This window comes from Planococcus maitriensis (assembly GCF_003289925.1).
GTDB classification, from domain to species: domain Bacteria; phylum Bacillota; class Bacilli; order Bacillales_A; family Planococcaceae; genus Planococcus; species Planococcus maitriensis.
Window position 1 is genome coordinate 229,245 of record NZ_QLZQ01000002.1, and the last position, 168,529, is coordinate 397,773.

Annotated in this window: 162 protein-coding genes, 1 tRNA gene, 1 other RNA gene, 1 riboswitch and 4 other annotated features (1 of these 169 running past the window's edge); of the genes, 11 read left to right on the top strand and 153 right to left on the bottom strand. The window is 51.2% G+C overall.

Translation table 11 applies throughout. From position 1 onward, the window contains the following. The 10 genes from deoC to lepA form a co-directional block, all read right to left on the bottom strand. A protein-coding gene (deoC, locus tag DP119_RS07495) for a deoxyribose-phosphate aldolase (protein WP_112232369.1) crosses the window boundary here: on the bottom strand, positions 1-435 show its 5' portion. Its footprint begins 234 nt before the window's first position; only the first 435 of its 669 coding nucleotides appear in the window; it begins with the start codon at positions 433-435; its stop codon lies beyond the left edge, outside the window. A 34-nt stretch (positions 436-469) separates the two neighbouring features. After that, positions 470-1,804 carry a tRNA (N(6)-L-threonylcarbamoyladenosine(37)-C(2))-methylthiotransferase MtaB gene (gene mtaB / locus DP119_RS07500; RefSeq protein WP_112232371.1) on the bottom strand — a complete coding sequence of 445 codons (1,335 nt, stop codon included), beginning with the start codon at positions 1,802-1,804 and terminating at the stop codon, positions 470-472. 15 nt (positions 1,805-1,819) lie between these two features. Next, positions 1,820-2,557, bottom strand: a complete 738-nt coding sequence (locus DP119_RS07505; RefSeq protein WP_112232373.1) for a 16S rRNA (uracil(1498)-N(3))-methyltransferase — start codon at positions 2,555-2,557, stop codon at positions 1,820-1,822. 12 nt (positions 2,558-2,569) lie between these two features. After that, positions 2,570-3,511 (bottom strand): 50S ribosomal protein L11 methyltransferase, encoded by a 942-nt coding sequence (prmA, locus tag DP119_RS07510; RefSeq protein WP_112232375.1) that lies wholly within the window; start codon positions 3,509-3,511, stop codon positions 2,570-2,572. Between the two features lie 94 nt (positions 3,512-3,605). Then, complete coding sequence (gene dnaJ, locus DP119_RS07515) at positions 3,606-4,724, bottom strand: molecular chaperone DnaJ (RefSeq protein WP_112232377.1); 1,119 nt, start codon at positions 4,722-4,724, stop codon at positions 3,606-3,608. Between the two features lie 116 nt (positions 4,725-4,840). Then, the gene (gene dnaK, locus DP119_RS07520; RefSeq protein WP_112232379.1) at positions 4,841-6,670 is read right to left on the bottom strand and encodes a molecular chaperone DnaK; all 1,830 of its coding nucleotides are present in this window, start codon (positions 6,668-6,670) and stop codon (positions 4,841-4,843) included. A gap of 40 nt (positions 6,671-6,710) precedes the next feature. Next, entirely contained in the window at positions 6,711-7,307 is a 597-nt protein-coding gene (gene grpE, locus DP119_RS07525) for a nucleotide exchange factor GrpE (RefSeq protein WP_167399204.1), read from the bottom strand. Positions 7,308-7,326: 19 nt separating this feature from the next. Then, positions 7,327-8,358, bottom strand: a complete 1,032-nt coding sequence (gene hrcA, locus DP119_RS07530; RefSeq protein ID WP_112232383.1) for a heat-inducible transcriptional repressor HrcA — start codon at positions 8,356-8,358, stop codon at positions 7,327-7,329. A gap of 91 nt (positions 8,359-8,449) precedes the next feature. After that, positions 8,450-9,589, bottom strand: coding sequence for a radical SAM family heme chaperone HemW (gene hemW, locus DP119_RS07535; RefSeq protein WP_112232385.1), 1,140 nt, complete (start codon positions 9,587-9,589; stop codon positions 8,450-8,452). A 58-nt stretch (positions 9,590-9,647) separates the two neighbouring features. Then, positions 9,648-11,477: a translation elongation factor 4 gene (gene lepA / locus DP119_RS07540; RefSeq protein WP_112232387.1), complete on the bottom strand. Its 1,830-nt coding sequence runs from the start codon at positions 11,475-11,477 to the stop codon at positions 9,648-9,650. A 215-nt stretch (positions 11,478-11,692) separates the two neighbouring features. On the opposite strand from lepA, the gene rpsT reads away from it, so the two are divergent. Then, the gene (gene rpsT, locus DP119_RS07545) at positions 11,693-11,941 is read left to right on the top strand and encodes a 30S ribosomal protein S20 (RefSeq protein WP_101190205.1); all 249 of its coding nucleotides are present in this window, start codon (positions 11,693-11,695) and stop codon (positions 11,939-11,941) included. Positions 11,942-12,054: 113 nt separating this feature from the next. Here the strand turns inward: rpsT and holA are convergent, their stop codons facing one another. Further along, on the bottom strand, positions 12,055-13,089 hold the full coding sequence (holA, locus tag DP119_RS07550) for a DNA polymerase III subunit delta (protein WP_112232389.1): 1,035 nt from the start codon (positions 13,087-13,089) through the stop codon (positions 12,055-12,057). Between the two features lie 179 nt (positions 13,090-13,268). Between holA and DP119_RS07555 the strand changes: the two genes are divergently transcribed. Continuing rightward, positions 13,269-13,403, top strand: coding sequence for a YqzM family protein (locus DP119_RS07555; protein WP_006828710.1), 135 nt, complete (start codon positions 13,269-13,271; stop codon positions 13,401-13,403). A gap of 34 nt (positions 13,404-13,437) precedes the next feature. Here the strand turns inward: DP119_RS07555 and DP119_RS07560 are convergent, their stop codons facing one another. The 12 genes from DP119_RS07560 to DP119_RS07615 form a co-directional block, all read right to left on the bottom strand. Then, positions 13,438-15,582, bottom strand: coding sequence for a DNA internalization-related competence protein ComEC/Rec2 (locus tag DP119_RS07560; protein ID WP_240616394.1), 2,145 nt, complete (start codon positions 15,580-15,582; stop codon positions 13,438-13,440). A gap of 125 nt (positions 15,583-15,707) precedes the next feature. Next, positions 15,708-16,280: a ComE operon protein 2 gene (locus DP119_RS07565; RefSeq protein ID WP_068869005.1), complete on the bottom strand. Its 573-nt coding sequence runs from the start codon at positions 16,278-16,280 to the stop codon at positions 15,708-15,710. 71 nt (positions 16,281-16,351) lie between these two features. Next, complete coding sequence (locus DP119_RS07570) at positions 16,352-16,915, bottom strand: helix-hairpin-helix domain-containing protein (RefSeq protein ID WP_240616395.1); 564 nt, start codon at positions 16,913-16,915, stop codon at positions 16,352-16,354. 674 nt (positions 16,916-17,589) lie between these two features. After that, positions 17,590-18,312: a class I SAM-dependent DNA methyltransferase gene (locus DP119_RS07575; RefSeq protein WP_112232396.1), complete on the bottom strand. Its 723-nt coding sequence runs from the start codon at positions 18,310-18,312 to the stop codon at positions 17,590-17,592. Next, positions 18,309-18,647, bottom strand: coding sequence for a ribosome silencing factor (gene rsfS, locus DP119_RS07580; RefSeq protein ID WP_112232398.1), 339 nt, complete (start codon positions 18,645-18,647; stop codon positions 18,309-18,311). The genes DP119_RS07575 and rsfS overlap by 4 nt, the downstream gene beginning before the upstream one ends. Continuing rightward, entirely contained in the window at positions 18,640-19,218 is a 579-nt protein-coding gene (gene yqeK / locus DP119_RS07585; protein ID WP_112232400.1) for a bis(5'-nucleosyl)-tetraphosphatase (symmetrical) YqeK, read from the bottom strand. The genes rsfS and yqeK overlap by 8 nt, the downstream gene beginning before the upstream one ends. After that, a complete protein-coding gene (locus DP119_RS07590) occupies positions 19,172-19,780 on the bottom strand; it encodes a nicotinate-nucleotide adenylyltransferase (RefSeq protein WP_112232402.1) in 609 nt (202 codons plus the stop codon). The genes yqeK and DP119_RS07590 overlap by 47 nt, the downstream gene beginning before the upstream one ends. Next, positions 19,777-20,067 (bottom strand): ribosome assembly RNA-binding protein YhbY, encoded by a 291-nt coding sequence (gene yhbY, locus DP119_RS07595; RefSeq protein ID WP_112232404.1) that lies wholly within the window; start codon positions 20,065-20,067, stop codon positions 19,777-19,779. Before yhbY ends, DP119_RS07590 begins: the two co-directional genes overlap by 4 nt. After that, positions 20,054-20,878, bottom strand: coding sequence for a shikimate dehydrogenase (gene aroE / locus DP119_RS07600; RefSeq protein WP_112232406.1), 825 nt, complete (start codon positions 20,876-20,878; stop codon positions 20,054-20,056). The genes yhbY and aroE overlap by 14 nt, the downstream gene beginning before the upstream one ends. Before the next feature lie 12 nt (positions 20,879-20,890). Continuing rightward, positions 20,891-21,994 carry a ribosome biogenesis GTPase YqeH gene (yqeH, locus tag DP119_RS07605; protein WP_112232408.1) on the bottom strand — a complete coding sequence of 368 codons (1,104 nt, stop codon included), beginning with the start codon at positions 21,992-21,994 and terminating at the stop codon, positions 20,891-20,893. Beyond that, entirely contained in the window at positions 21,991-22,512 is a 522-nt protein-coding gene (locus tag DP119_RS07610; protein ID WP_112232410.1) for a YqeG family HAD IIIA-type phosphatase, read from the bottom strand. The genes yqeH and DP119_RS07610 overlap by 4 nt, the downstream gene beginning before the upstream one ends. A 39-nt stretch (positions 22,513-22,551) precedes the next feature. Further along, the gene (locus DP119_RS07615; RefSeq protein WP_112232412.1) at positions 22,552-23,325 is read right to left on the bottom strand and encodes a phosphatidylserine decarboxylase; all 774 of its coding nucleotides are present in this window, start codon (positions 23,323-23,325) and stop codon (positions 22,552-22,554) included. A gap of 107 nt (positions 23,326-23,432) precedes the next feature. Here DP119_RS07615 and pssA point away from each other — a divergent pair, with 107 nt between their 5' ends. After that, on the top strand, positions 23,433-23,954 hold the full coding sequence (gene pssA / locus DP119_RS07620; protein ID WP_418054983.1) for a CDP-diacylglycerol--serine O-phosphatidyltransferase: 522 nt from the start codon (positions 23,433-23,435) through the stop codon (positions 23,952-23,954). 55 nt (positions 23,955-24,009) lie between these two features. Here pssA and mtnN read toward each other — a convergent pair whose 3' ends face one another. The 15 genes from mtnN to cymR form a co-directional block, all read right to left on the bottom strand. Continuing rightward, the gene (mtnN, locus tag DP119_RS07625) at positions 24,010-24,714 is read right to left on the bottom strand and encodes a 5'-methylthioadenosine/S-adenosylhomocysteine nucleosidase (protein WP_112232415.1); all 705 of its coding nucleotides are present in this window, start codon (positions 24,712-24,714) and stop codon (positions 24,010-24,012) included. Positions 24,715-24,769: 55 nt separating this feature from the next. Continuing rightward, positions 24,770-25,468, bottom strand: coding sequence for a YrrS family protein (locus DP119_RS07630; RefSeq protein WP_112232417.1), 699 nt, complete (start codon positions 25,466-25,468; stop codon positions 24,770-24,772). A 120-nt stretch (positions 25,469-25,588) separates the two neighbouring features. Further along, positions 25,589-26,065 (bottom strand): transcription elongation factor GreA, encoded by a 477-nt coding sequence (greA, locus tag DP119_RS07635; protein ID WP_068868992.1) that lies wholly within the window; start codon positions 26,063-26,065, stop codon positions 25,589-25,591. Positions 26,066-26,146: 81 nt separating this feature from the next. Next, a complete protein-coding gene (udk, locus tag DP119_RS07640) occupies positions 26,147-26,770 on the bottom strand; it encodes a uridine kinase (protein ID WP_112232419.1) in 624 nt (207 codons plus the stop codon). A gap of 27 nt (positions 26,771-26,797) precedes the next feature. Further along, a complete protein-coding gene (locus tag DP119_RS07645) occupies positions 26,798-27,403 on the bottom strand; it encodes an O-methyltransferase (RefSeq protein WP_112232421.1) in 606 nt (201 codons plus the stop codon). 622 nt (positions 27,404-28,025) lie between these two features. Beyond that, a complete protein-coding gene (gene mltG / locus DP119_RS07650) occupies positions 28,026-29,150 on the bottom strand; it encodes an endolytic transglycosylase MltG (protein ID WP_112232423.1) in 1,125 nt (374 codons plus the stop codon). A 92-nt stretch (positions 29,151-29,242) separates the two neighbouring features. Next, positions 29,243-29,551 carry a DUF1292 domain-containing protein gene (locus tag DP119_RS07655; protein WP_112232425.1) on the bottom strand — a complete coding sequence of 103 codons (309 nt, stop codon included), beginning with the start codon at positions 29,549-29,551 and terminating at the stop codon, positions 29,243-29,245. Positions 29,552-29,564: 13 nt separating this feature from the next. After that, a complete protein-coding gene (gene ruvX, locus DP119_RS07660) occupies positions 29,565-29,981 on the bottom strand; it encodes a Holliday junction resolvase RuvX (protein ID WP_112232427.1) in 417 nt (138 codons plus the stop codon). A 2-nt stretch (positions 29,982-29,983) separates the two neighbouring features. Next, on the bottom strand, positions 29,984-30,250 hold the full coding sequence (locus DP119_RS07665) for an IreB family regulatory phosphoprotein (RefSeq protein ID WP_058383651.1): 267 nt from the start codon (positions 30,248-30,250) through the stop codon (positions 29,984-29,986). A gap of 87 nt (positions 30,251-30,337) precedes the next feature. Further along, positions 30,338-32,962: an alanine--tRNA ligase gene (alaS, locus tag DP119_RS07670; RefSeq protein WP_112232428.1), complete on the bottom strand. Its 2,625-nt coding sequence runs from the start codon at positions 32,960-32,962 to the stop codon at positions 30,338-30,340. 303 nt (positions 32,963-33,265) lie between these two features. After that, complete coding sequence (gene recD2, locus DP119_RS07675; protein ID WP_112232430.1) at positions 33,266-35,701, bottom strand: SF1B family DNA helicase RecD2; 2,436 nt, start codon at positions 35,699-35,701, stop codon at positions 33,266-33,268. A gap of 26 nt (positions 35,702-35,727) precedes the next feature. Further along, positions 35,728-36,387, bottom strand: a complete 660-nt coding sequence (locus DP119_RS07680; protein ID WP_205853854.1) for a tetratricopeptide repeat protein — start codon at positions 36,385-36,387, stop codon at positions 35,728-35,730. A 14-nt stretch (positions 36,388-36,401) separates the two neighbouring features. Then, entirely contained in the window at positions 36,402-37,520 is a 1,119-nt protein-coding gene (gene mnmA, locus DP119_RS07685; protein ID WP_112232432.1) for a tRNA 2-thiouridine(34) synthase MnmA, read from the bottom strand. Positions 37,521-37,535: 15 nt separating this feature from the next. Then, complete coding sequence (locus DP119_RS07690) at positions 37,536-38,669, bottom strand: cysteine desulfurase family protein (protein ID WP_112232434.1); 1,134 nt, start codon at positions 38,667-38,669, stop codon at positions 37,536-37,538. 14 nt (positions 38,670-38,683) lie between these two features. Next, complete coding sequence (gene cymR, locus DP119_RS07695; RefSeq protein ID WP_112232436.1) at positions 38,684-39,100, bottom strand: cysteine metabolism transcriptional regulator CymR; 417 nt, start codon at positions 39,098-39,100, stop codon at positions 38,684-38,686. A gap of 137 nt (positions 39,101-39,237) precedes the next feature. Between cymR and DP119_RS07700 the strand changes: the two genes are divergently transcribed. Continuing rightward, on the top strand, positions 39,238-40,521 hold the full coding sequence (locus DP119_RS07700; RefSeq protein WP_112232438.1) for a replication-associated recombination protein A: 1,284 nt from the start codon (positions 39,238-39,240) through the stop codon (positions 40,519-40,521). A 382-nt stretch (positions 40,522-40,903) separates the two neighbouring features. Here DP119_RS07700 and DP119_RS07705 read toward each other — a convergent pair whose 3' ends face one another. The 4 genes from DP119_RS07705 to hisS all read right to left on the bottom strand — a co-directional run bounded on the left by DP119_RS07705 (position 40,904) and on the right by hisS (position 45,069). Further along, the gene (locus DP119_RS07705; protein ID WP_112232440.1) at positions 40,904-41,665 is read right to left on the bottom strand and encodes a tRNA threonylcarbamoyladenosine dehydratase; all 762 of its coding nucleotides are present in this window, start codon (positions 41,663-41,665) and stop codon (positions 40,904-40,906) included. Between the two features lie 105 nt (positions 41,666-41,770). Further along, positions 41,771-41,954, bottom strand: a non-coding RNA gene (ssrS, locus tag DP119_RS07710) — 6S RNA. A 44-nt stretch (positions 41,955-41,998) separates the two neighbouring features. Then, a complete protein-coding gene (aspS, locus tag DP119_RS07715; protein WP_112232442.1) occupies positions 41,999-43,783 on the bottom strand; it encodes an aspartate--tRNA ligase in 1,785 nt (594 codons plus the stop codon). A 2-nt stretch (positions 43,784-43,785) separates the two neighbouring features. Continuing rightward, positions 43,786-45,069, bottom strand: a complete 1,284-nt coding sequence (hisS, locus tag DP119_RS07720; protein WP_112232444.1) for a histidine--tRNA ligase — start codon at positions 45,067-45,069, stop codon at positions 43,786-43,788. A gap of 47 nt (positions 45,070-45,116) precedes the next feature. After that, positions 45,117-45,356, bottom strand: a binding site (T-box leader). 117 nt (positions 45,357-45,473) lie between these two features. On the opposite strand from hisS, the gene DP119_RS07725 reads away from it, so the two are divergent. After that, the gene (locus DP119_RS07725; RefSeq protein WP_112232446.1) at positions 45,474-47,042 is read left to right on the top strand and encodes an N-acetylmuramoyl-L-alanine amidase family protein; all 1,569 of its coding nucleotides are present in this window, start codon (positions 45,474-45,476) and stop codon (positions 47,040-47,042) included. Positions 47,043-47,174: 132 nt separating this feature from the next. Here the strand turns inward: DP119_RS07725 and dtd are convergent, their stop codons facing one another. The 13 genes from dtd to ruvA form a co-directional block, all read right to left on the bottom strand. Next, positions 47,175-47,627, bottom strand: coding sequence for a D-aminoacyl-tRNA deacylase (gene dtd / locus DP119_RS07730; RefSeq protein WP_112232448.1), 453 nt, complete (start codon positions 47,625-47,627; stop codon positions 47,175-47,177). Positions 47,628-47,636: 9 nt separating this feature from the next. Beyond that, positions 47,637-49,829 (bottom strand): RelA/SpoT family protein, encoded by a 2,193-nt coding sequence (locus DP119_RS07735; protein WP_112232450.1) that lies wholly within the window; start codon positions 49,827-49,829, stop codon positions 47,637-47,639. 117 nt (positions 49,830-49,946) lie between these two features. Then, entirely contained in the window at positions 49,947-51,500 is a 1,554-nt protein-coding gene (locus DP119_RS07740) for a glycosyl hydrolase family 28-related protein (protein ID WP_112232452.1), read from the bottom strand. Positions 51,501-51,589: 89 nt separating this feature from the next. Then, the gene (locus DP119_RS07745; RefSeq protein ID WP_112232454.1) at positions 51,590-52,102 is read right to left on the bottom strand and encodes an adenine phosphoribosyltransferase; all 513 of its coding nucleotides are present in this window, start codon (positions 52,100-52,102) and stop codon (positions 51,590-51,592) included. Beyond that, a complete protein-coding gene (recJ, locus tag DP119_RS07750; RefSeq protein WP_112232455.1) occupies positions 52,093-54,435 on the bottom strand; it encodes a single-stranded-DNA-specific exonuclease RecJ in 2,343 nt (780 codons plus the stop codon). The genes DP119_RS07745 and recJ overlap by 10 nt, the downstream gene beginning before the upstream one ends. 82 nt (positions 54,436-54,517) lie before the next feature. After that, complete coding sequence (locus DP119_RS07755) at positions 54,518-54,958, bottom strand: LapA family protein (RefSeq protein WP_112232457.1); 441 nt, start codon at positions 54,956-54,958, stop codon at positions 54,518-54,520. A gap of 106 nt (positions 54,959-55,064) precedes the next feature. After that, entirely contained in the window at positions 55,065-57,341 is a 2,277-nt protein-coding gene (gene secDF / locus DP119_RS07760) for a protein translocase subunit SecDF (protein WP_112232459.1), read from the bottom strand. 63 nt (positions 57,342-57,404) lie between these two features. Beyond that, positions 57,405-57,725, bottom strand: a complete 321-nt coding sequence (locus tag DP119_RS07765) for a post-transcriptional regulator (RefSeq protein WP_112232461.1) — start codon at positions 57,723-57,725, stop codon at positions 57,405-57,407. A gap of 526 nt (positions 57,726-58,251) precedes the next feature. Continuing rightward, positions 58,252-58,509, bottom strand: a complete 258-nt coding sequence (gene yajC, locus DP119_RS07770; protein ID WP_068868970.1) for a preprotein translocase subunit YajC — start codon at positions 58,507-58,509, stop codon at positions 58,252-58,254. 41 nt (positions 58,510-58,550) lie between these two features. Then, on the bottom strand, positions 58,551-59,693 hold the full coding sequence (gene tgt, locus DP119_RS07775) for a tRNA guanosine(34) transglycosylase Tgt (protein ID WP_112232463.1): 1,143 nt from the start codon (positions 59,691-59,693) through the stop codon (positions 58,551-58,553). Continuing rightward, complete coding sequence (gene queA / locus DP119_RS07780) at positions 59,690-60,742, bottom strand: tRNA preQ1(34) S-adenosylmethionine ribosyltransferase-isomerase QueA (RefSeq protein WP_146747866.1); 1,053 nt, start codon at positions 60,740-60,742, stop codon at positions 59,690-59,692. Before queA ends, tgt begins: the two co-directional genes overlap by 4 nt. A gap of 23 nt (positions 60,743-60,765) precedes the next feature. After that, complete coding sequence (gene ruvB / locus DP119_RS07785) at positions 60,766-61,764, bottom strand: Holliday junction branch migration DNA helicase RuvB (RefSeq protein ID WP_112232467.1); 999 nt, start codon at positions 61,762-61,764, stop codon at positions 60,766-60,768. A gap of 16 nt (positions 61,765-61,780) precedes the next feature. Beyond that, on the bottom strand, positions 61,781-62,377 hold the full coding sequence (ruvA, locus tag DP119_RS07790) for a Holliday junction branch migration protein RuvA (protein ID WP_112232469.1): 597 nt from the start codon (positions 62,375-62,377) through the stop codon (positions 61,781-61,783). 470 nt (positions 62,378-62,847) lie between these two features. Here ruvA and DP119_RS07795 point away from each other — a divergent pair, with 470 nt between their 5' ends. Next, positions 62,848-63,381, top strand: a complete 534-nt coding sequence (locus DP119_RS07795; RefSeq protein ID WP_112232471.1) for a transcription repressor NadR — start codon at positions 62,848-62,850, stop codon at positions 63,379-63,381. A gap of 51 nt (positions 63,382-63,432) precedes the next feature. On the opposite strand, the gene pheA is transcribed toward DP119_RS07795, so the two are convergent. The 14 genes from pheA to DP119_RS07865 form a co-directional block, all read right to left on the bottom strand. Then, on the bottom strand, positions 63,433-64,293 hold the full coding sequence (gene pheA, locus DP119_RS07800; protein ID WP_112232473.1) for a prephenate dehydratase: 861 nt from the start codon (positions 64,291-64,293) through the stop codon (positions 63,433-63,435). Positions 64,294-64,312: 19 nt separating this feature from the next. Next, entirely contained in the window at positions 64,313-64,765 is a 453-nt protein-coding gene (locus tag DP119_RS07805; protein WP_112232475.1) for an ACT domain-containing protein, read from the bottom strand. 16 nt (positions 64,766-64,781) lie between these two features. Next, on the bottom strand, positions 64,782-66,071 hold the full coding sequence (gene obgE / locus DP119_RS07810) for a GTPase ObgE (RefSeq protein WP_112232478.1): 1,290 nt from the start codon (positions 66,069-66,071) through the stop codon (positions 64,782-64,784). A gap of 1 nt (position 66,072) precedes the next feature. Then, positions 66,073-66,585 carry a Spo0B domain-containing protein gene (locus tag DP119_RS07815; protein WP_112232480.1) on the bottom strand — a complete coding sequence of 171 codons (513 nt, stop codon included), beginning with the start codon at positions 66,583-66,585 and terminating at the stop codon, positions 66,073-66,075. 127 nt (positions 66,586-66,712) lie between these two features. Beyond that, positions 66,713-67,003 carry a 50S ribosomal protein L27 gene (gene rpmA / locus DP119_RS07820; RefSeq protein WP_068461850.1) on the bottom strand — a complete coding sequence of 97 codons (291 nt, stop codon included), beginning with the start codon at positions 67,001-67,003 and terminating at the stop codon, positions 66,713-66,715. A gap of 12 nt (positions 67,004-67,015) precedes the next feature. After that, the gene (locus tag DP119_RS07825; RefSeq protein WP_112232481.1) at positions 67,016-67,345 is read right to left on the bottom strand and encodes a ribosomal-processing cysteine protease Prp; all 330 of its coding nucleotides are present in this window, start codon (positions 67,343-67,345) and stop codon (positions 67,016-67,018) included. Between the two features lie 2 nt (positions 67,346-67,347). Next, positions 67,348-67,656 (bottom strand): 50S ribosomal protein L21, encoded by a 309-nt coding sequence (gene rplU, locus DP119_RS07830; protein WP_068488425.1) that lies wholly within the window; start codon positions 67,654-67,656, stop codon positions 67,348-67,350. A gap of 14 nt (positions 67,657-67,670) precedes the next feature. Next, positions 67,671-67,744, bottom strand: a sequence feature (ribosomal protein L21 leader region). Between the two features lie 728 nt (positions 67,745-68,472). Further along, positions 68,473-69,276 (bottom strand): septum site-determining protein MinD, encoded by an 804-nt coding sequence (gene minD / locus DP119_RS07835; protein ID WP_112232483.1) that lies wholly within the window; start codon positions 69,274-69,276, stop codon positions 68,473-68,475. 1 nt (position 69,277) lies between these two features. Next, positions 69,278-69,967, bottom strand: coding sequence for a septum site-determining protein MinC (minC, locus tag DP119_RS07840; RefSeq protein WP_112232485.1), 690 nt, complete (start codon positions 69,965-69,967; stop codon positions 69,278-69,280). Continuing rightward, entirely contained in the window at positions 69,967-70,497 is a 531-nt protein-coding gene (gene mreD, locus DP119_RS07845) for a rod shape-determining protein MreD (protein WP_112232487.1), read from the bottom strand. Before mreD ends, minC begins: the two co-directional genes overlap by 1 nt. Further along, positions 70,494-71,381, bottom strand: a complete 888-nt coding sequence (gene mreC, locus DP119_RS07850; protein ID WP_112232489.1) for a rod shape-determining protein MreC — start codon at positions 71,379-71,381, stop codon at positions 70,494-70,496. Before mreC ends, mreD begins: the two co-directional genes overlap by 4 nt. Positions 71,382-71,427: 46 nt before the next feature. Continuing rightward, positions 71,428-72,456, bottom strand: coding sequence for a rod shape-determining protein (locus DP119_RS07855; protein WP_112232491.1), 1,029 nt, complete (start codon positions 72,454-72,456; stop codon positions 71,428-71,430). 94 nt (positions 72,457-72,550) lie between these two features. After that, positions 72,551-73,243 (bottom strand): RadC family protein, encoded by a 693-nt coding sequence (gene radC / locus DP119_RS07860; protein WP_112232493.1) that lies wholly within the window; start codon positions 73,241-73,243, stop codon positions 72,551-72,553. Beyond that, positions 73,233-73,844, bottom strand: coding sequence for a Maf family protein (locus DP119_RS07865; protein WP_112232496.1), 612 nt, complete (start codon positions 73,842-73,844; stop codon positions 73,233-73,235). Before DP119_RS07865 ends, radC begins: the two co-directional genes overlap by 11 nt. A gap of 379 nt (positions 73,845-74,223) precedes the next feature. Between DP119_RS07865 and DP119_RS07870 the strand changes: the two genes are divergently transcribed. Continuing rightward, on the top strand, positions 74,224-75,750 hold the full coding sequence (locus tag DP119_RS07870; RefSeq protein WP_112232498.1) for an AbgT family transporter: 1,527 nt from the start codon (positions 74,224-74,226) through the stop codon (positions 75,748-75,750). A 158-nt stretch (positions 75,751-75,908) separates the two neighbouring features. Here the strand turns inward: DP119_RS07870 and DP119_RS07875 are convergent, their stop codons facing one another. The 15 genes from DP119_RS07875 to DP119_RS07945 form a co-directional block, all read right to left on the bottom strand. Beyond that, positions 75,909-76,664, bottom strand: coding sequence for a prepilin peptidase (locus DP119_RS07875; RefSeq protein ID WP_112232500.1), 756 nt, complete (start codon positions 76,662-76,664; stop codon positions 75,909-75,911). Between the two features lie 289 nt (positions 76,665-76,953). Next, positions 76,954-77,709, bottom strand: a complete 756-nt coding sequence (locus DP119_RS07880; protein ID WP_112232502.1) for a type II secretion system protein M — start codon at positions 77,707-77,709, stop codon at positions 76,954-76,956. Further along, complete coding sequence (locus DP119_RS07885) at positions 77,706-78,440, bottom strand: fimbrial assembly protein (protein WP_112232504.1); 735 nt, start codon at positions 78,438-78,440, stop codon at positions 77,706-77,708. Before DP119_RS07885 ends, DP119_RS07880 begins: the two co-directional genes overlap by 4 nt. A gap of 2 nt (positions 78,441-78,442) precedes the next feature. Beyond that, positions 78,443-79,378 (bottom strand): type IV pilus biogenesis protein PilM, encoded by a 936-nt coding sequence (pilM, locus tag DP119_RS07890; protein ID WP_112232506.1) that lies wholly within the window; start codon positions 79,376-79,378, stop codon positions 78,443-78,445. 30 nt (positions 79,379-79,408) lie between these two features. Then, positions 79,409-79,879 carry a prepilin-type N-terminal cleavage/methylation domain-containing protein gene (locus DP119_RS16030; protein ID WP_112232508.1) on the bottom strand — a complete coding sequence of 157 codons (471 nt, stop codon included), beginning with the start codon at positions 79,877-79,879 and terminating at the stop codon, positions 79,409-79,411. 135 nt (positions 79,880-80,014) lie between these two features. After that, positions 80,015-81,226, bottom strand: coding sequence for a type II secretion system F family protein (locus DP119_RS07900; RefSeq protein ID WP_112232510.1), 1,212 nt, complete (start codon positions 81,224-81,226; stop codon positions 80,015-80,017). After that, positions 81,227-82,279 (bottom strand): type IV pilus twitching motility protein PilT, encoded by a 1,053-nt coding sequence (locus tag DP119_RS07905; RefSeq protein WP_112232512.1) that lies wholly within the window; start codon positions 82,277-82,279, stop codon positions 81,227-81,229. It lies immediately after the preceding gene. Position 82,280: 1 nt separating this feature from the next. Continuing rightward, positions 82,281-83,939 carry a GspE/PulE family protein gene (locus DP119_RS07910; protein WP_205853855.1) on the bottom strand — a complete coding sequence of 553 codons (1,659 nt, stop codon included), beginning with the start codon at positions 83,937-83,939 and terminating at the stop codon, positions 82,281-82,283. A gap of 22 nt (positions 83,940-83,961) precedes the next feature. Then, entirely contained in the window at positions 83,962-85,383 is a 1,422-nt protein-coding gene (locus tag DP119_RS07915) for a VanW family protein (protein WP_112232514.1), read from the bottom strand. 1 nt (position 85,384) lies between these two features. Further along, on the bottom strand, positions 85,385-85,807 hold the full coding sequence (locus tag DP119_RS07920) for a hypothetical protein (protein ID WP_112232515.1): 423 nt from the start codon (positions 85,805-85,807) through the stop codon (positions 85,385-85,387). Between the two features lie 33 nt (positions 85,808-85,840). Then, positions 85,841-87,373 (bottom strand): hypothetical protein, encoded by a 1,533-nt coding sequence (locus tag DP119_RS07925; protein WP_112232517.1) that lies wholly within the window; start codon positions 87,371-87,373, stop codon positions 85,841-85,843. Positions 87,374-87,383: 10 nt separating this feature from the next. Next, positions 87,384-87,842: a prepilin-type N-terminal cleavage/methylation domain-containing protein gene (locus tag DP119_RS07930; RefSeq protein WP_112232519.1), complete on the bottom strand. Its 459-nt coding sequence runs from the start codon at positions 87,840-87,842 to the stop codon at positions 87,384-87,386. Beyond that, on the bottom strand, positions 87,842-88,360 hold the full coding sequence (locus DP119_RS07935) for a type IV pilus modification PilV family protein (protein ID WP_167399205.1): 519 nt from the start codon (positions 88,358-88,360) through the stop codon (positions 87,842-87,844). The genes DP119_RS07930 and DP119_RS07935 overlap by 1 nt, the downstream gene beginning before the upstream one ends. A gap of 222 nt (positions 88,361-88,582) precedes the next feature. Next, complete coding sequence (locus DP119_RS07940; RefSeq protein WP_112232523.1) at positions 88,583-90,286, bottom strand: sensor domain-containing diguanylate cyclase; 1,704 nt, start codon at positions 90,284-90,286, stop codon at positions 88,583-88,585. 5 nt (positions 90,287-90,291) lie between these two features. Next, positions 90,292-91,509 carry a bifunctional folylpolyglutamate synthase/dihydrofolate synthase gene (locus DP119_RS07945; RefSeq protein ID WP_112232525.1) on the bottom strand — a complete coding sequence of 406 codons (1,218 nt, stop codon included), beginning with the start codon at positions 91,507-91,509 and terminating at the stop codon, positions 90,292-90,294. Between the two features lie 72 nt (positions 91,510-91,581). Between DP119_RS07945 and DP119_RS07950 the strand changes: the two genes are divergently transcribed. Together DP119_RS07950 and DP119_RS07955 are read left to right on the top strand one after the other, a co-directional pair. After that, entirely contained in the window at positions 91,582-92,445 is an 864-nt protein-coding gene (locus tag DP119_RS07950; RefSeq protein ID WP_112232527.1) for an ATP-grasp domain-containing protein, read from the top strand. Continuing rightward, positions 92,442-93,236, top strand: a complete 795-nt coding sequence (locus DP119_RS07955; RefSeq protein WP_112232529.1) for an ATP-grasp domain-containing protein — start codon at positions 92,442-92,444, stop codon at positions 93,234-93,236. Before DP119_RS07950 ends, DP119_RS07955 begins: the two co-directional genes overlap by 4 nt. A 127-nt stretch (positions 93,237-93,363) precedes the next feature. Here DP119_RS07955 and DP119_RS07960 read toward each other — a convergent pair whose 3' ends face one another. The 38 genes from DP119_RS07960 to zapA all read right to left on the bottom strand — a co-directional run bounded on the left by DP119_RS07960 (position 93,364) and on the right by zapA (position 135,952). Then, on the bottom strand, positions 93,364-93,813 hold the full coding sequence (locus tag DP119_RS07960) for a site-2 protease family protein (protein ID WP_112232531.1): 450 nt from the start codon (positions 93,811-93,813) through the stop codon (positions 93,364-93,366). A 197-nt stretch (positions 93,814-94,010) separates the two neighbouring features. After that, positions 94,011-96,644, bottom strand: coding sequence for a valine--tRNA ligase (locus DP119_RS07965; RefSeq protein ID WP_112232533.1), 2,634 nt, complete (start codon positions 96,642-96,644; stop codon positions 94,011-94,013). An 81-nt stretch (positions 96,645-96,725) separates the two neighbouring features. Next, positions 96,726-96,943: a binding site (T-box leader), on the bottom strand. 21 nt (positions 96,944-96,964) lie between these two features. After that, complete coding sequence (locus DP119_RS07970; protein ID WP_240616396.1) at positions 96,965-98,032, bottom strand: AbrB family transcriptional regulator; 1,068 nt, start codon at positions 98,030-98,032, stop codon at positions 96,965-96,967. Between the two features lie 425 nt (positions 98,033-98,457). Beyond that, positions 98,458-99,744, bottom strand: a complete 1,287-nt coding sequence (hemL, locus tag DP119_RS07975) for a glutamate-1-semialdehyde 2,1-aminomutase (protein ID WP_112232535.1) — start codon at positions 99,742-99,744, stop codon at positions 98,458-98,460. Between the two features lies 1 nt (position 99,745). Continuing rightward, positions 99,746-100,726: a porphobilinogen synthase gene (gene hemB / locus DP119_RS07980; RefSeq protein ID WP_112232537.1), complete on the bottom strand. Its 981-nt coding sequence runs from the start codon at positions 100,724-100,726 to the stop codon at positions 99,746-99,748. Beyond that, positions 100,723-101,409, bottom strand: a complete 687-nt coding sequence (locus DP119_RS07985) for a uroporphyrinogen-III synthase (RefSeq protein ID WP_112232539.1) — start codon at positions 101,407-101,409, stop codon at positions 100,723-100,725. Before DP119_RS07985 ends, hemB begins: the two co-directional genes overlap by 4 nt. Next, a complete protein-coding gene (gene hemC, locus DP119_RS07990; protein WP_112232542.1) occupies positions 101,402-102,331 on the bottom strand; it encodes a hydroxymethylbilane synthase in 930 nt (309 codons plus the stop codon). The genes DP119_RS07985 and hemC overlap by 8 nt, the downstream gene beginning before the upstream one ends. A gap of 18 nt (positions 102,332-102,349) precedes the next feature. Further along, a complete protein-coding gene (locus DP119_RS07995) occupies positions 102,350-103,180 on the bottom strand; it encodes a cytochrome C assembly family protein (protein ID WP_112232544.1) in 831 nt (276 codons plus the stop codon). A 163-nt stretch (positions 103,181-103,343) separates the two neighbouring features. After that, positions 103,344-104,726, bottom strand: a complete 1,383-nt coding sequence (gene hemA / locus DP119_RS08000; RefSeq protein WP_112232546.1) for a glutamyl-tRNA reductase — start codon at positions 104,724-104,726, stop codon at positions 103,344-103,346. 1,114 nt (positions 104,727-105,840) lie between these two features. Next, on the bottom strand, positions 105,841-106,422 hold the full coding sequence (gene yihA, locus DP119_RS08005; protein ID WP_112232548.1) for a ribosome biogenesis GTP-binding protein YihA/YsxC: 582 nt from the start codon (positions 106,420-106,422) through the stop codon (positions 105,841-105,843). Continuing rightward, complete coding sequence (lon, locus tag DP119_RS08010; RefSeq protein ID WP_112232550.1) at positions 106,419-108,746, bottom strand: endopeptidase La; 2,328 nt, start codon at positions 108,744-108,746, stop codon at positions 106,419-106,421. Before lon ends, yihA begins: the two co-directional genes overlap by 4 nt. 170 nt (positions 108,747-108,916) lie before the next feature. Further along, on the bottom strand, positions 108,917-110,188 hold the full coding sequence (clpX, locus tag DP119_RS08015; protein ID WP_112232552.1) for an ATP-dependent protease ATP-binding subunit ClpX: 1,272 nt from the start codon (positions 110,186-110,188) through the stop codon (positions 108,917-108,919). 411 nt (positions 110,189-110,599) lie between these two features. Then, complete coding sequence (gene tig, locus DP119_RS08020) at positions 110,600-111,901, bottom strand: trigger factor (RefSeq protein WP_112232554.1); 1,302 nt, start codon at positions 111,899-111,901, stop codon at positions 110,600-110,602. Positions 111,902-112,004: 103 nt separating this feature from the next. Next, positions 112,005-112,985, bottom strand: coding sequence for a tetratricopeptide repeat protein (locus DP119_RS08025; protein ID WP_112232556.1), 981 nt, complete (start codon positions 112,983-112,985; stop codon positions 112,005-112,007). Between the two features lie 64 nt (positions 112,986-113,049). Beyond that, positions 113,050-113,484, bottom strand: a complete 435-nt coding sequence (locus DP119_RS08030; protein WP_112232558.1) for an OsmC family protein — start codon at positions 113,482-113,484, stop codon at positions 113,050-113,052. Between the two features lie 102 nt (positions 113,485-113,586). Continuing rightward, positions 113,587-114,183: a YdcF family protein gene (locus DP119_RS08035; RefSeq protein ID WP_112232560.1), complete on the bottom strand. Its 597-nt coding sequence runs from the start codon at positions 114,181-114,183 to the stop codon at positions 113,587-113,589. Between the two features lie 165 nt (positions 114,184-114,348). Continuing rightward, positions 114,349-114,422 (bottom strand) — tRNA-Arg (locus tag DP119_RS08040). Between the two features lie 84 nt (positions 114,423-114,506). Continuing rightward, positions 114,507-115,103 carry an XTP/dITP diphosphatase gene (locus DP119_RS08045; protein ID WP_112232562.1) on the bottom strand — a complete coding sequence of 199 codons (597 nt, stop codon included), beginning with the start codon at positions 115,101-115,103 and terminating at the stop codon, positions 114,507-114,509. Further along, the gene (gene rph / locus DP119_RS08050; protein WP_112232564.1) at positions 115,100-115,849 is read right to left on the bottom strand and encodes a ribonuclease PH; all 750 of its coding nucleotides are present in this window, start codon (positions 115,847-115,849) and stop codon (positions 115,100-115,102) included. The genes DP119_RS08045 and rph overlap by 4 nt, the downstream gene beginning before the upstream one ends. Before the next feature lie 76 nt (positions 115,850-115,925). Next, positions 115,926-116,729: a glutamate racemase gene (racE, locus tag DP119_RS08055; protein WP_112232678.1), complete on the bottom strand. Its 804-nt coding sequence runs from the start codon at positions 116,727-116,729 to the stop codon at positions 115,926-115,928. A gap of 16 nt (positions 116,730-116,745) precedes the next feature. Continuing rightward, on the bottom strand, positions 116,746-117,198 hold the full coding sequence (locus tag DP119_RS08060) for a MarR family winged helix-turn-helix transcriptional regulator (protein WP_112232565.1): 453 nt from the start codon (positions 117,196-117,198) through the stop codon (positions 116,746-116,748). 74 nt (positions 117,199-117,272) lie between these two features. Further along, positions 117,273-117,740, bottom strand: a complete 468-nt coding sequence (locus DP119_RS08065) for an acyl-CoA thioesterase (protein WP_112232567.1) — start codon at positions 117,738-117,740, stop codon at positions 117,273-117,275. 131 nt (positions 117,741-117,871) lie between these two features. After that, on the bottom strand, positions 117,872-118,642 hold the full coding sequence (sdhB, locus tag DP119_RS08070) for a succinate dehydrogenase iron-sulfur subunit (protein WP_112232569.1): 771 nt from the start codon (positions 118,640-118,642) through the stop codon (positions 117,872-117,874). A gap of 25 nt (positions 118,643-118,667) precedes the next feature. Continuing rightward, on the bottom strand, positions 118,668-120,416 hold the full coding sequence (sdhA, locus tag DP119_RS08075) for a succinate dehydrogenase flavoprotein subunit (RefSeq protein ID WP_112232571.1): 1,749 nt from the start codon (positions 120,414-120,416) through the stop codon (positions 118,668-118,670). A gap of 45 nt (positions 120,417-120,461) precedes the next feature. After that, the gene (locus DP119_RS08080; RefSeq protein ID WP_058381039.1) at positions 120,462-121,073 is read right to left on the bottom strand and encodes a succinate dehydrogenase cytochrome b558 subunit; all 612 of its coding nucleotides are present in this window, start codon (positions 121,071-121,073) and stop codon (positions 120,462-120,464) included. A gap of 380 nt (positions 121,074-121,453) precedes the next feature. Then, the gene (locus DP119_RS08085; protein ID WP_112232573.1) at positions 121,454-122,680 is read right to left on the bottom strand and encodes an aspartate kinase; all 1,227 of its coding nucleotides are present in this window, start codon (positions 122,678-122,680) and stop codon (positions 121,454-121,456) included. A gap of 103 nt (positions 122,681-122,783) precedes the next feature. Beyond that, a riboswitch (Lysine riboswitch) is annotated at positions 122,784-122,957 on the bottom strand. 41 nt (positions 122,958-122,998) lie between these two features. Continuing rightward, positions 122,999-124,792, bottom strand: a complete 1,794-nt coding sequence (gene uvrC / locus DP119_RS08090) for an excinuclease ABC subunit UvrC (protein ID WP_112232574.1) — start codon at positions 124,790-124,792, stop codon at positions 122,999-123,001. A 53-nt stretch (positions 124,793-124,845) separates the two neighbouring features. Continuing rightward, positions 124,846-125,160, bottom strand: coding sequence for a thioredoxin (gene trxA, locus DP119_RS08095; protein ID WP_058381042.1), 315 nt, complete (start codon positions 125,158-125,160; stop codon positions 124,846-124,848). A gap of 210 nt (positions 125,161-125,370) precedes the next feature. Next, on the bottom strand, positions 125,371-126,339 hold the full coding sequence (locus tag DP119_RS08100) for an electron transfer flavoprotein subunit alpha/FixB family protein (protein ID WP_112232576.1): 969 nt from the start codon (positions 126,337-126,339) through the stop codon (positions 125,371-125,373). 49 nt (positions 126,340-126,388) lie between these two features. Then, the gene (locus DP119_RS08105; protein ID WP_112232578.1) at positions 126,389-127,162 is read right to left on the bottom strand and encodes an electron transfer flavoprotein subunit beta/FixA family protein; all 774 of its coding nucleotides are present in this window, start codon (positions 127,160-127,162) and stop codon (positions 126,389-126,391) included. Between the two features lie 20 nt (positions 127,163-127,182). Further along, positions 127,183-127,956 (bottom strand): enoyl-CoA hydratase, encoded by a 774-nt coding sequence (locus DP119_RS08110; RefSeq protein ID WP_112232580.1) that lies wholly within the window; start codon positions 127,954-127,956, stop codon positions 127,183-127,185. Between the two features lie 17 nt (positions 127,957-127,973). Further along, a complete protein-coding gene (locus DP119_RS08115; RefSeq protein ID WP_101190124.1) occupies positions 127,974-128,558 on the bottom strand; it encodes a TetR/AcrR family transcriptional regulator in 585 nt (194 codons plus the stop codon). Between the two features lie 96 nt (positions 128,559-128,654). Beyond that, positions 128,655-130,346, bottom strand: coding sequence for an AMP-binding protein (locus tag DP119_RS08120; RefSeq protein WP_112232582.1), 1,692 nt, complete (start codon positions 130,344-130,346; stop codon positions 128,655-128,657). 228 nt (positions 130,347-130,574) lie between these two features. Beyond that, positions 130,575-130,988: a DUF350 domain-containing protein gene (locus tag DP119_RS08125; RefSeq protein ID WP_068868909.1), complete on the bottom strand. Its 414-nt coding sequence runs from the start codon at positions 130,986-130,988 to the stop codon at positions 130,575-130,577. A 22-nt stretch (positions 130,989-131,010) separates the two neighbouring features. Continuing rightward, on the bottom strand, positions 131,011-133,371 hold the full coding sequence (locus tag DP119_RS08130; RefSeq protein WP_112232585.1) for an endonuclease MutS2: 2,361 nt from the start codon (positions 133,369-133,371) through the stop codon (positions 131,011-131,013). Between the two features lie 13 nt (positions 133,372-133,384). Next, entirely contained in the window at positions 133,385-135,088 is a 1,704-nt protein-coding gene (gene polX, locus DP119_RS08135; protein ID WP_112232587.1) for a DNA polymerase/3'-5' exonuclease PolX, read from the bottom strand. A gap of 61 nt (positions 135,089-135,149) precedes the next feature. Beyond that, positions 135,150-135,686, bottom strand: coding sequence for a CvpA family protein (locus DP119_RS08140; RefSeq protein WP_112232589.1), 537 nt, complete (start codon positions 135,684-135,686; stop codon positions 135,150-135,152). A gap of 5 nt (positions 135,687-135,691) precedes the next feature. Next, complete coding sequence (gene zapA, locus DP119_RS08145; RefSeq protein ID WP_058381052.1) at positions 135,692-135,952, bottom strand: cell division protein ZapA; 261 nt, start codon at positions 135,950-135,952, stop codon at positions 135,692-135,694. An 82-nt stretch (positions 135,953-136,034) separates the two neighbouring features. On the opposite strand from zapA, the gene rnhC reads away from it, so the two are divergent. Further along, positions 136,035-136,970, top strand: a complete 936-nt coding sequence (gene rnhC, locus DP119_RS08150; protein ID WP_112232591.1) for a ribonuclease HIII — start codon at positions 136,035-136,037, stop codon at positions 136,968-136,970. Positions 136,971-137,015: 45 nt separating this feature from the next. Here rnhC and pheT read toward each other — a convergent pair whose 3' ends face one another. From pheT to DP119_RS08195, 9 genes are all read right to left on the bottom strand, one after another. Next, on the bottom strand, positions 137,016-139,415 hold the full coding sequence (gene pheT, locus DP119_RS08155) for a phenylalanine--tRNA ligase subunit beta (protein WP_112232593.1): 2,400 nt from the start codon (positions 139,413-139,415) through the stop codon (positions 137,016-137,018). Positions 139,416-139,427: 12 nt separating this feature from the next. Next, on the bottom strand, positions 139,428-140,465 hold the full coding sequence (pheS, locus tag DP119_RS08160; protein ID WP_112232595.1) for a phenylalanine--tRNA ligase subunit alpha: 1,038 nt from the start codon (positions 140,463-140,465) through the stop codon (positions 139,428-139,430). A gap of 37 nt (positions 140,466-140,502) precedes the next feature. Further along, positions 140,503-140,730, bottom strand: a binding site (T-box leader). Positions 140,731-140,766: 36 nt separating this feature from the next. Next, the gene (locus tag DP119_RS08165; RefSeq protein WP_112232597.1) at positions 140,767-141,540 is read right to left on the bottom strand and encodes a TrmH family RNA methyltransferase; all 774 of its coding nucleotides are present in this window, start codon (positions 141,538-141,540) and stop codon (positions 140,767-140,769) included. A gap of 52 nt (positions 141,541-141,592) precedes the next feature. Next, positions 141,593-142,036, bottom strand: coding sequence for a small multi-drug export protein (locus tag DP119_RS08170; RefSeq protein WP_112232599.1), 444 nt, complete (start codon positions 142,034-142,036; stop codon positions 141,593-141,595). Then, a complete protein-coding gene (locus DP119_RS08175) occupies positions 142,033-142,527 on the bottom strand; it encodes a hypothetical protein (protein WP_112232601.1) in 495 nt (164 codons plus the stop codon). Before DP119_RS08175 ends, DP119_RS08170 begins: the two co-directional genes overlap by 4 nt. 1 nt (position 142,528) lies before the next feature. Further along, positions 142,529-142,732, bottom strand: a complete 204-nt coding sequence (locus DP119_RS08180; protein ID WP_112232603.1) for a helix-turn-helix transcriptional regulator — start codon at positions 142,730-142,732, stop codon at positions 142,529-142,531. Positions 142,733-142,995: 263 nt separating this feature from the next. Next, a complete protein-coding gene (locus DP119_RS08185; RefSeq protein WP_112232605.1) occupies positions 142,996-143,958 on the bottom strand; it encodes a nuclease-related domain-containing protein in 963 nt (320 codons plus the stop codon). 267 nt (positions 143,959-144,225) lie between these two features. Further along, positions 144,226-145,314 (bottom strand): M42 family metallopeptidase, encoded by a 1,089-nt coding sequence (locus DP119_RS08190; RefSeq protein WP_112232607.1) that lies wholly within the window; start codon positions 145,312-145,314, stop codon positions 144,226-144,228. Between the two features lie 71 nt (positions 145,315-145,385). Beyond that, positions 145,386-145,871, bottom strand: coding sequence for a dUTP diphosphatase (locus DP119_RS08195; protein ID WP_112232609.1), 486 nt, complete (start codon positions 145,869-145,871; stop codon positions 145,386-145,388). 88 nt (positions 145,872-145,959) lie between these two features. Here DP119_RS08195 and DP119_RS08200 point away from each other — a divergent pair, with 88 nt between their 5' ends. After that, positions 145,960-146,352 (top strand): sigma-w pathway protein ysdB, encoded by a 393-nt coding sequence (locus tag DP119_RS08200; protein ID WP_112232611.1) that lies wholly within the window; start codon positions 145,960-145,962, stop codon positions 146,350-146,352. A gap of 17 nt (positions 146,353-146,369) precedes the next feature. Here DP119_RS08200 and DP119_RS08205 read toward each other — a convergent pair whose 3' ends face one another. From DP119_RS08205 to DP119_RS08310, 22 genes are all read right to left on the bottom strand, one after another. Further along, positions 146,370-146,633 carry a DUF1294 domain-containing protein gene (locus DP119_RS08205; RefSeq protein WP_112232612.1) on the bottom strand — a complete coding sequence of 88 codons (264 nt, stop codon included), beginning with the start codon at positions 146,631-146,633 and terminating at the stop codon, positions 146,370-146,372. 89 nt (positions 146,634-146,722) lie between these two features. Next, positions 146,723-147,082, bottom strand: a complete 360-nt coding sequence (gene rplT, locus DP119_RS08210) for a 50S ribosomal protein L20 (protein WP_058381063.1) — start codon at positions 147,080-147,082, stop codon at positions 146,723-146,725. A 125-nt stretch (positions 147,083-147,207) separates the two neighbouring features. Further along, positions 147,208-147,408 carry a 50S ribosomal protein L35 gene (rpmI, locus tag DP119_RS08215; protein WP_068868892.1) on the bottom strand — a complete coding sequence of 67 codons (201 nt, stop codon included), beginning with the start codon at positions 147,406-147,408 and terminating at the stop codon, positions 147,208-147,210. Between the two features lie 28 nt (positions 147,409-147,436). Continuing rightward, positions 147,437-147,955: a translation initiation factor IF-3 gene (gene infC / locus DP119_RS08220; RefSeq protein WP_112232614.1), complete on the bottom strand. Its 519-nt coding sequence runs from the start codon at positions 147,953-147,955 to the stop codon at positions 147,437-147,439. Between the two features lie 262 nt (positions 147,956-148,217). Next, entirely contained in the window at positions 148,218-150,146 is a 1,929-nt protein-coding gene (gene thrS, locus DP119_RS08225) for a threonine--tRNA ligase (protein WP_112232616.1), read from the bottom strand. 756 nt (positions 150,147-150,902) lie between these two features. Further along, a complete protein-coding gene (gene dnaI, locus DP119_RS08230) occupies positions 150,903-151,841 on the bottom strand; it encodes a primosomal protein DnaI (RefSeq protein WP_112232618.1) in 939 nt (312 codons plus the stop codon). Further along, on the bottom strand, positions 151,842-153,212 hold the full coding sequence (locus DP119_RS08235) for a replication initiation and membrane attachment family protein (RefSeq protein ID WP_112232620.1): 1,371 nt from the start codon (positions 153,210-153,212) through the stop codon (positions 151,842-151,844). A gap of 12 nt (positions 153,213-153,224) precedes the next feature. Continuing rightward, positions 153,225-153,701, bottom strand: a complete 477-nt coding sequence (gene nrdR, locus DP119_RS08240; RefSeq protein WP_101190108.1) for a transcriptional regulator NrdR — start codon at positions 153,699-153,701, stop codon at positions 153,225-153,227. 121 nt (positions 153,702-153,822) lie between these two features. Next, on the bottom strand, positions 153,823-154,206 hold the full coding sequence (speD, locus tag DP119_RS08245) for an adenosylmethionine decarboxylase (RefSeq protein WP_068868886.1): 384 nt from the start codon (positions 154,204-154,206) through the stop codon (positions 153,823-153,825). Between the two features lie 313 nt (positions 154,207-154,519). Beyond that, positions 154,520-155,539: a glyceraldehyde-3-phosphate dehydrogenase gene (locus DP119_RS08250; RefSeq protein ID WP_112232622.1), complete on the bottom strand. Its 1,020-nt coding sequence runs from the start codon at positions 155,537-155,539 to the stop codon at positions 154,520-154,522. A gap of 110 nt (positions 155,540-155,649) precedes the next feature. Next, positions 155,650-156,246 carry a dephospho-CoA kinase gene (gene coaE / locus DP119_RS08255; RefSeq protein ID WP_112232624.1) on the bottom strand — a complete coding sequence of 199 codons (597 nt, stop codon included), beginning with the start codon at positions 156,244-156,246 and terminating at the stop codon, positions 155,650-155,652. A 9-nt stretch (positions 156,247-156,255) separates the two neighbouring features. Continuing rightward, positions 156,256-157,125, bottom strand: coding sequence for a bifunctional DNA-formamidopyrimidine glycosylase/DNA-(apurinic or apyrimidinic site) lyase (gene mutM / locus DP119_RS08260; RefSeq protein WP_112232626.1), 870 nt, complete (start codon positions 157,123-157,125; stop codon positions 156,256-156,258). Between the two features lie 13 nt (positions 157,126-157,138). Further along, positions 157,139-159,775: a DNA polymerase I gene (gene polA, locus DP119_RS08265; protein WP_205853857.1), complete on the bottom strand. Its 2,637-nt coding sequence runs from the start codon at positions 159,773-159,775 to the stop codon at positions 157,139-157,141. Positions 159,776-159,842: 67 nt separating this feature from the next. Next, positions 159,843-160,823 (bottom strand): protease modulator HflC, encoded by a 981-nt coding sequence (hflC, locus tag DP119_RS08270; RefSeq protein ID WP_112232630.1) that lies wholly within the window; start codon positions 160,821-160,823, stop codon positions 159,843-159,845. Continuing rightward, positions 160,823-161,794, bottom strand: a complete 972-nt coding sequence (hflK, locus tag DP119_RS08275; protein ID WP_112232632.1) for an FtsH protease activity modulator HflK — start codon at positions 161,792-161,794, stop codon at positions 160,823-160,825. The genes hflC and hflK overlap by 1 nt, the downstream gene beginning before the upstream one ends. Positions 161,795-161,966: 172 nt before the next feature. After that, complete coding sequence (locus DP119_RS08280; protein WP_112232634.1) at positions 161,967-163,187, bottom strand: carboxylate--amine ligase; 1,221 nt, start codon at positions 163,185-163,187, stop codon at positions 161,967-161,969. Between the two features lie 9 nt (positions 163,188-163,196). Further along, the gene (gene pnpS, locus DP119_RS08285; protein ID WP_112232636.1) at positions 163,197-164,597 is read right to left on the bottom strand and encodes a two-component system histidine kinase PnpS; all 1,401 of its coding nucleotides are present in this window, start codon (positions 164,595-164,597) and stop codon (positions 163,197-163,199) included. After that, positions 164,594-165,301: a response regulator transcription factor gene (locus tag DP119_RS08290; protein ID WP_112232637.1), complete on the bottom strand. Its 708-nt coding sequence runs from the start codon at positions 165,299-165,301 to the stop codon at positions 164,594-164,596. Before DP119_RS08290 ends, pnpS begins: the two co-directional genes overlap by 4 nt. 45 nt (positions 165,302-165,346) lie before the next feature. Continuing rightward, on the bottom strand, positions 165,347-165,823 hold the full coding sequence (locus tag DP119_RS08295) for a MaoC/PaaZ C-terminal domain-containing protein (RefSeq protein WP_112232639.1): 477 nt from the start codon (positions 165,821-165,823) through the stop codon (positions 165,347-165,349). A 148-nt stretch (positions 165,824-165,971) separates the two neighbouring features. Beyond that, the gene (mdh, locus tag DP119_RS08300; protein WP_112232641.1) at positions 165,972-166,910 is read right to left on the bottom strand and encodes a malate dehydrogenase; all 939 of its coding nucleotides are present in this window, start codon (positions 166,908-166,910) and stop codon (positions 165,972-165,974) included. A gap of 62 nt (positions 166,911-166,972) precedes the next feature. Further along, positions 166,973-168,241 carry an NADP-dependent isocitrate dehydrogenase gene (gene icd / locus DP119_RS08305; protein ID WP_112232643.1) on the bottom strand — a complete coding sequence of 423 codons (1,269 nt, stop codon included), beginning with the start codon at positions 168,239-168,241 and terminating at the stop codon, positions 166,973-166,975. A 78-nt stretch (positions 168,242-168,319) separates the two neighbouring features. After that, a partial coding sequence (locus tag DP119_RS08310) for a citrate/2-methylcitrate synthase (protein WP_276308707.1) occupies positions 168,320-168,529 on the bottom strand: 210 nt, incomplete at its 5' end.

Here is a 168,529-nt window from a genome sequence, read left to right on the forward strand (position 1 = left end):
TTTCGACAGGCGGCTGGCCAATTTGATTTCTTCATCCGTCAATAAGCATGTCTCCAAAATGACTTTGACGATCGCTTTGCCTTTCGCTGCATTCACGACCGCTTCGACGTCGGATTTGACAAGGTCTTCCTGGCCGCTTTTCAATGCGCCGATGTTCAAGACCATATCGATTTCCCCTGCGCCTTTTTCGATGGCATCCTTCGTTTCGAACGCTTTCGTCTCAGAAGTCGAGGCGCCAAGCGGGAAGCCGATGACCGTGCAGACTTTTACTTCGCTATTGCCGAGTTGTTTGGCTGCAAGTGAAACCCACGCCGGATTGACGCAGACAGACGCGAAATTATATTCTGCGGCCTCTTTGCAAAGCTGTTCGATTTGCGGTGCCGTAGCTTCCGCTTTCAACAATGTATGGTCGATTAAAGATGCAATATTCGTCATGATTCAGTTCTCCATTCTACTAGTAGGTTTTCTTTTAGGCAGGCACGCTGTCCATCACGCGGACAAACTGCCCTTCGTTCATCGGATAGCCTGCCTTGGTGATTTTCACTTTGACGATTTTCCCGATCAACGATTCATCGCCTGGAATGGCGACTTTCAGATAATTATCCGTATAGCCGACAAGCATGCCGCCTGACGGATGGTCTTTCGATTCTTCTTCCGGGATGATCTCGAGGAGCTCGCCTTCATAACGGCTTGCGTACTCCTTCGCCAACTGATCGTTCAGTTCGATCAGGCGGTGTACGCGTTCGTTCTTGACCGCTTCATCGATTTGGCCATCCATACGCGCTGCCGGCGTTCCGGTGCGCATCGAGTACGGGAATACGTGAAGCTCCGAGAACCTGTGGTCGCGGATGAAATTGAAAGTCTCCATGAATTCTTCTTCCGTCTCGCCCGGGAAACCGACGATGACGTCGGAAGTGATCGCCAGGTCCGGCAAGGCGTCACGCAAACGCTCCAGGCGATTTGCGAAAAATTCCATCGTATATTTCCGGCGCATCCGTTTCAGGACAGTATCGGACCCGGATTGGATCGGAATGTGAAGATGGCGCACGACGATTTCGGATTCTTTCAAGACGGCAATCACTTCGTCCGTCAGCTGGCTCGCTTCGATCGATGAGATGCGCAGGCGTTTCAAGCCTTTCACGTCCTGTTCCAAATCGCGCAAGAGCTGCGCCAAATTATAATCCTTCAGGTCTTCCCCGTAGCCCCCCGTATGGATGCCGGTCAAAACGATTTCCTGATAGCCGGCATCGACCAATTGCTGCGCTTGGCGGATGACTTCCTGCGGGTCACGCGAGCGCATTAATCCACGCGCCCACGGAATGATGCAGAACGTGCAGAAATTATTGCACCCTTCCTGGATTTTCAGCGAAGCGCGCGTACGGTCTGTGAATGCGGGCACATCCAATTCCTCGTACACGCGGTTCTTCATGATATTGCCCACCGCATTGATCGGTTTGCGCTCAGCGCGGTATTGTTCGATATATTCCAGGAGCTTTGTCCGGTCCTGTGTGCCGACGACGATATCGACGCCGGGGATCGCCATGATTTCAGCAGGCGATGTCTGGGCATAGCATCCCGTGACGCAAATGACCGCGTCCGGATTCGAGCGGACTGCGCGCCGTATCACTTGGCGGCTTTTTTTATCGCCGGTGTTGGTGACGGTGCATGTATTGATGACATATACATCGGATTGACGCTCAAATTCCGTGCGCTCATAGCCCTGTTCTTTGAATAATTGCCAAATCGCTTCGGTTTCATAATGGTTCACTTTGCAACCTAAAGTATGAAATGCGACTGTTGACATCGTTGGCCACCTCTTTCATTCAAATTCATAGGATATTGCAGACAATGCATAAAGCGGAGCCGTTTCTGTGCGCAAAATGCGCGGGCCAAGCGCTGTGAACGATGCGCCTGTTTCTTTCAGGGCAGACGCTTCGGCTTCCGAAATGCCGCCTTCCGGCCCAAAAACAAGCAAGATTGAGTCTTTATCATACAATGATTCCAGAATTTCGGCAAACCGCCTTCCGCCGCCCTGTTTCGCCTCTTCTTCATAGGCGACAATGACCGCATCATAATCCTTCACGGCATTTACCAGCTCTTTGAAGCTATGTACTGTATGTATGGCAGGAATGCGGCTGCGATGCGATTGCTCAGCCGCTTCCTTGGCGATTTTTTTCAAGCGCCCGATTTTCTTCGCGCTTTTGGCGCCGTCCCATTTGACGATCGAGCGCTCCGCCGAATAAGGCAATAACGCGCTCATCCCAAGTTCTGTCGCTTTTTGGGTGATCAGTTCCAGCTTATCGCCTTTCGGGAGGCCGCAAGCGATCGTCACTTTTTTCGGCAGCTCACTGCGGTCCTCGAGCTCTTCGATCAGCTTGATTTGCACGTCAGCCGCAATATCCGTGATTTCTGCCAGATGGGGTTTCCCCGAAACGACGGCGATCAACCGGTCACCTGCTGATTGCCTCATCACTTTGGCGATATGCTTGGCATCGTCTCCTGTAATCGTCAAACGGCCATTGCCGGAATCTATCTCTTCCAAAAAATATCGTTGCATGTTCGCACCCCGTTATAGCGGTTTTTTTGAAATGATCGTTACCCAGTCTTCCATCATCATAATATCTTCGATTGCGAAGCCTGAAGCTTCGAGCGCTTGCTTCACGTCATTTTTCTTCTGGGCGATGATTCCCGACGTGATGTAGATGCCGCCTGGCTTGACTGCCTGGTACGCATCGTCTGTAAACGACATGATGATCTCAGCGAGGATATTCGCCACGACCACATCAGCCGGGTCGTCGATCGCTTCGAGCAAATTGCCGTGGAATACATTGACACGGTCTTGCACTTTGTTCAGTTTGACATTCAGCCCTGCCGCTTTCACGGCGATTTCATCAAGGTCGAGCGCCCTGACCGAACCTGCTTCAAGCAATGCGGCACCGATTGCAAGCACTCCTGAACCGGTCCCGACATCGATGACCGTATTTCCTCGCTCGACATGCTTTTCAAGCGCCTGCAGGCTCATGACGGTCGTCGGGTGGGTACCGGTGCCGAATGCCATGCCCGGGTCGAGCTCGATGATCAGTTCGTCACTTGAAACCGGATGATAGGTTTCCCATGTCGGCACAATCGTGAATCTCTTGGATATCTTTACCGGATGATAATACTTTTTCCAGGACGTTGCCCAATCCTCTTCGTTCACTTCACTGATCGTGACGACGTTGCGGCCGACATTGATGTTGAATTCCGCAAGGTTGTTGATGGCCAGTTTAATGCCTTCCACGGCTTCCCCGAGAAAACTATTGACCGGCAGATAAGCTTTCAGGATGACACCCTCTGTCGGAAAATCTTCGGGATCGAGTGAATAGATTTCGCCGAACACGTCTTCACGGTCTTTCGTCAAATCGTCGGAATCCTCGATGACGACTCCGCTCGCCCCTGCTTCATGCAGGATGTTGGAAATTGATTCAATCGCTTCGTTCGTTGTATGAATCGACAGCTCAGACCATTTCACTTACGACCAGCTCCTTTATCGAACAATTATGTAACAGACAGAAAACTCCCTGTTGCACGGGAGTTTTCCATTTGTCCAAGGCTATATTTGCCCATTAATCACCTTTGATGGTTCTTTTGATCTTGTCGAACAATGAGCTGCTTTGCTCTTCCGGGATATCCCCAGAAATTTCGGCAAACTCACGCAGCAATTGCTTCTGTTTTTCGCTCAATTTGGTCGGCACTTTCACTTTGATGGTGATGTGCTGATCGCCGACGCCGTAGCCATGGACGTTTTGAACGCCTTTTCCGCGCAGGCGGAACCGGGCGCCGTTTTGCGTTCCGGCCGGAATCTTCAGTTTCACTTTCCCGGAAACCGTCGGGACTTCGATTTCATCCCCTAATGCAGCTTGCGGATAAGTGATTGGCAATTCCAGATGGATGTCATCCCCGTCACGTTCGAATTGCTTATGCGGTTTGACGCGGAACAGCACGTAAAGGTCTCCGGCAGGGCCGCCGTTGATGCCCGGCCCGCCCTGGCCTGATACGCGCAATTGCTGCCCGTCATCGACGCCGGCTGGAACCGTCACTTTGATTTTCTTCATTTTTCTTACTTTGCCTGCGCCGCGGCACGTGGTGCATTTCTCTTCGATGATCTGGCCGGTGCCTTCACAATGATGGCAAGCGCGGCGGTTGACCATGCGGCCGAATGGCGTGTCTTGCGCGACATTCAACTGGCCTGTTCCTTCACAATACGGGCAGGTCTTCTTGCTCGTTCCAGGCTTCGCTCCTGAACCGTCGCATGTTTCGCATGTCTCATCTTTCGGGATTTCGATTTCTGTTTCCTGGCCGAACACCGCATCCAGGAAATCGATGGTCATGGAATATTGGAGGTCATCGCCTTTTCTTGGCGCATTCGGGTCGCGGCGGCGCGTGCCCCCGCCGAAGAAGGTGCTGAAAATATCATCAAAGCCGAAGCCTTCTGCCCCGCCGAAGCCGCCACCAAAGCCTTGGTTCGAATCCTGATGGCCGAATTGGTCATATTGTGCGCGTTTTTGGTCATCGCTCAATACTTCATAGGCTTCCTTGACTTCCTGGAACTTCTCGGAGGCATCCGTTTCTTTATTGATATCCGGGTGGTATTTTTTGGAAAGCTTCCGGTAGGCTTTCTTGATTTCTTCTTTTGAAGCATCCTTAGAAACGCCAAGGACTTCATAATAGTCTCGCTTATTCATAGGTCACTCTCCCTCTTGCAGTCAACTGTAATTGTACACGGTTTAAATTGCGCTTGCAAAGACATTGAAAAAGCCAAAGCAGTTGCTTTGCTTTGACTTTTCCGGCCTTGCATATCTTACTTGTCTTTATCGTCGTTCACTTCTTCGAAGTCAGCATCGACGACGCCGTCATCGTTTCCTTGCTGCGCTCCGCCTTCAGCACCCTGCTGGTTCTGTGCTGCCTGCTCGTAAGCTTTCATGGCGAAACCTTGGAGCAGCTCCTGCAATTTATCCTTCTTCGCACGGATATCTTCGATGTCAGTGCCTTCGAGCGCTGTCTTCAATTCATCGCGCGCTGCTTCAGCTTGTTTCTTTTCATCTTCAGAAACAGCTTCGCCTAGGTCTTCGATCGTTTTATCTGTCGTGAACACTGCTTGGTCGGCTTCGTTGCGAAGTTCCACTTCTTCTTTACGCTTCGCATCCGCTTCAGCATTTTCTTCCGCTTCTTTCACCATGCGGTCGATCTCGTCATCCGTAAGCGTTGTGTTGGATTGGATCGTGATCGTTTGTTCTTTTTGCGTGCCGAGGTCCTTCGCTTTGACGCTGACGATACCGTTTTTATCGATGTCGAAGCTGACTTCGATTTGCGGCACGCCGCGCGGTGCAGGCGGGATATCGGCCAATTGGAAGCGGCCGAGTGTTTTGTTGTCGGCTGCCATCGGGCGTTCGCCTTGCAGGACATGGATGTCGACTGCCGGCTGGTTGTCCGCTGCCGTGGAGAAGGTCTGTGATTTAGACGTCGGAATCGTCGTGTTGCGCTCGATCAATTTCGTGAACACGCCGCCCATCGTTTCGATACCAAGTGACAACGGGGTCACGTCAAGCAATACAACGTCTTGAACGTCGCCAGTCAATACGCCACCTTGTACAGCTGCACCCATTGCGACAACTTCATCCGGGTTGACGCCTTTATGCGGGGCTTTGCCTGTTTCTTTTTTGACAGCTTCCTGCACAGCAGGGATGCGTGTAGATCCGCCGACCAGGATGACACGGTCAAGTTCAGATGCGGAAATGCCTGCATCTTTCAAGGCTTGGCGAGTCGGCCCCATCGTACGCTCGACGAGAGAAGAAGTCAATTCGTCGAATTTCGCACGGGACAGGCTCATTTCCATGTGCAGCGGGCCAGCTTCGCCAGCTGTGATGAACGGCAATGAAATTTGGGTTGTCGTAACGCCGGACAAATCTTTTTTCGCTTTTTCAGCAGCATCTTTCAAGCGCTGTGTCGCCATCTTGTCTTTCGACAAGTCGATGCCGTTTTCTTTTTTGAATTCCTGGACCAAATAGTCGATGATCAGTTTATCGAAGTCATCGCCGCCCAGGCGGTTATCGCCGGCAGTCGATTTTACTTCGAAAACGCCGTCGCCGAGTTCAAGGATCGATACGTCGAACGTACCGCCGCCAAGGTCATAGACCAGGACTGTTTCGTCTTTTTCCATTTTATCAAGGCCGTAAGCAAGCGCTGCCGCTGTCGGCTCGTTGATGATGCGCTCCACTTCAAGGCCAGCGATGCGGCCAGCGTCTTTTGTCGCTTGGCGTTCAGCGTCGTTGAAGTATGCCGGTACCGTGATGACTGCTTTCGTCACTTTCTCGCCCAGATAATCTTCCGCATAGCCTTTGATGTATTGAAGGATCATCGCCGAAACTTCCTGCGGCGTGTATTCTTTGCCTTCAGCCGTCACTTTTTCCTGTGTGCCCATCAAGCGTTTGACGGATTGGATGGTATTCGGGTTCGTGATGGATTGGCGCTTCGCCACTTCACCGACTTGGCGTTCGCCGTTTTTGAACGATACGACAGATGGTGTCGTGCGGTTGCCTTCCGGGTTTGGGATGATTTTCGGTTCGCCGCCTTCTAGGACTGCGACTGCTGAGTTTGTTGTACCTAAGTCAATTCCGATAATTTTGCTCATTTAAAATTCCTCCATTAACATTAGATTCTATGAATTTGGCTTATTCGTTCACTTTCACCATTGCTGGGCGGAGCACTCTGCCATTCAGTGTATACCCCTTTTGAAGCTCCTGTAACACCGTTCCCGGCTCACTGTCCGGATCGTTCTCCTGGATTACTGCCTGATGGAAATGAGGGTCGAATGGTTCACCGACTGCCTTGATCTCCTCCAAGCCTTCAGCCGTTACGGCATCGATCAAGGATTTCTTGACCATTTCGAGGCCCTTCAAAAGGGAAGCGGATTCTTCGCTTTTCGCTTCAACAGCGAGCGCGCGGTCAAAATTATCCAAGACCGGCAAAAGATCCGTCAATAATGACTGGGAACGGAACTGCTTTGCCAATTCCTGGTCTTTTTTGGTGCGGCGCTTGAAGTTGTCATAATCTGCCAATAGACGCAAATACTTGTTCTGCTCTTCTTCAAGCTGGGCTTGAAGCTCGGTTGCCTCATCCACAGGCTCTTCAACTTGTGCTTGCTCAGCCGATTCGACAGTCCCCGGTTCAGTTCCTTCAGCGGGTTCTGTCGTTTCTGCGGTTTCTTCCACTTTCGCAGTTTCCTGCTCTAGGTCTTGTTGTTTGATCGTTTCTTTTTCATTCGACAAAATATGTGCCTCCTTTGGTTCACTTTCCTTGAAACAGCCGTGTCAGCTCTTTTGATAAATCGCCGCTTACATAATCGAGCAGCGAGACGATCCGGCGGTAATCCATTCGTTTTGGCCCGACGATCGCGATGGAGCCCATCTGCTCATCCCCAATATCATAGGATACCGTGATGACTGAGCAATCTTCCATGGCCGCCAATGCATTTTCGGAACCGATACGGATTTGAAGCCCTTGAGCACCGATTGGCAGGATTTCAGGAATGTGCTTCCCTTCTTCCATCACATCCATCAGCTCACGGATTTTTTGGATATCATGGAAATCCGGCTGCTTCAGAATATTCAGCTTGCCTCCATAATATACATTATCCGTGTGCGGAAGCAGCAGCGCCTGCTGGAACGTCCGGAACAATTCCCCGTAACGCTCGATATGCTGGCGCAAGAGAGCGAGCGTTTCCTGCTCGAGGCGTTTGTGCAGATCGTGCAGCGGGACGCCGATGAGCCGCTCGTTCAAGATATTGACCATCTTCTCGATGTCGGATGGATCCAGATCCGGCGGGATGGAAAATACCCGGTTCTCCACATGCCCCGAGTCGGTGACGATGATCGCCACGGCCATTCCGGGGGACAATGGCACGATCGACAATTTCTTGACGGTGTGTTTCCGGATATCCGGCCCGAGCAGGATCGACGTGTAATTCGTCAATTCGGACAGGATGCCAGCCGAGCGTTTGATGATTTCCTCGGTTTCGGTCACTTTTTCCTCGAAAACCGAACGGAGCTGGACAATGTCCTGTTGCGGTACAGGATTCGGCGTCAGCAAATGGTCCACATAATAGCGGTAGCCTTTTTGAGACGGAATCCGGCCCGAGGATGTGTGAGTCTTTTCGAGGTAGCCCTGGCCTTCGAGCTCAGCCAATTCATTGCGAATGGTTGCCGAGCTTGAAGTGATGCCCGGCTTTTTAGCTAGTTGGTTCGATCCTACCGGCTGCGCTGATTGAATATAATCATTGACTGTCACTTTTAAGATGAGCAGCTGCCGTTCTGTTAACATGATCATCACCTCTGTTAGCACTCTATGAGTTCGAGTGCTAAGACTACACTAAAATTACCAAATCTTTTTTTGCTTGTCAACGGATGCGCTTCTATGAAAGCAAAAACTGCTCGAATACTTCATTTCCGACAAACCGGCCTTTTTCAGTGAGCTTCACATAGCCCTGTTCAACGGCCAAATTGCCTTTTGCCTGTTCTTTTTCAAGGATGTCCCCGTAGACCTGCTCCAGCGGCGTGCCGAATTTCTCCCCGAAATGAGCCAGTTCGACCCCCGCCGTTTTGCGCAGCCCAAGGAACATCTCTTCTTCCATCTGGGCCTTCATCGTCACTTCCGTGCTGTCGAGCACCGGGCGCGTGCCTGCCGCCAGTGGCTCCATGTATTTTTTCAGCGGGCCGTGATTGGAATAACGGACGCCGTTTACATAGCCATGCGCTCCAGCTCCGACACCGATGTATTCTTCATTGTCCCAATACAGCAGGTTGTGGCGCGATTCATGGCCGGGTTTTGCGAAATTCGATATTTCATACTGGTGCAGGCCGTGCTTTTCCATTTCATCCATGAGGCGTTCGTACATATCGCCTTCCAAATCTTCCGTCACCGTATTGAGCTTGCCTTTGACCATCAAATTATAGAACACCGTCTTCGGTTCAATGATCAACGAGTACGCAGAAAAATGCGGCATATCGAACGCGAACGCCCGCTCGAGCGTCTCATCCCATTGGGCCATCGTCTGGCCGGGCAGCCCGTACATCAAGTCAAAGCTGATATTCGAAAACCCGACTTCCCGGGCGGTTTCGACAGCCCGCAATACATCCTCATTGGCGTGGGTGCGGCCAAGGCGCTTCAATAAATCCTGGTCGAAAGTCTGGACGCCCATGCTGAGCCGGTTGACCCCGCCCTTAAACAACACTTCCATTTTTTCGCGCGTCAGTTCATCGGGGTTCGCCTCGGAACTCCACTCGACGCCTTCAGCCATCGGGACATGCTTGTGGATCAATTCAAGCAGGCGTTCCAGCTGTTCCGGTGTCAAGGCAGTCGGTGTACCGCCGCCGAGAAAAACAGTTTCCAATGGCTGGTCGAGCGCGCCTTCCTGTTTCCACAGCGCCAATTCCTGTCCGATTGATTCGATATAGGCGTCAACTGGCTGGTCTTTGAAGAACACTTTATTGAAATCACAGTAAAAACAAATCTGGTGGCAGAATGGGATATGGATATACATGCCTTTTACCATAAAAAATCCTTCTTTCTAATAGGAAAAGGAGGCAGAATAACCGCCTCCTTTTTTTCGTTTATTTGGATTGGTCATCCATTTTGAGAACAGCCATAAATGCTTCTTGGGGGACTTCCACGGAGCCGACTTGCTTCATCCGCTTTTTCCCTTCTTTCTGTTTGTCCAAAAGTTTACGCTTACGGGAAATATCGCCGCCGTAGCATTTCGCGAGGACGTTTTTCCGGATGGCGCTGATGGTTTGGCGCGCCACGATCTTCTGGCCGATTGCGGCTTGGATCGGAACTTCAAACTGCTGGCGGGGAATCAAGGTCTTCAATTTGTCGACAATGACTTTCCCGCGCTCGTACGCAAAATCCTTATGGACGATAAAGCTCAAGGCATCGACTTTCTCTGCATTCAGGAGAATGTCCATTTTCACCAATTTGGAATCCTTGTAGCCGATCAATTCATAATCGAACGAGGCATACCCTTTGGTACCCGATTTCAGTTGGTCGAAGAAATCATAGACGATCTCCGCGAGCGGCAATTCGTAAATGATGCTGACGCGTGAGTTGTCGAGGTAATCCATCGTCATGAAATTGCCGCGCTTTTGCTGGCAGATTTCCATGACCGCGCCGACGAAGTCGTTCGGGACCATGACAGTCGCCTTGACGTACGGCTCTTCGACGTATTCGATCTTTTGCGGGTCCGGCATCATCGCCGGGTTGTCGATATTGAGAACTTCCCCGTCCGTCATGTGGACGTGGTAGATAACGCTCGGTGCCGTCGTGATCAAATCGATATTGAATTCACGTTCGATGCGCTCCTGGATGATTTCCATGTGCAAGAGCCCAAGGAATCCACAGCGGTAGCCGAAGCCGAGCGCTTGCGAGGATTCCGGTTCGAATTGCAACGCGGCATCGTTCAGCTCCAGTTTTTCGAGCGCTTCACGAAGATCGTTGTATTTCGATGTATCGATCGGGTACATCCCGCAGTAGACCATCGGGTTCAAGCGGCGGTAACCCGGCAGCGCTTCTTCTGCAGGATTGTTGGCAAGCGTGATCGTATCCCCGACGCGTGAATCCGCGACGTTCTTGATGGAAGCCGTCAGGAAGCCGACATCACCGACCGTCAATTCGTCGCGCAATGTCACTTTCGGCGTGAATACGCCAGCTTCGACGACATCGAACTCCTTGCCGCTTGCCATCATCTTGATCTTGTCTCCCGGTTTGACGGTACCTTCCATAATCCGGATATACGCCACGACACCGCGGTAGGGATCGTACAATGAATCGAAAATCATCGCCTTGAGCGGCGCGGAAGGATCTCCCGACGGCGGCGGGACTTTCTCGACGACCTGCTCGAGGATTTCTTCGATGCCGATCCCCGCTTTCGCGGAAGCCAGCACTGCTTCGGAAGCGTCAAGGCCGATGACGTCCTCGACTTCCTGCCGCACACGCTCAGGGTCGGCTGCAGGCAAATCGATTTTATTGATGACCGGAAGAATCTCGAGATCGTTGTCGAGCGCCAAATAGACATTGGCAAGCGTTTGCGCTTCAATCCCCTGCGCTGCATCGACGACGAGCACGGCGCCTTCACATGCCGCGAGGCTTCTTGACACTTCGTACGTGAAATCGACATGGCCCGGCGTGTCGATCAAGTGCATGATGTATGTTTCTCCGTCTTTTGCTGTATAATTTAGCTGGACGGCATTCAATTTGATGGTGATTCCCCGCTCGCGCTCCAAATCCATGGAATCGAGCAATTGGGATTTCATTTCCCGTGCTGTCAGTGCATTGGTTCTTTCCAAAATGCGGTCGGCCAGCGTCGATTTCCCATGATCGATGTGTGCGATGATGGAAAAGTTGCGGATCTTCTGTTGTCTCGCTAATCTCTGTTCTTGGTCCATTTTCTTCACTCCCATATAAACTACTTTGAATTATAGCAGTCAAGCGGGTAATGGGCAATGAATGACCGCATAAAGGTTTCAGTGTCAAGGCTAACTTCTTTGCACGTAACTATTGCATTCGGCCAGCCGATTTGATAAAATAACTTTTGTTGTATAGAGACATTGAAGAGCAAAGGCTTGTGCCTGCCGCTCAAATTGTCTAGGAGGTGAAAGATATGCCAAACATTAAATCTGCAATCAAACGTGTTCGCACGAACGATACGAAAAATGCCCAGAACTCATCTGTTAAAACTGCAATGCGTTCTTCTGTGAAAAAGGCTGAGAAAGCTGTAGCCAATAATGAAGAAAACAAAGGGGATTCCCTTAAAGCAGCAATCAAACAAGTTGAGAAAGCAGCTTCTAAAGGTTTGATCCACAAAAACACTGCTGCCCGTAGAAAATCAAGCCTCATGAAAAAAGCGTAAAACGCATCAAAAAGCCGGCCCTATATTGGGCTGGCTTTTTTCTATGCGAAAAAACGGAAAAAGCGCCGCCAGCTAAAGCAGGCAGCGCTTTTATGCACTAGGTGATTCTCTATTCAAGAGGATTTCTTCGCATGCCCCGCGCGTTTCATGAGGAAGAATTCCAGCACCCGCTCCCGGTTGCCCGAAACGGTCTTCAATTGCAAGTCGATATCCGCCAAATCCCCGAGCACTTGCAACAAGCGCGCCTCGGAAATCTGCCGGCGCTTTTCCACCAACAGCTTGACGCGGTAAGGGTGCGCCTTAAGCTGTTTGGAAATTTGCTGCGCATGGTAGCCTTTTTTCTGCAGATAATAGACATGCACCATGAAGCGGATCTGCGACGCCAGCAAGGCAGCGAGTGCGACCGGCTCTTCCTTTTGGCGCAGCAAGTCGTAATAGACGCTGAGCGCCGTCTGGATGTCCCCGTCCAGGTATGCCTGCAGCATCTTGAAAGCATCCTGCTCGAGTGTGCGGGCAGTCATGTCTTCAATGAGCGATTGTGTAATTTCCTCTTCCTCAGAGCCGAGATATAAAGACATCTTCTCGATCTCCGAAGCGAGCAATGTCAAATTGGTCCCGGCCATTTCAATAAGCTTTTGCGCACTTTGCCGTTCCAATGTTTTACCATGGGATTTTGCCTCGTGCGCAATCCAGCTTTCCAGTTCATGCGGCTGCAGCGACTTCGCTTCGATGAGCACGACATTTTTTTTCATCAGCTTGACGATTTTTTTGCGTTCATCCAATTTTTCATAAGGTGCCACAAAAACCGTTACACTGGTCGCTGGCGGATTTTCGAGCCACGCTTCCAGGGATTTGAGGTCATGGTTGATCTTCTCTTTCCCGCGTTCCGCCGCTTTAAGGAACGAAGCATTGCGCGCGATGATCAGCTTGCGGTCGCTGAAAAACGGGATCGTGTCCGCTTCTTCCAGCACATGGCCGATCGGCACTTCGTCCAAGTCGAAATTGGAGACATCCGTTTCCCCCGCCTCTGCCATCTGCGCTTTCAGCAATTCGATCGTCCTGGTGATGAAATAGCTCTCCGTGCCGACGATCAGGTAAACCGGGTCGATTTTATCCGCGCGTATCGACTTCCAGATTGATGTAATCATACGTTTCACTCCCCCCTGCCCTTAACTATACCGGATTTCGCCGCATCGGTCTGCCTCGCAGGACAAGTCCGCTTTTGACAGTTGTGTGACGTCGGCCAAAAACAGCGGACATTGTCTAGTTCGATATGGATTTTTCGTTATCGTTCCCTTATAATAAAATCAACTAGGAGGGATTTTCAATGAATGAATTTGAACAGAATGTTCAGTCCAAACGCAACGATGCCATCGATGCAGGGATGGGCTTCGTCGTTTCCTTTGGTTTCTTTGCTCTTATTTTCATCATCGCTGGCGTTGTGCAATTCGCAGCCCGCTGATACCAAAAAAGCTCCGGCCAATGCCGGGGCTTTTTTATTTTCGGCTGGTGTCGACTGTCACGCGCCCATTTTCAATCGTCATGCGGATGGTCCCGTTTTCGGCTGTCGACAGAAGCCGCAGGCCCAAGTCGCCAAAGCGTGCCGTCACTTCCGGGCTTGGATGCCCGTAGCGGTTGTCGATTCCTGCTGAAACAACCGACACTTGCGGGCGCAAGGCTTCTAGAAAAAGTTGTGAACTCGAAGTCTTGCTTCCGTGGTGGCCGACTTTCAAGACCGTCATGCCGGCTAGTTGTGGACCATAGCGTTCCACCACCCCGGCTTCGCCTTCGCTTTCCAAATCTCCCGTAAAGAGGAATCGCTGCCCCTGGTGATCCATCAGCAAGACCAGCGAGTCATCATTGCCTTCATATAGTTCGTCCTCAGGCGACAAGTACATGAATTTCGTTTCGCCCACTTGCCAGCCCGCCCCGCCCTTCGGCAACTCTACACGGGCTTCGTGGGCAAACGGGGCGAGCTTTTTCATTAATGCATTCGCTGCGGAACCGGGCGTAATGTGCAAATCTCCTACAGCCAGCTCTTCAAAAATTTCATCCGCCCCTTCAGCATGATCTGCATCGGGATGGCTCAAGATGAAAAGGTCTACACTTGAGATGCCGCGCCCTTTTAAATACGGCACTACCGTTTGGCGTCCCACTTCAAAGCGGCGTTTTTTCTCCTGGAACTCCTTTTCATCAAAACGCAGCACGCCGCCGGCATCGATCAAATACACCGCCTTGCGGTAAGGGAGCTCAATCAATGCGCTATCGCCCTGTCCGACGTCGATAAAACTGACATGGAGCCCCGGGTCGATATACGGCTTTGCGGACAGCAGCACAGGTGGAATGAACAAGATGAGCAATAAACGCAGGCGAAAGCGCTTTTCAGCTTGGATAAAAAACAGCAGCACACTGGCAGCCAGGAACAACAGCCAACCGGCTGACGGCCTGCCAGGCGTCCAGACTTGGTGAGGCAAGCCCGCTAAAGACACAGTCAGCCCGTCAACCCAGCTGCGCAGCGGCTCGTAGGCCGAAAAAAGAAAGCCATCGATGCCCAGTGGCAGAAACGTCGCAGCCAATAGAATGAAATTCGCCGGCAGGATCACCAGCGTGAACAAAGGGACATAGAAGGCATTCACTATAAAGGAGGATACGGAGATTTCAAAAAAGTGGAACAGTAATAGAGGGTAAAGGCAAAGCTGGGAGACTGCGGTGACGATCAAGCCGCTTTTTAGAAAAGAAGCCCCTTCCATCAATTTCAGCGAGGCGATGATCCCGAAACTCGCACCGTATGACAATTGGAAACCGATATCCTGCAATAGGCCGGGATCCATCCACAAAAACAAGATGAAACTTACCGACAATGCTTGAAGCGCCGATACATGCAGCCTGAAAAGCCGCGCCCCCAGCACTAAAACCACCATGGCACAAGCCCGCATGACCGACGGGGCAGCCCCCGCCAACATGGCATACAAAGGCAGCAAAATGAGCAATAACATCGTCGCGCTTTCTTTCCTGACACGCAAGCGCAGCAAAATGAAATAAACCATTCCGGTGACGATCCCGACATGCAGCCCGGATATCGCAAAAAGGTGGGTGATGCCGAGCGTCCGCTGTATCCTCGCCTGTTCAGCATCCATGCCGCTGCGATCCCCGAGCAAAAGCGCCTGGGCTTCCATGGCCAGCGACTCAGGAAATGACATGTCGATGTGTTCGATCAAATCGCTGCGCTGCCCGGCCAAGCGTGCATGTAGACCTGAAACCCGAGCCGCCGACTCGAGCGTCTTGATTTCAAGCATGCCCGAAGCGTTGTGGCGCTCCAGATAGCCCGGCATATCAAATGCGTATGGATGGGCAGGCGGCCTCGGCTCCTCGTATGTCCCCGCCACCTGCAGCGTCGCGGATGGGCCGAGCTCCTGCAATCGCCGCTGTTCTTCAATCGAACGGATCCGGTAGCTCGCATAAATGACTTGGCCGGAATCGGCAGACGCAAACCCTGACAGGCGGTCTCCGTCGATTGCGATTTCATCAAAATCGATCGTCCCCTGAAAGTTTCCGGTCAGTAACGGCCCTTCCACCAGGCGGGCATCCATATTAATGAAGGAAATCAACGCTATAGCCAAGACAGCCGCCAACGCCGCCATGCGTGCTCTCCGGTATATCATCCAGCAAAAAAGCAGCACCATGAGCAAAAGCTTACCAGCTGAGCCATGTGCTGCTTGTGCGGCAATTGCCGTCGCAATTGCTGCATAGAGAAATAAACCTTCCGTTAGACGAGAAGTTCTCCGAATAATTCCTTCACCCGTTCTTTATAATGGGACAACTCTTCTTCGCTCGCCCCTTTTGCGCCAAGCTTTTCAATCAATTCCATATACAGCGCCGTTTTCTCGACACTGAGGAAATCGATCGTCCGCTCATCGAACATCACTTGGATCACTTCGACATTAGCCTGTTCGAGCAATTCAATCGCGTATTCATGATTTTTGTAGTCAGCCGCATAATAGAGCCGCGAAATACCTGCCTGGATAATGGATTTCGTGCATTGGAGGCAAGGGAAATGGCTGACATACATATCGGCGCCGCTGACGCTGACCCCGTATTTCGCGCATTGCAATAAGGCATTCATTTCCGCATGGATGGTTCGCACGCAATGGTTATCGACGACATAGCAGCCTTTGTCGATGCAATGGTCACCGCCGGAAATCGAGCCATTATAGCCCCCGGCCATGATACGCCGGTCCCGGACGATCGTCGCTCCGACAGCCAACCGTGTGCAAGTGCTTCTTAGCGCTAAAAGATGGCTTTGAGCCATGAAAAATTGATCCCACGTTATTCGCTTCATCTGATTGCCTCCTGCTGTTTCGTTAAATTAAGTGTAGCAGAGGCAGTTGTTTCGTCAAGTGCCGTCCGTCCTCATCTTATGCGGACCAGCTCTTTCAATTGCTCAAAGCTCTTTTCGCCAATCCCCGTGACATCCATCAATTGCTCAACGCTTTTGAAAGGGCCGTTTTCAGTCCGGTGCGACACGATAGCCGCTGCTTTCGCCGGGCCGATCCCGGGAAGTTCGGTCAATTCATCTGCCGTTGCCGAGTTCAAATCGACGAGGCCGGGCTCGGCACTGGTGCCTGCCGTCGCTACCGGCATTAAGCTTTCTTCGCCTTGTTTCGGCACATAGACCGCTGATTCATCGAGCACGATGACAGCCAGGTTGATCGACCGGCTGTCGGCTTCCGGCAAAAAGCCACCGGCAGCTTCGATGGCATCGTTGATACGCGAACCGGCCGGCAGTTCATAAAGGCCTTCTGTTTTGACGGCGCCTTTCACGTCAATCATGACACTTGCGGGAATCGCCGCCTCGGTTTCTGCAGGCGGCGGTGGTTCGGTGGATTCGGAAGTGAGTTCGTCGAGGCTCGTGGCCTCAGGGGGGTCGTGCAGGAGAAAGAAATAGAGAAGCGCCAAAACGATGGCAAGCAGCACAACGATGCGGCCGTACTTGGCAAGTTGTGGAGAAATATTCAGTGGGCATCCCTCGTTTCCGCAGAAAGCAAGCAGCTGAAGCTGTCTGAATTATATAATAACTGTTGATCGAAAGTCCATCTTTCCACGAAAAAAACTAGCATATAAAAATATGCAGGTTTGCAGCTTGTCGAGAAAAGTAAAAAGACGTATTTTCTGAAGCTTATCGCACGACTCCGTGGGCTCGCGCCCAAGCCTCCTCAGTCGCTTTGAAACCCTTGTGCTCAACTCTCACTGCGTTCGAGCATCGCAGAAAACCCGCTTGCTCAACTTTCGCTTCGCTCAAGCATCGCAGAAAAAATTTGCTCCCACATCTGCTTGGCAGATGCGTCGCAAATGAATGCGCTCAGCTAAGCTTCGCTCATTCATTCCTTGCGGGGTCTCGGCCGTCTCGTCGCTTACGCTGCTCCACTGGAAAGATAAGGTCGACCTACGGGAGACATTATCTTTGCGAAAGTAATGCGCAGCATTATTGAGCAGAAGGGGTTACGAGCGAACGCTTCTCCAAATACTTAGAGAAATCATTGATTTTTCATAGTAGAAAAGGCGATTCCTTTTCGATATACAGCAAACTATAGACTTTTTCAATATTTTAAAAACCCGCATATAAAAATAGGCGGGTTCGATGTTGCTGATTATTTTTTCGCTCGGAAAAAGATCCGTTCGCTTTCGTCATTTGGTGCATCCTCAGTAAAATCAGCGGTCACTGATTCCACCGTGAATCCGGCTTCTGTGAGCCATTCTTTGTAAACGTCAACCGGGAAAGTCCGTTGTTCGTGCGTTTCTTCAAAACGCTCGAACATCCATCCTTCACGAACGAAAAACGTCAAATCGTGGATGACGCTGTGAGGCGCTGAACCTTTTTCAGTATGCCACATATAGGCAAGGTCTTCCCCGTCATAAACGAACGGGCTATGCATGAAGATCTCGTCGACCTTGAACACCGAATGGACATCGAAAAAGAAATATCCGCCCGTATTCAATGCCGCATAAACTTGTTCGAAAGTCTTCTTGACCTGCTCTTCTTTCGCTAAATAATTCAAGGAATCGATCGCGATCGTCACGGCATCAAAACCTTCCAAGCCTTCCAGGTTGTCCATCGACAATTGAAGAACCGGAATATCCAGCCCGGATTCTTTAAAGCGTCTCTGTGCAACGGTGAGCATATCGGCAGACAAATCGCTGGCCGTCACGTCATAGCCGAGTTCGGCCATCAATTCAGACAGCACGCCGGTGCCGCATGCAAGATCGAGCACCGATCCGGAGCGCATTGTTTCAGCAATCCACTCCACATATTGTTCGTGTGGGATATCTTCCATCAAGTCATCATAAACTGCCGCAAACCGCCCGTAGTTCATACTTCGAGTTGCGGGGCGTCGCGCCATAGACGCTCTAGGTTGTAATACGAACGCTCGTCGCGATGGAAGACATGGGCCACGACATCGCCAAGGTCGACCAAGACCCAACGCGCTGCGTCGAAGCCTTCGACACTTTTGACGTCGTAACCGGCTTCTCCGGCCTTATCCATCAATTCACGGGCGATCGACTGTACTTGGCGATCCGAATTCGCGCTGCAGATCAGGAAGTAATCCGCCAAAAGCGAGATCCCCTCCATATTCAACACAACGATATCCTCTGCTTTTTTATCCTCTGCGGCTTTATACGCCACTTGCAATAATGTATCTTTAGTCATTCTTCACGTTCCCTTTCTGTTGCTCAAAATGCTCAAGGCATTTCAATGAATCCGGATAAACCGGTTGATTTTTTGATACGAGAAATTCGACCGACTGCCGGATCGACGCTTCCATCAAGCGATCGAGGCCATCGTTTTTCATGGCTCTCAACCGGTCGACACCTGGGAACTTGCGGCCCGGTTCGATCATGTCTGCTGTATAGATGATTTTCTCAAGATCGGACATGCCGGCACGCCCTGTTGTATGATAGCGGATCGCGTCAAGGATTTCTTCATCTTCGACTCCGAATTCATAAGAGGCCAGGTAAGCACCTACCGGGGCGTGCCATAATTCATGATGATAGTCGAGCAATAGGGGATCCATATTTTCTTTTTCGATGATGCCGCGCATCCAATCACGGTCTGCGTATTTCGCCACGTCATGCAAAATCGCCGCAATACGCGCTTGTTCTTCCGGCACCCCGTAATGCTTGGCAAGTGCAACTGCGGTATTCATCACGCCCAGTACATGGGTAAAGCGTTTTTCAGGAAGGCGTGCTTTCACTTTTTGGAGCATCAGGCTCGGGTCCATACAATCGCTCCTTCCGGATAAAAGTCTCCACTTGATCGGGTACAAAAAAAGTCAATGGCCGGCCCGCCAAGACGCGCTCCCTTAGCATCGTCGAGGACAGATGCATTTCAGGGGAATCGATCATCATCACCGGGTATTCCGTTTCAGCGATATAACCCGGCCGTCCGATGCCGACAAACTGGACCAATTCAGCCAGCTCGCCGATCCGGTGCCATGTATGCAAACTTTCGACCATGTCCCCGCCGATAATAAAATAGAATTCACATTCCGGTTCACGTTCGATCAACTTGACCATCGTCTCATGCGTATACGAAACCCCGCCGCCTGCCACTTCAATGTCTTCAAGGCGGAAATGGGCCTGCCCTTCGATCGCAAGGCGTGTCATCTCGACACGCGTTTCGGTATCGATGCCGCTCGACTCTTTATGCGGGGCGATGGCATTCGGCATAAAGCGCACCTCGTCCAAGCCAAGCGCGTAATAGGCTTCATTCGCCATGATCAAATGGCCGAAATGCGGCGGGTTGAATGTGCCGCCGAGAATGCCGATTTTGCGCTTTTTCACGGAAGCTCAATCCGTTTATTGTTGACGGATGGTTTAAACAAAACGACAGTGTGGCCGATCAATTGCACCAATTCCGCTTTCGTTCCCTCAGCCAAATGCTGGGCCACTTCGTGTTTGCCGTCTTCGTTATTTTGCAGGATGCTGATTTTTACGAGTTCGCGCTTTTCAAGGGCTTCCCCGATCTGTACGAGCATCGCTTCATTGACGCCGCCTTTTCCGACTTGGAAAATCGGGTCCAAATGATGCGCTTCACTTCTTAAAAAACGTTTCTGTTTACCTGTTAACATGATTGCCTCCTAGTTTTTCCGTAATCAATTGAATCATTTCTTCTGTATCCGGACGGATGCCTGTCCATTTCTCGAAGGCGATGGCGCCTTGGTTGACGAACATGCCGACACCGTTCAGCGCCAGGCACCCCTTCGCTTTCGCTTCTTTCAAGAACGGCGTTTCGAGCGGGTTGTAGATGATATCGGCCACGATCGAGCCGCTTCCGAGATGCGTCAAAGACAGCGGCAACGCTTCTTCGGTCAATCCGACAGAAGTCGTCTGGATGATCGTGGCGAATTCACTTAACTTCGCCTCGGCCTCGGCCATTACGATCGCCTCGCTGCCGGTTTCGTCCGCAAGTTCCTGCGCCCTGCGGAAAGTGCGGTTGGTGATGGTGATATTGCTGAAGCCGGCACGGGAGAGCGCGAAACTGATGCCTCTTGCCGCCCCGCCTGCACCGATCACCAATACCGGCCGATCTTTATCGACAGGATAACTCAAGAGCGAACGGACGAACCCGTCGCCATCGGTATTGAACCCTTTCAAATGCCCATTTTCTGAAGCGACAGTATTGACTGCATTCATGATACGTGCCGTTTCGTCCAACCCGTCCAATAGCGGGATCGCCGCCTGCTTATGGGGCAAGGTGATGTTAAATCCGCTGATTCCAAGCAATTTCAAAGAGTGAAACGCTTCTTCCAGCTGTTTCGGTTCGACATGGACCGGGATATAGGAAGCGTCGATCCCATGTTTTTCAAACCAATGATCGTGCATAAATGGCGATAATGAATGGGAGATCGGATCCCCGATGACCGCATACCATTTCTTCATTGTGAAAACCTCCTATATGAGCGATGGGCGGATGATGACTTCCACCCCTTTGGGTGCATGCGCAGCGATCGTTACGTCCTCATGCTGTGCCGTAATCCAGCCGAGCCCTGAAAAGACGATGTCCGTCTTGCCTTCTTTGATGCGGAATTCATGGCGCACCAATTCAGGGAAATCTTCTTTGTATTCGGCAGAAGGCGGTGCAAGCATGCCTCCCAGATGCTGTTCATATAACTGATCTGCATTATCCAATTTGGTCCGATGGATATTCAGTGAATTAGCGGCATGCACCGTGAACGATGAACGTTTGCCGCTGATGAAATCGAAACGTGCCAAACCGCCGATGAATAATGTCTGTTCCGGATTCAATTGGAACACACGCGGCTTGATTTCTTTTTTCGGCATGATCGCCTTCAGGTCTTCCGTGTGCAGATGATGTGCCAATTGATGATGGTTGATGATACCCGGCGTATCGAATAACGAACGTTCGTCATCGAGCGGAATGCCGATCATATCAAGCGTCGTGCCTGGGAAATGGGAAGTTGTGATGACGTCCCCTTCGCCTGTCGCCTGCTTGATGACGCGGTTGATGAATGTGGATTTCCCAACATTCGTACAGCCGACCACATACACATCGCCGCCGTCGCGGTATTGTTCGATCGCATCCATCGCTTCTTGGACACCGGTCCCTTTATGCGCGGATACTGTCAGGATGTCAACCGGGTTCAAGCCCAATTTACGCGACTCCTGTTTCATCCAATTGATCAATTTCTTCTCTTTGACCGATTTCGGGAGCAAGTCCGCTTTGTTGGCAATGAGCAAAATCGGGTTGTTTCCGACAAAACGGTGCAAGCCCGGCAGCCAGCTGCCGTTGAAATCGAAGATGTCGACGATTTTCACGATCAGCCCTTTGCGTTCGCCGAGGCCATTCAAAATGCGCAGGAAATCGTCATCCGTCAAGGAGACCGGCTGCAATTCGTTATAGTTCTTCAACCGGAAGCAGCGCTGGCAAATAATTTCTTCCTTATCAAGTGATGACGGCGGCGCGTAGCCGATATCATCTTTCCGTTCTGTTTGGATCTGTACACCGCAACCGATGCAATATGGCATTTCTGTCAATTTTCTTCCTCCCACATCAATTGTCCTTTTTCTTTCAATCTCTTCATGATCCGGCGCTCCACCATGCGGTTGAAGCGAGTAAAGAAGCCGTCCGACTGTGCGACCGGCAATACGAGGATCGTATGGAGCTTATTGCGGTTGCCGCCGAAAATATCGGTCAGCATCTGGTCGCCGATGACCACAACTTGTTCGCGCTTGACGCTCATGATTTTCAGCGCTTTGCGGAAAGCTTTGCCCATCGGTTTTCTCGCTTGGTGAATGAACGGGATCCCGAGCGGGTCAGCGAATGACTTCACGCGCAGCTCATTGTTATTGGAAACGATGACTACTTGAATGCCGGCTTCTTTCATCGATTTCAGCCATTCAATCAAGCGTGGCGTCGCTTCGGGGCGGTCCCATTCGACCAATGTATTATCCAGGTCGGTGATGATACCGAGCACCCCTTTTTCTTTCAGTGACTCTGGCGTAATATCAAAAACCTCTTTAACGTATTGCCTTGGAATAAAATATCGATACACACATAACAACTCCTGTTTCTAGGGACTTAAGTCCATTGATTATACCATATATGCGAGCGGTTCTCCCACCTTGACCCGGTCTCCATCGCTGATTTTCGCCTCGAATTGAAGATGCCCGCTCTCGAAGAATAAAGCCACTGTCGAGCCGAAGCTGAAATAAGCGACTTCCGCCCCTTTTTCCCATTCAGTCCCGAACTCCGTCAATTCGATGGAATTGACATACATCGCCCCGACCTTCACCACCAGTATGCAGCCATAGGGCGTCTCAAGCTCAGTGATAAGCCGGCGGTTGCCGCTGATCGGCGACTTTCCGTAAACCAGCCCAAGCCGGTTAACCGGATAGGATCTTTCTCCGAGCATGTATTGTTTCACGACTTGGCCGTTTACGGGGCTGTGGATCCGGTGATAATCCGCAGGCGATAGATACAGAATCGCATACTGGCCGTTTCCGTACCGAGCCGCCATCTGCTGGCTTCCGAGCAGTTCAGCAAGAGAATAGTCGATGCCTTTGACCTTGAAGCGGCTGCCGCCTTCAATAGCGCCATGGATTTCGAGGCGCCCGTCGACTGGAGAAACCAGTGCGGCATCGGCAACAGGGCGTGCATCTGCTTTTAAACTGCGCGTAAAAAAGTCATGCAAGCTCGTGTATTGTCCGCTCGGCCGCCCGATATCGCCGAGTTCGATTTTATAAGCATTGACGAATCCCGGAATGGCCTTTCGGCTGATGGCTGATTGGGCAAAGCGCTTCAGCACAGCAGAACTTGTTTTTCCATTGCCCAATTCGATCATCGATTGGTATAGGCGTTTTTTCATGCTAGCACCTCCGTCGTTAAAATAGTCTACCATTTTTTGTCGATTCGCAGTATAATTGTCGAAAGCATATCAAAAAAGGAGCGCTTGCATTGATATTGATCGACAAAATGGATCACACCATAAAACGGCTGAAAAGCCAGGCAGCTAACACATTGACGATCGGCAATATGGTTTTCGGTGGCGCCTCATTGATGGCGACTTTGAACGAATACTATAGTTATAGTGTGCTGTTCATTTTCATTGCTGCATTTCTGGATCGTTTTGACGGCATGGTCGCGAGAAAATACAATCAGGAATCCGAACTCGGCAAACAATTGGATTCCATGGGGGATATCATTTCCTTTGGCGTTGCCCCGGCGCTGTTGATCCATCAGCTGGCATTGCAGGATTTCGGCCTGGCAGGCATGGTGTTCACGGTTATCTATATTTCATGCGGCGCATTCCGCCTCGCACGCTTTAATATCACCGAATCAAATGGTTATTTCACCGGCTTGCCGATCACTGCAGCCGGAACTGTGCTAACTTTGTCATATTTCGGGTTCGGCCATTGGTCGCCCGCTGTCTATATGTTCATTCTCTTGATTTCTTCATTATTGATGATCAGCACATTTTCATTACGGAAAGTATAAAAGCTGAGGGCTTGATGCCCTCAGCTTTTTTGCTTGTTTTGGGATGGAGTTTCTTTTATACGCGCTGGAGCATCTTTTCGATGACACGCAGGACGATTTCTGTCGAATGCTTGGCGGCAACCGGCAGGAATTCCTCGAAAGATACCGAGGATTCCTTGCCCGCGATATCCGATAGGGCACGGATGACAACAAATGCCGTATCGTACTGGAAACAAACTTGCGCCACGGCAGCCGCTTCCATTTCCGCTGCCTTCATCTCGGGAAACTGCTGTTTCACCAATGCCACACGCTCGGGATCGCTCATGAATGAGTCCCCTGTCGCGATAAGCCCCACTGCATGCTGGTGCTCGCCGATTTCTTCAACCGCCTGGACAGCCAGTTCGATCAGTTCCTTATTGGCGGTATAAGCAGCCGGCATTTGCGGCACTTGCCCGAGTTCATAGCCGAACACTGTCGCATCCACATCGTGGTGGCGCACTTCATCTGAGATGACCACCGCCCCGACTTCCAGCTCCTCGTCGAAACCGCCGGCAGACCCGATGTTCAAGACGAGATCCGGCTTGAACTCCTGCATCAGGATCGTGGTCGTCATCGCTGCATTGACTTTGCCGATGCCGCTTTTCAGCAAAATAAGTTCCTGGCCTTTATATGTACCTGTCGTGAATTCGCTGTTGGCGATTTCACGGACGGATGTGTTCGCTAATTGATTGCGCAGCAGTTCTACTTCCTCTTCCATTGCGCCGATTACACCGATTCTCATTGTATCCGCTCCTTGCTTCCATGATTACGCCGGAAAAACGGCGCCCTATTAATGATTAATAGGCGCCGTCCAGCGTTTTGAGTACATCCATTTTTTCAGGCTTCCAACCTTCACCGTCCACCCATTCAAGATAGACGCGATACTTCTCGGATTGGTCTTTCGACTGGACTGTCGCGATGGATTTTTGCGGGCCGCCGCCATTTTGGACCATCATGACATACATGTCATTTTGGGACAAACCGGTAGCATACGTGACCGCTTCAATTTTTTCGTTCCAATCAACCGAGTTTTTCTGGTAGGAAGAGACGTGGTCGCCAGTTTGGCTAGTGCCGATGGGCTCCCAGCTGGTGTTGACGATGGTTTCACTGACGATCGGATCGTTGGATTCCTCACGTGTGATGGTTCCGCCTTTGGTCTCTTCTTCCTCTTCTTTTTCTTTTTCTTCAGCTTCTTTTTTGGCCGCTTCTTCTTCAGCCTTGGCTTCCTCTTCAGCTTTCTCTTTAGCTTCAAGGTCATTTTCTTCTGCTGTCACTTGCGTGTCATCATCGCCGCTCGTTTGGCTTTCCGTTTCAGGCGCTGTTTCTGAGGATTCAGGATTTGCTGAATCGCCGCCACCGAATAGCAATGTCGCCCCGATGATAACCACCAAAGTAAATACTAAGGCGATCATGATATTCAGGATGGAATTCGAACGATTTTTATTGTTCTTGTTCTTATTCAAACGAGAGGGATAAGGTTTTTCTTCGTTAGCCATGAAATGCCCCCCTTTACACATATTTTATCATATTTAATGCATGACAAATTTGACGTTTCAACTAAAGTTTTGTTTCAGCCATCAAAAAAACAGCCACTCCCAAAGGAATGGCTGGGTGCATCAATTGATCGAAACGATCTTGACTTCCATTTCCCCGCCTGGCGTCAATACTTTCACGCGGTCGCCGACAGTGCAGCCAAGCATGCTTTTGGCAATCGGTGAATCGTTGGAAATGCGCCCTTCCAACGGGTCTGCCTCTGCAGAACCGACGATTGTATAGGCTTCTTCTTCACCGTCTGGGATTTCCATAAATGTAACTGTTTTCCCGAGGCGGACAACATCGTTGCCGGCTTCCTCTTCATTTATAATCACCGCATTGCGGATCATGGATTCCAATGTAGAAATGCGCCCTTCGACAAAGGCTTGGTCTTCCTTGGCGGAATCGTATTCGGAGTTCTCGGATAGATCCCCGAAGCTTCTTGCGACTTTGATGCGTTCCACCACTTCTTTGCGTTTGACCGTTTTCAAATAATCCAGTTCATCCTCCAACTTCTGCTTTCCGGCAGCTGTCATCGGAAATTGTTTATCGTTTGCCATACTCTTCCCACTCCTTCAACTGCTGACTATGGATGCGCTAACATCCGTCAGTCTCGTATCATTCTATTATAAATTTCCAATCTATTCAAGAATTGTTTTAATTTTTGTAACCATTAGATCGATCGCGACTTCGTTCTGGCCGCCTTCCGGGATGATGACATCCGCATAGCGCTTCGTCGGCTCGATGAATTGATTGTGCATCGGGCGGACGACCGTCAAATACTGCTCGATGACCGAATCGATCGTGCGCCCGCGTTCGTTGATATCGCGCATCAGGCGGCGGATGATGCGAAGGTCCGCATCAGTGTCGACGAATAGCTTGATGTCCATCAACTCGCGCAGCCGTTCGTCTTCAAGGACCAGTATGCCTTCGAGGATGATAACATCTTTCGGTTCGATCAGCACGCTTTCTTCAGCACGGGTGTGCAATGCGTAATTATAGATCGGTTTTTCGATCGCACGCCGTTCGAGCAATTCGTTGACATGCTTGATCAATAGGTCCGTGTCGAAAGCGAGCGGATGGTCATAGTTGGTCTCGAGGCGCTCCTCGAACTCGAGGTGGCTTTGGTCTTTATAGTAATAATCCTGTTCGATGACCACCACGGAATGCTCTTTGAACACTTCGTAGATGGAATTGGTGACACTGGTCTTTCCTGATCCTGAACCGCCAGCGATGCCGATGACGACCGGTCTGTTTTTAGACATATACGTTAGCTCCTTGTGGTTCGATTTTCATTTTTTCCTGCAGACGAGAAGCCCGTCGCCGACCGGCAGAAGCTCGCAGTCGAATCCGGGATGTTTATCCATTCTCTCGCGGAACGAACGGATATTGCGGATCATCGTGCGTTTGCGCCTCGGCACTTCCTTGATCGGCTGTTCCGCCATGCCGTGCATCGACATGTTATCGCAATAGATGATGCCGCCCGGGGACAGTAGGCTTTCATATTTATCGAAGAAACGCTCGTATTGCCCTTTAGCCGCATCGATGAACATGGCGTCATAATACGGGGACAATTCGGCGATGTCCAGTTCGAGCGCATCGGCACAGATGGCCCGCACGCGGCTTTCCATCCCCGATTCGCGGATGAACCCAAGCGCCTTGCCGAAGCGTTCTTCGTCCCGTTCAATTGTGTCGATGCTGACGTCAGGCAAGGCATCGGCCATGCGAAGTGCCGAATAGCCGATGGCCGTCCCCAGTTCCAGCAAGCGCAGCGGCTTTTGCTGACGCAATAATGCCAGCAGCTCGTCGATGCCCTGCTCTTCCATGATCGGGACATGATGCTCCGCCGCATAAGATCGCATCGTTTCGAATAAAACTTCCATTGATGTATTGGGCATTGTGGATGTCCGCTCCTTTCATGCTCTCACCCTTCATTTGAACAGAAAAGAAGAAGGGAAACGGACGCTCCCTTCCTTCTTATACAAATTGAACTAATGATTTTGTAATTAAAATCTTATTAAACCGATATTCCGCAAAACAGCTGAAAAAGCTTTGCTCTACTCTCACTATGTTCGAGCATCGCCAACGAATTGGTTCAGCTCCGCTTCACTAATTCGCTTCCTGGGGGCTCGCGCTGAACTAATTCGGGCTAGACGCCCGAATGGATTTCAGCACTTCGTCGAAACGGAGTTGGAAAGCCCCCTCCGTTTCTGCTCCCCAAGGAGTCTGCGCTGTTTCGCTCCATATCTCTCGAATAAAATACACTAAAGAGTGGAAGGCGGCGACTCCTGCGGGAGCAGTGACGGAGCACCGCGACGGAGCGACATGAGTCTTGAGACCCCGCAGGAAATAAATGAGCGAAGCAAAGCTGAGCACATTTATTTGCGTCGCATCTGCCATGCAGATGTGAAAGCACAAGGTTTTCGCAGCGACCGAGGAGGCTCAAGCCATGCCCGCGGAAAGCGTCCGCCTGGAACGATTTATTCACACTTACTCATTCTCTAGTTCAAATTATATTTATCAATTTCCGATATGTTCATCGCGGTATTGAAGATGCTGTTCGTAGCTGGTCGAGAAGTAGTTATTGCCTTCTGAGTCAGCCAGGAAGTACAGGTATTCCGTTTGGTTCGGGTCGAGCACCGCTTCGATGGAAGATGCGCCGGCAGCGGCGATCGGCCCAGGCGGCAAGCCTTTGTTCGTATAGGTGCTGTAAGGATGTTCGAACTCGTAATCCGAGTTGAACAAGCGGTCCTTATGCTCGCCCATCGCATAGATGACAGTCGGGTCTGTCTGAAGCGGCATGTCTTGGTCCATGCGGTTGTAGAACACGCTTGCGATGGTTTGGCGATCCGATTTCGCAGTCGCTTCCTCTTCAAGCAGTGAGGCAAAGGTCAAGAGCCAGTGCGGCGACTTTTCCTGCTCCTGCAAGACGCTTTGGTACGGCTCGATATTCGCTTTCGTAGCATCGAGCATCTGCTCAATCAATAAGGTAAGTGAAGGATTCTCCTCATAGACCGGGTAAGTCGCAGGGAACAGATAGCCTTCAAGGGCATATCTGACATTCTCCCCTTTGATCTCCTCTGTCAATAAATCAGGGTACTTGGTCATCAATTCATCGATATAGGCTTCATCTTGCACTTGTTCCATAAACTGCTCAGCCGTGTAATCCGTTTTTTCCGCAATCACACGTTCGGCAATTTCTTCCAAGGTCAGCCCTTCCGGAACATTGATCGTATACAAAGGTTCATGGTAAACTTTCCCGGTTTTCAAACTTTGCGTAATTTCGTCCAATGTCATCGACTGGGTCAAGCCATAGCTGCCTGCCTGGAATTCCGATTCGTTCTTGAACTTGACGTAATACTTGTAGATTCTGGCATCTTTGATGACGCCCTTGTCTTCAAGCAATGCGGCGATACTGTCCAGATTCGAACCGATCGGCACTTCGACTTCGATGACTTCTTCGGAATCCGGATCGACAGGCTCGAGCGCGCCAGTGACATAGCTATAAACTTGCCACCCGGCCACTGCGACGATCAGAAGCAGGACGAGCGCGACGATCAGGACGATGCGCCGCACGACTCTCACTTCTTTTTTCTTTTCCTTCATCCTGTCGAACATGACATCTTTCTTTGACTGCTTTTCCACGGGTGTTCCCCCTCAGCTATTCATCTCTCCAAAACAGAAGGCGATTCAAACGAAAGGGACGGAATCAAGGTTCAATTCCGTCCCCCTTATGGTTATTGCTCTTCGTTTTCTTCTTCTTGCTCAAGGAAAGTATTGAGCATTTCCTCGATCATGTCCCATTCCTCTTCCGTTTCGACCGGGCGAAGTTCGCCGCCGGAAACGTTCTCTTCGGAATCCAGGTTTTCAGTGAATGAAGATGCGTGGATTTCGATCTCGCCTTCTTCGTCTTCATCTGCGCCTACCGGGAAGTACAAGACGTATGATTTTCCGAAATCTTCCGATTCGAATGTGAACAATACTTCGAATAATTGCTCGTTGCCGTGCTCGTCCACTACTGTAATATGCTCTTGACCATGTTCCATTCGTGTCACCTCATCATTTTTTTGAATCAAGATAGCCTTGTAAAATCATCACTGCGGCCATCTTGTCGATTACTTTTTTGCGGTTTTTCCGGCTGACATCGGCAGAAATCAGCATTTTCTCCGCTGCCATCGTCGTCAGCCTTTCATCCCAAAGCACTACCGGTATATCATATCCTTCTTTCAGCAATGCTGCAAACTTTTCGGAAGCTTCGGCCCGTGGCCCGACTGAGTTGTTCATGTTCTTCGGGTAGCCCACGACCGCTTCCGTCACTTTGTATTCCTTGATCAATTCGCCAAGGCGCTCAAGCCCGAACTCGCCATTCGCCTCATCGATTTTGACGGTTTCGATGCCCTGGGCTGTCCAGCCGAGTGCATCGCTGATCGCCACTCCGATCGTTTTGGAGCCGACATCCAATCCCATTGTTCGCATAATTATTCCTCGTTATTCTTTTTGATGTAGAACTTCACCAGTTCTTCCAAAATTTCATCCCGCTCCAGTTTCCGGATCATGTTCCGTGCATCCTGGTGGCGAGGGATATAAGCCGGATCACCTGAAAGTAGATACCCGACGATCTGATTGATCGGGTTATAGCCTTTTTCCTCTAGAGCAGCATGGACTTGCAGCATGACCTGCTTTACGTCCTGCTCCATCGATTCATCGGATGAATCGAATTTCATCGTGCGATCAAATGAGCTCACGACAAGCACCTCACTTTCGGAATGTGTGTTGGCAATTCGTTCCTCTTGCTGAATCCCATTATAACTGAAAGCTTGGATTTGTTAAACCTATTTGACTAAAGTGTAGACCGATTCGAGCGCTGCATCCAATTGCCCCGGATTTTTCGCCCCGGCCATCGCCATGTCCGGACGGCCTCCGCCTTTGCCGCCGCATTGTTCAGCGACTGCCTTGACGATATTGCCGGCGTGGTAATCCTTGCCGGCAATGTCTTTAGTCACGCCCGCTGCGAGCATCACTTTATCGCCGTCGCTTGCGCCGAGGACGATCACCGCCTGCTCGAACTTCGCTTTCAGGTCATCGACCATCTGGCGCAGCTGGTTATTGTCTTTAGCTTGCACTTTTGCGGACAATACCGTCACATCGCCGACTTTTCTCGCCGACTCCAGCAATTCGCCGGACTGTGCATTGGCGACCTTCTGGAGAAGCGATTCATTTTCACGCTGCAAAGCTTTGATATCGGCTTGTGCCGCTTCGACTTTTTGCACGAGGTCGCGCGGATTGGCTTTCAATAAAGAAGCGGCCTCGTCCAAAGTCTTCTCGCTTTGTTTCATGTTCACGTAAGCGCCTTTCCCGGTCAATGCTTCGATGCGGCGTACGCCAGCACCGATGCCGCCTTCGGAGACGATTTTGAAGACCCCGATTTCGGATGTGTTCGCCACATGGATCCCGCCGCATAATTCAAGCGAGTAATCGCTGATGGCGACAACGCGGACGACATCGCCGTATTTCTCGCCGAACAAGGCCATCGCGCCCATGTCTTTCGCTTCCTGCAGATTGTGGTAGCCGGATTCGACTTCAATGCCTTCCCAGATCTTTTCATTGACCGCCTGCTCGATTGTTGCGAGTTCCTCTTTCGTCACCTGTCCGAAATGGGAGAAGTCAAAGCGCAGCCGGTCCGGGCCGACATATGAACCTGCCTGGTTGACATGCGTGCCGAGTACGTCTTTCAATGCCTGATGCAGAAGGTGGGTCGCCGTATGGTTCTTCACCGTATGGCGGCGCTCGGAAGCATCGACTTTCGCTTTGACAGCCGTTTTCGTCAATTCGCCGGAATCGACACGGACATTATGCAAGTTCTGGCCGTTTGGCGCTTTTTTCACATCGAGTACGGATGCCGAGACCAAATCGTTCGACAAGCTTCCTTTGTCGGCAATCTGCCCGCCGCTTTCTGCGTAGAATGGCGTCCGGTCCAGCACGAGCTGCACTTCTTCGCCTTCTTGTGCACTGTCCACCAATTCCCCGCCTTTGACGATAGCGACAATTTCAGCGTCCGCGACCGTGTGCGTATAGCCGATAAATTCACTTTCTTCTTTAATATTGCCGAGCACTTCGGATTGCGTTTGCATGGAATTGACGTTTTGGCGCGCGTTTCTTGCGCGTTCACGCTGTTCGTTCATCGCACGCTCGAATCCATCATGGTCGACGGTCATGCCTTCATCTTCCGCGTATTCTTCCGTCAACTCCACAGGGAAGCCATACGTATCATACAGACGGAACACATCTTCGCCCGGGATTTCGCTGTGGCCGGCCTGTTTTTGCTTTTCGGCAACTGCAGACAAAATCTCCAATCCGTCATGCAAGGTCTCGAGGAAACGTTCTTCTTCGAGTTTCATGACGCGGACAATGAAATCCTCCTTGCCTTTGACTTCCGGGTAGAAGCTCTGCATGATTTCACCGACAACCGGCACGAGCTGGTACATGAACGGTTTTTCGATGCCCAGTTTCTTCGAATAGCGCACTGCGCGGCGCAATAGGCGGCGCAGCACGTAGCCGCGGCCTTCGTTTGACGGCAATGCGCCGTCTCCGATCGCAAATGCGACGGTGCGCACATGATCGGCGATGACTTTGAACGCCATATCCTGTTCCTGGCTTTCGCCGTAGGATTTGCCGGAAATCTCCGCCGTCTTCTCGATGATCGGCACGAACAGGTCCGTGTCGTAGTTGGTCGGCACGTCCTGCACCACTGAAGCCATCCGTTCCAAGCCCATTCCGGTATCGATGTTCTGCTTTGGAAGCGGTGTATACGTATGGTCCGGATTATGGTTGAACTGGGAGAACACCAAGTTCCAGATTTCCAGGTAGCGCTCGTTCTCGCCTCCCGGATACAGTTCAGGATCTTCAGGGTCATTGCCGTAGCTTTCGCCGCGGTCGTAGAAGATCTCCGAGTTCGGTCCGCTCGGGCCTTCCCCGATATCCCAGAAGTTGCCTTCGAGGCGGATGATGCGCTCAGCCGGCACGCCGACTTCGTTGAGCCAGATGGCATATGCTTCTTCGTCTTCCGGGTGGATCGTCACCGATAGTTTATCGGCATCGAACCCGATCCATTTGTCGTCCGTCAGGAATTCCCATGCCCAATGGATCGCTTCTTTCTTGAAATACTCGCCGATCGAAAAGTTGCCGAGCATTTCGAAGAAGGTATGATGGCGCGCAGTCTTCCCGACATTTTCGATATCGTTCGTGCGGATCGATTTCTGCGCGTTGACGATGCGCGGGTTTTCCGGAATGACGCGGCCGTCAAAATATTTCTTCAAGGTCGCGACTCCGCTGTTGATCCACAACAAAGACGGGTCTTCAAAAGGCACAAGCGGCGCACTCGGTTCCACGTCGTGGTTTTTTTCCTTAAAAAAGTCGAGATAGAGCTTTCGGATTTCTTCAGCTTTCAAATTCTTCATCAAAATTCCTCCTTCTGCATAATAAAAAGCCTCCATCCCCCAATAAAAAGGGACGAAGGCTCGATTCGCGGTACCACCCTGGTTACACAGGAAAAAACCCTGTGTCTCTCAAGCGCCTTAACGCGGCGGGACGGCAGTGATTAGCTGCACTCGGGAGTAGCGTTCAAAAGATGCGGCAGAAGGCCCTTTCAGCCAGGGAGCCTCTTTCTGGTCGACCGGAATCTTTTTACTGTCTCCGTCAAGGTGTTGTCTATCAGTTATAAATTGAATTATAGAAAACCCGCTGTTCCTTGTCAAGCACGCTCATGCATCCTGGAAGTCGCGTGGCGTGATGCCTTCCATGCCGATCATCGGATGGATCAGGTGTGCATTTTGCTGGGTCAGGCTTTTCGATCCAGCTTCTTCCGTTTCCTGCGGCGGCTGCGCTTGCTGTTTAGCTTCGCCGGCTGGCGCATCCGCCGTTTCAGCAGTGGATGAGCCCAGGCGCCCGGCCAAGGTCGTCAGGCGGCTCGAATCATCGGTGCGCTCGACGCCGTGGCGGAACACGCCCGGATCGCCGCACAGGATCAGGAAGTCACGGCTTCTCGTGATGCCGGTGTAGAGCAAGTTGCGCCGCAACATTTTCATATAGCCGCGGACGACCGGCATGATGACCGTCGGGAATTCCGATCCTTGCGCTTTGTGGATCGAACAGCAATAGGCGAGTGTCAGCTGGTTCAAATCGCTGCGCTGGTACGTCACTTCGATGCCATCGAACGATACGACAAGGAGATCCTGCTTTTCCACCGTCTCTTTCGCTTTCATGATGGCGACCACTTCGCCCATGTCGCCGTTGAAGACATTGCTCTCGGGCTGGTTGACCAGCTGCAGCACTTTATCGCCTATGCGGTACTTGATGTCGCCGAATACCAGCTCTTTTCGCGAGCCGTCATCGTTCGGGTTGACCATCTGCTGGATCATCTGGTTGAGCGCATCGATTCCGGCCGGCCCTTTATACATCGGCGCGAGCACTTGGATGTCTTTGATCGTATGGCCTTTCGACAATGCGCTCTTGACCACTTTTTCGACGACCAGTGGAATCTGGTCCGCACCCGCCTTTATGAATGATCGGTCGGACGTCTTCGCTTCGATATTGTCCGGCAGTTTCCCCGCTTTCATTTGATGGGCCAGTTCGATGATTGACGAGCCAGAGCTTTGGCGGTAGATTTCCGTCAGCTCGACCGTCGGGATACGACCGGATGCCAGCATGTCCCGCAGCACTTGCCCGGGGCCGACCGGCGGCAATTGGTCCTGGTCGCCGACGAAAATCAATTGTGCGTCTGCGGGCACCGCTTTTAGCAATTGGTGGGCAAGCCATGTGTCGACCATCGACATTTCATCGATGATGATGAGTTTGCCCTCGATTTCCTTTTCGGTTTCCTCTTCCTTCTCCTGCCCATTAAAGCCGAGCAACCGGTGGATGGTCATTGCCGGAAGCTCCGTCGATTCACTCAAGCGTTTCGCGGCGCGCCCTGTAGGAGCCGCCAGGATGATTGGGAACGGCTCTTTTTTCTTAGCATAGTCTTTCGGGTCGAGAGACAGCCCGTGGAGCTCTGCATACACTTCGACAAGCCCGCGGACGACGGTCGTCTTGCCGGTACCAGGGCCGCCGGTGAGGATCATGACGCTCGAATTCAAGCTTTTTTCGATGGCGTCGATTTGTGTCTCCGCATAATTCACGCCGAGCCGCTCTTCGGCTTCGCCGAGCGCTTTGCGGATTTCGGAAGACGGGAAGCCGTCGCGCGTTTCCTGTTCAGCGATCAAGGTTTCGAGTTTCGTCGCGATGCCGACTTCCGAATAGTACAGCGACGGCAAATAAAGGCGGGTTTCCTCCCCCGCCACTTTGCCTTCCTCATTCAATTCGATGGCGGCCTGCGAAATCGCTTCGACCGGGATATCCTCGCGCTGGCTCGCTTCAAGCATTTGCTTGACGAGCGGGATCAGGTTCTTCGCATCGACAAAGACATGCCCTTCTGACAACGATGCCTGGTTCAATACGTGGAGGATCGCCGCTTTGATGCGGTCGGGATGGCTGCCGGTGATGCCAAGTTTCGACCCGAGCTCGTCCGCCCGGTGGAAGCCGATGCCTTCAATTTCCTCGATGAGCTGGAACGGGTTCTTCGTGAGGATATCAATCGTGTCCTCGCGGTACGCCTGGTAGATCCGCATGCCGACTTGCGGGCCGAATCCCCAATCGTTCAATTGGATCATGACGCGCTCAAGGCCCAAATTCATCTGCAAGGTCGAGCGGATCGTGTCTTTTTTGTCATCCGACAGCCGCGGGACGCCATCGAGCGCATCCGGGTCTTCGAGGATTTTCTTGATGGCGTCGCTGCCGAGTTTCTTGACGATTGTCTCGGCGGTTTTGCGCCCGATGCCGTTGAACAAATCGCTCGACAGATAATGGACGACGCCCTGTTCGGTTTCAGGCACTTCTTTCTTGAAGGTTTCGGCCTGGAACTGCACGCCGTATTTCGGGTGGTTCTTGACGCTGCCGGTGAACTTGTATTGTTCTTCAAGCGACAGCTTCGGGAAATAACCGGAGACGATGATTTCCTTTTCGGTATAGGGGGTGTTGGTTTGCTGGATTTTCACTTTGATGATGGAGAAGAGGTTTTGGGGATTGTGAAAAATCGAGACGACCGGACGCCCCAGCACGAATTCACTTTCTTTTTGGAATAAATCGATCTGTCCGGACATGCGGCCGTCTCCTCTCTTTCATTTGTTCAATTCAAGCGTTCGTTGATCATGTCATAGGCGTAACGTGCCATTTCGTTCTTGTCATCCAATGTGTACGCGCGCTGCAAATGGTACATGGCGTCTTCCGTGCGGTCGCTCGATACAGCGTACAGGACGCCCAGGTTGTAATGGACGTCTGAGTTGTCCACATCGATTTCCAGCGCCTGGACGAATTGCTCTTCCGCCATCTCGAATAATTCAAGAGACGCTAGCGCGATTCCGTAGCTGAGACGCGCTTGCAGGTCATTTGGATCCAATTCGACAGCACGCTGCAAATAAGGCAAAGCGAGCTTCGGCTGGTCGATGCGTTCGAAGCATTTGCCGATCATGTAATGGGCATCCGATCCTTCGATGCCGTTTTGGACCGCTTTTTCATACAGCTTCAGCGCTTCCTCGTAGCGTTCTGCATTGAAATACAAGTTCGCCAAGCCGTAGTAAGCGGTCGCGGACGTCTCATCGAGAGTCAATGCTTTCTGGAAAAACCGCTCGGCACGCTCCGTTTCATTCATCGACGCCAGGACATGCCCGAAGTTGATGTAACCGAGCGCGTCTTCCGGCTGTTCTTCAATGGCGTTGGTGAACGCCTGGATGGCATCTTCCGCCCTGCCTTCCTGCAGGGCTTTGATGCCGATTTCATTATAATTCATAGCCGATCCCCCCATCATCCTACATAGTCCAATTGTGAACCGTTTTTGAATACGCGGTCGATCGTGCCGCCGCCGAGGCATTCGTCGCCATCGTAAAAGACGACCGCCTGCCCTGGCGTGATCGCACGGACCGGTTCATCGAAGGTGACGAGCGCTTCGCCGTCTTTCATGTCGACCGTGACGCCGATGTCCTGCTGGCGGTAGCGGAATTTCGCTGTGCACTTGAAGCTTGCGGACGGAGCGTCGCCCGTCGTAAAGCTCAAATTGACCGCTGTCAGGCTATCGGAGAACAAAGCATCGTGGTGGATGTTCTGCCCGACGTAGAGGACATTTTTCTCCAGGTCTTTTCCGATGACGAACCACGGGTCGCCCGCTCCGCCGATGCCGAGGCCTTGGCGCTGGCCGATCGTGTAATACATCAAGCCGTCATGCGAGCCTTTCTTGATGCCATCCAGGGTTTCCATCGAACCCGGTTGAGCTGGCAGATATTGGCTCAAGAACTCCTTGAAATTGCGTTCGCCGATAAAGCAGATGCCGGTCGAATCTTTTTTCGTCGCTGTCGCAAGGCCTGCTTCAAGTGCGATTTCACGCACTTCCTTCTTCTCGATCGCACCCAATGGGAACATGACTTTCGACAACTGCTCCTGGTTGAGCTGATTGAGGAAATAGGTTTGGTCTTTATTGTTATCGACACCGCGCAACATGTGCGTGACGCCGTCTTCGTCCGTTTCGACGCGTGCGTAATGGCCCGTCGCGAGATAATCCGCACCGAGGCTCAGGGCATGTTCAAGGAAGGCCTTGAACTTGATTTCCTTATTGCACATGACGTCCGGGTTCGGCGTGCGCCCGGCTTTGTATTCCTCGAGGAAATACGTGAACACTTTATCCCAATACTGCTTTTCGAAATTGACCGCGTAATACGGGATGCCGATCTGGTTGCAGACGCGGATGACGTCTTCGTAATCTTCCGTGGCTGTGCAGACGCCGTTTTCATCGGTATCGTCCCAGTTTTTCATGAAGATGCCGATGACGTCATAGCCTTGCTGCTTCAATAAATACGCGGCAACCGAAGAGTCGACCCCTCCGGACATGCCGACGACTACGCGTGTATCTTGTGGAGCTTTTGTTTCCATATTTATTCACCTTTTCTATTTTTGCGCCAGGCGCTTCGTGATTTGAGCCGTTTTTTCGGCTGCTTGTGCAATATCCGTGGCAGTCAGGCCGATGCCGAAACTAAAGCGGATCGAATTGCGCAGCTCTGCTGCATTTTGCCCGTACATCGCAACAAGTACATGCGACGGGTCGATCGAACCGGCCGTACATGCCGACCCGCTTGAAGCGGAAATGCCGGACAGGTCCAAATTGACCAAGAATGATTCAATGTCGATGCCGTCCAAGGATACATTGAAAATATGCGGCAATTGATCGGTGCCGTTCTCTTTAAAATCGATGCCATTTCCCTTGAATTCGGCACGGAAAATTTTTTTGAATTCCGTGAACGCTTGGCGTTTATCTTCCATCGTTTCCTGCGCGATTTTCACTGCGCTGGCGAACGCCTGTATGGCGGGGACGTTTTCAGTTCCGGCACGGCGTTTACGTTCCTGTTCGCCGCCGAACATCAATGGCTTGAGCGGCGTGTTTTTGCGCTGGTATAAAAATCCGGTGCCTTTCGGGCCGTTCACTTTATGGGAAGAGACCGATAGCAGGTCGACATTCAACTCGTTCACATCGATCGGCATTAGGCCATACGCCTGCACTGCGTCGGTATGGAAGGTGACATCCGTCCCTTTCAATAGTTCCCCGATTTCCGCAATCGGCTGGATCGTGCCGATTTCGTTGTTGGCGAGCATGACAGTCACGAGAATCGTATCATCCCGGAGCGCCTGTTTCACGTCTTCCGGCTTGACGCGCCCGGTTTCATCCACCGGCAAATACGTCACGTCGTAGCCTTGTCTCCCCAATTCTTCACAAGCGTGAAGAACCGCATGATGCTCGGCTTGCGTCGTAATGATATGGCGGCCTTCTTTAGCGCTGGCTGTTCCGAAGATCGCCAAATTATCCGCCTCTGTGCCGCCGGATGTGAAGATGATTTCAGTATCGTCAGCCTGGATGCTTTTCGCGAGCGTTCGCCGCGCTTCATCCAATATGCGCCGCGCATCGCGCCCGGTTTGGTGGATGCTTGATGGGTTTCCGTAATGTTCACTTAAGGCTTTGGCGAATACCGCCGCCGCTTCCGGATGCATCGGCGAAGTTGCCGCATGGTCCAAATAGATTTGCTTCATGATTCATTAACTCCTTATATATAGAACATATAATGTTCGGTGTCGCCTTCTTCAGTCGTCGCCAAATCCTCGATCGTCGTCGTGTCCAGGACATTCTTCACGGCATCGCGTATGCGTCCCCATAGTTCGCGCTGCGGCTGTTTTTCGTCTTCAATGCCTTCGACCGGCTGGATCGGCCCCTCAAGCACGCGGATGACGTCTCCTGCTGAAATCTCTTTCGGGTGGCGTGTCAGCATATAGCCGCCGTATGCGCCCCGAACGCTTTTCACGAGCCCTGAATTGCGCAGCGGCGCCACGAGCTGTTCAAGGTAAGCTTCCGACAACTCATTGTCCGCGGCAATCTTGCGCAGCGGCACCGGCCCCGCCCCGTATTGTTTCCCTAATGCGATCATGATCGTTAAGCCGTAGCGGCCTTTAGTTGATATTTTCATATAAAACTACTCCTCTGGAACCTTATCGTCAATTCTTCAAATAAGTATAGCATATCTTACAGGACATAGGCTTTCAATGACTTTCGGCGCCCGATTCGCTATACTGATGGAATGAATAGACGGAAGGAGTTTTCCTCGTGCACAATGAACCACTCGCTTTCCGAATGCGTCCAAGGACAATCGACGAAGTCGTCGGCCAAAAGGACGTCATCGGGCCCTCTACCGCATTGTATAAAATGATCAAAAGCGGCCACGTGCCGTCCATGCTCCTATACGGCGATCCAGGAATCGGCAAGACTTCGATCGCCCATGCCATCGCCGGCACATCGGACCTGCCGTTCATCGCGCTCAATGCGACGACCTCCGGCAAGAAAGATGTCGAAGCGGTCGTCACCGAAGCGCGCATGACCGGCAAGGTTTTGCTGTTTTTGGATGAGATCCACCGCTTCAATAAATTGCAGCAGGACGCGCTGTTGCCGCATGTCGAATCCGGTTCGATCGTGCTGATCGGCGCGACGACGGAAAATCCGTTCCATGATGTCAACCCGGCGATCCGCTCCCGCTGCGGCGAGATCAAGCAGCTCAAGCGGCTGACGCAAGACGATATCATCGAGCTGTTGAACAAAGCTTTGAAGGATGAAAAACGCGGGCTCGGCCGCGAGAAGATCCGGATTTCCAATGAACAGGTCGCCCGCATCGCCGAAGGGACGAACGGCGACGCGCGCAAAGCGCTGACGATGCTCGAATCGATCGTCATCGCCTCCGATGAAGAAGATGGGGAATATCTCGTCGATGACGGCATCATCGAGCAGATGATCAAACGCGTCGGCGTGTTCGGCGACAAGAAAGGATCCCATTTCTTCAATCTGCTGTCGGCTTTGCAGAAGTCCGTGAGGGGCAGCGATGTCAACGCAGCGATGTATTACCTCGCCCATTTGCTTGAAAACGGGGACTTGACCGCTGTGACGAGGCGCCTGCTCGTCATGGCGTACGAAGACATCGGGCTTGCCAATCCGGCAGTCGGCGGCCATGTGCTCGCCGCCTGCCAAGCGGCCGACCGGCTCGGATTGCCCGAAGCTCGCATCCCGCTTGCGCAGGCGGTCGCAGAGATGTGCCTATCGGAAAAATCCAATTCGGCCTACCGCGCCATCGACGCCGCCACCGCCGCGATCAACAAAGGCCAGGTCGGGGACATCCCGGCGCATCTGCGCGATACGCACTACGCAGGCAGCGCAGAACTCGGCCACGGCGGCTATAAATATCCGCACGATACGCCGATCGGCTCGTTCGGCGGCTGGGTCGACCAGGACTACTTGCCGAAAGAATTGAAAAAGGCGGAATTCTATAAGCCGGTCGTCGCCGGAGAAGAAAAGAAATTCGCGGGCATCTACGAAAAGCTGAAAGGCTTCCGCAAAAAATAATGCATAAAGAAACGGACGGAGAATGAATTCAGTGTCCAATCATTGAAATGATGGTTATATTTCACTGTTAAATGTAGATTTTATTATTATGAAAAACTCAATGAAATATCTTAAAGTTTGGAGAAGTGTTTGCTTGTAAAACCTTCTGCTCAATAATGCTGCGCATTACTTCGCAAAGATAAATTCTCACGTAGTTCGACCTTATCTTTCCTGTGGGATCAGCGGGTTTGAGAGACCCCGCAAGCAGCGAAGCGAATGAGGAGGCTCGATTCCCGCCCCACGGAAAGCAAGCAATAAGCTTCGGAAAACTCGACCTCATAACTATTTCTACAAACAGAAACGGACGGAGAATGACATCATTCTCCGTCCGTTTTTCCTTTACCTATTGGTTGACGCGCTGGATATGGATCGATTTGGTGATTTGGTTGACGACCCAGCTCGCTGCGATCAAGCCGACAGTCGAAGGCGTGAAGGCATTGGAAGATGGCGGCATCTGCGCTTTGCGGATCGCTGCATCCTTCTTGCCGACGGTTTCGACGACATCTTCACGGACGACAATGGGGCTTTCATCGGAAAAGATAACCGGAACGCCTTTGCGGATGCCCGCTTGCTTCAGTTTCTTGCGGATCACTTTCGCCAAGGGGTCGGTATGGGTCTTCGAGATATCCGCGATTTTAAAGCGCGTCGGGTCCGTCTTGTTGGCGGCGCCCATACTCGAGATGATCGGGATGCGCCGGCTATAGCATTCCTTGATCAGATGCACTTTATAAATCAATGTATCCGATGCATCGATGACATAGTCCGGTTGGTGGCTGAAGAATTCTTCGTAAGTCTCTTCCGTATAGAACATATGGAGCGTCACGACTTCGCAATCCGGATTGACGTCCGCAATGCGTTTTTTCATCACTTCGACTTTGGATTGGCCGACTGTGGAGAGGTTCGCAACCAATTGCCGGTTGATGTTCGTGATATCGACATCGTCCTTGTCGACAAGGATGATTTTTCCGACGCCGCTTCTTGCGCAGGCTTCAGCCGCAAATGAACCGACACCGCCGACACCTAGGATGGCGACCGTCGAGCCTTTCACCAGTTCCATCCCTTCCTTGCCGATGGCGAGTTCATTTCTTGAAAATTGATGTAACATATTCACACTGCCTTTCCGATTCGATATTAAATAGGGATACTAGGGATTATACACATAGAAAATCCCTCCGGCAAATGCCGGAGGGATTTGGATTTCTTATGTAAGAAGAATCCCGATCGTGCCGTCCTTTGTGTTGCGCATCGTTTGAACCCGCTTATAGCAGGTGGGTGACCGCATCACCACTTATAACTTCCCGTTAAGGCATGTTAGCCATGGTGATATGTAGGTCTCCCGACGACAAAATGTTGGGTCAAAATCGAATTGCTAAAAACGAACACATCAGGATTCTCTCTACAAGTATAGTAGCATACCCGAAAAAGATGTACAAGCCTTTTACTCTGAATCTTTTTCACTATTCTGAATAGTTACCGCTAGGCTTAATTCTTCTAATTGGGCCGATGATACTGTACTTGGCGCTTCCGTCAGCATATCGCTTGCGGAAGCGGTCTTCGGAAATGCAATCGTGTCGCGCAGGTTGGTGCGCCCTGCCAATAGCATCACCAAACGGTCAAGGCCAAATGCAATGCCGCCATGTGGAGGCGTCCCGTACTCGAATGCTTCGAGCAAGAAACCGAATTGCTCTGTCGCTTCTTCTTTCGAGAAGCCGAGTACTTCGAACATTTTCTCCTGGATATCGCGTTTGTAAATACGCGCCGATCCCCCGCCGAGTTCGTAGCCGTTCAATACTAAGTCGTAAGCTTGGGCACGTACGTTTTGAGGTTCCGTGGAAAGCTTGTCGAGATCTTCTTCGAACGGCATCGTAAATGGATGGTGCGCCGCGTAGTAACGGCCGTCTTTGTCGTCGTATTCAAGCAGCGGCCAGTCGGTGATCCATAGGAATTTGAAGATCGATTGGTCGATCAAGCCCAAGTCTTTGCCGAGCTTCATACGCAAGGCACCAAGAGCGTCTGCCACGACCGTTTTCGAGTCGGCGACAAACAATAACAAGTCTCCTGCTTCAGCATCAGCCGCTGCGATCAAGCTATCAGCCATCTCGCCTTCGAAGAATTTAGCGATCGGCCCTTTGACGCCGCCTTCTTCCACTTTCAGCCATGCCAAGCCTTTCGCGCCGTAACGAGCAGCGAATTCGCCAAGTGCATCGATGTCTTTGCGCGAATAATTGGCGGCTTGTCCTTTGGCGTTGATTAATTTGACTTGCCCACCAGATTCGACGGCTCCTGTGAAGACTTTAAACGCGGAGTCTTTCACCAGTTCCGATACATCGGTCAATTCCATGCCGAAGCGGACATCGGGCTTATCGGAACCGAAACGTTCCATGGCATCACGGTAGCTCATGCGCTCGAAGCCTGAGTCGATGTCGACGCCTTTGACATCCTTCATCACTTGGATCATCAAGCGTTCGTTCAATTCGATGATGTCTTCCATCGTCTGGAAGCTCATTTCCATATCGATTTGCGTGAATTCCGGCTGGCGGTCAGCGCGCAAATCTTCGTCGCGGAAACAGCGTGCGATTTGGTAATATTTATCTACTCCTGAAACCATCAGCATTTGCTTGAACAATTGCGGTGATTGCGGCAAGGCGTAGAATTCGCCGTCGTGGACGCGGCTTGGCACGAGGTAATCGCGAGCGCCTTCCGGTGTCGATTTCGTCAAAATCGGCGTTTCCACATCCAGGAAGCCTTCGCTGTCGAGGAAATTGCGGATCGTTTTCGTGACGTCCGAACGCATTTTCAAGGTTTCGAACATCGCCGGGCGGCGCAAGTCCAGATAACGGTATTTCAAGCGCAAGTCTTCGCTGACATCCGTTTGGTCTTCGATTGCAAACGGCGGGTTCTTCGCGGCATTGATGATCTCCGCGTTATCCACTTGCACTTCGACTTTGCCGGTTTTCATCGCGGCATTCACTTGGCCTTCTGCCCGTTCGACGACTAGCCCATCGATATGGACGACAAATTCATTGCGCAACGATTCGCCGATTGTTGACGCTGTTTCCGAAATTTCCGGATTGAAAACCACTTGGACGATTCCTGAACGGTCGCGGACATCGACGAAAATCAATCCGCCGAGGTCGCGGCGTTTCTGGACCCACCCTTTCAATGATACGCGCTGGCCGATCGCCGCTTCGTTCACTTCTCCACAATAATGTGTTCTCGACATAGTTATTCCTCCAATGATTTCTTTTTCTGGATGCTTTCAGCCAATTCACCGAATGGCACTTCCTGCTGGTCACGCGTCGCCATTTCCTTGACGGCCGCTTTGCCGCTTTCAAGCTCCGATTCTCCGATGACGATGACAAAACGCGCTTTTTTCCGGTCGGCAGACTTCATCTGGGCTTTCATCTTGCGGTCCGTGAAATCCATATCCGCCGAGATGCCATTTGCGCGCAAGTCACGGACTATGGACATGGCTTTCTTTTTCGAGGCAGCGTCCATCGCGATGACGTATGCATCAAGCGATTGGCCTTGCCCGATTTCCACTTTCTCCATCTCGAGTGCGAGCAACAGGCGTTCGATGCTCATCGCAAAGCCGATCCCTGGTGATTCCGGGCCGCCGAGGTCTTCGACTAGCCCATTGTAGCGGCCGCCGCCGGCAAGCGTCGTGATTGCCCCGAATCCTTCCGCCTCGCTCATGATCTCAAACGCGGTGTGGTTGTAATAATCAAGCCCTCTGACCAGGTTCGGGTCGACAACATAGCCGATGCCAAGTTCGTCCAAATAGGCCTTGACTTGCGCAAAATAAGCGGCCGATTCTTCGTTCAAATAATCGGCAAGAGAAGGGGCCGTCGCCATCAAAGGATGCTCACGGTCCACTTTACAATCGAGAATGCGCAGCGGGTTCTTCTCCAGCCGGTTCTGGCAGTCACTGCAGAATTCGCCGATCGACGGAGCGAAATGTTCAATCAGCGCTTGTTTATGAGCCATGCGGCTTTCGGTATCGCCGAGGGAATTCAAGACGAGCCGCAAACTTTTCAGCCCACTCGATTTATAGACGTCCATCGCGAGCGCGATGACTTCCGCATCGATCGCTGGATCTTTCGAGCCGATCGCTTCGACGCCGAACTGGACGAATTGCCGTGTACGCCCCGCTTGCGGGCGCTCATAGCGGAACATCGGGCCGGTATAGTAAAGTTTCACCGGCTGGTCAGGCTGGCCGAACAGCTTGTGTTCGACATATGAGCGCACGACGGATGCGGTTCCTTCCGGGCGCAATGTCAGGGAACGGTCCCCGCGGTCCTGGAATGTGTACATTTCCTTCTGGACGATATCGGTCGTGTCGCCGACGCCCCGCTGGAACAATTCCGTGTGTTCGAAAACCGGCGTGCGGATTTCCTTGTACTGATACAGATTGCATAATTCATTGATCGTCCGTTCGACTTCCTGCCATTTGGCTGATTCTTGCGGCAGCACATCATATGTGCCGCGCGGTGCTTGGATATTGCCCATTTCCATCTCTCCTTTTCCATACAAAAAAGCTCCCGCCCCTTGCTTGCGCAAGGGACGAGAGCTATAAATTAGCTTCCGCGGTTCCACCCTAGTTGGCGCAAACTTCTGCGCCCTCTCTGTCCGGATAACGGCCGGAGCCGTCTTAGCCTAATAAGCGCATGCGCCGTTCAGTAAAGAACCTCGAGAGTGTTGTTCGTTGCAGATCCCTGCAGGAAAGCTTTCAGCCCGGGGCTTTCCCTCTCTTTTCAGTCGATGCCAGCAATTACTTTCTCCGTCTTCAGCAAAATTATATAAGTAGAATAAATCAATCTTAATCAGCTGAATAAATCTTGTCAAGCTTTTGCATACATTGCCTGATTTTTTTGATATTATGATGAAGATGAATTTTATTTAGGAGGCCCGCTATGCAACGACGATTCTTACTCACCTTGCTGGTTTTTATCTTGGCCTTATCAGGCACAATCCCTCTGTCCGTTTCATCCCCTGCCCATGCAGATAACGGCGAGGTGACCGCGACCGGTTCGACGGTCAATGTCCGGACCGGCCCGGGTTTGAGCTATGAAGTGATCGGCTCGATGAAACAAGGCGACAAAGCACAGCAGATTTCACGCAGCGGCGATTGGATCGAGATCCGCCACGGCAATACAGACGGCTGGGTCGCTTCCTGGCTCGTCAGCACAGAACAAGCGCAAGAGCCAACAGCCCAAACCGCCGTATCGTCCGTCGACAGCCTGAACATCCGCACGCAGGCTGATCTATCATCCGCGGTGCTGTCGAAAATGAACGCCGGCGATCAGGCACAAGTCATCGCGAGCCACGGCGACTGGACGGAAGTGCAATTCCGCAATGTCCGCGGTTTCGTCTCGACACAGTACATAAGCTTAACGGAGCAAAAAAATGCGGCTCCCGAAGACTCTTCTTCCGCCGACCAGCCGGAAGCTTCACAAGCTCTCGAGAAACTTTCTTCATTCCGCATCGCGGTCGACGCACTCAATGTCCGCGCAGAGCCAAGCTTGAATGCTGAAATCCGCGACTCTGTCAAAAAAGGGCAAGTGTTCAGCGTAAAAGGGATGGACGGCAACTGGGTCCAGCTCGAACTTGAGGAAGGCAAAACCGGCTGGGTCTATGCCTTTTATGGCGAATTGTCCGACCAGCCCGTCCAACAAGCGGGTTCTTCCGATGAACAAGTGACCGTCCTTACCGATGGCACGAACTTGCGCGCACAGGCAAGCACATCTTCAGAAGTCGTCACCCGTGCAGATGCCGGTACGCAGTTGCCAGTGACGAGCAAAGAGGGCCAGTGGTATCTGGTAGCGCTTGAAGACGGCCGCCAAGCTTATATCGCCGACTGGGTCGTCCGCACAGGATCGTCCACTGAAACGGCCGGTGCCGAAAAAGAGCAGCCCCCGAGAAAAGCCGGCACACTGAACGGCTTGACGATCGTCCTGGATCCGGGCCATGGCGGCAATGACGGCGGGACGGTCGGCGTCCGGAAGACGAATGAAAAAGACCTGACATTGAAGACAGCGGAAATCCTGTCCCATCATTTGCGCTCTGCAGGGGCGGAAGTCGTAATGACGCGCCAGTCCGATGTTTACGTCGATCTCCGGCACCGCGTATCCGAAAGCCATCAAGTGGCAGCGGACGCCTTCATCAGCATCCATTACGATGCCACGGAAGACAGCACGGTTTCGGGCTTTACTTCGTATTACCAGCACCCATACCAGCAAAAATTGGCCGAGCACATCAACGGCGGATTGGCCGGGAAATTGACGCTCGATGACCGCGGCGCAAGGAAAGGCAATTACCTCGTGTTGCGGGATAACCGCCAGGCCGCGGTGCTCGTCGAACTTGGCTTTCTCAGCAATTTCAACGAAGAACGCATCGTATCGAGCGACCAATTCCGTGAACAAGCGGCACTTGGCCTCTACAACGGCATCATCAGCTATTTCGATTCCGAATTAAGTGAATAAACCCGAATGCCCCGCTCCTCAAATGAGAAGCGGGGCATTTTTTTACTTTTGAGCATTCGCCGTGTCCATAAATAAAAGAGGGCTGGCCCAAAAGCCGTATTTCACGACGCTTCGGGACAGCCCCTGCTCTATTTATTTTTTAGCCCCGTCCGAGTCGACGATGATGGTGACCGGCCCGTCGTTGACGAGCTGGACGTCCATCATGGCGCCGAATACGCCGGTTTCGACCTGTAGGCCGTGGCTTCTTAATTCGTCATTGAATTTCAGCCACAAGGGTTCGGCTTGTCCCGGGCGCGCCGCTTCGACAAAGCTCGGGCGCCGCCCTTTTTTCACGTCCCCATACAAGGTGAACTGGGAAATCGACAGCACGCTGCCTCCCGCTTCCTCGATCGAGCGGTTCATCTTGCCGTCTTCGTCTTCGAATAAGCGAAGTCCCGCGATTTTCTTGGCGGCATATACTGCATCCGCTTCCGTATCGCTATGGGCGATGCCGACAAGCAGCACATAGCCGGACTCGATTTCCCCTGTTACGCGCCCGTCAACGGTGACGGACGCTTTTTTTGAACGCTGCAATACGACTTTCATGGCTCCTCCTTAATTCGTCACTCGAGTGACCGAATAAACGTCCGGGATTTGCTTGATGCGTTCCACGACACGGTTCAGGTGGGAGATGTGCGGGATCATGATCGACAAATTGATCGTCGCGATCTTGTCTTTGTCGGCACGCCCGCTGACGGCGGTGATCGTCGTCTTCGTCTCGCTGACCATGTGCATCACTTCGTTGATCAAGCCCGAACGGTCATAGGCCTGCACTTCAATATCGATTTGATATGATTTGTTTTCAGGCGACCCTGCGTTTTCCCATTCAACCGGGATTAGCCGGTCGGATTCATCCGCCTGGATATTCGGGCAATCCGCGCGGTGGACCGAGACGCCTCGGCCTTTCGTGATGAACCCGAGAATGGCATCGCCCGGCACCGGATTGCAGCATTTCGACAAACGGATCATCATATTGTCGATGCCGCGCACGATGACGCCGGATTCCGTCTGTTTTTTCGGCTGGTTGGATTTCATTTCCACGGTGATCTTTTCGATAGCTTCTTCCTGTTCGCGCTTTTTGCGCTGGCGCTCCGCCAGACGGTTGACGACTTGCTGCGCGGTGATGCCGTTGAACCCGACAGCCGCATACATATCATCTTCGCTGGCGAAATTGTATTTCTCGATGACGCGTTTGATGTTCTCCGCCGTCAGCACTTCTTTTTGGGTGAATTCCTGTGCTTTGATCTCTTTTTCGACAAGGTCGCGCCCTTTATGGACATTGTCCTCGCGCACTTGCTTCTTGAAGAATTGCTTGATCTTGTTCTTGGCCTGCGTCGATTTGGCGATGTTCAGCCAATCGCGGCTCGGGCCGACCGATTGCTTGGAAGTCAAGATTTCGACGATGTCGCCCGTATGCAGTTCGTGATCAAGCGGCACCATCTTGCCGTTCACTTTCGCGCCGATCGTCTTATTGCCGATTTCGCTGTGGACGCGGTAGGCAAAATCGATTGGGCAGGAGCCGTCAGGCATTTCGATGACATCGCCTTTCGGGGAGAACACGTAGACCATGTCCGAAAACAAGTCGAATTTCAGCGATTCCATGAATTCTTCCGCATTGTCGGATTCGTTCTGGAAATCCAGGATTTCGCGGAACCACGACAGGCGGGAATCAACGGAGCTGATCGGCTTGTCTGAAGTCTTGCCTTCTTTATAGGCCCAGTGCGCCGCTACCCCGTATTCGGCGATGCGGTGCATTTCTTCGGTGCGGATCTGCACTTCCAACGGATCGCCCTGCGGCCCGATGACCGTCGTATGGAGCGATTGGTACAGATTCTGCTTCGGCATGGCGATGTAATCCTTGAAGCGCCCAGGCATCGGCTTCCATGTAGAATGGATGATGCCAAGCACTGCGTAACAATCCTTGATGCTGTCGACCGTGATGCGCACGGCGAGCAAGTCGTAGATTTCATTGAATTGCTTGTTCTGCATCGCCATTTTCTTGTAGATGCTGTAAATGTGTTTCGGGCGCCCGAACAGGTCGGCTTCGATGCCGACATCGTCGAGCTGGACACGGATTTCATCCATAACATTGTTCAAATAGTCTTCCCGCTCCGTGCGTTTTTTCTTCATCAGGTTGACGATGCGGTAATATTGCTGCGGATTCAAATAACGGAGAGCCGTATCTTCAAGCTCCCATTTGATCGTGTTGATCCCCAGGCGGTGCGCGATCGGCGCAAAGATCTCCAGCGTCTCGTTCGCTTTGATGCGCTGCTTCTCGACCGATTGGTATTTCAAGGTCCGCAGATTATGCAGGCGGTCTGCCAGCTTGATCAGGATGACACGTATATCCTGGGCCATCGCGACAAACATCTTGCGGTGGTTTTCCGCCTGCTGTTCTTCTTTCGACATGTACTTAATCTTGCTGAGTTTCGTGACGCCATCGACCAATAATGCGACTTCCTCATCGAATTCGCGGACGATGTCTTCGCGGCTGACGTCGGTATCTTCTACGACATCATGCAAAAAACCCGCTGCGACTGTGGCCGGATCCATCTGCAGTTCTGCGAGGATCCCGGCCACTTGCACCGGATGCACAATATACGGTTCGCCGGATTTCCGGAATTGGCCATCATGGGCTTCATAGGCAAGCTGGTACGCCTTTTTTATCGTATCCACGTGTTCTGCATTCATATAGGACGCAACCATCTCGAATACATCTTCAACTGTTCTCACTTGATCTTTCGCCATAATTGCCCACCTTGCTTTATTTATTTCCAGAAGAGTATTTCTTTATTATAGATAACTTTCCGCTGAAAAGTAAAGCTTTTGAGTATTTTCATAACTCTTCAAAAATTACCCCAGGGGCTACAGGCGGTCAGCTTTTTGCTTGCGGATGCCGTCGACCATGATCCATTTGCTGTCATCGCCGACCGCAACGGTCTTGTCCGACGAGTCGACGCTCATGATGTTCTTGACGCGGACATTGCGCGCGCTTTGCTTTCCGCCCATGATCGAGATGTCAGATCCCGCCGTGCGGAAGCCGCGCACCACGCCGTTCGACAGCGAAATATGCTCGGCGCGGTATTGTACGGCGGAAGCCGGGCGCCCTTTATAATCATAGAGCGGGTCGCCTTCGAACAGGAAGCGGTTGATTGCGACATTGCGGTAGCCGGAAATAACCAGCGAGCGCGGCGATGAATCCTTATAGAGCCGCGTTTCGATCGGCGCCAGAGACACCAGCCGCTGCGCCTTGATATTATAGGCCGACAAGGATTCCGGGTCTTCCCGGAGATGGTGGCCGATATGGCGGAAATTGAATGAGCGGTTGTCATTGACGGACAGATGCCCTGAAATGAAGACGCCGGATGCTGCAGACGAATTGGCGTGCGCTTTGATCTCGATGCCGCCGAAGCAGCGCGAGGTGGAATTGTTGAACAGCCAGACATGCCTCGAGCCGTCATCGATTTCGATGCCGTTGGAATTCGAATAGCCTTTTTTATGGGCTTTGCCGCTCGGGTCGGAGAAATGGCAGTTCGAGACGAAGACATAATCGCTGTGGTGGGTCGTCAAGCCGTCGTCCCCGAAGCCGAAGCCGTTCACTTTATCGACCCAGACATATTTGCTGCCGCCCCGCCCGCGCATGCCGTCGCCTGCGTAATTATAAAGCGGCGATGTGATGTCCACGCAATGGAGGCCGGGGTTGATCGCTTCCACATCCCGCACCCAGCCGTACGTGACCCCGGCAAAAGTGACGCAGCTCGAATAATTGCCCCAAGCATTGGTGCGGTCGGCCTGGCCGAGGCGTTCCACGTTCCAGTCTAGGCTCAAGCTCTCGACCGAGATGTTGCGGTTGCCTGTCACATAATTGGAGTTGGTCAGTAGACGCGAACGCTTCGGCGCTTTCGGATGCAACTTGATGACCGAAGCAGTCTTGCCCGCCCCGACGATCCGGCTCCATGAAGGGACGCGGATGCCTTTGACGATATAGACGCCAGGCGGCACTGTCACTTCCACACGGCCGTTGCCGATCGCTTTCCTGAACGCTTCGGTGCAATCGGTGATGCCGTCGCCGACCGCGCCGTAATCGCGGATATTGACGCGCCGGTTGATCGTCGAATCGAGCTTTTTGTATTCGCGGTCGAGCTTGCCCTTCCATTCCGGAAACAGGTCCTGGCCGAACACGATGGTGCCATAGCCGTTGTCGTCCGCCACTTCATACTCATCGGCAAATACCGACCAGAGCTTCTCGAGGAAATGGACCGGCCTCTTGATGCGTACGCGAGGAAGGTCTTTCTTGATGTCATTGAACAGCGCTTCAGTCTCCCTGGTGGTCTGTTCTAAAGGAGTTGCATCGTTCAGCAGCTGCCCGATCAATTCATTGTTTTGCACAGGGTCATACCGTCTGTCCAACTCAATCATGGAAATCACCTCTCTCGCTAGTTTCTTTCTCTACCATACCCTACCTTCAGAAAAAAAATCACCTTGCCTAAAAAGGCAAGGTGATTTTCTTAATATTGCATCAAAGTTGTGACATCGTAGCCGTCCAAGTTCTTGCGGCCATCCAGATAAGTCAATTCGATCAAAAATGCGCAGCCCGCAACCACGCCGCCAAGCTGTTCAACCAAGTTGATCGTCGCATTGATCGTACCGCCGGTAGCCAGAAGATCGTCCGTGATCAAGACACGCTGTCCCGGTTTGATGGCATCTTTATGCATCGTCAATACATCTGTCCCGTACTCCAGGCCGTATTGTGCGCGAATCACTTCACGCGGCAATTTGCCTTCTTTGCGGACCGGCGCAAAGCCGATTCCAAGAGCGTAAGCGACAGGGCAGCCGATGATGAATCCGCGGGCTTCCGGCCCGACGATGATTTCCGCATCAACCGTCTTCGCATATTCGACGATTTGGTCCGTTGCGTATTTATAGGCTTCGCCGCTGTCCATCAAAGATGTAATATCCTTGAACTTGATTCCTGGCTTCGGCCAATCTTCTACGATGGTTATATATTGCTTTAAATCCATAATTCTTCCTCCTTGGCTGACACTTGGGCGTCAAACCAGTCTTTTAGGTCCCGATAGGATGCATACAACAGCTTTTGTTCCAAGGCAATCTGCCGCTCGCGCTTCTGATAAGCCGGCGCTTCTGACAGGTCACGTTTTCCCGGGGCTTGTGCAATCTCGGTAATTCCATTGTTAAGTGTAACAAAACCGAGTTCAAAAAACACCTGAAGCATGAAAAATAATGTTTCCCGGCTCCAGCCTTTATGTTTGGCGAGTTCATCGCCGTTCTTTTTGAAATCGAAGGTGCCGCGTTTCTTGACGAAGCCGAATAGCCATTTGAATTGCTCCCGGTCCGGGATGCGCTCGAAATATTGGGACTCCTGTGCGTAGAAATGGGCATAGACGCGCTTCGGCCGAGTTTGTTTCAACACGGACGACAGCTGCTCCTCGGAATCCGGCAGATCCAGAAGCACCAGGTGGTCTTTGGCAGCGTCCAGCTCAGCGAGGGATTGTGCAGGGACGATCGGGCCATCGAGCAGCGAACTGAACACCGCTTCCGTCTCTTTCTGGAAAGCGACGAATACCTGGTTTTGTTTCGGGATGAGCTTCGACCAGCGGCTGACTTGCCGGATGCCGCGGATGTCGAATAATTGCCATTCGTCCGTACGGATATCTTCCACCAACAGCTGCGGTTTTTTACGGCCGTTCCATTCGTTGATCTGCAAATCGCCGATGACGTCGATCTTCACATCCGGCGTCAGTTCATCTCCGAGTTCCCCGATGCCGAAGCCGACCGCATCCAAAGTGGAACTGTTTTGAGCCAGCTCCATCTTCAGATGCGCCTGGCTCGCACCGATCTTGCGGATGCCGGCTACCTTGACGCCGTCCAAATAAAACTTCGGCTTGGCAAAGCCCATGCCGAATGGTGCGAGACGGCGCATGCCTTCGATGGCATCCGTATTCACTTCATCAAGTGTGACAGGAATATCGATCGACACAACCGGCACCAAATCCTCTGCAGTTAATGAAGTTTGTGCTTGTTCGTTCAAACGTTCACGCAACTCGTCGACGTCTCCTGCAGCAAGCGTCATGCCCGCTGCCATCGGGTGGCCGCCGAAATGCGGCAGGATGTCGCGGTTTTTGGCAAGTTCATTGTAGAGATGGAAGCCTTCGATGCTGCGCGCCGAACCTTTCGCTTTGCCGTTTGCCAAATCGAGCGACAGGACGATTGACGGCCGGTAGAACTTCTCGGTCAATTTCGACGCGACGATCCCGACCACACCGGGATTCCAGCCTTCCTGCGCAACGACGATGACATGTGGCAGCTGTTCCCCATAGCGGGCTTCCACTTGCTCGATCGCTTGTTCTGAAATCGCCTTGACGATCGCCTGTCGTTCTTTGTTCAAGACGTCCAAGCCGTCTGCTAGGGATCTCGCTTCTGATGGGTCATCGGTCATGAACATCCTTACTGCCGGGTCCGCCGATTGCAGTCGGCCGATCGCATTGATGCGCGGCCCGAACATGAAACCGATTGTCTCTTCCGTGATGTCGCGCTGCTTGACGCCCGCAACGTCTGCGAGTGCCGCAATCGCAGGCATCGGCGAATCCTGCAAGGCGCGCAGGCCTTCTTTGACGAGCACGCGGTTCTCTCCGTGCAGCGGCACCAAATCGGCAATTGTGCCGATTGCGACCAGCTCCGTCAAATGGTCCGGTATATCGCCGTAGAGCGCCTGCGCCATTTTGAAGGCGACCCCGACGCCGGCCAGTTCACCGAACGGGTAATTGCCTTCCGGATGCCGCGGATGGATGATCGCGAGCGCTTCAGGGAGTTCATCGCCGATATCGTGGTGGTCGCTGATGATGACGTCCATCCCGAGTTCGTTCGCCAAACGCACCGGCTCGATTCCTGACACGCCGTTATCGACCGTGACGATCAAGTTGATGCCTTCCGCATGCGCTTCCTTGAACAGCTCCGCATTCGGGCCATAGCCATGGTCGAAGCGGTTCGGGATCTTGAACGATACATCAGCACCTAAATCCTGCAGCACCGTCATCATGACCGTCGTGCTGGTGACGCCGTCCGCATCGTAATCGCCATAGACGAGAATTTTTTCTTCCGCTTCGATCGCCTGTTGGATACGCGCCACTGCGACGTCCATATCCTTCATCAGAAACGGGTTATGTATGCCAGACAATTCCACATCCAGAAATTCCTGCGCTTTTTCCACCGTATCGATTCCGCGCGTGACGAGGATCTTCGCCAGCACAGAAGACAAGGACAGCGCTTCTTGCAAGTTCTGGACAGCTTGTTCATCCGGGCTTGTCAATTGCCATCTTTTTTTCGATTCAATCATCGGTTCTCACTTCCTCACCCGTACATTATACAACATCAGCGGGCAGACAAAAACCTTTCGGCGCTTAGCCGAAAGGTTCATTTTACAATCTGTCGCGGTTCGTGTCCGGACGGCGGTCTTCTGTATCGTTCACGCCGAACTCGTCGCGTTCCGGCTGGGTCCGGAGCGATTCGTCCGCATCGTGCGTGCGTTCTTCCCCGGTGACGACCATCGCGTCGGGCGTGACGCCCGCTTTCTGGTATTCCGCGATTTCATTCTGCTGGGTGGCGATAAGCGATTCCTTGACCGCCACTTCCTTCTGGAGCGTCTTCACCTTGCGCTTCAATTGGTAGTTGCGCGTCATGGCGAGAATGCTCGATAGCAGGAACCCGAGCAACGCAGAAACCAGAATGACCAGGATCAACGGCCATTCGGCTTCGCCGAACACATAATTGACCGGTACATTATCGACATTGAATACGGCAAAAATCGCGATGATGATAGCAAAAACGAGACCGAGCAATAAGAGCCATTGCATTTTCATGTGAACCATCCCTTCTTTTTCAAACTTCGTACACCTTGCCGGTTTATCGCACAAAAAAGGGACAAGGTATTAATACTCTATACCCTGTCCCTTTCTCCTATTAAACTTATACGACTGGTTCGTCGGAGCCCCATTTCGACTCTTGTTCTTTCTTCTCGATATCGATCGGCCCTTTCTTTTTCAACTCGCCTTTTTTCAGGACAAGCCAGATCTGGGCAGCGATGAAGATCGATGAATACGTCCCTGCGACCAAGCCGATCAACAAGGCGATCGAGAAATTCGTGATCGATGCAGCCCCGAAGATCAGGAGCGCAAGCACGACGAGGAATACCGTCATGACAGTATTGATCGAACGCGTCAAGGTCTGGCGGAGAGAAGTGTTGACGATTTTCTCCAGCTGTTCGAACGTTTCGATTTTCTTGACGCGGCGCATATTCTCGCGAATCCGGTCAAAAGTGACGATTGTGTCGTTGATCGAATAACCGATGATGGTCAGGACAGCGGCGATGAACGTGATGTCCACTTCCAGCCGCAGCAAGCTGAAGGCCGCGACGATGAAGAAGGCATCGTGTAGAAGTGCCACGATGGACGCCACACCCATGCGCCATTCAAAGCGGAACGCCACATAGATGATGATGCCGACTGCCGCGATGGCCAGTGCATACATGGCGTTCTGTGCGAGCTCGATGCCGACGGTCGGCGATACGGTCGACACGTTCGGTTCGATGCCGTATTCGTCCATAGCCGCCGATTTCAACTCCTCGATTTCCTGCTGGCTGAATTCCTCGCTGTAGCGGACAACGCCGATTGAAGAGCCTTCGCCTGCCATGACGATATCATCCGACGGATAACCGGCACTTTCCACGAAGTTTTCCACTTCATCTTTAGTGAGTGACGATTCGGAAGTGACTTCGACGCGTGTACCGCTGGAGAAATCGATCCCCAAGTTCAGTTGGAAGATCGACAGTACGACTAGCCCCGATAAGATGAGCGCGAGTGATGCAGCAAAGAATTTGCGGCGTTTGCCCGCAAAATCAAAGCGGTCGTAAGGCGTCGTCAAATCGGTAATGTGCAAGTCTTCCTCTTTTGCATGGATTTTCTTTTTCGATAAGCCGAACCAGCCTGGCTTATTGTCCAGGAACCCGCTCCATACCCAAAGGCCGAGCATGAGGCGAGAGCCCCAAACAGCAGTCAGGAAACTGGCTAGGATGGAAATGATCAGCATCGTCGCAAAGCCTTTGACGGAACTGGTGCCGAAATAGAACAAGACCGCGGCTGCGAGCAGCGTCGTGATATTGGCGTCGATGATCGCGGAAAACGACGATCTGGCGCCTGCACGGAAAGCATCCCGCACGGACTGGCCGGTCCGCAGTTCCTCGCGTATGCGCTCATAAGTGATGATATTGGCATCGACTGCCATCCCGACACCGAGCATGATCGCCGCGATGCCCGGCAAGGTCAGCACGCCGCCGATCCATTCGAAGATCACGAGGATCAGATAGACGTAAGCGGAAAGCGTGATGACTGCGATCGCTCCAGGGAAACGGTAGAACAATAGCATGAAGAGCAGGACAGCCGCGATGCCGATACCGGCTGCGAAAGTCGTCTCGTCCAGTGCCTGTTCACCGAATTGTGCACCGACAGATGTCGAATACACTTCTTCGAGTTTCACCGGAAGCGCACCGGCGTTCAAGATACCGGCCAAGTTCTGCGTTTCCTCTACAGTAAAGGAACCGGAGATTTCAACGCTCGGTGAATTGATGCGCTGTGAAACGCGCGGGTCGGAAACGAATTTCGGGTCCGCTTCCAGGCGTTCTTCCTGATAGGAATCGACGCCTTCTTCAAAGTCGAGCCAGATGACAAGCACGTTATCCGGTGCCGGCTTTTGCGCGATCTCGCCCGTCACTTCGGCGAATTTGCCCGGTTCGTTCAGTTCCAGCGTGACGATCGGCTGGCCTTCCTGATTGAAAGTGGCCGTGGCGCCGCCTTGCGCCAGGTCATTTCCGGACAGCATGACATTATCTTCCGCATCGCGGAACGATAGGTTCGCTTCAGTCGAAAGCAGCTCACGGGCAGACGATTGGTCTTCGATGCCCGCCAACTGGACGCGGATCCGGTTGCCGCTTTCGATTTGGATGCTCGGTTCACTGACGCCGAGCACGTCGATGCGGCTTCTCAGCGCATCCGTCGTATCGGAGACGACTTCTTCTGTAATTTCCTGTCCTTCTTCAAGCGGTTCGACTTGGTAAAGAACTTCAAATCCGCCCTGCAGATCGAGCCCGAGATTGATATCCTTGGCGATCGGCAGGCTAGTTGTGCCAATCAGCCCGATGAGCATGAATACCAGCAGGAAAAAGGCGATGATGCGAGATCTTGCTTTCATATGTATAGTTCCTCCTCAATATACAACACAGCACTTACATTATCGGTGACGTGCCAAAAGGTGTCAAATCCCGCGCGGTTTCTGGCGCGCCGGACGAAGAAGCTGCTGCAGGTCCTCCATGCTGTCTTCCGTGAAAAAGTTTGCGGTTTTAAAGGCTTCCACCTGATGGTAAGCGACAAAATCGGAGGCCGTCAGATCCATGATATCCGACACCATTTCATGCAGCCGCATGTCTTCGATTTTCTTCTTTTTCCACACTTTCCTCAGGCAGTAATCCCACAAAGCTTCCGGGGTGAATGTTTCATATTGCAAATACGTGAATTCACTGCATTTACTCTCCAATGCGGGCAGCACCTGCTCGTATTTTTCCGGATAGCTCATCATGTCGGTTCTCCTTTCTGCAGTTCTGTTTCCATTGTAACTCCCAGATGGAAATTTTAGAACAAATGCATGAAAATTTTTGGAAAATTGTTTAATTTAATTTGGTTAAAATAAGTTAATGAAATCGCTCCAGGCGGACGCTTTCGGGTCCACAGGATGTGGGTCATGCAGCAGGCGCGACAGGACGTCGCGATGCCAGCTGCCAGGGCATGGCCTCAGCCGTCTCTTGTTCGCTAAGGAGTGAGTTCAAAACGCAGCTGCTCCCACATCTGCGAGGCAGATGCGTCGCAAATGAACAAGCACAAGTGTCTTGCGCTTATTCATTAGTCGCCGCCTTCCACTCTTTCATTTGAATATATACATTAGAGTGGAAACAAACCAAAATAGGCTACTTAATCCACACCTTCAGTTGTTTTGCATAATATTGTTCTTAAAAGGCTATAAATAGCTTTGTTCAGTTAGAGTATAGTCGATTTCGCAATGGACGAAAAAAACGCCTCCCGAAAGGAAGACGGTTTTTTTCGGTTACTTATTCAACGATGCGGGCGATTGCCTGGCGCTCAAACTGCATGCGCGTGCCGTCTGCCACCGTGATGTAGATAGTCGTATCGTCCACTGCGTCGACTTGGCCGTGCAAGCCGCCGATCGTGACGATGCGGTCCCCACGTTTCAATTCGGACTGCATGTTCGCTGTCGCTTTCTGGCGTTTTTGCGCTGGGCGGATGATGAATAGCCACATCAGCAAGAACATCAATAGTAAAGGTGATAACGCAATTAATGTTTCCATTGTTCAATTTCCCCCTTTCATGTTCTCTATCGTTTTCGAACTCAGAAATTTTTTGCATTCGGCTTGTTGAATCCGTACGCTTCAAAAAATTCTTCGCGGAAATCTCCCAGGCGGTCTTCGCGGATCGCTTGACGCACCTGTTCCATTAAGTTTAACAGAAAATGAAGGTTATGATAACTCGTAAGGCGAATTCCGAAGGTTTCATCGGCGCGCAATAAGTGGTGCACATAAGCGCGCGTGTAATTCGTGCATGTATAGCATGTGCATTTCTCATCGATTGCCGTGAAATCATGCTTGAACTTCGCATTTTTCAAATTCAAACGGCCTGTGCTCGTCATCAATGTGCCGTTTCGTGCGATGCGCGTCGGCAATACGCAGTCGAACATGTCGATTCCGCGGATCGAGCCGTCGATCAAGGAATCGGGAGAGCCGACGCCCATCAAATAGCGTGGCTTGTCGAACGGCATGAACGGCGTCGTGAATTCCAGCGCACGGTTCATGACATCTTTCGGTTCACCGACCGACAAACCGCCAATTGCATATCCCGGGAAGTCGAGCGCAACGAGGTCTTCTGCGCTTTGTCTGCGCAAATCTTCGTATTCGCCGCCCTGGATGATGCCGAACAATCCCTGGTCCTGCGGGCGCGCATGTGCCTCAAGGCAGCGCTCTGCCCAGCGCGACGTGCGCTCGACGCTCGATTTCATGTATTCGTGCGTCGCCGGGTAAGGCGGGCATTCATCAAACGCCATCATGATATCCGAGCCGAGGTCGTTCTGGATTTGCATCGCTTTTTCCGGGCTCAGGAACAGTTTGTCGCCGTTCATATGGTTGCGGAAATGGACGCCTTCTTCCTTGATATTGCGGAACTCGCTGAGTGAGAACACCTGGAAGCCGCCGGAATCGGTGAGGATCGGGCGGTCCCAGTTCATGAATTTATGAAGGCCGCCCGCTTCCTTGATGACGTCGTTCCCTGGGCGCAGCCACAGGTGGTACGTATTGCTCAAGATGATACCGGCGTTCATCGCTTTCAATTCTTCCGGGCTCATCGTCTTGACGGTCGCTTGCGTGCCGACCGGCATGAAGGCAGGCGTTTCGAAAGAGCCGTGCGGCGTGTGGACGATGCCGAGGCGGGCGCCTGTCTGTTTACAAGTTTTGATGTGTTCGTAAGTCACTGCATGGGTCATGATTCGGTCTCCTTTTTCTGCGGTTCAATAAACATCGCGTCGCCGAAACTGAAAAAGCGGTAGCGCTCTTCGACAGCTTCATGATACGCATTCAAAATGGCATCCCGGTTCGACATGGCGCTCACGAGCATGACGAGCGTCGATTTCGGCAAATGGAAGTTGGTGATCAGACCATCCACCGCTTCGAACTCATAGCCCGGGTAGATGAAGATATCCGTCCAGCCATTGTCTTCCTGCAACTGGCCACCGAATTTCTTCGCGACCGACTCGAGCGTGCGCGTCGATGTCGTGCCGACGGAGATGACGCGGCCGCCTTGCTGTTTCGTTTCATTGATCAAATCCGCGGTTTCTTTCGTGATGCGGTAGAATTCAGCGTGCATTTCATGGTCTTCGATCGACTCCACCGATACGGGGCGGAACGTTCCAAGCCCGACGTGCAAGGTGATGAAGGCAATATTGACGCCCTTTTTGCGGATTTCCTCCAATAGTTCATCGGTGAAATGAAGCCCTGCAGTCGGCGCAGCGGCACTGCCCCGCTCTTTCGCGAACACTGTCTGGTACCGGTCCTGGTCTTCCAGCTTCTCGCGGATGTATGGCGGCAAAGGCATCTCGCCCAATTGGTCAAGGATCTCGTAGAAAATGCCGTCGTAGATAAATTTGAAATAACGGCCTCCGTGATCCAGGACGCCCGTACATTCAGCGCGCAAAAGCCCGTCGCCGAACGACACGACCGTGCCGACTTTCACTTTCTTGGCCGGTTTGACGAGTGTTTCCCACACGTCTTCTTCCGTCTGCTTCAGCAGCAGCACTTCGATGTTGGCACCTGTTTCTTCTTTCGTGCCCATCAGGCGCGCCGGAAGCACGCGGGTATCGTTCAGCACGAGCGTGTCTCCTTCGTGCAGATGGCCGAGGATGTCGCGGAAATGTTTGTGTTCGACCGCTCCCGTCTCCTTGTCCATCACAAGCAGGCGGCTTGATGTCCGGTCAAGGAGCGGCGTTTGCGCGATCAATTCCTCCGGCAAGTCGAAATCAAAGTCATTTACATTCAATTGCTGTTCATTTGTTAGTTTAGTCATTCAGGCATCTCCATTTTAAAGTGTTCGTAAGCAAGGGGCGTCACTGTGCGCCCTCTCGGCGTCCGTTGAATAAAGCCGATCTGCAATAGATACGGTTCATAGACATCCTCGATCGTCGTCGATTCCTCGCCGATACTTGCAGCGATCGTGTCCAAGCCGACAGGACCGCCGCGGAAACGGCTGATCATGCCAGTCAATAATTTATGGTCGATATGGTCAAGCCCGAGCGGGTCGACTTGGAGCATCTCCAAAGCCTGCTCCGCCATATCGGTCGTGATCGATCCATTGCCGCGAACCATCGCATAATCGCGCACGCGCTTCAATAGGCGGTTCGCGATACGCGGGGTGCCCCGGGAACGGCGCGCGATTTCAATGGCGGCATGCGGATCGATATCCGCCTCGAACAAGGCGGCGCTGCGTTCGACGATATCCGTCAAAGCTTCCGCGTCGTAATACTCGAGCCGAGATAAGACGCCGAAACGGTCACGCAGCGGTGCCGATAATGCACCCGCACGCGTCGTCGCCCCGATCAAGGTGAACGGCGGCAAATCGAGCCGCACAGAACGCGCAGTCGGGCCTTTGCCGACGACGATATCGAGGCAGAAATCCTCCATCGCCGGATACAGCACTTCTTCGATCGAGCGGTTCAAGCGGTGGATCTCATCGATGAACAGCACATCCCCCGGCTCGAGCGATGAAACGATCGCAGCCAAATCGCCAGGCCTTTCGATCGCCGGGCCGGAAGTCATCTTCACGCCGACTTCCATTTCGTTCGCGATGACGGTCGCAAGCGTCGTCTTCCCGAGACCCGGCGGCCCGTAAAGCAGCACATGGTCAAGCGATTCGTTGCGCATCTTTGCCGCTTCGATGAAGATCTCCAGGTTGTGCTTTACTTTCTGCTGGCCGATGTATTGCGACAAACGCTGTGGACGCAACGATTGTTCAAAGCGCTCATCAAATTCCGAAATTTCGCCGTCGATAATGCGTTCTTCCATGGCGTTCGCCTCCTTGTTAAGATTGTTTCAATAGTAATTGAAGGGCTTTTTTCATATAGCCTTCCGTGTCGAGTTCCAGGCCTTTCAACTGCGGCTTCACTTTCGTGATCTCGCGTTCCGAATAGCCGAGCGCCCCAAGTGCGAGCATCGCTTCCTCGAGTTCGGATTCGTCGCCGCCGAACAAGTCCGCTTGCCCTGTTTCCTCGTACGATTCTCCGAAGAAATCCGTCAGCTTGCCTTTCAGGTCCAAAATCATCTGGCGGGCCGTTTTCTTGCCGACGCCCGGGAATTTCACCAAATACTTCTCGTCTTCCTGCTCGATCGCCTCGATGACGAATTGCGGCTGGCCGGATGCCAAAATCGCAAGCGCGCCTTTAGGGCCGATGCCGGAGACGCTGATGAGCTTGCGGAACAATTCCCGCTGCTCTAGCGTCGGGAAGCCGAACAGGAACTGAGCGTCTTCCCGCACGTGATGATGCACAAAGATCTGCAGCTCGCCGGATCCGAACGAATACGGGTTCGGGGCAAAGATCTGCCAGCCGACGCCCTGCTGTTCCACTACCAAATATTCGGGCGTCACACGCGTGACTTGCCCTTTTATGTAATCGTACATTGCAATCGCCCTTTCATTTTCAACCTATTGATTATACCATATTCCGCCCGCTCCTACGAAGAAAGCTATCCGGTTCGGCTGTTCCTTTGAAAGCTATGAAAGAGCTTCCCGCTGATTGAAGTTTCTCTTTATGTTAAAATAAAATTATATGGTGAAGTCAAATTCACTCACTCAACGCATTCCGCAAATCTGCTAAAAGAAAAGCTTTGCTCAACTCTCTCTGCGTTCGAGCATCGCAAACGAATGGACTCACTTACTTTCGTCCATTCGTTTCCTGCGGGCGAGCGCCAAGCCTCCTCAGTCGCTTTGCGACCTGCGGGGTCTCGGCTTTCTCGCTTTCCCGCGGGAGTCTTCGCAGTTTTGCTACATTATATATATTGCTGAACACACCAAGAGTGGCCTTAAATGATTTTTACAGAAAGGCAATTTCAGAGTACAATATGTAATTTGGTAATCAACGGAGGGTTTTCATGAAAAAGTTATACGGCGAAGAACGCCGGAATGTTTTATTGGATGAGCTGAAGCAGGCGGGCCGGCCGATGACCGGGAGCGCGCTTGCCAAGCTCGCGCAAGTGTCCAGGCAGGTGGTGGTCGGCGACATGACCTTGTTGAAGGCTAAAGGCGAACCGATCATCGCGACGAGCCAGGGCTATCTATACCTGGACCCGAGCGGCAATAAGCAAGTGAGCCGCCGCATCGCCTGCAATCACTTGCCGCAGGAAACGGAAGCGGAGCTGCGCTTATTGGTCGACTGCGGCGTCACGGTTAAAGACGTCTCGATCGAACATCCCATCTATGGCGAACTGACGGCAGGGATCCACGTCTCGACTCCGCTCGATGTCGATTTGTTCATGCAGCGCATACGTGATACCGGCGCAAGCTATTTGCTGGAACTGACAGAAGGCACGCATATCCACACCATCACGGCAGATTTTCCCGAAACGCTTGCGAAAGCTGTCGAAGCGATGAAACAGCACGGCTACCTGCTTGAAGAAGCGGAATGAAAAAATCCCCGGACGCCAATAAGGCGTCCGGGGATTTTTCTTGCGTGCTAATCATGAATTGTAGGTATAGTAGGAACCCAGCGTCTTGATGCCACAGCCAAGAGCCTTAAGCTCTTCGAACGCGCCGCGCATCATCGCCGCATTCTCGTCTTCCAACACGTCGGCGATAAAGAAGTAATTGCCGAGCCCTGTCTTCAACGGGCGCGATTCGATTTTCGACAAGTTCAACTGCCGCCAAGCGAATACCGACAGCACCTGGTGCAAAACACCGGACCGGTCGTCTTCCGGAGGGGTGATCATCAAAGTTGTCTTGATCTGTGCTTCGTGTCCCGGGTCGGTCAATTTATGGTTGCTTTTCGACAATACGAAAAAGCGCGTGTGGTTGAAATGGAAATCGTGGATGTCGCGCTGCACGATGTCCAAGCCGTATTTTTCCGCTGCATAATCATTGGCGATCGCCGCTATATTGCGCTCGGGCAATTCCGACACCATCTTGGCGGCAGCAGCCGTCGAGCTGTATTGCTGGAGCGGCGTCGTTTTATACGTATAATACAAAAACTTATGGCATTGCGCCAAGGCGTGCGGATGCGAATAAATCGCTTCGAACGATTCCGCGCCGCGGTTTTCGGGATGGACGAGCAAATGCTGCTGGATCGGCGACAGCACTTCCGCCGTCACATACAGCTCCGCTTCGTGGAACAGATAATCCACCGTCAATGGCACCGATCCCTCGAGCGCATTCTCGAGCGGCACAACCGCATAATCGACCGTGCCTTCAGCGACCGCCTCGATGCATTCGGGAATGGTCGTATACGGCATCAGCTGTTCTTCCGGAAATACTTTGGAAGCGGCCAAATGCGTAAACGATGCTTCCGGGCCTAAAAACGAAATTCTCTTTTTCTTTTCAGTCATGGACTCATTCCCCCTACATTTATGACGAACCGCTTGATACTACATCGGCCGACTCGACAAAGTCGAGTTTTTTCAATTGCTGCAAGAACATGTCCAAGTCGACGTCCATCGCCGTCACATCAAGCGACAAGGTGACGTTCGCGCGCCCTTGGATCGGAATGGTCTGGTGGATGGTCAAAATATTACAGCCCATTTCCGCTACGGATTGAAGCAAAGTCGCAAGCGTTCCGGAACGGTCTTCCAATTGCAGGAAAACCGTCAAGATCCGCTCTTTAACGATGGAATGGAACGGAAAGACCGCGTCACGGTATTTATAGAAAGCCGAGCGCGACAATCCGGTCTTTGCGACCGCATCCAAAATCGACATGCGGTCCCGCTGGAGCAATTTTTTCACTTCCAGCGTCTTGACCATCGCTTCTGTCAGTACATCTTCCCGCACCAGGTAATAGCGTTGTTCCGAAATATCCTTCATTCAAGTACCCTCCGCATCAGTCGGTGAATTCGAACTCAAATTCGAGCAGACGGACCGTGTCGCCGTTTTCTGCCCCGCGCTCGCGAAGTGCATCATCGATGCCCATACCCCGCATCTGGCGGGCGAATCGGCGAATCGAATCTTCACGAGAGAAGTCGGTCATCTTGAACATCCGCTCAATAGCGTAGCCAGAAAGGACGAAAGCGCCGTCCGGGTCGCGTGAGATATCGAATCCGTCGCCTTGCATTTCGTGCTTGTAAAGAACCGTATCCGCTGCATCCGGGTCCGCCTCGTCTTCCATCGGGAATTCAGGCGTCACTTCGAGCAAGTCGGCTACCGCAAACATCAAGTTGTTCAAGCCTTTTCTCGACAATGCGGAAATCGGGAACACTTTCGCGTCTTCCGGCAATTTCTTGCGGAACTCTTCCAAGTTCTCTTCCGCATCCGGCATGTCCATCTTGTTCGCCACAATCAGTTGCGGGCGTTCAGTCAAGCGCATATTGTATTGCTTCAATTCCTCATTGATGGTCACATAATCCTCATAAGGGTCGCGGCCTTCCATGCCCGACATATCGATGACGTGCACGATGACGCGCGTCCGTTCGATGTGGCGCAGGAATTGATGGCCCAGGCCGATGCCTTCGTGTGCGCCTTCGATCAATCCTGGCAGATCGGCCATGACGAAGCTGCGCTGGTCTTCCGTTTGGACCATCCCGAGGTTCGGGACGATCGTCGTGAAGTGATATGCGCCGATTTTCGGCTTGGCTGCAGTGACGACCGACAATAACGTCGATTTGCCGACACTCGGGAAACCGACCAGGCCGACATCCGCCAATACTTTCAATTCCAGGATGACGTTGCGCTCAAGGCCCGGTTCGCCTTTTTCCGATAGTTCCGGCGCCGGGTTTTGAGGCGTCGCAAAACGCGAGTTGCCGCGCCCGCCGCGCCCGCCGCGAGCGATGACGGCGGATTGCCCGTCTTCCACTAAATCGGCGATTGTCTCGCCTGTATCGGCGTCTTTGACGACAGTGCCCGGCGGAACTTTGATGATCGTGTCATGTGCTTTCGCACCGTGCTGGTTTTTGCTCATGCCGTGCGTCCCGCGCTCGGCTTTAAAGATCCGCTTGAAACGGAAATCCATCAACGTGCGCAAGCCTTCATCGACTTGGAAGACGATATCTGCGCCTTTCCCTCCGTCGCCTCCGGCTGGCCCGCCGTTCGGTACGTATTTTTCGCGGCGGAATGCGACCATGCCATCCCCGCCGTCGCCACCTTTTACATATACTTTTACGTGATCGACAAACATATTATCCCTCCATCTGTGCGTGGATCTCGACTTTCGAGCGATCCGATCCGCACGCTTTACCAATTGCCAATTGCGGTGAATCCAAATTCACGGACGACCAGTCGCCGGGACCTGACAGTTCCAGCGAAAACCGGCCGCCCGCTTCCATTATGTGCAGTTCTACCGGATAGGGCCAAGCGTCGGAAAACGCTTCTTTTACGCTCTTTGCAAATGCCTCAAGCCAACTGCAGAGCGCCGCATCCAACTCCTGCGGCGCCCGCTTGGCTTCGCAAAAAACCGCGAGGCGCAGCTCCGGAAAACGCCAGCCAGCCGTCAGTAGCCACTCTTCCGTTTCAGGCATAGAGAGAGCCGACAGCCGGCTTTGGTGCATAGCCGCTTCGGCATACGTACGAATGAGCGCCTGGGCTCTATCTGTGCGCCCTAAATCCAGATTCAATTTGATCATCTGCAGCTCATTCATAAAATCATGGCGCGCATGCCGAAGCGATTGTGCCACCGTTAGCCTGTCGTCCATAATGCACTTCCTTTTCACACACTTTAGACCAGTATACCAAGTTTCGGGCCGGATTTCCCGGCACGGGTTTTGGCTGGTCTTGTTTCAAAAGAAAAAGGACTGCGAAAGCAGCCCTTTTCGTTTTTTATTAAGCTTCCTGAGCAACCGGGTAGACGCTCACTTTCTTCTTGTCGCGGCCGTAGCGCTCGAAGCGTACTGTTCCGTCGATTTTCGCGAAAAGTGTGTCATCTCCGCCGCGTCCAACGTTCTCGCCTGGATAGATTTTCGTACCGCGTTGACGGTAAAGAATAGATCCGCCAGTTACGATTTGCCCGTCAGCGCGTTTTGCGCCAAGGCGTTTTGATTCCGAATCACGACCGTTCTTCGTTGAACCAACACCTTTTTTGGATGCAAAAAACTGAAGATTTAATTTCAACATATGTCCCACCTCCTAAGCTGTGAAGGTTATTTTTATAAAGTCTGCATAATCGTGTTCAATCGTTTCCAGAGAAATGACCATAGCGCGTACAAGCAGTTGAACCTGCTCATCCGTCTTTTTGTCCATGTTCTCCGGAAAGGCGATTTTCAAAAAACCGCTATCCGCCTGTTCGATTTCCGGTTCAATTCCCGTCAGCTCCATGATGGCGTTCACTGCCCCGAAGGAAACAGCGGAAGCCCCGGCACATACGAGATCCTTGCCGTGTTCGGCAAAATCCGCATGCCCCGACATTTCAAAGCCATGGATATAGCTGCCGGTTTGATGAATGGTCACCTGGATCATTCTTATAGGTTGATTGCATCAACAGTCAATTTCGTGAATGGCTGACGATGACCTTGTTTTTTGTGGTAGTTCTTTTTCGCTTTGTATTTGAAGACAGTGATTTTCTTGCCGCGGCCCTGTTTTTCAACTTTCGCTGTAACAGTTGCTCCTTCTACGAAAGGAACACCCACTTTAGTATCGTCTCCACCTACAAATAGAACTTTGTCAAATGTTACTGTGTCGCCAGCTTCTGCGTTCACTTTCTCAACGTAGATCTCTTGGCCAGCTTCCACTTTGATTTGTTTTCCACCAGTTTCAATAATTGCGTACATATCCTTGCACCTCCTCTTAGACTAAGACTCGCCTCTCCAGGTGATCTTGCGATGCTTAAAAACCCGGTTCGAGCGGTTGTAGCACGGGTGCGCTACAAACATAACATTAGAATAATATCATGCGGGAGAACCCCGCGTCAACAGAGAACTGAAAAGAGTTGGTGATGTGTGCTTTTCATTTTTGGGATTGTGGTTCAAGCAATTAAATATCGCTTCTTTACTAGCTTGTGATTTTTGGATGGAGAGTGTGGCGATGTTTCTTGTGTTGGAGCTTTCGTCATTTTTGAATTTCGCCTCCCTGCTTGGGGTTGGCCTCTCACAATGAGCCAGAAAGAACATCTGTCTCATTGCTTCGGCTCACCCGTGGCGCTGGTCGGCTTAGAGATTTCATTGGTTTATGTTTGTTTAAACAAATCTGCTTCTATAATTTGTTGCCGGCTAGTTGGGAATCGCTTCCCCTTCAAGCGCCGAAACAAATTATCGAAACTAATGTCAGTGATAAATGAACGTCAGTTCCACTTTAAATATAGAGATGAAGCGGAAAGGGGCCGACGCCTGAGGGACCGCGCGGGCTGGCGAGACAAATGTGCCGCGCTCTTTGTGGCACATTGGCTCAACACCCGCCCCTCGGCAAGCGTGCCCCTTGAAGCGCAATCTCCACTACACTCATTTTTATTATTCTTTTGAATTCGTAATGTAATATCATATCAGCAGAATGTCTTGTATCCCCCTGTCCCTCCTCCTACATTTCATTCAAAAAAATCTTTCAAAACAAAAACGCCACCGCAAATGCAGTGGCGTTTCTACTGTAGAAGTTTATTTGCTTGAGAAAATGGATTTCAGCTTGCCGAACATGCCGGGCTTTGGCTTGTCCATGGTCATGAGCGGAACCGATTCACCTAGCAGGCGGCGCGCGATGTTGCGGTAACCGAGTGCTGCCGGGTTCGATGGGTCCATGACGACCGGTTCGCCTTTGTTCGAGCTTGAAATGACGCGTTCGTCATCCGGCACGATGCCGAGCAGGTCGATCGACAAATGTGTCGTGATCTCGTTGACATCGAGTGCGTCGCCCGCTTCCATCAAATGCGGGCGGATGCGGTTGATGATGAGTTTCGGCGCTTCGAGGTTTTCCTCGAGCTCCAATAAGCCGATGATGCGGTCAGCATCGCGGACGGCTGAGATCTCAGGCGTCGTGACGACGATCGCGCGGTCTGCACCGGCAACGGCGTTCTTATAGCCCTGCTCGATGCCGGCCGGGCAATCGATGATGATGAAATCGTATTCCGCTTTCATCCCCTCGATCAATTCTTTCATCTGTTCCGGGTTGACGTCGTTCTTGTCGGCCGTCTGGGCTGCCGGAAGCAGGAATAACTTATCTTCGAAACGCTTGTCTTTGACAAGCGCCTGGTGGATTTTGCAGCGGCCTTCGAGCACATCGATCAAATCGTAGATGATGCGGTTCTCGAGGCCCAAAATGACATCCAGGTTGCGAAGCCCGATGTCTGTATCGATCAAGCACACTTTCTTGCCTTGAAGAGCCAATGCAGTGCCGAGGTTCGCAGTCGTCGTCGTTTTACCGACGCCTCCCTTGCCTGATGTAATTACGATAGCTTCTCCCACACTAGCTTCCTCCTTTAAACGTAGAAATTTGCGGCCGCAGGAATCTCAGTTCCTGCAAACGGTCGATGATGATCTTGCCGCTGGTATGTAAATAAGCGCATTCCATTTCCGGCTGCTCCGACAAGCTGTCGAGTTCATCGGTCATCGTCTCGAGTTCATCGGCGATCTTCAGGTGTGTCGCTTCAAGCCAGGAGGCGGCAATGACCGCATCCTTGTTGCCGCTCGCACCGGCGTGGGCAAAGCCCTTGAGGCGGCCGAGCACATAGACGTTGCCGCCCGCTTCGATGCGGCCGTTCTGGTTGACGTCGCCGATGACGACGAGGTCGCCGTTCGCACGCACGACTTGCCCTGAACGGACGATGCCGACGTAAGTTTCCGACTGGCGCTCAGCGATCATCCGGTTGCATTCTTCGACGGTGACGACATCGCATTTCGTGCCGATCACTTTCATCTTCGAATTGTCGTGGATGACTTTCTTGATCTCGTCCAATTGGCCTTTGCTGTAAACGCGCTTCGCCAATTGGATCTGTACTTCCGCATCCCCTTCGAGCGCAGGGTCGGATACTTTCTTCTTCAGCTCATCGAGGATTTCCGTATAGGAGGCCATATCATTGAGCTGGATGAGAAGCCCTTTGTTCGTTCCTTTGATATTCACGATATTTTTCAAAAAACCTGTCACCTGCGCTTTCATTAATATAACCCGAACTTAGTGCCACGCTGCGGATCTTGCGTGACCATCATCGACCTGAACACCCAGCCAAGCAATCCTAGATACAGGGCATTGGCGATTAAGGTCGGCCACAATCTCGATGCCAAAAACGTTCCGGCCGGCGCGTCGGTCAAGCCGATCAATTGGAAGAACAGGTAAAGTGCCACTTCCATTGCGAGCAGAAGGCCGAGTGCCAGCAGCGTTGCCGACAGCAGATTTTGTGGAATCTTTTTGAAAAAGTACGCGGCGATCAGGCAGACGGCCGGATACAGAAAAGAATATAATCCAATAATATCAATGTAAAAGACATCATACAAGAGGCCGAAGAACAAACCGTAAAACAGCGCATGGCGCAGTTCATAGAAAAGGGTCAAGAAAATCAGGAATAAAATGAGGAATCGCGGGACGACGTAATACAGCGATCCGTCAATCGACAGCGGCGAAAACAGCCCGAAAATCGGTTCGACGAAAAACAATACGAGGCAGACGATGGGAACGAGGAAACGGATCATGATTCCTCTTCCTCTTCTTCCGTCATCCCGTTGTCTTCCCCGTCAACTTCCGGCATGAGGCGGTCTGCGATGACCACGTGATTGAGCATCGAGAAGTCAGCTGCCGGTTTGACATAAGCCAGTTTCGTCAAGCCGAATTCGTCGATCGTCACTTCCGTGATCTCCCCGATGACGATGCCTTTCGGGAAAATGCCGCCGAGCCCGCTCGAGACGACTTGGTCGCCTTCTTTCAGTTCCACCGAGAAATCGATGCGTTTCAATAGCAGCTCGCGGCGCTCCGCATCATAGCCTTCGATCAAGCCGAATACATCATCCTCGCCGAGTACCATCGCCGAAACGCGGTAATTCGGGTTTTGGGTCGTCACCAGTTCCACTGTCGACGTGGTCGGGGTGACGATCGTCACTTTGCCGATTAAGCCGCCGGCGGTCATGACGGCCATATTTTCCTTGACGCCGTGGTTGGTGCCGCGGTTCAAGATGATTTTCTCTTCCCATTGATCCGGGTTGCGTGCGATGACGACTGCCTGGATCGGGTTGAATTCGCGTAAATCTTCTTCTTTGCCGACCAGTTCCTTCAGTTCCTCGTTTTCGGAACGGAGGTCTGTCACTTCTGCCTGCACGCCCGCAAATTCCTCGAGGCGCGCTTTCAGCAGGCGGTTTTCTTCAAATGTGTTGATCAGCGAGTCGATATTGTCAAAAACACCGGTCACGAAATGAGCGGGGCGGGAAAATACCGATTGCCCGGCGCCTACCGCTTCCTTGACGATCTGTTCGGGCAGCGACACTTGGCCGCGGTCCCGGAGCGTCAAGGAAATCAAGGCGACGAGCAGGATGACGCCGATCAACAGCAGGATAAGCCGCTTATTCGATAAAAATTGTGGCATGTGAGGCCATCCTCCTTATTGATTGGCTCGTGTAGAGCAGTAAAACTCAGCGTCTTTCGATCGCATTGCGGTAACGGTCGAAGTTTTCGAGTGCGCGCCCGGTCCCGAGCGCGACACAATCGAGCGGGTCGTCCGCCGTGAACACCGGCATGCTGACCGCTTCCGCGATCACTTTGTCGAGGTTCTTCAACAGCGCCCCGCCGCCCGTCAAGACGATACCGCGGTCCATGATATCGGACGCCAGTTCAGGCGGCGTCTTCTCAAGCGTGGCACCCAACCCTTCGACGATGCGCGTCACGGGTTCTTTCAGCGCTTCTTCCATTTCCCGCGCGGTGATCGTCAAGGTTTTCGGGAAGCCGGTCACGAGATCGCGCCCGCGGATTTCCATACTTGCTTGCGCTTCCTCATCATCCAGGACAGCGGCGGTGCCGATGCCCATCTTCAGGTTTTCAGCCGTGCGCTCCCCGATGACGACATTATAGCGCTTGCGGACGTATTGCTTGATCGCCTCGTCCATCTCGTCCCCGCCGACGCGGATCGATTCACTCGATACGATGCCGCCGAGCGAGATGATGGCGACTTCCGCCGTTCCGCCTCCTATATCGACGACCATGCTGCCGACAGGTTCCCAGACCGGAAGCCCTGCGCCGATCGCTGCAGCGAAAGGCTCTTCGATTGTATAAGCTTCCGCCGCCCCGACCGCACGCGCCGCATCCAAAACTGCGCGCTGTTCGATCGAAGTCACGCCGTACGGCACACAGATCATCACTTTGCCGCCGCGCCATTTGCCCGGTGCTTTGCCGGTCGCTTCGCTGATGCAATGCTTGATCATCGCGAGCGTCGTGTCGTAGTCGGAGATGACGCCGTCGCGCATTGGCCGCATCGCGACGATATTCGCAGGCGTCCTGCCCATCATATCGCGCGCGCGCTTTCCGACAGCGACGATGTCATTCGTGCGGGTGTTCTTGATGACGATCGACGGCTCACGGAGCACGATGCCGCGCCCTTTTAAATAGACGAGCGTGTTCGCCGTCCCGAGGTCGATGCCGATATCTTTTGAAGCAATTCCAAACACATGAATCGGTCCTTTCTTATGTAAACCGGGGGTACCGGCAACAGCTTTGCGCAATACCACCCATTATAGAACATCCGGAAAAAAATATACAGTGCTACATGAACCCCTTTTCTTTCAATGAAGTGAATTGATGGTCGCCGATGATGATATGGTCGAGCAGTTCGATACCGATGATCGAGCCGGCTTCCATGAGCCGCTTAGTGACATCGATGTCTTCAGGGGACGGGGCGGGATTGCCGGAAGGATGGTTGTGCGCACAGACGATCGACGCGGTCGAGCGCCGGACAGCTTCGCGGAAGATTTCGCGGGGATGGACGATAGAGGCGTTGAGGCTGCCGACAAAAATGGTCTGCCGGTGCATCACCTGGTTTTTGATGTTGAGGAAGAGGCAGACGAAATGTTCCTGCTTGAGGGAGGTCATGTCATCCATCAAATAAGTGGCGGCGTCTTTCGGGGAGCGGATCGTGAAGCGTTCGTCGGTCTGCTTCGAGGCGAGCCTGCGCCCAAGTTCGATGGCCGCAAGCAGCTGGACGGCCTTCGCTTCGCCGATGCCGTTGATCGCTGTCATCTCTTCGATCGCGGCGTGCTTCAGTTCGTGGAGGTGCTCGAATTGCTTGAGGACACGGTTCGCTAGATGCAATACCGATTCCTCTCGTGTTCCGGTGCGCAACAGGATGGCGATGAGCTCCTGGTTCGATAAGCTCACCGCACCTTGCTTGATGAGGCGCTCGCGCGGGCGGTCGGCAATATGGACGTCACGGATCATCAGCGCCTGGTCATTTGGCATAATCATGGGCCCCTTCGACTTTGACGTAACCCTCTTGCGTCAAATGCTGGAGCAGCTTTGCGACAGGCAAGCCGACGACTGCGTTGTAATCGCCTTCGATGCCTTCGACGAATAAGCCCGACACCGTCTGGATGCCGTACGCCCCCGCTTTGTCGTAAGGGTCTTCGGTATCGGTATAGGCATCGATCCAAGATGCAGGCAATTCGTAGAAACGCACTAGCACGCTTTCATGGAACGTTACTTCTTCATCGCCTTGCCGGACAGATACGGCAGTGATGACTTCGTGGGCATTCCCCGACAGTTTGCGCAAGTATTCGGACGCTTGCTTTTTGTCTTTGGGCTTCAATAAAATCTCCCCGTCCTTTACGACGACGGTATCCGAGCCAATGACGAGCGCTCCAGGGTGGCTTGCGGCAATGTCCGCCGCTTTTTGCACAGCGCATGCGTGGACGTAATCGACCGCTGACTGGAAACCTTGCGGATCGGGTTCCGGGATAGCACTCGGCACGATCTCGAACGGGATGCCAAGCAAGCTGAGCAGTTCCTGGCGGCGCGGCGACTGGGACGCCAAAATGAGCGGGTGTTTCGATGTGAACTTCATGGAAAAAATCCCTCCTTTTTTCAAGCCATCATACCATTATCAAAAAGCGTGGGCAAAATGGCGAAATACTGATTTCCTCCCGAAACCAGCCTGTAAATCGTGATTTTCAAGACAGCGCTTTCACATGATCTTGGGTCATCCCAACTTTTTTGTCGTTTTGGTAATGTTATTGCACACTCTTCCATCCCCGTTCTAAGTGCATTCTCAAGACTTGTCAAATATTATACAAAATTAGCGCAATTGGCACTTCGTGAAATTGCTTTTCTTATGTTTCCTAAGGTTTTATAATGGGTACAGTCTTTAATTTTTTGAAAATTACTATTACACAATAATTTGATAGTTGTTTTCACAGTTTAAGTTTGAAGGGAGTTTGTCTATTTTGAAAAAACAAAAACGAGGATTGTTCCAAAAATCCCTCGACCGCATCGAAACGATCGGTAATAAACTGCCGCATCCGGTGACCTTGTTTGCGGTTCTCGCAATCATCGTCCTCGCGGTTTCCGCTTTGCTGGCGAACCTCGGCATCTCCGTCGAGCACCCAGGCCAAGAAGGCGAAATCGTGGAAGTGAAGAACTTATTGAACGCAGAAGGCATTCAATACATCTTCGCGAGCATGGTCGATAATTTCATCGGCTTCGCACCGCTCGGCGTCGTGCTTGTGACGATGCTGGGGATCGGGGTTGCGGAACGCACAGGCCTCATCTCCGCTGTCTTGCGCGGATTCGTCCTGTCGATTCCGAAATTCCTCATCACTGGCGGCCTGGTCTTCGCCGGGATCATGTCGAGTGTCGCATCGGATGCTGGATATGTCGTCTTGCCACCACTGGGCGCGGTCATCTTTATCGCACTCGGGCGCCATCCGCTTGCCGGCCTTGCCGCAGCGTTTGCCGGTGTCTCTGCCGGATTCTCTGCCAACTTGCTCTTATCGGCAACGGACGCAATGCTCGGCGAACTGACCATCGCAGCCGCGTCGATCATTGACCCGGGCTACGCTGAAGGCATGAACATCGCGATGAACTATTACTTCATCATCGTTTCCGTGTTCCTGTTGACGATCGTCGGCGCTGTCGTGACGGAAAAAGTCGTCGAACCGCGCCTGGGCGAATACAAAGGCGAGTTCCGCGAAGAAATGACCGGCCTGACAACGCTCGAGAAAAAGGGCTTGCTATGGGCTGGGATCACGGCGCTAGTCGGCGTCATCCTGACAGCGCTTCTCATCGTTCCGGAAAACGGCATCCTGCGCGGAGAAGATGGCGGCATCGTCCAATCTCCGTTCATGAGCTCACTCGTTCCGATCATCACCATCCTGTTCTTCCTGCCAGGCCTTGCTTACGGCATCGCAACGAAGAACATCAAGAGCGACAAAGACGTCGCTGCGCAAATGTCTGACACGATGGCATCGATGGGCGTCTTCATCGTCCTGGCGTTCACTGCCGGACAATTCGTCGCTTACTTCGCTGAATCGAATATGGGCATGGTGCTCGGTGTCTACGGTGCACAAGCACTGGAATCTATGAGCCTGACGGGCATCCCGTTGATCATCGGCTTCGTCATCGTCGTCGGGATCATCAATCTGTTCATCGGCTCCGCTTCCGCGAAATGGGCGATGCTTGCACCGGTCTTCGTACCGATCATGATGCAGCTCGGCTATTCGCCGGAATTGACGCAAATGGCTTACCGTATCGCCGATTCATCGACGAACATCATCACGCCGCTTATGACGTATTTCGCGATCGTTATCGCATTCGCACAGAAATACGATAAGAAAATGGGCATCGGTACATTGATCTCGGTCATGTTCCCGTACTCGATTTTCTTCATGATTTTCTGGACATTGATGTTGATCGTCTGGATGTTATTCGGTCTTGATCTTGGGCCAGCTTCACCAATCCGCTATAACGGATAATATTAAAAAAAGCGACAGAACCGATTTGGTTCTGTCGCTTTTTTGTATTTTATAAATTTAGAACGATAGTAGGAAAACACCTTTCGAAATAGCTTTGCCTTCCTTTTACGGCTTTCAAGAACTGTAAGTAAATAAAGTTTACATAATAAAGTTATAATCTACATAAATAAATTTATATACCAACCGATGAATTGCTCACCCCATAAATAAACGAGCACGGCGGACAAAGCAATCGATGGGCCGAACGGAATCGGTGTTTTACGGCCTTGTTTTCTTACCCTAAGCAAAATAATGCCGGCAACGGCGCCGATGAACGATGCGAAGAATAACGTCAGCAAAGTCCCGGCGGTTCCGAGCACGAGGCCGATGACGAAAAACAGTTTGATGTCGCCCCCGCCCATGCCGCCTTTTGACAATGTCGCAATCAACAATAACACCGAAAATCCGACTGCTGCACCGAGCAGTGAATCCCACCATGGATCGAGCGGAATGACGAAACGCAACACCAACAGCACCGCCGCAAAGGGCAATAGCACTTTATCAGGTATGAGCATATAGGCGATGTCCGAGACCGTGATGATGACGAGCATCGATACGAACAATAAACCGATGATGAGTTCTGGCGTAAAGCCGAATTTCAAGAAGACGGCGGTGAACAACACAGCGGTGATAGCTTCCATTAAAGGATAAACCCAATGGATGCTTGAACCGCATTTCCGGCATTTGCCGCGCAGGAATAGGTAGGAAAACACCGGTACGAGATCGAGCGCTGTCAACCGGCGGTCGCATGTCGTGCAATGCGACGGCGGATAAGCGATCGATTCATTTTTCGGCACGCGCAAGCCGACGACATTATAGAACGAGCCGAACGCCAAGCCGAAGACAGAAGCAAAAACGGAATATACAGCAATCATGATGTCCCTCTTTTACTAGTAGAATTTGTTAGCTATCAGTACAACTTAAATTTCCAGCTTTTTAATGTTCCGCAAAACTACTTCGCTTTCCTGCGGGCGAGCGCCAAGCCTCCTCGGAAGCTCGGCTTCCTGCGGGGTCTCAGCTGTCTCGCTTTCCCGCGGGAGTCTCAGCAGTTTTGCTGTATAGAGTAGATTTCATTCTGTAATTCAGGATGGTTTGTAATTATATTGAAACTATAAAGTAAGGGTTACCCAGTAAATGAAGAAAAGGAAATCGCGATGATTTCCTTCACTCTTCCCCTAATGCACTTTCTTCGACCGTGACGTCAACATCGACATCCACGTCGGAATCTATTTCTTCTTCATTGTCATCAGCGTATTCCGTGCCATCGTTCGCCGGCAGCGGGTCTTTTTTATCTGCAGGCGCCGGTGCATCGATTTTCGGGACGGTGTCTTCCAAGGCGAGGAGGTCTGGGCGGTAATACGCCGCAAACGACAGCGTTACTTGCAGCCGTTCGGTTTCTTCGACGACTTCCCGCACTTCCGGATTGGCGCCGAAATTGATCGACTCGATGACGAGTATGCGTTCCATTTCCTCGATTTCAGAAATGAAGTCCGTAATTTCGTTATAGTTTTCTGCCGTAAACGCGACAGTGGTTTCCACTTCTTTCAAATTCTCTAATCCTTCAACCGGCACCGGAAGTGCGACGTCTGCTTCTGCGAGCTGGATCGCTTCGACGCGTGTTCCCGAGATGAGCTCCGCTTCTTCAATCTGCAGCACCATCAACTCGGACAGCGGATCAATCGATACTTTCTTCTGCAGTTCAAGGGTGCTGACGGCTTCGCCTTCCGGCAATTCCTTCACTTGCGTCTGCAACGCCATCAACACGTCGCGCTCCGAGCGCAAGGATTGTTGGGCTTGTTCACGTGCTTCTTTCGCGGGTGCATACATCAAGAAATAAGAATAAAATACGAGGGCCAATAGGAACAAGACGGCGAGTGCGATGAGCGCTTTTTCTTTTTGGCTTTTTGTCATGCTGCTCATGCTGCTTCATCTCCCGATTCTGCATCGTCTGTCTCGACATCCACATCGACTTCAACATCGGTTTCTTCCGTCTCTGTTGAATCTGCTGGTTGTTCGGCCGGTTCGTCAGTTGGTGCCGCTTCGTCCACCACTTCACCTTCTGCTTCTTCACCTTCTACCGGGATGCGTTCGTCCTGGAACAAGAGCGTGTAAGTCGCCAAATAGCGCGGCTTGCTCGGGTCGACAATGATTTCCTCTTCTTCTGCTTCGTCAAAAATTTCAGTTGCGACGTTATCGAGTGTCGCGGACGCCAGAAGTTCAGATGCTTTCAGCTGAGCCAAATAATAAGCCGATTCACGTGATGAGTCGAACTGGACGACTAGCTGCGCCTGGTCGAGGCCGGTGTAGGAGAAAGTCTGGAAAAAGCCGCGCGCTGGAAGCAGTGACACAAGTTCTTCCAAAAGCGGAATCGTATCGAATTGGTAGCTTTCCGCCCATTCGACGGTCGCCTGCAATTGCTGTTCTTCGTTCATGCCTTGTCGCGCTTCGAGTTCACTGCGGATCTGTGCCTGTTCGGCCATGACGCCTTGTGCCTGGGCTTGCAATGCCTGTTGTTCATTCGCTTCGGCCCGTGCCATCATCGCAAAGACTGCCCAGATGATAATCGCCAATAATAAAATCGCGACCGCCGCGATTAAAACAGCTGGCCGGTCGCGTTCTTTTTGTGGAAGTAAATTAATATCGACTAACATGCCTACACCTCTTTCAACGCCAGGCCGATTGCCCGGTTAAAGCGCGGCGGCACGATTTTGCCGTCCGCTTCGATGCCGTCCTTGACGAGCGGCTCGACGTCTATCAGGAACCGGTCGGACAAGCGACCGCAAAATGCGTGCCAATCGCCGAACTCCCCGTTGCAGATGACTTTCGTGATGCCTTGCTCGCCTTCATTCATATTATAACGGTAGAAATTTCCGAGCTTTTCAGCTTCTTCTTCGACAGCCGCAAGAAGTTGCGTCGGATCTTCCGGGTCGGCGACGAGCACATCAAGGTCGACCGGCCGCATGAACATCGGGAAATGTTCATGGAAAATCGACACCGTCATTTTCTTGCCTTGCATATCGATGAGCATGATGTGTTCATCTTCCGGGAAATCGTGTTCGAGATACGCCAAGCGGTAAAGTGCGAGCGGCGTAATATCGGCGACAAGCGGTTTCAGTTTGGCACCGTCGAATATGTCTTCGTAATCTTTGATAATCGATTCTTTCGATGCGATGATGATCGCTTCCGGTTCGTCGGAATCCAAATGGTAAGGCACCACATCGAATACTGGGTCTTCGAACGGCAAATACAAAGTGGATCCGATTTCGATAAAGAAATGCCCTTTTAATTCGTCAGCTTCGACGTCTTCGGGGTAAGGGACTTTGCGGATGATAACAAATTCGTCAGGGGCGAGGAATCGGACTGACTTTTTGGAGAGACCCCACTGATCGACCGCCTTACCGAGTTCCACAGAGAGCGCTTCTGGGTCTGCGATTTTGCCGCTGTCCATGATGCCTTTCGGAAGAAACAATTCTTCCGCCTGGATCAAGGACACCGGCTCCGCAGACTTCAGCTCAACATAGCGGATTGCATCTTCTTCTATCGTAATCGTCGCTACGCGCGCTTTTTTCTGGAAAAACGGTAAAGCCATTTGATCAGCTCCTAAATCAATTATTGATAATTAAGTACCGTCACCGGAAGATGTTGCTGTTCCAATTGTAAATCCACTTTCATTATCATCGCTGCCCTTTTTCGTATCATCATTAATTTCTTTTAGGGTAGCATTAGTGAAAGTGACAGTCTTGTCACCGGAGTAAATTACTGCTGTTGGCGATGTAATTTTTATAGGATTTACATTATCTACAAAAGTATCCTCACCCAGTTCACCTTCAGACTCTAAGAAACCATCATCAATAAGTTTTTCAACAGTAACCTTATCATCATCCGAATTTTCCGTGAAGTAAATATTTGCTGCACTCAATACATTTGTAGCATCCGATTTAACCGCACTATAACGACTATTCTCAATAATATTCCCAATCGCCGGAATCGCAATTGCCGCGATGATTGCGATGATGACGATTACTGCCAATAGCTCGATCAGCGTCATCCCTTTTTGGTCTTTCAATTTCTTCTGAAGAAATTTCTTCATTCTCTTTTTCCCCCTATCATTTTGTTAAGTAAGTACCAATTCCAGTACAGTCTAATTATATCAATGGTCACAGATTACACAATATCTTTTTAATATTTTTTTAGAAATATTTTCTTTTTATTTTCGCTAAAATGCCTACAAATTATCTACGTTATTAAACATCTCGAACATTGGCATCATGATTGCAAGGACTATGGTCCCGACGAGAGCGGCGAGAACGACAATCATCAGTGGTTCGATTAAAGCTTTCAACCGGTCGGTTTCCGCTTCCACTTCTTTCTCGTAAAATTCCGCTACTTTGGCAAGCATATGATCCAGCGAACCGGTCTGTTCGCCGATCGCGATCATATGCGGGATGAGCGGCGGGAATGCCCAGTGCTGCTTCATCGGCGCCGTCAGCGAGCCCCCGCGCTCCAACGAATCGCGTGACGCGAGCAGCACTTTCGACATGACCGCATTGCCGACGACTTTTTCGGTCATTGTCATCGCCTGCAGGATCGGCACCGAACTGGTGAACAAGGAACTGAGCGTCCGGGTGAGCCTCGCGAGCGCGGACTTCTGCAGGAGCTTCCCGAAAATCGGTATTTTAAGCACGACTGTATCAAGTACCATGCGCCCTTGTTCGCTCCGTTTCATCACCCAAATCGTGCCGGCGAAAATCAGGACAAACAATATAAGTAGATACCAATACTGGACGGTGAATTCACTCGCTCCCATGACGAGTTGCGTAACGAGCGGCAACTCCCCGCCGAAGCCTTGGAACATGTCGACGAACATCGGCACGATTGTCGACAACAGGAAAATGACAACGCCAATTGCCAAGATACCAACGACGACCGGATAGCTCATCGCCGAGATGACTTTTTGTCTCGTTTGGTAGGCTTTATCATAATGCGTTGCAAGACGGTCGAGTGAGTCGTCGATATTCCCGGACAGTTCCCCGGCGCGCACCAAGTTGACCGTCAAGGGTTCAAAAATCTTCGGATATTTCGACAGCGAATCGGATAAGGAATTCCCTTTCCGCAATTCTTCTTCGATTTCAGCTAGCGTTTTACGCAACTGTTTTGATTCGACTTGCTGGGACAGGATCTTTACCGAATCAACGATGGTTACTCCGGCACGCATCAAGGTTGAGAACTGGCGCAGGAACATGATGAACTGGTCACGCTTGACCGGGCTGCCGAAGCTGATGTCTTTTTGCAAGGCGCCGACCGGCACTTCACGGATATCGATGACGCGTATCCCTTCTTCACGCAGCTTTTGCACCGCTTCCCTGCGGTTCGCTGAAGTGACGTAGCCGGCGCGGATTTTTTTCCGGTCGCGTCCTTCGTATTTAAAGCGCGCCACTTACTCTTCGCCCCCGATCAAATAAGGTGCCGCGATCTGTTTCGTGATGCGGCCTTTATTGAGCAGTTCCTGGACCGATGTTTGCATGAGATGCATTCCCGCCGCCCGGTTCGTCAAGATGACGTTCGGGATCTGGTGGACTTTCTCGGTACGGATCAAGTTGGCGATCGCCGTGTTGTGGATCATGATTTCAGTCGCGGCGACGCGCCCTTTGCCGTCCGCTGTCGGAAGCAGCCGCTGCGAAATGACCGCTTTCAGGATGCCGCCGAGCTGCGTGCGGATTTGTGCGTGCTGCTCAGGCGGAAACACATCGATGATCCGTTCAACGGTCGATGCGGCGCTCGAGGTGTGGAGCGTCCCCATGACCAAGTGGCCGGTTTCCGCTGCGGTGATCGCGGTCGTGATCGTTTCGAGGTCACGCATCTCTCCGACCAGTATGACATCCGGGTCTTGACGCAAGGCAGCGCGCAGGCCGTTGGCAAATGATTTCGTATCGAACCCGACTTCACGCTGGTCGATGACCGAGGATCCGTGCTTGTGCATATACTCGATCGGGTCTTCAAGCGTGATGATGTGCTTTGTCATATGTTCATTCATATGGCGGATCATCGCCGCCAGAGTCGTCGATTTACCGGAACCGGTCGGGCCGGTGACGAGGATCAAGCCTTGATGTGTATCGGATAATTTCTTCAAGGTATCCGGCATTTTCAAATCGTCGATCGACGGGATGACCGTCGGGATCGTCCGGAAGGCATGCGAAATGGAACCGCGCTGGTGGAACGAGTTGACACGGAAACGGGCGACGCCTGGAATCGAGTAGGAATAATCCATCTCGCCTTTTTGCAGGAACGTGTCCCATAGGCTTTCCGGCATCAAGGCTTTCGCGATCGCTTCGGTATCTTCCGGCAACAGCCGCTCCTCCCCGTAGCGCTTGAGCGATCCGTGCATGCGGAATACCGGCGGGATGCCGGTCGTCATATGGATATCGGAGACGCCCAGTTCACGCGCTGCGGTCAATACTTTATCGATAAAATCAATTGCGGTTTCAGTCATATTAGTCACTCATGGCAACGCGGAGCACTTCTTCCGTCGTCGTCATGCCCTCCTTTACTTTTAATAAGCCATCATCAATGAGGAAAATTGTTTTATTGGCAACGGCGATCTTGCGGATCTCGGCAGCTGAACCACCGCGGTTGATGATGTCTTTCATCGCGTCATCGACGACTAGCACTTCGTGGATCGCCATGCGCCCTTTATAGCCGCTCATATTGCATTGCGGGCAGCCGGTGCCGCGGGAAATCGTATCGATCGACAGTCCCCTTCTTGCGAAAATCTCTTTCTCGCGCACGGTCGCCGGCTGGGTTTCGCGGCAATCGCGGCACACGCGGCGGATCAATCGCTGGGCGATGACGGCATTGAGCGAAGCGGTGACGAGAAACGGTTCGATGCCCATATCCATGAGGCGCGTGATCGATGCGATCGAATCATTCGTATGGATTGTACTGAGCACCAAATGCCCTGTCAGCGAGGCACGGATCGAAATGTCCGCCGTTTCCTTGTCGCGTATCTCGCCGACCATGACGATGTCTGGATCCTGGCGCAGAATCGAACGCAGCCCTGCCGCAAAGCTCAAGCCGACATTCGAGTTCACTTGGATCTGGTTGATGCCTTCCAATTGATACTCAACCGGGTCTTCGACGGTGATGATGTTGACTTCCTCGGAATTCAGCTTATTGAGCGCTGCGTATAAAGTTGAAGATTTTCCTGAACCGGTCGGGCCTGAAATCAAGACGATGCCGTTCGGTTTGTCGATTTCGTGCATAAAGCGTTCCATATTGAGCTCGTTGAAACCGAGCTTCGAGATATCGGTCAAGTTCTGGCTCAAGTCCAGGATCCGCATGACGATTTTCTCTCCGAAAACGGTCGGCAACGACGACACACGCAAATCGATTGCCCGGAAGTCGACGGTCGTCTTGATACGGCCATCTTGCGGGATGCGGTTTTCGGTGATATCGAGATTGGCGAGAATCTTGATGCGGGCGGTGACCATCTGCTGCATCGTCTTCGGCAATACCCGTTCGGTCCGGAGCGTCCCGTCAATCCGGTAACGCACCACTAATTTGCTTTCGTGCGGGTCGAGATGGACATCAGAAGCTTTCATCGCGACCGCATTCGACAACAGCTGATTGACGAGCCGCACGATCGGCGCATCAAGGTCGGTCAATTCGTCCGCCTTATCTTCTTTGGCGTCCGGCATTTCCTCGAGCAGTTCATCGTATGATTCTTCTTCGTAATACTTGGCGATTGTTTTCATGATGTCTTCTTTGGACGCGATCGTCGGTTCGATCTGGAAGCCTGTCGCCAAACGCAAATCATCGATCGTGATGAAATCGGTCGGGTCGGTCATCGCGATAAACAAGCGGTCTCCTTCCGTTTTCAAGGGCACGAGCAACTTACGCTTCGCGAATTCCTTCGGTACGACGTTGAACAGCATCGGGTCGAATGGATAGCGGAACAGCGAGACATGCGGAATGCCGAGCTGCACTTCGAGCGTTTCGATCAATTGCTGTTCGGTGATGAGCCCGCGCGTCAATAAGGCGTCCCCGAGTTTCTGGTCAGTCTGTTTCGAATCGAGCGTCCCTTGCAGATCGTCTTGTGTCAATAAACCTTGCTCGACGAGAATATCGCCGAGCCTTCTCCGTTTAATTACCATTCAAATCCCCCTTGCTCTCTCGTCACTTATCGACCCGTTCCCCCGCTTTGTCGTAAACGGGTTCATCGCCTGCCGATGGGCCGTTCTCTTTTTCTTCATTATCGTTTTCGTCATCTGTATCGGATTCTGAATCCTGATCCGTCTCGCCAGGCACAGTAATTGTGCCTTCTTCATCTACAACAGCCGTGCCGTCTTCTGCATTTTGTTCTGCCGGGTCATGGATGCCGTTGTTATTTTCATCGATAAATCCTTCATCTCCAGGTTGCGGAACCGGTTGCCCGTCCGCATCTGTCGCTGGCGCTTCCGGTTTGGCCAATGGATACACTTCAATGCGGTGGACCGGCGGATAGAAATCGCTCGACACCGGTTCGACGCGCACTTCTTTATCGCCTTCCAAAACGCTTCTCACCACTTCGATGCGTTTGCCGTCGCGGCCTTCTTCGCGCACTTGTTTGCCGCTCGAGACGAACGCGCTGTATTGCTTGATGAGGCGGGGCTCGACTTCCTTATCGCTTGCCGCCGAAATATAATACGTGTGGACAAACGGCTGCCCGTGGATCGATGCCGTCAGTTCGCCGTTTTCCAAATAGACATTCAATGCGAACGAACTTGCATTCGGGTTGGAGAAAGAGAAATCGACGCCCAATGAACGGTTGATCGCCGCTTCTTCCCCAGCCGGCACATTTTCCGGCAATTGTTCTCCGATGCTGCGCTGTTCGATGAGGAAATTCGTCCGCAATACGGCCCCGTAAATGGCCGAGGCGATTTCCGTCAGTTCCGCATCCGTCGCTTCCAGCAAGGTCAATTCTTTCAGCATCGGCAAAAACGCGAATTGCTCATTCGGGCCGATCACTTTGCCATCGAGCGCTTCGATCACTTCTGCTGCGCCAATGCTGTTGATGCTATGGGAGAAACTTGATTGCGCGACAAGGTCTGGGCGCATTTCTAGCGAGTCGCTGCTGATGTCGACACGCGTCACCGACTGCCCGCCTTCAAGTGCCGTTTCCAGCTGTTGGTGGATGTTCGCGATATCCGCTTCCGTAAACGGCACATCGTTGAATTGTTTTTTCAGGAATGACCGCGTCGTCGTTTCCGATAAATCGAAAACAAAATCGTTCTGCGCGCCGCTTTGTGCTCTTGCCAAAGTTTCATCCAGTGAGATTTCCACGTCTTTCAATGGGTATTTCGCTGTCGCATCCAGATACGTCACATGCAGTTCCGAGGATTCCCGCACAGCGGAAGCCTGGCTCAAGAACAAAGTCTTGGCATCCGCGACTTCCATATTCGAGACATCGGTCGTGCCAATATAGGTGTAGTCGCCGTATTCCGCTGACGGGAACACCCATTCATCGACTGCATACGCGCCGGCATTCGCCGTGCCAAACACGACAAGGGCGGCTCCGAATACGCCGCCGAACACTTTTCCGAATTGCTTATTGTCCATCTTAATTCCCCTTTCCGACCGGGCCGATGGACTCCATGCCAAATACCTTCTCGGATTTCTCTTGAACTGGTTCTGTTTTTGGTTCCGGCGCCTTTTCGGCTTCCTTTTCCGGCTTCACCGGTTTCGGTGATTCCACTGCTTGCTTCTTACGGTCTTTGCGCTCTTGCTTCAAGCGCTCTTTTTCCTGTTGCTCGCGCTCTTCTATTTTCATGAAAAGAAGTGCTGTCACAAGCGACAGGCCGAGAATCGCGAGCAGGCTCATATGCCAGGCGAAATCCCCCTGCATCCAAAGCGCCACAGCTGCCGCTAAAAGGCTGCCTACTGCCACGATATATGTCTTTTTCTTATTCTCTATTTTCTTGAAAAAGACCACTCCTGCCATGACTACCGCTGCGATCATGACCCAAATCAATAGTTTAACCATTACTCTTCCCCCTACACCTTGCTCATTTCTTCATTAATACTCGACTTCCAGGCCGAAGCCGGATCCGATCGGCTCTGGAACCGAGACATCGATCGGGACAATCTTGCTTTCTTTCATCGAGATGCCGCAGTTTTCCAGGAATGTTGAATAATCATTGAATCCAGTTACATAGATACTGGTCATAGTTTTTTGTTCACCATTTACATTAACCATCCGATGTTGGTCCTGAGCATTCAGCAATTCAAACTTTTTATTTGTATCTGATGAATAGTATATTAAATGCCCACTGTCTGAAAATGTCACTTCTTGCCCAAGCCTCTGTAAATCATTTTCGTTAATTCGGTCGATGTCTAAACAAAAGTTCGAATGATTCGATACTTCGATATGATTCTTCCATTCAAGTCGCGCATATCTATCCTCTTCTTTATAGCCGAGAACTAAAAAGTTTGTATTGAACATATTTTTTAAGTTGACGTCGACATCAAGTTCTTTCACAACGATAGTTTGCTTTTCTCCATTTTTACCGAGGTTGATGATGTTGTTTCCTACTGACAACTTGCCATTTACGAACAAATTGGCATTAACCAAATTATTCATATTGTTCATTGCCCCTACATCATTTTGATTCACCACGATATTTATGCCTTGAAAGTCGGTATTATTACAGTTCGGTTTGCATACAAATCCTACATAATTGTCTGTGTAAACACGAAAATCTTTCGGGTCCATGTCGTCATCCAAAGATTCCAGAAAATCTTTTAACGTTTCTGTGCTGCTCGCTTTACATTCGTATGGCACTTTAGCTGTGTCGTTTCGCACTGCCGTTAAGAGCTCCTCGCATGAAATGGTCGGTGGGTCTATTGAAAACACCTTGTCATAAGTTAAATCTTCATCTTCAGCAATGACGACCGTATTGATTTTTCGGGTTTCAGTAGCATCCAGAAAACTGTCCGGAATCTCCACTTGGAAAATTGCGGTTAGTTCTTTTTGATTGTCGATTGCCCGCCCTTCGACATTTAACTCGATTTTTACCCATTTCACGTTTTTATCGATTATGTGCAGATCGTCGACGTCATTTTGAGAAGCATTCAATTTCACTGCAGAGGCTGATTTTACGTGATATTGTAACTGCTCTCCCGCAAACGGCACTTCCTCACCTGCCAGTTTCAGTTCATCTAGCTCATTGCTTTTTTCGAGAATTTTTTGAACGTATAGCTCTTTCATATCTTGGTCGATATCTTCTTCCCAGGCTGTACGTTCCAATTCACTGTCGCAGGTCGCGCCAAGCGGCAGTTCAATACAAGCAATAAGCTCATTCAACCTAAGTTGGGTTTCTTGCTGCATTTCTTCCTTCAACAATTTCAGTTCACGTTCAAAATCCGAACTATAATAGATGGTTCCCATTTCTGCGGCCGCTACTGCCTGATTTCCGGTATCGACGACTTTTTCCTGTTTGGCGTGATTCAAGGAGCCGGCCATGAATGTCGCGGCTAAACTCATGAACAGCACGATGATGAGCAGGACGATGACAAGCGCATAGCCTTTTTCGTTCTTTACATTTTTCATATTGCGCCTCCTATGGCCGGTCAGTGCGGATGCGTGTCAAAGTCGTCTGGATGCTCAAACTTCGGCCGTTTTTTGTTAGTACCAATTTAATATCGGCATGATTTTTCTTTGGTTCGATTAAAGTTTCGGCAGTTAAGTCTGAATTCCCGTCTATGATGGTGCCAGTGTAGTCATATTCTTTGTCGAGCACCCGTTCAAAAACTTCCGCCCCTGTAGCATCAGGCACCTTCAACATCAACTGCCCGCCCTCGAATTTTATTGAGTACTCATCGCTTTGGCGATGGGCAGCCGATAGTTTGGTGATGATGATATTGGCGTCCTGCTGGATTTCCGTTTTGCTAGTTTCCGCGGTCGTATGCTTCATTCCAATCGATAACGCCGTCCATGCTGCAGTCGCGATGATGGATACAAGAAGAAGCGCCGCAAGCACTTCGACAAGGCTCACTCCCTTTTCATCGAGCCTCTCCATCAGTTTTGCTCCTCTACGCGATATTGGAGGTATCCGTATGTCTCACTGCTGACTCTGCCGCCCTCATAAATCTTCAAGTGCATTTTATGCAATTGGGCAAGCGTAGGGTCATCGCATTTAAGGAGACTGGTTTCTGTCTCGGTCAAAAACGGGGTACAGTCGAGTGCAAGTTCCACTTCGTATGTGTAGCCATCCTGCTTTTCGAATCGCGCATAACCGTTTTCCTTTGAAACTTTCGTATAATTCAAACCGTTCATTGTAGTTTCGTATTTATCGATGAATTTTTCATAAATGACCGGATCCGCTTCGTCGCGGTCCCCCAGCCAGTCCGCATTAGCGATTACCGCCATCTCCTGCCTCGCCAAGTTCATCGTGTCGAGTTTCGCTTCGGTCTTGTTGTTGAACAAGGTCATTTGGGGAAATACGGTCATGATGCCGACGAAGACGATGCCGAGGATGACGAGCGCCGCCAACACTTCGACGAGAGTCAAGCCTTGTTGTGATTTCAGCTTATTCATTTCCAGCATTCCCCCTAATTTCGTATAATTTATTGTTAGGAATTTCCTTTTAGTGCAGTCTTTCTATCCAAATCGCACTACGCCTTTATTATTACATGTTTATTGTTATTTGACACGGTATTTTTACAGGATAATCTATACTTTTTAATAAAACTTTAGCTTTTATTCCCATATTTCATAAGAGAAAAAGACTACAGAATCGGCAAATGCCGTTCTGTAGCCTTATTTTGTGTAGGCTGCAACTTTATTCCTGCCCGCTTGCTTGGCGCCCGTGTAAAGTGCGCGGTCGGCGTTGCGGATGATGCCGGTGCCGTCTTCCGCGTCTTCAGGGGCGGATGCAACGCCGATGCTCATGGTGATGTGGAGTTCATCGGCTTGTTTTTCGTTCTGTATGCTCTGCTGGATCTTGAATGCGCGGCCGGCGATTTCCTTGCGCAGGTTTTCTGCGAGGATCAAGGCCAGTTCTTTGCTGTAATGCGGCAGCAAGACGACGAATTCCTCCCCGCCGTAGCGCGCGACCGTGCCCTCCTCGCCAACCGCCTCCCTCAATAAATCTGCCAGCTGGATGAGGATTTCATTGCCGCTCTGGTGGCCGTATGTATCGTTGATGGATTTGAAATGGTCGATGTCCATCATGATGAGCGACAGCTGGCTCAAGGTGCCGGCTTCGATTTGTTTCATGCAGCTTTCGAGCGATTCGTCGAGGTAGCGGTAATTATAGAGTTTGGTCAAGCCGCAGCGCTCGCTTTTAGCGATGACTTTCTCCATATAGCCCGCTTTTTCAAGCGAGACGGCGAAATAGGTACTGAGGATTTCCATGATCTGCAATTGGTTCTCGGAAAAAGCGAAGGGCCTTCTCGACCCGACGAGCAAGACGCCTTCGATTTTATTGTTTCTCGAAATCGGCGTCGCCATGATGCTCTCGATGTCCTGCCTCATCTGGACTGTGGCAAGGTTTGCCCATTGCCTTTTCTTGCCGAACAATAGCGGCGCGTTATACGCAATGGCCTGCCCCGCGATTCCTTTCGTATACGGGATGGCCGGCATGTCCATTTCGACAAACTTCCCGTCTTCGAACGTCCGCAGGACGAGCAGCTGGCTGTCGCGGTAATCGATGACATAGGCGTAATCGGTTTTGAACATCGTGGCCACGTGTTCGACGAATTGGTCGATCACTTCATTCTGCGTCAGCCGGTCGGCCAGCTGGTGGCCGATATTGCCGGCTTTTTTCAAGTCGATATTGATTTTCTCCGAACTGTTGTAGAGGCGCAGCACGACGGTCATGACCATGAACGGCAAGCCGAGCAGCATCGGGGCATAGATCCCGATCGATGTTTCGAGTATATAGAGCGTGATGGCATACGGAAAGACCAATAGCGTGATGAGGAAATCCCAAATCGTATCGAGCGTGATGAACGATTTCGACGTTTTCATCAATACATCATCCACATGCAAATACAGATGATTCGCGATCAGGTAGACAAGCTGGTAAAGCAGGCCGTACAGGACGATATGCGAAAACTCCACCGACCCGATTCGGCCGCCAGCCCAGAAGAACACCAGGCCGGTAAATGCCGACAAGACGAAAAACATGAGCGAGTTGAACGGAAAGCGTTCAGTGCGGGGAGATGCGCTTCGCGTGCGGAATAACAGGATGAGCATCGTCAGCTGGGAAACGAGGATTTCGACAAATAGCCCATATTTCAAGAACACCGCAATGGTCACCCATTGCACGAGATACATCGGTGTGCCATTGATATTGAGCGGCAATAAAGACGTCAATACAGCGAATGCGATGAACGCCAATAATTCCCAGTCAAACAGCACCTCAGGAGGGTACTGTCTGTAAACAATATACAAACCGGCAGGAACGATCAACGCCCAGAGCGCCCATAACAGCGGTTTTCTTTTTCGGCTATCTTTCATGACATCTACTCCTCGGGGGATTCAAGCTGTTTCGCTCCTTTTGAGAAATGATCCAAAAAAGGCAAATCGGGCCTTTTCAGGGTCGAAAGGAGGTAAAGAGATCCCGTGACTATAGTCACTTCGTTGTATCCATTAACAGGTAATATATCATAAATATTTTTAATTGTCTTTATTTTACTGTTACTGGCATAAAATAATTTTTCAGCCGGCAAGGCCCGGGGGTTGTCGAAGTCGATAAAAACGAAATGCCCGCTGGTCGTTTCCAGCTTGCGCAACACGTTTTCATACGCTTTATCTTTCAGCATCCCCATGACGATGCGGACTTTTCTGCCCGGAAATTCCGCTTGGATCGTTTCGACGAGCGCGTCGATGCTCGCCTCATTATGGGCGCCATCGAATATCAAGCCTTCCGCATAAGCCTCGAAACGGTAAGGGATCGTGGCGGTCGCTAAAGCGTCTTGCGCAATTTGTGCATCATATCCGGTGCCGAGAAGTTCCTTTGCCGCTTCCAATGCGATTTGCGCATTCCAGTGTTGATGTGCCCCTTTTAATGAGAGCTTCCCCTGGTAGGGCGTTTTCGGCACGATCAAGTCGGAATGCTGCTTTTTCGCTTCCTGACGAATGACCTGCATCGCCTGTCCTTCAAGCGGCCCCGTGATGGCAGGGCGCCATTTTTTGATGATGCCTGCCTTGTGGTAGGCGATGTCCTTGATTTCTTCCCCCAGGAAATTCGTATGCTCTTTGGAGATCGATGGGATGATCGCGACTTCAGGATCGATGACATTCGTCGAATCAAAGCGCCCGCCCATCCCCGCTTCGATGATCGCGAAATCAGGCGATTGATTGCGGAAATGCACATAGGCGGCAGCCGTCAGCAATTCGAAATCAGTGAGCGGTGTCTCGATTTTCGACAGCTCCCGCATGACTTCGCCCAGAGCTTCCGGTGAAACGGGCTCGCCGTTGATCTGGATCTGGTCGTGTAGGTCGATGATGCCCGGTGAGTAGAATGTGCCGACTGATTTCCCGTGCGCCTGCAATATTGCCGATAGCATCGCAGCGGTCGAGCCTTTGCCGTTGGTCCCCGCGATATGGACAAAATGCCCTTCGGTTTCCGGGTTCCCGAGTTCACCGAGTGCCGAACGGATCGCATCCAATCCGGGTTTAATCGCATTGTCCGTTGCAATATTCCATTTCTCTTTATATTCCGCTAAGCCATTGATCATTTTCCAGCCTCTTTTCTCTAGTAAACGTGATACACTTTTTACGTATGAGTATATCATGAAGGTGGAATGGAAATGCTGAGTTGTTGGGTGATCTATAACGGAAGCCTCGTTTCCGATAAATTTCAAGACCAGGCGCAATTGATGGCCGAAGCGGCCGAGCGCCAAGGAATACAAGTGGAAATCAAGAAAAATTACGAAATCCAAATGTCGCTCTCTGCACAGCAAGAGTTTCCGGATTTTGCGGTGCTGCTCGATAAAGACATCCTCCTCGGCTATTTCCTGAAGAGCCGAGGTGTCCCAGTCTATAACGACCCTGCGATCATCGACCTGTGCGACAACAAGGCGACGCAATACATCCGCTTGGCAGAAAAAAATATCCCGATGCCGAAGACGATCGTCGCACCGAAAGTCTACCCGAATTTCACCATCCGGGATTCGGGTTATTTTGAAGGCGTCTTGGATCAACTCGGATTGCCGATGATCATTAAGGAAGGGCACGGATCGTTCGGCATGAAGGTGTATTTGATCGAAACGGAAGAGCAATTTTACGAAAAAGTCGAAAGCCTGTCCGGCATCGATTATGTGTTCCAGGAGTTCATCGCGGAAAGCCGCGGGCGCGATATCCGCGTCAATATCGTCGGCGGAAAGATCGTTGCCGCGATGAAACGCCAGTCCGATAGCGATTTCCGTGCGAATATCACGAACGGCGGCCGCGCCTTCCCAGTCGAATTAACTGGACAGCAACAACAGCTCGCATTGGATGCGGCGCAAGCTGTCGGGGCGGTATTTGCCGGTGTCGACTTGTTATACGGCCCCGGCGGCCAGCCGCTCGTCTGTGAAGTCAATGCCGCTGCACATATCCGCAATATCCTCAATGTAACAGGCGTCAATGTCGGGGATGCGATGATCCGCTATATCCAGGAGGATTTGGCATGATCGTTTTGTATGAATCAGCGGCTGCACAGCAAAATCAAGGGTTTATCGATGAACTGAAGCGCTTTTGTTCGATTGAGTTGCTCACATGGGATGACTGGAGCGAGGCGGGTCTGGAAAAATTATCAGCGCGCCTGAAAGGCCAATCGGTCTTCTTCCGGACGAGACAGCCGCGCGCTGCGCGCTTTTTGGAAGACCAGGGCGCACGGCTCATCAATCGTGCGGAAGTGAACCGCATCGCCAACGATAAATGGCAGAGCTATCAGTTTTTCCAAGTCCTTGGCCTCCCGACGATTCCGACGTATCGATCGGCTCCGCCATACCCGTACATCGCAAAAAGCGCGGACGGCCACGGCGGCTCGGAAGTGTGGCTCGTCGAATCGGGACAGGACATGCCTGAGACCGAATCCACTCTTCTTTATCAACCCGCCGTTCCGCATACCGCCGATGTCCGGGCATATGTTATCGGCCAGAAAATCGTCGGCGCGGTCAAACGCCGCGCACAAAATTCCTTTAAGGCGAATTATTCGCTCGGGGCTTCCGCCGAGCGCTTCGAATTGACTTCCGCACAGCGGAAAGATGTCGAAAAAATCGCCCAAGCCTTGAACAGTGATTACGTCGGCATCGACTTCTTGCTGTTGGACGACGGACGCCATCTGTTCAACGAAATCGAAGACCCGGTCGGCGCCCGCTCCTTTTATCAAACGCATGAAGACAATATCGCAGAACTATTGGCAAGGCATTTCATGAAACTGGAAGAAAACTACCCGTTCCGCGAGAATGACCGGAACTAAAAAAGCGATTCCCCATTTACTGGGAATCGCTTTTTCAGTTGCAACAAGATAAGCATCATAAACAAACCCATTTAAACCGGAATGCTTTTCTCTTCGCCGAAGTAGTTAGCCGATGCTGAATTAGTCTCTAGGCATCTTTTAAAACGCCTATTATTTGTTTCCCATCACTCCGGCCATTAATTGAGACGAAAGGAATAAGATTAATAAGGACATTTAAATATGATACAAAAATAAAACTATCTATATAATTTCTGAATGTCCCGAACTCATACCCAGTGATTGAATCCAGGACCAATGCTGATAACAAATTGAAAATGACGCCTCCCAAAAAATAGATGATCTTTTGGTATTTGCTCAATAAATCTAGATTTCGCGGGATTACCCAGCCTCCAGCGAAGTATGCTTTTCTTACTATAAATCGATTCTTATTCCACACTGCTTCACCCATGCCTATGGTAAATTCGTTTATTGCTCCCCCAAACAATTTAAGGAAAAAAGCGTGGCCCGATTCATGAATAAGCGTTATAAAAGGAAAAATGAATAAAGCGATGATAAAAAAATTCAAGATAAAATCCATTGTTCCACATCCCTTTCGATGGGTATGCCTTATGAATCCAATTAACTTGCCTGTTTCAACACGTAAAAAGACTATTGAAGTAATTGTACGTTTAAATAACGAAAGAGGTTTCATTGTATTTTATGTACAGCTTTCGAATACCCTTTATCACAAACGAAAAAAGCGATTCCCACTCTCAAGGGAATCGCTTTTTCCTATTACAGGTTCTTCAATTCTTCCATGCGTTTTTCGACGGTTGCGTGCTTCTCGAGGTAATCCGCTTCTTTCTTGCGTTCCTCTGCCACTACCGCTTCCGGTGCTTTCGACACGAAGCGTTCGTTCGACAACTTGCCTTGGACAAGCTTGACTTCTTTCGCCCATTTGTCGAGTTCTTTTTGCAGGCGTTTCAATTCTTCTTCGATATCGATCAAGCCTTCAAGCGGCATGAACAATTCCGCTCCGGATACGACAGCAGACATCGATTTCTCCGGTGCTTCGATATGGAGGCCGATCGTCAAGGTTTCCGGGTTGCAGAAACGTTCGATATACGCTGCGTTTTCCTCGAGCACCGACAACGTCGTCTCGTCTTTCGCGCTGATGGTCATCGGCACTTTCTTGCTCATCGGCGTCTGCACTTCCGCGCGGATCGTGCGGACAGAACGGATGACGTCCATCAATAGCTTCATGCTATCAGCTTTTTTATTGTCGCTAAGTTCAGCGTTCACTGCCGGCCAAGCGGCGATCGTGATCGATTCGCCTTCTGTCGGCAGGTTTTGCCAGATTTCTTCCGTGATGAACGGCATGAACGGGTGCAATAGGCGCATCGTGTTATCGAGCACATAAGCGAGCACCGAACGCGTCATCGCTTTCGCCTGTTCGTCTTCCCCATACAATGGCAATTTCGCCATTTCGATGTACCAGTCACAGAAATCATCCCAGATGAAGTTATAGAGCAGTCGCCCGACTTCCCCGAACTCATAGCGTTCCGCAAGGCTTGTCACTTGCTCGATCGTTTCGTTGAGGCGCGTCAAGATCCACGTATCGGCTACCGATTTTTCGCCGGACAAATCGATATCTTTGTGCTCCATGCCTTCCATGTTCATCATCGCAAAGCGCGAGGCATTCCAGATTTTATTGGCAAAGTTCCAGACGGACTCGACTTTGTCGTTCGAGTAACGCAGGTCCTGTCCAGGAGATGAAGCTGTTGCCAGGAAGTAACGCAAGGAGTCTGCGCCGAATTCTTCGATGACATCCATCGGGTCGACGCCGTTGCCGAGTGATTTCGACATCTTGCGGCCTTCCGCATCGCGCACGAGGCCGTGGATGAGCACGTCCTTGAACGGCTTTTCGCCAGTGAATTCAAGCGCTTGGAAAATCATGCGCGATACCCAGAAGTTGATGATGTCATAACCCGTCACCAGTGCATCGGTCGGGTAGTAACGGCTCAACTCATCGTTTTCCTCCGGCCAGCCGAGTGTCGAGAACGGCCATAAGGCGGATGAGAACCACGTATCGAGCACGTCCTCGTCTTGTGTCCAGTTTTCAGCGTCGGCCGGTGCAGCGTGGCCGACGTAGATTTCGCCGGTTTCGTTATGGTACCAGGCCGGGATCTGGTGTCCCCACCACAATTGGCGGGAAATGCACCAGTCGCGGATATTTTCCATCCAGTGTAGGTAGGTTTTCTCGAAGCGGTCCGGCACGAAATTGACGCCATCTTCGCTCTTCTGGCTGTCGACCGCCGCTTTTGCGAGCGGCTGCATGTCCACGAACCATTGCGTCGACAAATAGGGTTCTACGACAGCACCGCTGCGCTCGGAATGCCCTACCGAGTGAAGATGCTCTTCGATTTTGAACAGGACGCCCATGTCTTGGAGGTCCTTGATGATCGCTTTGCGGCATTCGAAGCGGTCGAGCCCTTCGTATTTGCCGGCATTTTCGTTCATCGATCCGTCTTCGTGCATGACGAGCACGCGCTCCAGATTGTGGCGGTTGCCGATCTCGAAGTCGTTCGGGTCGTGCGCAGGCGTGATTTTCACGGCACCGCTCCCGAATTCGCGGTCGACATAATCGTCGGCAACGATTTCGATTTCACGGCCGATGATCGGCAGGATGACTTTTTTGCCGATCAAATGCTGATAGCGCTCGTCTTTCGGGTGAACCGCGACCGCCGTATCGCCGAGCATCGTCTCGGGCCGTGTCGTCGCGATTTCGATATGCCCGGAACCATCCGCCAGTGGATAGCGCATATGGTAGAACGCGCCTTGTACGTCTTTGTAGATCACTTCGATATCGGAGATCGCCGTTTTCGTTGCAGGGTCCCAGTTGATGATGTACTTGCCGCGGTAGATCAATTTCTTCTCGTATAGTTTGACGAATACTTCGCGTACCGCTTTCGACAAGCCTTCGTCCAAAGTGAAGCGCTCGCGTGAATAGTCGAGACCTAAGCCTAGCTTCGCCCATTGCTGGCGGATATGGCCTGCGTATTCCTCTTTCCATTTCCATGATTCTTCAAGGAACGCTTCACGGCCCATATCGTGGCGTGAACGGCCTTCTTCTTTCAGCTTGCCTTCGACTTTCGCCTGTGTCGCGATGCCGGCATGGTCCATCCCAGGCAGCCACAAAGCGTCATAGCCCTGCATGCGCTTCATGCGTGTCATGATATCCTGCAAAGTCGTATCCCAGGCGTGCCCCAAATGCAGCTTGCCCGTTACGTTCGGTGGCGGGATGACGATCGTGTATGGCGTCTTGCCGCTTTCCGGCTGCGCTTCGAAGAATTTATTGTCCACCCACCAGTCATAACGCCCTTGTTCGATTGCCTGCGGTTCGTATTTCGTTGATAATTGCTTGCTCATCCAAATTCCTCCTCTTGGCCAAAAATCGGCTCGTTTTACTGTCGAACTTGAAAATGAATACAAAAAAACTCCTGTCGTCTCGTAAAGGACGAAGGAGTTTTTCGCGGTACCACCTTTATACACAGGCAGAATTCGCCTGGCTCTCAAGTTCGATAACGGATTCGCATCCGGTTCCCGCTACTCGCTTCACGGCAACTGCTCCGAGGTGACATTCAAATGCGGGACATGAAAGCCTCTCACCACCCGGCTCCCTCTCTGAAATGTCCCTGACACTTTACTATCCTCATCAACGCATCAATATCCTGTTAAGCTTATTGTACTCAATAGCCCGATTTAGCGTCAAGCTTTTTCACATAGTACGACACGACCGGTGCCGCGACGAGCAGGATGAAGAACAGCCGGAACAGATGGAAACTTGTCACAAGCGGCACGTCCGCCCCCGCTTCGAGCGCGGTGATCGTCATCTCCGCCATGCCGCCGGGAGCGGCACTTAAGAAGAAGTCGAGGAATAGATAATCCGGCAATAGTTGCTCCAGCCCGTAGGCAAGCCCCGCTGAAAATGCGATGAGCAGTACCGTATTGAGGAAAACCGCCCCCGCAATCCGGCCGTCCATGGAATCGCCGAGCTTTTCCATCGACAAGCCGAGATGCGTCCCGATCAGCACTTGCGCGATGATGATGACCAAATTCGGGAGGTCGACAAGATCGCTGCCCGTCAAAGTCTGGACGACCGCCATCGCAAGTACAGGCGCCATCAATTCACGCGCCGGAAATGAAATGCGTTTCATGATCCAATACAATACATAACCGAAGACAAGCGCGATGCCAAAAGCATACGGCGAGAACCGAAAGCCCGCCTCCGTGATTTCACTGGGCGCGCGCCCCGACAGGAAACCTGCAGCGAAGGGCACGGTGAAGACGATGAGCAGGATGCGGAAGGTCTGCATGACCGACACGACCGTCACATTGGCGGATTTCACTTCCTCGGAGATCAACACCATCTGCGACAGTCCGCCCGGCATCGAACCGAGCAAAGCCGTCGACATCGTCACGCGCGTCATGCGCTGGAACAGCAAGCCGAGTGCCAAGGAAAATACCACGACCGCGAGCGTCATGATGAACATATAGGGCAGGTCCGCCACCATCAGCAATACCGACTCCTGGGTGAACGCCGCGCCGATCTGTACGCCGAGAAGCAGCAGGCCGAGCGTGCGGAACACTTTCGGCCAGTGGAATTTCATATCCGTCATTTGGCGCAGGATGAGAAAGGCCGCCATCGGGCCCAATAGCCAAGGCAGGAACAAGCCGGTCAAGCTGAACAAAAAGCCGGCGCCAAGCGCGATGGCCAAAGTTACAAGAAAACGTTTCAATGATTTACCAACTTTCACTAATTAAAATATCCATTAGTTTTATATTACCAGACTATTAGACAGAAAATGAACTTCTCAAAAATATTGAAGCGTATTAGATTCGAGAATATCGATTGAAGCAACTCCGAATCAGCTTTTTTATCATGGTATGTACATAATAAAATCAAACTCTGAATAAAACAACGATATGGTTTATTTTACATACGGAGATGAAGCGGAAGGGGCCGACTCCTGGAGGAATAGCGAGACAATTGAGACCCTGCAGGAACGTAGTGACGAAGCGGCTCAATGCGAGCCCTCCGGAAAGCGTGCCCCTGAAGCGCAATCTCCAAACCCCACACTCTCTATTATTAATGTACAAGCCATGATTAAAATTTAACTCAACTACAAAAAAACGCCCCCAAAAGCCATTCATAATGGCCTTCAAGGACGGTTTATTTCATTTATCTCGCTAGTTTCGCAAACACATTATGGAATGCTTGAACGGTGCGTTCGATATGTTCAGGTGTATGGGCAGTCGACAGGAACATGCCTTCAAATTGGGACGGCGGCAGGAAGATGCCTTCTTCCGCCATCAAGCGGTAGTAATCCGCAAACAATTTCAAGTCGGAAGTGGAAGCCGTCTCGAAGTTCGTCACTTCCTCATTGGTGAAGAAGAAGCCGATCATCGAACCGGCACGGTTGACCGTGTGCGGGATATTGTACTTTTCCGCCGCTTCACGGAAGCCTTTTTCGAGCTGGTCTGCCCGTTCATTGAATGTCTCGTAGCTCGCTTCGTTCAAACGAGACAAGGTTTCATAGCCTGCACGCATCGCGAGCGGATTGCCGGACAATGTGCCCGCCTGGTAGATCGAGCCGCTCGGTGCGACTTGCTCCATGATATCGCGTTTGCCGCCGAATGCACCGACAGGCAATCCGCCACCGATGACTTTGCCGAGGCAAGTCATATCCGGCGTGACGCTGTAATGGCCTTGTGCGCAATTATAGTCGACGCGGAATCCGGTCATGACTTCATCAAAGATCAAGACGGTGCCGTTTTCATGCGTCAAGTTGCGCAGCTCTTGAAGGAAGCCTTTAGCTGGCGGGACGACGCCCATATTGCCGGCGACCGGCTCGACGATCACTGCCGCCAAATCTTCGCCGAATTCGCGGAACACCAGACGGACGCTCTCCAGATCGTTATAAGGAACAGTGATCGTGTTTTTCGCCACTGATTCCGGAACGCCTGGTGAGTCCGGTAAGCCGAGTGTCGCCACCCCCGATCCCGCTTTGATCAGCAAGCTGTCACCGTGGCCGTGGTAGCAGCCTTCGAATTTCAGGATCTTGTTGCGGCCGGTATAGCCGCGCGCCACACGAAGCGCACTCATCGTCGCTTCCGTGCCGGACGATACCATGCGGATCATTTCGATCGACGGCACGCGTTCCTGTACCAATTTCGCCATGTCATTTTCAAGGACCGTCGGCGCGCCGAATGACGTTCCGAGCGTCGCTTGTTCCTGGATCGCTTTTACGACTTCAGGATGCGCATGGCCAAGGATCAGCGGGCCCCACGACAAGACGTAATCGATATACGTATTGCCGTCGATGTCCGTAATGGTCGCGCCGTTTCCGGATTGCATGAAGATCGGGTCCATATTGACCGATTTGAATGCGCGAACCGGGCTGTTGACGCCGCCCGGCATCAATGTTTTCGCTTCTTCGAATGCTTGTTTAGAGTTTTCGTATCCCATGTTATTTCCCCTCCAGCCAGCGTACCGCATCTTTTGCGTGGTACGACATCAGAATATCCGCTCCTGCACGTTTCATGCTGAGCAATGTTTCAAGGACGATCTTCTCTTCATCGACCCAGCCGTTTTGGGCAGCTGCCTTGACCATCGCATATTCACCCGACACATTGTAAGCGACGATCGGGATATCGAAGTTATCGCGCACTTCGCGGATGATATCGAGATAGGACAGCGCGGGTTTGACGATCATGAAATCTGCGCCTTCGTTGACATCGGACGATGCTTCACGCAGCGCTTCCATGCGGTTTGCCGGGTCCATCTGGTAAGTTTTGCGGTCGCCGAACTGCGGAGTCGAATGTGCCGCTTCGCGGAATGGGCCGTAGTAAGCGGAAGCATATTTCACGCCGTATGACATGATCGGGATATGGCTGAATCCTGCTTCATCAAGGCCATAGCGGATCGCTGCGACAAACCCGTCCATCATGTTAGATGGCGCGATGATGTCTGCCCCGGCTTTCGCCTGGGACACAGCCGTACGCGCCAACAGGTCGAGCGACTCATCGTTCAGGATGACGCCGTCTTCAATGACGCCGCAATGCCCATGGTCCGTATATTGGCATAAGCATGTATCCGCGATGACGACGAGTTCAGGATGGCGCTGCTTCGCGAAACGGATCGCTTCCTGTGTGATTGCGTGGTCGTGATACGCTTGCGAACCGACCGGGTCTTTGTCCTTCGGCACGCCGAACAGGATGACGGACGGAATGCCGAGTTCGACCACTTCATCCAATTCCTCGCCAAGGCGGTCGATTGAATAATGGTAGACGCCAGGCATCGAGGAGATTTCCTTTTTATAGTCTTCGCCTTCCACGACAAAAATCGGGTAGATGAAATCCTCTTTCTGTACGGTGGTTTCACGGACCATTGCACGTAGATTCGCAGAACCGCGCAGACGGCGGTGGCGGTCGAATTTCAAGTCTTTCATAAGCTGCAACTTCCTTTCGCTATTGTCTGGATGATTTCAAGATAAGTATAGGTTTCAGGGCGGAAATGAACTTCCCCGCCTGCTTCCATGATGGCTCTTTCGGTAATATGCCCGATGGCGGCCGTCTTGATGTTCTTGAAATTCCCGCCCGCTTCCCGGTAGGCAGAAACTGCTGACGGGCTGGCGAAAATGATCGTGACATCAGACATCGCGGCGAGCGCTTGTGCATTGCTGCTCTTTTTGACGGTATCGTAGACGGTCCATTCATCGATTTCAAGCGGCATCGATAGAATCGTGTCTTTGGCGAGAGCTCCCCTGACAAACAAACAGCGTTCCTTGCCGGCGATGTCCGGAAATTCCCGGACAAAGACATCGGCACTGAACGTTGAAGGGATGAAGTCCACCGCATAGCCGTGTTCTTCCAGCATTTCAGCGGTCTTATCGCCGACAGCCGCTATTTTTGCATCCGTTTCGGGATGCAGCTTGCAAAAAGCTTCGGCGCTGTTGCGGCTCGTGAAAATGAGCCAGCCGTAACGGCTGAAATCCGGCGCGTCCGTGTTTCTCAAGACCGTTTCGATCAATGGCAGATACTCCACGTCCGCGCCTTTTTCCCGCGCCAATTCCGCCGCTTCTTTCGGCAGGCGGCTGCCGGTAAAAATGATGAGCGGTTTTTTCTTACACATTGCTTTCGGCGATGACGCGCTGGATCAAGTCGTATCCGCCTTGCGCACTGATTTTTTCAGCGACGATGCGGCCCGCTTCAACCGGGTCTGTGCCTGCCGCTGATTCTTTATACACTTGGTCGCCTTCCGGTGAAGAAATCAATCCGGTAAAGGACACTTCCTCGCCCGAAACCGTTGCATAGCCAGCAATCGGCACTTGGCAGCTGCCGTTCATGTCCTTCAGGAATTTACGCTCAGCCGTAACGGCCAATTCTGTTTCTTTATCGTTCACTTTCGCCAATTCCGCAAGTAGTTCTTCATCGTCTTCGCGGCATTCGATGGCCAGTGCGCCTTGGCCGATCGCCGGCAGGCAGTCTTCTGTATCCATGAATTCAGTGACGATGTCATCGCCCCAGCCCATGCGCTTAAGTCCGGCTGCTGCCAGGATGATGGCATCGAAATCACCGGAATGGAGCTTCGCGAGGCGTGTATCGATATTTCCGCGGATCCACTGGACATCAAGGTCCGGGCGCAGCAAAAGAAGCTGTGAGCTGCGGCGCAGGCTGCTTGTGCCCACGACGGCGCCGACTGGCAAGTCCATCAATTTCACATGATCGTTGGCGATGAACGCATCGCGCGGGTCTTCACGCTCCGGGATACAGCCGATGACAAATCCTTCTGGAAGAACAGCCGGCATGTCTTTCATGCTGTGGACGGCGAAATCGATTTCCTTGGCATAAAGCGCCTGCTCGATTTCCTTGACGAAAAGCCCTTTGCCTCCCACTTTCGACAATTGGACGTCCAGGATGCGGTCGCCTTTTGTGACGATTTCCTTGATCTCGAACTCAAACGGCGCACCTGCCGCTTTCATTTTCTCGATGAATTGATTGGTTTGCGTCAACGCAAGCTTGCTTCTTCTTGACCCTACAATGATTTTTCTCAACTGAATCCTACCTTTCTATTAATACCAAAAATGAAATTCCGATAAACGGCTGCCAAAAAAGAAATTAAGCAGCAAAATCAAAAACGCATACAGATGGGCCCAGGCATAATTCATGCCATTCAAGTTCCCCCGCCGATGCCGCCATAGGATGAAGCTGTAGACGACCAGCAGGATGAACGAACCCACGATTTTTACATCCAATATGGAAAATTCCTCCAATGATACGACTGCCCATTGAAAGCCGAGGACAAGCGAGACGAACAGCATCGGAATCCCGACCAGGATCGAAATCGTCATGCCCTGTTCGGTCTGCCCGAGTGATGGCAGGCTGCTCCATTGCTTTGTCCATTTCTTCTGCTTCAACAGCCGGTACAGGATCAGGTGCAATGCGGAAAAGACGAACGATAACGAAAATGCCGCATAGGACAGGATGGCGAATGTGATGTGGATGAACAACAGTTCCGACACCAATGCTTCCCCGACCGGCGACCGTTCGATCTGGACCGGCGCAAATGTATGGATAACCATAAAGATGAATCCGATGATGTTGATCAAAAATACCGCAAAGTCGAAACGGTAGAAAATCCGCAGGACGAGCGATAGCGTAACCAGCAGCCACGCATAGAAATAAATGCCTTCAAACAAAGTCAGAACCGGGAAGCGCTGCGTCTCGATGATATAGAGCACCAGGAACACGGTCTGCAATAACCACACGGCCCCAAGAAGTGACATGGCGATCCGGATGGCTTTTTTCGTAGTATATAAATAATCGACAAAATAAAAGACAAGGCTGATAGCATATAGTATAACCATAGCTTCATGCAGCCTTGCCATTGTTATATCAGCCATCCTATTCCCCTTCGTTTCCATAATTAAAGGCGTTTCGCCTCTACATTTTAACATATAGATTCGAAAACGCCTCATTATAAGATAGCTCTATCCCGCTTTCGCGGTCCGATTGGGTCACTTTTCTCCGCAGCCGGCAGAAACCCGCGGCAAACCGGAAGTGATTTTATACTGTATAGCCTGGGCTTTCTTGCCCTTGCAGCGATTCCTGCTGCTTTTCAAGGCGTGCACGCTCCGCTTTCTGGCGCGTCGCAAGCGCTTGTTTTTCACGCTGCTCTTCGACTTCTTCCTCGATGCCGAAGATCTGCATGAACAATTCGAGCTGTTCGCGCGATTTTTTCGCCGTGCCCATTTCCTTCGCCTGCAAAATCGGCTCTTTCAACAATTGGTTGATGATCGATTTCGTGTGCTTGTTGAGGATCTTCTTCTCGCGATCCGTCAAATCCGGCATTTTGTTCTCGATGCTTTCCATCGTTTCCGCCTGTATGGTGAGCGCTTTTTCGCGCAATGCGGAAATGACCGGAACGACGCCGAGTGTCCCGAGCCAGTCGTTGAACTGGTCCGCTTCCTGCTCGATCATGCCTGCGATCTGTCTTGCCGCACGCTCGCGTTCAGCGAGGTTCGCTTCCACGATGCCTTGCATATCATCGATATCATACAAGAAGACATTCTGAAGATCGCCGATGCGCGGATCCATATCACGCGGCACTGCGATATCGACCATGAACAACGGCTTGCCTTTTCTGAGCTTCTCGACGAATTGCATCAATTCGAGATCGATGACGAAATCCGTCGACCCGGTGGATGAAATGAGGATATCCGCTTCGAGTAAAGCGCATTGCAATTGATTCAAAGGTTTCGCCGTCCCGCCGAACTTATCAGCCAGCACTTCCGCCTTCTCGAAAGTGCGGTTGATGACCGTGATGCGGTCCGCCCCGCTCCCTTGCAGGTTCTTGATGGCGAGTTCGCCCATCTTCCCTGCCCCGAGAATGACGACATGCTTGTTCTTCAATGAACCGAAGATTTTCTTGCCAAGCTCGACCGCTGCATAGGAAACCGATACGGCATTCTCGCCGATCGCCGTTTCATTGTGCGCACGTTTCGCCAGCGTCACCGCTTGCTTGAACAATTGATTGAATACGGTACCGGTCGTGCCGATTTCCTGGCCTGCCAGGAAACTCGATTTCACCTGGCCGAGGATCTGCGTCTCGCCAAGGACCATCGAATCAATTCCGGCAGTGACACGGAACAAATGATCAATCGCTTCGTCCTGTTCATGGATGAACAAATACTGGGAGAATTGCTCCATCGGAATGTCGAAATAGGAAGCCAAAAATTGCTTCACATAAAAACGCCCGGTATGCAGTTGGTCCACGACGGCATAGATCTCCGTCCGGTTGCATGTCGATACGATAACGTTCTCCAATATGCTTTTTTGTTGTTGCAGGGCTTGCATCGCTCGCGGAAGCTCGCTTTCGATGAACGACAGCTTCTCGCGGATCGATACAGGCGCTGAACGGTAGTTGACCCCGACTACGAGTGTATGCATGGGTTTAAAACACCTTTCGCGTTCAATATTTCATTTCCCTAAGTATACCACTTTTCCATCAGATTATGCCTGCGATTTTGTGAACAAGGCATGAACCTGCTTGAAATTCCCTTTGCCATACAGGGGTTTCCACTGTGGAAACTCCACTTTATAATCATTCTAAACTTAACCTAATTTCAATTCTAGCAAAGCGTCTATAGCGTAACAAGTATAACGCTTGTAGTCGGAATTGACTGTGAACTTATGCACAATGAATAGTGTTGAATTAGGAAAAAGATATGTATATTATCAAAATTAAATAGGCAGTATATGTGGTGGAGATTTCGCTTCAGGGAGGACGCTTGCCGAGGGGCGGGTGTTGAGCCAATGTGCCAAAGTACGCGGCACATTTGTCTCGCCAGCCCGCGCAGCCCCTCCGGCGTCGCCTCCCTTCCGCTCCATCTCTAGTTTTAGAGGGGAAATATAATTCATCATACACTGAAGCAAGCTTGAAAAACTTTAATCTTCTTCGTAAATTCAAATTGAACTGATCACAGAACTTCTCTACAATTATCAAGTCCAGCTAAGCGACGATACCAGCGGATGAAAACAATGAACAGTGACACGTCTTCGCACGCAATATCCAATGAAATCTAAAAGCCGAACCGCGCACCCGGGCTAGCCGTCGCAATAAGACGAGTGCCCTTCTCGGCTTATTGCAAGAGGCATGCCCAAAGCGGGAGGCGACTACTCAGAGATGCGCGCAATAATGAACAATTCATTTTACTATCAAGTCCAGCTAAGTGTCCCTATCAGCGGATGAAACCAACTGACAATGACACGTCATCACACGCAATATCCAGTGAAATCTAAGAGCCGAACCACGCATACGGGCGAGCCGTCGCAGTAAGTCAAGTGTTTTTCTTGGCTTATTGCGGGAGGCATGCCCCAAGCGGGAGGCGGCTATCTCGCGACGAACCCTACAAAAAACAATCTATCTCACTCACTTATCTAATTATCTCGTCCATATATTTCAGCTGGTTACTATTTGCAAAACAAAAAACAGGGCCCGGAAAATCATTGATTTTCCGGGCCCTGTTTTATTTCAAGCCAGTCAGGTGAATTGCCTGCTTGTTTACATGCGTTTTTCGATTTCCTGCCAGGCGGCATCTTTGCCAAGGCCTGTTTCTGAAGAGAAGACAATCAATGGATCGCCTTTCTCCATATCAAGTGTTTCACGGACAACTTTCTTGTGCTTGTCCCATTTGCCTTTCGGGATCTTATCCGCTTTTGTAGCGATGATGATGCAAGGAATGCCGTAATGCTTCATGAAATCATACATCATCCGGTCATCCGCGCTTGGCGGATGGCGCAGGTCGACGATCTGGACGACGGCACGCAATTGCTCGCGGCCCGTGATGTACGTTTCGATCATCTTGCCCCACGCTTCACGCTCGCTTTTCGACACTTTAGCATAGCCGTAACCCGGGACATCGACGAAAAACAGATCTTCTTCGATTTTGTAGAAGTTCAAGGTTTGCGTTTTGCCGGGTTTTGATGAAATGCGGGCCATGCTCTTGCGGCCGATCATTTTGTTGATGAACGATGATTTTCCGACGTTCGAACGCCCGGCCAGCGCAAATTCCGGCAGCTCGGTTTCGGGATACTGCTCGGGACGCACGGCACTGATCACCAGTTCTACATTATTGACATTCATTCTTTTGCTCCTTCCAGCGCGATTTCAAGCGCTTGTTCCGCTTGGCTGACGAGGTGGAATTCCAATTCTTCGCGGATCGTTTCCGGAATATCGTCGAGGTCGCGTTCATTTTCCGCAGGGACGATGATCGTCTTCAATCCTGCACGGTGGGCGCTCAAGGTTTTTTCCTTCAACCCGCCGATCGGCAAGACGCGTCCGCGCAGCGTGATTTCCCCTGTCATGCCGACGTCGCGGCGCACCGGCCGCTTCGTGAGTGCTGAAACAAGCGCTGTCGCAATCGTCACACCGGCTGATGGGCCGTCTTTAGGTACGGCTCCTTCCGGCACGTGGATATGGATATCATGCGCTTCCTGGAAATTCGGGTCGATGCCCAGCTCTTCTGCTTGTGCACGGACGAACGATAATGCCGTCTGGGCGGATTCTTTCATGACGTCGCCCAATTTCCCGGTCAATTGAAGCTTGCCTTTGCCGGCTGATAAAGATACTTCGATTTGCAAGGTATCGCCGCCGACTGCGGTATAGGCAAGGCCTGTCGCCACGCCGATCTGGTTTTCGCTTTCAGCCACGCCGTAGCGGAATTTTTTCTTGCCGAGATAGTTCTCGACTTCTTCCGCCCCCACCGTCACCTGTTCTTTTTCTTTCGAGACGATCTGCTTGGTGACTTTCCGGCAGACGGAAGCGATTTGGCGTTCCAAGCCGCGCACGCCGGCTTCCCGCGTGTAATAGCGGATCATGGAGACGAACGCTTCTTCTTTGAAATCCAATTGCTCTGGCGTCAAGCCGTGCTCTTTCAATTGTTTAGGCGCCAAATGGTTTTTGGCGATCAATTTCTTTTCGAGTTCTGTATAGCCCGCGATCGAAATGACTTCCATGCGGTCGCGCAGCGGCCCTGGAATCGACCCAAGGTCATTGGCGGTAGCGATGAACAGCACATTCGACAGATCATAGCTTTCTTCGATGTAATGGTCACTGAAAGAATTGTTCTGTTCAGGGTCCAATACCTCAAGCATCGCTGACGAAGGGTCGCCGCGGAAGTCGTTGGACATTTTATCGATTTCATCAAGCAGGAATACCGGGTTGACGGTGCCTGCTTTTTTCATCCCTTGGATGATGCGCCCCGGCATTGCGCCGACATACGTGCGGCGATGTCCGCGGATTTCGGATTCATCGCGCACGCCGCCGAGCGAGATGCGGACGAAATTGCGGTCGAGCGAATCGGCGATCGAACGGGCAAGCGAGGTTTTCCCGACGCCCGGTGGCCCGACGAGGCATAGGATCGGCCCGCGCAGCGATTTGGTCATCTGCTGGACGGCCAAGTATTCAAGCACGCGTTCTTTTACCGTTTCAAGGCCATCGTGGTCGCGGTTCAGCACTTCTTCTGCATAGTTGATATCCAGGCGGTCCTCTGTCGCTTCAGACCATGGGATCGTCACGAGCCACTCGATGTAATTGCGGATGATGCCGCTTTCCGCCGCGGCGGAAGGCAATTTCTCATAGCGGTCCAATTCCTTCAACGCCGTCTTCTCGGTCGCTTCCGGCATGCCGGCTTCCTCGATGCGTTTTTTCAGGTCTGCCACTTCCGCGCCCTTGCCGTCCTTGTCGCCCAGTTCGGTTTGGATCGCTTTCATCTGTTCACGGAGATAAAACTCTTTTTGGGTCTGTTCCATCGCTTTTTTCACGCGGTCGTTGATGCGTTTCTCGATGTCCGCCACTTCCTGCTCGTTATGCAGGCGGCTGATCAATAATTCAAGGCGCTTCGTGATATCGAAAGTTTCGAGCACTTCCTGCTTCGCCTGCAATTTCAGCGATAGATGGGAAGCGATCATATCCGCCAAGCGGCCAGGTTCTTCGATATCCGCTACCGTATTGAAGGTTTCGGTCGTCACTTTCTTCGAGCCTTTGCCGAAGACTTCGAACTGCTCCAGCAAGATGCGCATCAAGGCATCTTGTTCCGCATCGCGCTCGGGCTCATCCGGGAACGAGGTCACCTCCACTTGCGTGAATTTCTCCCCGTCTTCGTATTGGTTCCACTGCCCGCGTTCAAGGCCTTCCACCAGTACGCGGATCGTGCCGTTCGGCAATTTCAGCATCTGTTTGACATAAGCCAATGTACCGATTTTATGCAAATCATCTTTGTCCGGCTGTTCCACCGCCATGTCTTTCTGGGTCGCCAAAAAGACGATCTGGTCATCCATCATCGCTTGTTCAAGCGCTGCTACTGAACGCTCCCGGCCGACATCAATATGCAGGACCATCGTCGGGAAGACGAGCAGCCCGCGGAGTGGCAAGAGCGGAACTTGTTTTGTCACTTTTTTCTTCGCCATAAGTAAGTGCACCTCCGTCATTTCTCTTTCTCTTTCTCTCTGTCAGTCTGCGCCAACCATCTGGAAGACTGGTGCTTTTTTCGTGAAAAAAGGGCTGACCCCCATACGCGCGGATGTGCACGATTCAGAGTCAGCCCGTATCATCCTATTCTTGTGCATCAGCCCAGATGTTAAGCGGATGTTTTTTCGTTATTGCCGTTATCGTACTCAGTGCCGTCTTCAAGCATCAATTTCGGCTGTGAATTCTCGGTCACTGTTTCTTTCGTGATGATGCATTCGACGATGTCTTCACGGGATGGCAAATCATACATGACATCAAGCATGATGTTCTCGATGATAGAGCGCAATCCGCGCGCGCCTGTTTTCCGCTCGATTGCGAGACGGGAAATTTCGATCAACGCATCGTGTTCGAATGTCAATTTGACGCCATCAAGCTCCATCATTTTCTGGTATTGCTTGATGAGTGCGTTTTTCGGTTCTGTCAGGATCTGCACAAGTGCATTTTCATCCAATTGCTCAAGGCTTGCGAGCACTGGCAGACGGCCGATGAATTCAGGGATCAAGCCGAACTTCAGCAAGTCCTCTGGGATCAATTGGCTAAGAAGGGATTTTTCATCCATTTCCTCTTTGTTCGGGTCTGCCCCGAAGCCGATGACTTTATTGCCGAGGCGGCGTTTGATGATCTGGTCGACTCCGTCAAATGCGCCCCCTACGATGAACAGGACGTTCGTCGTATCGATTTGGATGAATTCCTGATGGGGATGCTTGCGCCCGCCTTGCGGTGGAACACTTGCTGTTGTGCCTTCCAGGATTTTCAGCAAGGCTTGCTGTACGCCTTCACCGGATACGTCGCGTGTAATCGACGGGTTCTCGGATTTGCGCGCCACTTTATCGATTTCATCGATATAGATGATGCCTTTTTCCGCACGGTCCACATCGTAATCTGCCGCCTGGATCAATTTGAGCAAGATGTTTTCGACATCTTCCCCGACATAGCCGGCTTCAGTGAGCGATGTTGCATCCGCAATAGCAAACGGCACGTTCAGGATGCGCGCGAGAGTTTGCGCGAGCAAAGTTTTGCCGCTTCCTGTCGGCCCGATCAAGACGATATTCGATTTCGACAGTTCGACATCGTCGATCTTGCTTTGGGAATTGACGCGTTTATAGTGGTTGTATACCGCTACTGCCAAGGATTTTTTCGCCTTGTCCTGGCCGATTACATAGCCGCCAAGGATATCCATGATTTCTTTAGGTTTCGGTACTTCCTTGAACTCAGTTTCTTCTTCTGTTCCGAGTTCTTCCTCTACGATTTCCGTGCAAAGCTCGATGCACTCGTCGCAAATATATACACCTGGCCCTGCGACCAGTTTACGGACCTGTTCCTGCGGTTTGCCGCAAAATGAACATTTAAGATGTTCTTTTTCATCATTGAATTTGAACAATGTAGTCACCCCTATTCAAGCCATTATGTTACAAGATTATTTTGATTGTATCAACTAATTAGAACTATGCCAAAGAAACTGCCTTTATATGTAGGAACTTGAATTTGTCGGCAGTGTCATAACTCAGTTTTTAGAAAACCGAACCTTTTCAGCTGGTAAATCGCCGTAACTGCTACAAAAAACTCCATTATTTTCGATCGAGCATGACGTTATAGCTTTGCTCCCACATTTACTGCGTAAATGCCTCGCTCATTCATTTCCCGCGGGAGTCTCCGTAGTATTACGGCTGACCTAAACTCATTATAAGTATTAATATTTATGAGATCGGCAAAAGACATTCATTTTTGTTGCAATTATGTATAGAAAACAAGGTGCGGTTGCCGCACCTTGTCCTATTAAGAATCTTATGTGTTATTCAGCAGCTTTTGCGTCAGAGATTTTAGCGTTCTCCACTAGGAACTCAACCGTGTTTTGCATGCGGATGTCATTCTCTAGCATTTCAGTGCCGCCTAGAGCTGTTTTGATCTGTTCAGCGTCCATGTTGAATTGGCCAGCCATTTTCTCAAGCTCTTTATCGATGTCTTCAGAAGTGACTTCCATGTTTTCCGCTTTTGCGATCGCTTCAAGCGTCAATGATACACGCACGCGTGTTTCAGCGTCAGCTTTCATTTGCTCGCGAAGTGCATCTTCGTCCTGGCCTGAGAACTGGAAGTACAATTCCTTGTTCATGCCTTGCTGGCTTAGGCGTTGTTCGAAGTCTTGCATCATGCGGTCGATTTCAGAGTCGATCATCGCTTGCGGGATTTCGACTGTTGCGTTTTCTGCCGCTTTTTGTACAAGCTCGTCGCGCATTTGAGTCTCAGAAGCGTTTTCTTTCTCCGCTTTCAAGTTTTCTTTCATTTTCGTGCGAAGTGCATCAAGGCCTTCCACTTCTTCGTCAAGTTCTTTAGCGAACTCGTCGTTCAGTTCAGGAAGTTCTTTCGCTTTCACTTCGTTTACCGTCACTTTGAACGTTGCCGCTTTTCCAGCAAGCTCTTCCGCGTGGTACTCTTCAGGGAAAGTGACTTCCACGTCTTTTTGTTCGCCGGCTTTCGCGCCGACCAATTGCTCTTCGAAGCCTGGGATGAATGAGTTAGAACCGATTTCTAGGGAGTAGTCGTTGCCTGCCCCGCCTTCAAACGCTTCTCCGTCCACGAATCCTTCGAAATCGATGACGGCAGTATCGCCGTTTTCGACTTGCCCGTCTTCTTTGACAGTCAATTCAGCCATGCGCTCCTGGCTTTGTTTCAATTGCTCTTCGATTTCCTCGTCCGTCACGTCTGTGTCTTCTTTGGAAACTTCAAGCCCTTTGTATTCGCCAAGTTCCACTTCCGGTTTCACTGTCACTTTAGCAGTGAAGACCAATGGCTCGTTCTTTTCCAATTTCTCGATGTCGATTTCAGGGCGGTCAACCGGGTTGATGCCTGCTTCTTCGACTGCGTTCGCGTATGCGTCCGGCAGGATGAAATCAAGTGCATCCTGGTAAAGAGATTCTACACCGAAACGTTTTTCGAACATTTGGCGAGGCATTTTCCCTTTGCGGAATCCTGGTACGTTAATTTCCTTAACGACTTTTTTGAACGCTTTATCAAGCGCGCCGTTTACTTCTTCAGCCGGCACTTCTACTGTAAGAACTCCGACATTACCTTCTTGCTTTTCCCATTTTGCTGACATGTATAAGCCCTCCAAACAATTTTTTACAAAGTCATGTACGAATTTTGTACGATTTTTGACAACCTCCACATTATATCACACATACGAGCAGGTTCAACTATTTCTAACCATTGCGCAATTCTATGTATGCCTCAGCCTGCATGAGCATTTCCAGCAGTTTCGGATCGGCTTTTCCGTCCACTTCCCCGTTGAATAAACTATCGAGATAAGCATGGTATGCCTCAGCGATCTCCGCTTCTTCAAACTCTTCCCAGAAAAAAGGATAGAGCAGATAGATGTGCCGGTCGACCAGTTCCATCGCCATCTGCAGCTTGGCCGGCTCTTTTTCCAAAGCCTCTTCCAAGCGCTTGCGGATCCCGAGCAGCCTGGCATCTTTCAATGGGTCGGGCAGCTCTTCAATCGCCAATTCATTATTATAGTGGAATTTTCCGACGCGCACCGTCCCGGTTATCTGCTGTTCACGGAGCATGAGCAGCAAATAGGATTTCGCAACCCAGTCCACTTCCGGATGCCCAATCAGCTCAATCAATTGGTTCTTCATCGCCCCATAGGCTTCTGTCGGCAATTCGGTCACCCGCTGCTCCTGTTCGGCAGCGCTGAGCGGCAAGAATTGTTCCAGGCTGAATTGGCCCGTTTCCCTTTTGGCCGAGGCAGTGCTTTCGGCGATGCGTTCGTTCAGATCGCGCAATTGGTGGAATTGCTCCAAACGCTCTTTCGGCAAGACGTTTTCCTCGATGAGCACTTCGATCATCTTCTCGGCTTCCTCGAATTCCTTCACTTGCATTAAAATGCTTATGTATAGCTCCATCGTCTCCAAATAATGGATCGGCCCGATGCGCAGCAATTCCTGGACCACTTCGAGCGCTTCCTCGAATTCCCCCAGCTCATACAAACTGTAGGCATAACCGCCGAGCGCTGCCGCATGGTCCGGCTCGTAGACGAGCACTTGGTACAGTTTATCCCGCGCATCGGCATATTGTTCATTCTTTAAACTGGTCATCCCTTCCGATAGCAGCCGGGTGACGGTCGTCGGAAAGACGATGACATTGCCCCTGCGCTTCAAATCCCCAAACTTTTTCCGCATCCTACCACCTCTTTGTCCATTCATCATACCATAGGGAAATGCCCCTTGAAAATGAAAGCTGGCGCTATTTTGCGCCAGCCTCCTTGCCGTTCAAGACCAGTTTGTAAGTGACATCCGCTTTCAAGGAATGGGCCACCGGGCAATACTTCTCGCCGCTGACTTCGATGGCATGCCAGGCTTTATCCGCTTCGATGTCGCCTTCCACAATAAACGTCACCGTGATCGCCAAAAATTCCTTTGGCGGGTCCCGGCGCTTGTCTCCTTCCGTGACGATTTCGATGGAGTGCACATCTTTCATCTTGGAGCGCAGGATCATCACGACATCCATGCCGACGCATCCGGCAAGCGACCCGAGCAGCGCCTGCATCGGGAGCAAACCCTGGTCGTTCCCCACGCCTTGGTGCGCATCCATCCTCAGCATGTGCCCGCCTTGGCCGGAAGCTTCAAATACAAAATCGCCTTGCCATTTCGTGCTGAGTTTCAGTCGATCGGCCTCCATACACAACACATCCCTTACAGCTTTTTATCAGTGTATCATTCGAGGCTCTCCGGTTCATCTGTTAAATAAAAAAACCGCCCGCGCACCAGCGGGACAGTTTCGTTAAATGATGGCATGCATCGCGACATATGCCATATAGCAAATGACTTCACGCGCGAAAAACGGGACGATGTCGGCAAAGGCATTGAATTCGGTCGATGGCGTCGGCGAGGAATAAGCTTCGATTCCGGCGTGTTCCGCCATGAGCAGCGCCCGCTTCATATGTAGGGGGTCGCTGACGACAAGAAAGCTCGACAAGCCATTTTCTTTTGCCACTTCACCGGCAAAGCGGAAGTTCTCCTCGGTGATGAGCGATTGGGTTTCGATCAGGATATCTTCTTCAGGGATATTATTGCGGATCGCGAAATTCCGGCTCACGACCGACTCAGCGAAATCCGCGCCATCCGTAATGCCTCCTGTAAAAATGATTTTCTCGACATAGCCAGCTTCGTATAGATCGATGGCGTGGCGTATGCGCTGCTCGAGCACCGGCGAAGGCTCTCCACCGATGACTTTCGTGCCGAGCACAATCGCCGCATCGGCTTCAAGCAATTCCGATTCACTGGCGAAGGTCCAGATGCTTGTCGCCGTCGCTGCAACTAAAATCGTATGTATAAGGGAAAGTACAATCAATATCCGTTTCCATTTGTTTCTGAACACGCTTCATTTCCACCTTTAGATCTGATTTTTCTCTATCTTTTTCCATTATACGATATAGCGCGCAAATAAACAGTGAAAAATCAAATGTCCATCATTTCTTCACAGACATTCTCATTCAAATAAAAAACCTTGTTTTCCCGGTTAGGGAAAAACAAGGTTTTGGGACGTCCCAGGAGGGATTCGAACCCCCGACCGACGCCTTAGAAGGGCGTTGCTCTATCCAGCTGAGCTACTGAGACATGACTTTCCTCACGAAAGACAATTTTAATTATAGAAATCATCCGTGGAAAAGTCAATGCTATTTTAAAAAAATATCTAGTTTCTTATTTGAGCCACTCCGGCATTGCTTCGCTGAGCTCGCGCAATGCTTGCCCGCGGTGTGAGATGGCTGCTTTTTCTTCAGGTTCGAGTTCTGCCATGGCACGTTCCTGGGCAGGGACATAAAAGATCGGGTCGTAGCCGAAGCCATTGTCGCCGCGGCGCAGGCGCAGGATCTCGCCTTCGCAGGAGCCGGAGAATGTCTGCGTTTCTTCTCCTGGTGCAGCCACCGCCAAGACGCAACGGAAGCGCGCAGTCCGCTCTCCGTCAGGCACGCCAGACAATTTCTCCAGCACTTTATCGATATTCGCGTCGTCGCTTTTCTCGCCTCCCGCATAGCGTGCGGAATAGACGCCCGGCTCTCCATCCAAGGCATCGATCTCAAGGCCGCTGTCATCGGCGATGACCGGGATGCCAAGTTCTTTGGCGACGCCTTCCGCTTTCAGGATGGCATTGGCTTCGAACGTGGTGCCGGTTTCTTCGATGTCGAGTTCTTTTGCGATATCTCTCAAGGTCAATACTTCGTAGCCTAGAGGCGATAGCAAGGTTTCGAAGTCTTTTGCTTTTCCTTTATTCTGTGTCGCAATGACGATTTTTTTCATAATGCCGTCTCCGCCTTTTCCCCGATCCGCGTGGACAATTCGCCGATCGCTTGTTGTTGGATTTTGATCAATTGCTGGATGCCTGCTTCGCCAAGATCGAGCATTTCATTCAATTCCTTGCGGCTGAATGTCGCTTCTTCGCCGGTACCCTGCATCTCGACGAATTCCCCGGACCCGGTCATGACCAGGTTCATATCGACCGCTGCCGTGGAATCCTCTTCATAATTCAAATCAAGGATGGCTTGCTTGCTGCTATTGATGCCGACACTTGTTGCGGCTAAATAATCCGTCACCGGGAAAACCGGCACGTCCAATTTGCCGAGTGCGATGACCATGGCGATAAACGCACCGGTAATGGAAGCTGTGCGCGTCCCCCCGTCCGCCTGGATGACGTCGCAATCGATCCATAGCGTACGTTCGCCGATCTTCTCGAGATCCACGACAGCGCGCAGCGAGCGGCCGATCAGGCGCTGGATTTCCATCGTGCGCCCGCCGAGCTTGCCGCGTGTCGCTTCACGCTGGTTGCGGCTTCCTGTTGCGCGCGGCAGCATGGAATATTCCGCTGTCACCCAACCCTTGCCCTGACCTCTCAAAAAACTCGGGACACGCGACTCGATCGTCGCTGTACAGATCACTTTCGTCTGCCCGACCGTAATCAGGACCGATCCTTCCGGGTGGATCAGGTAATCCGTCTCCACTTCCACCGGGCGCAGTTCATCTGCTTGTCTATTATCAATTCTTGTCATAATTGAATCCTCCTCATGTACTCAAAAAATCTTACCATAATTCTCCCTTGACGACAAAAACCCGGCGGCTAGGCCGTCAGGTTTTCGGGAACTGGATTGAACGGATGCATGGATCGTCGATGGCAAGCCATTTTCGGATGATCGTGCGGAAAATCTCCGTCGAACCGGACGTATAAAATTGATGGACGGGCGGTTTTCGGCGATCCGCGAATTTGTCCTGGTAGCTCAAGTGGCGCGATACGTCTTTCGCCGTTTCCTGCGCTGATGACAAAACCGTCACCGACTCGCCCAGTTCTTGCTCGATAAAGCCCTGCAATAGCGGATAATGGGTGCACCCGAGGATGGCGGTATCGAAATCCTTCGATTTGATCGCCGACAAAGTCTCCGCCACCATGCGGCGGGCGAACTCCCCTTCATACTCATCACTTTCCACGAGCGGCACGAAACGCGGGCATGCCAATTGGATGACGTCCGAAGCCGAAACAAGCGACTTGATCGCTTTTTCATAAGCGCCGCTCTTGACGGTTCCGGACGTGCCGAGGACGGCAATCTTCTTCGTCGAAGAGGACTTGATGGCAGCGCGGGCTCCCGGGAAAATGACACCGATGACCGGGATCGGCAATTTTTTCTGCAAGGAATTGAGCGCAGCCGCCGTCGCCGTATTGCAGGCGATGACCAGCATTTTGATATTCATTTTCATGAGCGCCTCTGCCATTTGCCATGTATAGCGCCGAACTTCCGCAAGGGGCCTCGGGCCATACGGGCAGCGTGCATTGTCGCCGATGTAACAGATTTTTTCATTTGGCAAAAGTTTCATGATTTCCTTGGCGACGGTCAATCCCCCGACGCCCGAATCAATGACTCCGATTGGCGCATTCAATGTCATAGCCCCGCTCCTATTTCATGTTGATATGCATTTTCTCCAACAAGCTTGAAAATTGCTCGACTTCATCTTCACTGAAGTCTTCCAGTACTGCTTCCAAGTAATCCTGGCGCTTCTTGATCACTTCCTCGATGATCCGCTCGCCTTCTTCCAATAGTTTGATGCGCACCACGCGGCGGTCCTGTTCCTCGCGGATGCGGACGACCAACTCGTTCTTTTCCATCCGGTCGACCAGGTCGGTCGTCGTGCTGAACGCCAAAAACATTTTATTCGACAAGTCGCCGATGGTCATGTCGCCATGTTCGAACAGCCATTGAAGCGCCACGAACTGTGGCGGCGTGATAGTATACGAATTCAGGATTTCGCGGCCTTTTTGTTTGATGATGCCCGATATGTAACGCAATTCCTTTTCCATAAATGCCACACGTTCCAAGTCGTGGCGGCGGTTTAAGTTGTCTTCAGTCATGGACTTGGTTCACTCCCTAGCTACTGGTATTTTGTTCCATAATGACATTTTCGTTCGATAAGGCAAGGCTTGCATTATTTGCCGGAAGAAGCCAAACTCCCGTTGCGCAGCATCGCCTTCTCCCCGTCGCTCCATGGATGCCCCTTGCCGCTTGTTTTGGAGATTTGGACGATTGCGCCCCTGCCGGTGAAGCAAGTCTCCTGCTTATCGTTCACTGCCCAATAATGGATGTCTGCCGAAGAGTTTCCGATCGATTCCACTTTCACGTAAATCTTCAATTGTTCATCGAAAAATACTTGGCGGACGAAATCGACCTGCATGTCCGCTACAACTGGGATCAAGTCGCTGTCATTTGAAAGCCAAGCCTGCATCAAGCCGATTTCTTTCATGAATTCGATTCTGGCGTATTCAAAATAAGCGATCGGCACCGTGTTGTTGACGTGGCCGAACATGTCCGTTTCCGAAAAGCGCACGTGCACCTGCGCGTAAAAAGTAAAGCCTTCCTGCCATTTGGTGAAATCCTCTATGTAAGACGCCCTCATTCCAGTTCCCCCTGTATATGTTACTCATTTTGTAAGTATAGCAAAAACTCGTGCAAAGAACAGCTGTTTCAGCTAAGCTGGCACATTTTCGGATGAAACAAAAAAACTCCGCCTTAAAGGCGGAGTGTGGATTAGTCGACCATGTGATCGCTTCCGAAGAAGTTGCGGAACATCTGGATGTTCGTGTCGCGGTTCAAAGCTGCGATGGAAGTTGTCAAAGGAATGCCTTTCGGGCAAGATTCCACACAGTTTTGGGAGTTACCGCAATCCGCAAGGCCACCTTCACCCATGATAGCGTTCAAACGCTCGTCACGGTTCATGGAACCTGTTGGATGCGCGTTCATCAAGCGGACTTGAGAAAGCGGAGCCGCGCCGATAAAGTCGGATTTATCGTTGACGTTCGGGCAAGCCTCGAGGCATACGCCGCACGTCATGCATTTAGACAATTCATAAGCCCATTGGCGTTTGCGCTCAGGCATACGCGGGCCTTCGCCAAGATCATGCGTACCGTCGATCGGCACCCACGCTTTGACTTTCTTCAGTGAGTCGAACATGCGGCTGCGGTCTACGATCAAGTCGCGGACGACCGGGAATGTTTTCATCGGCTGAAGGCGGATTGGCTGTTCCAGCTGGTCGACAAGAGCTGTACACGACTGGCGTGCTTTGCCGTTGATGACCATGGAACATGCACCGCATACTTCCTCCAGGCAGTTCATGTCCCAGTTGACTGGAGTCGTTTTCTTCCCGTCCATGTTGACCGGGTTGCGCCGGATTTCCATCAATGCGGAAATGACGTTCATATTGGCGCGATATGGCAATTCGAACTTTTCCCAGTACGAATTTTCGTCTGTGGAATTGCGGCGTTCGATTTCAAAAATAACCGTTTTTGCTGCTTCACCCATGGTAAAATAGCTCCCTTCTTTATTACTATGCTTTCGCGGAATAATCGCGTTTGCGTGGCGGGATCAAAGAAGTATCGACATCTTCATAATGGAAGATCGGCTCATCGTAACCGTTGAATTTCGCCATTGTCGTCTTAAGGAATTCCTCGTCATTACGTTCCGGGAATTCCGGCTTGTAATGAGCACCGCGGCTTTCGTTGCGTTTCAATGCGCCAATCGTGATGACACGTGCTAAATGTAGCATATTTTTCAGCTGGCGTGTAAACATAGCCCCTTGGTTGCTCCAAAGTTGCGTATCCGTCATGCTGATGTGGTTAAAGCGTTCAAGCAATTCCTGGATTTTGCGGTCCGTTTCTTCAAGGCGGTCATTATAGCGTACGACCGTCACGTTGTCCGTCATCCATTCGCCAAGTTCCTTGTGCAGGACGTAGGCATTTTCAGTTCCATCGAGTGCCAGGATCTCTTCCCATTTACGCTGCTCTTCAGCTTCGTGCTTCTCGTAAATGTCGTTTGGAAGATCTTCAGCCAAAACTTCCAGGCCTTTGACATAATCCAAAGCGTACGGCCCTGCTACCATTCCGCCGTAGATGGCAGACAATAGGGAGTTTGCGCCGAGGCGGTTTGCGCCGTGCTGCGAGTAATCACACTCGCCAGCCGCTAGAACACCCGGGATGCTTGTCATTTGATGATCGTCGACCCATAGCCCGCCCATAGAGTAATGGACAGCCGGGAAAATTTTCATCGGTACTTTGCGAGGGTCGTCGCCTGTGAATTTCTCATAGATTTCGATGATCCCGCCAAGTTTGATGTCGAGCTCTTTCGAATCCTTATGGGAAAGGTCCAGGTATACCATGTTCTCGCCGTTGATGCCGAGCTTCTGGTTAACGCACACGTCGAAGATTTCGCGCGTCGCGATATCACGCGGCACAAGGTTTCCGTAAGCCGGATATTTCTCTTCGAGGAAGTACCAAGGCTTGCCGTCTTTATATGTCCAGATCCGTCCGCCTTCACCGCGTGCAGATTCTGACATCAAGCGGAGCTTGTCGTCTCCAGGAATTGCTGTCGGGTGGATTTGGATGAATTCGCCGTTCGCGTAGTATGCGCCTTGCTGATAAACGATCGATGCGGCAGAGCCTGTGTTGATGACGGAGTTCGTGGATTTTCCGAAGATGATCCCCGGGCCGCCGGTTGCCATGATGACAGCATCCGAGCGGAATGATTTGATCTCCATCGTCGTCAAGTTCTGTGCAGTGATTCCGCGTGATACGCCGTTATCGTCAAGAACCAGGCCAAGGAATTCCCAGCCTTCGTATTTCGTGATGAGCCCTGCCACTTCATAGCGGCGGACTTGCTCATCTAGTGCATAAAGCAATTGCTGGCCAGTCGTTGCACCGGCAAATGCCGTTCTGTGGTGCATCGTGCCACCGAAACGGCGGAAGTCAAGAAGCCCTTCAGGCGTACGGTTGAACATGACGCCCATGCGGTCAAGCAGGCGGATAATCCCTGGTGCTGCATCCGCCATCGCTTTAACCGGCTTTTGGTTCGCTAGGAAGTCACCGCCGTAAACGGTGTCATCAAAGTGAATGTCCGGTGAATCCCCTTCACCTTTTGTATTCACCGCTCCGTTAATGCCGCCCTGTGCGCACACAGAGTGAGACCGTTTAACGGGAACGATGGAAAATAGATCGGCAGGTGAACCTGCTTCGGCAACTTTGATCGCTGCCATTAGACCAGCTAGGCCCCCACCGACGATAGAAATTTTGCCTTTCGCCATTGTAGTGTTCACTCCTCTTTTAATTCACCAATGTTTGGGACATCCTTAAACGAATGCAAACAATGCTCTGATACCAATGATCGATAATACAATAAAGACTAGAAGTGTGAAGTAAGTTGAGTAGCGCTGCGCTTTCTCTGAAACCGTGATTCCCCACGTCACGAAGAAAGACCACAATCCGTTCGCCAAGTGGAACGTTGCGGACAGGACACCCAATACGTAGAAGGCGAACATGAACGGATTCGACAGGATGTTTTCCATCATGTTGAAATCTGCCTCTGCTGCACCAATCGCAACTTGGAACCTTGTCTCAAATACGTGCCATGCGATAAAGACCACAAGGAAAATCCCGGTGTAACGCTGTGCAACAAACAGGATGTTGCGCATGTAGCTGTAATGCCCCGGGTTGTTTTTCGCTGTGAACGCTATGTATAATCCGTAGAAAGCATGATACATGAGCGGCAAGTAGATGACGAAAATCTCCAGGAAAATAACGAATGGAAGATTTGCCATGAAGTGGGCAGCTTGGTTAAACGCTTCCACGCCTTGCGTAGCGAAATGGTTGACGATCAAATGCTGCGTCAAGAACAAACCGATTGGAATGACCCCGAGTAAAGAGTGCAGCCTGCGCATTAAAAATTCACGATTGTTATCCAAAAATTTTACCCCCCTCAAAAACTTTAGTTGGCAGCGCAAAGCTTTCCTATATCAAGAAAATATCTTCGCGTTGCTGTAAGCATCATGTACAAGAATATGACATATTTATTGTACTCCCCCCCTTTAGGAGCGTCAAGGTAAGGAAAGCTTTTTGGGCACATACAGTCTGGGCTTCCGGGAGGTTATTTTGGATATTAAATAGGAAAGCATTCATGAAAAGCTATATTTTTATTTTAAAACAAGCGGAATACAGGCATCTGTTTCACGGTTTTATAAGCAAATATAGGACCGTGAAAGCAAGAATTCAAATTTGAACAAATTGTGAATTTTTACACAAACTTTTGATGGCGCAAAAAAACCCGGCCTAGCCGGGCTTTTTCTTATCTGACGGTTACTGGCGTCAGGCCATATGCATCGTGGAGCGCATTCGCCGATCGTTCCATTTCACTTGCCGGCACCACGACAGAGACTTTGATTTCCGAAGTGCTGACCATTTTCACCGGTACATTCTCCCCACGGAGAATATCGAACATCTTGGCCGCGACACCCGGATTCGACACCATGCCGGATCCGACGATGGACACTTTCGCCAAGCCGGTTTCGATATCGATGGCGTTATAGCCAATTTTTTCTTGCGCTTCCGACAAGACGCGCTGGGCTTCTGCCAGGCTGTCTTCTTTGATTGAAAAAGAAACAGACGGCGGAAACTCCTCACTGATGCTTTGCACGATGATATCGACATCGATCAAGTGATCCGCAAGACTCGTGAAGATATTGGCAAGCGACCCGTTGAATGGCTTCGTATAACTGACAGTGATGCGGGCGATGTCTTTTTCGAATGCCACGCCGCGCACGATTAGATTTTTTTCCACAGTGATCACCTCTTGAATGATAGTCCCCGGTTCATCCGAGTAGCTGGCCCGCACGGAAAGGGGCACTTGGTTGTTCTTGGCGAATTCCACGGCTCGCGGATGCAGGACCCCCGCTCCGAGGTTTGCCAATTCGAGCATTTCGTCGTAGGAAATCTGTTCGAGCTTGCGCGCGCCTGTGACATAACGGGGATCGGAAGTATAGACCCCGTCGACATCGGTGTAGATTTCGCAATTCTCAGCGCCTAGCGCAGCCGCCAGTGCGACAGCGGTCGTATCGGACCCGCCGCGGCCAAGCGTCGTGATATTGCCGTTCTTGTCGACGCCCTGGAACCCTGCGACCACGCAGAACAGTCCGAGGTCGAGGGCCTCTTCCAAACGCTGTGTATGAATCGTTTCGATGCGCGCATTGCGCGGAACGGATTCCGTTTCGATGCCCGCCTGCCAGCCTGTGAAACTCAAGGCATCATGCCCAAGTTTTTTGAACGCCATCGCCAACAGCGAAATGGTCACTTGTTCACCTGTCGCAAGCAGCATGTCCATTTCACGCTTTGGCGGCTCTGCGGAAATCTCTCCCGCAAGCCCAAGTAACGTGTCTGTCGTTTTGCCCATCGCCGAGACGACGATGACGACGCGCTTGCCTTGTTGTTTTTCCTGGATGGCGCGTCTTGCTACGCCCACGATTTTCTCCGGAGACGCCACGGACGTCCCGCCGAATTTCATTACGATTGTTGTCATTCTCTTCACTCCCACTTAAGATAAGTGGCCCTCAACAAAAAAGAGGCAACTCGCCGATTGCCCGGCAAGCTACCTCTCTTCTCATGTACGATTTCAAACGTCCATGTGAGATAGCCCTCCAGAGTCAAACTCTGACAGCCCTGCATCTCTTAAATGCAGGACCAGCATACACGCAAGCAGTGCGCGTAAACTTCGGCGGGCGTCCCTTTCGGCATCCTTCACAGATTCTGCAAATCTCGGGATGCTTACTATTGACGTCCGCTCCTCTATCATCACTTATTACAAGTGATTCAATTGTGTTAATACAATACCACGAAGTTATTCCTGTTGCAACGGCTGTTCCTTGAAATGCCGCTCGATTTCCGCGGCCAGCTTCTCAGGAATGCCCGCCTGCTGGATTTCGCCTGCGGTCGCTTCCTTGATTTTCCGGACGGAACCGAAATGCTTCAGCAATTGCTGCTTGCGCTTCGGCCCGACGCCTTGGAGCCCATCCAAGGCCGATTGAATCGAATTCTTGCCGCGCAATTGGCGGTGGAACGTGATGACAAAGCGGTGGACTTCATCTTGGATGCGCTGCAATAAATAAAATGCTTCACTCGTGCGCTTGAGTTCCACCATTTCGACCGGGTTGCCGTACAGCAGCTGGGACGTTTGGTGTTTCGCGTCTTTTGCCAGCCCTGCAATCGGAATGTCGAGGCCAAGTTCATCTTCGATGATCTCACGCGCCGATTCGATCTGGCCTTTGCCTCCATCGATGATGATCAAGTCGGGCAGCGGCAAGCCATCTTTCAGCACACGGCTATAGCGCCTGCGGACCACTTCACGCATCGCCGCATAGTCATCGGGCTTCTGCGCGGAGCGTGTCTTGTATTTCCGGTAATCTTTCTTCGACGGCTTGCCGTCTACGAAGACGACCATCGCAGACACGGCATCTGCCCCTTGGATATGGGAGTTATCGAACGCTTCGATGCGCAGCGGCGTATGGATGTTCATCGCTTCGCCGAGTTCGTTGCAGGCACCGACCGTCCGTTCTTCCTGGCGTTCGAGCAACTGGAATTTCTCCTTGATGGCGATTTCCGCATTCTTGCGGGCAAGCTGGACCAAATCCTTTTTCTTGCCGCGCTGCGGGACGAGCACTTTCGCGCCGAGCCATTCTTTCAGGAATTCTTCGTCGTCCGCCTCCTGAAGCAGGATCTCATGCGGCTTGACGTTATTCGGCTTTTCATAGAACTGCCCAAGGAAGGTCAGGAATTCTTCTTCGGGGTCGCGGTACAGCGGGAACATCGAAACCTCGCGCTCGATCAGCTTTCCTTGGCGCACGAAAAATACCTGGACGCACATCCAGCCTTTATCGACTGCATAGGCAAAGACGTCGCGATTGGTAAAATCATTCATCGCCATTTTCTGCTTTTCCATGACCGATTCGATATGGCTGATCTGGTCACGGTATTCTTTTGCCCGCTCGAATTCCAGGTTCTCCGCCGCTTCGCTCATCTTCTCGGTCAGCTCCTGCTTCACTTCTCGGAAGCCGCCGTTCAGGAACCGGCTGATGCCGTCGATCATTTCACGGTAGGTGTCCTTTTCGACCGGCTTGACGCAAGGCGCAAGGCATTGGCCGAGATGGTAGTAAAGGCAGACACGGTCCGGCATCGTATGGCATTTGCGGAGCGGGTACAACCGATCCAGCAGCTTTTTCGTCTCGCTCGCCGCATAGGCGTTCGGGTATGGGCCGAAGTATTTCCCTTTGTCTTTCTTGACCTGTCTCGTGATGACCAGTTTCGGATGGCGTTCACCAGTGATTTTCAAATACGGATAGGTCTTGTTGTCTTTCAGGCGGATATTGTATTTCGGATCATGCTTCTTGATGAGGTTCAACTCAAGGATCAAAGCTTCTTTGTCGGAAGACGTGACGATGTATTCAAAGTCCTCGATTTCGTTGACGAGGCGCTGGGTTTTCGTATCGTGGCTGCCGGTAAAATAGGAGCGCACCCGGTTTTTCAGCACTTTCGCTTTGCCGACGTAGATGACTGTCCCTTGGCGGTCCTTCATCAAATAGCAGCCCGGCTGGTCCGGCAACACTGCCAATTTATGTCGAATCATTTCATTTTTCATTTCCTCACCCTATTTAAAAAACCGGGTTCCACGAATGGGACCCGGTTTTGGAATTATGCGTGTTTTTCAACCAATTCAGCCAATGCTTCTTTTGGACGGAAGCCGACAACTTTATCGACTGTTTCGCCGTTCTTCATCAAAAGAAGTGTCGGGATGGACATGATACCGTATTCGCTAGCTGTCTGTTGGTTTTCATCAACATCCAATTTCACGATTTTCACTTTATCGTCCATATCTGCATCGAGTTCTTCAAGAACTGGGGCGATCATTTTACAAGGCCCGCACCATGCTGCCCAGAAATCTACCAATACGAGACCTTCTGAAACTTCCTGTTTGAAATTCTGATCTGTTCCTTTAACGATTGCCATGTATAATTCCTCCTTAAGTGATAACCAAACTATATTTCGATTATAGCAGACGTGATTTACGCTAGCTATTTATTTGCCTAGTCCTTCCATACCCGCCTGTTGTTGGCGTTAAACTGCATGGGTTAGATGTAATCAATGTATTTAGAGTCTAGGAGATTCCGCTACAGGGGCACGCAAAAAAACAGCCCGCTACATTGCGGGCTGCTGTAATTACATGACTTTCTTGAATTCTTCTGTAAGCAAAGGGATGACGTCGAATAGGTCTCCGACGATTCCGTAGTCTGCTACTTTGAAGATGTTCGCTTCTGGGTCTTTATTGATTGCAACGATGACTTTGGAGTTGGACATCCCTGCCATGTGCTGAATCGCGCCGGAAATTCCCGCTGCGATGTAAAGATCAGGTGTAACGACTTTCCCTGTCTGTCCGATCTGCAGCGAATAATCGCAATAATCCGCGTCACATGCGCCGCGTGATGCCCCGACTGCGCCTCCGAGAAGGTCAGCCAATTCCTGTAATGGCTCGAAGCCTTCCTTGCTCTTGACGCCGCGTCCGCCGGCGATGATAACTTTCGCTTCGGAAAGGTCGACGCCTTCTGCCGATTTGCGGACGACGTTTTTGATGATCGTGCGCAAGTTCGTGATATCGACCGACAAGCTCGATACATCGCCGGAACGCTCTTCACGCTCAAGCGGTGCGATGTTGTTCGGGCGCACTGTAACGAAGACAACGCCGTCTTCTTTCAATTTCACTTTTTCAAACGCTTTACCGGAATAGATCGGGCGGATGAAGACAGCGTCATCGCCTTCCCCTTCGATATCCGTCACATCGGAGATCAAGCCTGTTTGCAATTTCGATGCGATTTTCGGCGACAAGTCCTTGCCGACTGCAGTGTGGCCGAAGACGATTGCTTCCGGTTGCTCCTGGTCGACGACCGCCATGAATGCCTGGCCGTAGCCATCGGATGTATAGGATTTCAAGTGTGGGTGCTCGACTGTGATGACGCGGTCAGCGCCGTAAGCTACCAATTCGTTACCGAAGTCGCTCACTGATTCCCCAAGCAAGACAGCAACGACTTCCCCGCCGCCTGAAATTTTCTTGGCTGCGGCAATTGCTTCAAATGATACGTTGCGCAAAGCGCCTTCACGCGTTTCGCCCAATACTAATACTTTTTTCGACATAGTCCGTTAACCCCCTAAGTAGATGTGAAAATGAATGATTGGCGTACGTTTATATAACTTTCGCTTCAGAGCGAAGCAAGCTGACCAGTTCAGAAACTTGGCTTGGAATTTCGCCTTCCAAAATACGGCCGGCTTCTTTTTTCGGCGGCAAGTATACTTCGATCGTTTCCGTTTTCGCTTCTACATCTTCTTCGTCGATATCCAGATCATCGAGCTCAAGCTCTTCAAGCGGTTTTTTCTTCGCTTTCATGATTCCTGGAAGAGATGGATAGCGCGGTTCGTTCAAGCCTTGCTGGGCTGTGACCAATAAAGGCAATGAAGTTTCAAGCTCTTCTGCGTCCCCTTCAATATCACGGACGATTTTCACTGTTTCGCCTTCGATTTCAAGGCTAGTGATCGTCGTCACGTAGTTGATATCAAGCAAATCAGCTACGCGCGGTCCGACTTGCCCGGATCCGCCGTCGATCGCTACGTTTCCTGCAAGGATCAAGTCCGCTTCTTTGTCTTTCAAGTACTCTGCCAGTATGTAAGCTGCCGTAAACTGGTCCATTTCCTCGACATCGTCTTCAGTATTGATCAAGACCGCTTTGTCAGCGCCCATTGCAAGTGCTGTACGCAATTGCTTTTCAGCTTCCTCGTCGCCGATTGTGACAACTGTCACTTCGCCGCCGTGAGCGTCGCGGACCGTGATGGCCTCTTCGATTGCATACTCGTCATATGGGTTGATGATGAATTCAGCGCCATCTTCTTGAATCTGGCCACCGGAAACAACCAGCTTTTCTTCTGTGTCGAACGTGCGTTTTACCAATACATAAATGTTCATGAACGTAAACCTCCCAAGTATTATTTCCCTTTAAATTGTGCTTCGCGTTTTTCCAGGAAAGCGCCGATGCCTTCCTTTGCATCTTCCGATACGAATACCGTACCGAAGGAATCCGCTTCTGCTTTGACGCCTTCGTCAAATGCCCCGCGCTTCGAATACTGAAGCATATCGATTGCCGCCTTGACGGAAACCGGGCTCTTTTTCGCAATTTTCTTCGCAATTGAAAGCGTTTGCGGAAGAAGGTCTTCTTCGCTGTAGGCACGGTTGGCAAGGCCTAGCTGCACTGCCTCTGTGCCTGTGACCGGATCACTCGTCAAGAGCATTTCAGCGGCTTTGGCCACCCCGACATAGCGCGGCAAACGCTGTGTTCCTGCAAACCCAGGAATCAAGCCCAATTGAAGTTCCGGCAATCCCAGTTTAGCATTTTCCGTGACAAAACGCATATGGCAGCTCATGGCTAGCTCCAAACCGCCGCCTAGAGCGGCTCCGTGGATTGCGGCAATGACCGGCTTGTGGAATGTTTCCACACGCTCGAATACGGCTTGCCCGCTCGCCGACAGTTTCGAGAACTCTTCCCCTGAAGTCACTTCCGTGAACTCCTTGATGTCTGCGCCTGCAGAGAAGAAACGCCCTTCCCCGTGCAAGACGATTGCACGGACATCCGAGTCGTTTTTCACTTCATCCAGAAGTGCATCGACTTCCAGGATCAGCGCGCGAGACAATGCGTTTGCCGGCGGCCGGTTGATTGTCGCGATCGCTACCCCGTCTTCTTTTTTCCAGCTGATAAATTCCACCTGCTCATCCCCTCCCTTTACGCTTGCATGCCTTTCAGCAATAAGCGCTGCACTTTCGGTGCGAGTTCGACCAAATCATACTTGTGATCGTTCATCACCCAGGTAGTAATGGTCTCATCCATTGTACCAAAAACCATCTGCCGGGCTAAACGAATATCCATATTTTGATCAAATTCTCCTGATTCGATGCCGCTGATCAGGATCCGGTCCATCAATTTCAAATATCCCCGCAATACATTGTTGATCTTCATGCGGATGTCATGATTGGATTGCCGGAGTTCAAGTTGCGTCACGATCGCCAGATGGAGATCGTTTGCAAGCAAGCTGAAATGGCTGTTGATCATCATGCCGAGCTGGTCTGCAGCGCTTGCATCTTTCGCGATGATTTTCTCCAGTTCACTGACAAATACGCCCATCTTCTCCTGGAAGACGGAAATGAGAATGTCTTCTTTATTCTTGAAATACAAATAAATCGTACCGTCCGCTACACCGGCTTGCTTGGCAATTTTCGAAACTTGCGCTTGGTGGTAACCATTTTCTGCGATGACGATGACCGCAGCATCGATGATTTGCTTATATTTCGGTTTATCCTTCTTTACCATTCTGTCACCACCCAAAAAAATATGAAAATATGAATGGCGATTCATTCATATTTTCATATTATCGTTTTGTATAAATTGTGTCAAGCTTTGCCTGAGTTAGGAAGGAACCGCTTCATTGCGTTTGGCGATTTCTTCGTCCACCAGCGACCTGCGCAAGATTTTGCCGACTGCCGTCTTCGGCAGTTCTTTGCGGAACTCATAGATGCGCGGCACTTTGAACGCTGCGAGATGTTCGCGGCAATGCTTATCCAGTTGCTCTTCTGTAACAGTATACCCTTCTTTCAGCACGATGTATGCCTTTACCGTCTCTCCTCGGTAAGGATCCGGGATTCCTGCGACCACGCATTCCTGGATCGCTTCGTGCTCATACAGCACTTCTTCGATTTCCCTCGGATAAATATTGAAGCCCCCGGCGATGATCATGTCTTTCTTGCGGTCGACGATGAAGAAATGCCCCTCGTCATCCATATAGCCCAGGTCCCCAGTCAATAGCCAGCCATCGACGATCGTGGCTGCCGTAGCTTCGGGACGGTTCCAATAACCTTTCATCACCTGCGGCCCTTTGATGGCAATTTCACCGATCTGCCCGTTTGGCACTGGGTCAGTCGTTCCCGGCAGGAAGATTTCACAATCGGTGTCCGGATACGGCATGCCGATCGAGCCCTTCGTCCGTTCGCCCCATACGAGATTCGAGTGGGTGACAGGGGATGTTTCGGTCAAGCCATAGCCTTCGACCAGCTTGCCTCCCGTGATGCGCTCGAATTTCTCCTGCACTTCCGTCGGCAGCGGAGCCGAACCGCTCAAGCATGCTTCAATGGAAGACAGATCGTACTTCTGGATGTCCGGGTGGTTCAATAAGCCGATGTAGAGCGTCGGTGCGCCAGGGAACAAGGTCGGTTTTTGCTTGTTGATGGTCTTCAAGGCCTGCTCCGGATCGAACTTCGGCAAGAGCACCATCTTATTGCCTTGCATGACGGACAAGATCAGGACAGTCGTCAATCCGTATACATGAAATAGCGGAATGATGCCCATGACCGTCTCTTCGCCACGCTTCGATTTATAGAGCCAGGCGTCGCACATCGTCGCATTGGAAATCAGATTGCGATGCGTCAGCATGACGCCTTTGGGCGAACCGGTCGTTCCACCGGTATATTGCAGCAGCGCCAGGTCTTCTTCGAAATCAAATGGCGGCTCAGCGATTTGCGGCGAAGCTGTCTTCATGATTTCCGTGAAGAGGTGATTGATCCCCCGATGTTCGACTTTCACCGTCATGCCATATTGTTTTTTCTGGATGAACGGATACACCAGGTTCTTCGGGAATGTCAGATAATCCTTGATGCCCGTGACGATGACGTTCTCAAGATCCGTTTCTTTGATCACTTTGTTGATCCTCGGGAACAAAATATCAAGCGCAATGATCGCCTTGGCACCGGAATCTTTCATCTGGTAGGAAATTTCCCGCTCCGTATAGAGCGGATTCGTCATGACGACGACGCCCCCAGCATACAGGATCCCATAGAAGCTGATGACCGCCTGTGGACAGTTCGGCAGCATGATGGATACCCGGTCTCCTTTTTGGATGCCCAGCTTCTGAAGGTAATTGGCCATTTTCATGGCAGATTGGTACAACTCTTCGTAGCTGAGGTCCTTGCCCAGGAAATGGATGGCGGTCTTCTGCGGAAAGTCTTCATAGGCTTTCGTCAAATATTCCTGGACCGGTGTGCTTGGATACGTAAGCGTGTGCGGTACTTCCGGCGGATAATGAGCTAACCACGGTTTTTCGGACATACTTTCTACCTCCCCCTCTTTTATCGGAATCGCGAGAATATTCCTACTTTGAGTATAAAGAATTATGATAGCGCTTTCAAACATTATTTTCTTTCGCGTTTTAATCCATAAAAAAAAACGGCGCTCAGGCCGTTTTTAAAATACGAATAGGAAGACGATTCCTACAAGTACGAATAAGATACAAAAAACGATTAAGATTTTGATAAGGTTTTCCATTCGTCCCAACTCCTATGAAATACTTGCCCCGATGACATACGATAAACCGACAGAGATGGTCATCGAGATCAAGCCGACCGAACGGTTATCGCGGGCAATTTCTTCGTCCACTTTGAATTTCGGTGTCAAAAACTCAAAGAGCAGATAGGCAAAGATCAATAGCACGAATCCGAACAGCCCCCAGCCGATCATCTCGAACAGCGTCGTGTGCTGTTCGATCGAAAAGCGGAAAATATTCGTGACGCCGAAAATCTTTCCGCCCGTCGCCATTGCCACTGCCAGATTGCCGCTCTTTATTTCTTCCCAGTTCTTATACTTTGTCACTATTTCAAAAATGACCATTGCCACGATCAGGCATAAGACCACCACACTGAAATATCCAGCCGTCTCGACGAGCGGGTGGGTCCAAAATCCTTCTTCGAACATTTGCAAGCTCCCCTTCCGCCCCTTACTTCAGTTCGGCGACCGTTACACCCGAGCCGCCTTCACCCGCTTCGCCAAAGCGGTAGCTCTTGACGCGAGGATGTTTTTTCAAATATTGCTGCACTCCCTGCCGAAGCGCACCGGTTCCTTTGCCGTGGATGATGGAGACTTGATGGTAATTCGCCAATAAGGCATCGTCCAAATATTTCTCCACGCGTGAGAGGGCATCCTCGTAGCGTTCCCCGCGAAGGTCCAGCTCCATTTTCGTATAGCCTTCACGGCCTTTCAAGCTGGTCATCGTGCGTGTTTCTTTCTGTTTTTCCGGCTTTGTGTAGCTCAGGTCGGATTCAGGCAGCTTCATTTTCAGGATGCCGACCTGCACGATCCATTCCGTATCCGAAACTTTTTCAACCAATGTGCCTTTTTGGCCATAGGACAGCACTTTCACTTCGTCGTTCGGTTTCAGGGCGACCGGTTCGTTCTTCTTTTTCGCTTTTTTCAGGACGCGGTTTTCCGGCATGGCGTCTTCCAGCCGTTTTTTCGCATCGATCAGCTGGTGTTCTTTCACGCCGGTCTGCTGGGTAAGCTGCATCTGGCGGAGTTCCTTGATGACTGCATCCGCTTCCGCCCGTGCCTGGTCGACGATTTTGCGCGCTTTTTCTTTCGCTTTATCTTCGAGCAGCTCTTTGCGGCTTTCGTATTCCGCGAGTCGTTTCGCCAAGTCTTCTTTCAGCGTCTCGGATTCTTCAAGCACAGAACGGGTTTCTTCTGCATCCCGTTCCGCTTCGCGACGGCTTTTCTCGAGCGAAGCGATCATCGAATCGACTTCTTTGCGGTCGGTTCCCGTGAAGCTCTTCGCATGGGAAATGATATGCTCCGGCAAACCAAGACGCTTGGAAATCTCGAACGCGTTGCTGCGCCCCGGCACGCCGATCAGCAAGCGGTAGGTCGGGCTCAATGTCTCGACATCGAACTCGACGCTGGCATTGGCGACGCCTTCCCGGTTATAGCCATAAGCTTTCAGTTCCGGGTAATGGGTCGTCGCGATGACACGCGCGCCCCTGCCGTGCACTTCATCCAATAATGAAATGGCAAGCGCCGCGCCTTCCTGCGGGTCGGTACCGGCACCGAGCTCATCGAAAATGACGAGCGAGTTCTCATCGAACTTCTCGAGGATGTCGACGATGTTGACCATATGCGAGGAGAACGTACTCAAGCTTTGCTCGATGGATTGCTCATCGCCGATATCGGCAAATACTTGATCGAATACGGCCAGTTCCGAGCCTTCAAGTGCCGGTACGGGAAGCCCCGCCTGCGCCATTAAAGTCGACAAGCCGACCGTCTTCAAGGTGACCGTCTTCCCGCCTGTATTGGGCCCGGTGATGACAATCGCCGTGATCTCCCTGCCGAACTCGATATCATTCGGCACGACTTCATCTTGTGGAATGAGCGGATGGCGTGCTTTCTTCAAATTGATATAGCCTTCGGTGTTCATTTCGGGTTTCGAGCATTTATGCGCCTGGCCGTATTTCGCTTTTGCCAGGATCAGGTCGACTTCCGCCAATACCCCGACCAAGGTGAACAGTTCATGTGCGACTTCCTGCACTTTGGCGGACAGCATTTGCAGGATGCGGTCGATTTCTTCTTTTTCTTTCAATTTGAGGCGGCGCACTTCATTGTTCGCCTGCACGACAGCATCTGGCTCGACGAACAGCGTCTGTCCCGAGGATGATTGGTCGTGGACGATGCCGCCGTAATGGCTTCTGTATTCCTGCTTGACCGGAATGACGAAGCGGTCGTTGCGGATGGTGACAATCGAATCGGACAGCATTTTCGACGCATTGCGCCCGCGTATCAGGCTCTCGAGTTTCTCGCGTACGCGGCTTTCCTGCGCTCGCAGCGATTGGCGGATGCTGCGCAATTCCGGACTGGCGCTGTCGACCACCGTGCCGTTGTCGTCGATGCATGCGTTGATATCGTGTTCGAGCTGCGTCAAGATCGGCATGCTTTCTTTTTTCTCCATGAAATGGGGAATATCGATATCTTCTTCCGCGTCGATGCCTTCAAGGAAATGGCGCAAAATGCGGCTTGCGCGGATCGTCGAGGAAACTTCCATCAACTCCACCGGGCTCAAACTGCCGCCGATCTGCGCGCGCTTGGCGTGGGGGCGGATATCGGAAATCCCGCCCATCGGCACATTGTTCTTGATGCGCAATAATTGTGCGGCTTCGTCCATTTCTTCGAGCAGACGGTTCACTTCCGCGATCTCCGTCGATGGCAATAGCCCTTTCACCAAATCTTTTCCAAGTGATGAAGTGCAGAATGCCGCCACTTCTTCACGGATTTTATAAAATTCGAGAGTTCGTAATGCGCGCTCTGCGATCATATAAACTCCTCCTTTATCGTTTCAGGAAATCTCTTAGCTTCTCAAGCGGCCATGTATTGACCACATTGTCTTTTTTCAGCCATGCTTTCTGTGCGTGGCGGACGCCTGTTGACATGACATCCAGCCCTTCGATTGCATGGGCATCGGTATTGATGGCGACCGGCACGCCTTTTTCCTGTGCCATGACCAGCCATTCCACGGCGAGGTCGAGGCGATATGGGCTCGCATTCAATTCCACGATCTTGCCATATTCTTTTGCCCAATCGAGGATTTGTTCAACGTCCGGATCATAGCCGTCGCGTTTTCCGACGATGCGGCCGGTCGGATGCGCGATCATATGGACATATGGGTTTTTCATTGCAGTCAAGATGCGCGCCATGATCTGTTCTTGCGGCTGTTGGAAACTCGAATGGATGCTCGCGATGACGAAATCCAATTGCGCGAGCACTTCGTCGCCAAAATCCAAACTGCCGTCCGGCAAGATGTCCATTTCCGTTCCCGACATCACTTCGATGCCGTCGTGGCGTTTATTGGCTTCACGCAATTTCCCGTTCTGTTCAATCAAGCGCTCAGGCGTCAAGCCGTTCGCGACTTTTAAGTACTGAGAGTGGTCAGTGATGGCCATGTATTCGTAACCGCGCTCGCGGCATGCGTTGATCATTTCATCAATCGAATGTGCCCCGTCTGACCAGGTTGTGTGCATATGCAAGTCGCCGCGGATATCGTCGAGCGAGACGAGCGACGGCAATTCGTCAATTCGGTCGATTTCACGGCCATCTTCGCGTACGGTCGGTGGGATGAACGGCAAATCGAAATGGGCAAAAAATGCCTCTTCTGAATCGAAGGCCAAGACAGAACCGTCTTCCTGTTCCACGCCGTATTCGCTGATTTTCTCTTTTTTCGCTTTGGCCAATTGGCGCATGCGGACATTATGGTCTTTCGAGCCGGTGAAATGATGCAGCGCTGTCGCGAATTCTTCCGGTGCGACGAGGCGGAAATCGACGTCGATCGGCTCGACCACTTCCACTGCAACAGAGACTTTCGTGTCGCCTGATGCGATGGTTTCTTTTACAGGCAAACCGGCGAGCAGCTGTTCTTTCACTTTTGCCGGTTTATCGGTCGCCACGATAAAGTCGAGGTCTTTGCTCGTTTCTTTCGTTCGGCGGAAGCTTCCGGCAACCGAAAATTTTGCCACTTCGGAAATTGTCGTCAATAAGTTCTCGATGAATGCCACCGTTTCTTCCGTTTTCCAGATCGGGTGGCGTCCCGGATCGGTTTCGAAATTCTCCAGCTCAAGCAGGATTTTCTCTTCGGATTTCGCTCCGAATCCAGGAAGCGCTTGGACACGTCCATCGATGCACGCCTGCTTCAAGGATTCCATTGAATCCACGCCGAGTTCTTTATAGAGTTTGGCAATTTTCTTGCCGCCGAGCCCTTGGAGCTTGAGCATCGGCACAAGCCCTTTCGGCACTTCTTCCTGAAGCTCTTCGAGGACAGACGATTTACCGTCAGTAAGCAATTCCGTGATGACATCACCTGTCCCTTTCCCGATACCTTTCAGCTTCGTGACATCTTCTATCTCGTCCAGGCTGCGCTGGTCGAGTTCAAGCGCTTGGGCGGCTTTACGGAAAGCCGATACTTTAAATGGGTTGTCCCCTTTTAATTCCATATATAACGCGATATTTTCCAATGTGCGGATAATGATCTTTTTATTCATGCGAAACAAACCTCCCTAATCGGTTCATAAAAAAACTTCCCTCGTAAGAGAGAAGTTCCTACTACATATAAATATACCACCATTCCTTCACTTTCTCAGAGAAATAAGGCGTGTGTTCCAGGATGGCACGGGCGATCCCGGAGTTTTCGATTTGGTTTTGGATCACATCGATCGGCAATAGCGCAAATACATACAAGCCGATGAACAACAGGATATGCGCTTCGATGAGCCCGAGGACCGCACCGAAAATCCGGCTCAGGAAACCGAGCACCGGTATGTATTTGATGAAATCGAACATCGAAGCGATCAACGTCAACAAAAATTTCACCACAAAGAAAATAAGTGCGAAAGCCAATAATTGATAGAAAGTTTCATCCAAATTCAATTGTTCGACAGCGATCGCAAATCGCGAGCTTTCATCGACTGTCGGGTATGGCACCCATAACACAAAGTTTTCCGACAGCGGCTTATAATACGTGTAGGCGACAATCAGCGCGACGACGAAGCCGACCATGTGCAGGAACTGCAGCACAAGCCCTCGCTTGAAGCCGACCAAAATGCCCGCCAAAAGCAATACCAATAAAATTAAATCAAGCATATCCGTCAGCCCTTCAAGTTATTCAATTCAATTTCCATTTGTTCTAGCTGCTCTTTCAGTTTAAGATATTCATGTGTCGCATTTACCGCGGTCAATACGGCTAGTTTCGCCTGGTCAAGCGATGGATTGGCGGCGTTGATCTCCCGCATCTTGCTATCGACCATGGAAGCGACAAGCCTCATATGGCCGGATGTCTCAGTACCGAGCATCTTATATGTATGGCCATATATATCAACGACAGTGCGAATTTTATGCTGCTCTTGCAATGCGCGTTCCCCCTTTGGAATTCTATAGACCATCATAACACGAACACGAGCGGATTGTGAATCATAAGAAAGGGGACTCCCAATGACCAATAGCGTCTTGAAACTGCCGGAAGAAGCCTTGAAACGGCTGATTGCCCATTACCAAAATAAAGAAATAACCACCAAGAATCCCCATGCCCGCTTTGCAGCTAAACTGCCGGATGCGATGATCACTGTCTACAGCTCCGGAAAAGTCATGTTCCAGGGCGCAGGCGCCGAGCGCGAAACGGCTAAATGGGGCGTTGCCGACAGTGCCAAGGAAAAAGCGGCAACAGCAAAAGGCGATCGATTGCCTCCCGATTTCGCCAAACGTTCCGTGCTCGGCTCCGATGAAACGGGCACCGGCGATTTTTTCGGCCCGATCACCGTCGCTGCCTGCTTTGTCCCCGCACAGCAAGTCGAGCTCGCCAAGGAACTCGGCGTCAAGGATTCCAAGCAATTGACGGATGATTATATGCGGAAAATAGCACCTGACTTGAAAGCGGCTTTCACCCATAGCGTGCTGGCCTTGAATAATGAGAAATACAACCAAGTGCAGGCGCAGGGCTGGTCGCAAGGCAAGATCAAGGCATTGCTCCACAACCAGGCACTGAAGCATGTGTTGCGGAAGATGGCACCCGAAAAACCGGAAGCGATCCTGATCGACCAATTCGCTGAGCGCAACATCTACTATAAGCATATCGCCAAAGAACCGGAAATCATCCGCGAGAATGTGCTGTTTTCGACAAAAGCGGAAAACCTCCATGTATCGGTTGCCTGCGCGTCGATCATTGCGCGCGTTGCTTTCCTTGAGGAAATGGATCGGCTCAGCACGGTCGCCGGCGTGGCCTTGCCAAAAGGCGCCGGCGCGATTGTCGACGAAGTAGCGGCAAAGATCCTTTTGTCGCGCGGAGAAGCGTTCCTGAAAAGCATCACGAAAGCCCATTTTGCCAATACGAAAAAAGCGCATGCTTTAGCAGCGAAGAAAAAGCGCTACTAAAAAAGCTGTCTTGGGCCTTCATGGGCCCAAGACAGCTTTTCGGTTTTAACGGAGTTCCGCCCCTGATTCCGTGAGCGCTTTGATGATTTTCTCATGCGCTGCGTTCACTTCTTCATCGGTCAGTGTTTTCTCCGGATCGAAATATCTTAGCGAGAACGCCAAGGATTTCTTGCCTTCTTCCATCCGCTCGCCTTCGTAGAGGTCGAAGACGCGGACATCTTTCAATAGCTTGCCTCCCGCTTTGCGGATGACGTCTTCAATCGTCTGGGCCTCCACGATCTTCGAGAGGACCAGGGCGATGTCGCGTGAAATCGTCGGGTAGCGGGATACTTGTGTATAGACGAGCGCTTCCGTTTCGCGGGTCAGCAAAGTCGCCAAGTTCAATTCCACAACGATCGTTTCTTTCAAATCACGCTTCTTCTGCTCGGACGGGTGCAATGCGCCGATCACGCCGATGCGCTTGCCATCGAGCAGGACGAAAGCGGTTCTGCCCGGATGCAAGCCGTCCATTTCACCGCGTTCGAACGATAATTCAAGACCCAGCTTGTCAGCAAGCCCTTCCACGATGCCTTTTGCCACGAAAAAGTCGACAGCTTTCTTTTCGCCCTGCCAGCTGTGGTCGAGCCACAATCCTGTCATGACGATCGCCAAATGCTCTTGTTCATCGAGCAGTTCATCCTGGCCTTTCAAGAATACCGAACCTGTTTCATATAAAGCGGCCGAATCAGTGCGGCGTGCCGTGTTATACGAAAGCGATTCGAGCAAATGAGGCAACAGGCTCTGGCGGAGAATGCTGCGCTCTTCGCTCATCGGCATCAACAGGCGCGTCGTTTCCGTCGGCTCCAGCGCAAATTGCGTAGCTGCGGCTTCCGAAGTCAGTGAATAGGTTGTAGCCTGAAGCAGGCCAGCCCCTTCAAGGAAATGGCGCGCGATGCGGCGTTTCGCCTGGTAAGGGCTCAATCCGCCAGGTGTGGCATCAGTGCGCGGCAATGTTGCCGGAATCTCGTCATAACCGTAAAGACGTGCGATTTCTTCCACGACGTCCTCTTCGATCTGGATATCCTGCCGGCGCGTCGGCACTTCAATAATCAATTGGTTGTTCACCGCTTCTGTCTTGAACTTCAAGCGGCTGAGGATATCAAGCATGTCCTCAAGCCGGATCTTCATGCCGAGGCGGCTATTGATGAAGTCAGGTGAAACTTTGACAATGCGCTCTTGCTTATCGAGCTGGTCGAATACGAGCGAGCCTTTGAGCACTTCCCCGTCCGCAAGCTGTGCCAGCAATTGGGCAGCGCGCTCTGCAGCCGGGATGACGCGGTTCGGGTCGACGCCCTTTTCGTAGCGCGAGCTCGCGTCACTTCTCAAATTATGGTCTTTCGATGTACGGCGGATCGAATCTGAAGCGAAATAAGCCGATTCGATGACGACCGTTGTCGTCTCATCGCTCACTTCCGAATTCGCACCGCCCATTACGCCGGCAAGCGCGACAGGGTCTTTCCCGTTGGTGATGACCAAGTGATGAGCCGATAACGTACGCTCGGTATCGTCAAGGGTTGTGATCTTTTCGCCTTCTTTTGCCTGGCGGACGGTGATATTGCCTGTCCCCAGTGAATCGTAATCAAACGCATGAAGCGGCTGGCCGTATTCCATCAAAATATAGTTCGTCACATCGACGACATTATTATGCGGGCGGACGCCGGCCGCCATCAAACGCTGCTGCAGCCAAAGCGGTGATTCCTTCACTTTGACGTTGCGCACGACTTTCGCGACATACAGGGGGTTCGCTTCTGGTGCATCCACTTCGAGCGACAGCATGCTTTCCGCAGCGTCTGCCGCTTCAGCGTATTCGATTTCCGGCAAGCTAACCTCTTCTTCTAAAATTGCGCCGACTTCATAAGCGACACCGAGCATGCTCATCGCATCCGCACGGTTCGGCGTGAGGCCAAGTTCAAGGACCGTATCGTCCAAGTCCAGGTAAGACAGCACATCTGTACCCGGCTCCGCTTTTTCAGGCAAGACATAAATCCCTTCCGCATAGCTTTTCGGCACGAGTTTCGTTTCAATGCCGAGCTCCTGAAGCGAGCAGATCATGCCGTTCGACACTTCTCCGCGCAGCTTCGCTTTTTTGATCTTCATGCCGCCCGGAAGCTTTGCGCCCGGACGTGCCACGATGACCGTTTGCCCTTTGGCGATATTCGGTGCGCCGCAGATGATCTGGTCGATTTCCCCGCCGCCGACATCCACTTGGCAGATTGACAGTTTATCGGCTTCCGGATGCTTCACGCAATCCGTCACATAACCGACGACCAAATTCGCTAATCCTTCCGAACGGTCGATTACCGCGTCGACTTCGATACCTGCGCGCGTGATTTTCTCCCCGAGTTCCGCAGGGGGCAAATCTTGTGTATTTACGTATTCTTTCAACCATTTTGTCGATACTAACATGAATGTTCCTCCTTAAAGTTCCGTCCGTTGAAATTGCGTCAAGAAACGCACGTCGTTCGTGTAGAAATGGCGGATGTCCTCGATGCCGTATTTCAGCATCGCAATGCGCTCCGGCCCCATGCCGAATGCGAACCCTGTAAGGCGCTTCGAATCATAGCCGGCCATTTCCAGAACGTTCGGATGCACCATGCCGGCGCCGAGAATTTCGATCCAGCCGGTCTTTTTGCAGACATTGCAGCCAGACCCGCCGCATTTGAAGCAGGAAATATCCATTTCAACGGAAGGCTCCGTGAACGGGAAGAAGCTCGGGCGCAGTCGGATTTCGCGGTCTTCGCCGAACATCTTCTTGGCGAAGACGGACAAGGTCCCTTTTAGGTCGCTCATGCGGATATCCTCGCCGACCACGAGCCCTTCGATTTGCGTGAATTGATGCGAATGCGTCGCGTCATCGTTATCGCGGCGGTAGACTTTGCCCGGGCAGATGATCTTGATCGGCTCTCCGCCTTTCGCTTCCATCGTGCGTGCCTGCACCGGTGAAGTGTGCGTGCGCAGCAAGATGTCTTCTGTTATATAGAAGGAATCCTGCATATCGCGTGCCGGATGGCCTTTCGGCAAATTGAGCGCTTCGAAATTATAATAATCCTTCTCGACTTCCGGGCCTTCTGCGATTTCGTAGCCCATCGATAGGAACAGGTCTTCGATTTCTTCGACGACGCGCGTCAAGGGATGCGGATTGCCTGTCTTCGCCGGGCGCCCTGGCAAGGAAATATCGATCGTTTCGCTTTGCAGCTTTTCGTTGATTGCCTGCTCTTCCAAAATGACCATGCGGGCATCGAGTGATTCTGTCACTTCCGCACGCACTTCGTTTGCAAGCGCGCCCATTTTTGGGCGTTCTTCCGCCGGCAATTTGCCCATGCCTTTCAAGACATCGGTGATCGGCCCTTTTTTCCCTAAATACGCTACGCGCACGTCCGTCAATTCCTTGACCGTTTGCGCCGCCTGGATTTTCTCCAAGGCTTCATTTTTCAATTCCTGCAATCTTGCTTCCATTTTCTCTCCTCCTTGAACATAAAAAAGCCCCGCCCCAAAAAGGGACGAGGCATTGATTCGCGGTACCACCCTAGTTATCGCACGCAGGCGATCACTTCATTGAATAACGGCTCATCACCGGCCAGACTTTACGGCACTCGGCCGGTCCCCGTCTGGCAGCTCGCGGGGTGAACTTCCGATGGCCCTGCATATCCGCGCTTTCAGTCGAGGGCGGACTTCCTTGGATGCAGGGGAACAAGGTACTTTTCCCGGTCAACGCTTGTTTATTTCTCTTCTATTATAATGAACTTCCCCCCGTTAATCAAACACCAGTTTTCGGAACAAGGCTGTATAACAGGATTCCAGTCGCTACGGCCACGTTCAATGATTCTGCCGGGCCGTATAGCGGCACCATCAGATTCTGGTCAGTCTGCTCGAGTAACTGCGGCTCGACGCCGCTTCCTTCATTTCCGACGATGAGCGCAAAACGCTCTTTCGACTCCGCCTCGTACATCGGCACCGATTGGTAAAGCGCCGTGCCGTAAACCGGGATGCTGCGTCTCTTCAAGCTTTCGACCCAGTCGAATAAGTCGCCTTTGACGATCGGCACCTGGAAATGCGCGCCTTGCGCCGAACGGACCGTTTTCGGATTGTACGCATCCGCCGATCCTTTTCCGAGAACGACCGCATCGATTCCGGCAGCTGCAGCTGTGCGGATCATCGTACCGACATTACCCGGGTCCTGCACGGCGTCGATCAAGAGCAGCGTCTGCCATTGCTCCTGCACGGATAGATCATACTCCGGCTGCGCACAATGCGCGAAAATGCCTTGCGTATGCTCGGTCTCCGCAATTTCTTTTGCAATCTGTGCGGTCACCACATAAAGCGTGAGGCCTTCGATATCCCAAGCATCCGGGATATCCGTGCCTTCGCGGACGATCAAGCCTTTTATGCCTTCTTTCTTGTTCAATGCCTCTTCCGTCAAATGGAAACCTTCGATGAGGAATTCCCCAAATTTATCGCGCTCTTTCCGGGTCGTGCTCAGTTTCTTCCAATGTTTGACGAGCGAGTTCTGCAATGATTCAATTCGTTTCATAATACGTTCACCACTTTTTTTCAGAATAGCTCCAGTATAGCATAGGGCCGTTTTACGCAGTAAAGAAATCAAAGCCAAGTGCTGTCAAAACCCCGAACGCAAGCGTCCAGGCCCCGATGCTGATGACCATCCAGACAGTCGTATTGCGTTTCGTCGCACCTAAGGTCATGCCGATGAACGCGGCGATATGCGTGCCGATCAAGATTGGCCCTAAAAGCGACAGCCCCGGCAGCCCGTATTTGTTCCAGATGCGCACCGCGCGTTCGTTTTTCTTCGACGGCTCCTTGCCTTTCGCTTCCTGCCGCTTGTCATACCAGACGCGGAATTTGTCAAAGCCGACGATGAGCAGCAGTACCGTCAGCAGATTCCCTACAAATGCCGTGATCATGACCCACGCCGGCGACAAGCCCCAGACGATGCCGAGCGGGATGACGAGCGCGATTTCAAACCACGGGATCGCCGCCCCGAGGAATATTAATGCGTATTCATAAATCATTCAGCCGCCTCCTTCAGATGCCTGCGCATCTCCAAATAGTAAATCAGGTTCTGGCCGAATGCGAGCGCGAGGATTCCCCAGACGATAAAGAGCCGCGGGATCGGGAACAGCATCACGATCAATGCAAAGAGCGGCAATGTCCAGGTGATGAATGTATACACTTTCTGCACCGCTTTTCTTGTGATGAACGTCATTCCTTCGTCTTCTTCCATGTATTCAGGAGGGCGCATTGAAAATGGAGAAATTTTCTTGCCTGGATTTTTTCGGTTGTACGCTTGCAAAGCAATCAAATAGATGGTGGTTAATACTAAATACGCGATCAATGCCGCGAACAGCAAGAACCCTTCCACCGCTTGCATTTCGATGCTCAAGCTCGAATCAGTCTTCGTGACATTGACGAAGCTTGAAGTGAACCCAACCGCCATGACAGCGAGTATTAAAATGAACGCCATATTCCATAAAGGGTAAGTGATCCGAAAATCTTTCTTCATCCTATTCTTCCTCCTCTAGCCAAAATAATTCCCCGATTTCCACTTGCAATGCATCAGCAAGTTTCAAAGCAAGGGTGATCGATGGCGAAAACTCGCCTTTTTCAATAAAAGCGATGGTCTGCCGCGTCACATCTACTTTCTTGCCTAACTCGCTTTGCGTGTAGCCATAGCGTGCTCGCAGTTCCTTTACGCGGTTCCTAAGCATCCGCTTCATCCTTTCTTTAAAGATGTTAGGTTTATATTACATAATGTACATTAAACTTAACATTTTATCAAGTAAAGCTAATATAGAAACTATTATTTTATTGGGAAGTTTCGACATGTTTGCGGAATATAAAGGATTGTTTGTCGAATATATTAGCTTATTTGCGTAATTCGTTAAGTTATTTGCGGAATGCTATTCATTGTTTGCGGAATACACCAATTTATTTGCATAACCCCAAAAAGCTTTCCGCATTTCGCGAAAAGTTAGTCTTTTTTCTTTAAATAGTATGTCCGGTTGCGCAAAGCGCCAGCAGTCCCTAAATCATATACGGCCAACAAACGGGAAGTTATATAAGGCGATTCGATCTTGCAAAATTTCCGGAGTTGCCTATTGCTTAGATGTGTATGAACCAGGGAAAAATATTCCTGGACTGCATGTTGAAAAGCGAACGGATCCACCGCTTGGCAGTCGGCACAAACCCAGCCTTTCTTATGTTTCCGCGTCATGCTCAGATTTTTGCAGTTTTTGCACAAGATGCCCGTGTGGAGTTCGGTTTCTTCTATTGAATATAAATGGCACAATGGTTTCCTCTCATAGGGGGTCTGGAAATGCTCGAGGAGTTTCTGGATTTCCGATAAATCGTGAGGGTTGTCTTTTAGGGGGAATTCCTGAATGATGTTGAATAAATAATCGATCAATTGATAAGTTTTACAGATGTGGTGGTGCTCTGGCTTAGCGAGAAATTCACAATGTTTAGATGTAAACACGACCATTCCCGAAATGGGCAAATCGATTTTCTGTTGTTTGAAAAACAATGTCAAAAACCGAATATGCTTGTTCAACTGGATCGTCGGATCTTCCATTATAGTTTTTACGCCTTCTGTATTGATTCTTGAAAATTCTTCGGTTTTATCATCAAAATAAAGTTGGCCGCTTATATTTTTCGATTCGATGACAATCGCCCCGCGCTCCGTCAATAACAATCCATCCATTTGGATTTTCCACTGCCCTCTCGACAAGCATACATTTTTTAGAAACCGGGACTGCTCCTCTGTCTCGAATTCAATCATCTTTCGGTGCAGCCTTTCTTCTCCTCTTCTTCCGGCAGCCGCTTTAAAAATTTCAACTTGGATAAATTCCCGGCGCGAATGATTGTCAGGCAATCGATACAACAGCCTCTCCAACGACTCTGTTACAGGTAATAATGCTATTTCTTTTTTGCCCATTGAGCACCTCCTAGTAGGATAATTGAAGTATAGCATTCCGCGAGGCCATTCACGCCACCTCTTACACCGTAAATTGGTACTTAGGGGCATTTGCTTGCGGAATGCTTAGGGTTCTTTGCAAAACGTTATGATTTATTTGCGGTATTCCTCTGGTTGTTTGCCAAGCGCCTTATTTTATTTGCGGAATATATACGTTTTTTTGCAGATTTGACTTCGGCTCCCAATCAACAAAAAACCCCTCCACTAAAGTGGAAGGGGTTCCATTGTTCATTCAAATGTAATGCGTGTGACAGTGTCCTTGTCCAGTTTCTTGATCACTTCAATGATCAATTTCACTGCATTTTCGTAATCGTCGCGGTGCAGGATGCCTGCGTGCGAATGGATATAGCGCGTCGCAACGCCGATCGACAAGGCGGGCACGCCGTTTGCCGTCAAGTGGATCGAGCCGGCATCCGTTCCGCCGCCCGCAATCGTCTCGAACTGGTACGGGATTCCTGACTCTTCCGCTGTATCGACGACCAACTCACGCAAGCCGCGGTGAGAGACCATCGATGCGTCGAACAATAGGATTTGTGGGCCGTCGCCCATTTTGCTGTTGGATTCTTTCGAGGTGACGCCAGGCGTGTCCCCTGCGATGCCTACATCCACCGCAAAACCGATGTCCGGCTGGATGAATGAAGTCGCCGTTTTCGCGCCGCGCAAGCCGACTTCTTCTTGGACCGTTCCGACGCCGTAAACGACGTTCGGGTGGTCGACGCCTTTCAAGCCTTTCAAGACATCGATGGCAATGGCGCAGCCGATGCGGTTGTCCCAAGCTTTCGCCATCAGTAATTTATCGTTGTTCATGACCGTGAATTCGAAATACGGCGTGACCATATCGCCTGGCGTTACGCCCCATTCTTTCGCTTCTTCATGTGAAGAAGCGCCGATGTCGATGAACATGTCCTTGATTTCCACGGGTTTTTTGCGTGCTTCCGGAGACAGGATGTGTGGCGGTTTAGATCCAATAACCCCTGTGATTTCTTTGCCGCTGCGCGTCGTGATCGTCACGCGCTGGGCAAGCATGACCTGGTTCCACCAGCCGCCGACTGTCTGGAATTTCAGGAATCCTTTATCGTCGATCTGGGAAATCATGAAGCCGACTTCGTCCAAGTGGCCAGCGACCATGATTTTCGGACCGCCTGCTAGCCCTTCTTTTTTGGCGATCAAGCTGCCGAGATTATCGGTCTCAATCGTATCGGCAAATGGTTCTATGTATTTCTTCATGACCTCGCGTGATTGGCGTTCGTTGCCGGGAATGCCATTGGCGTCTGTAAGCTCTTTCAACATCTGTTGTGTTTCATCTAATTTTGACATTATTTCGACCTCCTAAATAGTCATTGCTTTTTTAGTATATATGAAAGCGCTAACCTTATCAAAAGATTCCTTCAATACCCTTGCTGCTGGCGCTTATAATTGATCTCGTTCTTTTCTACATAAGCCGCGAGCACTTCCCCATAGCTGAAGCCGAGCGCTTTTGCCAAGGCCCCGAACGTCCGCCACAAGTTATCGTATTCTTCGAATGACGATTGTTCTGCAAAGCGTCCGATTGACTGGTGGGCAGAGAGGAACAGCTCCGTCAAGTCTTGTTCGCCAATCGGTTCTGGCCATTGCTCAAGTGACTCGAAGCCCTTTTCAATACCAAGCGACAGGATGAAATGAATGCAATCGACATATTCCTCCAACAAGGTGCTTTTATCCGACGGTCCTTTCGTGCTCCAGAACTTGAAGCATCTCGTTTCATTCGCGAGCTCCGATAGTTCCACTTGAAGTGCCAGCACTTTCTTGCGGAACACCGACTCCCCGACGTTCCTGTTCGATTGGATATAGCGGTCGAGCTCCCGCTGCATGTGGAACAATTCCTGTAGGTTCATAGTCTTTCCCCTTTTCGATGAAATAGTGAAACTTTAAAGCTTCTGTTTCGTATTATACACAAGACTATCTTCATAAGGGGGCAATACGATGGCATTTTTGATCAGATTGATCATCATCGCCTTGATCATCTACCTGTTTTACCGTCTCCTCAAATTCATTTTCGACCCGAAACGCAAACTCGATGCAGCGCTTGAATCCGGCACTTATTATTTCCATGACGATGTCGGGAACGTCCGCAGGAACTTCTTCATTGCCATGCGCGGCGTCCTGTTTGAAGGCGAGAAATACCTAGGGACCACGAAAGAGGCATTTGATGTCGTCTCCATTTTCGTCTGGACCGAGACGCCTGATAAGCTGATCGGCTTCTCCAAGGAGGATTTTCATTTCCTGGAGAAGGAGATCCGTATGAACTATCCCGATGCGGACATCTCCTGGAAAAGCCCAATCGAACAATTGATGAAAAAAGAGGGAGAAGCCTGAGCTTCTCCCTCTTTTCCTTATTGGGATGCGGCCCAAATAAGCAAGATGGCCTGCATCAAAGCTAACGCAAAGAATCCGATGCGGAAATTCGTATGCTTTGTTTTATGCCTGAACAGCATCATTCCCAAATATGCCCCGATGCCGCCGCCGATTGCCGCGACAAGCCATAGGCGTTTTTCCGGGATGCGCGGCCCGCGCGCTTGCGCCTGCCGTTTATCTGCCCACATCATGATAAAGGCAAATATCGACATGGTTGCCGTATATGCGTATAAAATGGTCATTCTCTTCCCTCCCGAACGGCTTAAACAAAAAAAGGCCGGCAATTAGCCGGCCTTCCTTCAATCGAACCAGGCGCTAGGCCTAGTGTGAATTAGTTGTTAGATGCTTTTTTCGCTTGATCAACCAACGCTGTGAAAGCAGCTGCATCAGATACAGCGATTTCAGCTAGCATTTTGCGGTTGATGTCGATACCAGCAAGTTTCAATCCGTGCATCAAGCGGCTGTATGAAATATCGTTCAAACGAGCTGCTGCGTTGATGCGTGTGATCCACAATTTGCGGAAATCACGTTTTTTGTTGCGGCGGTCACGGTAAGCATAGTTACCTGATTTCATGACCTGTTGGTTCGCTACTTTAAATAGTAAGTGTTTAGAACCGTAATAACCTTTAGCTAATTTTAATACTCTTTTACGACGCTTGCGCGTCACTGTTCCGCCTTTTACGCGTGGCATATTGAATTACCTCCTGCTTGAATATGAAAAATTCGATTTTTGTAGTTGTTGGTGTCTAGACTTCAACGGCCAACTCCTCTGGCTTAAGCTGCCGGAGTTTGACGGCCATTTACGCTTCTCTAGTTTTACTTCATGTTGTAGATCAAAGATTTGATGCGTTTCAAGTCGCCTGCAGAAACCAATGAGCTCTTGCGGAGCTTGCGTTTTTGCTTAGTTGACTTGTTTGCGAACAAGTGGCTTGTGTGGGAACGGTTGCGTTTTACTTTACCAGTTCCAGTTTTCTTGAAGCGTTTAGACGCTCCACTGTGGCTTTTCATTTTCGGCATTTCGGGTTCCTCCTAAACAATTATGCTATTATTCCTTCTCGTTGACCGGGTTCAGCATCAAGAACATGCTGCGGCCTTCCATTTTCGGGCGCTGTTCAACCGTCGCGACGTCCTTGCACTCTTCTGCGAAGCGTTCAAGGACGCGTTGTCCGATTTCTTTGTGCGTGATCGCACGGCCTTTGAAACGGATTGAAGCTTTCACTTTGTCGCCTTTTTCAAGGAACTTGATGGCATTGCGGAGCTTCGTGTTAAAATCGTGATCATCGATGCCTGGGCTCAAACGAACCTCTTTGACGTTGATGATCTTTTGGTTTTTACGAATTTCGCGCTCTTTTTTCTGCTGTTCAAATTTGAACTTGCCGTGGTCCATGATCCGTGCGACCGGCGGCTTAGCTTGAGGAGCCACTAACACTAGATCCAAGTTGACACGGGCTGCAATCTCGAGCGCCTCGTTGCGTGATTTGATGCCGAGCTGTTCACCATTTTGGTCAATAACCCGTAATTCACGTGCACGAATGCCTTCGTTTACATTGTTGTCTCTGCTAATAATGATCCACCTCCGGGTAGTGTCGCGAATAGCTTAAATGTGTAAACCGGATCTTCCGGTTCACAGGCGCAAACAAAAAGCGGGCGAACCCCGAGGAGTCCGCCCGCCATAATATGACACATGCCAGATGCATGTAAAAGTCAATCGTGTCTACCTGCCAACAATCGGTCGATCAGGTGAGAAGCGGGCGCTCCTGCTTGCACATATAAGTATTCAATAACCTAAATAAGAATATCACGCAGCGCTTTTACTGTCAAGCACTTTAGCGAAGTTCGGATTGGACGAGCTTGAGGAAGTCTTCAAACGGCATGCTCTCGGAGTTCTGCTCGCCGTATTTGCGCACATTGACCGAACCGCTTTCCAATTCCTTGTCGCCGATGACGAGCATATACGGAACTTTTTGCATCTGTGCTTCACGGATTTTGTAGCCGAGTTTTTCGTCGCGCTCATCGATATCGACGCGCAATTTATGCTGCTGCATTTTTTCCTGAAGCTCTTTTGCGTATTCGCTGTGCACATCAAGCGATACCGGGATGATCTCCACTTGCACCGGCGCGAGCCAAGTTGGGAATGCGCCTTTGTACTCTTCGATCAGGAAGGCGACAAAACGCTCCATTGTCGAAACGACACCTCGGTGAATGACGACCGGGCGGTGCTGTTTGCCGTCTTCGCCGATATACGTCAAATCGAATTTCTCCGGCAACAGGAAATCGAGCTGTACAGTCGATAAAGTCTCTTCTTTGCCGAGCGCAGTTTTCACTTGGACGTCGAGTTTCGGCCCGTAGAACGCCGCTTCGCCTTCTGCTTCGAAATAATCGAGGCCGAGTTCGTCCATCGCTTCTTTCAGCATCGATTGCGCGCGATTCCACATCGCGTCATCGTCGTAGTACTTCTCTTTATCTTCCGGGTCACGGTACGATACGCGGAACGAATAATCTTTCAAATCGAAGTCTTTGTATACCTCAATGACGAGATTGACGACGCGTTTGAATTCCTCTTTGATCTGGTCCGGGCGCACGAATAGATGGGCGTCGTTCAATGTCATGCCGCGTACGCGCTGCAGGCCGGACAAGGCCCCGGACATCTCATAGCGGTGCATGAGCCCCAGTTCTGCGATGCGGATCGGCAATTGGCGGTAGGAATGGATGCCTTGCTTATAAATCATCATATGATGCGGGCAGTTCATTGGGCGTAGTACAAGGTCTTCATTGTCCATGCTCATGACCGGGAACATGTTTTCCTGGTAGTGGTCCCAGTGGCCGCTTGTTTTGTACAATTCGACACTGCCCATGACCGGTGTATAAACGTGGTCATAGCCCATGCGCTCTTCTTTATCGACGATATAGCGTTCGATGATGCGGCGGATCGTTGCGCCTTTTGGCAGCCACATCGGCAATCCTTGGCCCACTTTTTGGGAATTCATGAACAAATTGAGCTCTTTGCCGATTTTGCGGTGGTCGCGCTCTTTCGCTTCTTCCAGCATTTCAAGATGGGCTTTCAGCTCTTCTTTCTTGAAGAATGCTGTTCCATAGATTCGCTGCAGCATCTTGTTGTCGCTATCGCCGCGCCAGTAAGCTCCTGCGACACTCAATAATTTGAATTCCTTCAATTTGCCAGTCGATGGCACATGGATGCCGCGGCACAGGTCGAAAAATTCGCCTTGTTCGTAAATGGACACTTGCTCATCTTCTGGGATCGCTTCGAGCAGCTCCAGTTTATAAGGGTCTTCGATTTCCGCAAAACGCTGCTGCGCTTCGTTTCTCGACACTTCCACACGGACGATGTCCAAATTCTCATTGATGATTTTCTTCATTTCTTTTTCGATGACCGGGAGATCTTCAGCTGTAATCGCCGACTCCGTATCGATATCGTAATAAAAACCGTTTTCGATGACCGGCCCGACGCCAAGTTTGGCATCCGGATATAGGCGTTTGACTGCTTGGGCCATCAAATGCGCTGAGCTGTGGCGCAGCACTTCCAAGGCTTCTTCGGATTCCGGCGTGATGATCGCGATGTCGCCATCCTCTTCGAGAGGGGCTTTCAAATCGACCAACTTGCCCGAAAGCTTGCCCGCTACCGCTTTTTTTCGAAGGCCGGGGCTGATGGATTGCGCGATTTCTTCTGTGGATGTTCCTTTGGCGAACTCTTTTACTGCGCCGTCTGGAAATGTTAATTGAATCATTTCTGCCATATGAATCTCTCCTTTGAATGATGTAGGGTGAACCGCGAACCACAGGGTCTGATTCAGCGTTTCAGGTTTTCTTGATGTCCAGCTTCAGCTGCCTGCTCCTCGGGTCATAAGCCACTCCGGCTGTGCGGTTGAAAAAACACCGCTTCGCCAAATCGTCTTATGCCTGTCGGAGCATAACGGCAGCTTCCGCTTTTCTTGATGTCTAGCTCCGGCAGCCAGACCCTCGAGGTCACAAGCCAATTTGCTTTTGCGGCAAAGAGCGCCGCTTCAGCAAACTGTCTTGTGCTTGTCGGGTCTTGACGGCTGCCTTCGCTTTTCTTGGTGTCTAGCTTCAGCGCCAAGCTCCTCGGGGTCTTAAGTCACCCTGGCTGTGCGGCAGAAAGCGCCGCTTCGCCAGTGCGCCTTAAGCCTGTCAGAGCTGAACAGGCGCTTCCGCTTTTCTTTTTTTCCACACAAAAAGCCCCATCCCAAAAGGGACGAAGCTCTGTTCGTGGTTCCACCCTTCTTCTCTTCCGCACAATTTTTGCGCGCGGAATGAAGCTCTGCATCGGCTAACGGGCCGGTACCGTCGCCTGCTACTGGGGTTCGCAGGCGCTGCTCGAAGGGGGTAAACGGAAATGCTGTGCCGGGAAGCTTTCAGCCGTGTCTCCCCTCTCTGTGTGCCATGCGCAACCGTTCGTGTCCTTGTCATTGCATGTAAATCATTATTGATGATTTATACTATACGATGAAAAAAATCAAAAGGCAATAGTTCTCTTACTTGTTTCGGCGGTTTTTGCCTTCGAGTTTAACCGGTACGGTCAATGCCTGGATCCGCTCCATGATGCGTGCTGCCTTCAAGTCTTCTTTTTCGCCGCGCTGTGAATAAGTCAAATGGTGCGCGAGTTCAGAATAGCTGAAGTTCGAGCTCATGAAAGTCGGCAGTTTTTCCGCCATCCGGTAATGAAGGATCGTGCCGAGCACTTCGTCGCGCGTCCAGCTCGACATCGCTTCAGCCCCGATATCATCGAGCATCAGCACTTCGGCTTTTTTGACATACTCGATTTTTTCCTGGAGCGTATGGTCACCGATCGCTTGCTTCATCTCGCGCATGAATTCCGGCACGAACACGAGAACCGTTTTCACATTGATTTCCGCGAGTTCATTCGCGACTGCACTCAACAAATACGATTTTCCCGTGCCGAATTTCCCGTACAGGTACAAGCCTCTTTCCGGAAGCGAATCCGGTCCGGACGCTTGCTCAAGAAATTCATCGACTGCCCGGAAAGCAGGCAGCCGCCGGTCGTCCAGTTCGAAGTTCTCAATACGCGCCTGCATGACTTCCTTTGGCATGTACATGCTATGGATCAATGACGAAGCATGGCGCTTATTGTCTTCAACGGTCTTCAAACGGCATTTTGTATACGAGATGCCGATATTGCCCCGCTCCAGTACAAGATTCGGTTCGAATCCCTTCAAATGATTGATACAGCCGCCAAGGTTCGGGCATTTATTGCAGTCGTGCGATTGGTCGATATATTCGTATAACTTGCCCATCCCTTTTTCCACTGTCGCTCCGTCGATTTCCTCTTCATGCTCTTTCAGGAATTTGAGGACGCCCGGATGTTCCAGCACTTCCTTCTTCATCGCTTCATAGCGCTCGGAAAATGAGGGCGCATTGACCACCCGCTTCATCGTTTCACGAATCGGTTCCATCTAATCACCCTTTCTTTTCTTCAACGCAAGCTTCGCAAGCAATTTCTGCTTTTCCTGTTCGAGCTGCTCACTGGAAGCTCCTTGCACAGGCGGCTCCACTTCGTCTTTCTTATTGAACCATTCAGGCAGTTTTTCTTCCCGGATCGGCTTGCGCCCCGAAGATGACGCCCTTTTCGGAGCAGTGCCTGATTCGTTTTTCCATTTCATGTATTGCTCATGTTCGATGCGCGCAAAATCCATCGCCTGCTTGGCTGTCGTGACATTTTTCCTCAGCCAGTGCGATGCTATTTTTTCCACATACGCTTTCGTCAGTTTCATATCCGTGCGCAGCAGGACATATTGAAGCAGCACATTGACCACAGCCGGCTCCATGCCATGCTGTGTTACCAGTTGGTTCGCCAATTGCACATCTGCCGGCAGCGGTTCTTTGCCGTCTGCGATATCACGCAGCACTTGGATCGGTGATGCCGATTCCAAATAAGCGATCAGCTCGTCTTCTTTATTTACAGGCGTTTCCTGTACGGCCGGTTGTTGCGTTTTCGGTTCTGTCTTTTTGGCAGGCTCGAGTTTCGGCGCGGTCGTCGTGACGGTCATTTTATAATAATCAGAAGCAGCTTTGCGCAGCCCCTCTTCATCTAAGCGGTAATCATCTTCGATTGCCAGCAATACAACTTTTTGCATCTCGAGCGGCCCGAAACCGTAGAGGAACGAAAGTTTCACGATGTAATTGCGGATGGCCGGCGTCAACACACGCTTCGGTACGAGCTGTTCGGAAAGCCCTTGGCGCAGCAGCGCAGAATCAAAGTCCTGTTCAATTTCGTATTTCCCTTCAGTCCGTGCTTCAAGCTCTTTTTGGTCTGCAGGGTAACCGGCTTTTGCGTGCACCGGCTGGAAAATATCCGTAAAGGTTCTGGAAACTTCCTCATATCCTTCAGTGAGCGGTGCCTGGATGAGGAAACGGTCACGGACCCGGCGATAAGAAGATTCCCCGATCTTACTGAACAGGAACATTGATAACAGCGGATCGGCAAAAAAAGTTTTCGGGTCGAGCGGCGGGCACAATTCATATATGAAGGAACGGTCTTCCCCGTCTTTGCGGAAAGTTCTCAACAAGCCGATCGCTTCGAGCTGGATGCGTGATTCGAAAATCGCCTTGACCGGTTTTCCGAGCGTGTTCATCAATGTATAATGCGTCGAATCCTCAGGCCGCATCTCCCCGTCTGCCCATAGTGTCAAGTAAAGGGAGATGGCATCCGACCCGACCATCGGCTGATAGAGAAGCGTCAGCAATTGGCGGTCGTAATTCGAGAATGGATATGGCATGCGGATCCGGTACAAATCGGCGGGCTGGAGTTCTTTGTACATCATCATATGCTCACCGCCTTATTTGCTGTCTTTGTCGCCGGGATTGCGGTCAAGCAGGTCCTTCAGTTCATCGATGAATACCGTAATGTCCTTGAACTGGCGATAGACGGAAGCGAAGCGGACATATGCTACTTCGTCGATATCCGCCAGGCGGTTCATGACCAGTTCTCCGACTTCTTCCGATTTCACTTCGGGATTGCCGCTCCGGCGAAGTTCTTTTTCGATATCGAAAACGACCCCTTCAAGCATATCGAGTGAGACTGGCCGTTTTTCACACGCTCTGATCAAGCCGCGCAATACTTTCTCGCGGCTGAATTCTTCACGGGAGCCATCTTTTTTTACGACGATCAGCGGCATCTCCTCCACCTTCTCGAAGGTGGTGAAGCGATAGCCGCATGCTTCGCATTCACGGCGCCTGCGGATTGATTTCATTTCATCTATTGGCCGCGAATCTACTACGCGGGTGCCGTTATGCTGGCAAGCTGGACATTTCATGGTAGACATCTCCCCGAAAATTCTCTATCTGGTAGTAACAGTATAACAAAAAAATTCCCTGAACATTAGAAAAAGCAGAGGATTTTCTCCTCTGCTTGTGTTTTGCGTTATTAACGGCCAGTTACACTGTCAGTGACACCTTGGTCGCACCAGCGCCGACTGGGCCCATGCCGCGAGGCACTTCAGTTACTTCGCTTTGCTTTGAATCCAAAGCTTGCGCGATGTAATCAGCTGCAATTGTCGGATCGAGATCTCCGCAAGTATAAACATCGACACTCGCGTATCCGTGTTCCGGGAAGCTGTGGATAGTCAGGTGTGATTCCGAAATGATGACTACGCCGCTGACACCTTGTGGCGCAAATTTATGAAAAGCGACTTCGCGGATTTCCGCACCTGATTTGAGTGCTGCATCAACAAAAGTCTTTTCGATATAATCCATATCGTTCAATTTGTCAAAATCACACTGCCAAAGTTCTGCGATTACGTGACGTCCCATAGTTTCCATGGTTCGTTTCCCCCTTTGATAACATTTTGGTTTTGCGCAAAATATTCAAAGTTGACTACCACGGGGGAAAGTTAGTCCAGAGAGGTCCTAACCCTTTAAGCAGCCATAAGAATAAGTATATACGCTCCTAATTCCTTGCTCTTCAAGATAAATAGAAATTGAGAAGTGGCAGCCGTTTTTGGCTACGAATCATAGTATATGATGAATGTTTTCGAAATGCAATAAATAAATGCTCTACAGAAAATTTTTTTCAATATAAAAAACAAAAAAGATTCCGCTCTTCATATAAGAAGAAAAGCGGAATCTTTTTGCATTATTTTGAAGCGACAGCCATGGAATTCGCTACCTTTTTCATCAAGTCGACAACGCGCGCAGAATAGCCCCATTCGTTATCATACCAAGCAAGCACTTTCACTTTACGGTCGCCCATGACGATAGTAGTCAGGCCGTCCACGATTGCGGAACTGGGGTTCGTATTGAAGTCGATCGACACGAGCGGCTCCATCGTCAGATCAAGGATTCCTGCAAGCGCCCCTTTCGACGCTTCCGTGAATGCGCGGTTGACGTCCTCTACCGTGACATCTTGCTGGACATCGACAACAAGGTCGACGAGCGAGACATTCGGCGTCGGCACGCGGAGTGCCAAACCATGCAATTTCCCTTCGAGCTCAGGAAGAACCAATGACAAAGCTTTGGCAGCCCCCGTTGATGTCGGGATGATCGATTGTGCGCAGGCACGCGCGCGGCGAAGGTCCTTATGCGGGTTGTCCAAATTCTTTTGGTCATTGGTATAAGCATGGACAGTCGTCATCAATCCGTTTTCAATGCCGAATGCATCGTTCAACACTTTCGCGACAGGCGCCAGGCAATTGGTCGTGCAGCTGGCGTTCGAGATGATGTCGTGTTTTTCGACATCCAATTTATCGTCATTGACGCCCATGACGATCGTGATGTCCTCATTTTTACCAGGAGCGGTCAAGATGACCTTCTTCGCGCCGGCTTCCAGATGAAGTGCCGCCTTATCGCGCGAATTGAACTTGCCTGTGGCCTCGATGACGATGTCGACGCCCATTTCATCCCATGGGAGTTTCAAAGGATCGCGTTCGCTGACCAATTGGATACGCTTTCCGTTTACAACCAACGCATTTTCTTCCGCTTTCACTTCACCGGAGAAGGTACCGTGGTTTGTGTCATACTTAATCAAGTGGGCAAGTGTTTCTGCCGGATAACTGGCGTTCACCGCCGAAATTGTCACGTCATCCATCAATACCGCTTGTCTGAAAACCATACGGCCAATGCGGCCAAACCCGTTAATTGCAATCGAAACTGTCATGTATTTGTCCTCCAATTAAATAAGTCATACTCATATTTTTCAATTCGATATATAGTATAACACATTATTCGTTTTAGAGAACCTGAAAACATAAGAAAGCGCATACTTTTTTACGGATGTGTCTGCCACTTGTCCAATATGCGCATCAATTGGCGTTTTGTGTCATCGATGGAACCGTTGTTGTCCAGTACTTCATCAGCGCCGTCTTCCTTGATGCTCATTGGCAATTGCGAAGCGATGCGCGCTTTTGCCTCCTGTTCAGCCAATCCGTTTCGTTCCATGAGGCGTTTTAATTGCTCTTGTTCCGACACACTGACGACCAGGATCTTGTCGACCATATGCTGGAGCTTGCTTTCGAATAGCAGTGGGATGTCCATGATAACGGTTTCATGTCCTCCAGCCAAAAATGCCTGGCGCTGCCTAAGCATTTCCCGACGTATGGCCGGGTGGATGATGTCATTCAATTTTTTTCGGCTCGCCGGGTCGTTGAAGATGATTGCCCCGACTTTCTCTCGGTCCATCGACCCGTCAGCCCGTATCACTTCCGGGCCGAAAGCTTGCTTGATGCTGTTCAGTGTTTCCGTTCCGGGCTCAACGACTTGCCTGGCGACCAGGTCTGCATCAACGACCGGAAATCCCAATTCCTTGAGCATCTGCGAAACGGTGCTTTTGCCGCTCGCGATACTGCCGGTCAATCCGATGATCATGTATATACCTCATTTCTGGCAAGACGGGCAATAGACAGACGCCCGGCTCGCGATTTTCACAGTTTTGGTTTCCGTTCCACAAACCGTGCACGTCTTCTTGCCGTACATGCCGAAACGGTCCTGCATGCTGCCCGATTCCCCATTGATGTTGCGGTAATCGGAAATCGTGCTGCCCCCTGCTTCGATGCTTTCGAGCAGAATCGCGGCAATGGCCTGGAACAACTCGATTTTCCGCTTACAGCTGATGCGGCTTGCGGCGCGCTTCGGATGAATTTTCATGCGGAATAGCGCTTCTGTGGCGTATATATTGCCGCAGCCCGAGATGACTGTGCCGTCCATGATGACTTCCTTGATCGGCTTGTTGCGGAATCTAGGGCTTTCCGCTTGCTGCAAGAACCATTCAAGTGCCCCGTCGGCAAAAGGCTCCGGCGCCATCAACAGCAGTGGCGGAAAATCCGCTTCCGTCTCCAATACGCGCATTTCCCCAAAACGCCGGATATCCGAGAACGCCAGCAAGTTGCCGTCATCGAGCGTCAGCACGATATGGACGTGGCGCCTGAACTTATCTTCCGGGATCGACAGCAGGCTATCGACGAAAAACCAAGCCCCCGACATCCCCAGATGATTGACGAGCAGGAATTCCTGCTCATTCTTCATGGTCATATAAATGTATTTACTGCGCCGTTCGACACCGAGTATTTGGGCACCGGCCAGGCGCTCCTGAAAGTCATCCGCTTCAATGCGCTTCAAGATCGCTTCTTTGCCCGCTTTCTTTGATTTTCGGATCGTATCGGACACATCGACAGAGACGATGCGTTTGCCGATCGACACAGGGCGGATTTGCCGGACCACCCCTTCTACTTCCGGAAGTTCCGGCATCGCACATTCCTCCTTATTTCGTATCGTACCAAGTATCCCCTGTCGCGATATCCACTTTCAGCGGGACATTCAGTTCCACTGCGGACTCCATGACTTCGGGGACCAGCTTCATCAATCGATCGAGCTCTTCGGGAGGCGCTTCGAATATCAGCTCATCGTGGACTTGCAACAGCATTCTCGACTGCAAGCCTTCACGCTCAATCGCGGCATCCATTTCGATCATCGCCTGTTTGATGATATCGGCCGCACTGCCTTGTATCGGTGTGTTCATCGCCGTGCGTTCGGCAAAACTGCGCAAATTGAAGTTCGAGCTATTGATGTCCGGCAAATAGCGGCGGCGATTCATCAGCGTCGTGACGTAGCCGTCTTTTTTCGCCTGTTCGACAATTGAACCCATATACCCTTGGACGCCCGGGAAGCTGGCCAAATACTTTTCAATGAAATCAGCCGCTTCTTTCCGGGTAATGTCCAGGCTTTGGGACAAGCCGTAATCGCTGATGCCGTAGACAATCCCGAAGTTGACCGCTTTGGCGGCGCGGCGCATATCCGGAGTCACTTCCTCCAATGTTACGTTGAAGACATCGCTCGCCGTTTTTGTATGAATGTCGAGATCTGCCTTGAACGCTTCTATCAAGCGCTCGTCTTTCGACATATGGGCGAGTACACGCAATTCGATCTGGGAATAGTCCGCTGCGACCATCACCCAGCCAGGTTCTGACGGGACGAACGCTTTACGGATCTTGCGCCCCTCTTCCAGGCGCACCGGGATGTTTTGCAAGTTCGGGTTGGTCGAACTGAGCCTGCCGGTCGTCGTCAGGGCTTGCTGGAAACGGGTATGGATCTTGCCGTCTTCATGGATTTCTTTCAATAGGCCTTCAATATACGTCGACAGCAATTTGCCCAGTTGGCGATACATCAGGATGTGATGGATGATTTCGTGTTTGCCTTCCAATTTCTCCAGCACATCCGCTGCAGTCGAGTAGCCGGTTTTCGTCTTTTTGATCGCCGGCAAGCCCAACTGTTCGAAAAGAATGACGCCCAGCTGTTTCGGCGAATTGATATTGAATTCGTGGCCGGCGAGCGAATAGATTTCCTGTTCGATCATGCCGAGCTGGCGCTTCAATTCCACGCCCATGTCAGCCAATTGCCCACGGTCCACTTTAACCCCGAGCGATTCCATTTGGCCAAGCACTTTTGCGAGCGGCAGTTCCAATTTATCGTACAGGTCGAATTGCTCGTTTTCCTCCAGCTTCTTGACGACCACGGGGCGCACATTATAGATCGCTCTCGCTTTCCTCGCCATATGTTCATTCAAATCATCCGCTTCAGGGACTTTTTTCTTCGCGCCCTTGCCGTAGACCTGCTCATTGGCCGAGACATCCGAATAACCGTATTCACGGACGATATCCGCCAAGTCCGTATACTTCAGTGAAGGATTGACGATATAGGCGCCCAGCATCAAATCGAAGTCCACCCCGTCGATCTTGATGCCGTTTCTGAGGAATGCCGCAGTCGCCGCTTTGGAATCCGACATATACTTCTTGACGCTTGCATCTTCGAGCCAAGCTTTCAACGCATCCGACGCTGCAGCCACTTCCATCGGGATGACATAGGTCGCTTTTTCAGACGCCAATGAAACCCCCAGCAAATCACAGCTATGGTAATGCTCGTCGTACAGTTCCAGATGGACCGCCATGCCGTTTTCCAAGAGGCTCTCATCGACTGTGCCAAGCACCTCGAAATGCAGCTCTTCCTTCTCGGTTTCCTCTGCCGTATAATCCAGCTTCTCCAGCAATGATTTAAAAGCGAGCTCGTTCCAGATACGCACCAATTCGTCCTGGTCAGGGCCTGCGTAATCGAGTTCATCGATCGTCACTTCCACAGGCGCTTGGCGTTCGATCGTCGCCAGCTTTTTGGACAAATAGGCAAGCTCTTCATTTTCCACGAGCTTTTCCTTCATTTTGCCTTTCTGTTCCTCAATCGCTTCATAGACACCTTCAACCGACCCGTGTTTGGCGAGCAGTTTCAATGCCGTCTTTTCCCCGACCCCAGGAACCCCCGGAATGTTATCGGACGGATCGCCCATCAAGCCTTTCATGTCGATAATCTGCAGCGGCGTCAGGCCGTATTTTTCTTGGATATGGCCCACTGTGTATTTCTCGATATCGGTGATGCCTTTGCGGGTGATGTAGACAACTGTCGAATCCGAGGCGAGCTGCGTCAAATCCTTGTCGCCAGAGACCACGACGACCTGGTCGCCTGCCTGTTCTGCTTGAAGGCTCAGCGTGCCGATGATATCATCCGCCTCGTAATTGTCGAGCTCGTATTGTTTGATCTTGTATGCTGAGAGCAGCTTGCGCAAATACGGGAATTGCTCGGACAGTTCGGGCGGGGTCTTTTGCCGTCCGCCTTTGTATTCTTTATATGCTTCGTTGCGGAATGTGGTTTTCCCGGCATCGAAAGCCACCATCATATGTGTCGGCTTTTCTTCCTCCAGTAGCTTTTGCAGCATTGTCGTGAAGCCATACACTGCATTCGTGTGCACTCCGTTGTCGTTCGTCAATAATGGCAACGCGAAAAATGCGCGGTATGCCAGGCTGTTGCCATCAAGCAATAAGATTTTCTTTGACACAAAATTACCCCTTTCCATAAAAAAAGCCGTCATTCCTTTTATTTTACCACGCAGGCAAATAGAAGAGAAATGACGGCTCCAGTCACTATTCAAGATTTCCGGATAACAGTCTTGCATAAGGTGAATCCGACGGCATGATGATGACCGTATCTTCACCGACCGTTTTCGAATACGATTCGAGTGAACGGTAAAGCTCATAGAATTCAGGGTCTTTCGAGAACGATTCGTTGTAGATCTGGGCTGCTTCCGCTTCCCCATCCGCCTGGATCAGGGCCGCTTCTTTTTTGGCGGTGGCAATGACTTCCTGTGCATCGCGGTCAGCTTGCGCTTCGATTTCACGCTTGCGCGCATCGCCTTGCGACAGATAGTCCTGTGCAGTTGAATCCCGCTCCGAGATCATCCGCGTAAAGACGGCTTGTTCGTTTTCCGCCGGCAAGTCGGTGCGTTTCATGCGGACATCGACGACTTCGATGCCGTATTGGTCGGTGTTGAGCAATTCATTGACTCTTTCTGTCACAGTGTCGTTCAGGCTGCCGCGCGAGGAATTCTCGTCGTTGATAATTTCGTCATAATCGAGCTGGCCCAGCTCTGTGCGCACGACGGAATAAATGAACTCTTCCATGCGCGACTCGGCATTGATGATCGTTCCGGCATTCGAAATCATGCTAAGCGGGTCGGTCACCCGCCATACGGCGTAATTGTCGATCAAAATGCGTTTTTTGTCTTTCGTGTTGATCTCCGCTTCCGATACATCATAGGTCATCTGGTATTTCGGGATGGTCGTGATGCTTTGGATGAACGGGATTTTCATTTTAATGCCCGGTTCTTCCTGGACTTTGACGACTTCACCGAACTGCCGGACAACGCGGTATTCATTTTCTTTCACGACATAGGCATTGGTCAGGACGATCAATAAAGCGAAAAAGACGATTGCCGAGATGAGGATCGGTTTCCAGTATTTCCTGTAGTTGATCGGTTCTCTCGGCTCCCTCGGTTTTTTCGCCCGGTTTTTATTGCCGAAGATATCCGTCGTATTATTATTGCCGAATGGCTGTTTCGGATCCATCAGTTGCCGCCCCCTTCCTGGGTTTCTTCTTCAGCTGCCGGCGGTATGGCGGTCTGCATTTCACCGAGCGGCAAATACTTCATCGTTCCTTCATCATCGTTCATGATATACAGTTTGGCGTTCGGCAATACCGATTCCAAAGTTTCCATGATCAACCGTTGCCTTGTCACTTCCGGATTGCCTTCGTATTCGGCATAGAGTTTATCGAATACTGCGACGTCACCGCGCGCCTGCTCGATTCGTTCGACTTTCTGGGCTTCGGCGCGGGAATTGATGGCGGATTTCTCGCCTAATGCTTCGTTGCGCTTCTGGTTTTCGTATTTATTCGCTTCGTTGATCTTCGTATTCATCGTTTCCCTGGCGTCCGTCACATTCGTGAACGCTGCGCGCACTTCTTCGTTCGGCAGCTCCACATCCTGCAGCTTCACCGCCAAGACGGAAATCCCGATATCGTATTCCTCGATAAGCGATGATAACAGGTCACGGGTATCCGCCTCGATTTCCGCTTTTCCTGATGTCAGGGCATCGTCGATCAAGGAGCTCCCGATAATCGAACGGATGGATGCGGATGTGGCATCGTGAAGCATTTCACGAGGGTCTTCTGCATTGAACAGGAATTTTTTCGGGTCGGTGATTTTCCATTGGACGACAAGATCGGTCAGGACGATGTTCTCGTCCCCGGTGATCATTTTGGTCTCTTTATCGTATGTAGTGATTTCACCTTCCGCGTTTTGGTCATAGCCGAATTGAAGGCTGTAGGTTTCCTTTGACATCACTTCCGCTTTTTGGATAGGCCAAGGCATCTTGAAGTGAAGGCCAGATTCCGTGACCGGCTCCCCCGCTTCACCGAACGTGATGATGACCGCCTGTTCCGACTCATCGACGGTGTACCAGGAAGTAAAGACGGCGACCAATGCAAGGATGCCGGCAATCGACAGCCCGATGATGGACAGGACTCGTTTCGTAGTCATGGTGTTTCCCCCTTTTTTTCTTTATAACTATGTATACGGAATGATTGTGAAATAGTTTCAGGAAAATAGAAAAAGAGCCCGGGGAGGGGCTCTTTTTCAAGTCATGCGGTTGAAGGGGGTTCTATTAAAGAATAGCACCCGATTGTGAAGCTGGTGTTAAGCCTGTGTAAACTTACCATTGATTGTTTTTGTATTTTTTATAATAATTCACTTGGCGCGCAAAAAGATACAGTTTGCGCTTCATATGGGTATCTTTTTTATAGAATAGCGGATTGCCCCATCTCTTCTCCTTGATCAAGCGCTTGATGTCTTTTTGGACCACCTGGTTTTGGACGAAATTGCGCAATACCACCTTCGGAACAACTGTGAACAGAAAATCCTCATTCAAATAAGTGATCGGTTTCTCCGTCTTGTAAATCAAATCATCGACCAAGTACTCTGCCATATTATGGCCAAGCGCCGTGACATAATAGCTTGAGCGCCCTTGGCGGATATTCACTTCGAATACCTTGAATTTCTTGTCGCGCGAGTCGTATTTCAAATCGAAATTGGCGAATCCGGTATAACCGACCGCTTCAAGGAAATGCTGGAGCTTTTGCATCATTTCCTTGTCGAATCGCGTGATGAGCGCCGTATAATTGCCGATGGCCGTGACGGTATGTTCCTGCAAGACAACTTGCGCAAACGTCACCAATTGCGTCTGGCCTTTCGAATTGGCGTAAATGACGGAATCCCACATATATGTATCATCGCCTGGAATGAAATCCTGGATGATCAATTCATCACGGTAGCCGCTTGCCTTGATTTTCTGGATGACTTCAAATAGCTCTTTCGGGCTGTCCACCTTATAGACTTTTTCCTGCCCTTCGAACTTATTGCGGCTGTATTCGATGCCATTGCTTGGTTTGACGACGACCGGATACATCATGTCGCTGTCGTCGAATGGAACATCCTGGCTGCAATCATAAAAATATGTCGTCGGCGTATCGATGCCGTGCTCTTTGCACAGTTCATAGAAATTCGCTTTCATCTGCAATTTATTCATCAGTTCTTCAGTCGGGTAATTGAAGACATAATGCTCGCGCAGCACTTTGGCATTCTCGATTATCAAGCGCACGTAAAGATCATTCGTGCCGACCAGCAACAAAGTTTTGCCGGGAGCCCTGTATTTATCCGCCATGCCGATCAAAATATCCGCGAAATGTTCCGGCTCGGATAGCCTTTTATCAAATTCGATGGTTTCAGTGATCGAGCTCATCTCCGTGAAGGACAAAGGCTCTTTGCCGATCAAGATCGGCTTGATGCCGTATGCTTCATGAAATGAAATCGCCATATTGTATGCATTCATATCCGTACCGACAATGATCGGCAAGAATGGGTGTTTAGTTTCCATATGTTCCTCCTAAATTTCTTCCGCAAGCGGCAAATAGACGGTAAAGGTCGTGCCTACGCCGACTTCGCTTTCGACTTCGACTTTGCCATGATGCGCTTCAATGATATGTTTAACGATTGAAAGCCCCAGCCCCGTGCCGCCTGAATTCCGGCTGCGGGCGCGGTCCACGCGGTAAAAACGCTCAAATAGGCGGCCAATTTCGGCTGCTTCGATGCCGATGCCCTGATCTCCCACTTTCACGATTGCCTGGTCCCCTTCTGCATAGAGCTTCAGCGACACGGTGGTGTTTTCCACTGAATAAGTGGCGGCATTGATCAATAAATTGACGATCACTTGGATGAGCCGGTTCCCGTCGCCGTTGACGATAACCGGTGCCAGGTCCAATTCCAGGCTGATATTCTTTTCTGCCAGTTTCGGATGCACCGTTTCGACAGCCCGTTCAATGATGGCTTTCATGTCCGTCGGCTCCAACTCGATATGGAAAGTGGAGCGTTCCATATTCGACAGGTTAAGCAAATCATTGATAAGCATTTCCAAGCGGTTGCTTTCCGTCTGGATGATTTCCAGGAATGACAATAAGGTATCTTTGTCCTGATAAGCCCCGTCCAACAATGTTTCAGAAAAACCTTTGATCGACGTGACGGGCGTGCGCAATTCGTGGGAAACATTGGCCACAAAATCCTTGCGTACTTGTTCCAGTTTCTTCAATTCGGTAATATCGTGGAACACGATGACCACCCCGAGCCAACGCTCGTGTTCACCGATGACCGGTGCGCCGTATACATCCAGGTTCTTCAACTTCATCCCTTCGGCAAACTCGATTTGATTGCGTGAACGGGTTTCAGTCATGAACACTGTTTCAATGAAGGATTTCAGTTCGGGCGCAATATCGATTTCCCTGTAGAGGCTGCCAAGTGCCGCCTCGCTGCTCAGGCCGGTTTCCTCAAGAAATGCCCGGTTAACCAAAGAAATCGTCCCTTGCCGGTCAATCATCACCAATGCACTGCCCATATTCTCGATCAGCGTTTTCAGCCGCTCCTGTTCCATCAAGCGGACAGTAGCCACTTCCTGCAAGTTCCGGGCAAGGACGTTGATCGTCTTGTTCAGCTCCAAGCTGCCTTGGGCATCGGATTCATAGGCGCGGGCGCGGTAATTCCCTTTCACCAGTTCCACAGCGGTTTCAGTCGCATTTTCCACCGGCTCCACTTGCAAACGGATAATACGGTTACCGATGACTGCAGAGATCGCCAGGCCAATCAGGAAAATAAGCCCCAACGCCAGCCAAACAGCGGATTTATTTTGCGCCTCCGCGTATAAAGGGAGAAACTGGAGCACAATCAAATAAAGCCCGACGAGAAGCGTACCGATCCATAACAACAAGGAGATCAGCAGGCGGCGCCGGAAAGTCATGAACTTTTCGGCTCCTCGAATTTATAGCCCAATCCGCGGATGGTCTTGATAAAAGTCGGCTTGCGCGTATTCGCTTCGATCTTTTCACGCAAATGGCTGACGTGGACATCGACAATCCGTGTATCGCCGGCAAAGTCGTATTTCCATACAGCGCTCAATAATTGGTCCCGGGTCAATACCCTATTCTTGTTTTCCGCCAGGTAGACCAGCAATTCGAATTCTTTCGGTGTGAACTCCAATTGCTTGTCATCCAAAAATACTTCAAATCTATCCGGGAAAATCTGCAACTTACCGAACACATACGGGGCAGACCCGTCCTGCTGGATGACTGGGCTTGTTTCTGCCCTGCGTAACACCGCTTTGATGCGGGCAACCACTTCACGCGGGCTGAACGGCTTGGTCATGTAATCATCCGCCCCCAGCTCCAGGCCGAGCACTTTATCGAATTCGTCGCCTTTTGCCGTCAGCATGATGATCGGGGTGTTCACTTTCTGCTGGCGCAATGATTTGCACACTTCCACGCCATCCATTGACGGCAGCATCAAGTCCAGCACGATCAAGTCCGGATTTTCACTCAGCGCAAGATCGTAGCCCTGCTTTCCATCATTTGCGATAATCGTTTCATATCCTGCCTGCACCAAATTATACGATAACAGCGTTGCAATCGAATGTTCATCTTCAATGATCAAAAGTTTCTTCGGCATTTTGCATCCTCCACACTCAATTTGGAACCCCCATTCCAAACCGCTTTAGAAATTCTCCATCGCCTGGGTCGTCAATTTGTTCGACGTTTTCGGCGGCTGTGCAACGATCTTTCCTTCTATGCAAATTGCGCCTTCTTCATCCGTGCCTTCGACGCGGATGGTCGCCAGATTTCCCCTTACATCCACATCGGTCACTTCCAGCAGGAAATCGACTGTCGCATAATGGTAGACCGGCTTCTTGAATACCAGATGCTGTTCGCAAATATAAGAGCCCGGTCCTGGCATATACTTGGACACTGCTGATGTGACGATACCCGTCAGCATGATATTCGGCACGACCGGCTTTTCAAAACTGGTGGTGGAAGCGAAGTCATGCTGGATATACAATGGATTTCCATCGTTTGTCAGCCCCAGATACAAGAGCAAGTCCTTGTCTTCGATCTTTTCCGTCAGCTTCAACTTCTCACCGATGGTAATATCTTCAATCTTCCTGCCTAGTTTCCGTTTTTTTCCGAGCAACACAGGCTTTCCCTCCCCTAGGTGGTTCATATCCTTATAGTATCAATTACAGCAGTATAAGTGCAAGTTCGTCCGCCTTCCGGCCGTGCATGCAGGCTTATCTGCAACCATTGAAAAAGCCGGACAGGCCACCCCCGTCCGGCTTCATGCATTACGCTAGAATGTCCATGACCGCCTTTACCGAGGCAGCTGACTTATCGAGCGCTTGTTTTTCTTTTTCGTTCAACTCGATCTCGATGATTTTTTCGATTCCGGATGCGCCAAGTACTGCAGGCACGCCCAGATAAATCCCGTCCATTCCGTATTCGCCTTGTAAATAGGCAATCGACGGCAAGACGCGTTTTTGGTCGAGTATGATTGCTTCCGTCATTTCCACCAAAGAGGCGGCAGGCGCATAATAAGCGGAGCCATTTCCGAGAAGGTTGACGATTTCGGCACCGCCTTTTCGCGTCCGCTCGACGATCTGCTCCAGCCGGTCTTTCGGGATAAGGGTTTCGAGCGGGATACCGCCAGCGAATGAATACCGGACAAGCGGTACCATGTCATCCCCGTGGCCGCCAAGCACGAAGCCTGTAATGTCTTTGACCGACAAATTGAGCTCTTCCGCCACAAAGCTGCGGAAACGTGCGGAATCAAGCACGCCGGACTGGCCGATCACCCGTTCTTTCGGAAAGCCGGATTCTTTAAAAACGGTGTAAGTCATCGCATCAACCGGATTGGTCAGCACAAGAATTGTCGCGTTCGGCGAGTGGGTGACGATTTCTTTGGTAACGGATTTCATGACTTTCTGGTTGGTCTGCACTAGATCATCCCGGCTCATGCCCGGTTTTCTGGCTACCCCTGCCGTGATGATGACGAGGTCGGAGTCTTTCGTATCCGCGTAATCCGAGGTCCCTATTATGTGTGCATCGAAATTCAAGACAGGCGCCGCTTCTGCCATATCCAGCGCTTTGCCTTTCACCGGATTTTCCATCGCAGGGATATCGACGATGACGACATCCCCCAATTCCTTCTGTGCCAGCAGGAAAGCCGTCGTTGCGCCAGTGAAACCGGAACCGATCACCGAAATCTTTTTCCGTTTGAATGTCATGTGAAACTCCCCTTTCCATCGGATGATACAACAAAGAGGAGGCAGAAGCCTCCTCTTTCATTTTACATGTTTTTGATTAGTTCATCAGCGAATGCAGAAGTTTTCACTTCTGTCGCACCGTCCATAAGACGTGCGAAGTCGTAAGTAACGACTTTAGATGCAATGGTTTTTTCCATTGAAGAAGTGATCAATTTAGCAGCTTCTGACCAGCCAAGGTGCTCAAGCATCAAGACGCCTGACAAGATAACAGAAGACGGGTTCACTTTATCAAGGCCAGCATATTTCGGAGCCGTACCATGAGTCGCTTCGAAGATCGCATGTCCTGTGTCGTAGTTGATGTTCGCGCCTGGAGCGATACCGATACCGCCGACTTGTGCAGCCAGTGCATCAGAGATGTAGTCGCCGTTCAAGTTCATTGTTGCAACAACATCGAACTCGCTTGGACGCGTAAGGATTTGCTGAAGGAAGATATCAGCGATGGAATCTTTGACAAGGATCTTGCCTGAAGCCAAAGCTTCTTCTTGTGCTTTGTTTGCAGCGTCAGTTCCTTTTTCGTCTTTGATCGCATCGTATTCGTTCCACGTGAAGACTTTGTCGCCGAATTCTTGCTCAGCCACTTCATAGCCCCAGTTTTTGAAAGCTCCTTCAGTGAACTTCATGATGTTCCCTTTGTGTACAAGCGTTACGGAATCGCGGCCTTCAGTCAACGCATAGTTGATGGCAGCGCGTACCAAACGTTTTGTGCCTTCTTCTGAAATCGGTTTGATGCCGATACCTGATGATTCAGGGAAGCGGATGTTTTTAACGCCCATTTCATCAGTAAGGTATGAGATCAATTTCTTCACTTCGTCGCTGCCTTTTGCGTACTCGATACCTGCATAGATATCTTCTGTGTTTTCACGGAAGATGACCATGTCTGTATCTTCTGGGCGTTTAACCGGTGATGGCACGCCTTCGAAATAGCGTACAGGGCGCAAGCAAGTGTAAAGGTCAAGCTCTTGGCGAAGTGCCACGTTCAATGAGCGGATACCGCCGCCGATTGGTGTAGTAAGCGGCCCTTTGATTGCGATCAAGTATTCGCGGATAACGTTAAGTGTTTCTTCCGGAAGCCATTCGCCTGTTTCGTCGAAAGCTTTTTGGCCAGCCAAAACTTCTTTCCAGACGATTGATTTTTCACCGTTATAAGCTTTGTTTACCGCTTCTTCAAGTACGCGTGAAGCTGCGTTCCAGATATCCGGTCCAGTTCCGTCACCGATAATGAATGGGATGACTGCGTTATTAGGGACGTTCAAGACGCCGTTTTCTACTGAGATTTTTTCGCCGTTCGTCATGTGTAAGTTCCTCCTGAGTTCAAAGTCATAGGGCTGCACATTGTGTCAGCCCCATCAAATTTTATTGTATTGCCTTGCTTAACGTTCTTCAACCGGCACGTATGTCTGCATGCCAGGCCCGATGTATTCCGCACGTGGGCGGATCAGGCGGTTGTTGGAGTATTGCTCCAGGATGTGCGCAAGCCAGCCCGACGCACGGGAGACCGCGAAAATCGGCGTGAACAGGTCATGCTCGATGTTCAAGGAGTGGTAAACCGATGCCGAATAGAAATCGACGTTTGGCGGAAG

Coding starts and splice junctions, on each gene's coding strand:
- hisS (WP_112232444.1), bottom strand. CDS start 45,069: ATGGGCAATATCCAAGCACCGCGCGGCACATATGATGTGCTGCCGCAA.
- hemA (WP_112232546.1), bottom strand. CDS start 104,726: ATGCATACACTCGTAGTCGGGGTCAACTACCGTTCAGCGCCTGTATCG.
- DP119_RS08085 (WP_112232573.1), bottom strand. CDS start 122,680: ATGACAACAATCGTAATGAAATTCGGCGGGACGTCCGTGGCGTCTCCG.
- pssA (WP_418054983.1), top strand. CDS start 23,433: ATGGATCACACCATAAAACGGCTGAAAAGCCAGGCAGCTAACACATTG.
- DP119_RS07930 (WP_112232519.1), bottom strand. CDS start 87,842: ATGGAGAGGCTCGATGAAAAGGGAGTGAGCCTTGTCGAAGTGCTTGCG.
- recD2 (WP_112232430.1), bottom strand. CDS start 35,701: ATGTCCGGACAGATCGATTTATTCCAAAAAGAAAGTGAATTCGTGCTG.
- DP119_RS08105 (WP_112232578.1), bottom strand. CDS start 127,162: ATGAACATTTATGTATTGGTAAAACGCACGTTCGACACAGAAGAAAAG.
- DP119_RS07645 (WP_112232421.1), bottom strand. CDS start 27,403: ATGCCCAATACATCAATGGAAGTTTTATTCGAAACGATGCGATCTTAT.
- sdhA (WP_112232571.1), bottom strand. CDS start 120,416: ATGGCGAAAGGCAAAATTTCTATCGTCGGTGGGGGCCTAGCTGGTCTA.
- lepA (WP_112232387.1), bottom strand. CDS start 11,477: ATGGACCAAGAACAGAGATTAGCGAGACAACAGAAGATCCGCAACTTT.
- DP119_RS07985 (WP_112232539.1), bottom strand. CDS start 101,409: ATGTGTAAGAAAAAACCGCTCATCATTTTTACCGGCAGCCGCCTGCCG.
- DP119_RS08280 (WP_112232634.1), bottom strand. CDS start 163,187: ATGGAAACTAAACACCCATTCTTGCCGATCATTGTCGGTACGGATATG.
- greA (WP_068868992.1), bottom strand. CDS start 26,065: ATGGCAAACGATAAACAATTTCCGATGACAGCTGCCGGAAAGCAGAAG.
- icd (WP_112232643.1), bottom strand. CDS start 168,241: ATGACGAACGGCGAAAAAATCTCAGTAGAAAACGGCGTCTTGAACGTC.
- rph (WP_112232564.1), bottom strand. CDS start 115,849: ATGACAAGAATTGATAATAGACAAGCAGATGAACTGCGCCCGGTGGAA.
- pheA (WP_112232473.1), bottom strand. CDS start 64,293: ATGACTGAAAAGAAAAAGAGAATTTCGTTTTTAGGCCCGGAAGCATCG.
- mtnN (WP_112232415.1), bottom strand. CDS start 24,714: ATGAGAATCGGTGTAATCGGCGCAATGGAAGAGGAAGTAGAACTGCTG.
- DP119_RS07950 (WP_112232527.1), top strand. CDS start 91,582: ATGCTGAGTTGTTGGGTGATCTATAACGGAAGCCTCGTTTCCGATAAA.
- yqeK (WP_112232400.1), bottom strand. CDS start 19,218: ATGGACCCGAGCCTGATGCTCCAAAAAGTGAAAGCACGCCTTCCTGAA.
- DP119_RS08250 (WP_112232622.1), bottom strand. CDS start 155,539: ATGACAGTTTCGATTGCAATTAACGGGTTTGGCCGCATTGGCCGTATG.
- DP119_RS08180 (WP_112232603.1), bottom strand. CDS start 142,732: ATGCTTAGGAACCGCGTAAAGGAACTGCGAGCACGCTATGGCTACACG.
- rplU (WP_068488425.1), bottom strand. CDS start 67,656: ATGTACGCAATTATTGAAACTGGTGGAAAACAAATCAAAGTGGAAGCT.
- DP119_RS07705 (WP_112232440.1), bottom strand. CDS start 41,665: ATGTTACATCAATTTTCAAGAAATGAACTCGCCATCGGCAAGGAAGGG.
- DP119_RS07940 (WP_112232523.1), bottom strand. CDS start 90,286: ATGAAAGATAGCCGAAAAAGAAAACCGCTGTTATGGGCGCTCTGGGCG.
- aspS (WP_112232442.1), bottom strand. CDS start 43,783: ATGTCGAGAACACATTATTGTGGAGAAGTGAACGAAGCGGCGATCGGC.
- DP119_RS08200 (WP_112232611.1), top strand. CDS start 145,960: ATGGCATTTTTGATCAGATTGATCATCATCGCCTTGATCATCTACCTG.
- DP119_RS07865 (WP_112232496.1), bottom strand. CDS start 73,844: ATGAAGTTCACATCGAAACACCCGCTCATTTTGGCGTCCCAGTCGCCG.
- hemW (WP_112232385.1), bottom strand. CDS start 9,589: ATGGTAAAAGGCATGTATATCCATATCCCATTCTGCCACCAGATTTGT.
- DP119_RS08170 (WP_112232599.1), bottom strand. CDS start 142,036: ATGATTTATGAATACGCATTAATATTCCTCGGGGCGGCGATCCCGTGG.
- DP119_RS07735 (WP_112232450.1), bottom strand. CDS start 49,829: ATGGCGAAAGATCAAGTGAGAACAGTTGAAGATGTATTCGAGATGGTT.
- DP119_RS08140 (WP_112232589.1), bottom strand. CDS start 135,686: ATGCTTGATTTAATTTTATTGGTATTGCTTTTGGCGGGCATTTTGGTC.
- hrcA (WP_112232383.1), bottom strand. CDS start 8,358: ATGTTAACAGAACGGCAGCTGCTCATCTTAAAAGTGACAGTCAATGAT.
- cymR (WP_112232436.1), bottom strand. CDS start 39,100: ATGAAAATATCAACTAAAGGCCGCTACGGCTTAACGATCATGATCGCA.
- DP119_RS08025 (WP_112232556.1), bottom strand. CDS start 112,985: ATGCGGAAAAAGTTTGGGGATTTGAAGCGCAGGGGCAATGTCATCGTC.
- mdh (WP_112232641.1), bottom strand. CDS start 166,910: ATGACATTCAAACGGAAAAAGATTTCGGTGATCGGTTCCGGTTTCACT.
- dnaK (WP_112232379.1), bottom strand. CDS start 6,670: ATGAGCAAAATTATCGGAATTGACTTAGGTACAACAAACTCAGCAGTC.
- DP119_RS16030 (WP_112232508.1), bottom strand. CDS start 79,879: ATGAAGAAATTTCTTCAGAAGAAATTGAAAGACCAAAAAGGGATGACG.
- rsfS (WP_112232398.1), bottom strand. CDS start 18,647: ATGACTAAAGATACATTATTGCAAGTGGCGTATAAAGCCGCAGAGGAT.
- DP119_RS08100 (WP_112232576.1), bottom strand. CDS start 126,339: ATGTCGAAAAAAGTATTAGTATTGGGCGAAACGCGTGAAGGCGCTTTG.
- aroE (WP_112232406.1), bottom strand. CDS start 20,878: ATGAAGAAATGGTATGCGGTCATCGGGGATCCGATCTCCCATTCATTA.
- DP119_RS08045 (WP_112232562.1), bottom strand. CDS start 115,103: ATGAAAAAAATCGTCATTGCGACACAGAATAAAGGAAAAGCAAAAGAC.
- DP119_RS08125 (WP_068868909.1), bottom strand. CDS start 130,988: ATGTTCGAAGAAGGATTTTGGACCCACCCGCTCGTCGAGACGGCTGGA.
- DP119_RS07880 (WP_112232502.1), bottom strand. CDS start 77,709: ATGAGCAGCATGACAAAAAGCCAAAAAGAAAAAGCGCTCATCGCACTC.
- nrdR (WP_101190108.1), bottom strand. CDS start 153,701: ATGAAATGTCCAGCTTGCCAGCATAACGGCACCCGCGTAGTAGATTCG.
- DP119_RS08190 (WP_112232607.1), bottom strand. CDS start 145,314: ATGTCAAAATTAGATGAAACACAACAGATGTTGAAAGAGCTTACAGAC.
- lon (WP_112232550.1), bottom strand. CDS start 108,746: ATGGCGAAGAAAAAAGTGACAAAACAAGTTCCGCTCTTGCCACTCCGC.
- DP119_RS07630 (WP_112232417.1), bottom strand. CDS start 25,468: ATGGCTAACGAAGAAAAACCTTATCCCTCTCGTTTGAATAAGAACAAG.
- DP119_RS08235 (WP_112232620.1), bottom strand. CDS start 153,212: ATGATGATGTACAAAGAACTCCAGCCCGCCGATTTGTACCGGATCCGC.
- DP119_RS07555 (WP_006828710.1), top strand. CDS start 13,269: ATGAATGAATTTGAACAGAATGTTCAGTCCAAACGCAACGATGCCATC.
- pnpS (WP_112232636.1), bottom strand. CDS start 164,597: ATGACTTTCCGGCGCCGCCTGCTGATCTCCTTGTTGTTATGGATCGGT.
- alaS (WP_112232428.1), bottom strand. CDS start 32,962: ATGAAGAATTTGAAAGCTGAAGAAATCCGAAAGCTCTATCTCGACTTT.
- DP119_RS07565 (WP_068869005.1), bottom strand. CDS start 16,280: ATGAAGCGAATAACGTGGGATCAATTTTTCATGGCTCAAAGCCATCTT.
- radC (WP_112232493.1), bottom strand. CDS start 73,243: ATGCCAAATGACCAGGCGCTGATGATCCGTGACGTCCATATTGCCGAC.
- hflC (WP_112232630.1), bottom strand. CDS start 160,823: ATGGATCCGAAACAGCCATTCGGCAATAATAATACGACGGATATCTTC.
- DP119_RS08115 (WP_101190124.1), bottom strand. CDS start 128,558: ATGGTAAAGAAGGATAAACCGAAATATAAGCAAATCATCGATGCTGCG.
- DP119_RS07795 (WP_112232471.1), top strand. CDS start 62,848: ATGAAAAAGTTATACGGCGAAGAACGCCGGAATGTTTTATTGGATGAG.
- dnaI (WP_112232618.1), bottom strand. CDS start 151,841: ATGGAACCGATTCGTGAAACGATGAAGCGGGTGGTCAATGCGCCCTCA.
- DP119_RS07615 (WP_112232412.1), bottom strand. CDS start 23,325: ATGAAAAAACGCCTATACCAATCGATGATCGAATTGGGCAATGGAAAA.
- uvrC (WP_112232574.1), bottom strand. CDS start 124,792: ATGAAAAATGAAATGATTCGACATAAATTGGCAGTGTTGCCGGACCAG.
- secDF (WP_112232459.1), bottom strand. CDS start 57,341: ATGAAAGCAAGATCTCGCATCATCGCCTTTTTCCTGCTGGTATTCATG.
- pilM (WP_112232506.1), bottom strand. CDS start 79,378: ATGGCTTTACCGTTTTTCCAGAAAAAAGCGCGCGTAGCGACGATTACG.
- dtd (WP_112232448.1), bottom strand. CDS start 47,627: ATGAAAGTCGTATTGCAGCGTTCAAAAAAAGCGTCCGTCACCGTTGAC.
- coaE (WP_112232624.1), bottom strand. CDS start 156,246: ATGATCATCGGATTGACCGGCAGTATCGCGAGCGGCAAAAGCACCGTT.
- rpmI (WP_068868892.1), bottom strand. CDS start 147,408: ATGCCGAAAATGAAAAGCCACAGTGGAGCGTCTAAACGCTTCAAGAAA.
- mtaB (WP_112232371.1), bottom strand. CDS start 1,804: ATGTCAACAGTCGCATTTCATACTTTAGGTTGCAAAGTGAACCATTAT.
- DP119_RS07960 (WP_112232531.1), bottom strand. CDS start 93,813: ATGGATTTTATCTTGAATTTTTTTATCATCGCTTTATTCATTTTTCCT.
- DP119_RS07745 (WP_112232454.1), bottom strand. CDS start 52,102: ATGGATTTAAAGCAATATATAACCATCGTAGAAGATTGGCCGAAGCCA.
- DP119_RS07905 (WP_112232512.1), bottom strand. CDS start 82,279: ATGACTGAAACCGCAATTGATTTTATCGATAAAGTATTGACCGCAGCG.
- tig (WP_112232554.1), bottom strand. CDS start 111,901: ATGTCAGCAAAATGGGAAAAGCAAGAAGGTAATGTCGGAGTTCTTACA.
- DP119_RS07505 (WP_112232373.1), bottom strand. CDS start 2,557: ATGCAACGATATTTTTTGGAAGAGATAGATTCCGGCAATGGCCGTTTG.
- DP119_RS07955 (WP_112232529.1), top strand. CDS start 92,442: ATGATCGTTTTGTATGAATCAGCGGCTGCACAGCAAAATCAAGGGTTT.
- trxA (WP_058381042.1), bottom strand. CDS start 125,160: ATGGCAATCGTTAAAGGAACAGATCAGAATTTCAAACAGGAAGTTTCA.
- DP119_RS07815 (WP_112232480.1), bottom strand. CDS start 66,585: ATGGACGACAGGCTAACGGTGGCACAATCGCTTCGGCATGCGCGCCAT.
- polA (WP_205853857.1), bottom strand. CDS start 159,775: ATGGAAAGGGGTAATTTTGTGTCAAAGAAAATCTTATTGCTTGATGGC.
- DP119_RS07765 (WP_112232461.1), bottom strand. CDS start 57,725: ATGATGAGCTATCCGGAAAAATACGAGCAGGTGCTGCCCGCATTGGAG.
- DP119_RS07885 (WP_112232504.1), bottom strand. CDS start 78,440: ATGTTAGTCGATATTAATTTACTTCCACAAAAAGAACGCGACCGGCCA.
- DP119_RS07680 (WP_205853854.1), bottom strand. CDS start 36,387: ATGAATTATAATGAAATCGGCATCAAAGCCCTGCAGGAAGGCAGGGCG.
- DP119_RS07875 (WP_112232500.1), bottom strand. CDS start 76,664: ATGATTGCTGTATATTCCGTTTTTGCTTCTGTCTTCGGCTTGGCGTTC.
- udk (WP_112232419.1), bottom strand. CDS start 26,770: ATGTCTAAAAACAGACCGGTCGTCATCGGCATCGCTGGCGGTTCAGGA.
- DP119_RS07725 (WP_112232446.1), top strand. CDS start 45,474: ATGCAACGACGATTCTTACTCACCTTGCTGGTTTTTATCTTGGCCTTA.
- DP119_RS07925 (WP_112232517.1), bottom strand. CDS start 87,373: ATGAAAAATGTAAAGAACGAAAAAGGCTATGCGCTTGTCATCGTCCTG.
- DP119_RS07920 (WP_112232515.1), bottom strand. CDS start 85,807: ATGGTTAAACTATTGATTTGGGTCATGATCGCAGCGGTAGTCATGGCA.
- sdhB (WP_112232569.1), bottom strand. CDS start 118,642: ATGGGTGAAGCAGCAAAAACGGTTATTTTTGAAATCGAACGCCGCAAT.
- holA (WP_112232389.1), bottom strand. CDS start 13,089: ATGATTACATCAATCTGGAAGTCGATACGCGCGGATAAAATCGACCCG.
- DP119_RS07755 (WP_112232457.1), bottom strand. CDS start 54,958: ATGAAAATGCAATGGCTCTTATTGCTCGGTCTCGTTTTTGCTATCATC.
- DP119_RS08290 (WP_112232637.1), bottom strand. CDS start 165,301: ATGCCGAAGAAACTTTTGATCATTGAAGATGAACATTCGATTGCAACG.
- pheS (WP_112232595.1), bottom strand. CDS start 140,465: ATGGAAGCAAGATTGCAGGAATTGAAAAATGAAGCCTTGGAGAAAATC.
- DP119_RS08120 (WP_112232582.1), bottom strand. CDS start 130,346: ATGTCCGAAAAACCGTGGTTAGCTCATTATCCGCCGGAAGTACCGCAC.
- ruvA (WP_112232469.1), bottom strand. CDS start 62,377: ATGTACGATTACATAAAAGGGCAAGTCACGCGTGTGACGCCCGAATAT.
- DP119_RS07740 (WP_112232452.1), bottom strand. CDS start 51,500: ATGATTGAGTTGGACAGACGGTATGACCCTGTGCAAAACAATGAATTG.
- DP119_RS07915 (WP_112232514.1), bottom strand. CDS start 85,383: ATGGACAATAAGCAATTCGGAAAAGTGTTCGGCGGCGTATTCGGAGCC.
- DP119_RS07935 (WP_167399205.1), bottom strand. CDS start 88,360: ATGAATAAGCTGAAATCACAACAAGGCTTGACTCTCGTCGAAGTGTTG.
- DP119_RS08130 (WP_112232585.1), bottom strand. CDS start 133,371: ATGATCGCAGAGCGCGCATTACGAACTCTCGAATTTTATAAAATCCGT.
- DP119_RS08060 (WP_112232565.1), bottom strand. CDS start 117,198: ATGACTGAAGACAACTTAAACCGCCGCCACGACTTGGAACGTGTGGCA.
- yajC (WP_068868970.1), bottom strand. CDS start 58,509: ATGGAAACATTAATTGCGTTATCACCTTTACTATTGATGTTCTTGCTG.
- ruvX (WP_112232427.1), bottom strand. CDS start 29,981: ATGCGAACAATGGGATTGGATGTCGGCTCCAAAACGATCGGAGTGGCG.
- DP119_RS08185 (WP_112232605.1), bottom strand. CDS start 143,958: ATGGGCAAAAAAGAAATAGCATTATTACCTGTAACAGAGTCGTTGGAG.
- mreC (WP_112232489.1), bottom strand. CDS start 71,381: ATGCCACAATTTTTATCGAATAAGCGGCTTATCCTGCTGTTGATCGGC.
- DP119_RS08030 (WP_112232558.1), bottom strand. CDS start 113,484: ATGGAGGCCGATCGACTGAAACTCAGCACGAAATGGCAAGGCGATTTT.
- rplT (WP_058381063.1), bottom strand. CDS start 147,082: ATGCCACGCGTAAAAGGCGGAACAGTGACGCGCAAGCGTCGTAAAAGA.
- hemL (WP_112232535.1), bottom strand. CDS start 99,744: ATGGGATACGAAAACTCTAAACAAGCATTCGAAGAAGCGAAAACATTG.
- DP119_RS08175 (WP_112232601.1), bottom strand. CDS start 142,527: ATGAAGAAAGATTTTCGGATCACTTACCCTTTATGGAATATGGCGTTC.
- polX (WP_112232587.1), bottom strand. CDS start 135,088: ATGAATAAAAAGATCATTATCCGCACATTGGAAAATATCGCGTTATAT.
- speD (WP_068868886.1), bottom strand. CDS start 154,206: ATGGAAACTATGGGACGTCACGTAATCGCAGAACTTTGGCAGTGTGAT.
- tgt (WP_112232463.1), bottom strand. CDS start 59,693: ATGACCCATGCAGTGACTTACGAACACATCAAAACTTGTAAACAGACA.
- pheT (WP_112232593.1), bottom strand. CDS start 139,415: ATGTTAGTATCGACAAAATGGTTGAAAGAATACGTAAATACACAAGAT.
- rnhC (WP_112232591.1), top strand. CDS start 136,035: ATGACCAATAGCGTCTTGAAACTGCCGGAAGAAGCCTTGAAACGGCTG.
- mutM (WP_112232626.1), bottom strand. CDS start 157,125: ATGCCGGAACTTCCGGAAGTAGAAGGGGTGGTCCGGCAAATCCGCCCT.
- DP119_RS07655 (WP_112232425.1), bottom strand. CDS start 29,551: ATGGAACATGGTCAAGAGCATATTACAGTAGTGGACGAGCACGGCAAC.
- minC (WP_112232485.1), bottom strand. CDS start 69,967: ATGAAAGCGCAGGTGACAGGTTTTTTGAAAAATATCGTGAATATCAAA.
- yhbY (WP_112232404.1), bottom strand. CDS start 20,067: ATGTTAACAGGTAAACAGAAACGTTTTTTAAGAAGTGAAGCGCATCAT.
- hemB (WP_112232537.1), bottom strand. CDS start 100,726: ATGAAAGACTTGAAATTCGACCGCCACCGCCGTCTGCGCGGTTCTGCG.
- rpsT (WP_101190205.1), top strand. CDS start 11,693: ATGCCAAACATTAAATCTGCAATCAAACGTGTTCGCACGAACGATACG.
- mreD (WP_112232487.1), bottom strand. CDS start 70,497: ATGATCCGTTTCCTCGTTCCCATCGTCTGCCTCGTATTGTTTTTCGTC.
- recJ (WP_112232455.1), bottom strand. CDS start 54,435: ATGATTGAATCGAAAAAAAGATGGCAATTGACAAGCCCGGATGAACAA.
- DP119_RS08195 (WP_112232609.1), bottom strand. CDS start 145,871: ATGAACCTACAGGAATTGTTCCACATGCAGCGGGAGCTCGACCGCTAT.
- rpmA (WP_068461850.1), bottom strand. CDS start 67,003: ATGTTGAAATTAAATCTTCAGTTTTTTGCATCCAAAAAAGGTGTTGGT.
- DP119_RS07965 (WP_112232533.1), bottom strand. CDS start 96,644: ATGAGCAAGCAATTATCAACGAAATACGAACCGCAGGCAATCGAACAA.
- DP119_RS07560 (WP_240616394.1), bottom strand. CDS start 15,582: ATGGCGGCGTTGGCGGCTGTCTTGGCTATAGCGTTGATTTCCTTCATT.
- DP119_RS07805 (WP_112232475.1), bottom strand. CDS start 64,765: ATGAAGGATATTTCGGAACAACGCTATTACCTGGTGCGGGAAGATGTA.
- yihA (WP_112232548.1), bottom strand. CDS start 106,422: ATGAATGTCAATAATGTAGAACTGGTGATCAGTGCCGTGCGTCCCGAG.
- obgE (WP_112232478.1), bottom strand. CDS start 66,071: ATGTTTGTCGATCACGTAAAAGTATATGTAAAAGGTGGCGACGGCGGG.
- mnmA (WP_112232432.1), bottom strand. CDS start 37,520: ATGGAAACAAAAGCTCCACAAGATACACGCGTAGTCGTCGGCATGTCC.
- thrS (WP_112232616.1), bottom strand. CDS start 150,146: ATGGCAGAAATGATTCAATTAACATTTCCAGACGGCGCAGTAAAAGAG.
- dnaJ (WP_112232377.1), bottom strand. CDS start 4,724: ATGAATAAGCGAGACTATTATGAAGTCCTTGGCGTTTCTAAGGATGCT.
- DP119_RS07910 (WP_205853855.1), bottom strand. CDS start 83,939: ATGGTAATTAAACGGAGAAGGCTCGGCGATATTCTCGTCGAGCAAGGT.
- DP119_RS07995 (WP_112232544.1), bottom strand. CDS start 103,180: ATGGCTGATATAACAATGGCAAGGCTGCATGAAGCTATGGTTATACTA.
- DP119_RS07825 (WP_112232481.1), bottom strand. CDS start 67,345: ATGATCCAGGTGACCATTCATCAAACCGGCAGCTATATCCATGGCTTT.
- DP119_RS07575 (WP_112232396.1), bottom strand. CDS start 18,312: ATGAACTACGGGCGGTTTGCGGCAGTTTATGATGACTTGATGGAAGAT.
- hflK (WP_112232632.1), bottom strand. CDS start 161,794: ATGACTACGAAACGAGTCCTGTCCATCATCGGGCTGTCGATTGCCGGC.
- DP119_RS08205 (WP_112232612.1), bottom strand. CDS start 146,633: ATGACCATTTTATACGCATATACGGCAACCATGTCGATATTTGCCTTT.
- DP119_RS07945 (WP_112232525.1), bottom strand. CDS start 91,509: ATGATCAATGGCTTAGCGGAATATAAAGAGAAATGGAATATTGCAACG.
- DP119_RS08065 (WP_112232567.1), bottom strand. CDS start 117,740: ATGAGGGCGTCTTACATAGAGGATTTCACCAAATGGCAGGAAGGCTTT.
- ruvB (WP_112232467.1), bottom strand. CDS start 61,764: ATGGAAGAACGCATTATCGACGGCGAAATTTCGGAATTTGATGAGCGC.
- DP119_RS07690 (WP_112232434.1), bottom strand. CDS start 38,669: ATGAAGCAAATCTATTTGGACCATGCGGCAACTTCGCCGATGCATCCG.
- DP119_RS08165 (WP_112232597.1), bottom strand. CDS start 141,540: ATGAAACGAATTGAATCATTGCAGAACTCGCTCGTCAAACATTGGAAG.